This is a genomic window from Microbacterium sp. NPDC088619 (genome assembly GCF_044752825.1).
In the GTDB taxonomy this organism is placed as follows: Bacteria; Actinomycetota; Actinomycetes; order Actinomycetales; family Microbacteriaceae; genus Microbacterium.
In genome coordinates this window covers 1,003,920-1,229,583 of record NZ_JBIVLZ010000001.1, presented here as the reverse complement: position 1 = coordinate 1,229,583, position 225,664 = coordinate 1,003,920, and the positions used below count along the sequence as shown (strand labels likewise).

Below are 225,664 nucleotides of genomic sequence, written 5' to 3'. Positions count from 1 at the left end.
CGCTGCGCGAGCGGCTGCCCGAGATCGCCCGCTTCACGGTCGAAGAGGTCGAGGTGGCGGTGGTGCACGAGACCGGGGCGAAGCAGCGACGCGAAGAGCGGATGGACGCCGCGTTCCCGGGCAGCGATCTGCTCGTCTTCGGCCACTCGCACATTCCGTGGGACACCGTCGCCCCCTCGGGGATGCGGCTGCTGAACCCGGGCTCGCCGACCGATCGGCGTCGTCAGCCGGTGTGCACGATCATGACGGTCACCATCGACGGAGGACGGATCGAGGCCACGCTGGTGCCGATCGCATGAGCGCCTCACCTCGCGGCAGCGACGACATCGACCTTCCCTCGACATACCGCGCTCCGATGCGCTCGCGCGACGACGACGTGAGCGCCGGGCCGGCGGTCGAGCGGGCGCTGGCGCTCGGCGTGTGCGGAGTGGGCGGCAGGCTCGACGATGCACCGGACTCGATCGCCGATGCGCTCGCCGCGGTGGACGCGGTCTACGGAGAACGGATGGCACGCCGACTCGAGCGGTTCGCGGGGGTGCCTGAGGGGGCGTTCGTCTGGACGCGTGACGCTGACGGGTTCCTGTGGCTGGGCAGGCTCACCGGACCGTGGCGCTACGACGCCTCACCCGACGCGCGGGACGTCGACCTCGTGCACGTGCGCGCGTGCGACTGGCTCGATCGTCCGGTCGAGTCGGCCGCGGCGCCGCCCGGAGTGCACGAGGCATTCGCGCGCGGCGGCCGCAACTGGCAGAGCATCACCCGGGCCGACGCCGCTCGTCTCACCGCAGCCGTGTGGAGTTCGCGGACGAGTCGGGAGTGAGGCCGTTCAGTCGGTCTGGCGCAGGTCGCGGAGGATCGCGTCGTATCGGGTGAGGAAGGCGCGTTCGTCGAGCCGCTTGCGACGGAGCCACGACGTGACCTCGTCGTTGCGCTTGCTCGCGTTGCACGAACCGCACGCAGGAACAACGTTCTCGACGGTGTACCGCCCGCCTCGCGAGATCGGCATCACGCAATCGCGTTGCAGAGCGATGTCGTCCGCTCCGCAATAGGCGCATCCTCCCCAGGCCTCTCGCAGCGACGTCCACTGCTCGGCGGTGAGGTCGTTGTCCGCCCGCGCCACGCGGCCCTGGCGTCGCTTGGCATAGCGCGCGCGAGCGGCAGGTGAGGGAGTGGAGAACCTTCGACGCGGCACAGACACACGGTATCGGGTCGGGTGGCGCTCTGAGGGCTATTCCTCGGTGTCGCCGAGAGCGAGTGCCGAGACGAAGTCGGCGGTCGTGTCGAGCAGGTGCTCGAGCTCGAGCACCACGAGCCTGTTCGCCCCGGCGACGGTCGCGGGTGCGGGCACGAAGAGGGTGCGCTGCGGGCCGTTTCGCCAGTAACGCCCCAAGAAGAACCCGTTGACGAACGCGTAGCCCTTGCTCCAGGCGGCGGTGTCGAGGAACAGATCCGCGGGGGAGTCGAGGTCGAAGTCCGCGACCCACGCCGACGGACCGGTCGGTTCCGCGACCGACGGTTCCGCGACGCGGGATCCGATCTCCGCAGCCAGAGCCGCGACGTCGAGCGGTGTCGAGTGCCACCCGGTCAGCGGCAGGCCGTCGAGCTCGGGCGTGCCGATGAGACCCTTCTGCTCACCGAGTCGGTGATCGTAGTTCACCCGGCCTCCCTCTTCGACGAGGATGCTGAGCGCACGGCCCGACGGGATCCGCAGGGAACGGTCATGACGGGTGCGTGAGAGCGTTCCGACGGGTTGACCGTCGACGCTCACCCAGGCGAGGTCGCGCACCTCGTCGAGCACGAGCTGACCGCCGACTCCCTCGGGCAGAGTGATGTCATAGCGGACGAGGGCACTCAGGTGCTCCAACTCGTCGAACGTGATCGGTGCCGTCGAAGAGAGAGTCGACGCCGCGGCATCCGTCCACGGCCCTGCGGCGACCAGCGGCACCGAGAACACGGGGGCGGGCTCGGCGGGGGCCGGAAGCTCGTCCGGCACCGTGGCGTACTTGGCGATGACGTCGCGGAACGCGAAGAACTTCGCGGTAGGGTCGCCCGCCTCGTCGAGAGGGGCGTCATAGTCGTACGAGGTGACGATCGGCAGGTAGCGGCCCTTGTGATTCGCGCCGTTCGTGAGACCGAAGTTCGTGCCGCCGTGGAACATGTAGATGTTGACCGAGGCGCCGGCGGCGAGGAGCTCGTCGAGGTCGGCGGCCGCTGCGGCCACGTCGGTCGTGTGGTGCACGCCACCCCACCAGTCGAACCAGCCGTCCCAGAACTCCGAGCACATCAGCGGGCCGGTGGGCTGGTGGGCGCGCAGGGTGGCGAGGCGCTCGGCGCTGCGCGATCCGAACGATCCGGTCTTGTGCAGCTCGGGCAGGCTGCCGTCGGCCAGCATCCGGTCGGTGGGCTGGTCGACCGTGGTGAGGGGGACGGTGATTCCCGACTCGCGCGTCAGGGCGACGAGCGCCTCGAGGTAGGCCTTGTCCGAGCCGTAGGCGCCGTATTCGTTCTCGATCTGCACCAGCACGACCGAGCCGCCCCGGTCGATCTGCCGCGGGGCGACGATCTCGTAGACCCGACGGAGGTAGTCGCTCACGTCGGAGAGATAGGTGGGCTCGGAGGAGCGCAGCTCGCGCTCGCCCGCGGTGAGCCAGTTCGGCAGGCCGCCGTTGTGCCACTCGGCGCAGATATAGGGGCCGGGCCGGACGATCGCATCCATCCCCTCGGCCTGGATCAGGTCGAGGAATCGGCCGAGGTCGTTCCAGCCTGTGGCATCCCATTCGCCGCGCCGCGGCTCGTGCGCGTTCCAGGCGACATAGGTCTCGATCGTGTTGAGCCCCATCAGGCGGGCCTTGCGGATGCGGTCCTGCCACTGGTCCGGGTGGATGCGGAAGTAGTGCAGGGCCCCGGAGATCACTCGGTGGGGGAGCCCGGCGCGGAGGAAGTCTGTCTCGCCGATGGAGAAGGAGGTCACGATGAGGTGCTTTCGATGGGAGGGCCGGGCGGGGAGCGAGTCCCCGCCCGGCCCGGACGTGCGATTACTTGTTGACGGCGAAGCCCTGCGAGTTGCCGTACTCGACCAGGGCGTCCTGCCAGGTCACGAGGCCCTCGTTGAGGTCGGTGCCGTTCTGGTACGACTGGCCCACGGTGTCGCCGAAGATGCTGTTGCCGTAGACCTGGTAGGGCAGGTAGCTCCAGCCCTCGACGACGTCGTCGGCCGCTGCGGCCAGGACCTCGTTGATCTTCTGGCCACCGAAGTACTCGGGAGCGTCGGCGAGGAACTCCTCGCTCGACAGCTCAGCCGTGGTCGACGGGAAGCCGCCCGACTCGAGGAAGGTCGAGATGCTCTCCTCCGAGTTGTTCAGCCACCACAGGAATCCGGCTGCGAGCTCCGGGTTCTTGCTCTGCGTGGTCACGGCCTGGCCACCGCCGCCGTTCTCGGCCGTCGCCGGGCTGCCGTCGTAGGTCGGCATCGGCGCGACACGCCAGTCACCGGCTCCGTCGGGAGCTCCGGTGATCAGGTTGCCGGGCATCCAGGCGCCGATCACGAGGGTCGCCAGGCTGCCGTCGCCGAGGGCGCGGAACCACTCGTCGCTCCAGCTGCCGTAGGGGGCGAGGAGGTCTTCCTCGACGAGGCGGTTCCAGTTCCCGGTCCACTTCTTGGAGCCGTCGTCCTGCAGGTCGATCGTGACGTCCGTGCCGGAGGTCGCGAACGGCTTGCCGCCGGCCTGCCAGATCATCGAGGTCGCGAAGCCGGCGTCGCCGGTGTCGTTCGTGATGTAGGCGTCGGGGTTCGCTGCGTGGATCGCCTTCGCCGCTTCGTAGTACTCGTCCCACGTCGTGGGCACGGCGACGCCGGCGGCGTCGAAGACGGCCTTGTTGTAGAACAGCGCCATGGGGCCCGAGTCCTGCGGCAGGCCGTAGATGGCGTCGCCGTCGGTGACGGAGTTCCACGTCGAGGCGGTGTAGTCGTCCTCGAAGTCGGCGAAGCCGTACTGCGAGAGGTCGACGAACGCGTCGGTCAGGGCGAACTGCGGGAAGGCGTAGTACTCGACCTGCACGACGTCGGGGGCGCCGGATCCGGCCTTGATGGCGTTCTGGAGCTTGGTGTATTCCTCGTTGTTGGTACCCGCGTTGACCACGTTGACCTTGACGTTCGGGTACTCCTTCTCGAAGGCCTCGACCTGAGCCTCGGCAGAGGGGGTCCACGACCAGTACGTGATCTCGCCGCCCTTCTCGAGAGCGGCCTCGACGGAGTCGAACGAGCCGTCGCCGGCAGCGCTGCCGCCGGAGCCGGTGTCGCCGGTGCTGCAACCGGCCAGCGCCAGCGCTGCCACGGTTCCGGCCGCGAGCACCGCGAGGGTGCGCCGTGCGGCGGGTGAGGGAAGGTGCTTCATTGCTGTGTCCTTTCGGGGGTGCGGTCCAGCATCGGACCGACGTGTGCGGTGCGGAGGGATGCCGGGAGCTACTCCTTGACGCTTCCGGCGGTGAGACCTGACTGCCAGAACCTCTGCAGCAGCAGGAAGGCGATGACGATCGGGATGATCGTGAGCAGCGAGCCCATGATCACGAGGTTGTAGATCGGCTGGGATCCGGCGCCGATCGCCTGGTTGCTCCACTGGTTGAGGCCGACGGTGAGCGGGTACCAGGCGGGGTCGGACAGCATGATCAACGGCAGGAAGTAGTTGTTCCAGGTCGCGACCACGGTGAAGAGGGTGACCGTCACGATTCCGGGTGCGAGCAGTCGCATCGAGATCGTGAAGAAGGTGCGGAACTCTCCGGCACCGTCGATGCGCGCGGCCTCCAGCAACTCGGTCGGCACCGAATCCGAGGCGAACACCCAGATCAGGTACAGGCCGAACGGGCTGATCAGTGAGGGGATGATGACAGCCCACGGGGTGTTGGTGAGCCCCAGCTCGCTGAAGAGCAGGAAGGTCGGCACCGCGAGGGCGGTGCCGGGGACGGCGACGGCACCGAGGACGACGGCGAACACCGCGCGGCGACCGGGGAAGCGGTACTTCGCGAGTCCGTAGCCGGCCATGGTCGCCAGCAGCGTCGCGCCACCGGCTCCGACGACCACATAGAGCAGCGTGTTGCCGAGCCAGCGCAGGAAGATGCCGTCCTGGTACGAGAAGGTCGCGACCAGGTTGTCGAAGAACGCGAAGTCGTCGGAGAACCACAGTCCGAACGAGCTGAACAGACCCGACTGCGTCTTCGTCGAGCTGAACAGCAGCCAGACGAGCGGCACCAGCGTGTACAGCGCGTACATCACCATCACGATCAGCAGGATCTTCGACTTGCGCGGATTCATCAGATCGTGGCGCTTCTGCGAGGGGCGGGCGAGGGGGAGTGCCATGTCAGCGCACCTCCGACTTCGAGCCGCGCAGTTGCACGACGTAGGCGATCACCGCGGTGATGACGCCCATGATGATGGCGATCGTCGCGGCGTAATTGAACTGCTGTCCGGCGAACGAGAGGTTGTACGCGTACATGTTCGGTGTGAAGTACGTCGTGATCACGTTCGGGGCCAGGGGGCGCAGGATGTTGGGCTCGTTGAAGAGCTGGAAGCTGCCGATGATCGAGAAGATGGTCGCGATCACCAGGGCGCCGCGCACCGAGGGGATCTTGATCGAGAAGATCGTGCGCCATGCGCCTGCTCCGTCGAGCGACGCCGCTTCGTACATGTCGGTCGGAATCGTCTTCAGCGAGGAGTAGAAGATCAGCATGTTGTAGCCGACGAACTGCCACGTCACGATGTTGCCGATCGAGACCAGGATCCACTCTCTTGCGAACGGAGTGATCAGGTCGCTGCCGAGGAAGTCGTTGAGGTTCGACGTCAGACCGAACTGGTCGCCGTAGATGTAACCCCACATCAGCACCGCGACGACCGCGGGCACCGCGTACGGCAGGAAGATGAGGATGCGGAAGAACGACGCCCCGCGCAGGCGGGCGCTGTCGAGCGCCAGGGCCGCGGCGAGGGCCAGGATCAGCATGATCGGCACCTGCACGACGAGGAACAGCACGACGCGGCCGAATGCCTCCCAGAACTGGGGGTCGGTCAGCGCTCGCACGTAGTTGTCGAACCCGACGAACGCGGTGCCGCCGATCAGCTTCTCCTGGAAGAAGCTGAGGTACAGCGCGTATGCGAGGGGAGTGAGGAACACCAGGGCGAACACGACCATGAACGGGCCGACGAAGGCCCATCCCTTCCAGTCGCGCTTCTCACGCCGGCGGATGCCGTGGTCCGCCAGGGCTGCGGAATCTTGAGTCGTCATTGACGAGAACCTTCTTAGAGATCGGGCGCTCACGGCGCCGTGTGTCAACGTCAACATATTCGATGCGCTGCTAGTGTGTCAACGTCAACACATGAATGGATGAGTGCTCGTGACCTCGGAACAGTCGGCAGAGCCGCCGCAGCGGCGGCGAGACCCTTCGATGGAGGACGTGGCCCGAGAGGCCGGAGTCTCCGGACAGACCGTCTCGCGGGTCGTGAACGCGCGCGGCTACGTCGGGGCCACCACCAGAGCGCGCGTCGAAGACGCCATGCAGCGGCTCGGGTATCGGCCGAACAGCGCCGCCCGCGCGCTGCGCTCCGGTCGATTCCGCGCGATCGGCGTCATCATGTTCTCGTTCAGCTCCTACGGGAACCAGCGCACGCTCGACGCGATCGCGGTGCGCGCCTCGCAGATGGGATACGCCCTCACCCTCATCCCCGTCGAATCGAGCGCCCGCGACACCGTCGCCGGAGCCTTCCGTCGCCTCGAGGAGCACGCGGTCGACGGCATCATCATCGTGATCGAGGCGCACCAGCTCGATGAGGCCGAGGTCGAGATCCCCGACGGGCTGCCCGTCGTGCTGGTCGACTCCAACCGGGGAACGACACATCCCTTCGTCGACACCGACCAGGCGCAGGGCGCGCGGCTCGCCGTCGAGCACCTGCTCGACCTCGGCCACAAGACGGTCTGGCACATCGCGGGCCCGGCGAAGTCCTACTCGGCCGAGCGTCGGCGTGAGTCGTGGCGCGAGACGCTCGAGGCCCGCGGTCTCGAGGCTCCTGAGCCGCTGCAGGGCGACTGGTCGGCCGAATCCGGATACCGAGCGGGGGTCCTTCTGCGCGACGACGAGAGCGTGACCGCCGTGTTCGCGGCGAACGACCAGATGGCGATCGGCGTGGTCCGGGCTTTCCGCGAGGCCGGCCGTGAGATCCCCGGGGACGTCAGCGTGGTCGGCTTCGACGGTCTGCCGGATGCCGCCCAGCTCTGGCCGCCGCTGACCACCGTGCAGCAGCACCCCGAGAAGGTCGGCGCCCTCGCCGTCGACGCCCTGCTCTCGGAGCTCGACGGGGGAGAGCGCACCCAGACCCCGCTGGTCGGCACCGAGCTCGTCGTGCGCGAGAGCACTGCTGCGCCGCGAGCATAGGGCGCGTCAGCACCCCCTCATGTCGTCTCGGGCGCGTCGGCGGCTGCTTCTGCTCGTCGACGGACCATGGCCTCCGACGGGATGCCGCGCGAGAACAGGATCGACAGCAGGCTGATCACGATCAGGCCCACGAACGCCACCCGCAGCGACGAGAGCTGCGACTCTCGATAGATCTCTGCGAGTTCTGCGGCATCCTCGTCGCCGAGTCCGGCGTCGGCCGCGAGACCGGCCACATCGGCGGCCGGCACCACGGTGACGCCTCGATCCGTCGCCGCGCTCACCGTGGCCTGCACCTCGCTCGGCAGGTCGCTCGTCGCGACCCCGGAGGCGAACGAGGTCGACAGGGCGCCGATGAGGATCGACCCGATCAGGGCGGTGCCGAGCGATGACCCGAGGTTCTGGAACACACCCTGCAGCCCACCGGCCTCGCTGGTGTCCTTCTCCGAGACGCTCGACATGTTCACGTTGCCGAGCTGCGAGGCGAGAAGGCCCAGGGCGCTGCCCGCGAGGAACATACCCAGCGCGAAGAGGGCACTCCGAAGGTCATCGGTCACGGATGCCAGCAGCAGAAGCGCGCTGAGCACCAGCACCGACTGGCCGACCCGCACGATGCGTCGCGGGGACCACCGTCGCGACAGTGCTGTGCCGACCACAGAGAAGAGGATCAGCGAGACCGAGAGCGGGAAGATCTTGATACCCGTCTCGAGCGCGTCCAGCCCGAGCGTCATCTGCAGGTAGACCGGCACCATGAAGAACAGCCCGGCGGTCACCGCGTATTGCGCACCGAGCACGGAGAGACCGCTGCGCAGCGTGCTGATCGCGAACAGATCGGGCTGCATCAGCGGCGCCCGTCCATCGCGGATCAGTCGTCGCTGCCAGCTGATGAACGCGGCGATCAGCACTGCGCCCAGCGCGATGCACCACGTCGTCAGGGAGACGCCGAGCGGGGCGATCGGGATACCGCCGATCTCCGGCCGATCCAAGGGGATCACCCATCCCCAGGTCTTACTCTGCAGCATCCCGAAGACGATCAGCACGAGCCCGGCGGATGACAGCAGCACGCTGCCGACGTCGATCCGGATCGACCGCCGGGGGGTGGAGTCCGTGATCATGCGTGCGCAGATCACCACTCCCAGCATGATCACCACCTCGGCGACGAAGACGAACCGCCAGCTGGAGTAGGTGGTCACGGCGCCCCCGATCAGTGGACCGGCGGCGACAGCGGCACCCGAGACGGCACCGACGACGGCGAAGGCGGTGACGCGGTCGCGGCCCTGATAGTTGTCGGCGACGAGGGCCGCGATCGCGGGGATGACCAGCACGGCGCCCAGTCCCTCGATGACCGACCAGCCGAGGAACAGGAATCCCACCGACGGGCTCAACGCCGTGATCAGCGATCCGGCCGCGTAGACGCACGAGCCGATCACGAAGGCGCGTCGTCGTCCCCACACGTCTCCGAGCTTGGCGCCGAAGAGCATGAACGCCGCCATGGTCAGTGTGTAGAACGTGATCGCCGCCTGCATCGCCGCGACCGAGGTGTCGAGATCGTCCACGACGGTCGAGATCGACACGTTCATGACCGTGCCGTCGAGCACCATGACGAACTGCGCGGCGCCGAGCACGATGACCACATTCCACTTCTTCATGACGCCCCCTCGTGTGACGCGTCCGCTCCGGGCGGCGGCCTGCGGGCGCTCCGCATGATGCGCGCGACCGCGGTGATCAGGAACAGCTGCCCGGTGATCGCCTCGGCGACGGCGATCGCCTGAACCCCCGACGAGACCGGCACGATGTTGCCGTACCCGGTGGTCGTCAGCGTCGTGAACGAGAAGAAGAGCTGGGTGGAGAGCGAATCCACGACGTCCGAGCCGAAGGTCGGCGCGACCGTGAGCAGCGCGACCAGGTTGTACAGCAGCGTGAAGAACATGCCGACCAGGACGTACGCGGCGATAGCGGCGAGCAGAGCCTCGATGTCCACGCCACGTCGCCGCACCTGATGCCGGATGATCGCGACGGGCGCGATCAGGAAGGCGATCACGGATGCTGCGGACAGCACGATGTCGAGGCCTCTGCCTCCGGTGCCCAGCACCCCGACGACGACTGTCGCGGCGGCGGCGAGGGCGAGGATCACCCAGGCGATGTGCTGCACCCGCTCGCGCACCTCGGTCACCCGGAGGACGACGGCGACCGTCAGCAGCTGCACGGTCAATGCCCACGGGCTGGGATCCGTCGTCGCCTGGACGGCGCTGAAGGCGTACGCGGTGGCAGCGAGAGCGAGGATGAGCCAGTACCCGCTCCGTCCGCTCGGGATCGGGCCGGCGACATGGGCGCCCGCGTGTGCGGGGGTCGAGCGGAGTGCGGGTTCCGGTCGCATCATCCGGCTCACCTGTCCGCGGACTCGCGCGGAAGACGCCCGGACGCCAGCGCGGCGGTGAGCGCGGCGAAGTCCCGATCATTCTGCTCCGCGTATGCGGCGGCGAAGTCGGCGACCGCCTCATCGAACGCGGAGCCGCGACCGACATATCCGGCGATCTCGACGCGATCGCCGGAGCGCGCGTGGGCGCGGGCGAGCGTCTCCCCGCAGATCCGGGCATAGAGGGTCGCGCCCCGAGCTGTCATCGTGTCCGGATCGCTCCCGCCCTTCCCGTCCTGCAGCTGACGCAGATAGAAGTCGCGGTGCTGGCCGTCGACCCCGACGATCGACTGCCATCCGAGGAAGATGTCGCTCGACGCCTGCATCAGGCGCTGACCTCGCACCACACGCTCTCCGTGGGAGGCGAACTCGCTCGGACCCAGGAAGCGTTCGAGAACCGATTCCTGTGCCTCCTTCGCCTGCAGGAGCAGGGGGTCGTCGTCGTCTCGACCGCTGAACAGCAGCACCCAGGCGCGGGTCCCCACGCTTCCGACGCCGACGACCTTGCGAGCCATGTGCCGGTAGCGGTACTCGTCGACAGGGTGGCGTTCGCCGACGAGCGTCGTCCGATAGGCCGCGATCACGTGCCGCATGACCTCCTCATCGTCGGAGGCATCGTCCGCGTCTCGGAGGATGTCCTCCACAGGCACGATCAGCGGCGGGGCGGCGATGATCCGCAGATCGCCGTCCACCACGCGCACCAGCTTGCGGAAGGCCTTCCGGTGGCCCCGCCTTCGGGCCTTCTCGATCACGGCATCGAGGCGACCGACCTCGCCATCTCCCGCGCGATCGTCACGGCGTTCCGAGCGCAGCCACTGCTGCGCTCGCTCCGCGTCGAGCCGGTCGTACCACGCGTCGAGCACCGTCGCCTTCGCCGCCTCCCTGATCCCAGTGCGATAGCCGCGCGCAGCGGCCAGCACGCAGGCGCGCCCCTCCTCTGTGGAGAATCCCCGCTGTCTGGACGCGACCGCGAAGCTCGCCGCGAGACGTTTGACGTCCCATTCGAACGGCCCAGGGAGCGTCTCGTCGAAGTCGTTGATATCGAAAGCGAGGTTCCGCTCCGGCGTGCTGTACAGGCCGAAGTTCGACAGATGAGCGTCGCCGCAGAGCTGCGTGATGATCCCGGTGTGCCCTGCCGAGGCGAGATCCGATGCCATCAGCAGCGCTGAGCCTCGATAGAACGCGAGGGGCGAGGTCGCCATCCGGGCATATCTCACCGGCGTGAGCTCTCGGACGCGCGATCTCCCCTGCTCCTCCAGCAGATCGATCGGGTCCGGCCTGTCATCCTTCGGCGACCAGATGCCGAGCTGCGATCGTGGCATCCGCGTACGCGCGGAGCGGCCTGCGTCCCGCCGTTCGCCGAACGTTCTCGCCCCCGTCGATCGACGACTCGTGTCCATGCGGTTCTCCGTTCTCCGAGCGACCGTCGTAGGCGAATCGGACGTCAGTATCACAGGGGGCGGGCGAGCCATCCAGAGGGGCATCATCCGCATCGGGTGATCCCCTCGCAGCGACACTCCCCGGCGTCGCTAGGGTGACCGCATGACCGAGCTGACCATCGGATCCCTGACCGCTGACCCCACGGAGCCCGTGCACCTCGATGCGCGACGATTCAACCGTCATACGTTCTGGTGCGGGCAGAGCGGCAGCGGCAAGACCTATGCGCTCGGAGTCGTCCTCGAGCAGCTCCTGCTGCACACCGAGCTGCCGATGCTGATCTTCGACCCCAACGCCGACTTCGTGCGGCTGGCCGAGACGAGACCCGGGGCGAGGGTCGACCACGCCGCGCAGATCGCGCAGAGCGACATACGCGTGTTCCGCTCGGGGCATGATGCCGGCGAGCGACTGCACACCCGCTACCTCGATCTGTCACCCGCGGCGAAGGCTGCGGTTCTGCAGATCGATCCGATCGCGGACGCCGAGGAGTACAACGTCCTCCTGCACTGGTCCGTGAGCGCCACGGAGTTCGACACCGAGCGGATGCTGCAGGAGTTCCGTGAGTCCGGCGATCCGGCCCGGGTGCGCCTCGCCAACCGCATGGAGAACCTTCAGGTGCTCGAGTGGGATCTGTGGTCGCGGGGCGCGGGCTCCGTCGTCGACGTGATCGAGGAGCGCCCGCGCGCGACGGTGCTCGATCTCGGCGGATTCGACCACCCTGCCGAGCCGAAGGTGGCGGCCCTCGCCGTGCTCGAACAGCTGTGGGCGCGTAGGGAGAGCCGCCGGCCGATCCTCATCGTGGTCGACGAGGCGCACAACCTCTGCTCGCCCGAGCCGCGCACCGCGGTCGAACGAGCGCTCACCGAGCAGCTGGTGCAGATCGCCGCCGAGGGGCGCAAGTTCGGTCTGTGGCTGTTCCTGTCGACGCAGCGGCCGACGAAGATCCATCCGAACGTGCTCTCGCAGTGCGACAACCTCGGCCTCATGCGTGTGAACGCCCCGCGGGACATCGCCGAGTTGGCTGAGGTGTTCGGCTTCGTCGGCGAAGACGACATCCGGCGGGCGCAGGGCTTCGCCCAAGGTCAGGCGCTCTTCGCGGGAGGCTTCATCCCGCAGCCGACGTTCGTGCAGATGGGGGCGCGGCTCACCGAGGAGGCAGGCGCCGACGTCGTGGTCCCGCTGCGTGTCTGAGGCGTCGGTGCGGAGGGTCAGCGCCAGATCGCCGCGATACCTGCGTTGAGAGCGGTCAGGATGCCGACGAGCCAGAACATCGCGGTCGGCACCGAGCCGGACTTGCGCTGCTTCGACGTGCCGATGCCGAGGAGTGCGCCGATCACGAGGAGCACGACGAGCTTCGTGCCGATCTTGGCGTAGTTCATCTCGACGCCGTCGGGCAGCCCCCACGGAGCCGCGAGTGCGAGACCGGCGACTGCGGCGATCGTCATGCCGATGCTCATCAGGCGCGTGAACTCGCGCTTGCCGCCGAACGCCTGCACGGCCCAGGCGCCGAACAGCACGGCGAAGCCGATGAGGTGCACGAACAGGACGATGTGGCGCAGGGTCTCCATACCCTCACCGTACGAGTGCGCGACGACGGGCCGCCAGCAAGGGCAGGCTGACCTCAGCCGCGCAGCTCGCGCACGAGGAGGGCGGTGCGCAGTGCGGCATCCGCTGCCTCTGCGCCCTTGTCCTCCTTCGAGCCCTCGAGACCCGCACGGTCGAGGCCCTGCTTCTCGTCGTCGAGCGTGAGGACGCCGAAGCCCACCGGCTTGCCCGCATCGAGCGAGACGCGGGTCAGCCCGTCGGTCGTCGCCGCCGAGACGTACTCGAAGTGCGGGGTTCCGCCGCGGATGATCACGCCGAGGGCGACCACGGCATCCGCTCCGCCCGCGAACGCGGCCTGGGCGGCGAGAGCGAGCTCGAACGAGCCCGGCACGCGCACGAGTCGGTACGCGGCGTCGGCCTCGTCGAGGACGCGCTGCGCACCGGCGATCAGGCCGTCGGTGATGACGTCGTGCCAGGTGCCGGCGACGATGACGACCTTCAGTCCCCGCCCGTCGATCTTCTCCGTCTTGGGTGCTCCTGCGCCGCTCATGCGTCGTCCTTCCGTCCGTCGGCGAGAGCCTCTGCGAGCTCCGCCTCTCCGATGATGTGACCCATCCGGTCACGTTTGGTCTCGAGGTACTGGTGGTTGTTGGGTCCGACGCCGACGATCAGCGGCACCTGCTCGACGACGTCGAGCCCGAGATCGCGCAGCTGATTCACCTTGTCGGTGTTGTTGGTCAGCAGGCGCACCTTCGAGACTCCGAGGTCGGCGAGGATCCCTGCCGCAGCCGCATAGTCGCGGGCATCCGCCGGCAGCCCCAGCGCGAGGTTGGCGTCGACCGTGTCGAGACCCTCCTCCTGCAGGCTGTACGCGCGGAGCTTGTTGATCAGACCGATGCCCCGGCCCTCGTGGCCTCGCATGTAGATGACGATGCCGCCGTCCTGCTCGATCGCGTCGAGCGCGGCGTCGAGCTGGGGGCCGCACTCGCACTTGAGCGAGCCGAACGCCTCGCCGGTCAGGCACTCCGAGTGCACACGCACGAGGGCGGTCTCGCTCGGCTCGCCTGACACGACGGCGATGTGGTCTGTGCCGGTGACCCGGTCCTTGTAGGCGAGGAAGCGGAACGTGCCGTGCGTCGTCGGCACGGTCGCATCGGCGCGCAGACTCACGCGACGACTGGCGTGTTCGGGCGACCAGCCGGTGGGGTCGGTCTCGTTGAGGTGCGCGATGAGCTGCTCGATCGTGATGACCGGCACCCCGTCTCGCGCGCCCAGCTCGATGAGGCCGGGAAGCCGCATCATGCTGCCGTCCTCGGCGACGACCTCGGCGATGGCGCCCACCGGGCGGAGACCGGCGAGCTTCATCAGATCGACGGCGGCCTCGGTGTGGCCGCTGCGCTCGCGCACGCCTCCGTCCACGGCGCGCAGGGGAAGCACGTGTCCAGGGCGGATGATGCTCGTCGCGGTCGACTCGGGGTTCGCCAGGACGTTCAGCGTGTGGGCTCGATCGTGCGCGCTGATGCCCGTCGTCACACCCTCCGCCGCGTCGACGCTCACGGTGTAGGCGGTCGAGCGCGCGTCTTCCGACGCCGCGACCATCGGCTGCAGGTTGAGGTTGTCGGCGAGGTCGGCGGGCATCGGCGCGCAGATGAACCCGGACGACCAGCGGACCGTCCACGCGACCCATTCGGGCGTCGCGAGCTCCGCCGACATGATGACGTCGCCCTCGTTCTCGCGATTCTCATCGTCTGCGACCAGGACGGGCCGTCCGGCACGCAGGGCCTCGAGGGCCTCGGAGATGGTGGAAAGGCTCATCGCGAGCCTCCTTCCGGTGCTGCCCTGAACGCCAGCAGACGTTCGACGTGGCGGGCGAGGATGTCGGTCTCGAGGTTGACACGGTCGCCGACCGTGCGAGAGCCGAGGGTGGTGGCGGCGAGGGTCTCGGGAATGAGCGAGATCTCGAACCAGTGGGCATCGCCGTCGACGGGGCTGACCGCGCTCACCGTGAGCGAGGTGCCGTCGACCGAGATGGAGCCCTTGTCGACCACGAGCGGCGCGAGGTCGTGCGGCAGCGAGATGCGCAGCACGCTCCACTGCTCCCCGGGGCGCACCTCGAGCACGCCGCCGACGCCGTCGACGTGTCCCTGCACGATGTGGCCGCCGAGCCGTGCACCGACCGGCATCGCCTTCTCGATGTTCACACGGGTGCCGACGGTTGCTGTGCCGAGCGCTGCGACGTCGAGGGTCTGCTTCATCACGTCGGCGTCGAAGGTGTCGGCTGTCGAGTCGACGACCGTGAGGCAGACGCCCGACACCGCGATGGACTCGCCGTGCACGGCGTCGGAGACCGCTTTGGGGGCGCGAACCGTCAGGCGCCAGCCGTCTCCGGCGGGCGCGATGGCGGTGATCTCGCCGATCTCCTCGATGATTCCGGTGAACATCAGGCGGCTCCTTCTTCGGTGGTGAGCGCGGGATGAGCGATCGCCAGCAGGTCCGCCCCGAGAGGCAGCCACTCCTCGATCGTCAGTCTGCGGGCGGCGTCGATCGATCCCACGCCGATGTCTGTGAGGGCCAGCCGATCGCCGCCGAGCAGCACCGGCGCGAGGTAGGCGAGCACGCGATCTGCGAGTCCGTCGGCGACGAAGGCACTTGCCAGCGTCGGACCGCCTTCGACGAACACGCTCTGGATGCCGCGCGAGTGCAGGTCGGCGAGAACATCGTGCAGGTCATGGGTGTCGTAGAAGAGCGGCGTCTTCGGATGCCGACGGATCGCCGCGCCATCGGGGGTCTGACGCGAGCCGATCACGACGGGGACCGGCTGCCGGTCGTAGAGTGCATCGCCGTCGCGGGCCGTCAGCGAGGGGTCGTCGGAGAGCAGAGTGCCGGTTCCGACGACGATCGCATCGGCCGCGGCTCGACGTCGGTGCACGTCGGCCCGGGCTTCCGGTCCGGTGATCCACTGACTGCTTCCATCGGATGCCGCCGCGCGGCCGTCGAGGGACTGGGCCCATTTCACGGTGACGTGCGGTCGCCCGAGGCTCTGAGCGGTGAGCCAGCCGTCGATGAGATCGTGTGCGACATCGGCCTGCTCGCCCGAATCGACGCTCACCCCCGCTGAGCGAAGGCGGTCGGCACCGCCGCCCGACACGGCGCCGGGATCGTCGAGGGCGTAGACGACGCGCGAGACGCCTGCCTCGATGAGCGCGACGGCGCACGGTCCTGTCCGCCCGGTGTGGTTGCAGGGTTCGAGTGTGACGACTGCGGTCGCACCGTCGGCGGCGCCGGGTGCGAGCTTCGAGAGCGCATCGACCTCGGCGTGAGGGGTGCCGGCACCGTGGTGCCAGCCTTCGGCGATGATCTCGCCCTCGGGGGAGAGGATGACGGCGCCGACCTGGGGGTTGAGGCCTCGAGGGCCGAGCGCCGCGAGCTCGAGCGCACGGGACATCGCCCGCCGTTCCGTCTCGTTCACTGCCATCCGTGGTCCTCTCTGAGGCTCCGGGGATTCTCCTCGAGGGGAGACGTCGGCAGAACGCGCGCGCGGCGGCGCACCGTGCTGCCTCCCTTCCGGACTAGCGAGGCTGCGCCTCGCACCACCGTCGGTCCCGGAATTCCACCGGATCGGCATCTCGGAGAACCGAGACGCTCGCGGACTGTCACCGCCGGTTCGGATTCTCACCGACCCCGGAGCACGTTGATGCTCTGAGTGTACTCAACACATCCGAATGCATTTCATTCCGCGTCGAAGTGCTACTTGAGCAGCCGCGACAGGCGGCGATCGGCGAGTGGTTTGCCCCCGGTCTGGCAGGTCGGGCAGTACTCCATCGAGCGGTCGGCGAAGAAGACGCTGCGAACGGTGTCGCCGCACACGGGGCACTCCTCGCCGCGACGGGCGTGCACCTGCATGCCACGGCGCTTCGCGTCTTTGAGGTCGGCCGGCGGCTTGCCCGAGGCCTCGGCCACGGCATCCGTCAGCGTCGTCTGCATCGCGGCGTACAGGCGATCGATCTCGTCGTCGCCCAGCTTGTCGGCGATCGCGTAGGGCGACATGCGCGCCGCGTGCAGGATCTCGTCGGAGTACGCGTTGCCGATCCCGGCGATCACACCCTGGTCGCGCAGCAGCCCCTTGATCTGCGTGCGCCTGCCGCGCAGCAGGTCGGCGAACACGTCGCGGGTGAAGGACGCCTCGAGGGGGTCGGGGCCGAGGCGGGCGATGCCCGGCACCTCTTCCGGATCGCGCACGACGTAGACGGCGAGCGACTTCTTCATGCCTGCCTCGGTGAGGTCGAATCCGCTCTCGTCGTCGAGTCCGACCCGGATGGCGATGGGCGACTTGCCGGGTTTGATCAGCGTCGTCGGCAGATTCTCGTACCAGCGCAGCCACCCTGCCTTGGCGAGGTGGAACACGAGGTGCAGGTCGTCGCCGCACGAGAGCACGATGAACTTGCCTCGTCGCGACGCCGCAGTGATCTTCGCTCCGTGGAGAGCGGTGTTCGGCGGATCGTAGGTCTTCAGCGCAGCGATCGCCCCCACGCTCGTGCGCACGATCGTCCGCCCCACCGCGCGCTCGGTGAGAAACGCGGTCAGGCCCTGGACCTCCGGCATCTCAGGCATGCGCTCATCCTGCCACCGACGTCGGACACGCGGCTAGGGCGGCTCCCTGGAGGATCGGCCAGTCCACCGGCGCACGGTCATCGGCCGGGAGGAGCCCGCCGAACCATCCGTCGTCGCGACCGCGGTCGCTGGTGAGCGCCTGGCGCCCCAGCCCCTCATAGCGGAAACCCAGCGCGCGAGCGGCACGGGCCGACGGGACGTTGCCGGCCACCGCGCGCCAGCCCAGCCGAGCCAGACCGAGCTCCTCGAACCCCCAGTCGACGACGGCGCGAGCCGCCTCGACGAGGTAGCCGTTGCCGCGTGCTGACTCGGTGACCCAGTATCCGATCTCCGCGTGCCCGCCGGTGCGGTGCTCGGTGATGTGATGCAGCCCGATCGACGCGACCAGTTCGCCCTCCCGGTAGGCGCACCAGATCGTCTGGCTCCCGTCGGCCCACCATTCGCGGATCAGGCGCACGTAGCCTTCGCCGTGCTCACGCGTGTAGGGGCTCGGCACCGTGGTCCACCGAGGGATCTCCGGGTCCTGACAGGCCGCGGTGATCGCATCGACGTCCGACTCGTCCGGCACGTGCAGGACGAGGCGCTCGGTGGTGAGGGTGACCGGTTCCATCCCGGCATCCTACGGCTCCCGCAGCGCGTGTCCGTGGCGATCCCGATGCCGGTGTCGGTGGCCGCGGCTAGGCTTGTCCGGTGACTGTGCCGGGGATTCTGCGCGCCTTGGAAGAGGCATCTCTTTTTCGTGACGCCCTGACGTGGGCCCAGACCGATGCCGACCTCGGCCTCGTCGACGGCCTCGACGCTCCGGCACTCGCCGGTCTGCTCGACAAGCGCCGGGCAGCCGGGCATCCGGCCGCGCTCCTGACTGTCGTGCCGACGGGCAGACGCGCCGAGAGCCTCGCCGCGGCGCTCGCAGCGTACATCCCCGATGCCGAGGTCGTGACATTCCCCGCGTGGGAGACGCTCCCGCACGAGCGCCTCAGCCCGAGCCCTGACACCGTGGGCCAGAGACTGCAGACCCTGCGTCGCATCGCGGAGTGGTCGGGCGATCATCCCCTCGTCGTGGTCGCCTCGGTGCGAGCCGCACTCCAGCCGATCGCGGGCAACCTCGGCGAGATCGCGCCGCTCGAGCTGCGTACCGCCAGCAGAGGGCACGAGCTCGACCACGTCGTCGAGCAGCTGGTCGAGCGCGCCTACTCGCGTGTCGACATGGTGTCGCGCCGTGGCGAGTTCGCCGTGCGCGGCGGCATCCTCGACGTCTTCCCTGCGATCTCGGAGCATCCGTTCCGCGTCGAGTTCTTCGGCGACGAGATCGACCAGATCCGCGCGTTCTCGGTCGCCGATCAGCGCTCCCTCCCCGGCGATGTCGACGGCGTCGATCTGCCTCCGAGCCGCGAGCTGCTGCTGACTCCCGACGTACGCGATCGCGCGCGAGCGCTGATCGGCGGGTTCCCGGCGATCGCGGGCATGCTCGAGAAGATGGCGGAGGGCATCCCGGTCGAAGGCATGGAGTCCCTTCTTCCGGCGGTCTCCGGGCCGCTCAAGTCACTCGCCGAGTATCTGCCCGAGGGCAGCGCGACCGCCGTCGTCGACCCCGAGAGGTCGAGTGCTCGGGCGATCACGCTGGGCGAGACCAACCGCGAGTTCCTCGACGCGGCCTGGAGCGCGGCGACCTCGGGTGCGTCGGCGCCCATCGATCTCGGCGCCGGCGACTTCCTCACGATCGCCCGGCTGCGCGAGGTCGTCCGTGACCGCGGCGGCGTCTGGTGGCGCCTGAGCCCGTTCTCGATGGGCGGCGAGGACGCCGAGACCATCGACGCTTCGGTCATCCCCTCGTTCCACGGCAACGTCGACGGCGCGATCTCGTTCGTCGAGGCGAAGGTCGCCGACGGCTGGCGGATCGTCGTGATCGCCGCCGGAGCGGGCCTCGTCGACCGCGCCCGCGATGTGCTCTCCGACCGGGGGATCGCCGCCCGCATAGTGTCCGAGCTGATCGACGCACCCGACACGGGCGTCGCGACGCTCGTCACCGGCTCGGTCGAGGCCGGATTCCAGATCCCCGAGGCCAAGCTCGCCGTCCTCACCGACAACGAGTTCTACGGCCGCACGATCGGCGGTGACCAGCGCGTCGTCAAGAAGCTCGCCTCCCGTCGGAAGAACGTCGTCGATCCGCTGCAGCTCAAGCAGGGCGACTTCGTCGTGCACAACACCCACGGCATCGGCCGCTTCGTCGAGATGACCCAGCGCGAGGTCTCGACCGGCGGGCGCAACGCGACGAAATCGGTGCGTGACTACCTGGTGCTCGAATACGCGCCGTCGAAGCGCGGATACCCGGGCGACAAGCTCTATGTGCCCACAGATCAGCTCGACCTGCTCTCGAAGTACGTCGGCGGTGAGGGACCGACCCTCTCGAAAATGGGCGGCAGCGACTGGTCGCAGGCGAAGGGCAAGGCTCGCAAGGCCGTGCGCGACATCGCCGTCGAGCTCGTCAAGCTGTACTCGGCGCGCATGAGCGCGAAGGGCCACGCGTTCGGGCCTGACACCCCCTGGCAGCGCGAGCTCGAGGAGGCGTTCCCGTTCGCCGAGACCCTCGATCAGCTGCAGACCATCGACGAGATCAAGGCCGACATGGAGCGTCCGATCCCGATGGACAGGCTGCTCTCGGGCGACGTCGGCTTCGGCAAGACCGAGGTCGCCGTCCGCGCGGCGTTCAAGGCGATCCAGGACGGCAAGCAGGTCGCGATGCTCGTGCCGACCACGCTCCTCGTGAAACAGCATCTCGAGACATTCACCGAGCGATTCGCCGGATTCCCCGTCAAGGTGCGCCCGCTGTCGCGGTTCCAGTCCGACAAGGAGGCGCGTCTCACTCTCGACGGTCTGCTCGACGGCACCGTCGACATGGTGATCGGCACGCACCGCATCCTCACCGACCAGGTCATGTTCAAGGATCTCGGCCTGATGATCATCGACGAGGAGCAGCGCTTCGGCGTCGAGCACAAGGACACGCTCAAGAAGATGAAGACCAACGTCGACATCCTCGCGATGAGCGCGACCCCGATCCCGCGCACGCTCGAGATGGCTGTCACGGGCATTCGCGAGATGTCGACTCTCGCGACGCCGCCGGAGGACCGGCATCCGATCCTCTCGTTCGTGGGTCCCCGCAGTGACAAGCAGATGGCGGCGGCGATCCGACGAGAGATCCTGCGCGAGGGCCAGGTGTTCTTCGTGCACAACCGCGTGCAGTCGATCCAGCGGGTCGCCGCCCAGCTCGCCGAGCTCGTGCCCGAAGCGCGCATCGCCGTGGCGCACGGTCAGATGGGCGAGCACGCGCTCGAGCAGGTCGTCGACGACTTCTGGGAGCGCAAGTTCGATGTGCTCGTCTCGACCACGATCATCGAGACGGGCCTGGATATCGCGAATGCCAACACGATCATCATCGACCGGGCCGACAAGTACGGTCTGAGCCAGCTGCATCAGCTGCGCGGCCGCGTCGGCCGTGGTCGTGAGCGCGCCTATGCGTACTTCCTCTACGACGAGATGAAGCCGCTCAGCGAGACGGCGGCGGACCGCCTGCAGACGATCGCAGTGAACAACGACCTCGGATCCGGAATGCAGGTCGCGCTCAAGGACCTCGAGCTGCGAGGCGCCGGCAACCTGCTCGGCGGCGAGCAGGCCGGCCACATCGCGGGCGTCGGATTCGACCTCTACCTGCGGATGATCGGCGAGGCGGTCGCGACCTTCCGAGGCGAGGACGTCGAGTCGGGTCAGGAGCTGCGCCTCGAGCTGCCGCTGGACGCGCGCATCCCCGAGTACTACATCGACAGCGAGCGACTTCGTCTCGAGGCGTACCAGAAGCTCTCGGCCGCCTCGACGGCCACCGCGAAGGACGACGCGATCGATCTCGTGATCGACGAGCTCACCGACCGCTACGGCACCCCGCCCGACGAGGTCACGGGACTCATCGCCGTCGCTCGTCTGCGTCGTCGGGCCGCCAAGGCCGGACTCGCCGACGTCGTGGTGATGGGGTCGAATCTGCGCATCGCGCCGGCGCGGCTCGAGGACTCGATCAAGGTGCGCCTGCAGCGGCTCTATCCGAAGGCGAAGCTGGTCTCCGGGGGAGAGGCGCTCGTAGTGCCGATGCCGACGATCCCGGCCGCGGTGGGTGTCGGCCTCGAGCCGCTTCCCGACGCCCAGCTGCTCGAATGGGTCGAGCAGCTGTTCACAGCCATCTTCCCGGAGCCCGCGAAGGTCGAGTGACGGGAACCGACTACAGCGAGAAGCCGCCGTCGGTGGTCAGCACCTGACCGACCACCCACGAGCCCGCGTCCGTGCACAGCCACCCGATCAGGCGGGCCGGGTCGCCGGGGCGGCCGACACGTCCGAACGGGGTGCCGGCGATCCACTCGTCGACGCCGGACAGATCGCGATCCGTCGTGTCGGCGTCGAGGTAGCCCGTGTTCACCGGGCCGGGATTGACGGTGTTCAGCACGATCCCGACGTCGAGCAGCTCGGCGGCTGTCGAGCGTGTGATCCCCGCCAATGCGGCCTTGCTCGTCGCATACGAGATCTCGCCGCGCATGGCTCCGTGCCCCTGGCCGGAGGTCATCCAGATGACGTGGGCGGTCGGCTTCTCGAAGGGGCCGAGCGTCGGAATGCTGTCGCCGGGGCGCGCGACCGGTGACTCGGGTCCGCCGAGCCCATGGCGGACCCGACGCGCGAGCCCGGCGGTGAGCAGCAGCGAGGCGCGGGCGTTGGCCTGCCAATGCGCATCCAGTCGGTCGGCGGTCATGTCGAAGATCGTGCCGTCGCCGCCGCTCATCGCCTGGTTGCAGACGACGATGTCGAGACGGCCGGAGAGGGACGATGCCGCGTCGAGCAGCGGTTCGATGCTGTCGGGGTCGCGAAGATCAGCCTGCGCGTCGCCCATCACAGCCCCGGACGCGAGAGAGTCGCGGATGCCCGCGCGCACCGCGTCGAGATCGTCCCCGCCCCAGGGGTGATCGAGATCATGGGGGCGGAAGTGGTGGAAGAACACGTTCGCACCGAGGGAGGCCAGTGTCGTCGCGGTGGCGAATCCGATGCCGCGTCTGCGGGAGACACCGGTCACCAGAACGGTGCGTCCGAACAGGGGAAGGTCGGGGGAGTGCATGGCAGTGAGCCTTTCGATCGAAGAAGCCGCGGGCACGCCGAATGGCGGTCCGAGGCGGGAGAGGGGATCGAGTCAGCTGCACTTCATGGGCGTCAGCGTAGCAGGAGGCTCGGTCAGCCTTCTCGACCCGTGCGCGGCGGCGCTACGCTGGCGTCATGTTGTACGAGCACCTCGGGGCTCGGCCCCGGATCCATGACACCGCCGTCGTCGCTCCCACCGCCGTGATCTCCGGAGACGTGACGATCGGTCCAGACTGCCAAGTGCTGCACGGCGCTGTGATCACCGCCGAGGGAGGTCCGATCAGCATCGGCGAGCATGTCATCGTGATGGAGAACGCGCTCATCAGGGCCACGGCTGCGAATGCCGTGCACATCGGTTCGCACACGCTCGTGGGAACCCTCGCGAGCATCGCCGGGGCGACCGTCGGCGAAGAGGTCTTCCTCGCGTCCGGCGCACGGATCTTCAACGGAGCACTGGTGGGCGACAGATGCGAGGTCCGTGTGAACGCCATCGTGCACCGCCGGGCGGTGCTGCCGTCGGGCACGGTCGTGCCGATCGGCTGGGTCGCGGTGGGTGATCCGGTGCAGTTGCTCTCGCCCGACCGAGAGGCCGAGATCGCAGCCGCTCAGCCCGAACTGGACTTCCCCGGTCACGTGTTCGGAGTGGACCGCGACACCCCCGATCTGATGGTGCAGCTGACCGAGCGCTACGGCAGCTCGCTGGCTCGGCACGCCGACGATGTGCGTCTCGACGCCGACGGCCGCGCGGCGGGTCGAGGGTGAGCGACGGCACAGGGCTCGTCCGACCGGACATCAGCACGGACGACGCCGTGCTGATCGCCCGCGAATGCTACGGAGTCGAGGCGGTGGCCAGCGAGCTCGGCAGCAATCAGGACCGCAACTTCGTGCTGCTCGAACCCGACGGGTCCCGCAGCGTCCTGCGCGTCGACAACCCGGTCTTCGGCGATGACGCACGATCCGCGCAGCACGCAGCTCTCGACGCGTACCGTGCAGCCGGCGTTCGTGTTCCCACAGCGCTTCCGGGGCTCGACGGTGAGCTCACCCAGCGCTGGCGAGGATTTGCGGTGCGGCGCAGCGAGTTCGCCGAGGGTGAGCCGCTGGTCGACGCGGGCTATCTCGCTCCCCTCGTCCTGGGGGAGTTCGGCACGCTGGCTGCGGCATCCGTGAACGCGCTCGCAGGTCTCGTGCATCCGGGGCTCGACCGTGAGCAGATGTGGGACATGCGCGTCGCGTACGAGCAGATCATCGGCCTCGCCCCGGCCATCACGGATGCCGAGCTGCGCTCGCGCGTTCGCACGGCGGCGGACGAGGCGCACACGGCTCTGTCGTCCGTCGCCGCTGCGCTGCCGGTGCAGCCGATCCACGGCGATCTCACCGACGACAACGTCACCGGGGTGCGCGGCGCCGATTCCCGACTGCACCCGCACACGGTGCTCGACCTGGGAGACTTGGGGCTCGGATGGCGGGTCGCCGAACTCGCGGTATGCGTCTCGTCGATGCTGCACCATGAGCCGGAGCGCCCGCTTCGGGCACTCGACACCGTCGCGGCATTCCACGCCGATGCCCCGCTCACTCGCGACGAGGCGGTCGCGGTGTGGTCCCTCGTCGTGCTGAGAGCAGCTCTTCTCGTCCCCAGCGGCTGGCGACAGCTCGCGATCGACGGGGACAACGACTACGCCCGCCAGAGGATCGCCGGCGAGCAGGCGATCTTCGACGCCGCGACCGACGTTCCGCTTCCCGAGGCGACCGAGCTGGTGCTCGCTCGGCTCGGGTTCGAGGCGCCCGAGTTCGAATCGCCGGAGGGGGCTGCGCCGCCTCGCGCGGCGCCTGAACCCGGAGTCGAGGAGCCTGAGACCGGGCGACCCGAGACTCCGGAGGCTGACGATTCCGAATCAAGGGAGCCTGAGACGACTGTGCCGGAGACGACTGCGCCGGTGACGACTGCGCCCGATGCACCGCTGGTCGACGCGGCCGACCGCACGCGCCCCGAGCTGTCGACGCTTCTTCCGGATCTCGACGGTCGCGTGGCCGTGATCGACCCCGGCATCGAGGCCGAGGGGCTGGACGCCGGAAGATGGTTGCGTTCCGACGCCGAAGCGCTTCTCATCGCGGAAGCGCATGCGCAAGGTGCTCGTGCCGCCGTCGTGCCCTACGGTGTGTTCCGACTCACGCGCGTGACGATCGACGCCGCGAGCGCTGCCGCCACGTGGCCGATCGAGACCGAGGTGCACGTCGCCCCCGGGCCGTCCTCACGGATGATCGCGCCGGCAGAGGGCGAGCTGAAGATCACCGAGGGCGCGGTGCGCGTCGCACTCGACACCGGGTGGATACTCGAGATCCGAGGCGCCGACCTCGAGCCGAACCGCAGCGGACGAGTCGAGCGGGGCGAGAGCATCGGCAGGCTCGCCGCATCCTTCGAGAACAGGACGATCATCGTCGGACTCAGGCGGGCGGATGCTCCGATGCTTCCGGCGACGCGCTCCGATGCGCCTGCTGTCGCGCACCTCGTCGCCCCCGATCATGTCGAGGCATGGCGCCGCTTCACGGCAGATCCGGCGGGGCTGCTCGGGCTCCCCTCCTACGCGCAGCGGGACGAGGCCGGGCAGGAGCTCACGCGAAGGGAGCGCATCTTCGCGGACGCACAGGAGCGCTATTACGAGCACCCGCCGCAGATCGAGCGAGGCTGGCGGCATCATCTCGTCGACACGACCGGTCGCAGCTACATCGACATGGTGAACAACGTCGCGGGGCTCGGACATGGCCACCCGCGAGTCGCGGCGGCGGCGAACCGCCAGCTGAAGACGCTCGCCACCAATTCGAGGTTCCTGTTCCGCGGCCTCGCGGAGTACAGCGAGAGGCTGATCGCGCTGATGCCCGAGGGGAGCGGTCTCGACACCGTGCTGCTCGTGAACAGCGGCTCGGAGGCGGTCGACCTCGGCATCCGTCTCGCCCAGGCGGCCACCGGGCGACGCACGGTGGTGGCGCTTCGAGAGGCGTATCACGGCTGGACCATGGCGAGCGATGCCGTGACGACCAGCGCCTACGACAACCCGCATGCTCTCGCGACGAGGCCGGACTGGGTGCATGTCGCCGACGTGCCCAATCCCTTCCGCGGCACATATCGCGGCCGGAACACGGCCGACCGGTACCTCGCCGATCTCGCGGCAGACCTCGACCGACTCACCGCAGACGGCAGAGACCCGGCGGCGTTCCTGTGCGAGTCCGTGCTCGGCAACGCCGGGGGAGTGCTCCTGCCCGACGGCTATCTGGCGGGAGCCTACGAACTGATCCGCGCGCGCGGCGGTCTCACCATCGCCGACGAGGTGCAGGTGGGCTTCGGCCGCATGGGGTCGACCTTCTGGGGATTCGAGCAGTCCGGCGTGGTTCCGGACATCGTCACGATCGCGAAGCCGATGGGCAACGGCTTCCCCATCGGGGGCGTGATCACCTCGAAGCGGATCGCCGACGCGCTCAGCAGCCAGGGGCAGTTCTTCTCTTCAGCCGGCGGCAGCACCCTCAGCAGCAGCGTCGGCCTCGCCGTCCTCGACGCGATGGTCGAGGACGACCTGCAGCGAAACGCGCTCGAGGTCGGTCGGCATCTGGCAGATGCCCTTCGAGCGCTGGCGCAGCGGCATCCGATCGTGGGTCCTGTGCATGGTCAGGGCCTCTATCTCGGCGTCGAGCTCGTGCGCGATCGCGAGACGATGGAGCCGGCGGATGCCGAGGCGGCGGCGATCTGCGAGCGGATGCGGGAGCTCGGCGTGATCGTGCTCACCACCTCGGAACGCTCGAACGTGCTGAAGATCAAGCCGCCGCTCTGCCTGACGCCGGAGAGCGCCGACCACGTCGTCGCGATGCTCGACCGTGTGCTCACGGACGGATGGTGACCGGAGGAGAGTCTTCGAATCGAGTCGGTTCTCGGCATGTTAAATGCGTATTTCGAATCAGATCTGCTCTTCCGCTGACGAATATCCCGGGTACATACTGAGCGTCAGTGTCGGACCGCCCGAAGTCCGGCCCATGCGCTGTTCCCGAAGGAGTACTCATGGCCACGCCCATCAAGACGAAACCGCTCGCGCAGGGCGGCGGAACACTGCGCCGCAACCTCGGTCTCTGGGCGATCGTCGGTCTAGGTCTCGGCTACATGACGCCGACCGTCGTCTTCGACACCTTCGGCATGGTCGCTCGCGACACCGACAACGTCGTCCCCGCCGCCTACCTCGTCGCCCTCGTCGTGATGGTCTTCACCGCGATCAGCTACGGCAAGATCTCTCGCGCCATCCCGAGCGCGGGCTCCGCCTACACGTATGTGCGCAAATCGATCCACCCCAACCTGGGGTTCATGGTCGGCTGGACCTCGCTCATCGACTACGTGCTGCTTCCGATGGTCAACTGCCTCATCATCCGCAGCTACCTCGAGGCGCTGTTCCCCGACATCCCCGGCTGGATCTGGGTCGTGCTCTACTGCATCCTCGTCACGAGCATCATCTACATGACGATGCGCGGCACCTCGAACATGAACATGATCCTGCTGGTGTTCTCGATCGTGGTCATGGTCGTCTTCGTGGTCATGGTCGTCGCGCAGCTGATGCGCGGTGAGGGCGCGGCGACGATCGCTTCCGCAGCCCCGTTCATCCACGACGGTGCGACCATCGGCGCCGTGCTCATGGGCGCGACGATCGTCTGCTTCTCGTTCATCGGCTTCGACGCGGTGACCATGTACGCCGAGGAGGCGAAGGACCCGAAGACGATGCCGAAGGCGATCCTCCTCACCGTGCTGCTCGGCGGGGCGATCTTCCTCGTGGCCGCGTATGTGACACAGCTGCGATTCCCCGATTGGAACGAGTTCGCCCCCGGCGGCGACATGCAGTACGTCGAGGACTCCACGCTGCCGATCATCGGAAACCTCGTGGGCGGCAACGTGCTCATGGCCGTGCTGACGGCGGCGGGCTTCTGCGCGACCCTGGCATCGGGGCTCGCCTCGCATGCGTCGGTGTCACGCATGCTGCTCGTGATGGGCCGCAACAACGTGCTGCCGCAGAAGGCGTTCGGCTATATCAACCCCCGCACCCACACGCCGACGTTCAACATCGTGCTGGTGGGCGCGATCTCGCTGCTGGCGATCCCGTTCACACTCGAACTGATCGCCGCATGGATCAACTACGGCGCGCTCATCGCGTTCACCTTCGTCAACATCTCCGTGATCGCATGGTTCGCGATCCGCAAGGGCCGTCGCCACACACCGCGCGACATCTTCTCGTACATCGTGATGCCCGGGATCGGCATGCTGCTCACCGGGCTGCTGTGGGTCAACCTGCACGCGGACGCGCTCACCGGGGGTCTGATCTGGACCGCTCTCGGCCTGATCTACCTGGCCGTGATCACGAGGGGCTTCCGCAAGAAGGTCGTCGCGTTCGACGAGAACCAGCCGGTGACCGGATTCAACAAGGTCGTGAAGGTGCCGGTCGACGAGAGCTGACGACCCGGGATGCAGAAGAGCCGCCACCCGTGAGGGAGGCGGCTCTTCGCACGTGCGCGGGGCGCGAGTGGGTCAGATGACGCCCTGCGCGAGCATCGCGCCGGCGACGCGCTCGAAGCCGGCGATGTTCGCTCCGGCGACGTAGTCGCCTGCGACGTCGTAGCGCTCCGCGGCATCGAATGCGGCGCTGTGGATGTCCGCCATGATCTCGCGCAGCTTGTTCTCGCTCGCATCGAAGCTCCACCGCTGGCGCGAGGCGTTCTGGCTCATCTCCAGCGCAGAGGTCGCGACGCCACCGGCGTTCGCGGCCTTGCCGGGCGCGAACAGCACACCGGCGCCCTGGAACGCTTCGACGGCTGCGGGGACGCAGGGCATGTTCGCGCCCTCCGACACGGCGCGCACGCCGTTTGCGATGAGGGCCTCGGCGGCGTCGAGATCGAGCTCGTTCTGCGTCGCGGAGGGCACTGCGATGTCGACGGGAACCTCCCAGACGCTGCCGCCCTCGACGAACCTGGCACCCGGACGACGGTTCGCGTACTCGACGATGCGGGCGCGCTCGACCTCCTTGATCTGGCGGAGCAGGTCGACGTCGATCCCGGCGTCGTCGACGACGTAGCCTGACGAATCGGATGCCGTGACAGCGGTCGCGCCGAGCTGCGATGCCTTCTGGATCGCATAGATCGCGACGTTGCCCGAGCCCGAGACCCCGACGCGCTTGCCGTCGAGCGAGTCGTTGTGCACGCCGAGCATCTCCTGCGCGAAGAACACCGCCCCGTACCCGGTGGCCTCGGTGCGCACCTCGGCGCCACCCCAGCCGGTGCCCTTGCCGGTGAACATGCCCGACTCGTGACGGTTGGTGATCTTGCGGTACTGACCGAAGAGGTAGCCGATCTCACGACCGCCGACCCCGATGTCGCCCGCGGGAACGTCGGTGTGCTCGCCCAGGTGTCTGTAGAGCTCGCTCATGAACGACTGGCAGAAGCGCATGATCTCGGCATCCGAACGGCCGTGCGGGTCGAAGTCGGAGCCGCCCTTGCCGCCGCCGATGCCCTGCCCCGTGAGCGCGTTCTTGAAGATCTGCTCGAACCCGAGGAACTTGATGATCGACAGGTTGACCGAGGGGTGGAAGCGCAGGCCGCCCTTGTACGGGCCGAGGACAGAGGAGAACTGGATGCGGTAGCCGCGGTTGACCTGCAGACGACCGGCATCGTCGACCCACGGCACCCGGAACAGGATCTGACGCTCGGGCTCGACCAGGCGGTCGAGGATGCCTCCGTCGACGAACTGCGGGTTGCGCGCGAGCACCGGCGCGATCGAGTTCAGCACCTCGTGCACGGCCTGCTGGAACTCCGGTTCGTGCGGGCTGCGGACGAGCACCGTGTCGAAGACGGGCTGCACGGACTCGGCGAGCGGGTGGAAGTCTGCGGAAGACGAAGAGGTCACGCGAAAGAGCTTTCTGATCGGGGGATGGTGCTGCGTGCGATCGTGTCGCGTGAGGGTTCGCCGGATCGGGCGGAGTTTTCACTCTAGCGGGCACGCCGATGTGAGGATCTTCACCCAGGCATGCACTCGCTCAGGCGCGATGGGCGTCGATCACCCGGTGTTCTGCAGGCCGGCCGCGACGCCGCTCACCGAGAGCAGCAGCAGGCGCTTCTGCTCGTCGTCGGCACCTGATCCGGTCGCCTCGGCGGGGTCGCGCAACGCGCGCAGAGCACGCAGCTGCAGCAGCGACAGGGCGTCGACGTATGGCGTGCGCAGCTGCACCGCGCGCTGCAGGATCGGCTTGTTCTCGAGCAGTCCGACCCCGCCCGTGAGGCGGATGACCCATTCACGGGTGAGCGAGAGCTCGTCCAGCACGAGCTGCGCGAGATCGTCGCGGTCACCGAGTGCGAGGTACTGGCGGGCGATGCGCTCATCGGTCTTCGCGAGGCTCATCGCCACGTTGTCGATCATGGTGCGCAGCAGCGGCCAGTCGCGGTAGGCCTCGATGAGTCGCGCCTCGTCGCCGACCGCCGCGAGAGCCGTTCCGAGGCCGAACCACCCGGCCAGGTTGATGCGCGCCTGGGTCCAGGCGAACACCCACGGGATGGCGCGCAGGTCTTCGAGCGACTCCACCGACAGTCCGCGCCTGGCAGGACGCGAACCCAGGGCGAGCAGGCCGATCTCCTCGAGAGGCGTCACCGTGGCGAACCAAGGGGCGAATCCCTCGGCCTTCACGAGCGAGAAGAACCGCTCGCGGGAGGACGCGTCCATGACGGCGGCGATGTCGGCGAACCGCGCCGCCGCGTCGCTCGTGTGCTTCTCGACCGACGGCGAGGATGCGAGCAGGGTCGCCGCGGCGACCTGGTCGATGTGGCGCATCGCGATGGCCGGCTCGCCATAGCGGGCGAAGATGACCTCACCCTGCTCGGTGAGCTTGAAGCGACCGTCGACCGAGTGCGGCGGCTGGGCGAGGATCGCCGAGTTGGCCGGCCCGCCGCCGCGCCCGAGGGCGCCGCCACGGCCGTGGAACAGGGTCAGCTCGATGTCGGACTCCAGCGCCCACTGCGCGATCTTCTCCTGAGCCTCGTACAGCGCGAGGTTGGCTGCGACCGGGCCGACGTCCTTCGACGAATCCGAGTATCCGAGCATGACCTCGAGCCGGTTGCCCGTCGCCGCGAGGCGCGCCTGGAACTCGGGGAACGTCACGGCCTCCGCGAGGATGCCCGGGGCGGCCTGCAGGTCGGCGAACGTCTCGAACAGGGGCACGACGTCGAGCACGGGCGCGTCGTCGCCGAGCGCGTGCGCGGCGAGCCGGTGCACGTTCGCGAGGTCGGAGGCCGCCTGCGTGAACGACACGACGTAGCGGCCGGCGGCGCGGAGGCCCCGGTCCCGCTGGATCTCGGCGATCGCGCGGAAGACCTCGAGCACCTCTTCGGTCTGGGCGCTGATCGCCTCGCCGCTCTCGAGCTCAGCGAGGGCCTTCGCATGCACCTGCGAGTGCTGACGGACCTCGAGCTCGGTGAGGTGGAAGCCATACGTCTCCACCTGCCAGATCAGGTGCTGCACACCGCCGAAGGCGTGGCGCTTCGCACCGGCATCCGACAGCGAGGACTGCACCACGCGGAGGTCTTCGAGCAGCTCCTCCGGCCGGGCATACCCCTGCTCGTCGCCATGCCTCGTGGCTGCGACGCGATGTGCCAGAGCGAGCAGCACCCGTCGGTGGGGCTCGCCGGGCGAGCGGGCGGCCAGCTCGTGTGCGACCCGCGGCTCGGCGGCGGCGAACGAGTCCCAGAGCGCCGAGACGGCGTCACTCGGGGGCGTGTCCTCGGCGCTGAGCGTGAGAGTGCGGCCGATGCGCTCGAGCGCGCGCTCGAGACCGCGCAGCACGTGGTCCGAGGCGATCTGCGACGCCTCCCGTGTCACGGATGCCGTCACGAACGGGTTGCCGTCGCGATCGCCGCCGACCCAGGAGCCGATGCGCACGAAGGCGGGGACGACCGGTGCGCTGGAGCCGGAGTCATCGCCACGCAAGGCGTCGTCGATGCGCCGGTACACGTGCGGCACAGTGGTGAACAGCGTCTCGTCGAAGACGCCCATGACCGTGCGCACCTCGTCGGTCGGTGACGGCTTCTCGGCACGCAGGGGAGCGGTGCGCCACAGGGTGTCGATCTCCTCCAGCATCCGGCGGCGTGCACGGTGCTCCTCGGCCCCGCCCTCGCTCGCGGCGTCGTGCTGGGTGAGCAGCTCGGACAGACGGCGGATGCTCGACGACACGGCGCGGCGGCGCGCCTCTGTCGGGTGAGCGGTGAACACCGGGTGGAAGCGCAGGCCCTCGAGGCGACGACGAGCCTCGTCGTCGCCGACCTCGGTCTTCAGGCGCGCGTACGCCGTGGCGACCGTGTCTGCGGCATCCTCGCGGCCGGGCTGGCCGGCGCGCTCGCGCAGCACCCGCACGCGCTGGTGCTCCTCGGCGAGATTCACGAGGTGGAAGTAGCAGGTGAACGCCCTGGCCACCTCGTCGGCGCGCGCGATGCTGAACGACTCGGCGATCGCCGCGGCGCGGTCGAACGCGTCGGAGGTCTCCTCGTCGTAGGCCTGGATCGTCGCCAGTCGCAGGCGCTCGACATCCTCGAAGAGGTCGTCTCCGCCTGCTTCGCGCAGAACCTGGCCGAGAAGGGCGCCGAGCATTCTCACGTCGGTGCGCATGGCATCCGGAATGCCACGGCCCGCTTCGAAACGGCCGATGATGCGGATGGCCGAGGTGTCAGTGGGCTCGGGGAAGGCGTGTTCGGGGGTCACCGTTCGAGAGTATCCCGGGTCGGGACCGTGCTCTGAACGCATGACGGCGCGAGACGCCGGGCACGGGCGCAACTACCATGGGGGCGATGCGCATCTCCGCGAACCCCCTCCGAGGTCAGCAGTTCCCCGCTGTCCTCCTCCTCGTCGCGGCAGGACTCGGCATCCTCCTGGCGAATCTCCCGTCGCACGATGCGCTCGCCGCAGTCCTCGACTTCCATATCGCGGTCCCCGGCACCGTCCTCGACCTCTCGATCGAGCACTGGGTGTCCGACGGGCTGCTCGCGGTGTTCTTCCTGGTCGTGGCGATCGAGCTGCGACACGAGCTGACCCACGGCGAGCTCGACTCTCCGAGCAAGGCCGTGCAGCCGGCGATCGCCGCCGCAGGGGGCGTGCTGGTGCCGATCGCCGTCTATCTCCTCATCGCGGGCGACTCGGCGACCGCCACCGGCTGGCCCATCCCCACCGCGACCGACATCGCCTTCGCGCTCGGCGTCCTCGCCATGTTCGGCCGCGGGCTGCCCTCGAACGTGCGGGTGTTCCTGCTCGCGCTGGCGATCCTCGACGACATCATCGGCATCATCTTCATCGCCGTGCTCTTCGCCCACGATGTGCAGTGGCTGTTCCTCGCCCTCGCCGTCGTCGCGGTCGTGGCCTTCTGGCTGCTGAGCAGACTGCTGCACGCCAAGGGGCACCCGGCGATCGCCGTCGCGATGGTCGTGGTCGGCATCGTCGCCTGGGGCCTCGTGGCGTCGTCTGGAATCCATGCCACGATCGCCGGCGTGATGCTCGGGCTCGTGATGTCGCCCGTCCCTGCCGCGCGCACCCGTCACGCTCTCGAGCCGACGGTGAACGGCGCGATCCTGCCCCTCTTCGCCTTCGTGGCCGCGTTCGTGGTGATCCCCGCTCTCGCACCGTCCGAGCTGTCGCCCGCCTTCTGGGGGATCGTCGTCGCCCTGCCCATCGGCAAGATCGTCGGAATCTCGCTGTTCGGATGGCTGGCGATGCGGATCCGGCCCCGAGGTTCAGCGCCCGCCTTGCCGTTCGCCGACATCTTCGCCGCCGGCGCGCTCGGGGGGATCGGCTTCACCGTCTCGCTGCTGCTGGCCAATCTCGCCTTCGCGACCGATGCGGGCATTCGCGACCAGGCGATCCTGGGCGTGCTCGTCGGCTCGCTCGCGGCGCTCATCCTGTCGGGCGTCATCGTCTCGCTCCGTGCCCGCACCTACCGACGCCTGGGCGTCGTGACCCCGTGACCAGGAGGCAGGGACGATGACGGCAGGGAGAGCGATGTCCGAGGCAGTGCCGGTGAGCGCAGACCGCGACCGCGACGCGCTTCGCGCCGCAGCCGAGACGATGCGGGAGGTACGAGAGCGCTGCGTCTGGTCTCAGCAGATCACGCACCGCGATCTCGTGCCGTATCTCATCGAGGAGTCGCACGAGGTGATCGACGCGGTCGAGAACGGCACGCGCGACGATCTGCGCGAAGAGCTCGGCGACCTGCTCTGGCAGGTGCTGTTCCACGCCGCCATCGCTGCGCAGGATCCGGACGACCCGTTCGACATAGACGATGTGGCGGCCACGCTGACCGAGAAGATGGTGCGTCGGCACCCTCACGTGTTCGGCGGCGAGACCGCGACGACGCCCGAAGAGGTCCTCGTGCACTGGAACGCCGCGAAGGCGGCGGAGAAGCGCACGAGACGAAGCGTGCTCGACGGGATCCCGCGCGGGATGCCGGCGCTCGCCCTGGCGCAGAAGATCGTCGGTCGAGCTGCCGGAGCCGGTGTCATCGACGCCGAGCCGGATGCCGCGGAGGCTGCCGCGAGGCCGACGTCGGAAGCCGAGCTGGGCGACGCGCTGCTGGGCCTCGTCGCGCTCGCCCGCACCGAGGGCTGGGATGCGGAACGAGCACTGCGGGAACGGCTCCGAGGCATCGAGGACGAGGTCCGCGAGGCGGAATCGGGGGACTGAGGCCACGGCCTGCCCCGCCGACCTGGAAGGATGGAGGCGTGGCTACTGTGAACCCGCCGCGCGGAATGCGCGACATCCTCCCCGCCGACAAGGCACGCCGTGAGCGAGTCCTCTCGGTCATCCGCGATCGCTACCGGTCTCACGGCTTCGACGAGATCGAGACGCCCGCACTCGAGGAGTACTCGCGACTGCATGCCGGCATCGGCGGCGACAACGAGAAGCTCGCGTACAACGTGCTGCGCCGCGGCCTCGACGCCGAGGCGATCCGCGAGTCGGCCGACGACCAGGGTGCACTCGCCGATCTGGGACTCCGCTACGACCTCACGGTGCCGCTCGCTCGCTTCTTCGCCAGCAATCGGGGGCAGCTTCCCGGCGTGTTCCGCTCCATCCAGATCGGGCCGGTCTGGCGCGCCGAGCGCCCCCAGAAGGGCCGCTACCGACAGTTCGTGCAGTGCGACATCGACATCATCGGTGACGACTCCTCGCGAGCAGAGGCCGAGCTCATGGTCGCCTCGCTCGACGCCGTCGACGCGCTGGGCCTGGACGGAGCGACCGTCCGCATCAACGATCGCCGGGCACTCGACTGGATGCTCGACAGCTTCGGTTTCACCGCGGAGGAGCGCCCCGGCGTTCTGATCACGATCGACAAGCTCGACAAGATCGGCCCCGACGGCGTCGCCGCCGAACTGCGCGAACGCGGCTCGGCTCCGACGTCCGTCGACGCGTTCGAGGCGTTCCTCGTTCGTCCGCAGACCATGGAGTACAACCCGTTCGGGGAACGGCAGATCCGCAAGGCGCTTCCCGAGAACGCGCCGGACGAGATCGTCGGGCATCTCGTCGGCATCGGTGAGGCCGTCGCCGCCGGACGGGGGGCGACCGACATCCCGCTGGTGTTCGATCCCTTCCTCGTGCGCGGCATGGGCTACTACACCGGCACGATCTTCGAGCTCGCGCATCCGTCGGTGGCGTACTCGCTCGGCGGTGGAGGTCGCTATGACGGGATGATCGGGCGGTTCCTCGGCCAGCAGGTCCCGGCCGTGGGCTTCTCGCTCGGCTTCGAGAGGCTCGTCGATCTCCTGACGACGGGAGCGCATGCCGGCGAGCGTGCCGTCGTGCTCATCCACGACGCCGACGTGCCGGTCGCCGAGCTCGTCGCTCACAAGGCCGGACTCGTGGCATCCGGTGCCAGGGTGCGGTTGGAACGGCGCACGAAGAACGTGAAGGCTCTGCTGGAGCGCTCGGTCGCCGACGGATACACGGAGTTCGCGACCGTGTCCGCGGGCGCTGCCGAACTGGAGCTCAAGCCCCTGTCCTGAGACTCGGCTCGTCCTTCGCCCGTCGGGCCCGGCTTTCGAACTCCGGGCCCGGCTTTCGAACCCCGGGAGTCCGTCTGCAGGACGACCGCACGGGATGCAGGGGCAGACCGCTGGTTTCGTCCTGCGGACGTGCCCCGGTCCTGCAGACGGACACTGCGGATGCCGTTCACTCGGCGTTCACGCCGGTCGGATCGAATCAGACCATGAGCCGACAGCATCTCGTCGCCTTCACCGCAATCGGTGCCGCGTCGGTCGCGGCCGCCGTCGGCATCCGGTTCGTGCTGACGCGTCAGGCGGCGATCGCGCGTCGGCGCATCGGCAAACCGCTAGGCGAGCGGTCGATCGATGCGGATCGCGTCTGGCGTCGTGCGCTCGACGGCGATCCTGTGCAGCTCCTGGTGCTGGGCGACTCGGTGGCGGCGGGTCTCGGCGCCGAGCGCCGCAAGGAGACGCTCGGCGGTCGGCTCGCGAAGGGCATGGCGCGGCGCATGCGGCGACCGGTCCGCCTGCGCACCGCCGCGGTCGTCGGCTCGGAGTCGCCCGATCTCGCTGCCCAGCTGGCGGGTCTGCCCGACGGGTATGCACCGCACGTGGCCGTGATCGTGGTCGGCGGGAACGACGTGACCCACCGCCTCCCGCTCGCCGTCTCGACGCAGCACCTGCGCGACACGATCCTGCAGCTGCGGCGCCGCGGCACCGAGGTGGTCGTCGGCACATGCCCCGACCTCGGTGCGCTGCGCCCCGTGCCGCAGCCGCTGCGGCGCCTGATCTCCAGCATGTCTCGCAGGTTGGCCGAAGCGCAGGCCGAGACCGCGCGATCGGCGGGGGCGAGCCCTGTCGATCTCCGCAGAGCCGTGGGTCCGATGTTCTTCGACGATCCGGAGGCCATGTTCAGCATGGATCGCTTCCATCCGAGCGCGCTCGGCTATCGGCGCACGGCCGAGGTGCTGCTTCCTGTCGCGTGCCTCGCCGCGGAGGCGGCGCTCAGCTCGCGTCGTCAGCCGGGGCCGCACTGAACGAGGCGGCCCATTCGGCGACGCGACGCGCGCTCTCGTCATCCGAGAGGTCTTCTACCCGGGTCATCACCGACCATCGCACGCCGAAAGGGTCGCGGATGCTCGCGAATCGGTCGCCTGAGACGAAGGCCGACGGAGCTTCTCGCACCGTCGCTCCCGCAGTGACCGCCCGCTCGACCACGGCGTCGACGTCCGAGACGTAGAGGCCCATCGAGTAGCAGTCGTCGTCACCCGAGGGCGCGGGCACCAGGTGATACTCCGGGCTCGGCTCGCCCAGCTGCAGGCGGCCGAGGCCGAAGTCGAGATCGGCGTGGGCGACGACGCCCCCGAACTCCGTGACGTCGACGACGCGAGCACCGAAGACGTCTCGATAGAAGTCGATCGCCTCTCTGGCTCCGGGGATCGCGAGGAACGGGGTGAGCGAGGTCGCGCTGTGCGGGCGGCCGTCGGTGGTGTGTGCGCCGGTCACGCCGGTCGTATTGTCTGGGGTCATGCGTTCACGGTACGGATTCGCGGGCGGCGTGCGCTTGAAGATCCGCGACAGACTGCGGCGCACAGGGCTGCTCGAGGGGCGTGGGTCGTAGGGTCGAGATCATGGATGTCGAGTACCTCGGACCGACGGTGTCGGCGATGTGGCTGACCGTCGCGATCCTCGCCGGTGGGTTCGCCCGCACTCGCAACAGGTCTGCACTGGCGTGGTTCGTGCTCACCGTCTTCCTGGGACCGATCGCGGCGTTCCTGCTCGTGGTGTGGCCGCCTGCTGATCCGGTTGCGGCGCCATCGCCGCGTGTCGCGGGGCCTCCCGCGGCTCGCCCGAGCGACGAGTAGACGTGCGTCCGACCCGAGGGGTGCTGTACCCGGCCCGGCTGCCCGAGTTCCACCGTCTGCCGCCCGCTGCGGCCGCGCGGGATCTCGTCGTGTGGTTCTGGATCCCGGAGTGGTCGATCGAGCCCGGACGATCCTCACGCCAGGAGGTCGTCGGCTACCCGGCGCTGAATCTCGTGGTCGAGCAGGGCGTCGTGACCCTGTCCGGCGCGACGACGCGGGCGTCGCATCGCGACCTGACCGGCACCGGCTGGGCCGTCGGCGCGCTGCTGCGGCCCGGCGCTGTGGGAGCACTCGTCGACGACCCGGGGACGCTCGTCGACACCGAGCAGACAGTCGATGCGCCCGATCTCGCTGACGCGGTGAGTGCTGCGATGGCGACGGGAGAGGGGCGCCGCGAGCGTGCCGCCGCGGTGCTGTCCGACTGGCTCGTGCGCCGGGTCGGACCTCTCGACGAGAGTGCCCGGCACGCGAACGCGCTGGTCGAAGTGCTCATGGGCGATGATGCAGCCGGGAGCCTCGAGGAGGCGGCGCTGAGACTCGCTGTCTCGACCCGCACCCTGCAGCGGCTGTGCCACCGGTATGTCGGCGTCTCGCCGGCGGCGATGATCCGTCGGCGCCGCCTGCAGGAGGCGGCCGAGCGGATGCGTCTCGACCCGGGGGTCGACCTGGCGGGCCTTGCGGCCGAGCTCGGATACTCCGATCACGCCCACCTCACGCGTGACTTCCGCAGCATCCTCGGCATCGCCCCTCGGACGTATCGTGCCGGGTCGTCTGAGCAGTTCCGGGACGAGAGCGCGCGGGCCTGATCACCGCGACAGTCTGAGGCGCGTCATCCGATAGACCACTCCGAGGAGCACGACCACGGTTCCGATCGCCGAGGCGACGACCGGCAGCGTGTTCACGAGCAGGAGGCACCCCAGCGCTCCGATGACCTGCAACGCGCGCGGATAGCGGCGAGCCTCCGCCTGCTGTCGGAACGCCGCGGCGTTCGCGATGAGGTAGTACAGCAGCACCCCGAACGAGGAGAATCCGATCGCATCGCGGAGATCGGCGACGAACACGATCAGCACGACGATGATCGCGATCGCGATCTCGGCACGGCGGGGCACCTGCCAGCGCTCGTCGATCTTCGCGAGGAACCGCGGCAGATCCTGCTCGCGGGCCATGGCCAGGGTCGTCCGCCCGATGCCCGTGAGCAGCGCGAGCAGAGCGCCGAGGGAGGCTGCCGCCGCAGCGACGCGGATCACCGGGGTGAGAGCCGGCCAGCCGGTGGCCGCGGCGACGTCCGCCAGAGGCGTCGTGCTCGTCGCCGCGTCGCCGCCGAGCACGACGATGACCGTGATCGCGACGAGCGTGTAGACGGCGACCGCACCACCCAGTGCGAGGGCGATCGCCCGCGGGATCGTCCGAGCGGGGTCGACGACCTCTTCACCCATCGTCGCGATGCGCGCGTACCCCGCGAAGGCGAAGAAGAGCAGTCCTGCTCCCTGCAGCACGCCGTATGCGCTGGCGTCAGGGAGCGGGGCAGGGGAGGCTGCGGACGACCCGCCGAGTCCGGTCGCGACGACGACGGCGAGCCCCAGCAGCGAGCACACGACGAGGATCCGGGTGACGAGGGCGGTTCGCGTGACGCCGAAGCAGTTGACGGTCGCGAGAGCGACGACCGCGGTCGAGGCGATCGGCACCCGCCAGCCTTCGGGCGCCGCGTAGGCGGCGAAGGTCATGGCCATCGCGGCGCAGCTCGCGATCTTGCCGATCACGAAGCTCCAGCCGGCGATGAAGCCCCACCACGGGCCGATCTCAGCTCTGGCGTACGCGTAGGTGCCGCCGGCCACGGGGTGGGCTGCGGCGAGCTGCGCAGACGCGGTGGCGTTGCAGTATGCGACGAGCGCGGCGATCGCCAGGGCGAGCAGGATGCCGCTGCCGGCGACGCCCATCGCCGGAGCCCACACCGAGAACACGCCGGCGCCGAGCATCGACCCGAGTCCGATGGCGACGGCGTCGCCGAGTCTCAGGCGGCGTGCGAGGGGCATCCCGTCATCGTGCCATGCGAGGGTGAACTCCGAGTGTCTGCGCCACCCTGCGGGTCAGCTCCGCGTGGCGGTGATGCGCTTCTTCTCTCGGATGTAGACCTCACGACGCACTCTCGCGACGACATCGCCGTCGCGGTCGGTGATCACTGTCTCGAACCACTCGAGCACCTTCGCTCCGCCGTGGGCACGCTCGCGGATCTCTGCGGCCCGCTCCCTGCTGACCTCGAATTCGGCGGTGAGGACTCCCCGGCCCGGTTTGAGGAACTCGATCTCGCCGCGGGTGTCCCACACCACGTAGTCCCGTCCGAGCTGGTGCATCACGAGCATGAAGAAGTAGGGATCGGTCATCGCCGACATCGAGCCGCCGAACGCCGTCTTGACGTAATTGCGCGTGAAGACGTTCACGTGCAGCTCGACGGTCGCCTGGGTCCAGTCCTCGCTGAAGCGGCGGATGCGGATTCCGCTTAAGAGGTTGGGGATCCACAGGCTCATGCCCGTGGCGAGGCGGCGGGGAGTGATGCGCATGAGGTCAGTGTGGATGATGCAGCGAGGGAGGCGAAGCTTGCTGGAGGGTTCCGACAGTTGTTATAGTTCTCCTATAACTAGTAGAAATTGAGGAACGCGATGCTGATTCGAATCGATGCCGACAGTGCTCGGCCGCTCTTCGATCAGGTCGCGGCGTCCGTCCGTGCCGACGTCCTGACCGGGCGGCTCGGCCCCGGCGATCGGCTGCCCGCCGCGCGCGAGCTGGCAGATGCCCTCGAGATCAATCTGCACACGGTGCTCCGCGCCTATCAGCAGCTCAGAGACGAGGGTCTGATCGATCTGCGTCGCGGCAGGGGAGCGGTGGTCGCAGCCTCCGCCGCACCTCTGGCCGAGCTCGCACAGGACATCACCGCGCTCGTCGCCCGCGCCGCCTCGCTCGGCGTCTCGTCCACGACCCTGGCCGCCCTCATCAAGGAGACCGACGCATGACCCCCGAGATCCGCAGAGCCCGCACCGCCTACTGGTGGGTGGGGGTGATCCTCCCGCTGGCGCTGATCGCGCTCGCGAGCATCGTCGTGCTCGCCTGGCTCCCCGAGGTGCCGGACCCTGCGGCTATCCACTGGGGTCCCGACGGTGTCGACGGCTTCGCCCCTCGGTGGACGCCCCTCGTCCTGCTGATCGGTCTCGGCGGAGGTGTCGTCGTGCTGTTCGCGTTCATCGCGCTGTTCTCCCACAGACTCCCGCAGCGGGGAGCTGCCGCACCGGTCCCGCAGCCGCAGTGGTCCGCGACCGCGCGGCTGCTCGGTGCGACGAGCCTCGGCATGGCGGGGATGATGGCGACGCTCGCCATCGTCACAACCGCCGCGCAGCGGGGGCTCGCCGATGCCGCGGACGCGGCCGACATCACGCCGTGGGTCCCCGTGTTCCTTGTCGTCCTGGCCGCCCTGAGCGTGGCGGGCTGGTTCCTGCAGCCGAAGACCGCCATCCCCGCACGTCCGTCCGATGCTCCGGCGCCGCCGCTGCCCCTGGCCGATCACGAGCGTGCGGTGTGGATGCGAAGCGTGTCCATCGCGAAGTCGGGACAGATCGTGCTCGGTATCGGGGTGTTCTTCGCGATCGCGATGACTGTCCTGCTGCTCGCGCAGGGGATCGCCGCGGGATGGATCACGGCGGCGGTCTCGCTCCTCCTGGTGGTGGTCGTCGTCACGGGGCTGTCCTTCCGCGTCCGTGCGAGCCCGGCCGGGCTGCGTGTTCGCTCCGCGGCAGGATGGCCGCGTCTCGCCATCCCGGCCGACGAGATCGCGAGCACCCGTTCGATCCAGGTCGACCCGTTCGCCGAGTTCGGCGGCTGGGGATATCGCATCGGCACGGACGGACGGCGCGGGTTCGTGCTGCGCGCCGGCGAGGCCCTCGAGGTCACCCGCACGAACGGGCGGGTGTTCGTCGTCACGGTCGACGACGCGGGCACCGCCGCATCCGTCCTCGCAGCAGCCGCGCGGCGCTGATCCCATCGCCGACCCGCGCACTCAGAGCATCCGACCGAGGAGAACCATCATGAACCGCATCCGCATCGCCGCCGTCATCGCGTTCACCGTGCTCGCCTGCGGGCTCGCCTGGCTCGCGGCTCTGCCCCTGTGGCTGGGCGACGGTCTCGCGGAGCCGGTCGCGGGTGTCCTGCTGCCCGTGATGATGCTGACACCCGCGGTCGCAGCCCTCGTGATCACCTTCACGATGCGCATCCCCGCCCCCGGCGAACGGGTGCGCTTCTTCGGGCTCTGGCCGCTGCGCCCGGCCAAGCGCGTCGTCTGGCTCATGGTCATCGGCTGGCTCGCCCCTCCACTCGTCGTGGGCCTCAGCATCCTGCTCGCCGCGGCGCTCGGGTTCATCCGGCTCGATCCGACCTTCGCGGGATTCTCGGCCGAACTCACGAAGATGCTTCCCGAGGGCACGCCCATGCCGCCGGTCGAGCTCCTCGTGATCTCGCAGATCGCGATGATCCCGCTGGGCGCCCTCTTCAACAGCGTCCTGGCCTTCGGCGAGGAACTGGGGTGGCGTGGGTGGCTCGTGCCGGCGCTGCGACCCCTCGGCACCTGGCCGACCCTGCTGATCAGCGGAGCGATCTGGGGGCTGTGGCACAGTCCGGTGATCCTCCTCGGCTACAACTTCGGCCGCACCGACTTCACCGGTGTGCTCTTCATGGTCGGCGGCTGCGTCGCCTGGGGCATCCTGCTCGGTTGGCTGCGTCTGCGCTCGGCGTCCGTCTGGCCGGCGGTTCTCGCCCACGGCTCGCTGAACGCCGCGGCCGGCCTCGTGATCCTCGTCTCCGCCTCGCAGCCCGATCTCGCGCTCGCCGGCCCGCTGGGCATCGCCGGATGGATCGCGGCCGCGGTCGTGATCGCGATCCTCATCGTCACCGGACAGTTCCGTCAGCAGCCCGAGCTGGCAGGAGCGCCCGGTCGGCTGCTGTCCGCTCCGCGCGACGGAGGACAGTCGCCGCACCCCTCTTGACGGTCCCACTGCCTCGCGGTTTGCTGAGGGCATGGATTCCACTCCCGCCGCCTGGTCCCACGCCGACGCCTATCTCGTCGACACCCTCGTCGGTCACGATCCAGAGCTCGAGGCGGCGCTCGTCGCGCAGCGCGACGCGGGGCTGCCGGCCATCGAGGTCGCGCCGGTCTCGGGCAAGCTGCTGCACCTGATCGCGCGCATCAGCGGCGCTCGCCGTGTGCTCGAGATCGGCACGCTCGGCGGATATTCGACGATCTGGCTCGCGCGGGCCGTGGGGCCGGGCGGCCGGGTCGTCACGGTCGAGGCCGAAGCCGACAACGCCGCCGTCGCCCGCGCCAGCATCGATGCCGCCGGTGTCGGAGACCGGGTCGACATCCGGATCGGCCGGGGGGCGGACGTGCTCCCGACCCTCGTCGGCGGTTTCGATCTCGTCTTCATCGACGCGGACAAGGAGTCGAACACCGTCTACCTCGACTGGGCGGCGAAGCTGGGGCATCCCGGAACCGTCGTCATCCTCGACAACATCGGACGAGAGGGTGAGATCGTGCGTGCGGACTCGACGGACTCCAAGGTCGTCGGCACCAGAGACGCACTGCGGATGCTCGGGGAGGATCCGCGGTTCGACGCGACCGCGCTGCAGACGGTCGGTGCCAAGGGCTGGGACGGCTTCGCGCTCGCCGTCGTGGTGTGAGCCGCCGAGACGGACCCGAGAGGTCGGCGGCGAGCGGGCTAGACTGGGCGCGGATCGACGACGCTCCACACAACGTTTTCTCTGAGCAAGGAGCACATCAGTGGCACTGATCGAGGCTGTAGGCGCACGCGAGATTCTCGACTCGCGCGGTAACCCGACCGTTGAGGTGGAGGTGCTCCTCGACGACGGTGTGGTCCAGCGGGCCGCCGTCCCGTCCGGTGCATCCACCGGCGCATTCGAGGCGTACGAGCTCCGTGACGGCGACAAGAGCCGCTACGGCGGAAAGGGCGTCGTCAAGGCCGTCGACGCGATCATCGACGAGCTCGGCCCGGCGCTCGAGGGCGTGGAGGCGAGCGAGCAGCGCATCGTCGACGCGATCCTGATCGAGACCGACGGCACGGAGAACAAGCAGCGCACCGGCGCGAACGCGATCCTCGGCGTCAGCCTCGCGGTGGCGAAGGCCGCGGCCGACTCCGCCGACCTGCCCCTGTTCCGCTACCTGGGCGGACCGAACGCGCACCTGCTGCCCGTTCCGCTCTTCAACGTCATCAACGGCGGCGAGCACGCCGACAACGGCATCGACATGCAGGAGTTCTTCCTGGCCCCGATCGGCGCCGAGACGTACTCCGAGGCGCTCCGTTGGGGTGTCGAGACCTACCACGTGCTGCGCGGGGAGCTGAAGGCCGCCGGATACGCGACGGGTCTCGGAGACGAGGGCGGCTTCGCCCCCGATCTGCCCAGCAACCGCGAGGGCCTGGACTTCCTCGTCAAGGCGATCGAGAAGGCCGGATTCACGCCGGGCACCGACATCGCGCTGGGCCTCGACGTCGCAGCCACCGAGTTCTTCAAGGACGGCGTCTACCGCCTCGACAACAAAGACTGGACCGGCCCCGAGCTGATCGAGTACTACGAGGGCCTCGTCAACGACTTCCCGATCGTCACGATCGAGGACGCCCTGGCTGAAGACGACTGGGACAACTGGAAGCTCCTGACCGACGCTCTCGGCTCGAAGGTCCAGCTCGTCGGCGATGACCTGTTCGTCACGAACCCGACCCGTCTCGCGGACGGCATCAAGCGCGGCGTCGCGAACTCGCTGCTCGTCAAGGTCAACCAGATCGGGACGCTCACCGAGACGTTCGACGCGGTCAGCCTCGCGCAGCGCTCGGGCTACACCGCGATGCTGTCGCACCGCTCGGGTGAGACCGAGGACACCACGATCGCCGACCTCGTCGTCGCGACGAACGCGGGTCAGATCAAGGCTGGTGCGCCTGCTCGCAGCGAGCGCGTCGCGAAGTACAATCAGCTTCTGCGCATCGAGGAAGAGCTGGGCGAGGCGGCGGTCTTCGCCGGCCGTTCGGCGTTCCCGCGCTACCAGGGCTGAACACTGCTGAGACAGACACACGCCGCCTGAGCGGCACGTACGGAGGAGGAGCCGTGGCACGACGACCGGCTCCTCCTTCGGCGTCTTCGGGTGCCTCCCGCCCCACCACGACGGTGAAGCCGCCGGCCCGCCAGCCGCGGGAAGCGGCGAATCGCGGCTCCCAGGAGCGTCGAGTCGATGTGCGGGAGTGGGCGTCCGGCATCCGTCTCTCGGCGTTCTCGGTCATCATGCTGTCGCTCGTCGTGCTCGGGGCCTGGGTGCTGGTGCCGACACTGGGCACCTTCATCGACCAGAGGCAGAAGATCTCGGCTCTGGAGGAGTCGATCCAGGTCTCCGAAGACCAGATCGCCGCGCTCGAGCAGGAGCGCGAGCGCTGGAGCGATCCTGCCTACATCACCACGCAAGCACGCGAGCGCCTGTACTACGTCAAGCCCGGCGAGGTCGTCTACCTGATCGACAACGATCTCGATCCCGCGGCGCTTCCGCAGCAGCAGGGACCGGTCAGCGACACCCTCGAGGAGACGCCGTCCGACTGGATGCCGCAGCTGCTGCGCACGCTGACATCCGCGGGACTGAGCGACACGGCGGCCGTCAGCCGCTGACGGTCCGCGCATCCGCCGGGGAGTGCGCTCCGAGCATCCTCCCGGTCGGCTCCCGTACGCTGGACGGGTGACCACGCCGCCATTCCCCGCTCCCACGACCGCCGAGCTCGCCGTGGTGTCGGCCCAGTTGGGAAGGACCGCCCGCGGCGTCGTGGGCATCGCGGCCCGATGCGTGTGCGGCAACCCCACAGTCGTCGCCACGACGCCCAGGCTTCCCGACGGAACACCGTTCCCCACGTTCTACTACCTGACGCATCCGGTCGCGACCGCTGCGATGTCGACCCTCGAGGCGACGCAGGTCATGCCCGAGCTCGCAGCACTGCTCGCCGAGGACGAGGAGGTCGCAGCGGCCTATCTCGCAGCGCACCAGGCGTACCTCGCCGACCGGGCGCAGTTCGGCGAGGTCGGCGAGATCGACGGGATCTCCGCCGGCGGCATGCCGACCCGCGTCAAGTGCCTGCATGCTCTGGCGGGGCACGCTCTCGCGGCAGGTCCGGGCGTGAACCCGATCGGCGACGCTGCTCTCGAGCGTTCGAGCTGGTCGCCGGAGAAGTGCCGGTGCGACGACCCCGGCGCCGCCCTGCGTGACGCTGAGGCATCGACCGCATGAGGCGACCGCGGATGCTGCGCAACGGTGCCGCGCTGGCGACGATCGTGGCATCCGTCCTGCTCCTCGGCGCGGCAGCGACCCCGCCGCCCGTGCCGGACGATCCCGCAGACCCGGATCGCGCGGCCCAGTACTGGCTCGACGGCGCCGGCATCCGTGAGGCCTGGCAGACCACTCGCGGCGATGGAGTGACGATCGCCGTCATCGACACCGGGATCGGCAAGGTCCCCGGAGTCTTCGATGACGCCGTCGTGGGCGGCACGGATGTGTCCGGCACCGGAACTCCCGACGGGCGTACCCCGGTGGGAGCCATCGACGGCAATCACGGATCTTGGGTGGCCTCGCTCGCCGCCGGACGCGGCTCCGCAGACGGTAAGGGGATGATCGGAGTCGCCCCCGAGGCCGATCTGCTGTCGATCTCGGTGGGTTTCGGTGCTGCCGCCGCCGTGCCGTTCACCGAGCAGGTCGCGAAGGCGATGCGCTGGGCGGTCGATCATGGTGCCGACATCATCAATCTCTCGTTCACCACGAACACGCTGGACTGGGACCGGAGCTGGGACGACGCGTTCCTCTACGCCTTCGAGCACGATGTGGTGGTGGTCGTCGCCGCGGGCAACCGGGGGAGCGGCACCAACATCATCGGCGCTCCCGCGACGATCCCCGGCGTGCTGACGGTCGGTGGAGTCGATCAGACGGGCACTGCGAGCATCGAGGCGTCGACGCAGGGGATCACCATCGGGATTGCCGCTCCCAGTGAGGGGCTCCGGGGCGTCTCGGCAGACGGCACGGTCGTGCCGTGGAGCGGCACCAGCGGTGCGGCGCCCATCGTCGCGGGAATCGCCGCTCTCATACGATCTGCGCACCCCGACCTCGATGCCGCGAACGTCATCAACCGCATCATCAAGACCGCCATCAAGGTGCCGGGCATGGCAGACCTCCCCGATCCCCTCTACGGCTACGGTCTGGTGGATGCCGAGGCGGCGATCACGACCGACGTGCCCGAGGTCTCCGAGAATCCGATGGGCGACCTCGCCGAGTGGGTCCGGCTGTTCCGACGCGCGGAGACGGTTCCGCAGCCCGAACCCAGCGTCGCACCGGTCGAGGTGCCACCCCTGCCGGATGCTGATGCGCCGTCCGAACCCGGTTCACCGCTGCTTCCCAGCGCTGAATCGCTGCGCTACGGTACCCTGCCGCTCATCGCGCTCACAGTCCCTGGTATCCTGATAGCGCTTGGCGTCACCGCAGCTGCCCGGCGCATCCGATCGGCGCGCGCTCGCACGCCACATCCCTGACTCCCGAGGAGTTGTCCCCCTGTGCCTCAGAACAGCACTGTGCCCAAGATTCTGATCGTCGGTGGAGGCTACGCAGGCTTCTACACGGCGTGGAAGCTGGAGAAGCACCTTCGCAAGGGTGAAGCAGACGTCACCATGGTCGACCCGCTGCCGTACATGACGTACCAGCCGTTCCTCCCCGAGGTGGCTGCCGGCTCGATCGAAGCCCGCCACTCGGTGGTCGCACACCGTCGCCACCTGAAGCGGACGAACGTGCTCACCGCCAAGGTGACCGGAATCAACCACGCCGAGAAGGTCGCGACGATCACCCCTCCCGTGGGAGAGCCGTACGAGTTCTCGTACGACCAGATCGTGGTCACCGCGGGTGCGGTCTCCCGCACGTTCCCGATCCCCGGCATCGCAGACAACGCGATCGGCCTGAAGACGATCGAAGAGGCCGTCGCGATCCGTGACCGCCTGATGTCGAACTTCGACAAGGCCGCATCGCTGCCCGCGGGCCCCGAGCGCGACCGTCTGCTGTCGGTCGTCGTCGTCGGCGGCGGCTTCGCCGGCATCGAGGTCTTCGCCGAGCTGCGCTCGCTCGCCTCGTCGCTGGTGGGCAAGTACCCGCAGCTCAGCTTCGAGGACACGCACTTCCACCTCATCGAGGCGATGGGCCGCATCATGCCCGAGGTGTCGCTGCCGACGAGCGAGTGGGTGCTCAAGGACCTCGCGAAGCGCGGCGCCAACGTGCACCTCGACACCCAGCTGACCAGTGCGATCGACGGCAACGTCGAGCTGTCCACCGGCGAGATCATCCCGACCGACCTCATCGTCTGGACCGCCGGTGTCATGGCGAACCCGACCGTGGTCCGCGGTGGCGACCTCCCCGTCGAAGAGCGTGGTCGCATCCAGACCCGTGCAGACCTGCGAGTCGGCACCCCCGAAGCATTCGTTCCGGATGCCTGGGCAGCCGGCGACGTCTCGGCCGTTCCCGACCTCTCCGGCGGCGGAGTCGGCGGCTTCTGCGTGCCGAACGCCCAGCACGCGGTGCGCCAGGCGAAGCTGCTCGCGAAGAACCTCGTCGCCGTTCTGCGCGGTGAGGAGCCGAAGGAGTACTTCCACAAGAACCTCGGCGCCGTCGCGGGCCTCGGTCTCTACAACGGTGTCTTCCAGTCCGGCAAGATCGCCCTCAAGGGCTTCGTCGCCTGGGTCGCGCACCGTGGTTACCACGGTCTCGCGATGCCCACGTGGGAGCGCAAGTTCCGCGTGGTCTGGGGCTGGTGGAACAACCTGTGGCTCGGCCGCGACATGGTCAACCTCGAGACGGTGCAGAACCCGCGCTACGTCTTCGAGGAGTTCGCCGCTCGCCCGCGTCCGGCTGCCGACGCACCTGCGCCCGCTGTCACGGCTCCTGCCGAGCAGGCGAAGGCCGTAGACAAGGCCGCCGATGAGAAGCCCGCCGGCGAGAAGACCGCGGTCAAGAAGCCGGCAGCGAAGAAGTCTGCTGCGACGGCTGCTGCCAAGTAGTCCTCTCCTCGAACGCCCCGACTCCGATGAGTCGGGGCGTTCGGCGTCTCTGCGAGGGCGTGTCTCGCATCCGGCTCATAGGCGTGATTGCTAGCCTCGGCAGTGCAAGGGGAGTACTCCCGTCTGCGGTGGTGTCGTCATTACGGATACGAAGTCGTGTCCCGGCCCACCGGCCCGCAAGGGTGGAGGAGACCTGGCGTCCGTATCCGCGGACGACCATGGACCCTCACCGCCCTGCTGTCGAGTCCCGTGGTCGTCCACACCACGAAGGAACCGTCACCATGGGAAAACTCAACCGACTGCTCGGGATGGCCGCTCGCGCTCTCGATCTCGACGAGAGCGGATCCCGCACGGACCGCGCCGGCTCGCATGCAGCGACGCCGCCTTCACCTGTCGGTCGGCAGGGCGGTACAGATCGCTACGCGCCTCCGCCCGCCCGCCCGGCGGCTCGGGATCCCTACTCGCCTCCTGCACCCGGCGCACCGGGTGCGGCCGGCGCGATCTCGGATGCCGACCGTGCAGCGATCGCGCGATACGACTACCTGCTCGAGACCGCTGATCCGCACCGCGTCGAACAGATCCATCGAGAGGCCTTCGCGCGTCTGACCCCCACTCAGCGTGCACAGGTGCAGCAGCGCATGAATGCCGAGCTCGCACCGGGCGAGCGTCCTGCATCGTCCTCGCCCGATGATCTCGCCCGCGCGGCCGGTCGGTCGGAGGCGGCGCGTCCTGGGCGTATGCGGGGCATACTCTCGCGCGTGCGCGGATTCGGCGCCGCCGGTGCCGTCGGCGGTGCCGCGATGGGGGCGTTGGGGGTCGTCGCGGTGGGTGCGATCGGCAGCGCCGTCGCCGCGCCTCTTCTCGAGCAGGCCGCCGGTCTCGGAGTCGACTTCGACGCACTCGCCCAGGGCGTCGACATCGAGGCGATCGCGAGCGGCCTCGGCGGCGAGGAGCTCGCGGGTGCTGCGGAAGGCGTGCTCGGATCCGCCGGGGAGACCGTCTCCGGTCTCGGCGACACGGCGAGCGAGTGGGGGCAGCGGCTCGGTGACCTCGGGATTCCCGGAATCGGCGATCTGTTCGGTCGATGAGCATCGCGAGCATGGCCGCAGCCGACCCGACGGCGTCTGATCACGGTTTCTCCGGTCTCACCGGATTCGCCGCCGATGTCCTCACCCATCTCGGCGACATCGGTGTGGGTGTGCTCGTGTTCCTCGAGGTGCTCGTCCCACCCATTCCCAGCGAGGTGATCCTGCCCTTCGCGGGGTACCTCAGCCAGAGCGGTGACCTCACCCTCGGATGGCTGATCCTCTGGAGCACTCTCGCGTCGTGGATCGGCGCGCTTCTGCTCTACTGGCTCGGGGCGGCCATCGGCATCGAACGGGCGGTGCGGCTCCTCTCCGCCACCAAGCTGGTCAGCCGTGCCGACCTGGATCGGGGAGTGGACTGGTTCCGGCGACGCGGCGGATGGACGGTGCTCGTCGGCCGGATGGTTCCCGGTGTGCGGAGCCTCATCTCCATCCCGGCGGGCGCGACGCGCATGAACCTGGTCCGATTCAGCGCGTACACGATCGTGGGAAGCGGCCTGTGGAATGCGCTGCTCATCGGGGTCGGCGCTGTGCTCGGCACTCAGCACGAGCAGCTCGAGCACCTGCTCGGATACCTGGACTACGCCGTCTACTCGGCACTGGCCATCGCGCTTGCCGTTCTGATCCTCCGGCGCGTCCGTGAGGCGCGTGCGTCCTAGGCGCCTCTCGGTCCTACTCGCCCGGTTCGCCGTGCTCCGGGTGGCGTCATCCGAGGCGCTGGCGGGTCGGCCGCGTCACATTCGCGGAAGTCGGCATGACAGTCGCCGGTGATATTCGGCGCCTCCGAATGTGCCAGGGTTTCACATGGTGATCCGCACGCGCTCGCAACAGGAAAGGAGTCGTTCATGAGTCAACCCGCTCTGCAGCCCTCCAGACCGGCTCGAACGCGTCGACGAACAAGGTGGCTGATCGCGGTCACCGCTGTCGCTGCGACCGCCCTGGTCGTCGTCGCATTGTTCGTGATAGGTCAGCGGCCCTGGCTCACCACCAACGTGACGATCTCCCTGCACTATGTCGGCGACGACGGGCATACGTACTCCTGCACCTACGACTACGGCACGTCGTCACGCCTGCCGATGCCCGCCGATATCGCCGAGAGCATGAACGAGAGCGACTGGTCGCAGACGGGTCAGCTCATCTACGACTGGGCGAAGAGCCACCCCGCTGATTCCTGGACGACGGAGGATGAGCTGCCCGCGGACGACCCTCGTTCGACGCGGGCGGACGCATCGTGGAGCCTCGCGAAGGATCGGTACGTCGTGTTCCCGCCGTGGACGATCGACACGGGCGACGGGCGCGAATACGAGCTGTGGTGGGAACAACGACCGGGGAGCGACTGCGCAGACGGCCTGCGATGAGTCCCTCATGACCCCGCACTGGATGTGGGTGCCCCCGCTGGGACTCGAACCCAGACTGAAGCGATTTTAAGTCGCCTGCCTCTGCCATTGGGCTACGGGGGCTCCATGCCGTGACTGGCTCAGAGTACACGGGGAGTGGTGGCCGGACGCGCGACGGGCGCTGCGCGGTGGTCTCTCGCGCTGCGCGGCCCTGGGCGAAGGGAGACGGGCGTCCCAGCGCCCGTCTCCCTGTGACGCTGCTGAGACAGCATCGCTACCCCCCGGCAACCGGCCGGACACGGCCGGTGAGCCCGCCACGAATGACGGTCTCACTGATCAAGACGACGATCCACGGTGTTCATTACGACGGTCGCGGCTAAAGTATCGGGATTCCGAATGGGTTGCGCCTTCGCAGTGCAACTCGATCTCAGAAAGAGTGAATCCGAGTCCACCCAACCCATAGGGTGGGGGAGTGCTCGACCTCACCGCCGATCTGAGCCCCGATCAGGGACGAAGCGCCGTCTCGCCCGAGTGGCAGGACCCATCACGATACTGGCCGCGCCTGTCTGCCGCGACCGGCCATCTGCCGGCTCCCGTGGCGGTGATCGATCGTGAGGCGCTGCGCTACAACGCCCTGGACCTGCTGGTCCGCGCGGGGGGACTGCCGATTCGCGTCGCGTCGAAGTCCGTGCGCGTCCGCTCGATCCTCGACGCCGTGCTGCAGCTCCCGGGGTTCAAGGGGATACTCGCCTTCACCTTGGCCGAGGCCCTCTGGCTCGCCGAGACGCACGATGACATCGTCGTCGGATATCCGACAGTCGATCGCGCGGGACTCGCCCAGCTCTTCGAGTCCGAGGAGGCGGCCAGACGGATCACGCTGATGGTCGACGATCCCGCGCACCTCGACATCGTCGACAGCGTCGCGCCTGCGGGCAGCCGCCCTGACATCCGCGTCGCGATCGACGCCGACGCGTCACTGCGATCCGCCGCTCTCGGCCATATCGGCGTGCGGCGGTCTGCTCTGTTCACCGCTGGCGAGGTCGCCGCTTTCGCACGCACGATCGTGCGGCGCCCCGGATTCCGGCTCGTCGGGCTGCAGATGTACGAGGCCCAGATCGCAGGTCAGGGCGACAACGCCGGAGCGGACGCCCCGGTGATCCGTCTGATGCAGGCTCGTTCCCGATCCGAGCTGCGCGATCGTCGAGCGGCGATCGTCGGTGCGCTGTCAGAGGTCGCGTCACTCGAGTTCCTCAACGGGGGCGGCACCGGCTCGCTCGAGTTCACCGGCAGCGACGAATCGCTGACCGAGGCGAGCGCGGGTAGCGGATTGCTCGGCGGCCATCTCTTCGACGGATACCGGTCGTTCCGCCCGGCGCCGGCGTCCGCCTTCGCTTTCGACGTGGTGCGGCGGCCCGCCGCCGACATCGCGACCGTGCTCGGTGGCGGATGGATCGCGTCGGGGCCCGCCGTCGCATCGCGGCAGCCGCTGCCCGTCTGGCCGCAGGGGCTGCGCACGCTGCCTCGTGAGGCCGCGGGCGAGGTGCAGACTCCGCTGCAGGGTCGAGAGGCACAACGGCTCGGCGTGGGTGACCGCGTCTGGTTCCGCCATGCGAAGAGCGGCGAGCCCGCCGAGCGCATCGACAGCTACCAGCTCGTCTCGGGCGATGAGATCATCGGCGAGCTTCCGACGTACCGCGGCGAGGGGAAGGCCTTCCTGTGACCCGGATCGGGGGCACCTGGCAGAACTGGGGAAGGTCGGCGCAGGTCACACCGCTTCGCGTCGAGCGCCCGCGCACCCCCGAAGGCGTGCAGCGCGCAGTCCGCGCCGCGGTCGCACAGGGGCTGACGGTGAAAGCGGTCGGTGCCGGGCACAGTTTCACGGGCATCGCCGTGGCACCCGGGGTGCTGCTGGAGCTCGACGACATGCAGGGTCTGGTGTCGGCGGACGCGGCGACCGGACGAGTCACGCTGCTCGCGGGCACTCGGCTGCACCGCATCCCGTCGCTCCTCGCACCGCTCGGCCTCGCGATGGAGAACCTCGGCGACATCGACCGGCAGTCGATCTCGGGCGCGATCTCGACGGGGACGCACGGCACTGGAGCGGGCTTCGGCGGTCTCGCGACTCAGGTCGTCGGTGCGACCCTGGTCACAGCCGCAGGGGAGTTCCTCCGAGTGGATGAGAGGCAGAACGCCGACCTGCTTCCTGCGGTCGCGCTGGGCCTCGGCGCCCTCGGCATCCTGGTCGACGTGACGCTGCAGTGCGTGCCGATCTTCCTCATGGAGGCGATCGATGAGCCGGTGCCGCTCGAGGAGGTGCTCGAGACCCTGCACGACAGGGTCGGGGCATCGGACCACTTCGAGTTCTACTGGTTTCCGCACACGGATGTCGCCCTGACCAAACGGCAGACGAGGGTGCCCGAGTCGACGAGGCGGCAGCCGCTGCCTGTGGTGGGACGCTGGATCGACGAGACGCTGCTCTCGAACGGCGTGTACCGGGCGGTGTGCGCGACCGGGCAGGCTGTCCCGGCCATCACTCCGCCTTTCAACAGACTCGCGGTGAAGCTCACGGGCGATCGGCGGTACACCGAGTTGTCGCACAGAGTCCTGACACAGAGCCGCACGGTGAGGTTCCGCGAGATGGAATACGCGCTCCCCGTAGAGAATGTCGTGCCGGCGTTCCGTGCGGTGTGCGACCTCATCGAGCAGCGCGGCTGGCGCATCGAGTTTCCCATCGAGGTGCGCTTCGCGGCGGAAGACGACAGATGGCTGTCGACGGCATTCGGCAGGGCGAGCGGCTACATCGCGGTCCACCGCTACTGGCGTTCCGACCCGACCGCGTACTTCGAGGCCGTCGAGCAGATCATGATCGAGCACGGGGGGCGCCCCCACTGGGGCAAGCTGCACACGCAGACGGCTGAGCAGCTGAGCGAGAGCTACCCGCGTTTCGCTGACTTCACCGCGCTCCGCGATCGACTCGACCCCGATCGTCGGTTCACCAATCGGTACCTCGATCGGGTTCTCGGCGCATGATCCGGTTCTGTGCCTGGCCGGCGCACCCAGTCGACGCGCAGGCTGCGCCGATAGGATGAGACAAACACGAGGAAGGGTGGGCCTCTGATGGAATGGCTCGTGCCGGTACTGATCGTCGTCGGTGTGATTCTGCTCATCGGAATCTACCTCTGGGCGACCTACAACTCGCTGGTGCAGCTGAACGTCCGCGTCGATGAGGCGTGGAGTGGCATCACGGTTCAGCTGAAGCGCAGGGCAGATCTGATACCCAACCTCATCGAGACGGTGAAGGGCTATGCCTCGCACGAGAAGGCGGTCTTCGAGAACGTCACTCGTGCGCGAGCCGAGACGCTCTCCGCCGGCAGCCCCGGTGAGGCGGGCATCGCCGAGGGTCACCTTCAGCAGGCACTCCGCAGCCTTTTCGCGGTCGCAGAGGCGTATCCGCAGCTGCAGGCGAGCCAGAACTTCCTGCAGGTGCAGCAGGCCCTCGTCGACACCGAAGACAAGATCCAGGCCGCGCGCCGCTTCTACAACGGCGGGGTCCGCGAACTGAACACCAAGATCAAGGTCTTCCCTAACAATCTCTTCGCAAAGGGACTCGGATTCACGGAGCGTGAGTTCTTCGAGGTCGCTGACAGCGGCGCGATCTCCGAGCCACCCCGCGTGCAGTTCTGACCCGCGGAAAGGCCCGATGCGCACCGGCGCATCGGGCCTTCTGCATGTCCGGTCCCGGGTGGCGAGTCGATCGCAGGGCCTGAACGCCGCTCACCAGACGTCGAGCTTCACATCGTCACCCTCGACGGTCACGCCGCCGCGGAGCGTCCAGGACTCCGTGCGATACGTCTCGGTCCTCGGACTGCCGTCCTGACCTGTGCCTGAGACGGTGGCGACGAGGATGCCGCCGTCGGCGACGAATCCACCGTCCGTCAGCTCGAGGACCGGCAGCTGCTCGATGCGGAAGCGGACGTCGTCGACCGCGGCGAACTCGGTACCCCACGGGATCCTGATCCCGCATCCGTCGGGAACGGCGTCATCGACGACCTCCGCAGAGGTGCACTCCTCGAGGTGGTCGTCCAGCGCCTGCTGCGCGGCCGTGCGCTCATCGTTCTCAGGCGTCGGTGCGCCGCTCGTCGCAGTGGGATCGGCCACAGGAGGGACGTCGCTCGATGACAGCCACAGCCATGACGCCGCCCCCACGACGAGGAGCGCGGCAGCGGCGCCGCCGATCGCCCAGGTGAGGCCGCGGTTCACGACGGCACCTCTCTCGCGTGCACATGGCGACGCACCGAGGTGTCCGGGCGAACCGAGAGTGCAGCGTGAAGAGCCTCTGCCGCGGTGCCCCACCGCGAGACCGAAACATGCGCGAGGCCCTGCCAGTCCGCTGCGAGCGCCAGCTCTGCGGCGATCCGCTCGGCGTCGGCATCCGGCCTGGCTTGGGGCTCCCACCAGGCCGACTGCACCTGAAGCGTCGACGTCGCGCGGTCGGCCTTCAGATCGACTCGGGCCACGATCCGGTCGCCGACGAGCACGGGCAGCGAGTAATACCCGAATCGCCGCTTGTCGGCGGGGACGTAGATCTCGATCCGGTAGTCGAGCTCGAAGGCGCGCAGCGCTCTGTCTCGGAACCAGACGACGGGATCGAACGGTGTCAGCAGGGCGGCGGCGTCGATCCGGCGCGGCGGCACGGCCTCGCGATGTCGCCAGCTCGGGAGCGGGCGACCACCGCGGTCCCACCCCCGCACCGACACCGGCAGGAGCTCACCCGTGTCGACCAGATCGGCGATCGACTGCGAGACCGCCGCGCGATCGCGGATGCGGTGGTAGTCGGCGAGATCCGACTGCGTCGCGACTCCCGACGAGCGCGCCGCCCGACGAGTGAGCTCGCGGATCGCATCGTCCCGCGGTACATGGCGCGACAGGATGGCGTCGGGGATCACCTGCTCGGCGAGGGCGTAGCTGCGCTCGAAGCCCTTCCGGCCGCTGATCGCGACGTCGCCGGTGCGCCACAGGTGCTCGAGCGCGAGCTTGACGTCGTCCCAATCCCACCACGTGCCGCGCTCGCGGGGCGCATCCTCTCGGAGATCCGCCGGTCGCAGGGGCCCCCGCGCCCGGAGCTCGTCCTGCACCCAGCGCAGGGTGCGAGTGTTGGTGCTCATCCAGGAATCGGGGGCCGCCCATCTGGCGCGGAAGTGATCCATGCGGAATCGCCAGAGCGGCCAGTCGTCGATGGGGATGAACGTCGCCTCGTGTGCCATGTACTCGACGTAGTGGGTCGTGCGCGAATGGAAGACACGATCGAACAGGGCCGGTTCGTAGGCGCCCAGGCGCGAGAACAGCGGCATGTAGTGCGACCGCGCGAAGACGTTGACCGAGTCGATCTGCAGCACGCCGAGACGATCCATGACGCGGTGGATGTGTCGAGCCGACACCGCAGCCGGACGTGCACGTGAGAAGCCCTGCGCGGCGAGCGCCATGCGACGGGCCTGGGCGGCGCTGAGGGTGTCGGTCACCTCGTCAGGGTAGCGCCGAGCGCCGACATCTGCGCCCGGCCCGTCACGACCGGCGGCGTCTGCGCCGTAGACTTGGCCGATGAGCGAAGAGCAGCGTCCGCGGCTGAGAGACCTCTTCCGTCCGCGCCCCGTCTCCCTCGACCGCACGGTGACCACCGAGGCCGACGAAGCGGTCCCTCGAGGGCTGCGCGTCACTGCGGCATACTCCTGGCGCATCCTGCTGATCGCCGCGGTGGTGGCCGGATTCATCTGGCTCGTCATCGAGCTGAAGCTGCTCGTGATCCCGCTCATGGTCGGCATCCTCATCACGGCGCTGCTGTGGCCGGGATTCCAGTGGATGCTGCGCCACCGCTTCCCGCGGTGGCTGGCGGTCGCCCTCTCGATCATCGGCACGCTCGCCATCGTGTCCCTGCTGATGTGGCTCGTGATCTGGCAGGTCCGTGCGCAGCTGCCCGACGTGCAGGAGCGCAGTGCGCAGGCGGTCGATGAGTTCCGGCAGTTCCTGCTCACGGGGCCGTTGCACCTGAGCGACTCGCAGATCCAGGGGTACATCGACCAGGCCCTCGAAGTCGTCAACGAGCAGACTCAGACGCTCCTGAACGGCGCACTCGCGGTCGGGACGACCGCCGCGCACGTGGTGACCGGAGCGGTGCTCTCGCTGTTCATCCTGATCTGCCTGCTCGCCGACGGGCGGGGCATCTGGCGCTGGACGCTGCGCCTCTTCCCGCGCGCGGCTCGCCCCGCCGCCGACGCCGCGGCGAGCAACGGCTTCGCCACGATCGTCAACTACGCCCGAACGCAGCTCCTCGTCGCGGCGATCGACGCGGTCGGCATCGGCGTCGGCGCCGCTCTGCTGGGCGTTCCGCTGGCGATCCCGGTCGCCGTGCTCGTCTTCCTCGGTTCGTTCGTCCCGATCGTCGGTGCCGTAGTGACGGGCGCCATCGCCGTCCTGCTCGCGCTGGTCTACAACGGCCCCTGGATCGCGCTCGCGATGCTGGCCGTCGTGCTGGGCGTGCAGCAGCTCGAGGGCCACATCCTCCAGCCGATCCTGATGGGCTCGGCTGTCAAGGTCCATCCGCTCGCCGTCGTCCTGGTGGTCGCCGGGGGCTCGATGGTCGGCGGCATCCCCGGGGCGCTGTTCGCGGTGCCGCTGGCAGCCTTCGTCAACGTCGCAGCGGTGACGGTCAGCACCGGCGCCTGGCGCACCGGCGACCAACCGAACGCAGACCTAATCTGGAGCACAGTGCCGCGCGAGCGCACACGGAGGAATCGATGAGCGCAGTCCCCAGCCTGACCGAGTTCGAGAACGCCGCTCAGAGTCTGGCTGAGGTGATCACGCGAACGCCGACCCTGCCCTCGCGCGCTCTGTCGGATGTGCTCGGTGCCCCGGTCGTCCTCAAGATGGAGAACCTGCAGCGAACGGGATCCTTCAAGATCCGGGGATCCGCATATCGCCTCTCCCAGCTGAGCGCCGAGGAGCGCTCACGCGGGGTGGTCGCGGCGTCCGCGGGAAATCACGCGCAGGGCGTCGCACTTGCGGCGCAGACCCTCGGAATCCAGGCGACCATCTTCGTGCCGATCGGCATCCCGGTGCCCAAGCTGCTGGCGACCAGGAGCTACGGCGCCGAGGTCGTGCTCGAGGGCGAGACCGTTGCGACCTCGCTGCGTCTCGCCGCCGAGTTCGCCGAGCGCACGGGAGCGGTGATCATCCATCCGTTCGACCACCGCGATGTCGTCATCGGGCAGGGCACACTCGGACTCGAACTGCTCGAGGATGCCCCGGATGTGGACACCATCGTGCTGGGGATCGGCGGGGGAGGCCTCATCGCCGGTGTCGCCGCCGCGGTGAAGGCCAAGGCTGCCGAGCTGGGCCGCACCGTCCGCATCATCGGCGTCCAGGCCGAGAACGCCGCGGCGATGCTTCCCTCACTCGAGGCGGGATACCCGGTCGACATCGAGACGAAGCCCACGATCGCCGACGGCATCCTGGTCGCACGACCCGGCGCCATCCCGTTCGAGATCATCAAGGACCTCGTCGACGAGGTCGTCACGGTGACGGACGACGACCTCGCACGCGCCATCCTGGTGCTGCTCGAGCAGTCCAAGGTGATCGCGGAGCCCGCGGGTGCGGTCGGAGTCGCCGCGATCCTCGCCGGCAAGGTGAAGGCCAGCGGCAAGACCATGGCCGTCGTCTCCGGCGGCAACATCGACCCGCTGCTGCTGCAGCGTGTCGTCTCGCACGGCCTTGCGGCCTCGGGTCGATACCTCACGATCCGCATCCCGCTGCCGGACCGCCCCGGTCAGCTCGCACGCGTGTCCGAGCTCATCGCCCAGGCGGGAGCTAACGTGATCGAGGCCATGCACACGCGGCACGGACACGGTCTGCAGATCAGCGAGGTGTTCCTCGAGCTCAGCGTCGAGACGCGTGGCGCCGAGCATTCCGAGCACACCCTCGACACGCTCCGCCACGCCGGCTTCCAGCCGATCGTCGTACCGGACTGACGACGTCCTGACATGCAGATGCCCCGTCCGAGTGGACGGGGCATCTGCATGTCAGGACGCTGTGTCGGCGTGGCCGGGGTCAGCCCGTGTAGGTCTCGACGTTCACGATCTCGACCGAGATCGCGCGGCCGTTCGGAGCCTCGTAGGACGACTTCTCGCCGACCTTCAGCCCGAGGATCGCCTGCCCGAGAGGGCTGGCCTCGCTGTACACGTCGAGGTCGCTGCCCACGGCGATCTCGCGGCTGCCGAGGAGGAAGACCTCTTCGCCACCGGCGACCACAGCGGTCACGACCGTGCCGGGCTCGACGATGCCGCGGCTCGCCGGTGCCTCGCCGACCTTGGCCGTCTTGAGGAGGTTCTCGAGGGTGCGGATCCGCGCCTCCTGCTTGCCCTGCTCGTCCTTGGCGGCGTGGTATCCGCCGTTCTCCTTGAGGTCGCCCTCTTCGCGTGCCGCTTCGATGCGCTTGGCGATCTCTTCGCGACCGGTGGTGGAGAGGTGCTCGAGCTCGGCGACGAGCCGGTCATACGCTTCCTGCGTGAGGAAGGGAACCTGAGCGTCAGTAGACATGACGAAGCTCCTTCGGTAGGTACCCGGCGACGTTCCGCGGGGGATATGCCAAGACGCCCCGGCACGGTGCCAGGGCGTCATCTGTCTGGCACGAGTCTAGGCGACCCAGCAGCTGTTCACCAAACCTGTGGTCGCGGCTGCGACGGTGGGAACAGTGGCCGAGAGCGCCTGGGAATGCGTGTCTCCGGCAGGGATCTCGACGACCTTCCACCCGACCACTCCGAACTCCTCGTCGAGTGCCTCGACGACGCAGGCCACGTCCTTTCCCTGCACCCCGGTGATCTGGAAGCGCACGGTGACGCTGTGCTCGTCGACCAGGTCGAACCCGAGGTCGTCGGAGTCGACCGCGTTCATCTGCGACGTGACGATCATCCAGCCGAATGCGCCGACGAGCAGCACGGCGAGGGTGATGACGACGATCCACGGACCCCGTCTGGTGCGGGTGCGGCCATAGCGGTCGTCGAGCTGTTGTGCGGTCGTCACAGGGTGGGTCTTCCGGTCGTTAGGCTGGTAACTCCAGGTTATGCGACCTGCGCATGAAAGGCAGACTCCATGCTTGCTCTGACCGAGACCCCGATGCCGACGCCCACGATGACGGTGGCACCGGAGCTGGTCACGCCCGGATTCGTCGGCTTCGCCGCCGTGGTGATCATCCTGATCGCAGTGATCCTCCTGATCCTCGACATGAACCGTCGGATCCGTCGGGTGCGCTACCGCGAAGAGGTCCGGGAAGAGCTCGACGCCGAAGAGGCCGCTCTGGCGGCAGACGAGGCGACCGAGACCGATGCCGATCTGCCGATCGTCCGCGAAGGCGACGACGACCCCGAGAGGCGCTGACGCCGCCCGGAGCGGTTCAGGCCCCGAGCGACGGGGACAGCGGTGCCAGGGCGATGAGCAGACATGCGAACCAATGGCACAGGAACGCGAGAACCGTGCACACGTGGAAGATCTCGTGGAAGCCGAAATGGCCGGGCCACGGATTCGGCTTCTTGAGCGCGTAGACGATCGCACCGCCGGTGTAGAGCAGCCCGCCGACGATGACGAGGACCATCATCGTCGCGTTCGCGACGAAGAGGTCGGCGAGATACATCACCGCCGCCCATCCGAGGAGCAGGTATAGCGCTACGTAGAGCCACCGTGGGGCGTTGATCCAGAACACCCGGAACAGGATGCCGATCAGGGCACCCGTCCAGACGAAGACGAGAAGCAGTGCCCCCTTCCCCGGGGGCAGTGCGAGGACGGCGAGTGGGGTGTACGTGCCGGCGATCAGAAGCAGGATGTTCGCGTGGTCGATCCGCTTCAGGGTCATCCTGACCTTCGGGCTCCAGTCGAACCGGTGGTAGAGCGCCGAGTTGCCGAACAGCAGCAGCGACGACGCCATGAACACGGCTGCGGCCCATTTGGCGGCGCCGCCCTGCGCGACGATGATCAGCACCACGCCGGCGACCAGCGCGATCGGGAACGTCGCCGCGTGGATCCATCCGCGCCACGTGGGCTTGATCTCGACGGCGGCGTCGTGCGCGGCCTCGTCCATGAGAGGCAGCTGGGGAACGTCGGGTACCGAGGAGTCGGGTGTGCTCACGCCCTCATTTTAGGCGGGTGGTCAGGCCCGGGTGCGTGTACAACCTGAGCGTCAGTCCGTGTCGCTACGGCGTCGGCACGATAGCGTAGGGAGGTGATGTCACGCGATGTTCAGGGGCGGGGGCCGCTGTACCGGCTCTACACCAGCAGGCTTCGCCGACACCTCGACCCGGAGTCGGTGCCGCATCACGTCGCGATGATGATCGACGGCAACCGACGATGGGCGCGTCAGCTGGGTTACGAGACCCCGGCGGAGGGCCATCGTGCCGGTGCCGCGAAGATGCGGGAGTTCCTCGGATGGTGCGACGAGCTCGGCATCCGCGTCGTGTCGCTCTATCTGCTGTCGAGCGACAACCTGCTCAAGCGCGACTCCGCCGAGCTCGCCGACCTGATCGAGATCATCGCGGAGCTCGCCGAGGCCCTGTCGCGCGAAGGCAATTGGCGAGTGAAGCACGTCGGCCGCTCCGACATCCTGCCCGCGGAGCTCGCGAGGGTGCTCGACGACGCGCAGGAACGCACGCGCGACCACACGGGACTCCACGTCAATCTCGCAGTCGGCTACGGCGGCCGCAACGAGATCGTCGATGCCGTGCGCAGCATCGTGACCGCGCACCAGGCTTCGGGCGGCACCATCGAAGACCTCGCCGCGCATCTCACGCCCGAGATGATCGGCGAGCATCTCTACACCGGTGGGCAGCCGGATCCCGATCTCGTCATCCGCACGAGCGGGGAGCAGCGCCTGAGCGATTTCCTGCTGTGGCAGAGCGCCCACAGCGAGTTCTACTTCGTCGAGGCGCTCGGACCCGATCTGCGCCAGGTCGACTTCCTCCGAGCGATCCGCGACTTCGCCGATCGCGATCGGCGCTTCGGTCGCTGATCCGCCCCTCGCAGACGGTCGGTCACGACTCGTTAATCAACACGTAACGAACTGGTGGCGTGTCGAGCCGGGCGAATGTCGGCACCTGGTCGTAGCTTCTAGGCATCGGGCAAGGTGCCCGTCGGGTCGGCCTCAGGTTGACGACTCGTGACCCCCTGGTCGACTCGTTCGAACAACCGGGATTCCCCGGGTCGGGAGTGGGTCGTGACCTCACGTACAGCGCAGCAGTCGACAGGCACCGCGCAGCAGTCCACCCGTAAGACGACGACGCGAGCAGCGTCCGCTGATCCTGATCAGGATCTCCGGACCTATGTGCTCGACACGTCCGTCCTGCTGAGTGATCCGCAGGCCTTCTTCCGGTTCGCCGAGCATTCGGTGGTCGTTCCGGTCGTGGTCATCACCGAGCTCGAGGGCAAACGCCATGACCCCGAGATCGGCTACTTCGCCCGTCAGGCGCTGCGTCATCTCGACGACCTGCGTGTCGAGCACGGGCGTCTGGACTTCCCGGTCGAGGTCGGGGAGGGTGGCACGCTCCGCGTCGAGCTCGCCAACACCGATGCCTCGGTGCTCCCGGCCGGGATCCGACTCAGCGACAACGACACCCGCATCCTCTCCGTCGCCATGAACCTCGCGCAGGACGGTCAGGACGTCACGATCGTCTCGAAGGATCTTCCGATGCGGGTCAAGGCCGCGTCCCTCGGCCTTCGCGCAGAGGAGTATCTCGCCGAGCAGGCCGTCGACTCCGGGTGGACGGGCATCACCACGCTCGACCTGTCGGGCGATGAGATCAGCGACCTGTACGAGAGCGAGGTCGGCATCAGCGAAGACGCCAGAGGCCTGGCGGTCAACACGGGACTCATCATCCACTCCGAGCGCGGATCCGCGCTCGGCAGGGTCACCGGTGACGGCGAGTACAAGCTCGTGCGTGGCGATCGCGACATCTTCGGCATGCACGGGCGCTCCGCCGAACAGCGGATCGCGATCGACCTTCTCACCGATCCCGATATCGGGATCGTCTCTCTCGGCGGGCGCGCGGGCACCGGAAAGTCGGCCCTGGCGCTCTGCGCCGGTCTCGAGGCGGTGCTCGAGCGGCAGCAGCAGAAGAAGATCATCGTGTTCCGGCCGCTGTTCGCCGTCGGAGGCCAGGAGCTCGGCTACCTGCCCGGTGACCAGGGCGAGAAGATGGGGCCGTGGGGGCAGGCGGTCTTCGACACACTCGGCTCGGTGGTCTCCGGCAACGTCATGGAGGAGATCGTCGAACGGGGCATCCTCGAGGTGCTTCCGCTCACGCACATCCGCGGTCGTTCGCTGCACGACGCGTTCGTGATCGTCGACGAGGCGCAGTCTCTCGAGCGCAACGTGCTGCTGACGGTCCTCAGCCGCATGGGGCAGAACTCCCGAGTGATCCTGACCCACGACGTCGGTCAGCGCGACAACCTCCGCGTCGGACGCCACGACGGCATCGCCAGTGTGATCGAGACGCTCAAGGGGCATGACCTGTTCGCCCATGTGACCCTGATGCGCTCGGAGCGCTCCGCGATCGCGGCCCTCGTGACAGAGCTTCTGGAGGGAGGCGAGCTCAGCTGAGCCGACCCTCCGACAGCGGATGCCGTGGTCCCACGGCATCCGCTGTCGTGTATTCCGGAGGATGCGTCGGCGATTCGCTTCCGTCTGCGGAGACGTCGGCATACGCTCGTGGCACCGACCGCAGACGATGGAGTGATGCGCGATGAGTGAGACGACGAAGACCGTAGAAGATGACCGGCTGCCGCCCGTAGCAGTGGATGAGAAGCCGCGATGGACACCGCTGAAGGTCGTGCTCTGGGTGGCGATCGCGCTGCTCGGTGGTATCGCCTGGACGATGCTCGCGATCGTCAGAGGAGAGACGGTGAACGCGATCTGGTTCGTGTTCGCCGCGGTCTGCACCTACCTCGTGTTCTACCGTTTCTACTCGAAGTTCATCGAGCGCAACCTGGTCAAGCCGAACGACCGGCGGGCTACCCCCGCCGAATACAAGGCAGACGGCAAGGACTACGTCGCCACGGATCGTCGCGTGCTGTTCGGCCACCACTTCGCCGCCATCGCCGGTGCCGGCCCGCTCGTCGGTCCGGTGCTGGCCGCGCAGATGGGCTACCTTCCGGGCACGATCTGGATCATCGTCGGGGTCGTGCTGGCCGGTGCCGTGCAGGACTATCTCGTGATGTTCTTCTCGATGCGGCGCGGCGGGCGTTCGCTCGGGCAGATGGCCCGCGACGAGCTGGGCCGATTCGGCGGCACCGCCGCGATCGTGGCGACGCTCCTCATCATGATCATCATCACGGCGATCCTCGCGCTCGTGGTCGTGAACGCCCTCGGCGAAAGCCCCTGGGGCGTGTTCTCCGTGGCGATGACGATCCCGATCGCCCTGTTCATGGGCGCCTATCTCCGGTGGATCCGCCCTGGCAAGATCACCGAGGTGTCTATCATCGGCTTCGTGCTGCTGATGGCCGCGATCATCGGCGGCGGCATGGTCGCGGAGACCGATTGGGGCCAGGCGATCTTCACGCTCGACCGGACGACGATCGCCTGGGGCATCATCATCTACGGCTTCATCGCCGCGGTGCTGCCCGTATGGATGCTGCTCGCCCCGCGCGACTACCTCTCGACGTTCATGAAGATCGGTGTCATCGTGGCGCTCGCCGTCGCGATCCTGTTCGTGCGGCCAGAGATCACCGTCCCGGCCTTCAGCGAGTTCGCCTCGGGGGAGACCGGCCCCGTCTGGGCAGGGGCGCTCTTCCCGTTCCTCTTCGTGACGATCGCCTGCGGGGCGCTGAGCGGATTCCATGCGCTCATCGCGTCGGGCACGACGCCGAAGATGATCGAGAAGGAGAAGCAGACCCGCTTCATCGGCTACGGCGGGATGCTCATGGAGTCCTTCGTGGCGATCATGGCCCTCGTGGCGGCGATCTCGATCGACCGAGGGCTGTACTTCGCGATGAACTCGTCGCCGGCCGCGACACTCGGCACCGTCGAGGGCGCGGTGGCGTTCGTCAACGGTCTCGGCCTGACCGGAGTGAATCTGACACCCGAGATGCTCACGAGCACGGCCGAGGCAGTGGGGGAGGAGTCGATCGTCTCCCGCACCGGCGGCGCACCGACGCTGGCCCTCGGCCTCGCGCACATCATGCAGCAGTGGATCGGCGGCACCGGGATGATGGCGTTCTGGTATCACTTCGCCATCATGTTCGAGGCGCTGTTCATCCTGACGGCGGTGGATGCCGGCACCCGCGTCGCGCGCTTCATGCTGCAGGACTCGGTGGGCAACGTCATCCCCCGCTTCAAGGACACTTCGTGGCGAGTGGGCGCGTGGATCTGCACGGCGGTGATGGTCGCGGGGTGGGGCGCGGTGCTCATCATGGGCGTCACGGATCCGCTCGGCGGTATTAACACCCTGTTCCCGCTGTTCGGCATCGCGAACCAGCTGCTCGCGGCCATCGCCCTCGCGGTGGTGCTCACCATCGTGGCGCGCAGACGCACGTTCAAGATCCTGTGGGTGGTCGCCCTGCCGCTGGCGTTCGTCACGGTCGTGACGGTCACTGCCTCGCTGCAGAAGATCTTCTCGAGCGTGCCGCAGGTCGGGTATTTCGCGAATCATGTCGCGTTCAGAGATGCCCTGGCAGCGGGAGAGACGTCGTTCGGCACGGCCACCAGCGTCGCGGCGATGGAAGCGGTCGTGCGCAACACGATGATCCAGGGCATCCTGTCGGTGACGTTCCTCGTGCTGTCGGTGATCGTCATCACCATCTCGCTCATCAAGGTCATCCAGGCCGTGCGTCCCGGCCCTGTCATCGACCACGAGGACCCGGAGGTGCCGTCGCGCCGCTTCGCACCCGCCGGTCTCATAGCGTCGTCGAAAGAACGGGCGGTCGAGAAGCAGTGGAACGCACTGCCCTCGTCCGCTCAGCCGACGAGGGGGCACTGATGGCTGCCGTGGTGACCGACCATGTTCGGCGGGCCTGGCAGATGGTCGCCTGGTACGTGAACGGCGTGACGGGACAGTCGCGCTACACGTCCTACGTCGCGCACGAGCGGGAACGGCATCCGGAGCGAGAACCGCTCAGCGAGCGCGAGTTCTGGCGTGCGCACTATGCCCAGCAGGACACCGACCCGGGCGCCCGCTGCTGCTGAGGGGCCGGAGACGACGGATGCGCCGATCTGCACACGTTGCCGCGGTGTGCACATCGATCTTGTCGAAAGGTGTGCGATCTGGGGCATCGTGTGCAATTCGTAACGCAGACTTCGGTGCGGTGGAATCGCGGATGTCAGTCCCGCGTCGACGAACGGTGAATCGCGGCGAGGATGGCCTTCTGGACCTCCGCCCAGTTGTGCACGATCTGCGCGTAATCGAATCGCAGCGTCTCGTAACCTCGAGCCGAGGCCGCCGAGTCTCGCACCAGATCCTTGTGCCGATGTGAGGCATCGTCGTGATTCGACTTGCCGTCTGCTTCGAGGATCAGTCGCCTGTCGATGACGAAGTCGACGCGCCCGACTCCGTCGATCGTCACCTGGCAGTCAAGCCTGATCCCGAGGAGATGCAGTCTCAACCGCAGCAACGACTCCAGTCCGCTGTCCGCATCCGACCGTGCGATATCGACGAGCCAGCGCGCGTTCTGGGGGAGCGCAGCTCGCACCTGTCCACGTGCAGCCTTCGAGAGCTTGCCGAGTCGCCAGGCAGACTCGTAGGCCGCGAAGAACGCTTCGTCGCCGGCGCATCGTCGGAAGTGCACGAGCGCGACGGCGAGAGAGGCCGTAGCGAGAGGGCGAGTCCCCCGGTAGTAGTGGATGACGCAGGTGCAGTCGGGATGCTGATGGCCATGACGGCCGGGACCGAGCCAGACGTGCACGGCGAGTGTCGTGGGTAACGTCCAGATTTCGTGCGCTCGGAGTACGGTCACACAGGTGGTGGCACCCCCGTGCATGACAGCTGTGCGCACGTCGTCCGGTACTGGACCTGACGCGAAGACGCCGGGGCGCAGCCGCTCGATCTCCCCGGAATCGACCCTGCGTGACAGCGTGCGTCGGTCGAACCCGAGACCCTCGAGCCGGGAACCGCGCGCGATGCCGCCGAGTCGCTGAATGGTGTCGGGTGCAGAGAGCATGACGACCACCCTGCCGCCTGCTCGGCGACGCTCCCCGACGCGAAGCCGCGATGAGTGGACAACCGAGCCGGAAAGAGGAGGGGTGGAGGTTGAGTGGCTCGTCCCAGGCTGCACAGCCCGTCACGCACAGCGACCATGCACCGTGCATCAGTGTGCAGGACGGGACGTCGTGTGCAGAACGGGCGAACGGTCGGACGCCCGGCGACACGGCCCGGAGACGACGGATGCCGCAGGGACCGAGTCCCTGCGGCATCCGTGTGTCAGTGACCGATGATCAACCGGGGTGGGTCATCGAGAGCAGGTCGAGCTTCTCGTCGAGCTGCTCGACCGTCAGGTCGCCGCGCTCGACGTAGCCGAGGTCGATGACCGCGTCGCGCACCGTGATGCCCTTCGCGACGGAGTGCTTGGCGATCTTCGCCGCCGCCTCATAGCCGATCAGCTTGTTGAGCGGAGTGACGATCGACGGGCTCATGCCGGCGAAGGCCGCGGCGCGATCGAGGTTCGCCTGCAGTCCGTCGACGGTCTTGTCGGCGAGCACGCGCGAGGCGTTCGCGAGCAGTCGGATCGACTCGAGCACGGCGGTGCCCATGACCGGGATGGCGACGTTCAGCTCGAACGAGCCTGATGCGCCGGCCCAGGCGACCGTCGCGTCGTTGCCGATCACGCGGGCGCACACCATGAGCACGGCTTCGGGAACGACCGGGTTGACCTTGCCGGGCATGATCGACGATCCGGGCTGCAGATCGGGGATGTGCAGCTCGCCGAGACCTGTGTTGGGGCCCGAGCCCATCCACCGCAGGTCGTTGTTGATCTTGGTCAGCGAGACCGCGATCGTGCGCAGCGCGCCCGACGCCTCGACGAGTCCGTCGCGGTTCGCCTGTGCCTCGAAGTGGTCCTTCGCCTCGGTGATCGGCAGCTCGGTCTCGGCGGCGAGCAGCTCGATGACCTTCTGCGGGAATCCGAGCGGAGTGTTGATGCCGGTGCCGGTCGCGGTGCCGCCCAGCGGGACCTCGGCGACGCGGGGGAGCGCAGACTGCACGCGCTCGATGCCGAGGCGCATCTGACGGGCGTAGCCGCCGAACTCCTGGCCGAGCGTGACCGGGGTGGCGTCCATGAGGTGCGTGCGGCCGGACTTCACCGCGTCCTTCCACAGCTCGGCCTTCGCCTCGAAGGCGACGGCGAGGTGGTCGAGCGCGGGGATGAGCGTGTCGATGAGTGCCTGCGTGACGGCGATGTGCACGGAGGTCGGGAACACGTCGTTCGACGACTGCGAGGCGTTCACATGGTCGTTCGGGTGCACGTTCGCACCGAGGATGCGGGTCGCGAGCGTGGCGAGCACCTCGTTCATGTTCATGTTCGACGACGTGCCGGAGCCCGTCTGGTACGTGTCGACCGGGAACTCACTGTCGTGGGCGCCGGAGGCGACCTGGTCGGCGGCCTGGGCGATCGCGTCGGCGATGGCGCCGTCGAGGGTGCCCAGCTCCTTGTTCGCGAGCGCGGCAGCCTTCTTGATGCGTGCGAGCGCAGCGATCTGCGTGGATTCGAGGCCCTTGCCCGAGATGGGGAAGTTCTCGACGGCGCGCTGCGTCTGTGCTCCGTAGAGCGCGTTCACGGGAACCCGCACCTCGCCCATGGTGTCGTGCTCGATGCGGTACCCCTGCGCGTCTGCGCCGCTGTGCTGGTCGGTCATTCCGAACCCTCCTTGGTTGCGGGGCCGTGCCCCTCGGTGTCGTTTCCGTCTGTGTCGATTCCGACCGTGATGACGGGCACCGCTGTGCCCTCGGCCAGACGGTAGTTGGCGCCGACGATGCCCAGACGGCCGTCGGAGACAGCCTGCGAGATCACCTCGGACGACTGCAGCAGGTCCCGGACCGTGTTGCGCAGGTGCTCTTCGCCGACGAGCTCCGCGTCGATCTCGTCGACCGTGGTGCCGCCGCTCTCGGCCAGCACCTTGCGGGCCGCCGGGACGATCGGGGCGATGAGCTTCCAGATGTGCGGGGGCAGGGGAGCGGCGTCGATGGCCGTTCCGTCGATGGCGGCACGCACGGCGCCGCATGAGTCATGTGCGAGGACGACGATCAGGGGCACGTTCAGCACGGCGACCGCATACTCGAGGCTCGCGACGATGGACTCGCCGATCACCTGGCCGGCGTTGCGCACGACGAACAGGTCGCCGAGTCCGAGGTCGAAGATGATCTCAGCGGCGAGGCGCGAGTCGGAGCAGCCGAACAGGGTCGCGACAGGATGCTGCGCGGCGGCGAGGTGCTTGCGGCGAGCCACATCCTGATTCGGATGCCGGGGTGCGTCATCGACGAATCGCTGATTGCCGTCCTGCATCTGCTTCCAGGCAGCAGCGGGGGTGAGCGCGTGGGTCATGTTCACTCCGAGAGGTCGCGGATCTGGGGGACGAGGGACTCGGCGAGTTCCGCGGTGGAGTCTGCGGAACGCGAACCGTAGAGCAACAGGTAGTCGTCACCCGCCTGGGTGCCGATCGCATAGGTGATGTTCTGCTTCGCGCCGGCATCGCCGAGGTGGTAGACATCCCAGTCCAGGCCGCCGATCGACGTCGTGTCGGTGGGGGCGGTGCCGTTGAGACGCTGAGGGGCCCAGGAGGAGTCGGCGTCGAAGGCCTGCGCGAGCTTGATGAATCCGCGCTCGTCCTCCGCGGATGGTGCCAGAGTGACGTCCCAGACCACGGTGGCGCCGCTCGTGAGCTCTGCGGTGTTGACCCGCCAGAAGTCCGCCAGATCGGGCACGATCACGGGGCGATCCATGGTGGACTCCACGTCGGCGGCGATGCCGACCACGTCGATCTTCTGCGTGGTCGCAGGTTCTCCGCGGGGAACGGCCAGCACGATCACCGCGACGATGGCGAGTGTGACGATCAGCGCGGCCACCAGGCTGCGCACGGTCTGGCTCGAGCGGTAGGCCTTGCTCGAGGCGGCCTTGCGTGCGGCTGTCTCGTCGGGCGTCTCCGGACGCCCGAGCTCGGCGACGATGGGAGCCGGCTTGCTCACGATTCGTCTCCCTCGGCGGTGCCGGTCGACGTGGCGCGCGCGGCCTCGAGGCGACGCTTCGCGCCGAGCAGCCATTCCTCGCAGCGAGCGGCGAGGGCCTCGCCGCGCTCCCAGAGCGCGAGCGACTGCTCGAGGGTCGGAGCGCCCTGTTCGAGTTCGGAGACGACCTTCACGAGCTCATCTCGAGCGGCCTCGAATGACAGCGTGTCCACGGGGGTGTCATTCAGCGCACTCACGCCTCCATCCTACGCCGTGCGCAGGGCACGCTCAGCCGGAACGAGGCACCGGTGCTTCCTCGATCTCACCCTCGGAGCGCGCCGCGATCGAGCCGCGGTCGACCGTGATCGTCAGGCCGCTGCCGGCCGGCGCGTCCGCGGCGTCTCGGAGGATCACTCCACCGTCGAGGTGGGCGATCGCGTAGCCGCGCGACAAAGTGGCTGCAGGAGAGAGCGCCCGCAGCGAGGCCCGTAGCTCGCTGGTCGCGCGACCGGCTGCATCATGCTGGCGTCTGATCGTGTCGCGGCCGCGCGAGAGCAGCAACCACACATCCTGAGATCGCGACTCGATGATCGGATCGGGGGAGCGCAGAGAGGGGCGCGAGCGCAGCTGCTCGAGTTGCGCGATGTCGTGCGAGAGCCGCTGCGTCAGTCTGGTCGTCGCTCTCGAACGCAGCTGCGCGATCAGAGCCCTCTGCTCGCTGACATCGGGGACGACGCGTTTCGCGGCGTCCGTGGGAGTCGACGCGCGCAGATCGGCGACGTCGTCGAGCAGCGGGTGATCGTTCTCGTGCCCGATCGCGCTGACGATCGGAGTGGACGCAGCCGCCACGGCCCTCACGAGACGCTCGTCGCTGAACCCGAGAAGCGTCTGCGGATCGCCGCCACCTCGGGCGATGACGATCACATCGACATCGGGGTCGGCGTCGAGACGCGCCAATGCGGCGAGGGTCTCCGGCACGCACCGGTCGCCCTGCACGGCGGCGTACTCGGTGCGGAACCGCACCTGGGGCCAGCGCAGCTCCGCGTTGCGGTGCACGTCCTTCTCAGCATCGGACTTCTCGCCGGTGATCAGTCCGATCACGTGGGGGAGGAAGGGCAGGCGCTTCTTGCGGGAGGGATCGAAAAGGCCCTCCTGACGCAGCTGCAGGCGGAGCTTCTCGAGCTTCTCGAGCTGATCGCCGAGACCGACGTGCTTCATCGCGGACACGGCGAAGCTGAAGTCGCCGGCTTTGACGAAGTAGTCGGCCTTGACCGCCGCGACGACGTGGTCGCCCACGGCCAGATCGCCGGGGATCCGCGGGCGGACGCTCGACCAGATCCGGATCGAGATCTGTGCGTCGGATCGCGTGTCCTTGAGGCGCGCGAAGATGTTGCCGCCGCGCACGTTCCAGGAGGTGATCTCGCCTTCGACCCACACGGTGTTCCAGCGGGCCACGAAGTCGCGGATCGTGCCGTTCAGGCGCGCGACCGAGGTGGGAGCATCGGCCGACGAGTCGCGCGGAGCGACCGCATCCGCCGGCGGGGACTCGCCGGGGCTCGTCGTGGCTTCGAAGACCGTCATCCGCTCAGTGCACCTTCCCGCTCCTGCTCAGGTTGTCGACGGTAGAATTCAAGAGTGACCTCGACTGCCGTACATCTGCCCCTTCCGCGCGTTCCACGAGTACGTGGTGCGGCCGGGCGGCTTCAGGATAACCCGGTCGTCGGGAACAAGCGTGTTCTGCTCGCCGCTCCGCGGGGGTACTGCGCCGGGGTGGATCGCGCGGTGGTCGCCGTCGAGAAGGCCCTCGAGCGCTACGGCGCTCCCGTCTACGTGCGCAAGCAGATCGTGCACAACATCCACGTGGTGACCGAGCTCGAAGACAAGGGCGCGATCTTCGTCGAGGAGGTCGACGAGGTTCCCGAGGGCGCTCATGTCGTCTTCAGCGCGCATGGCGTCTCGCCAGCCGTCGTCGAGGCGGCATCCGATCGCGGACTCCACGCGATCGACGCGACCTGTCCGCTGGTCACCAAGGTGCACCGCGAGGCCGTCCGGTTCGCCCGCGACGACTTCGAGATCCTGCTCATCGGCCACGAGGGGCACGAGGAGGTCGAGGGCACGGCCGGGGAAGCCCCCGAGCACGTGACCATCGTGAACTCGCCGGCCGAAGCCGACACCGTGCAGGTGAAGGATCCGTCGAAGGTCGTCTGGCTCTCGCAGACCACGCTCTCGGTAGACGAGACCATGGAGACGGTGAATCGCCTGCGGGCTCGGTTCCCCGAGATGCACAATCCGCCGTCGGATGACATCTGCTACGCGACCCAGAACCGCCAGGTCGCGATCAAGAAGGTCGCCGCGAACGCCGATCTCGTGATCGTCGTCGGGTCGGCGAACTCCTCCAACTCCGTGCGCCTGGTCGAGGTCGCACTCGAGTACGGTGCCAAGGCCGCCTACCGCGTGGACTACGCCGAAGAGGTCAAGCAGGAGTGGCTCGACGGCGTCGTCACGGTGGGCGTCACCAGCGGCGCCTCCGTTCCCGAGGTCCTCGTGCACGAGGTGCTGGAGGCGCTCGACGGCGCCGGCTACCGCGACGTCGAAGAGGTCAAGACGGCGGAGGAGGACCTGATGTTCTCGCTGCCGAAGGAACTGCGGCAGGATGCTGCGGGCCAGCGCGACGCGCGTGCGCTGGGGGGCCGTTCTTCCAGCGGGAACGCCTGACGGTGGCCGCCACAGAGGCGGCACCGACGCTGATCGGCTCGGTCCAGCGTGCACTCCGACTCGTCGACATGGTCGCGAACTCTCCGCGTCCGGTGCCGGTCAAGACTCTCGCCATGCGAACCGGCCTCACCCCGGGCACGACCTACAACCTCGTGCGCACGCTGGTGCATGAGGGGTACCTTGTGAGCGAGCCGGACGGTCTGGTCCTCGGCGAGAACTTCCCCGCGTTCCGGATGCAGTCCGACGCCGGGGGCGTGTTCTTCGCGCACGTCCGCGCGGCGCTGCGTCAGACCTCCGACGAGGTGGGCGCTTCCGCATACCTGTCTCGATATCAGGACGGCGAAGTGCACCTCATCGACATCGTGGAGGCCACGCGCAGTCCTCGGCTCGATCTGTGGGTCGGTCTCGACTCGAGCGCGCATGCCACGGCGCTCGGCAAGCAGATCCTCAGCGATCTGAGCGGAGAGGAGCGCGCTGACTATCTCTCTCGGCATCCGCTGGAGGAACTCACGTCTCGCACGATCAGTGACCGGCGTTCGCTGCTCGCGGAGCTCGACCGCTCTCCGGGATTCGCCGTGGACCGCGAGGAGTATGCCATCGGCAACACCTGCGTCGCCGTTCCCGTGATCGCCCCGAACGTCAGAGCCTCACTCGCCGTCTCGCTTCCGGTGGGACACCCGCGCTTCGATCGCGGCCTCGTCGGGAAGCTCAAGCTCGTGGCGCGACGGTTGTCGGTGCAGTTGGGGGCGGATGCTCTGGGCGGCGGCGCAGCCCGTCTCGCGACGTCGATCTGACGCAGCACTCGTCGCCCGTCCGGCGCTCTTCACTATCTGAAGAAGTGCCCCTGGTGCTCGGGCACGCGTTTTCCCTAACATGTGAGTTGTAGTCGTCTGTGCAATCGGCGCTACCGGTGGTGGAACGTCCCCAGCGTTCCTCGACCCACTTGGATGACGAGCGTCCCCAGCGTTCCGAGTCCGCGGCCCCGAGGAGTCCCCACTCCTCCGGGGCCGCCATTCTTTCGGGCCTGCAGTCTGTGAGTCGTGCATCGACCGGGCGGATACCATGGCCGAATGACCGATCAGCGTCCCCAGTACGGCGAAATCGCGACCCTCGAAGAGCAGCGGAGAGCAGCAGGACTGCCGCCGCTGGGTGAGGTGCAGGCTGTGGAGATGAGCGCGACCGAGAGCGTGCCCGCTCGCGGCGACCGAGTCCCTTCCGCCTCGGCAGCGGCTCGTCCGCGTCCCGTCGATCGCTTCGTGACCATCGCACTGCTCGCCTACGGGCTGATCAACGTCGTGATGACAGGGCTGTCGTACCTCGACTTCTCCACCGCGATGAATCAGATGATGACGGTTCTCGGCGTGGACGGCGAGTTCACCAACTTCGCTGAGGGCAGGATCTGGGGCACGGTCGCGGCGATCGTGCTCGCCGTGGGCTGGTCGCTCACCGCTTTCCTGTCGATCCGCCGCCTGCGCACCGGCAAGCTCTCGTGGTGGGTTCCGCTGGCCGGCGCGGCCGTCACTCTGCTCGTGGCGTCTGTGTGCGCTGCGATTCCACTGATGAACGACCCGGCCTTCATCGACTTCGTCGCCAAGACGGCGGGTCAATGACCGTGTGAAACAAGAGATGCCCCCGGCCGTTCGGCCGGGGGCATCTCTTGTTCTCGGGCTGGATCAGCTCCGCGACTGTCCGTATGAGCCCAGCTGGCGCGTGGACTCGACGACGCGAGCGGCCATGGCCGTCTCGGCGATCTTGCCCCAGGCGCGCGGGTCGTACTGCTTCTTGTTGCCGACCTCGCCGTCGACCTTCAGGACGCCGTCGTAGTTCTTGAACATGTAGTCGGCGATCGCCCGGGTGTACGCGTACTGCGTGTCGGTGTCGATGTTCATCTTGATGACGCCGTTGGCCACGGCGAGGGCGATCTCGTCGTCGGTCGATCCCGAGCCGCCGTGGAAGACGAGGTCGAGCGGCTTCGCGCCGGTGTTGTACTTCGCGGCGACCTGCTGCTGGATCTCGCCGAGGAGCTCGGGGCGCAGCTTCACTCCACCCGGCTTGTACACGCCGTGGACGTTGCCGAACGTGAGAGCGGCGATGTAGCGACCCTGCTCGCCGAGGCCGAGCGCCTGCACGGCCTGGTCGACGTCGGCGAAGGTCGTGTAGAGCGCGTCGTTGGATCCCTCGTGCGCCACGCCGTCTTCCTCGCCGCCGACGACACCGATCTCGACCTCGAGGATCGCGTTGATGTTCTTCATGCGGGGAAGGAGATCCTTGGCGATCTCGATGTTCTCCGCGAGCGGGACAGCCGAGCCATCCCACATGTGCGACTGGAAGATCGGGTTGCGCCCGGCCTTGACCTCGTCTTCGGAGGCGGAGATCAGCGGCTCGACGAATCCGGCGAGGGCATCCTTCGGGCAATGGTCGGTGTGCAGCGCGACGGTGATCGGGTAGTTCTTCGCGACCTCGGTCGCGAAGCGGGCGAAGGCGAGTGCGCCGGTCGCGCGTGCCTTGACCGTGTGGCCGGCGAAGTAGTCCGCTCCACCGGTGGTGACCTGGATGATTCCGTCGGAACCTGCCTCGGTCAGGCCCTGGAGGACCGAGTTGATCGTCTGCGAGCTGGAGACGTTGAAAGCCGGGTACGCGAAGCCGCCGGCCTTCGCGCGGTCGAGCATTTCGGCGTACTGATCCGGGGTGGCGACGGGCATGAGAACTCCTGCAATTTGGGAAGCCGGGACAGCAGTCACTCTATCGGGGCTGACTGTCGGATGCTGTCGGAGCCGACCCTCCGACCACCTCCTCCTGCGCCCACGTTAAGAATCGCACTTCCTTCGCTGGCACCAGGTCGAAAACAGGCGTTTCAGACCCGTCAGATGATTAGGCTGACCGCATGGTTAGTCTTACAGCGGATCTGAGCCCTCTTCGTCCCGATCGAAACCTCGCGATGGAGTTGGTGCGGGCCACTGAGGCGGCCGCGATCCGTGCTGTCCCGTTTATCGGTCGTGGGGCGAAGGAAGCGGCCGACGGCGCGGCCGTCGATGCCATGCGGGCCTTCCTCGGGACCGTGGCCTTCCAGGGGCGGGTCGTGATCGGCGAGGGCGAGAAGGACAACGCGCCGATGCTCTTCAACGGTGAAGAGGTCGGCACAGGCAGTGGCCCGGAGTGCGACATCGCGGTCGACCCGATCGACGGCACGTCGCTGACCGCGGCGGGGCGTCAGAACGCGCTCTCCGTCATCGCGGTGTCCGATCGTGGATCGATGCTCGACGCCTCCAGCGTCTTCTACATGGACAAGCTCGTCACGGGCCCCGCCGGCGTCGGAGTGGTCGACATCCGCCTTCCGATCGGCGAGAACATCCGCAAGCTCGCGGGAGCTCTCGGAAAGCCGGTCGACGAGATCGTCGTATCGGTGCTGAACCGCCCGCGTCATGAGCAGCTGATCCAGGAGATCCGGGATGCCGGCGCCGGCACGCGACTGATGAGCGACGGTGACGTCGCCGGTGGCATCAACGCTGCGCGTCACGCCGCCCGCACCGACATGTGCGTGGGCGTCGGAGGCAGCCCTGAGGGAATCGTCACGGCGTGTGCCATCAAGGCGCTCGGCGGGCACATCCAGGGGCGGCTCTGGCCTCGCGACGACGATGAGCGCCAGCGCGGCATCGATGCCGGCCTCGACATGGATAAGGTCTACGAAGCCAACGACCTCGTGCGCGGGGACAACACGATCTTCGTCGCAACGGGCGTCACGGATGGTCAGCTCGTGGCCGGGGTTCGCCGAGAGGGTGGGTACATCTACACCGAGAGCGTCGTGCTGCGCGGCGCATCGGGGACCCTCCGGAGGATCGCCTCGGAGCACCTCGTCTCGAAGTGGCTCTGAGCGCCGGGACCTGAGCGAGTCGGTCATCGTTACCGACCCGGTACCGCCGTGCGCAGCGCCGAGCCGAGGTTTCTCGCGCGTCCGTGTCACAATTGTCACTGGATTTGTCGCCGTCGACGGAGCCGCCAGGCACCGCAGGCACAGGAGGGCAGACCGATGACAACGCAGCACACGAATGGTTCCAAGGCCGCGCCGACCAAGATCGTGACGACGCCCACCGGTCGAATCATGCGGATCAACGTCGATGAGGCAGGTGTGCCTCTTCCAACGGGTGCTCCGGCGCCGACCGTGGTCAAGACCGCTGTCACAGACCCCGCTCGCCGCGCTGACGTGCTGTTCCGAAAGCGCCTCGATGAGGGGCATGAAGTCAGCTCCTGGTGGATGATCGGCGCTTTCGTCGTGACCAGCGGCCTCGTCATCCTTCTGCTCAGCGGCGTGCCGGGCGTCGCCTGACCTCAGTTCCGAGTCTCGTCGGGCTCGACCGGCAGGAAGCCCGACCCTGTCTGCGCCGGCACTTCGTAGCCGAGACGAGAGCGGACATCTCCGACGTCTGCCTGAAGCGACGAGTCCGTGTCTGCGGGCGCGTCCTCGGCGTGATGCGGCTGCGGGTGGAGAGCCTTCTCCGAGTCGATCATGAGCTCTGGTGCGGTGAAGCGCCGAGTCTGTGCGGTGACGGCGGGTGGGGCCGAGTCGAGCGTTGACGCGCTGATCCCGGGGAACTGCCGAGCAGTCACGAGCACCCGGCTCTCGAGCGAGCCGGCGAACCTGTTGTAGCTGTCGACCGTGCGCTCGAGCGCACGGCGCAGATCGTCGGCGTGACCGGCGAGCACTCCTAGCCGGTCGTACAGCTGCGTTCCCAAGTTCAGAAGGGCGCGTGCTTCGGTCGAGACCTCCTGCTGCGTCCAGCTATAGGCCACGGTCTTGAGCACCGCCCAGAGATTGACGGGCGATGCGAGCGCCACCTTCCTGCTGAAGGCGTAGTCCAACAGCGTCGGGTCCTCGTCGATGGCCGCCGCGAGGAGCGACTCGCTCGGCAGGAAGCAGATGACGAACTCGGGGCTCGCGTCGAGACCCGACCAGTAGGCCTTCTTCGCGAGTGCGTCGACATGGGCGCGCACGGCCTTCACATGCTTCTGCATGTGCGCACGCCGCTGGGTCTCGTGGGCGTCTCCCAGCGGCAGCGCAGAAGCCTCGAGATAGGCGTCGAGCGGCACCTTGGCGTCGACCGCGATCGACGTGCCGCCGGCCAGGCGGATCACCATGTCAGGGCGACCCTGACCTCGGTCCGACGAGATGGTCGACTGCAGGTCGAAGTCGACGTGACGGATCAGTCCTGCCGCCTCCACGACGCGGCGCAGCTGAGTCTCGCCCCAGACGCCGCGCGTGGCGGTCGACCGCAGCGCTCCGGCGAGCGACTCCGTCGTCGACCGCAGCGCCTCGTCCGACTCCTGTGCTCGTCTGAGCTGCTCCGCGAGGGAGCCGAACTGCGCATGCCGTTCCTGCTCGATCGCCGAGACCTTCTGCTGCATCTGCTGCAGGCTCTCGCGAACGGGGGCGAGAGCCGTGAGCACCGCATTCTGCTGCTGCACCCGCTGTGCCTCGGCTCGCTGCTCGAGTCGCGCGTGCTCGACGGCATCCCGGTACAGGTCGTACTGCCGGTCGCGATCGTCTCGGGCGGCTGCGAGCTCTGCCTCGGTGCGGGCGAGATCTGCCGCACCACGCGAACCACGGAGGAACCACCCCATTGCGGCGCCAGCCGCGAGCGCGGCCAGGAGGAGAACGAGCGTGAGAGCATCCATGTGCTCCATGATGCGCTCGGCCACGGACATTCGTCGGGTGCGACTCAGGCGACCGCGCGCTCCAGAGTGGCGACGACCGGTTCGGTCACCCGCAACTTGAGCACATCGGCCAGGGAGAAGACGTCCGAAGCACCGTTCCTCTGCGCGGCATCGATGATGATGTGTGCGCAGGCGAGCGCGTCCGCGAGCGCGTCGTGGTGCGAGAAGCCGGTGAAGCCGGCAGCCTCGGCGGCTTTCGGGAGCCGGTACGACTCGAGGTCGTAGGTCTTGCGTGCCACCTGCAGGCTGCACAGCGAGCGATACGGCGGGCAGTCGCCGCCGGTGGCTTCCGACGCGCGGCGCAGCACGTTGAGGTCGAAGCCAGCGTTGTGCGCCACGAGCACGTCGGCGCCCGCGAAGGCGCAGAGGCGGTCGAACTGATCCGCCCATGTGGCGGCGTCGAGCACGTCGTGCGCGCGGATGCCATGGATCTTCGTGTTCCACTCCTGGAACTCGTCGTGCCCTGCGGGCGGGCGGATCAGCCATCCGGCTGTCGCGACGATCCGGCCATCGCGCACACGCACGAGGCCGACGGAGCACGCCGAGGCGGGGCTGGAATTCGCCGTCTCGAAGTCGATAGCGGTGAAGTCCAATGGCACATCCCCACTCTCTCCCGGCATCCGATACGCCCCAGGAGGACTCGCCGTAGGCTGGCGACATGAGTACCGACCGAGCGACATCCTTCGGCGCCGAGGCCGCGAACTATGAGGCCGGAAGGCCCGAGTACCCCTTCGAGGCGGTCGCGTGGATGCTCGAGCGCATGGCGCACGGAACGCGCCGAATCGTTGACGTCGGCGCGGGAACGGGCAAGCTCACCAGAGTGCTGGCCCAGGCTCCGGATGCCGAGGTCGTCGCTGTCGACCCTGATCCCGAGATGCTCGCCGCCCTGCGCCAGAGCGTCCCCGGGATCCCGACCTTCCAGGGTTCGGCCGAACGGATGCCGTTGCCCGACGCGAGCGCCGATGCCGCCGTTCTCGGCCAGGCATGGCACTGGGTCGAGCCGGTCGCCGCGTCCGCGGAGATCGGACGGGTCGTCCGCACCGGGGGAGTGCTGGGGCTGATCTGGAACATCCGCGATGAGCGAACGGACTGGGTGCGCCGCTTGACCGACATCATGCACAGCAGCCCGGCGGAGAACCTGGTGAACGGTCCTGGCACCGCAGGGCCGCGCATCGAAGCGCCGTTCGGCCAGGTCGAGACGGAGCGCTGGGAGTGGACGCGGTCGATGACCAGGACGCAGTTGCACCAGATGGCGCTGTCGCGCAGCTACCTGATCGCCGCGCCCGCCGAAGAGCGCGAGGAGATCCTGCGGCAGATGGACCGACTCTTCGACGAACTCGGCGTCGCCGACGGCACGATCGAGCTGCCCTACGTCACGCACGCGTTCCGCGCCGTGCGGGACTGAGTGGCCGCCAGCGGCATCCCGCAGGATGGTCGCACCCACGACCGGTAGACTCCTACCCCGTGGCTCTCACTATCGGAATCGTCGGCCTGCCCAATGTCGGCAAGTCCACCCTCTTCAACGCTCTGACCAAGAACGACGTGCTCGCGGCGAACTATCCGTTCGCGACGATCGAGCCGAACGTCGGGGTGGTGAACCTGCCCGATCCGCGTCTCGACAAGCTCGCCGAGATCTTCGGCAGCGAGCGCATCCTGCCCGCTGCGGTGTCGTTCGTCGACATCGCGGGTATCGTGCGCGGCGCGAGCGAGGGCGAGGGCCTCGGCAACAAGTTCCTCGCGAACATCCGCGAGGCGGACGCCATCGCGCAGGTCGTGCGAGGGTTCGCAGATGACGACGTCGTGCACGTCGACGGAGCCGTCAATCCGGCATCCGACATGGAGACGATCAACGCCGAGCTCATGCTCGCCGACCTCGAGACCGTCGACAAGGCGATCACGCGGTACGAGAAGGAGGTGCGCGGCAAGAAGATCGAGCCCGTCGTCCTCGAGACCGCCAACGCGGCCAAGGATGCTCTCGAGCGCGGTGTGCTGCTGTCCGTCGCCGGCATCGATCTGACACCCATCCGCGAGCTCGGACTGCTCACGGCCAAGCCGGTCATCTTCGTCTTCAACGTCGACGAGGGCGTGCTCACGAACGATGCCCGAAAGGCGGAGCTCGCCGCGCTGGTCGCTCCTGCGAAGGCGATCTTCCTCGACGCGAAGATCGAGTCCGAGCTGATCGACCTCGACCCCGAGGATGCCGCGGAGCTGCTCGCGTCGACCGGTCAGGACGAGTCCGGTCTCGACCAGCTCGCCCGAATCGGCTTCGATACTTTGGGTCTGCAGACGTACCTCACGGCTGGCCCCAAAGAGGCGCGGGCGTGGACGATCCCCAAGGGATCCAAGGCACCGCAGGCCGCCGGCGTCATCCACACCGACTTCGAGAAGGGCTTCATCAAGGCCGAGATCGTGTCGTTCGACGACCTCGTCGAGACCGGCTCGGTCGTCGAAGCCCGCTCCAAGGGCAAGGCCCGCCTCGAGGGCAAGGACTACGTCATGCAGGACGGCGACGTCGTGGAGTTCCGCTTCAACAACTGAGCGCTCTGGCGGCTCACCGACTCGCAGCGTCTATATTGGCTTCGCAGTGATCAGTTGCGAACGGAACGCATGTACGAGGAACGTCACCCTGACTCGCGTGTGCTGGAGTGTGTGTGGCAGGCGCGGGCGACGCGAGATGAGCGCTACCTCGTCGCGGCCGTCGAGTACTGGGATCTGTGGTTCGCCCGCGAGCCGGATGGTGAGATGCTCGCCGGCCTGACAGGTCCGACCCTGGGGCACCGCTGGATCCGCTCGACGGTCGGCGAGCACAGCTGGGGCATCCAGCTGAAGGCTCACGCGGTCCTGCCCGGAGTGAGCAAGCTGCTCCTGCGCGGCGGCGAGCAGCACCTCGCCGTCCGAGCGGGGAAGGTCACAATCGGGCAGCATGCACTACCGTTCCCGGAGTTCGAGGACCTCGAGAGCTTCACTGATCGTCTTCTCGAGCTCGACGTGCTGCGCGATGACGAGCAAGTCAGGCGGATGCTCGGCGGCGATGACGTGGGCTACTCGGAAAGACACCGTCAGCGCCGGGTCCGTGCCGTGACAGGGCTCACGCGCAAGCAGATCGAGCAGTTGTCGCGAGCGCGTGAAGCGTTCGCCCTGCTGTTACAGGGCGTCCCGCCGACGGAATGCGCTGCGCGCTGCGGTTTCGCCGACCAGGCTCACCTGACTCGTTCGTTGAGGGCCTTCCACGGCCAGACGCCGGCCCAGGTGCTGTCAGGTCGATGATGGCGGAAATATTCAATACCGAGGCAGTCACCCGGTGGTGGACTGAGGGCATCGCATCCATCACCAGCAGAGGAGCAGACGATGTCCATTCCCGCCGCCCCCGAGGGCTACGCCACCGTCAACCCGTTCATCATCACGACGGGCGCCGAGGATCTGACCCGGTTCGTCATCGACGTCTTCGGCGGCGAGGAGCGTGCCGAGGCACGCACCGTCGATGACGACGGCCTTCTGCTTCAGGCCGAGGTGAGAGTGGGCACGACCACCATCATGCTCGCGGAGCGCAAGCCGGACTGGCCTTTCACTCCGAGCCTGCTTCAGATCTATGTCGATGACCTCGACGCCGTACTCGAGCGGGCTCTCGCGCGCGGGGGTCGTCTGGTCACGAAGCCCACCGACTTCTTCGGCACGCAGTTCGCTCGGGTGCAGGATTCGAGTGCGAACCTCTGGTGGATCTGGCAGCACGGTGATGCGGTCTGGGACGCCGATGACAGCGGGAGCGAGTGGACGGCAGAGGACGGGGATCAGGGATGGGGTGAGATCTCGCCCGAGCTCGCCTACATCCATGACACGCTGCTCGAGGCGATGACCGCCCTGCGCGATCCCAAGGCCTGACAAGCGCACCGCCGACAGATGCGCGGGTCCTGTCAGCTCCGTGCTCATCGCGCTCGTGGTGGCACCGCACCCCACTGCCGGTGATCGATATCGGTCCTCTCTGCGTGCCGGAGTATCGGGTTCCCGCGGACGCATAGTCCCCAGAACAGCACGCGTCCGCAATCGAGACACTCCACGAAGCTGACGATCGTGTACATCAGCTCTGACTCGAGCAGAGGGATCATGTCCTCGAGCGGAACGTCACCCCGCAGTTCGTGCATCCGGCCGGCGCGGACCCTGTCGATCAGCGCCTCCGTCGTCGCGTCGATATCCCAGGGGAGCGCGCCGACGCCGGGTACCCCGACCGAATCGCAGGTGTCGCAGTCGTCCACGGGTCCAGTCTGGTCGATGAGGCGGTCTACCCGCGACGCTCGACGTCCTGACTCAGGATCTCGGGCCAGGCTTCGACCTCTCCCGGGGTGCGTGCGACCGTCAGGGTAGCGTGCGGGAGCAACACCGCGAGAGATTCGGCGGTCGCCAGCGGATGGCCCGGATCATCCACCCACGCCAAGATCGTCGTCGGCACACCGATTCGCGCCACGGCCTCAGGGCCAGGGAGGTCGCTGAGTGCCGCCCCGCGAAGCAACGACGGCAAGAGAGCGTCGGCGACGTCGGGCCATGTCTCCGGCGCACCGACGGTGGCCGGGGGTGGAACTGATCCCCGCGTGGCGGCGTGGAATGCTTCCACACCCACAGACTCGATGAGCTCAGCCGCTGCTCGGTAGTGCGCGGCCTGACTGGGTCTGGTCTCCCACGCGGTGGGCGGCACCATGAGCGTGAGCCCGGTGAAGCGGTCCGGCTCGATCGTCGCAGCATGCAGGAGAGTCGCTGCGCCCATGGAGGGGCCGACCCCGTGGACGCGTTCGCCCGGGAACCAGTGATCGAGCAGTCGCAGCAGATCCTCAGCGAGGTTCTCCCAGCGATAGTCCTCGGGGATCTTCCGCCCGGTCGATCGGCCATGGCCCCGGGCGTCGTATCGCAGCAGTCGAGTTCCGCTGAGCCCTCGACCGAGGTCGAGGTTGAGCACCCGGTCGCGGGCGCGACTCGATGTGAGGCCGTGCAATTGGACGACGGGGTGTCCGCCTTCATCGCTCAAGGCCACAGCCAGCTCGGCTCCGGGTACCTCGAAAGTGGGCATCAGGCTCCTCGATCGGTGGCTGACCGCGTCGGGTCGGGCAGCCGTGGAGTTTTCAGGTTATCCGGGGCCGATAAGGTACTGCCCATGCGACTGACCAACGTCACGCACCTCCGCCTCCCGTTCGGACGGCTCTGGGGGTACGACGTGAGCGCGTCTGCGCTCGGGCGGCGCCTTCCTGTGTCGTTCGATCAGCGACTCCATGTCGGGGCAGGCGACCGACCCGGCTCGTGGATGGCGTTGTCCTTCCGGTTGCCTGCGCAGACTCGTCGTGAATCGATCGCCGATGCCTGGCTGGCGGTCGTCGCCCGTCATGGAACGCTGCGATCGGCATTCGCGCCAGGCGCTGATGGCGATCCGGTGCTCCACGAGATCGAGATCGGCCCCGGAAGCTGGGCCGAGCATCAGGTCGGCCCAGGTCAGACGGTCAACGACGCGTTGCGGGACATTCTCGACACCGCGTGCTCGCCCTACCGGCATCCTTCGCACCGGCTGTGCGTGTTGGAGACGGCTGCGGGGCTCACTGTCGTGATCGCAGCGGACCACGCGCACGTCGACATGTGGTCGATGCTGGTGATCGCGCGCGACCTGCTGGCCGCGCTCGACGCGGGAAGGGTCGGCGCGAAGCCGATGCCGAGTCCGGCACCCGCCTTCGTCGAACACACGCAGGCTCTGCTGGATCGAGATGCTGCGCCAGACCACGTGCGTCAGCGCTGGAAAGACATCATCGAGGACAGCGGTGGTGTGATGCCACAGTTCCCATTGCCCCTGGGGGCGCCCGAGTTGCATCGCGAGCGCGTGGAAGTGCGCGATGTGTTCGATGTCGACGACGCCGCAGCGTTCGCTGCACAAGCCCGTGACGACGGAGTCTCGACCCTCGCACGCGCAGTGGTCGCGATGACCTCGGTGACCCGCGAGATGGCGGGTGCCCCGCTACGAGCCGTGTTTCCCGTGCACAGTCGCTTCGAGGACACCTGGCATGACTCGGTCGGCTGGTTCATCACCAACTCCGTCCTCGAGTCCGACGTCGCCGAACCGCGCGCAGCGGCGGCGGCGGTGAAGGAGGCGGTGCAGCTCGGTGCGTGGCCGCTCGCCGACGTACTCGCTCCGTGGGGCGGCATGCCCGTGGCTCCCGGGATGTTCGCGATCTCGTGGCTGGACCTGCGCAGGCTGCCCGTGCGCATCGACTCCGTCGGGCTCGACGCCCAGTACGTCAGCGCTGCGACCGACACGGACGGCGTCATGCTGTGGTTCATCCTGGATGAGTCGGGTCTGCACCTGCGATGCCGTTATCCCGACACCGTCGAGGCTCGCGCCAACGTCGGCGGATGGCTGGATCTGCTCGTCGCCAGACTGCAGGCGGATGCGCGGTCGTCAGTGCGTGGACGGGTGCAGGTCGACGGTCGAACCTTCCGGATCGAACGCGCGAGCCGCGACGATATCGAGGCCATCGCAGCGCTGCTGTTCGATGACCAGTTCGGCTCGGACCGCGAGAGCGTCGAGCTCGAACGATATGAGGCGGCGTTCAGCGCGGTCGCTCGCGACAGTTCCAACTACCTGGGGGTGGTGCGCGACAGTACCGACCGCATGGTCGCCACGATGCAACTGACCGTCATCCCGGGCCTTTCCCGCGGCGGTTCGACCCGATTGCAGATCGAGGGACTGCGGGTTGCACCAGGGGAGCGGTCACGGGGCCTGGGCACGGCGATGCTCGAGTGGGCCCACGAATTCGGTCGGGCACGTGGGGCCCGACTGGCGCAGGTGACCACCGATGAAGCACGGGATCGGACTCGCGCCTTCTATGCCCGACTCGGATATCAGACGGCCCACGTCGGGCTGAAACGGCACATATAGCGGCGTACGCTAGGCGTGCCGCCGACCGAAGGACTTCGCCGTGTCTGACCACAACGAGCACATACCCGCCCCGGACGAGCCGTCAGTCCCGGAACTCGAACTCGACGAGACCGTCGCGCCGCGACCGGAGGAGGAGATCGCCGATGTCTTGCGGACGAAACCCGACCTCGAAGACCGCAGCGATCATTCCGAGTGATAAGGCGTCCGGAGCGTCGACAACTGACGACTGCAGCCGTCGGCGTCTGCGACGCCGCGGACTCTCGCTACGCGACGAGCGTGTGCGGGTAGTCCGCCCCACGGCCCTGGAAGCTCAGGATGCTGGGGTTCTGGATCACTCCGTCGCGGATCTCGATCGCGCGGGTGAGTGTCGAGTTCTCGGCCCATGCTTCGGGACCGGAGAGCACCGTGCGGAGGAAGGGCAGCAGAGCCTCGCTGATGTCCCAGGTCGCTGAGTTCCACAGGTACGACGGGCTGTGATCGACGGCGTAGTAGTTGACGCCCTGTCCTACCGTGAACATCGGTTCGTCGAACGTCGTCGGGGTAGCCCATTCGAAGCCCATGCCCTCGTCGCAGGAGACGTCGATGATCAGGCTTCCGGACGCGAATCGGTCGAGGTCCTCGGTCCGCAGATACGTCAACGGCGCTGCGACGTCCTGCAGTGTGCAGTTGACGACGATGTCGTATGTCGCCAGGAAATCGGGGAGGAGCACGGGGCCGTCCTCCGTCTCGACGGTGCTGAGGTGCGTGGGCCCGTCGTCGGTGTTGAGCTGAGTCAGATGAGAGTTGTGGATGGGGGAGCCCACCGCCGCGGCACCGCGCTGCGTGAGGACTTCGATGTCATGGACTCCGTGCGCGTTCAGCGCGGTCACCGCGCCTCGTGCCGTCGCGCCGAAGCCGATGACGACGGCGCGTAGTCGCGGGCCGTAGTCGCCGGTCAAACCGACCAGGCTCAGAGCGTGGATCACGGAGCAGTAGCCGGCCAGCTCGTTGTTCTTGTGGAACACGTGCAGACTCATGTCGCCCTGCGATGTCCAGTGGTTCATGGCCTCGAAAGCGATCAGTGTCAGACGGCTGTCGATGGCGGTCTGAGTGAGGGACGCATCCTGTACGCAGTGCGGCCACCCCCAGAGGATCCGCCCCGCGGCGATCTCGGCCACATCGGCGAGCTGCGGCTTCGGCAGCAGAAGAACATCGGCCGAGGCGAGCACGTCTGCGCGATCGGTGACGCGTCCCACCCGGGATTCGATGTAGCCGGGCTCGAGCTGGAAGTCCGTGCCGTACCCGTGCTCGACGATCATGCGGGAACGCACATCCGCATCGATCCGGTCCAGGTGACGGGGATGAATGGGGAGGCGTCGCTCGTTCTCCATCGAGGAATCGGCCAGCAGGCCGAGGGTCAGAAGCCCCGATGCCGAAGCGGAGGTGGAGGTGCGTGCAGTGGACGAGCGTGTCGTGTCAGACAACGGGTTCCCATCTTTGGGGAACCAAGGTCAGCTCCTGCCCTGACTCTACGCCCTTGAGCGAGTGCGGGGTCGCGAGCGGGTCCGACCTCCCCGGACCCGCTCGACTACGCTTGATGTCGACCCCTGACAGCCGAACGAGGAGCCGCGCGCCCATGACCGATACCCAGATCTTCGAGCCAGAGGGCCGCGCCATCCCCTTCGTGGACGAGGGAGACGGCCCGGTCAAGCTGGTTCTGATCCAGGAGCAGGGGCTCGCTGCGGACGTTCTGGGCGTCGCCGCGCATTACCTCGCCGAGGAGGCGGGCTTCCACGTGCTGCGGATCGGGCACCGGTCGAAGCCCGAGGCCACGCTCGACGAGCGCGTCGACGACGTCATCGCCGTGATCGATCACGTCGGCATCGAAGACACCTGGTTCGGCGGTCATGGCTTCGGCGGGACGATCGCACGGGCGCTGGTGGCAGCGCACAGCGATCGGGCCAACGGCCTGCTTCTGCTCGGGGTCGAGGACGTCGACATCGCGGTCGCGCCGTCGATCCCGGTGCTCATCGTGCAGGGAACCGAGGACACGGAGACCCCCGCGGCGAACGCCGAAGCGCTGCAGGCGACGATCCCCGACCGATCGAGCATCAAGACGATCGCCGGCGACCACCTGTTCCCGATGCATCACCCGATCGAGACCGGTGTGATCATCGAGGAATACCTGGACTGGGACTGACCCCGATGGCAGCACCTGGCCGCACAGTCGTCGTCGCGATCGACCTGCAGGCCGGGGTGACACCCGGATGCTTCGACGAACAGGGAGTGCTCTCCCGCGCCGCAGTCCTGGTCGACAGAGCTCGCGCGGCCGGAGTGCCCGTCGTCTGGGTGCATCACGACCCTGTCGGCGTGGGTACCCCTGAGTGGGATCTGGCGTCTCCGCTGCGCCGCGCAGACGGCGAACCCCTCGTTCGTAAGGAGTACCGGGACTCGTTCGCCGACACGACTCTGCGAGCGACGCTCGACGAGCTGGGGGCGACGCACCTGGTGATCACCGGCGCGCAGTCCGACTTCTGCGTCCGCACCACCATGCAGCGTGCGGCGGCGGAGGGCTACGACGTCACCCTCGTGAGCGATTCGCACACGACGGTCGACACCGAGTGGGACGGCGTGCTGATCTCGGGCGAGCAGATCGTCGCGCACACCAACATGTACTTCTCGGGACTGCGGTATCCCGGGCAGGAGTTCGGGATCGCCACCCATGATCGGGTCCTGCTCTGACGAGGGGCACGCCCTATCCTGATCTCGTGACCCAGTACGCCGCACCCGCCAAGACGAATCTGCTCGCGCTCATCGGTTTCATCGCCGCTTTCATGATCCCGCCGGCCGGCATGATCCTCGCGGTCTTCGCACGTCGTCAACTCGATGCGCCCGGCAACGCCGAATCCGGCCGCGGGCTCGCACGCTGGGCCATGGTGATCGGCATCCTGGGCACGTTCGCCCAACTCGGCTTCTTCATCCTGTGGTTCTCGGTGTTCTTCCAAGCCGTCGGCTGAAGCTCGGCAGCGCGGTGAGGTCCTTCCCGCCTGAGATGATGGTCTGATGACCGCCACCCTCGTCGCCCAGAAACTGGCGGGCGGCTACGGCCACCGCATCCTCTTCGAGGGGCTCGATCTGACGGTCGCTCCCGGAGACGTGATCGGGGTGGTCGGTGCGAACGGAGCAGGCAAGTCGACACTGCTCCGCCTTCTCGCCGGCGTGGATGCACCGATGGGAGGATCGATCTCGCTCGCACCGACCGATGCGTTCGTCGGTTGGCTGCCCCAGGAGCACGAGCGAGTGGAAGGTGAGACCGTCGCGGAGTACATCGCGCGGCGCACCGGCTGCGCGACGGCGACCCGTGAGATGGATGCCGCCGCGGCGGCGCTCGGCGACCCGACGCTCGCGCCGGCGGGCACAGACCCTGCCGACACCTACTCTGAGGCGCTCGACAGGTGGCTCGCGAGCGGCGCAGCCGATCTCGAGGAGCGCATCCCTGCGGTGCTCGCCGACCTCGGGCTCCCGAGCGGGAGCGGTGTCGCCGACGATGCGCTCATGACCGGGCTGTCGGGTGGTCAGGCCGCCCGTGTCGGCCTCGCCGCACTGTTGCTATCCCGCTTCGACATCGTGTTCCTCGATGAGCCGACCAACGATCTCGACCTCGATGGTCTCGACCGACTCGAAGCTTTCGTCCGCGGACTCCGTGGGGGTGTCGTGCTGGTGAGTCACGACCGTGAGTTCCTGGCCCGCAGCGTGACCCGAGTGCTGGAGCTCGATCTCGCACAGGGCTCGAATCGTCTCTACGGGGGTGGGTACGACGCCTACATCGAGGAGCGCGCGGTCGTGCGACGCCACCTGCGGGAGAAGTATGACGAGTTCGCCGACAAGAAGGCCGATCTCGTCTCCCGCGCCCGCACGCAGCGAGAGTGGTCGAGCCAGGGTGTGCGCAACGCCATGAAGAAGGCGCCGGACAACGACAAGATCAAGCGCAAGGCATCGGCCGAGTCGAGCGAGAAGCAGGCGCAGAAGGTGCGCCAGATGGAGAGCCGGATCGCGCGCCTCGATGAGGTGGAAGAGCCTCGCAAGGAGTGGCAGCTGGAGTTCACGATCGGCTCGGCGCCTCGGTCGAGCAGCGTGGTCTCGACGCTCAGCGGTGCGGTGTTCCGGCAGGGGTCTTTCGCCTTGGGGCCGCTCTCGCTGCAGATCGACGCCGGGGATCGGATCGGGATCACCGGTCCGAACGGTGCGGGCAAATCGACGCTGCTTCGAGCTCTGCTCGGGCGGCAGGCGCCGGTCGAGGGCATGGCGAGTCTCGGGAGCAGCGTGCAGATCGGCGAGATCGATCAGGCCCGTTCGCTGCTCATCGGTGACGCGGCGCTCGCGGACGCGTTCGAGGCTCTCGTTCCGCAGCTGTCATCGGCAGAGGTGCGCACCCTCCTTGCCAAGTTCGGTCTGCGCGCCGACCACGTCACTCGACCTGTCGGTGCCCTTTCTCCGGGAGAGCGCACCCGGGCGGCGCTGGCGCTGCTGCAGGCGCGCGGCGTCAATCTGCTGGTGCTCGACGAACCCACCAACCATCTCGATCTGCCGGCCATCGAGCAGCTGGAGCAGGCGCTGGAGTCCTACGCGGGCACCCTGCTTCTCGTGACGCACGACCGGCGGATGCTGGAGGCCGTGCACACGAACCGCCGGTGGAGCGTCGAGAACGGCCAGGTGAGCGAGCGCTAGGGCTCAGCGTCCCTGACGCTTCTTGTACGGCTTCGGCTGCCCCTTCACGATGGGCGCGCGGCCCTTGCCTTTGGAGGCCTTGGCCTTGCCACCAGCCGGGCCCGCCGTCTTCGGCGCAGGCGGGGGAGCAGCGGCGACTGTCGCCTGTGCTTCGGCGAGGAACAGCTGGCCGACGTTCGTCAGGCGCGGCGTTCCCTCGCGGTTGATCAGAGCGTGCCCCACCTCGTCCTCGAGCTTGTCGAGAGAGGTGTAGAGCGACGCCAGAGGGATTCCCAGCTGCTCGGCGGCTCGGGGGAAGTGCAGCGTCTCGGCGAGGACGACGTAGCGACGGAGCAATGCCAGCTTCATGCGGGTGAACGATCCTTCTGGATCCGCGACGATCGCGGGTCTCCGTCTAACCTACGCGAGGCGGATGCGAGCGAGCCCCGGGCGCACGGATGCCGCGGCTCGATGAGCCGCGGCATCCGGTGATTCTCGTTCAGGCCACCTGCGGAAGGACCGCGAAGGAGACGGAGCCTTCGTCGTCGACACCGGCGTCGAGCACCTTGTCGTCGAGCGCGGCTGCAGCGGTCTCGTCGAGGAAGAGACGGGTGCCAGACACCTCCACCACCTGGTCCTCAGGTTCGGGGTCGGGAGTCACAAGGACCGCGAGTCGTGCGCCTCCGTCCGGTCCGGCAGCGGGCGTGGAGTGAATGCGAAGGCCTGCGTCGGTGGCGTCGGTCTGACGGCTGACGAGAGTGTTCACGATTGCGGTGGCGTTATCGGTGAGGGTGAGCACGAGACTCTCCTTCCGGTTGCGGTCACGACGCGGGTGCGGCGTGTCCGGGCCACGATTCCCCACACCCGGGCGTGATTCAACCCGACGCGCCCGGTTCGGAGGGGTCTCCCACCTGATGCAGAGGTTTTCTCAGGAACACCTGCTCGGTTCCGTCACCCTGGGGCACCCGTTCAGCCTCCTCATAGCCGCAGGCCTTGTAGAGACGTATGTTCGCCTCGCTCAGGCTGCCGGTGAAGAGCTCTGCGGTGCTCGCGGTCGAGGATCGCTCAGCCGCGTCGAGCAGCGTGCGCCCGATGCCCTCGCCCTGCATATCGGGCGCTATGGCGATCCGGCCGATCAGCAGCACTCCCTCGTCCTCGACGAATCGGATCACTCCCAGCAGCCGGCCGTTCCTGCGCGCCGTCAGCCCCTTGCTGGATCGCAGCTCGGCCTCGACCTCGGGCAGGGTCTGGGTCAACGGCGGCATGTCGGCGCTGCCGTAGATCTGCGCCTCCGAGACGAACGCCGCTCGCTGAAGGGTGAGCACCTCACCCGCATCCGACTCCGACACCGGCCCGATCACCACGTCTGATGCGTCGCGGTCGATGTCTGTCTGTGCTCTCTCTGATTTCGTCACTGCGCCACGATCCGATGAGACCGGGGGGACTGTCAACCCCCTCGATCCGGACGTCGAGCAGAGCTAGCCTCGCAGTTCCCCAACCCCAGGAGGACTCCATGGCTGAGAAGACCGCGTCCAAGACCGGCAACGCATCCAAGCGCGGAGCGAAGACGACCAGGCGACAGAACGCCGAGAAGGGATTCACCGCATCGGCGACGCTCGCGGCGAACCTGCAGCTGGTGCTGGTCGACCTTATCGAGCTCTCGCTGCAGGGCAAGCAGGCGCACTGGAACGTCGTCGGCCGCAATTTCCGGGACACGCACCGACAGCTCGACGAGATCATCGATGCCGCGCGCACCTTCAGCGACACGGTCGCAGAGCGTATGCGGGCGCTGCACGCAGTGCCCGACGGGCGCACGGACACGATCGCAGAGTCGACGTCGCTCCCCGCGTTCCCGATGGGCGAGGTCTCGACGACCGACACGATCGACCTCGTGACAGCGCGACTGGACGCCGTCGTGGGAACGATCCGCGACGTGCACGACGCCGTCGACGAAGAGGACCCCACCTCGGCCGACATCCTGCACGCGGTGCTCGAGAGCCTCGAGCAGTTCGCATGGATGGTCAGCGCCGAGAACCGCACTCCGGCCGGTCGCTGACTCTGCGCGGGCGGCTCGTCAGCTGTCCCCGTCCGCCCCGCCTCGTTCGGCCTCGCGCCGCACGAGGCGGGGGAGGACGAGCCAGAGCAGGAGCACGCCCACGAACGAGGAGACCAGCGCGATGAGCCCCGCCGCTCGGTCGACCGTGAAGTCGATGATGAGGGTGGTGACGCCGATCGTGAGTGCGGCGATCGCCACGAGGTCGATCTTCACGATCCGAGCGGCCACCCGCACGAGTTCGGGCTTGCGACGTCGTCCGAACAGCGCTCGATGCATGGCCACCGGGGCCAGCGCCAGAATGGTGGCCACCGCAGCGAGGCCCACCAGCACCACATACACGTCTCGCTGGAACTCGTCCATGTCCTCGAACCGAGGAGTGAACGCCACAGCGAGGAGGAAACCCGTGAGGATCTGCGTGCCGGTCTGCATCACCCGCAATTCCTGCAGCAGCTCCTCCCAGTTGCGGTCCGCTCGCTCGTTGCGCGTCTCGTCGCGTCCGTCACGGCGGTCGTCGAGTTCCGTGGATGGCACGGTTCGGTCGTCGGGTTCCATGCGGCCAGTCTCGCGGGCGGCCTCGGATCCTGTCCAGCCGCTTGCGCGTCGACGGAGAAGGAGATCATGATGACGCTTCCACCGATTCGAGAGTGGTGGTCGGAACTGTCGCTCGACGCGCGGGTCGAGGTGCTCGGCGAGTCGGCACCGCAGCTGAGCGAACGAGCTCGAGGGGAGATCCGGACGATCACGGGCGCCGTGGTCGGCATGACCGAGACCCTCTCAGACGAAGACCTCGACTACGCGCGCTCGGAGACACGCTCGGAGATCGCCGACGAGGACGCGGACTGACCCCATCGCTCAGCTCTGTTCGAAGGGCTGCTCCTCGCGCAGCCTGGGGGTCGTGCGGCGCTCCGGACGCAGGCCTGCCTTGTCGGCGTAGAACGCACGGATCCGGTCCATGTCGGCGGCCACGTCACCCGTCAGCTCGAGGGTGGGTCCGAGACCTGTGGTCATGGTGGTGCGGTCGACGAATCCGAGTGTCACCGGCATCCCGGTCTCTCGCGCGATCCGATAGAAGCCGGATTTCCAGTACTCGTTTCCTCCGCGAGTGCCGTCGGGCGTGATCACGAGGCCGAAGACGCTGCCGGAATGCACCTGCGCGACGACGTCGTTGACGACCCGTGCAGGGTCGGCGCGGTCGACGGCGATGCCGCCGATGCTCCGCATGATCGGCCCTCGCCAGCCACGGAACAGGCTGTTCTTGCCGAGCCAGTGCACCTCGATGTCGAGTCGCCACGCGATAGCCAGCATGAGGACGAAATCCCAATTGGACGTGTGCGGCGCACCGATCAGGATGGTGGGTCGTGTCGGGGTCGCCTCGGCGGTGAGGGTCCAGCGGCTGGCTGCCCAGAAGAGGCGGGCGAGGAGTCGTTTGAGCACTCGTCAACCGTAGGGCAGAACTGCCTGTGACCCGTTCTCGTCTGGCGAGGCTTTTTCGCGCCACCCCGTCGGCACAGGCGTACGATCGAATGATGGCCAAGACACAGGACTCCGCCGAGCAGGACGCACCGACCGTGCTTCAGCCGCTGACCGGGACTCCGAACCTGCTTGAGGACGACGCCGCCGGGTACTGCAGCGGCGGCGTCTGCCACTTCCCTGCGCCGAAGACGCAGTAGCGATCAGACGCCGCCGCAGCGGTGACGGTCAGTGGCCGCCGCCATGTGCCCCGCCGGAGACGTCGTCCGCGGGCTTGCGGACGAACGGGCTCAGAGCGACGGCGGCGAGCGAGATGATCGCGGCGATGAGGAAGGCCATCCGCGCGCCGGGTGCACCGGCGGTCGCGGTATCGAGACCCTCGGCTTCTCCTGCGTGCAGGATGGCGGAGTAGGTGACGGTGAGGACAGCGACACCGGCTGCCCCGCCGACCTGCTGGAGCGTGTTCAGCACCGCGGAGCCGTGCGAGTACAGCGACCGCTGCAGTGATCCGAGCGATGCGGAGAACAGCGGCGTGAAGGACATCGCCAGCCCGACCGACATCGCCGCCTGCACGATGATCAGCACCCACCACACGGTGTGCTCGCCGACCGTCGAGTAGTAGAACAGCGCGGCCGAGACGAGGAGCGTTCCCGGGATCAGCAGCGGGCGCGTGCCACGGGCGTCGTAGACGCGACCCATGAGCGGACCGAGCACACCCATCAGCACCGACCCGGGGAGCAGGATCAGGCCGGACTCGAGCGCGTTGAGGCCTGCGACGTTCTGGAGGTACTGGGGGAGCAGGGTCAGCGTGCCGAACATGGACAGCGCGAGGATAGCCATGATGATGACGGCGAAGGTGAAGTTGGACGAGCGGAACACCCGCAGGTCGAGCAGTGCATCGTCGATCCGCTGCAGCACCAGCTGACGCCACACGAACAGCGCGAGCGCGACGGCGCCGACGACGAGTGCGGTCACGCCGGCAGCCTCACCCGAACCGCCCTCGCCACCGAACTGGCTGAGGCCGAAGACGATGCCGCCGAATCCGAGCGCTGCGAGCGGGATCGAGAGCACGTCGAGGGGGACCTTGCGGGTCTCGCCGAGGTTCGTCATCCACCGGACGCCGATGAACAGCGAGACGAGCGCGATCGGAAGGATGATCGCGAACAGCGCGCGCCAGTGGAGCGTCTCGAGCACCGCACCCGCGAGCGTCGGTCCGATCGCCGGTGCGAGTGAGATGACGAGGCCGACCCGGCCCATCATGCGACCGCGCGACTGCGGCGGGACGACGTTCATGATCGTGGTCATGAGAAGCGGCATCATGATGCCCGTGCCGGCGGCCTGGATGACGCGTCCGACGAGCAGGATCTCGAACCCTGGTGCCACGAGGGCGACGAGGGTGCCGAGCGAGAACGAGATCATCGCGGCGATGAACACCTGGCGCGTCGTGAACCGCTGCAGGATGAACCCGGTCGTGGGGATCACGACGGCCATGGTCAGCATGAACGCGCTCGTCAGCCACTGGCCGAGCTCCGGCGGGATGCCGAGATCGACGTTCAGATGCGGGATCGCGATCCCCATCGTCGTCTCGTTCAGGATCGCGACGAACGCGGCGACGAGGAGGAGCCAGATCACGCGCATGTCGCTGCGGGCGATCTCGCCGCTGGGGGCGGAAGGGGGCGTGGTGATCGAACCGGTGTCGACGGCAGACATACGGCCTCCAGGGCAGAGAAGAAGGGGGAGTGCGCGAGTGCGCGGGAACCATTCAGCGTAACGGCAGGGTCGGACATTTCATTCCGGATGCGGACGAATCCGCTCACAGCGGATGATCAGGATCGGTGCTCGGGCCGCCTCGCCCTGTGCGCTGACTACGCTTGCGGCATGAGCATGGGTGGCGGACGCGGTGGATTCCGCGGGGTGGACGAGAGCGCGCAGCGTCGCCTCAATGCCGAGGCGCCGAGGATCAGCGGTCTGGGTGCCAGAGTGATCAGCCTCTTCCGGCCTTACCGCTGGCGCATCTTCTGGACCGGCGTGCTGGTCGTGATCGGCGCCGCGATCGCAGTGATCCCGCCACTGATCGTCCAGCGCATCTTCGACGACGCGCTCTTCCCGGTCGACGGCGGGGGCCCGCAGCTGCAGCTGCTGATCTGGCTCGTCTCCGCGATGGTCGGGTTCTTCCTGGTCTCCGCGATTCTCGGCGTCGCGCAGACCTGGCTGACCTCGACGGTGGGCAACAGCGTCACCGGCGATCTGCGAGTCCGTCTGTTCGAGCACCTGCAGGCGATGGAGCTCGGCTTCTTCACCAGGACGAAGACCGGCGTGATCCAGTCCCGCCTGCAGAACGACGTCGGCGGTGTCTCGGGCGTCCTGACGAACACCGTCACCAGCATCCTGGGCAACGTCGTCACGGTGATCGCCTCTCTCGTCGCGATGATCCTGATCGACTGGCGCCTCACTCTGATCGCCGTCGTGCTGATGCCGTTCCTGATCATCGTGCAGCGGCGCGTCGGGCAGGTGCGGGCGCGCATCGCCGGCGAGACGCAGGAGTCGCTGTCGGAGCTCACCTCGATCACGCAGGAGACCCTGAGCGTCTCGGGGATGCTGTTGTCGAAAGCGTTCAACAGACAGCGCACGGAGTCGCAGCGATACCAGGCCGAGAACCGCAATCAGGTCATGCTGCAGGTGCGGCGAGCGATGAGCGGTCAGGGCTTCTTCGCCGTCGTGCAGGTGCTGATGGCGAGCGTCCCTGCCGTCATCTACCTCGTCTCGGGGTACCTCATCGCCGGTGGCAGCGGTGCGATCACCGCAGGCACGGTCGTGGCCTTCACCACCGTCCAGGCCCGTCTGCTGCAGCCGCTCATGGGCCTGATGCGGGTGTCGCTCGACCTGCAGACGTCCTCCGCGCTGTTCGCCCGCATCTTCGAGTACCTCGACCTCGTGCCCGAGATCCAGGACGCGCCGGACGCGATCACGGTGGCCGAAGCCCCGGGACCGCGGGGGCGGATCGAGTTCGCGGATGTCGTCTTCCGCTACCCGGATGCCGCGCCCGACGCCCGTCCCACTCTGCAGGGGGTGTCGTTCGTCGCCGAACCGGGTCAGCACGTCGCGTTCGTCGGTCCGTCCGGCGCAGGCAAGACGACGGTTCTCTACCTGGCTCCGAGGCTGTACGAGGCGCACGGCGGCGCCGTGCTGTTCGCGGGAGCGGACGTGAAGACCCTCACGCAGGAGTCGATCATCGACCAGGTCGGCATCGTGTCGCAGGAGACCTACCTGTTCCATGCCACGATCCGCGAGAATCTGCTCTACGCCCGCCCGGAGGCCACGGAGGAGGAGATGATCGCCGCCTGCACCGCGGCGAACATCCACCACATCATCAGCGGGTTCGAAGACGGCTACGACACGGTGGTCGGCGAGCGGGGCTACCGCCTCTCGGGTGGTGAGAAGCAGCGCATCGCGATCGCCCGTGTGCTGCTGAAGGACCCGCCCGTTCTCCTGCTCGACGAAGCGACCTCCGCGCTCGACACGGTCTCGGAGCGCGTCGTGCAGGAGGCGCTCGACGAAGCGGCGAAGGGCCGCACCACCCTCACGATCGCGCACCGTCTCTCGACGATCATGGGTGCGGACGTCATCCACGTCGTCGAGGCCGGCCTGATCGTGGAGTCGGGCACGCATGCCGAGCTCCTCGCTCTGGGAGGTCTCTACGCGGAGCTCGCCGCACAGCAGGTGGCCGCGTCGCGTGTGCTCGACACGGAGACGGTCATCGAGTCGACTGTCTCGGGCGGCCTGCGCGCCGCTCTCGCCGACCGCAGGGCCGACCGTGCGCCGGAGGACTCAGCTGGTGCGGACGCGGTCGAGGCGCTCACCGCGCCGGTTCCGCTGCTCGATATGCCTCGCGGGGACGAGCGGGTGTACCCGGCCGAAGGGTGACACGCCCTCAGTGCACCGACAGACCGCCGTCGATGAACAACGACTGTCCCGTGACGTAGCTCGAGCCGACACCGGCGAGGAACACTGCTGCCGCCGCGAAATCAGAGGGCAATCCGTTGCGGCCGATCATCGTCCGGGCGGCCAGCGCCGCGATCTGCGTCGGATCCTCCTGCAACCGCGCATTCAGCGGGGTGAGCACGAACCCGGGAACGAGGGTGTTGCTCGTTACTCCGGTGCCGCCCCACGCCTCGGCCTCCGAGCGCATCAGCGACTCCACGGCTCCCTTGGACGCGCCGTAGACGCCGCTGCCGACGAAGGCGCGGTGAGCCTGCTGTGAGCTGATGTGGATCAGGCGCCCGAAGCCTCGCTCGGCCATGCCCGTGGCATACCGTTGCCCGAGCAGGAACGGGGCGAGCGCATTGACGGTCATCGTCGCATCCCAGTCGTCCTCTGTGATCTCGGCGAACGGCGGGCGGATGTTGATCCCTGCGGAGTTCACGAGGATGTCCGGCTCGCCGAACGGCTCGGCGGCGGCTTCAGCGAGTGCGCGGATCCCTGCTCGGGTGCCGAGGTCGCCGACGATGCCGGCTGCGCGGCCACCGGCGCGAGTGAGCTCCGCGACGGTCTCGGCGATCCGGGCTTCTCCTCGTGCCGCGATCACCGTGGAGGCCCCCGCCCTCGCGAGTGCGGTGGCGATGCCTCGTCCGATGCCCGAGCTGCCGCCGGTGACGACGGCTGTGCGTCCCTCGAGCGAGAAGAGGTCTGCGAGGTACTGGTTCATCGGTCTCCTGGTGGCGAGGCTCACCATGCCAGAGCGGCGGCGAGGGCGGGGTCGGGGCGCGCGTCGGAGTGCTCGGGGAGTGCCTTTAGCTCGGCGACGAACGCGTCGATCTCCGACGAATACCGGGAATCGGCGTGGGTGCGTGCGATCTCGAGCAGTGGAGGCACATCCATTGCGAGGATCAGCTCGAGGCGGGCGGTGACGGCCGCCCGGGCGCCCGCGTCGTGCAGCACTCGGATCCCTCCGCGCAGCGCTTCGAGGTAATCGCGCAGCACCGGGAGCTGCGCACGGCCCTGAGTGATCGAGGTGCCGTCAGCCCGCAGACGCCACCGCACCACCGTGTCAGGGATGACGTCGAAGCTGCGGGCGCGCGTGTACATCAGTTGCGCGACCACCTGATCCTCGTATGCCACGCCCTCGGGAAATCTCAGATCGCTCCAGAAATCGGTGCGACTGATCTTCGACCACGCAACGATGTTGGCGCTCGCGCGGGGGTGCTCCATGATCGTGGTGCCGAGTCGTGCAGGAGACGTCGCGGCCGACACCCATGGCTGCACCCGCCCGGGGAGGTAGCGCTCGCCGTCGAAGCGCGATCGCACGTAGGCGCCGGCGACGAAATCGCTGCCGGTCTCTGCGATGGTGCCGAGGAGGCGTTCGAGTGCTGTCGGGGTGAGCTCGTCATCGCCGTCGAGAAACCCGACGAAGGGGGTGTCGACCAGCTCGAGGCCCACATTGCGTGCGGCGCCGAGCCCTCGCGACGCCTCGTGCCGCAGGCTGCGGAACCGTGGGTCCGCCGCAGCGGCCGCAGAGAAGATCTCCGCGGTGTCGTCGGCGGAGCCATCGTCGATGAGGAGAGCGCGCCACCGGGTCTCGGACTGCGAGCGCAGCGAGTCGAGTGCGGCCGGAGCGAAGGCGCCGATGTCGCGGCCGGGGACGATCAGGGTCACGATCGGGGCGGTGGCGGTCACCAGCCGAGTCTATGGCCGCACGCGCTGCTCTCGCCGTTCAGCGGTGGGCGACCGCGCGCACCGACTCGCCCACCAGTCCGGCGAGCCGCTCAGGCAGATCGGAGGGCAGTGCCTCGCGTCCGAACGTGAAGCGCACGGAGGTCTGGGCGGCCGAGGGAGACACGCCGCACGCGAGGAGCACGTGCGAGGGCTCGTCGCTTCCGGCGGCGCACGCGGAGCCGCTCGACGACACGACTCCCCGTCGCTCGAGTTCGAGCAGGACGGCCTCGCCGCTGACGCCCGCGAAGGTGAAGCTCGCTGTGCCGGGGAGCCTCGCTATCGGGTCGCCGGTGAGCGATGCCTGCGGCACGAGCGTCTGCACCGCTGAGATGAATCGACCCGTGGACGCGCTGAGTCGAGCGGTGAGCTCCTCGCGCTCGGACTCGGCGAGTTCGAGCGCCGTGGCAAGGGCCACCGCACCCGCGACGTTCTCGGTGCCCGAGCGGCGGCCTCGTTCCTGACCGCCCCCGTGCAGGAGGGGTTCGAGCGCGACGCGCCCGCGCACGGCGAGAGCCCCGATTCCCTTGGGGGTTCCGAGCTTGTGCCCGGCGACCGCTATCGCATCCGCCTCGAGACCGACGAGAGAGAGCCACCCCGCCGATTGCACCGCGTCGACGTGCAGCGGCACCCCGGCGCTCCGGGCCGCTGCCGCGAGTGAGGGCACGTCCTGGATCGTGCCGATCTCGTTGTTGGCGTGTCCGATGGCCACCAGTGCGGTGTCCTCGCGCAATGTCCGCGTCAGGGCGTCCACGGAGATCCGACCGTGAGCGTCGACCGGAGCAGCCGTGACCTCGACGCCGTGAAAGCGACGCAGGTAGTCGGCGGACTCGAGGATCGACTCGTGCTCGATCGGCGACACGACCAGGTGCCCCCGGCCGCGCGCGAGGGCTGCGAGCACGATCCCCTTCACCGCGAGGTTGTTCGACTCCGTTCCGCCGGAGGTGAAGATCACATCGCCGGACCGCATGCCGAGCATTCGAGCGACCCGTGAACGCGCCTCGTCGAGCGCGCTCGCCGCAGCCTCCCCGTACGTGTGATGGCTCGAGGGATTGCCGAACACCCCGGTGAGGAAGGGGTGCATCGCGTCGAGCACCTCCGGGCGGACGGGCGCGGTCGCGGCATGATCGAGGTAGAGCATCAGCGTCAGTCGATCCGCACGTCCAGGCCGAGGTCGAGGGCCCTGGCGGAGTGCGTCAACGCGCCGACCGAGATCACATCGACGCCGGTCGCCGCGATGTCGCCGACCGTGTCGAGAGTCACTCCGCCAGAGGCTTCGACCTGCGCGCGGTCGCCGATGAGCGCCACCCCCGCCCGCAGCTCATCGAGCGAGAAGTTGTCGAGCAGCACGGTGTGCGCTCCGCCGTCGAGCACTGCCGGGATCTGGTCGAGCCGGTCGACCTCGACCACCACGTGGGTGGTGTGGGGGAGGCGAGAGAACGCCTCGCGCAGGGCGGTGGCGAGGTCTACGCCGGAGCGCTTCAGCACTGCGAGATGGTTGTCCTTCGCCATCACCGCGTCGGACAGCGAATGGCGGTGATTGTGTCCGCCCCCCGAGAGCACCGCATGCCGCTCGAAGGCGCGGAGCCCTGGAGTCGTCTTCCGGGTGTCGGCGATGCGTGCGGACGTCCCCTCGATCGCGCGCACATATGCGGCGGTGGCTGTCGCGATGCCGCTCATCCGCTGCGTGAAGTTCAGTGCGATGCGCTCGGCGGTGAGGATCCCGCGGGCGGAGCCCGACACCGAGGCGAGCACGTCACCGGCCGCGAAGGCATCACCGTCACCCACGTGCACGTCGATCGAGAGCGCCGGATCCGTGAGAAGGAAAGCAGCCGAGAACACCTCGCCCCCGCTGAAGATGCCCGCCTCGCGAGCGACCAGATCGGCGGTGGCGGTGGCGTCCGAGGGGAGCAGGGTCGCGCTGGTGAGGTCGCCCCAGGGGGCATCCTCCTCGAGGGCTGCGCCGACGACACGGGTGATGTGGGCGGGGGTGAGCATCAGACGGTCTCCAGGAGGGCTGCGGCGACGGGTTCGCGGAAGTGTGCGCCGATCGACTCGGTGCGGGCGAGAGCTGCGGATGCCGTCGCCTCGGCGAGCAGGAGGAGGTTCGCGTCCTCGCGTTGGGCGACGGTCGTGGGGTCGGGGACGGCGGCGAGCCAACGACGTGCGGTGGCCACTGCACGGCGGAGGGCGTCTTCCGAACGCAGCAGGCCCACGTGGTCCCACATCATCCGCTGGAGTGCCGCGCGACTGAACGCGACGACGTGGGTGTCCGCATCATCGGCGAAGGGGCCTTCGCCGCGCAGCAGGCCGTTCCCGCGCTCTTCGCGCGCGGCCACCGGAAGATACTGCCACGGTGAGTCGAGTGCCGCTGCCGCGCGTGCGCCGAAGACGGCTCCTTCGAGGAGGGAGTTCGATGCGAGGCGGTTCGCTCCGTGCACGCCCGTGCGCGCGACCTCGCCCACCGCGAACAGGCCGGGAATCGACGTGCGTCCGTCGAGGTCCGTGACCACGCCGCCCATGAGATAGTGCGCAGCCGGCGTCACGGGAATCGGCTCGGAAGACCAGTCGAGACCGCGTTCACGCGTCACGCGATCGATCGTCGGGAATCGATGCGCGAGTCGGGGTCTGCCGATCATCGTCGCGTCGAGTCGTACGGGGGATCCCTGTCGAGCGGCCTGGCGGGCGATCGCGCGCGCGACGACATCGCGAGGGGCGAGTTCGCCGTCCGGGTGGCTGCCGAAGACGAATCGCCGGCCGGCCGCATCGAGCAGGGTTGCGCCCTCGCCGCGCACGGCCTCGGAGACGAGGAACGCCGGTCCTTCGGCCAGGATCGTCGGATGGAACTGCACGAACTCGAGGTCCGCGACCGCTGCGCCGACACGCAGGGCTGCGGCGACGCCGTCGCCGGTGGCTCCCACGGGGTTCGTGGTGTGCGCATAGAGGTGACCGGCTCCGCCCGTCGCGAGGATCACCGCATCGGCTGAGAGGTCGGAGACGACGCCGTCGACCACCACGCGGATGCCGCGCGCGCTGCCTTCCTCGACGATGACATCGGCGAGGAAGGCTTCTTCGACCACGGTGACGTCCGCGCTGCGGACCGCGGCCACCAGCGCCTGCGCGATCGCCGCTCCGGTGGCATCGCCGCCGGCGTGGACTATGCGGGCGTGACGATGAGCAGCCTCACGTCCGAGGAGAAGCTCACCGGACGGTGAACGGTCGAATGCGACGCCCCGGGCGATCAGCTCGGCGATCCGGGTCGCGCCCTCGCGCACGAGAACCTCGACGGCGGATACATCCGAGAGCCCTGCCCCGGCATCGATCGTGTCAGCCGCGTGCTGTCCCGCAGAGTCGCCGGCGCCGTAGATGCCGGCGACGCCGCCCTGTGCGTAACCGGTGCAGCCGTCGCCGATCGCGCCCTTCGTCACGACGGTGACCGAATGCCCCGCCTCCCGCGCGTGCAGTGCTGCGGTCAGGCCGGCGATCCCCGAGCCGACGACGATGACGTTCATCGTGCGCTCGTCACCGCGGGCGGCTTCGCCGCCAGCATCCGCTCGAGAGCGACACGCGCGGGGTCGGCCACGTCGGGCGTCACCGTGATCCGGTTCGGCGTGCGCCCCGCGACGAGCTCTTCCAGCACCCAGGCGAGGTAGCCGGGGTGGATGCGGTACATCGTCGAGCAGGGGCAGACCACCGGGTCGAGGCAGAAGATCTCGTGCTGGGGGAACCGCGCGGCGAGGCGGCGAACGAGGTTGATCTCGGTGCCGATCGCGAAGGTCGTCGGCGTGGTCGCGGCAGCGATCGCTCGGCGGATGTAGTCGGTCGAACCCGCCTCATCAGCCGCGTCGACGACGGCCATGGGGCACTCCGGGTGCACGATCACCCGCACGCCGGGGTGCTCGATCCGCGCCTGGTCGATCTGGTCGACCGTGAACCGACGGTGCACCGAGCAGAATCCGTGCCAGAGGATCACCCGGGAGTCGACGAGCTCGGATGCCGAAGAGCCGCCGAGTGCCTTGCGAGGGTTCCACATCGGCATCTGCTCGAGGGGCACGCCCATCGCCTTCGCGGTGTTGCGTCCGAGGTGCTGGTCGGGGAAGAAAAGCACGCGCCGCCCGCGCTCGAACGCCCACTCGAGCACGGTCTGCGCGTTCGACGAGGTGCAGACGATTCCGCCATGTCGGCCGACGAAGCCCTTGATCGCCGCGGAGGAGTTCATGTAGGTGACGGGAATCACGGGGACCCGACCGTCCTCGTCCTGCGCATCGAGGTCGCCGAGGACCTCTGCGAGCTGCTCCCAGCAGTCCTCGACCTGATCGATGTCCGCCATGTCCGCCATCGAGCATCCGGCGGCGAGATTCGGCAGGATGACCGCCTGGTCGGGGCCGGAGAGGAGGTCGGCGGTCTCGGCCATGAAGTGCACGCCGCAGAACACGATGGCCTCGGCATTCGGTCGCTCCTTCGCGGCGGTCGCGAGCTGGAACGAGTCGCCCACGTAGTCGGCGTGTCGCACCACCTCTTCGCGCTGGTAGAAGTGTCCGAGGACGACGGCACGGTCGCCGAGCACCGCCTTCGCCACGCGGATGCGCTCGTCGAGGTCTTCCTCGCTCGCCTCGCGGTACTCGGCGGGGAGCTCTCCCTGTCGCGGTGCTCCGGTCGGGATGACATCGCCCATCGACGAGCCCGGGCCGTACCCGGGGCGGGAGTCGAAGTCCCAGGGGCCGACGGCGAGGTCGGTCGTGCAGGTCGCGTCGGTCGAGGCCCCGGACACGATCGACTGGATCGCATGGTCGACGGAGGCGTCGACCGGCTGGACGACCGGGGTGGGAACGAAGGTGATGCTCATCGTGTGCTCGTCTCCTCAGGGCCGAGGGGGCCGTGATCGGCCAGCTCGACATCGGTGTTGTAGCGGTACAGGCGGGCGGGGCGGTGGCTGCCGGTGCGGAACTGGTCGGTGGGGATGAGGTTGCCCGCTGCCTCGACCTGACGCCGGAAATTCGCGGGGTCCAGGTGTCTTGCGAGAATCGCCTCGTACGCCTCGCGGAGGTCGGCCAGGGTGAATTCGGCGGGAAGGAATCCGTGGGCGACACGGCTGTAGCCGACCTTGCTCCGCAGGCGCCACAGCGCGTAGTCCACGATCTTCGTGTGGTCGAAGGCGAGCGGCGGGATCTCGTCGAGGTCGAACCAGCGCACGTTCTCGGGTGCTCTGCCGGATGCGCGATGCGCGGCGCTCTGCGCGTCGACGTCGTCCTGTCGGAGCAGGGCCCAGTACACGATCGACACGACGCGCGTGGGGGAGCGGTCGACAGCCCCGAAGGCATAGAGCTGCTCGAGGTAGCTCGGGGTCAGGCCGGTGGTCTCCGCCAGGGTCCGTGCTGCAGCATCGACGGGCGATTCCGTCTCGGTGAGCCAGCCGCCGGGGAGGGCCCACTGGCCGGCGAACGGCTCGCGCGTTCGCAGCACCAGAGGCAGCGCCAGCACAGCGGAGCCGTTGTCCGTGCGGCGAAGGGTGAGGATCACGGTCGACACGGCGACGTCGATTCCTCTGCTTTGGGTCATAGGTACCTTAACCTCCCGCTCCGATCTTAGTGTCATCGGGACTGTTAGTGCACCTTCGTGACGTCGCACGCCCTGAAGCCGAAACGTTATATACCAGCGTTCTGGCCTCTTGTCGCCACCAGAGGGATTTGTTAGGTTACTGTCCTAACAAATCCCTTCCGGGATCTGTTACGAACTCCTTCCCGGAGTTCGTCTCCACACCCGGAGAAATCCCTCCTGCAGTGCAGCACCGAGAGGAAATACAGAATGATCCGTAACGGAAGGCGCAAGATCGCGCTCACCGCTGTGGCGGGGGCATCCGTCCTCGCCCTGGGCCTGACGGCCTGTGGCGCAGGCGGAGGCAATGAGGGGAGCGGTGGCGACGGCGACCGCGCTCTTCGTGTCTGGGCCGGCAGCCAGACCCCCATCACCGCGAACTACAACCCGTTCGCCCCGACCGTGCTCCACGGTGCGCTCGGACCGATCTACGAGCCGCTGTTCTTCTTCAACAAGACGGCGGACGCCGAGCCGGTCGGCCTGATCGGCGACTCGTTCGAGTACAACGAAGACGGCACGGCGATCACCATCACCATCAAGCCCGACCTCAAGTGGAGCGATGGAGAGCCGCTCACCGCGGCAGACGTCGCGTTCTCCTTCTCGTACGAGGCGAACAACCCCGAGGGCAACGGCCTGGTCTCCGCGGAGGCGACCGACGACACCACGGTCGTCCTCACCTACACGACCGCGCAGTACACGACCGAGTTCCAGCGTCTCGGCTCGACCTACGTCCTCCCGGAGCACATCTGGTCGGAGGTCACCGACTTCGCCAACTTCGCGAACGAGGAGCCGGTCGGTTCCGGCGCCTACGTGGTCGACAAGACGACGAGCGAGTCGTACACGCTCGTCGCCAACGAGAACTTCCGCGATGCCGACGAGCTCGGAGTGAAGAAGGTCCAGTACATCGCGGTCGACAACAACCAGACCGCGCAGGATCTGCTCGCCGCAGGCAAGCTCGACTGGACGGGCATGTTCATCCCGAACCCCGACGATGTCACGGGCAACGGCGCGATCGACTGGATCAACACCCCGCAGGACCCGACCGTGCTCTACACCTGCTCGAACGCCGAGCTCGGCTGCACAGGTCCGCAGACCGATGTCGCGGTCCGGCAGGCGCTCAACGTCGCCATCGACCGCGCGGCGATCAAGGACAAGGCGTTCGTCGGTCTGACCGGCGACATCTCGCCCACCTTCGCGCTGCTTCCGCGTGATGAGAAGTGGGTCGCGGACTCCGCCAACGAGGTCAGCCCGCAGGAGGCGGACGCCGCAGAGGCGGGCGAGATCCTCGAGACCGCCGGCTACACGAAGGACGGCGACTACTACGCGAAGGACGGCGTGCCGATCGAGCTCAGCCTGATCTCGGTCGACGGCTGGACCGACTACAACGACGCCGCCAAGCTGATCGCCGAGCAGGCAGAAGCGGCCGGCATCAAGGTCACGGCATCCACCGTGCAGTGGCAGGAGTTCTCCGACGCCCGGCAGGGCGGCGACTTCCAGCTCATCGTCGGCGGTGTCATCGGCACCTCGGTCGCCGACCCGTTCCAGATCTACCGTGACTGGTTCGGTGGCACGGCAGTCGAATCCACCAGCCCGGTGGGCACCGAGGTTCCCGCCGGTCGCTGGAACTTCAGCCGGTACAGCAACCCGGTGGTCGACACCGCCATCCAGGCGGCCGTCAGCACGAACGACGAGGCCGAGAAGAAGGAACTGTACGGCACGATCCAGACCGAGATCGTCCGTGACCTGCCCTACATCCCGCTGGTGATCAACGCCACGCAGACCTTCTACAACACGAAGGACTTCACGGGTTGGCCGACGGAGGAGGACCTCTACGCCTTCCCGCCGTCCTGGGGCGCGATCGCCGCGGGCTACGTCCTGACGCAGCTCGAGCCGGCGAACTAAGCACATGAGGTCGGGGGAGCAGGAAGCAAGGTCAGTGACATGAAGTTCTATGCACGAAGAATCGGGTTCTACGCGTTCACGCTGTGGGCCGCGATCTCACTCAACTTCCTGCTTCCCCGGCTCATGCCGGGGAACCCGGCGGACATCATGATCGCCAAGATGCAGCGAGCCGGCGGCGAGGTCTCCGAGACCACGATCCGCAACATCAAGCTGCTGCTCGGCGGTGATGACTCGTCTCTCTGGGACCAGTACATCGCGTACTGGGGTCGCATGTTCCAGGGCGACCTGGGCATCTCCGTCACCAAGTTCCCCACTCCGGTGAGCGAGCTGATCAGCCAGGCGCTGCCCTGGACGCTCATCCTCGTCGGCACGGTGACCGTGATCTCCTTCATCCTCGGCGTCGTGCTCGGCGCCTGGGCCGGGTGGAAGCGTGGCACCTGGGTCGATCACCTGATCCCCGCGACCACCGTGCTGCAGTCCATCCCCTACTTCTGGATGGCGCTGCTGCTCGTCTCGGTCTTCGCGGTCGGACTCGGCTGGTTCCCGATCTTCGGCGGCTACGACGTCTTCGAGTTCCCCGATGGGCCAGAGCCCACATGGGCGTTCTTCACGAATGCGCTCTCGCACGCGATCCTCCCCGCCATCACCATCGTCATCTCATCGGTGGGCGGCTGGATGTTCGGAATGCGCAACATGATGGTGCAGACCATGGCCGAGGACTACGTGCTCACGGCCGAGGCGAAGGGTCTTCGCCCTCGTCGCATCATGACCACCTATGCCGCGCGCAACGCCGCGATCCCGTCGATCGCAGGGTTCTCGATCACCCTCGGCTTCGTCGTGGCGGGTTCGATCGTGATGGAGCAGGTGTTCACCTATCCGGGCATCGGCAAGCTGATGTTCCAGGCGGTCACGAACAACGACTACGCGCTGATGCAGGGGCTCTTCCTCGTCATCACCATCACGGTGCTCGCCGCCAACTTCATCATGGACCTCGTCTATGGCTTCATCGACCCGAGGGCTCGCCAGAATGTCTGACACCGAGAACGCAGTGCTGATCACCAAGGATCAGCCCACGACCCAGCCCGCGAGCACCATCTCGATGGCGACCCACCGGGGGCGCAAGCGCCGCCGCGTGCTCCCCATCACCTCAGGGAAATTCGTCGTCGGCGCGGTCCTCGTGCTGTCGATCGTGCTGTTCGCGATCATCGCCCCGATCTTCTCGCAGGATCCGCGGAGCACCGACAACCCGGCTCTGCTGCCGCCGTCGCCGGAGCACTTGCTCGGCACCACCAAGCTGGGCAACGACATGTTCGCCCAGCTCGCGATCGGCGCTCAGGGGTCGCTCCTGGTCGGCGTCGTCGCCGGCGGCATCGCCATCGTGCTGTCGCTGCTCTTCGGGGTTCTCGCCGGGTACCTGGGCGGATGGCGGGAGGATGGCCTCGCACTGCTCACGAACGTCATGATCGTGATTCCCGGTCTGCCGCTGGTCATGGTGATCGCGTCATTCGTCCCCGAGCGCAACTGGCAGCTCGTCGCCTTCGTCCTCGGCATCACTTCCTGGGCCGGCGCCGCCTACGTGCTCCGGTTGCAGACGAGATCACTGCGCACCCGTGACTACGTCTACGCGTCGAAGGTCGCGGGGGAGAGATCCTTCCGGGTGATCCTGGTCGAGATCATGCCGAACCTGCTGCCGCTGCTCACCGCGCAGTTCCTGTTCGCGATCATCTTCGCGATCCTCGGTGAAGCCGGTCTCTCGTACCTCGGTCTGGGGCCCACCTCGTCGATCACCTGGGGGACCATCCTCAACGACGCGCAGTCCGGCCAGGCACTCGGACGAGGCGCTTGGTGGTGGTTCGTCCCTCCGGGAATCATGATCGCTCTCCTCGGCGCGGGGCTTTCGCTCATCAACTTCGCGATCGACGAGGTCATCAACCCCAAGCTGCGCAATGCGCCCGACGCTGCTCGACGCGTGCGCAAGGCCGCCAAGACGAAGGGGGTCGCCGCATGAGCGCTCCGGATGCCGTGCTGACCGCACGCAACGTGTCGATCGAGTACGAGGTGGATCCGCCGGTCAAGGCGGTCCGGAACGTGTCCCTCACGCTGAACCGCGGCGAGATCCTCGGCCTCGCAGGCGAATCGGGCTGCGGCAAGACCACCCTCGCGTACGGCATGAACCGGCTTCTCAAGGCGCCGGCGCTCATGACCGGCGGTGAGATCGTGTTCCACGACCGCGACGGCCACGACATCGACATCGTCGCACTCGACGGAGAGGGGCTGAGGGCGTTCCGCTGGGACAAGATCTCGATGGTGTTCCAGGGCGCGATGAACTCGCTCAACCCGGTGATCAGCGTCAAGGCGCAGATCTTCGACATCTTCGAGACCCATCGCCCCGGCATGTCCAAGAAGGACAAGCAGGCCAGGGCAGAGGAGCTGCTGACTCTCGTCGGGGTCGACCCGTCGAGGCTCACGAGCTTCCCGCACGAGCTCTCCGGCGGCATGCGCCAGCGCATGATGATCGCTATGGCACTCGCGCTGGATCCGCAGGTCATGATCATGGACGAGCCGACCACGGCACTCGACGTGGTCGTGCAGCGCGGGATCATCCGCGAGATCATGCGGCTGCGCGAGCGGCTCGGCTTCGCAGTGATCTTCATCACGCATGACCTTCCGATGCTGATCGAGATCAGCGACCGCATCGCCGTCATGCTGCAGGGGCAGATCGTCGAGGAGGGCACGGCGGAGGAGATCTACCGCACGCCCCAGCACGAGTACACGAAGAAGCTGCTGTCGAGCTTCCCGAGTCTGACCGGAGAGCGTGGCGATTTCGTCCGAACCGGCAACCAGCCCAGTCAGGAGGAGATCCGATGAGCGCTCACACCCTCGAGGCCCGCAACCTGGTGAAGGACTTCACTCTGCGATCAGGGCTCAAGACGTCGGTCCTGCACGCGGTCAAAGACGTCTCGTTCACCATCGAAGCAGGCAAGACGGTCGCCCTCGTCGGTGAATCGGGCTCGGGCAAGTCGACGATCGCCCGGATGCTGATGAAGCTCGAGACGCCGACGAGCGGGCAGATCCTGCTCGACGGGAAGGAATCCGGAATGCGTGGCCGGGCGGTCGAGGACTACCGCTCGCAGGTGCAGATGGTCTTCCAGGACCCGTTCGCCTCGCTGAACCCGTTCCACACGATCGTCCACCACCTGGAGCGACCGATCAGGCTCCACCATCCGAAGCTCTCCGGCGCCGAGGTGCGTGCGCGCGCCATCGAGCTGCTCGAGCGTGTGCGGCTGTCACCCGGGGAGAGCTTCGCCGAGCGTCGTCCGCACGAGCTGTCGGGTGGCCAGCGACAGCGCGTGGCGATCGCACGGGCGCTGGCGCCCGGGGCACGGTTCATCGTCGCGGATGAGCCGGTCTCGATGCTCGATGTCTCGATCCGGCTCGGGGTACTCAACCTGCTGGCCGATCTGCAGCGGGAGGAGAACCTCGGCGTGCTCTACATCACGCACGATCTCGCGACGGCCCGGCACTTCAGCGACGAGATCATGGTCCTCTACAAGGGGGACGTCGTGGAGCGCGGGCTTGCAGACGAGGTCATCCTCAATCCGCAGCACGAGTACACGAAGACACTGCTGGGCGCAGCGCCAGAACCCGAGAACCTCGGGCGCCTTCGTGATGAGGTCCGGGCCGAGCTGGCGGGCCGCTGACCCCCATCCTGACGCCGTGCTCTCCTGACGCCGTGCTCTCCTGCCGCCTCCCGCTCGGGGGCGTCGGGAGAGCACGGCTTCCTGCGACCTGTGCCGACGACGTCGACCCGCTAGACTGAGGCGACAATTGAAGACAGGCCGAATGAACCCCGCGGGAGAGCCCCGGCGAATGCAGCCGGGCACCGAAGGAGCAAGCCTCCCCGCCAATCTCTCAGGTACGCGTACCGCGCGGTTCCGGCCACTCTGAAAAGCGATATCCAGCGAACCCGGCGACGAGCACCCGCGCGTCCCCGCTCCTCGCCAGATGTCCGCCGACGGTGAAAGCCCAGTCTCTGGGCGAAGCTCTCAGGCCCATGACAGAGGGGGAGTTCCCAGGAGCAGCGTCGCCGCTGTTCCACCCGACCCAGCCCGGGAGAACTCCATGTCCGACCCTCGCTACACCCCTCTGCGTGATCGTCACGAAGCGCTCGGCGCATCGTTCACCGACTTCGGGGGCTGGCAGATGCCGGTGCGCTACACCTCCGACCTCGCCGAGCACCACGCCGTGCGCCAGGCTGCGGGCATCTTCGACATCTCCCACATGGCGGAGTTCCTCGTCACCGGCGACTTCGCCGGGGACTTCCTCGACTACTCGCTCGCCGGCCGGCTGTCGGCGATGGCCGTGGGCAAGGCCAAGTACTCGCTGATGCTGGCCGATGACGGCGGGATCATCGATGATGTCATCGTCTACAGACTCGCAGAGGATCGGTTCCTGGTGATCGCGAACGCGGGAAACCGCGGGTTCGTCGACGCGGCGTTCGCGTCGCGAGTGCGATCGTTCCCCTCGCTGCTCGAGCGCGAGCTGCCCGCCAGGGCCGAAGGCGAGGACCGCAGCTTCGCGGGGTTCATCGGAGATCGAGGAGTCGACGTCGAGGACGTCTCCGACGAGTACGCGCTGCTGGCTGTTCAGGGCCCGGCCTCTGAGGCGATCCTCTCCTCGACGACGGGCATCACCGAGCTCGGCATCCCGTGGTCCGAGCAGAAGTACTACGCATGGGCTGACGCGATGTTCCTCGGCGCGCCGCTGCTCCTCGCCCGCACCGGGTACACCGGCGAGGACGGCTTCGAACTGCTCGTGCGCGTCGCCGATGCGCCGGCTCTGTGGGACGCTCTCACAGACGCGGGGGAGAAGCACGGGCTCGTCCCCGCGGGCCTCGCCGCGCGCGACACCCTCCGACTCGAGGCGGGCATGCCGCTCTACGGACATGAGCTCTCGCGCGAGACGAAGCCGTCTCAGGCCGGTCTCGCGCGAGTGGTGGTGTCCGACAAGGAGGACTTCATCGGCAAGGGAGCGGTGGATGCCGCATCCGACGCGCCGGTGCTCGTGGGCCTCGTCGCCGAGGGGAAGCGCGCCGGACGTGCGGGCTACTCGGTGGTCGACGCAGACGGCACCGTGCTGGGCGAGGTCACCAGTGGTGCTCTGAGCCCGACCCTCGGCCACCCGATCGCGATGGCCTACGTCGAACCGTCTTCCGCTGCCGCGGGAACCGCAGTATTCCTTGATGTGCGGGGAACCAGGATCCCCGCGACCGTGACCGCCCTGCCTTTCTACCGGAGGATGAAATGACCGATCTGAACGCACTCAGCTATACCGACGAGCACGAATGGATCGCCGCTGACGGCGACACCGTGACAATCGGGATCACCGATTACGCGGCTGACAAGCTGGGCGATGTCGTGTTCGTCGAGCTCCCTGCGGTCGGCACGGAGATCGCCGCAGGCTCGGTCGTCGGCGAGATCGAGTCGACCAAGTCGGTCGGCGAGCTCTACGCCCCGGTCGCCGGCACGGTCGTCGAGATCAACGACGCCGTCGTCGACGACCCTTCGCTCGTGAATGCCGAGCCGTTCGCCGGAGGCTGGCTCATCAAGGTCTCCGTCGCCGCGGGTGCCCTCGAGGGCCTGATGGACCGCGACGCGTACGTCGCTCTCACGGAGGGCTGATCGACCAGTGGTCTCTTTCGCCGATCGTCACATCGGAACCACCGCCGCTGCCCAGCGTCAGATGCTCGACGCCCTCGGTGTCGAGTCGAAGCTCGAGGACTGGAGTCCCGTCGAGGCGCTGATGCGTCAGGCCGTGCCCTCCTCGATATTCACCCCCGCCTCCACGGATTCGGTCATCCCACGCGCGGCGAGTGAGACGGAGGCGCTCGCCGAGCTGCGTGCGCTCGCCTCCCGCAACACGGTGAACCGTCCGATGATCGGCCTCGGGTACTACGGCACGGTCACTCCTCAGGTGATCCAGCGCAACGTGCTCGAGAACCCCTCCTGGTACACCGCCTACACGCCGTACCAGCCGGAGATCTCGCAGGGGCGCCTCGAGGCGCTCATCAACTTCCAGACGATGGTCGCCGAATTGACCGGACTCACCACCGCCAACGCGTCGATGCTCGATGAGTCGACGGCTGTCGTCGAGGGGATGCTGCTGGCGCGCCGTGCCTCGAAGAAGGCGTCGAACGTGTTCGCCGTCGACGCGGATGCGTTCCCGCAGACGAAGGCGCTTCTCGAGACCCGCGCCGAGGCCGTGGGCATCGAACTCGTGTCGGTCGACTTCGCCGCGGGGGAGGAACTGCCCGCCGAGCTGTTCGGCGTGTTCGTGCAGTACCCCGGTGCGTCAGGCCGTGTCTGGAACCCCGCCGCCGTGATCGATGCGGCCCACCTCGCCGGCGGACTCGCCGTCGTCGCGGCCGACCTGCTCGCTCTCACTCTCATCTCGTCGCCCGGATCGCTCGGCGCCGACGTCGCGGTGGGAACGACCCAGCGATTCGGCGTGCCGATCGGCTTCGGGGGCCCGCACGCCGGCTACATGGCGGTGCGCGCGGGACTCGAGCGACAGCTCCCCGGGCGTCTGGTCGGCGTCTCGGTCGACGCCGACGGCAAGCCGGCCTATCGGCTGTCTCTGCAGACCCGCGAGCAGCACATCCGCCGCGAGAAGGCGACGAGCAACATCTGCACGGCTCAGGTGCTGCTCGCGGTGATGGCCTCGATGTACGCGGTCTACCACGGACCCGACGGGCTGAAGTCGATCGCCCGGGAGGTCGCGGCGAAGACCGCGATGCTGCGCGACTGGCTCGCCGATGCCGGCGCGGAGATCATCCACGACTCGTTCTTCGACACCCTCCAGGTGCGGGTGCCCGGACGCGCTGCGGAGTTCGCGGAGCAGGCTCATCACGGATTCGGCATCCTGCTGTACGCCGCGGACGCCGACACGATCGGCATCTCGATCGACGAGACCACGACGGTCGCCGAGCTCCACCAGGTCGCTCAGGTCTTCGGCGGTGCCCGGGAACGCGCCTTCGGGTTCTTCGGCTCCGGTTCGCAGGGCGGGCTTCCCGGGGATCTGCTCCGACAGGACGAGTACCTCACGCACCCGGTCTTCCATGCGCACCGCAGCGAGACCGCCATGATGAGGTATCTCAAGAGCCTGGCCGATCGGGACTACGCGCTCGACCGCGGCATGATCCCCCTCGGCTCGTGCACGATGAAGCTCAACGCGGCGACCGAGATGGCGTCGATCACGTGGCCCGAGTTCGCGGGCATCCACCCGTTCGCGCCCGCCTCCGATGTCGCGGGATACCTCGACATGATCACCCAGCTCGAGGCGTGGCTCGCCGAGGTCACCGGGTACGACGCAGTGTCGCTGCAGCCGAACGCCGGATCGCAAGGCGAGCTCGCCGGCTTGCTCGCGATCCGCGGCTACCACCTCGCGAACGGCGACACGCAGCGCACGGTGTGCCTGATCCCGTCGTCCGCGCACGGGACGAACGCGGCCTCTGCGGTGCTCGCCGGCATGAAGGTCGTCGTCGTGGCCTGCGACGAGCTCGGCAACGTCGACCTCCACGACCTGCAGGCCAAGATCGCGGCGCACGCCGACGAGCTCTCCGCCCTGATGATCACCTATCCGTCGACGCACGGCGTGTACGAGCAGGACGTGGTCGCGATCACGACCGCGGTGCACGAGGCCGGTGGTCAGGTCTACGTCGACGGCGCGAACCTCAACGCACTGCTCGGGTATGCCCGGTTCGGCGATCTCGGCGGCGACGTCTCGCACCTCAACCTGCACAAGACGTTCGCGATCCCGCACGGCGGCGGCGGCCCCGGTGTGGGTCCCGTCGCAGCCAAGGCGCACCTCGCGCCCTACCTGCCGTCGCACCCGCTCGCGCAGCGAGCGGAGCACGCGGGCGGATTCGTCTTCGAGGGTGGCGCCGTCTCCGCCGCACCGTACGGGTCGGCCGGCATCCTGCCGATCTCCTGGTCGTACGTGCGGATGATGGGCGCCGACGGCCTCCGCAATGCGACCGCGGCGGCCGTGCTGTCGGCGAACTACATCGCGGCGCGCCTCGGTGAGCACTACCCGGTGCTGTACGCGGGGGAAGACGGTCGGGTCGCGCACGAGTGCATCCTCGACCTGCGTCCGCTCAAGGAAGCGACCGGGATCACGGTCGACGACGTCGCCAAGCGCCTCATCGACTACGGTTTCCACGCGCCGACCATGTCGTTCCCCGTCGCGGGCACGCTCATGGTCGAGCCCACGGAGTCCGAGGACCTCGGCGAGATCGAGCGGTTCATCGAGGCGATGATCATGATCAAGGCAGAAGCGGATGCCGTCGCCTCCGGCCGCTGGCCTGCGGACGACAACCCTCTCGTCAACGCTCCGCACACCGCGGTCTCGCTGATCGCAGGGGAGTGGAACCACGCGTACACCCGCGAGGACGCCGCCTACCCGGTGCACGCCCTGGTCGCAGGCAAGTACTGGCCGCCGGTGCGCCGCATCGATCAGGCGTACGGCGACCGCAACCTCGTCTGCGCCTGCCCGCCCATCGAGGCATTCGCCTGATCAGATGATCGCGTGAAGCGGCGTCGTGTCCTTCCGGATGCGACGCCGCTTCTCATTTCCGTGCATTTCCGGATGTTTCCGCGATATTACGGGATATCACCACTCAGTAACGGTTCATTAGCCGAGCGCGATGTCCGCAGTATGCCGGGATACAGTCAACTATCCCTACGCGTTCGACGATGAGCGCGCAGTCTGATGAATTCCCGTCCACAGGAGGACACAAAGTGAAGCGCAACAAGATCGCCCTTGCGGGCACTGCGCTGTTCGCGATCGGCGCCCTGGCGCTCGCGGGCTGCGCGAGCGGTGGAAGCGACGACGGCGACGGCGGATCCGGTGCAACCGGTGACGCGGACGCCATCATCACCACGAACGGCTCGGAGCCCGAGAACCCGCTGATCCCCACCAACACCAACGAGGTGGGTGGCGGAAAGATCCTCGACGAGATCTTCGCCGGTCTGATCTATTACGACGCCGACGGCAAGCCGGTCAACGACGTGGCTGAGGAGATCACCACGGAGGACCCGCAGAACCTCACCGTCAAGATCAAGGAAGGCCTGACCTTCACCGACGGTGAAGAAGTCACCGCCGACAACTTCATCAAGGCGTGGAACTACGGCGCACAGGCCGAGAACGCACAGCTCTCCGGCTACTTCTTCGAGGACATCGAGGGCTTCATCAACGACCCGGGCGACCCGGCCAACCCCGATGACGACGTCTTCGGTGCGCAGGGCGACATGGCTGGTCTCCAGCAGGTCGACGACTACACCTTCACGATCGCGCTGAACAAGCCGGCCTCCGACTTCGCACTGCGTCTCGGATACTCGGCGTTCTACCCGCTGCCCGACGCGGCCTTCGAGGACATGGAGGCCTTCGGCCAGTTCCCGATCGGCAACGGCCCGTACATGATCGACGGCGAAGACGCGTGGCAGCACGACGTGCAGATCGACCTCGTCCGCAACGACGACTACGACGGCCCCCGCAAGGCGGCCAACGGCGGTCTGACGATCAAGTTCTACGCCACGCAGGAAGCGGCGTACGCCGACCTGCTGTCGAACGAGGTCGATGTCATCGACGCGATCCCGACCAACTCGCTGCCCGTCTTCGCCGACGAGCTCGGCGACCGCGCAGTGAACCAGCCGTCGGCAGTGTTCCAGTCGTTCACCATCGGCCAGTTCCTCCCGCACTTCAGCGGCGAAGAGGGCCAGCTGCGTCGTCAGGCGCTGTCGATGGCGATCAACCGCGAAGAGATCACCGAGACCATCTTCTCGGGCACCCGCACCCCGGCCGCCGACTTCACGTCGCCGGTCATCGCAGGCTGGTCCGACTCGGTTCCCGGCAGCGAGGTCCTCGACTACGACCCCGAGAAGGCGAAGGAGCTGTGGGCCGAGGCCGACGCCATCGCACCGTGGGACGGCGAGTTCAAGATCGCGTACAACTCCGACGGCGGGCACGACGCCTGGGTCGACGCGGTGAGCAACAGCATCAAGAACACGCTCGGCATCGAGGCATCGGGTGACCCGTACCCGACCTTCCAGGATCTTCGCACGAAGATCAACGACCGCTCCATCACCACGGCAGCGCGTTCGGGCTGGCAGGCCGACTACCCGGGTCTGTACAACTTCCTCGGACCGCTCTACGCAACGGGCGCCGGTTCCAACGACGGTGACTACTCGAACCCCGAGTTCGACGACCTCATCAAGGCCGGAATCAGCAACCCCGACGCCGACGCGCAGATCGAGGACTTCAGCCAGGCGCAGGAGGTCCTGTTCCAGGATCTTCCCGCGATCCCGCTGTGGTACTCGAACGTGACCGGTGGCTTCAGCGAGAACGTCGACAACGTCACGTTCGGCTGGAACTCGGTTCCGCTGTACTACGAGATCACGAAGGCCGGCGAGTAAAGTCTGACGGCACTTCACCTGTGAGGCGGTGACGATTCTTCGTCACCGCCTCACAGGCTTGTGTTCGCATGGCTTTCTCTGCCCTCTAAGAAGGGACAAGCGGATGCTCGGTTACATTCTGAGACGTCTTCTGCAGGTGATCCCGGTCTTCTTCGGAGCCACCCTGCTCATTTACTTCCTCGTGTTCGCCATGCCCGGCGATCCGATCCTCGCCCTGTTCGGCGACAAGACGCCGAGTCCGGCAGTCGTCACACAGCTGCGCGAGCAGTACCACCTGAACGATCCGTTCATCGTGCAGTACTGGTACTACATCACCGGCGTGTTCCAGGGTGACCTGGGCACCACCTACTCCGGTCGGCCGGTGTCTGCGGTGCTCGCCGCCACGCTTCCCGTGACCGGCCGCCTCGCGGTGATGGCGATCGCCATCGAGTTCGTGCTGGCGATCATCATCGGCACCATCTCGGCACTGCGCAAGGGCAAGCTGTTCGACAACGTCTCGCTCGTCGTCGCGCTCGTCGCGATCGCGATCCCGATCTTCGTCGTCGCGTTCCTCGCGCAGTACTTCCTCGCGATCCAGCTCGGATGGTTCAAGCCCACTGTCGGCGCGGACAACGGCTGGGGCGGTCTCTGGCTGCCGGCGATCGTGCTCGGGTTCAGCCTCTACGCCGTGAGCATGCGCCTGATGCGCAGCTCCGTCATCGAGACCTTGAACCAGGACTGGGTGCGCACGGCCTACAGCAAGGGCCTGTCGCGCAACCGTGTTCTGCCCGTGCACGTGCTGCGCAACTCGCTGATCCCCGTGATCACCAACTCCGCCACGAACTTCGGCGTGCTGCTCGTGGGTGCCACCGTCACCGAGGGCATCTTCAACGTCCCCGGTGTGGGAAACACGCTGTTCCAGGCGATCCAGCGCGGCGAGGGACCCACGGTCGTCTCGTTCGTGACCGTGTTCGTCATCCTGTACGTGTTGGTGAACCTTCTCATCGACCTGCTCTACGGTCTGCTCGACCCGAGGATTCGCTATGCCTGATCCCACCTCTCAGAAGCACTACGTCGCCCCGATCGAGACGGAGTCGATCGCTGTCGACGCCGTCCGCATCTCCGACAAGCCCAGCAATCTCTGGCGAGACGCCTGGTTCGACGTCCGGCGTCGTCCGCTGTTCTGGTTCTCGATCGTGCTCGCGCTCTTCTTCCTCGTCATGGCGCTGTGGCCGACCCTGTTCACCGCCACACCGCCGAACGACGACTGCCAGTTGGCGAACAGCAACGGCGGCCCGACCGAGGGGCACCCGCTGGGGTTCACGTTCCAGGGCTGTGACATCTACGCCCGCATCGTGTGGGGGTCGCAGACCTCCCTTGCGGTCGGTCTGATCGCGACCCTGATCTCGTCGGTCCTCGGCCTGATCATGGGAGCCCTCGCGGGCTTCTACGGCGGATGGCTCGACGGTCTGCTGTCGCGCATCGGCGACATCTTCTTCGCGATCCCGTACATCCTCGCGGCAGTCGTCGTGATGACCGTCTTCCGGGATTCCCGCTCGGTGTGGACACTCGCCTTCGCTATCGGAGCGTTCGCGTGGGCCTCGACGGCCCGCGTCGTGCGCGCTGAGGTGCTCCGGGTGCGGCAGGCGGACTTCGTCATGGCCTCGCAGGCGCTCGGTCAGTCGAAGTTCAAGATCCTCCTGAACCACGTCGTCCCGAACGCCATCGCGCCGCTCCTCGTCGTCTCCACGCTCGGACTCGCGGCGGCGATCGTCGCGGAGGCCACCCTGTCGTTCCTCGGTGTGGGTCTCGGCAGCGACGTGATGTCGTGGGGCAACGACATCGCGAAGGCTCAGGCCTCGCTGCGTGTCGCGCCGATGGCGCTCATCTATCCGTCGATCGCACTCACCCTCGCGGTGCTGGCGTTCGTCACCCTGGGCGAGCTCATCCGAGACGCCCTCGACCCGAAGGCGAGGGCACGCCGATGAGCGAGCGAATCACCGAACAGGTCCCGCTGCTGAGCATCCGCGACCTCACGGTCGCGTTCCGCACGCAGGAGGGCCTGCGCGAAGTGCTCCACGGAGTCAGCTTCGACGTCATGCCCGGCGAGACCGTCGCGATCGTGGGCGAGTCGGGCTCCGGCAAGTCCACGACGGCCACGGCCATCGTGAACCTGCTCCCGGGAACCGGCGAGGTCACCGCCGGTTCGATCACCCTCGAAGGCCGCGAGCTCACGACACTCAACCGTCGCGAGATCGAGGCTGTGCGCGGTCGGGATATCGGCTTCGTGCCGCAGGATCCGATGTCGAACCTCAACCCGGTCTGGAGCATCGGCTTCCAGGTCAAGGAGGCGATCCGTGCGAACGGCATCGCTCAGGGGCGCGACGCCGCCAAGGCGCGCACCGTCGAGGTGCTGCAGCAGGCCGGTCTGGCTGACGCCGAGAAGCGTCTGCACCAGTTCCCGCACCAGTTCTCGGGCGGCATGCGCCAGCGCGCGCTGATCGGCATGGGCCTCGCGGCCGACCCGAAGCTGCTCATCGCCGACGAGCCGACCTCGGCTCTCGATGTGACGGTGCAGCGCGTGATCCTCGATCACATGGCCTCGCTCACTCGCGACAAGGGCACCTCGGTGCTCCTGATCACGCACGACCTCGGCCTCGCCGCCGAGCGTGCCGACAAGATCATCGTGATGAACGGCGGCAACATCGTCGAGGCCGGCCCCAGCCGCGAGATCCTCGAGAACCCGCAGCATCCGTACACGAAGCGGCTGGTCGCCGCGGCGCCCAGCGTCGCATCGCAGCGTATCCAGGCGGTGGTGGAGGATCGAGGCATCGAGACTCTCGACGACCTCGCCGACATCCCGCCGACGGTGCGCGTCGCCGGGCTCACGAAGGACTATCGGATCCGCCAGGGCGGCTTCCGCAGTGAAGCCTTCCGTGCGGTCGACGACGTCTCGTTCGCGATCCCCCGTGGCAAGACCCTCGCCCTGGTGGGGGAGTCAGGTTCCGGCAAGTCCACCGTGGCGAAGATGGTGCTGAAGCTCGAGGAGCCCACCAGCGGCGTCATCGAGATCGACGGCCAGGATGTGTCGAAGCTCTCGAACGCTCAGGCGTTCGGACTGCGTCGGCGCATGCAGCCCGTGTTCCAGGACCCGTACGGCTCGCTCGACCCGCTGCGCAACATCGGCAACACGATCGCCGAACCGCTGCAGATCCACGGTGTCGGCGACCGCGCGTCACAGCGCGAGCGGGTCGAGGAGCTGCTCGACCAGGTCTCGCTGCCGCGCGTTCTGGCGACCCGGTATCCGAACGAGCTCTCGGGCGGACAGCGTCAGCGTGTCGCCATCGCGCGTGCGCTCGCGCTCAAGCCCGACATCATCGTCCTCGATGAGGCGGTGTCGGCGCTCGACGTGCTGGTGCAGGATCAGGTGCTGCAGCTGCTGGCCGAGCTCCAGTCGGAGCTCGGGCTCACGTATCTGTTCATCACGCACGACCTCGCCGTCGTCCGTGTCTCGAGCGACCTCGTGTGCGTCATGGAGAAGGGAAAGATCGTCGAGCAGGGCACCGTCGACGAGATCTTCGCCAACCCGCAGCAGGAGTACACCGATCGTCTGCTGAAGGCGATCCCCGGGGCATCGATCACCCTCGGCGGTCACTGAGAGTGAGCACCGAACCTCGACCGGAGGCCGCACGGAGATTCCGTGCGGCCTCCGGGCCTGTCTCCCTCGTTCTCTGCTCGCTGCTCGCGCTCTTCCTGCTCGGCGATGCCGTCGTGCGTGCCGGGTGGGGACAGATGCTCCTGCTCGCCCCGTGGGTGCTGCTCGGTCTCTGGGTCGTGTACGAGATCGCCTTCGTCTCGGTCGTGCGCGTCGACGGCGAGGGGGCGATGGTGCAGAACATGCTGCGCCGGACGTCGTTCGGGTGGAGCCGCGTCCGCGACATCGACCTGCGCTGGCAGCTCGTCTTCTCGCTCGACGACGGCACGGATCTCTCCAGTTACGGGGGACCGGCGAGAGCACGTCCGATCCGGCGCCAGGTGCGCGAGGACGACGAGGCCAAGGCGCCTGCCGGACTCCGCGAGCTCACCGAGATCCGGGACCGCTGGCAGGCGGCTCCCTCGACCGCGGACGCTCCGATCCGCCGCACCTGGGACTCTCGGGCGCTCATCGCGCTCGGCGTCATCGTGCTCTGGGCCGTGGCGTCGATCGTCATCGCGAACGGCTGAGCGCGCGGAGCACCGTCAGCCGGGGAGCCCGAAGAGCATCGGCCAGGTGGCCGCCGCCCAGGGGTAGCCGACGAACACCGTGGCGTCGATCAGGAAGTGCGCGACGAGGAACGGCATGAGCCGTCCGCTGCGCTGGAACAGCCATCCGAAGAGCAGCCCCATCGCCAGGTTCCCGATGAACGCTCCAGGGCCCTGATAGAGGTGGTAGCTCGCCCGCAGCACCGATGTGGTGAAGATGATCGCCCAGGGCCCCCAGCCCAGCTGCCTGAGCCGCGCGAAGAGATAGCCGAGCACGACGAACTCCTCCTGCAGCGATGCCCGGGCTGCCGCGAGGAGAAGGACCGGGACCGTCCACCAGTGGGTGTCGAGCCCTGCCGGGTTGACCGCGACGAAGAGTCCGAGGGCACGCCCGGCGAGATACAGACCGAGACCGGGGATGCCGATGGCCGCGACCAGCAGGATGCCTCGACCGACATCGGGTCCGACCCGGGTGCCGTCGAGACCCAGTCGGCCGAGATGCGGTCTGGACGACTGCCACAGCAGGAAGCACACGAGCAGCACCGGGACGAGGGAGAACCCGATCGACAGGACCTGGTAGATCAGGTCGAAGATCTCCCTGTCGCTTCGGGAGGGGTTGAGGGTGGCGGTCTGATCGGCCAGCGGCGTCTCGTCCGTGAGCCGGTAGGCGAGCTGAACGATCGCGTACACCGCCGATTGGCCGAGACCGAGGGCGAGGACGATGGCGATCTCCCACCACAGGCGACTGCGAGAGGGGGCGGGGGAGAGGTCGACAGCGGTCACGTTCCCGATCGTACTTCGAGCGCTCAGGAACGAGTCGTCGGCATACGGTAGTCTGGAACGTCGGCTTCTCGGCAAAACCCCACACTCTTTAGGACATCTGCATGGCGCACGCCCTCCGTTCTGACCTCCGCAACGTCGCAATCGTCGCTCACGTCGACCACGGTAAGACCACCCTCGTCGACGCCATGCTGCGTCAGACGGGCTCCTTCGGCGAACACGCGCATGTCGATGAACGCGCGATGGACTCCAACGACCTGGAGCGTGAGAAGGGCATCACGATCCTCGCCAAGAACACGGCGATCACCTACAAGGGCAAGCATGCTCAGGGCAAGGAGATCACTATCAACGTGATCGACACCCCCGGTCACGCCGACTTCGGTGGAGAGGTCGAGCGCGGCCTGTCCATGGTCGACGGTGTCGTGCTGCTCGTCGACGCCAGCGAGGGCCCGCTTCCGCAGACCCGCTTCGTGCTGCGCAAGGCGCTCGAGGCCAAGCTGCCCGTCATCCTCCTGGTCAACAAGACCGACCGCCCCGACGCTCGCATCGCCGAGGTCGAGGAAGAGGCCCACGACCTGCTGCTCGGCCTCGCATCCGACCTCGTCGACGACGTGCCCGACCTCGACGTCGACGCTCTGCTCGACGTCCCCGTCGTCTACGCCTCCGGCCGTGCCGGCGCTGCGTCGCGCAACCGCCCGGCCGACGGGTCGCTGCCTGACAACGACGACCTCGAGCCGCTCTTCGAGGCGATCCTCGAGCACGTTCCGGCTCCGGAGTACGACGACGAGCACCCGCTGCAGGCCTGGGTCACCAACCTCGACTCCAGCCCGTTCCTCGGTCGCCTCGCGCTTCTCCGCGTCTTCAACGGCACGCTGAAGAAGGGCCAGACCGTCGCCTGGGTCCGTGCAGACGGCACGCACCAGAACGCTCGCATCACCGAGCTGCTCAAGACGCGTGCACTCGAGCGCTACCCCGCCGAGTCCGCAGGCCCCGGCGACATCGTCGCCATCGCCGGCTTCGAGAACATCACGATCGGCGAGACCATCGCCGACCCCGAGGACGTCCGCCCGCTTCCCGCGATCACGGTCGACGACCCCGCCATCTCGATGACCATCGGCACGAACACCTCGCCGCTCATGGGCAAGGTCAAGGGCCACAAGCTCACCGCTCGCATGGTCAAGGACCGTCTCGACAAGGAGCTGATCGGCAACGTCTCGCTCAAGGTCGTCGACGTCGGACGCCCCGACGCCTGGGAGGTCCAGGGGCGTGGCGAGCTCGCTCTGGCGATCCTCGTCGAGAACATGCGTCGTGAAGGCTTCGAGCTCACGGTCGGCAAGCCGCAGGTGGTCACGAAGAAGATCGACGGCAAGACCTACGAGCCGTTCGAGCACCTCACGATCGACACGCCGGAGGAGCACCTCGGCGCCATCACGCAGCTGCTCGCGAACCGCAAGGGCCGCATGGAGAACATGACGAACCACGGCACCGGCTGGGTGCGCATGGAGTTCATCGTCCCGTCCCGTGGCCTCATCGGCTTCCGCAGCGAGTTCCTGACCACGACCCGCGGCACCGGAATCGCCAACGCGATCTCGCACGGCTACGAGCCGTGGGCAGGTTCCATCACGACCCGCCAGAACGGCTCGATCGTCGCGGACCGCTCGGGTGTCGTCACCCCCTTCGCGATGATCGCCCTGCAGGAGCGCATGTCGTTCTTCGTGCAGCCCACGCAGGAGGTCTACGAGGGCATGGTCATCGGCGAGAACTCGCGCGCCGACGACATGGACGTCAACATCACGAAGGAGAAGAAGCTCACCAACATGCGTGCGGCGAGCTCCGACACCTTCGAGTCGATGACCCCTCCGCGCCAGCTGACGCTCGAGGAGAGCCTCGAGTTCGCCCGTGACGACGAATGTGTCGAGGTCACTCCCGAGGTCGTCCGCATCCGCAAGGTCAACCTCGACGCCAACACGCGTGCTCGCGACACCGCGCGCCTGAAGCGTCAGGATGCCGGCTCCTGAGAATCCTCTAAGAGAAGGGCCCTGCGCAGCTGAAAATGACTGCACAGGGCCCTTTTTTCATGAAACACCCAGGCGGGACGTTGCAGAATCGTTACCTTGCGCCTGGGGCAACCTCCCGATGAGTGTCCTGTTACGGGCGTACGACGACCCGAAAGTCGAACCCATGCTTCAGAACACCCGTGCGCTTCGGCGCGCCCACGCGGCGGCATCAGCCCGCAACGCGATCACGGCACGTCGCCCCAAGCTGATTCTCGGCACCATCACCGGCGGCCTGCTCGGTGTCGCCCTGACCGTCGGCATCGTGTCCGCCCCCGCGGCCGGTGCCGAGCTGCCGGACGCCGTCGCCGGCGTCACGTCCTTCGTCACCGGCGAGACCGATCAGCCGGCGAAGAGCGCTGACGACTCAGCCCTGACGATGGTCGCCGCTCAGGAAGCCGTCGCCGCAGCTGAGGCTGTGAACGCCGAGGTCGCGGCATCGGGTCTCGACCTCGGCACTGCACCCTCTTCGGTCGATACCGCCGACGTGACCGCCTGGGTCGCTCAGCTCTCGGACCGCGACGAGTTCTCTGACCGGGAGCTCACGAGCCTCACTGCGTATGCGGTCACCGGGACGGACGAGATCGTCGCTGAGACCGCCGCCCTGCAGGAATCGTTCGTGGCTGCTCAGCAGGCGAAAGCGGCCGCGGACGCGGCTGCAGTGCAGGCGGCGGCTGAAGCCGCGGCACTCGCTCAGACGAACACCGTCGACGGTGCGAAGGCCGCGGCTCGCGACATCGCTTCAGGTCAGTACGGGTGGGGTGCCGACCAGTTCTCCTGCCTGGATTCACTGTGGACCAAGGAATCCGGCTGGAACTACAAGGCGTACAACGCCTCGGGGGGCGCGACGGGGATTCCGCAGGCTCTGCCCGGAAGCAAGATGGCGTCTGCCGGATCCGACTGGCAGACGAACGCGGCCACGCAGATCCGCTGGGGTCTGGGATACATCTCGTCGGTGTACGGCACCCCCTGTAGCGCGTGGGGGCACTCGCAGTCCGTGAACTGGTACTGAGCACCCGGCATCCGACCGGCGTCACCACCGAGACCCACCCCGCACGCGTGCGGCGGTGGGTCTCGGCGTTCTCGGACAGAAGCTGAAACAGGCACTCTGTGCTCTAGGCAGCGCGAGGCATTGCCACTACGGTGAGCGGTGACGGCTGGGGGGTCGTGAACTCGGAGGAGAACGCATGGACGTCGCGGCACTGGCAGACATCCCCCAACAGGTGTCGACCGGCGCGTTGCCGGGGTGGGACAGCGTCGACGAGCTCGTACGCGAAGCCCACCGCCGTTACGCGGATGACCGGAGGGGCGCTGTCGCCGACTACATTCCGGTGCTCGCGGAAGTCGACCCCGAGTTGTTCGGCCTCGCGGTCATCGAGGTCGATGGCGGCCTGCACGACGCCGGAGATGCAGTGCATCCGTTCTCGATCCAGTCGATATCGAAGATGTTCGTCTACGCGCTGGCCATCCAGGAGCACGGCCATGAGCGGGTGCGCGAGATCGTCGGTGTGAACAACACGGGACTCGCCTTCAACTCGTTGATGGCGCTAGAGCTCAATGCGGGGCATCCCATGAATCCGATGGTCAACGCCGGTGCGATCGCCACCACGGCGCTCATGCCGGGGCAGACGGCCGTCGAGCAGTGGGAGCGCGTCCGAGAGGGGCTCTCGGCGTTCGCCGGACGCCCGCTGAGCCTCGACGGGATCGTCTACGCGTCGGAGGCGGAGACGAACGAGCGGAACCGGGCGATGGGATGGCTGCTGCGCAGCTACGGTCGGCTGTCCGGTGACCCGGATGAAGTGGTGGACGTCTACACGCGTCAGTGCGCGCTCAGCGTCACCGCGCATGATCTCGCGGTGATGGGAGCGACACTCGCAGACGGCGGCGTGAACCCGATCACCGGCGAGCGTGTCGTCTCGGCGGATGTGTGTCGCGACACCCTCGCCGTCGTCGCCTCGACCGGCCTCTACGAAACCTCGGGGGAGTGGCTGTTCGAGATCGGGCTGCCGGCCAAGTCGGGGGTCGCAGGAGGCATCGTGGCAGTCGCACCTGGCAAGGGCGCAGTCGCCGGATTCTCCCCTCGTCTCGATCCCGCGGGCAATTCGGTGCGGTCGCAGCTCGCGATCGGACACCTCTCGCGCGCACTCGGGCTGAACCTGTTCGCTTCTGCACCCTCGGCGACCACTCGGCCGACGGACTGACCCCATCCACCGTTCGGAGGACCTTGCCATGACTCAGACCGCCCCGGCGCCCACCAAGACCTCCTGGATGCCGCTCGTCAGCCTCTTCCTCGCCCAGGTGCTCATGTCGTTCAACGTGGCCGCCCTCCCGATCTCGCTCGGTGGCATGGTCAGCGAGTTCGGAGTGCCGCCGACCGTCGCCAGCACGACGATCGTGATGTACGGGCTCGCGGTGGCAGCGCTGGTCATGACCGGCGCGAAGCTCGGTCAAAGAATCGGCTGGGTGCTCATCTTCCGTATCGTGATCGGCCTCTTCGCCGCATCCTCCGTGCTGATGATCGTGTCTCCGAGCGTGGGGTGGGCGATCGCGGGACAGGCTGTCGCCGGCGCGGCGGCGGCGATCATCGTCCCCTCGATCGTGGCGCTGATCGCCGAGAACTATCGCGGACCGCAGCAGGCCACAGCGATCGGCGCCATCGGCTCCGCCAGGGCGATCTCGGGGGTCACCGCCTTCCTGATCGGCGGCACTCTCGGAACGCTCGTCGGATGGCGTCCGATGTTCTTCATCGTGTTCGGCATCGCGGTGGTGGTGTTCGCATTCAGCTTCACCCTCCGTGGTGATCGCGGAGATGCGTCGATCCGCATCGACCTCGTCGCGTCGCTGCTCATCGGCGCGGCGATCGTCCTTCTCACCCTCGGCTTCAACAACCTGAACGGGTGGGGTGCGGTCGCCGCGACGGAGGCTGCGCCCTTCAGCATCCTCGGACTCTCACCCGCACCCGCTTTCGTCGTCGTGGGGATCGTGCTCGGGCAGTGCTTCTTCGTCTGGACTCGGAGGCGCATGGCCGAGGGCAAGGTGCCCCTGATCGACCTCAGCATCCTCGACTCGTCGAAGGAGCGCGCGGCCGTCTATGCGATGTTCATCGTCGTGGCGCTCGAGGCGTGCGTGAACTTCACCATCCCGCTGTACATCCAGATAGTGCAGGGGAGGACGCCTTTCGACACGTCGCTGGCGATGATGCCGTTCAACCTGACGGTCTTCATCACCGCCACGCTCGTCGTCCGCTTCTACAAGCGCTATCCGCCGCGGGTGATCGGCGTCTTCGGTTTCATCCTGACGACGGTCGCGCTCGTCTGGCTGTCCTTCGTCGTGAACAACAACTGGGAGACGCTCCCGACGATCCTCGGACTCATCGTCTTCGGGATCGGTCAGGGTGCGCTCGTGACCCTCGTGTTCAACGTGCTCGTCACCTCCGCCCCCGCCGAGCTCGCAGGGGATGTCGGGTCACTCCGAGGCACGACGCAGAACCTCGCCTCAGCGGTCGGAACCGCCCTGGCCGGCGCGCTCCTCGTCTCGCTTCTCGGTGTGAGCATCGGTCGTGCGGTCGTCGAGCATCCTGACCTGCCGCCCTCGCTCGTCGCGCAGGTCGACATGGACAACCTGAACTTCGTCAGCAACGACGATCTCCGCGAGGCGCTCGAACGGACCGACGCGACCCCCGAGCAGATCGACGCGGCGGTGGCCGTCAATGAGGAGTCGCGTCTGGGTACGCTGCGACTCGGGCTGCTGCTGCTCGCAGGCCTCAGCGCGGTGGCGATCCTGCCGGCATCGAGGCTTCCGAGGTACAAGCCCGACGAGATCCCCGACCCGTCGCCGGTCGCGGGCGCGGGTCCGGAATGACGCTCAGCGCAGCTCGGAGATGAGAACCGCGCTGGTTCCGGCGACGGTCGCCTCGAACAGGTGCGGTGCGTCGCCGGCGTACGAGAGGTAGTCGCCGGGATCGAGCAGCACCGGGGCGTCTGCCGGGCCGATCCGGGCTTGCCCGGAGATGAGGACCACGTGCTCGGTGGTGCCTGCATGATGCGGATCGGAGCGCCGCGGATCGCCGGGCTCGGCCTGGATCAGGTAGACGTCCCGCCGGGCGCCCGGAGGGCTCGCCGACAGCAGGGTCGCGCTGTATGCCGCCGCTGACGACGGCACCCCCGCATGATCGTCGGCGCGGATGAGCGTCGGCGCATTGGTCTGCTGGTCGACGAGGACGGCGAACGGGACCCCGAGCGCGACGCCCAGAGCCCAGAGCGTCTCGACGCTGGGATTGCCCGAGCCGGATTCGAGTTGCGAGACGGTCGCCTTCGAGATCCCCGCGCGGCGTGCCAGCTCGGAGACGGACAGGCCGGCCCTCTCACGCTCTTTGCGCAACGTGCGGGCGATGCGGGTTCGGAGATCCTCCATCTGTTCAGTATGTCAAACGATCGTTCGCTTGACTATCCGTGCGGTGTTGTTCAGAATGATGGTCATGTGTTCACTGCAGCGAACGGTTGTGCGATGACCGCCGAGCGCGAGGTGTGGCGCGAAGCGCTGGGGGTGGTCCTCGCGACCAGCGCCTATGGCGTCTCGTTCGGCGCGCTCGCCGTGGCATCCGGCCTCGATGTCTGGCAGACGTGCGTCCTCAGTCTGCTGATGTTCACCGGTGGATCTCAGTTCGCCTTCGTCGGCGTGTTCGCCGCAGGGGGAGTGTCGGCGCTTCCGTCGGCGATCGCATCGGCGGCGCTGCTCGGGGTGCGCAACGTCGCGTACGGCATGCGGATGTCTCCGATCGTGGGAACGACGCCAGGCCGCCGGATCGCAGCGGCGCACTTCACGATCGACGAGTCCACCGCGGTGGCCATCTCGCAGAGTGATCCTCGCCTGAGGCAGGTCGGCTTCTGGGTCACCGGCATCGGGATCTTCCTCGGGTGGAACATCACGACCCTGATCGGCGCGCTGGTCGGCGACGTGCTCGGCGACCCGAAGACCTGGGGGCTGGATGCTGCCGCTGCCGCCGCGTTCCTGGCGCTGCTCTGGCCACGACTCAAGGAACGCCAGGCCATCGCGGTCGGCGTGGCCGCAGCGGTCGTCGCGGCCGCGCTCACGCCGTTCATCATGCCCGGGCTGCCGGTGCTGGTCGCCGCGGTCGTCGCGATCGTCGTCGGCTGGTTCAACTGGCTGGGGAGAATCGACGACGCGACGGCAGACGCCGGGGAGGGTGTTCGATGAGCATCTGGAGTGCGATCCTGCTCGCCGCGTTGATCTGCCTGGCGCTGAAGGCGACCGGCTACCTCGTGCCGCCGAGCGTGCTCGAGGCACCACGACCGGCGCGAATCTCCGACCTGCTCACGGTGGCGCTCCTCGCCGCACTCGTCGCCGTACAGACACTCGGTGCGGGGCAGGCGGTGGTCGTCGATGCGCGGCTCCCCGCTCTGCTCGTCGCGGGGGGTCTTCTCTGGCTGCGTCAGTCGTTCCTGGTCGTGGTGTTCGCTGCGGCACTCGTCGCCGCACTTCTGCGGTTGCTCGGGCTCGCCGCCTGAGCGGAGCAGATCGTCGGCGCGCGTAGGATCGACTCGTGCGTAACGGTTGGATCTCCCGGGTGCTGTCATGGATCGCCGCGGCTCTCGTCGGCGGCGTCTTCGGCGTCGCCGGGACGATCGGCCACAGCCTGATGTGGGGACCGGTGCCCGTGGGGCTCCTGGTGGGAGCGATCGCGTGCGGCGCGATCCTCGTCGCGATCCGCGCGCTCACCCATGATCGTGGAGCGACTCTCGCCGCGGGACTCGGCATGCTGGGCATGCTGGTGCTCATCTCCGGTGTCGGCCCAGGCGGATCGGTCGTGGTCGAAGACACGCTCAGCGGTCGCATCTGGACCTACCTCGTGGCGGGACTCGTGCTGCTCGCCGTGGCGTGGCCGTCGTTCTCTCGGCTTCCCGCACGCGTCGAAGCCCAGGCGCCCGTGCCCGCAGAGCAGTCCGAGGCATCCGATGGCGGTGTGTCGGGTGCCCGGCGACCCCCTGCCCTGGGCGATCGGACGGGCAGCGAGTCGTAGACTGGGGGAGTGACGTATGTGATCGCTCTCCCGTGCGTCGATGTCAAGGACCGCGCCTGCATCGACGAGTGCCCCGTTGACTGTATCTACGAGGGCGAACGCTCGCTGTACATCCACCCGGACGAATGCGTCGACTGCGGCGCGTGCGAACCGGTGTGCCCCGTCGAGGCGATCTACTACGAAGACGACCTGCCCGACGAGTGGCAGGACTACTACAAGGCCAACGTCGAGTTCTTCGACGAGGTCGGGTCGCCCGGTGGCGCCGCCAAGGTGGGCGTCATCGCACACGATCACCCGATCATCGCCGCTCTCCCGCCCCAGGGCGAGTAGTCCGTGAGTGTTCGCGATCTCGCCGACTATCCGTGGGATGCGGTCGTTCCCTACCGCCAGCGCGCCGCCCAGCATCCGCGGGGGATCGTGGACCTGTCCGTCGGGTCGCCCGTCGATCCGACTCCCGAGCTGATCCGCCGAGCGCTGTCGGAGGCGACAGACGCGCACGCGTACCCGCAGACCGTGGGCACGCCCGCTCTGCGCGAGGCGATCGTGGCGTGGTACGCCCGCCGCAGGGGTGTGTCCGATCTCACGGTCGACAACGTGCTCCCCACGATCGGCTCGAAGGAGCTCGTGGCGCTGCTGCCGACTCTGCTGGGTCTCGGCGACGGTGACATCGTCGTGCATCCTCGCATCGCGTACCCGACCTACGAGGTGGGTGCCCGCGTCGTCGGAGCCACGCCGCTGCCGTCCGACGACCCCGCCGACTGGCCCGAGGGCACCAAGCTCATCTGGATCAACACGCCGGGCAACCCCGACGGCCGAACCTGGACCGTGGACGAGCTGTCGGCCGCAGTCCTGCGGGCGCGTGAGCTCGGGGCCGTGCTCGCCAGCGACGAGTGCTACGCCGAGCTCGGGTGGGACGGCCGGTGGGCGACCGAGGCGATCCCGTCGATCCTCGACCCGCGCGTGACGGGCGGCAGCAGGGCGAACCTGCTCAGCGTCTACTCGCTGAGCAAGCAGTCGAATCTCGCCGGCTATCGGGCGGCCTTCGTGGCAGGCTGCGCGCGCATCGTCGGCGAGCTGCTCACCGCGCGCAAGCATCTCGGGTTGATGCCGCCGGAGCCGGTGCAGCACGCGATGGCCGTGGCCCTGGGTGATGACGAGCACGTCGCGGCCCAGAAGGAGCTCTATCGTGCGCGGCGCGACATGCTGCGGCCCGCGCTCGAAGCGGCCGGGTTCCGGATCGACGGCTCTGAAGCCGGTCTCTATCTGTGGGCGACAGAGGGGCAGGACGCCTGGGCGAGCATCGAGAGGCTGGCCGATCTCGGCATCCTCGCCGGGCCCGGACCGTTCTACGGCACGTCCTCCGATCAGCATGTGCGGCTGGCGTTGACGGCTCCGTCCGAGCGGATCGCCGAGGGCGCCCGGCGCCTGCGTGAACAGGCCGTGTAGGTTCTCGCCTCAGACTGCGGGTTCTTTTGTCGGTTGTCACAGTAGGCCTGTGCGCCTACTAGGCTGTAAAGGCGATTCGGTCGTGTATCGACGATCTCGAACAGACCTGGTGCACAGCGCCGTGACATCGCCACATCCGACTTGATGAAGATCCATGAGGAGGCCCGCGTGAGCGCAGCGGCAGAGCAGCAGGCGACAGCGAAGCTGACGATCGGCGAGACGACCGCTGAATTCCCACTCGTGCGGGGCACGGCGGGCAATGACAGCATCGACTTCTCGACGCTGACGCGACAGACCGGCTACACGGGGCTCGACTACGGTTTCGTGAACACCGCGTCGACCAAGTCCGCGATCACGTTCATCGACGGAGACAAGGGCATCCTGCGCTACCGCGGGTATCCGATCGAGCAGCTCGCCGGATCGACGAGCTACCTCGAAGTCGCCTGGCTCCTCATCTACGGTGAGCTGCCCTCGGCCGCGGAGCTCGCGGAGTTCGACGAGAAGATCCGTCGGCACACGCTGCTGCATGAAGACCTCAAGCGCTTCTTCTCGGCGCTTCCGCACACCGCGCACCCCATGTCGGTGCTGTCGTCGGCTGTCGCTGCCCTCTCGACCTATTACGAGGGTCAGACCGACCCGCACAATCCGGAGCACGTCGAGCTGAACATGATCCGGATGCTGGCGAAGCTGCCGGTCATCGCGGCCTACGCGCACAAGAAGAGCATCGGCCAGGCGTTCCTCTACCCCGACAACTCCCTCGGCTTCGTCGAGAACTTCCTCAAGCTCAACTTCGGTGTGCATTCCGAGGAGTACCAGGTCAACCCGGTCATGTCGAAGGCCCTCGAGCTGCTGCTCATCCTGCATGAGGACCACGAGCAGAACGCGTCGACCTCGACGGTGCGCCTCGTCGGCTCGACCGGTGCGAACCAGTTCGCATCGATCTCCGCGGGGATCCAGGCCCTCTCCGGGCCGCTGCACGGCGGGGCGAACGAAGCCGTCCTCACCATGCTCGGCCAGATCCGCGACTCGGGCCAGAGCGTCTCGCGGTTCGTCGAGCGGGTGAAGAACAAGGAAGAGGGCGTGAAGCTCATGGGCTTCGGTCACCGGGTCTACAAGAACTACGACCCCCGCGCCAAGCTCGTCAAGGAGGCGGCAGGCGAAGTGCTCGCCGAGCTCGGCGTCACGGACCCGCTGCTCGACCTCGCTCAGGAGCTCGAGGAGCTCGCACTCGCAGACGACTACTTCAAAGAGCGTCGTCTATACCCGAATGTCGACTTCTACACCGGCGTGATCTACAAGGCGATGGGCTTCCCGACGCGCATGTTCACCGTGCTGTTCGCGATCGGTCGTCTGCCCGGATGGCTCGCACAGTGGCGCGAGCTGCAGCTCGACCCGCAGACCAAGATCGGTCGCCCGCAGCAGCTCTACACGGGTTCCCCCGAGCGCACCTTCCAGACGCGCTGACATCGAGCACGATGCCCGTCGTCAGCGCCGAGGCTGTCGTCCCGGTCGACCCGGCGACGGCGTTCGCGGTGTCTCAGACGACGGGAGCGGTGCGCCGACGCTGGGACAGGTTCATCAGCGAGCAGCATCTCATGGACGAAGCTGTCGCCCCCGCGAAAGGCGTGCGCACCTTCACCCGGCAGCGGTTCGGTCTCTCGATGGTGAGCCGGTACGTGTCGTACGCCCCGCCCACGAATGTTGGCATGGTGATGGAGCGGGGGCCGTGGTTCTTCACCAAGCTCGGCGGCGGCTGGCGGTTCACCGAGGTGCCTGAGGGCACGCTGGCCGTGTGGAAGTACAACTTCTCATGCCGCCCGGCCTGGCTCGCACCGATCGCAGAATGGATCGGCGTTCGCGTGCTCGGCTTCGAGATCCGTCGTCGCCTCGCAGGATTCGTCCGCGGCTGCTCGGACCCGCAGGTTCTGGCGGCGGTGCGGCGCTGATCGCGGCGCCTCCGCGCACTCTGGTTTTTGGCCGAGGGGCGCAGAAAGGCGGGTGCCTCGATGCCTGAGCATCGGCGCACCCGCCTCTATGACAGCGGGGTTCAGCGGCCCTGCGAGCTCCAACCACGGCCGCCCTGGTTGCGCGACTGACCGCCCTGGCGTGATCCGCCCTGGCCGCCCTGTCGCGAACCCGTCTGGGCTGCGGGCGCGCCCTGGCCGCCCTGGCCCGAGCGGGGACGACGGCTGCGACGCGACGGCGGGTTGGCGGCTGAGTTGCGCTCGCCACCAGCGGGGCGCTGCTTGGGCGCCTGGCGCTGCTGCTGCTGCTGGATGGGTGCAGGGCGCACGTGCGCGGCGCGCTCGGGAACCAGCTCGGTGACCGCGGCGGTGGTGACGGGCTCGAGTGCGGCGCTGATCGCGGCCTTGCGCAGGAGGTCCTTCACGTCGCGACGCTGCTCGGGGAGCACCACAGTCACGACCGTTCCTGCGGCTCCGGCACGAGCGGTGCGACCTGAACGGTGCAGGTACGCCTTGTGCTCCATCGGCGGGTCGACGTGCACGACGAGATCGACGTTGTCGACGTGCACCCCGCGGGCCGCGACGTCGGTGGCGACGAGGACGCGCACGCCTCCGTCTTCCGGAGCGGATGAGAAGGCACTGAGGTTGCGCTCACGCGCATTCTGCGACAGGTTGCCGTGCAGGTCGACGGCCGGGATACCGGCCGCGGTGAGCTGCTTCGCGAGCTTCTTCGCCTGGTGCTTCGTGCGGGTGAAGAGAATGCGTCGACCGGTGCCGGACGCGAGCTCGCGCACGAGCTCGGTCTTGTTATCGGTCGAGTCGACGACCAGCACGCGGTGGGTCATCTCGCCGACGGGAACGCTCTCTTCGTCGACCTCGTGGCTGACCGCGTTCGAGAGGAACCGGCGAGCGAGCGTGTCGATGCCGCGGTCGAGGGTCGCGCTGAAGAGCAGACGCTGGCCTCCGGCCGGCGTAGCGGTGAGGATGCGGGTGACTCCCGGGAGGAATCCGAGGTCGGCCATGTGGTCGGCCTCGTCGAGGACGGTGACCTCGACGGCGTCGAGCTGCACGACCCGCTGCTTCATCAGGTCTTCCAGGCGGCCCGGGCACGCCACGACGATGTCGACGCCATTGCGCATGGCCTGCTCCTGCGGGCGCTGGCTGACGCCGCCGAAGACGGTCGTGACGCGCAGGCCCTTGGCCTCGGCGAGCGGGGCGATGGTCGCAGCGATCTGAGTGGCGAGCTCCCTGGTCGGCGCGAGCACGAGACCACGCGGGTGGCCAGGACGCCTGTTGCGCGAGGACGCTGAGAGACGGGCGACGAGGGGGAGGGCGAACGCGATCGTCTTGCCGCTGCCGGTGCGGCCGCGGCCGAGGAGGTCACGACCGGCGAGGGAGTCGGGAAGCGTGTCGCGCTGAATCGCGAACGCCTCGGTCTTGCCGTCCTTGGTGAGGACTGCGGCGAGGTCGGCGGGCACGCCGAGATCGAGGAAGGAAGTCATAGGGGAATCTCCGTGAGAATGCACGCACGAACCATCGGGCCGGGTGCGGAAGGGTGGGCGACGGCGCGGGATCGCGCATCGTTTCGCCGTTCGAAATGGCCAGAACCAGGCAAGTGGCGCGGGAGCGTGTCGACGACGCAGACGTCTCGCATCGCGAGGATCGTCGCTTCGACACTATCACGCGTCAGGAAGAGAAGCCTGGGACGCGCTGCTGCTCAGCGCGTCGCTCAGGCGTGGAGCGCCTCGTTGAGTGTGACGCCGACGCCCGCGCGTCGCACGGCCTCGACCGCTCCGCTGAGCGAGTTTCGGCGGAACAGCAGGCCGTCCTGACCGGACAGCTCGGCTCCCTTGACGGTCTTCCTGCCGCCATCGGGGGTCACCGGGCCGTCGAGGAGCACGATCTTGGTGCCGGCCGTCACGTAGAGTCCGGCTTCCACGATGCAGTCGTCGCCGAGCGAGATGCCGATCCCCGCGTTGGCGCCCAACAGCGTGCGGGATCCGATCGAGACGCGGTGCGAGCCGCCGCCCGAGAGCGTGCCCATGATCGACGAGCCGCCGCCGATGTCGCTGCCGTCGCCGACCACGACCCCCTGAGAGATGCGTCCTTCGACCATCGACGCGCCCAGCGTGCCCGCGTTGAAGTTCACGAAGCCCTCATGCATGACTGTCGTGCCGGGGGAGAGGTGGGCGCCGAGGCGGACGCGCGACGCATCGGCGATGCGCACACCGGCAGGCTGCACGTAGTCGGTGAGCCGGGGGAACTTGTCGAGTCCCTGCACCTGGATACCCGCACGCTGGAGCAGCGGGCGGAGTCGCGCTGCGTCATCGGGATGCACAGGGCCGGCGTTGGTCCAGGCCACGTTCGGCAGGTGGGCGAAGATGCCGTCGAGGTTGAGCTCGTTCGGTCGCACCAGCAGGTGCGAGAGCGCGTGCAGTCGCAGGTAGGCGTCAGCGGTCGACGTCGGCGCAGCATCCAGGTCGACGTGCAGCTGCACGGTCTCGACGGTCACGTTGCGGCGCTCGTCAGGACCGGCGAGCGGCTCGAGCGCCGCGAGGGCGGCGGCTGCATCTTCGGCGCTGGGCGCGACGGCCGTCAGCTCGGGGAACCAGGCGTCGAGAACAGTGCCGTCGCCGGCGATCGTCGAAAGTCCGGTACCCCACACGGTGCGCGCCTCAGTCATGCCTCCACGGTATCGCGACCAGGCGTGGACGATCGCACAGATGTCGGGGTAAGTAGGCTGGGTGCATGATGCTCGACCTGACAGCGTCCTCCGTCGACCTGACCCGTGCGATCTGCGACATCCCGAGTGTCTCGGGTGACGAGAAGACGCTCGCGGACGCCATCGAGGAGGCGATCTCCGCCTACCCCCACCTCGAGGTGCTCCGACACGGAAATACGATCGTCGCCCGGACGAATCTGGGTCGTGCGCAGCGGGTCGCGATCGCCGGGCACATCGACACCGTGCCGATCAACGGCAACGTGCCGACGAAGGACCTCGAGATCGACGGTGTCGCCTACCTCTGGGGCCGGGGGACCGTCGACATGAAGAGCGGCACCGCGGTGCAGCTGAAGCTCGCCGCAGAGCTCACCGAGCCCTCGGTCGACATCACCTGGATGTGGTACGACAACGAGGAGGTCGAGGCGTCGAAGAACGGGCTCGCGCTTCTCGCCGCCGTTCGGCCGGACCTCTTCCAGGCCGACTTCGCGATCCTCGGCGAGCCGTCGAACGGCGAGGTCGAGGGTGGCTGCAACGGCACGATGCGCGCCATCGTGCGCACCACCGGCGTCCGCGCGCACGCCGCCCGCGCCTGGATCGGTGAGAACGCCATCCATCGGGCCGCCCCGATCCTCGCGCGTCTGGCCGAGTACCGTGCGAAAGAAATCGCTGTCGACGGCCTGCTCTATCGCGAGAGCATGAGCGCCGTCCGTATCACCGGAGGGGTCGCGGGCAACGTGATCCCCGATGCGTGCGAGGTCGAGGTGAACTACCGGTTCGCTCCGAGCAAATCGGCGGCGGATGCGGAAGCGCACATCCGCAACCTGCTGGCCGGCTTCGACGTCGAGATCACCGATGCCGCCGAAGGCGCGCGACCCGGTCTCGATGCGCCGATCGCCCGGGACTTCGTGGCTGCCGTCGGCGCCGAACCGCGGCCGAAGTACGGCTGGACGGATGTCGCGCGCTTCTCGGCCCTCGGCATCCCCGCAGTGAACTACGGACCGGGAGACCCGCACCTCGCCCACCATGACGAGGAGCGCGTTCCGCTCGCGCAGATCGACGCCGTCGAGCGAGGACTGCGCGCATGGCTCAGTTCGCGCTGACCGCGACCCGTCGATGGGCGGGTGCGCCACTGGCGCTGCGGATCGCCCTGATCTACCTCGCGGCGCGCGCCGTGACGACTGCGATGATGATCGCGGCGGCGACGCAGTCCACGTCACTGTCGAGGTTCGGGGCCGAGCCGGGGCTCGCCGACTTCATCGTCGGCTGGGACGCGCAGTGGTACTGGCTCGTCGCCGAAGAGGGGTATCCCTCATCCCTTCCCCTCACCGAGTCCGGTGGGGTCGCCGAGAACGCCTGGGCGTTCATGCCGGTGTTCGCTTTCGCCGCCAAGGCGGTCGGGTTCGTCTTCGGTTCGTGGGGGATGGGCGCGTTCCTGCTGTCCTTCGTCGCCGGCTACTTCGCATGTCTGGCCCTGCACCGATTGCTGCACGACCGCATCGGCGCGCGGGCGGCGATGTGGGCGGTGGTGTTCTTCGCCTCGGGGCCGATCGCCGCGATGTTCCAGGTCGGATACGCCGAGACGCTGTTCCTCCTCCTGCTGTTCCTCGCGCTCGATGCCACGGTGCGCCGGAACTACGTCTGGCTGTATCTCCTCATCCCCGTCATGGCCTTCACCAGGCCGGGGATACTCGCGTTCGCCCTCTATCTCGGTCTGCACGGCATCCTCCGCTGGTGGCGCCGCAGAGAAGACCCGCTCGCCCCGCGGGAGATCGTGCACATCGTGGCGCTCGGCGCACTCGCCACCGTCGCGGGCTTCTCGTGGCAGGTCATCGCGGGCATCGTCACCGGGGACCCGGGTGCGTATCTCGCGACCGAGCTCGCGTGGCGCCGGAACTGGCTCGTCGGCGGAGTCGACGGGTTCGTGCCTTTCGAGGGCTGGATCCAGGCGTCCCAGTTCTGGTTCGCCCAATGGGGACTCCCCGGCGGGTGGGGTCCGGTCGCCCTCGCCCTCCTCGTCGTGGCGGCCGGTGCCGCTCTGCTCTACCTGCCTCAGGTGCGTGCGCTCGGTCCCGACCTGAGGCTCTGGAGTGCGAGCTACCTGCTCTACCTGCTCGCCGTCTTCTTCCCGCAGTCGAGCACGTTCCGGCTGCTCCTGCCGTTGAGTCCTGCCTGGGGAGCGCTCGCCGTGCCGCGCTCGCGCGTGTGGCGGCTCGGGGTTCTGGCGGTCTGCCTGCTGGGTCAGTGGCTCTGGATTTACCACATCTACGCGCTCGGGAACACGTTCTGGCAGGTGCCGTGAATGTTAAGGCTTGATGCATTTCTTCATAGGGGACATCCAGGTTCCGGTAACACCCGATAAACTGATCGCATACCACCGGAGGAAAAGGAGCCCACGATGGCAGCGATGAAGCCGAGGACCGGAGACGGACCCATGGAGGCCGTAAAAGAAGGACGACTCATCATCGTGCGCGTCCCGCTCGAGGGAGGCGGCCGTCTGGTCGTCTCCGTGAACGACGCAGAGGCGAAGGAACTGCACGACGTGCTGGCAGCCGTCGTGAAGCCCGCCTGAGAGAACTCGAATTCGCGCACGCGGATTCACGAAGAGGGCGACGGATCATCGATCCGTCGCCCTCTTCCGTCTGTATGGAGTGGGAGAGGCTCAGGCCTCGCCGACGCTGATCAGCTGGAGCAGGCCTTCACCGGAAGCCGAGACGGTCGCGAGCACGGCGGACGACTCCTGGGTCTCCTGCACGAGAGAGCGGTAGGCCGAGGTCACCTCGTCGCGCTGCACCGGGTCGGCCACGCGGCCGCCGCTGAGAACGCGGGGGACCAGGACCATTCCGCCGGTCCGCACCAATCGCAGCCCGTGCTCGACGTAGTCGATGACGTTCTCGGGGTCGGCATCGACGAGCACGATGTCATACGATGCCTCGTTCATGCGGGGCAGCACGTCGGCGGCGCGACCAGTGATGAAACGAGCCTTCGTCGCGGGGACTCGAGCCTCTGCGAACGCCTGCCGAGCCGCGGCCAGATGCTCGGGTTCGTTATCGATCGAGGTCAGCACGGCCTGCGGGGCGCCTCGCAGCAGCCAGAGGCCCGAGACGCCGGCCCCGGTGCCGATCTCGACGATCGACCTGGCAGCTGTCGCGGCGGCCAGCACGGCGATCTGCGAGCCGACGGCCGCGCTGATCGGTGACGCGCCGAGTTCGATGGCGTGCGCACGCGCGCGGGCGATCGGCGAAGGCTCCACGATCGACTCGCGGATGAAACGTGCGTTCGCATCGTTCTCGCTCATTGCCTGATTCTCCCGACTGAGATATGTGTTCTCCCAGCGTATGCGGTCGGTGCGCGGCACAACGGCAGGCGCGGCGGTAGCCTGGACACATGCAGTTCGGGATCACCTTCGAGAAGCTGCTGCTCATCGGTCTGATCGCTGCGCTGCTCATCGGACCGGAGCGGCTGCCCCGCTACGCCGAGAGCGTCGCGAAGCTCGCTCGGCGTGCCGGCGAGTTCCTCCGCGACACCAAATCACGCGTCCGCGACGAGATGGGTCCCGACATCGACGACGTCGACTGGCGCAAGCTCGATCCTCGGCAGTACGACCCCAGACGCATCATCCGTGACGCGCTCTTCGAAGACGATGCGGCGCCCGGGCCCGCGAGGGCGGACGCGGTCGTCGCAGAGCCTTCGGTGAAGCCCGTGCGGACGCCGAGGGTGCGACCGGAGTTCTCCGTCGCGAGTCCGCCGCCGTTCGATCCCGAAGCCACGTGACGCGAACGGTCGACCCGAGTCGGCTCCGAAGCAGAGACCGGATGGCATTCGTCGTCGCTGCGATCTGCGCCCTGACAGGAATCCTCGTCTGGACCCTGTGGGTGATGCCGATCGTGCGGTCGATCGAGGCCGCCGAGGACGCGCCGATCGGGACGACGATGACCGTAGACCTCGACGCCGGATCGCGAGTGGGCATCTGGACCAGTGGGATCTCCGCCACGCTCGGCACCATGGACTGCACCGTCATCGGGCCGGACGGCGGCGAGCGTCCTCAGCGGGGCGCATCCGCGGTGAGCTGGGACGATGTGCTCTGGTGGATGACGCCGCGGCCGGGGTTCGTGCAGTCCGCCCAGTTCACCGCGGTCGAGGCGGGCGCCCACCTGGTGGACTGCCGGGATTCGCTCGACACGTACGACGGTCTGTTCCTCGTCGCCGGGGACTCGATCGGCGAGGGCAGTATCGGGCTCGGCCGCACCGGCGGCAACGACTTCGCGGTGGGGACTCTGCTCGCTCTCGGAGCGGTGATGAGCCCGCCTCTCGCCGTGGTCCTTCCCCTGGTGATCGTGGTGAGGCGCCTGATCACCCACCGTGCGCCGAAGCCGTCTCCGTCCTGATCGGGGTCAGCCGATTCTGGACCGCAGCGTCACGATGTCGTCGTCGGACAGCAGCGCACGCGGGATCGCCGTGACCGCGGACGCCCCTCGAAGTCTGAGGAGCACGGCATGTCTCCCGGCACGCACGCTCTGGAAGGTGGTGTATGCGATGTCCGACGATCGACTGCCGGTGCCGACGTGCAGAGAACTGTCGCCGAGTCGAATCCACACGGCGCTGCCCGGAGGGTTCGCGGCCCGCACCGCCCGTCTGGCGCCGGCGACCGTCATCACGACCGCGTAGACCATGAGGGCGATGCTCGCGACGGGCAGCAGACCCGACAGCCCCTGCGCACCGCCCGTGGCGGTGAGATTGAGGATGCTGACGACGAATGCCGCGACGAGGGCGACCCACATCACGATCGCCGCGGGGCGGGTGAGGGCGTAGATCGCGGCGTCGCGCGCCATGCCTCGCAGCAGCTTCTCGTCGACGGGGAGAGCCACGATCGTGTCAGCCCAGGGTCATCGGGAGCGAACGGCCGGCGAGACCGCGACCCTGGGTGGCGAGGGAGCCCGCGAGTTCGCGGATGGCGACGGCTGCCGCGTCCCCGGGGTCTCTGAGCACCACCGGCACCCCTTCGTCACCGCCCGCCCGGAGCGCGGGACTGAGGGGGATCGATGCGAGCAAGGGCACGGGTTGTGTCTCCGACAGTGCGCTGGCCACGGCGGCGCCGCCCCCTGAACCGAACAGATCGACCACGGTGCCGTCCGGAAGGGTGAGGGCGCCCATGTTCTCGACCACTCCGATCACGCGCTGACCGGTCTGGCGGGCGACCAGCCCGCTGCGGATCGCCACATCGGACGCTGCCGCCTGCGGCGTCGTGACGACCAGCACCTCGGCGTGGGGCAGCAGCTGCCCGATCGAGATGGCGATGTCGCCTGTGCCCGGAGGCATGTCGATCAGAAGGATGTCGAGGTCGCCGAAGAACACGTCTGTCAGGAACTGCTGCACCGTGCGGTGCAGCATCGGGCCACGCCAGGCCACCACCGCCTCGCCGTCACGGAGGAACATCCCGATCGAGATGGTCTTCACGCCATGGGCGACGGGCGGAAGCATGAGGTCGTCGATGCGCGTGGGCTGTGTTCCCGCAGGGATGCCGAGGAGTCCCGGGATCGAGAAGCCGTGCACATCGGCGTCGACGAGGCCGACCGAGAGTCCCTGAGCAGCCAGCGCGACCGCGAGGTTCGCTGTCACGGTGGACTTGCCCACGCCGCCCTTGCCGCTCGAGACGAGGATCACCCGTGTGAGCGAGTCCGGCCCGAAGGGCATCTGGCGAGCAGGCCGCCCGTCACGCAGCTTCTCGGTGAGCGCCTTGCGTTCGGACGGCGTCATCACGCCGACCTCCACCTCCACCTCCGCGATGCCCGGCACCGCGGCGGCGGCGGCGCGGACATCGGATTCGATGCGAGCCGCTGCAGGACAACCGACGATCGTGAGCACGATCGCCACGTGCGCGTGTGCTCCCTCGACGCTGATCTCCCTGACCATGTCGAGGTCGCCGATGGGTCTGCGCAGCTCGGGGTCGGTGACGCCGGCGACGGCCGCTCGGACGGACTCGGCAGAGCTCATGATGATGCGGAGCGGCCGCGGGGGCGTCGCTCGGCCGTCTCGTCATCATGCTCGCCGAGCTCGGCGAGCAGGGACTTGAGCTCCTGGCGGAGCACATCGCGGGTCACGACCTGGTTGTTGCGCTCTTCGAGCGACATCCGCAGCGCGACGATCTCTCGAGCGAGGTATTCGGTGTCGGCGAGGTTGCGCTCGGCGCGTTGGCGATCCTGCTCGATCTGCACGCGGTCGCGGTCGTCCTGGCGGTTCTGTGCGAGGAGGATCAGAGGTGCCGCGTATGACGCCTGCAGAGAGAGCATGAGGGTGAGAGCCGTGAAGCCGAGCGCGGCGTCATCGAAGCGCAGGTGATCGGGCAGCAGAGTGTTCCAGCAGATCCAGAGCACGCAGAACAGAGTGAGGATGAGCAGGAACGCCGGGGTGCCCATGGCGCGCGCGACCCACTCGGTGAAACGGCCGAAGCGGTCGCGCGACGTCGGCCGCTGCCGTGGGGTGCCGCGCCCCAGCGGAGCGTCGAGCCGAGGCGAACGGGAGCGGGGCATCAGCGCACCTCCTTGGGGACCGCCGGCTCGTCGCTGTCATGCGTCCGCCAGTCGTCGGGCAGCAGATAGTCGAGGACGTCATCGATGCTGATCGCGCCGACGAGACGATGCGCGGCGTCGATCACCGGAAGCGAGACCAGGTCGTAGCTCGCGAGCATCCTCGCCACCTCGGCCGCAGATGCGGTGACCCGCACGGGCTCGAGACTGTCATCCATGATCGCGCCGAGACGCTCGTGCGGCGGGTAGCGCAGCATCCTCTGGAAGTGCACCATCCCGAGCAGTCTGCCTGTCGGCGTCTCGAAGGGCGGCAGAGTCACGAACACGGCTGCGGCGAGGGCGGGGTGCAGTTCGTGACGCCGGATGAGAGCCAGCGCCTCCGCCACCGTCGCGTCGGCGGAGAGGATGATCGGCTCGGGCGTCATGAGACCACCCGCCGTGTCGGGGCCGTAGCGCAGGAGCATCCTGACGTCCTCGGCCTCCTCCGGCTCCATCAGCTCGAGAAGCTGCTCGAGACGATTGGGTGGCAGCTGAGCGAGGAGGTCGGCGGCGTCGTCCGGCTCCATCTGGTCGAGGATGTCGGCGGCCCGCTCGTCCCCGAGGTGATCGAGGATGTGCACCTGGTCGTCCTCCGGCATCTCTTCCAGAGCATCGGCGAGACGATCGTCGGAGAGTTCCTCGGCGACCTCGATCATGCGCTGCTGCGGCAGATCGAGCAGGGTGTTCGCGAGGTCGGCGGCGTGCAGCTCGGAGTAGGAGGCGACCAGCTGCTCGGCGGATTGCGACTCACCGGGCGAGTGCTGCTCGGCGACCTCGCTCCAGGCGGCGAAGGTCGTCGGGCCCTTGGCGAACGGCGACGCGCTGGTCTTCGGGCGGCGGAGGAAGAGCTGGCTGACGGCCCACTCGCCCAGACGGTTCGGCTCGATGGCGACGTCTTCGATGACTGCCGTGCCGGTGCCGTCGACGAGGCTGACTCGGCGACCGAGGAGCTCGGCGAGCACCCGTACCTCGCCGGCACGCGGCGAGAAGCGGCGCACGTTGATGAGCCCGGTGCTGATCACCTGGCCTGCACGGATCGACGTCACCCGGCCAATCGACAGGAAGACCTGTCGCCGCCCGGGGATCTCGACGACGAGTCCGATGACACGCGGAGCAGCCGTACTTCGGTACACGATGACGACATCTCGGACTTTGCCGAGCCGGTCGCCCACGGGATCGAAGACGGCGCAACCTGCCAGGCGCGCGGCGAATACCCGTTGTGTGCTCACCCGTCCAGCGTAGTGCGCGGTGTCCTCCCGTGGCCCCCGGCGGGGCTGCCGCACGACACACTCCCGGCCCTGTCACCACAAGGCATGGAACAATGGCGGGATGAGCATGCTGAACCGTCCAGCTGACAGCCGCGATGAGGGCGAGATCGTCGCCTCCACCCGCGATTACGAAGGCGCCCAGAAGACGGTGTCGAAACTGATCGCCCAGGAGGTGCCGGCCCGAGACATCGCGATCATCGGGCAGAGCGTCCGGACGGTCGAGCGCATCACCGGACGCCTCGGCTATGCGGCCGCAGCACGGTCGGGAGCGATCAACGGAGTGCTCATCGGCCTGTTCCTCTCCGCGATCCTCGTGATCGGCAACCCGGAGGTGCCGATCCAGCTCTTCGTCGGGTTCGTCTTCATCGGCGTCGCGCTCGGCATGCTCCTCAGCCTCGTCACGTATGCGATCGTGCGCCGACGCCGCGATTTCGCGAGCGTCACGCAGTTCGCCGCCGACCACTACGAGGTTCGGGTGCAGGCCACCTCGCTCGCGAAGGCGCGCCTGGCTCTCGGCGCGGCGAAGCCCTCCCCGGTGCGCGCTCCGGTCGACTTCGATGAGCCGCCGCGGTACGGTGAGCGCATCGCTCCCGGTGGACAGCCGGCCCCGGCGCCTGCACCTCCGGTGACGCCTCCCGTCTCGCCTGAGGACCCCACTCCCGAAGCCGGCCCCACCCCGCCGCTCGGTGGCCCGGAGGCCGCTCCCGAGGAGCCGACCGTTCCGCCCCGCCCCGCAGATCCGACTGCACCTCCGATCGACACGCCCGACGCCGGCAAGCCCGGCCTTCCACCCGCCTCTGCGGGTACCGTCTGATGTCCGACGCTCAGAGCGAGACCGGCTCCGCGGCGACACCCGCACACCCTCCGGTTCCTCCGGCCCCGCCCGCGCCGCCTTCCCACGGAGCGGTGCCGCCGGCGCCCTCGTACGGTTACGCGCCGCCACAGGCTCCGGGGTACGCGCAGCATCCGGCGCCACAGTCACCGGGATACGTCCCTCCCATCGCTCCCGGTCAGGCGTCGGCACCACAGCAGCCCGTCGGATACGCCCCGCCGCAGATGCCTCCCGCGCAGGGGTATCCGGCGCAGGGCTACCCCGCGGGTGCCTATCCCGCAGCTGTGCCGCCCCGCGGCCTGCTCCCGTGGGCTCTCGGCCTCCTGATCCTGATCCCGTTCCCCTTCGTGGGCGGACTCGCATCAGGGATCGCGATGGCGGTCAGCGGCGGAGCGTCGCGTCGCTTCGGCGGTGTGGCCAGCGAGAACGCTCGGGCGGCCGCGAACTGGGGCCTCACCTACCTGCTCGTGTCGACGGTGCTGCTCATCTCGCATTTCGTGATCCTCTTCTCGCTCACAGCCGACTCTCCGTCGAGCGGGTTCTATCCCATCGGCATTCCGATCACGATCTACTTCACTCTGTCGGTGCTGCACCTCGTTCTCGTGATCGTGGGCATGGTGAAGGCGTCGGGCGGCAAGGTCGTGCGCATACCGTTCGCGATTCCCTACCTGCGCGCCTGATGGTCGAGATCCACGTCGATCTGCCCGCCGGACCGACGGTCGTCTCCGCAGACTGGTCGGCAGGAGACAGCGGATCGACCGTGATCATCGCGCACGGCGCGGGCACCGGCAAGGACCACCCCTTCCTCACGGGCTTCGCCGAGGAACTCGCCTCTCGCGGACATGCCACGCTGCGCTTCAACTTCCCCTACGTCGAGCAGGGACGCAGGATGCCGGGGCCGGCGTCGCATGCGATCGCAACCTGGAAAGCGGTCGTCGCCTTCGCGCGCGAGCGGAACCCGGACGACGCGATCTGGGCGACCGGCAAGTCGTACGGCGGACGCATGGCGTCCATGGCCGTCGCGGAGGGACTCTCCGTCGACGGTCTCGCGTACCTCGGGTACCCGCTGCACGCGCCGGGCAAGCCGGAGAAGCCGCGCGCCGAGCACCTGCCGGCCATCGGCGTTCCGCAGCTGTTCATCGAAGGGACGAACGATCCGTTCATCCAGCCCGTGACGCAGTTCGAAGAGGTCGTGGCGACCTGCCGGAACGCGCGCGTCATCTGGATCGAGGGCGGCGGACACACCTTCGAGGTCAAGGGGCGCAAGCGCCCTGCGTCCGAGATCGGAGCGTCGCTCGCGCCGTTCGTCGCGGAGTTCGTGCAGCACTGACAGCATGGGAGGGTGAGTCTCGAACGAATCGCCCTGATCTCGGATGTGCACGGCAACCTGACCGCTCTCGACGCGGTGCTCGCCGACATCGGGCGCCGAGGGATCACGCGCATCGTCAACCTCGGAGACACGGCAGGCAAGGGGCCGCGAGGCGAGGATGCGGTGCAGCGTTGCCGCGCGGTCTGCGAGGTGAACGTTCGCGGCAACTGGGACGACTTCCTGCCTGCGATCCCCGACGACGGACCGCCCGAGATGCTCTGGTGGCGCGATGAACTGTCGCCGTCGAGCAGGGTATGGCTTGCGACGCTTCCGCAGAGTGTAGACCTCGTGCTCAGCGGTCGTCGGATCCGGTTGTTCCACGCGTCGGCTCAGAGCCCCCACGTCAGGGTGCATTTTCACCACACACCGGAGCAGTTCTCAGCGATGTTCGACGCGACGGAGATGACCGGGGATGGCCCTGTCCCCGACGTCGTGGGGTACGCAGACATCCACGATGCATACATCGAGTCGAACGACGGGCGCACCCTGTTCAACGTCGGCAGCGTCGGGAACCCGCTCGACACTCCCGTTCCGTCGTACGTGATACTCGAGGGCGGGGGATCGGCGGATGATCCCTTCGGCATCCAGTTCGTGAGGGTGCCATATGACGTCGAGGCGGAGATCGCCGTCGCGGAGTCGCTAGACATGCCGACGACCGGCGTTTGGTCGATCGAGCTCCGCACGGCCGTATATCGGGGACGTCAATCGTGAAGGGTCTGCACCATGTCGAGATTTGGGTGCCCGATCTCGACGAAGCCTCGCGAAGCTGGCATTGGCTGCTGACTCGATTGGGTTTGGAGCTCACGGGCGAGTGGCCAGACGGTCGGACGTGGGAGGCGGGAGGCTCCTACGTGACGGTGACGACGCCGCCGAACCTCACCTCGGCCGAGCACGACCGCCGTCGAGCCGGCATGAATCATCTGGCGTTCTGGGGTGGAGCCCGGGCCGAGGTCGACGCCATCCTCGGCGATGCCGAGGCGCACGGGTGGCGCCCGCTGTATCAGGATCGGTACCCGCATGCCGGCGGGCCCGATCACTATGCCGGGTGGGTCGAGAACGAGCAGGGATTCAAGGTCGAGATCGTCGCGGATCCGCCCGCGTAGCCATCACCCGAGCGCCGTGAGCTCAGCGTCGTCGAGCAGTCGATGCACGGTCGAGAGACCGAGGGTGCTCATCGCAGGATTCGAGGCCTCGTAGTACCAGCCGAGACCCATCGCCTGCTGCAGTGCCCATCCGGCACCGCGCAGCCACTCGACATCCGACGCGCCGACCTGCTCGCGCACTGCGCGTCGGCGGGGCGCGTCGAACAGGTGCCAGGCGGCGACCAGGTCGAGGGCGCGATCCGCAGGGCCGAATCCGCCTCCGTCGAGGACGCCCACAAGGTGATCGCCCCTGACCAGCAGGTTGAACGGGGTGAGATCGCGATGGCTCATCACATCCGGGCCGGAGCGCGGCAGGTCGCGCAGGGCTCCCCAGAGCCGCTCCACGCGAGCGGCATCGATCAGATGGGAGCTTCTGCGGACGCAGAGTCCGACCCACTCATCATGATCGGCGAGGACGCCGCCACGACCCTGGCCGTCGAACTCGCGACCGCGCGCATCCGCGGCCCGCAGCGACGCGATCAGCGTGGCGACGTCGAGTGCCAGACGGTCGGATGTCGCGTGGAGAGCATGGCCCGCCGTCTCGCCAGGCACCCAGGTCTGCACCGACCATGCCGAGGGATACGCCGACGTCGCCGCACCGACACCGAGAGGACGAGGCGATGGCACGGCGCAGACATCTGCGAGTTCTCCCATCGCCGCAGCCTCGGCGGCGAGTACCTCAGCCGACTCCGCGACGAGGGGGAACCGTGCCGCGATATCGTCGCCGATCCGGATGATCGTGTTGACGGTCCCTGCGGTGCCGACCCGCTCGATGGGCATGTGCGCGAACTCGGGGAACCGCTGCGCGATCAGTCGCGCAGCGGTCTCCTCGGTGAGTTCGAGCTCGCCCTCGTGCATGCAGCGGGCTCAGCTCTGGACGCGCGCGATCCAGGCTTCGACCTCGTCGGCGGTGCGGGGGATGTCGGCGGACAGATTGACCGGGCCGTCCTGGGTCATCAGGATGTCGTCCTCGATGCGCACCCCGATGCCGCGGTACTCCGCGGGCACCGTGAGGTCGTCGATCTGGAAATAGAGGCCGGGCTCGATCGTGAACACCATGCCCGGGGCGAGGATGCCGTCGTAGTACATCTCGCGCCGCGCCTGAGCGCAGTCGTGCACATCGATGCCCAGATGGTGCGATGTGCCGTGCACCATGTAACGACGGTGCTGTCCACCGGCGTCTGCATCCAGCGCCTCGTCGGCGGTGACCGGCAGCAGACCCCATTCGGCGACGCGTGCGGCGATGACGCGCATGGCGGCCTCGTGCACCTCGCGGAAGCGCACTCCGATTCGAGCTGCGGCGAAGGCGGCGTCGGCGGCCTCGCGGACGGTCTCGTAGACGCGGCGCTGCACCTCGGTGAAGGTGCCGGAGACAGGCAGCGTGCGGGTGATGTCGGCGGTGTACAGGCTGTCGGCCTCGACACCGGCATCCACCAGGATCAGGTCGCCGGGAACGACTGTTCCGTCGTTGCGGGTCCAGTGCAGGTAGCACGCGTGCGGACCGGACGCCGCGATCGTGTCGTAGCCCTCGCCGTTGCCGTCTTCGCGTGCGCGGCGATGGAAGACGCCCTCGACGACCCGCTCGCCTCGAGCGTGCGCGATCGCCTCCGGAAGCGAGCGGATGACGTCCTCGAAGCCCTGTGCGGTGATGTCGACGGCACGGCGCATCTCGGCGATCTCGTACTCGTCCTTGACGAGTCGGAGCTCCGAGACGAACCGCGTGAGGTCGTCGTCCTCCTCGAGGACCAGCTCGCCCTCGGTGCTCGAGAACTCTGCGAGGTGCTCGGTCGCGACATCGAGGTCTGCGGCGACCCCGGCGAGCGAGGGGCGGGGGCCGATCCAGAACTCGCCGACGGTGGCATCCGCGTAGAACTCCGTCGTGGTGCGGTCTGCGCGCTCGCGGAAGTACAGGGTGACGTCGTGGCCGGCGTCGGTCGGATCGAACACGAGGATCGAGTCGGGCTCGGCGTCCGATGCCCACCCGGTGAGGTGTGCGAAGGCCGAATGCGCGCGGTACGGGTAGTCCGTGTCATTGCTGCGCTGCTTGAGCGAGCCGGCCGGAATGACCAGACGCTTGCCGGGGAAGGCGGCAGAGACGGCGGCGCGGCGCACGGCGGCGAACGGCGCCTGCGCGCGGGGCGCGGGGATCGACTCGGGGCGTTCGGCCCATCCGGTCGAGATCGTGTCGAGGAATCCGCGCGGGAAGGGCTGCTTCCGGTTCGTGGTGGTGGCTTCGACGGGAGTCTCGGTCGTCGGCTCTGCGATCGTGTCGCGTTCTGCGGTGCTCATCCCTCCAGTCTGTCACCTGCGTGACGACTGCGGGATGTCAGCCCGTGGGCTCGAGCTGCACCACGAGTCCGCGATGATCGCTGCCACCGCCGCCGCCGATCACGACCGATCCGGTCGCCGCCCAGCTGGGCGACGCCATCACGTGGTCGATCGGGGTGCTGAGCAACGCCGGCAGCGAGCTCGGCCAGGTTCCGCTGAAGCCGTTCCCCGTCCGGGTCGCCGCGTCGCGGCAGTAGCCCATATCGCCGCCGTCGACGCCGAGTCCGGCCATGTGATCGATCGTCGCGTTGAAATCCCCGGCGACGATGAAGTCGCCCGCGGGGCACTGGTCGGCGATCCATCGCAGGTCGCTCTGCCACTGCGCCATGTCGTCCATACGCGGTGCGACGGCGTGCACGGCGACGATCCCGGGGCCCGTGCCATCGATCGGCATCAGCACGGCGCTGGGCACCGAGCCGGTGTTGTTCGAGCCGTCCTCCGACGAGGCGATCACCGAGTACTCGCCGAGGTCGGGGGAGACGAGGACGGTCGTGTGCCATGACTTCGGACCGTCGACGACGTCGGGCTTGAACTGCACGTGGTGCACCCACATCGGGTGATCCTGATCGCGCAGCAGCACTGCCACCTGCTCGCCGACCTCTTCCGTGGTCTCGGGCAGCGCGACGATGTCGGCCTCCCGATCGAGGATCTCCCTGGCGATCTCCTCGGCCGACACCTCATCGCCGGCGGTGTTCCAGGTGAGCACCCTGATGCTCGAGTCCGTCGCAGCGGGAAGCGTGTCCGCACCGAAACCCCGGACGAAGCCGATGGCCCCCGTCGCCCCCGCGCCGAGCAGCGCGATGATCAGGACGGATGCGGCGAAGCCGCGCAACGGCTTCGCGAGGAGCAGCAGCAGAGACAGAGCAGCGATGACGAGGAACGCTGCGAGCACCACCCCGCGGGCGGCGACGATCTGAGCGAAGGGGAAGGTCTGCTCGAGACGGAAGAACTGCGGCCACACCACGACCGCCGTCGCGATCGCGAGCAGCACGGTGAAGAGGATCCCCAGTAGTCGAAACATCCCCTTCAGCCTAGAAGTCCTCTCTGTGAAGTCCCTAGAGCGACAGGCGGTCGCGACCGGCGCCCGCCGTCGTCGGTACGCTCGGAGGATGGCCACCGCTTCCCCCCGCCGTTTCGCCGGTCCGTCCGACCTGCACATGCACTCCAACCACTCGGACGGCACGGAGGCGCCGGCTGAGGTCGTGAGCCAGGCGCACGCATACGGTCTGCGCACCGTGGCGCTGACCGACCACGACCGCAGCACGGGATGGGAGGAGGCGGCAGCGGCCACCGCCCGACTGGGGATGACGTTCATCCCCGGCATGGAGCTCTCGGCGAAGCACGAATGGCGCAGTGTGCATGTGCTCGGCTACCTGTTCGACCCGCTCGACGAGGCGCTCAGAGCCGAGACCGATCGGATCCGCGGCGATCGGATCGGTCGTGCCGAGAGGATCGTCCGCAGCATCGGTCGCGATTACGACCTCGACTGGGACGACGTCCTCGCTCAGACCACCCTCGACGCGACCGTGGGTCGCCCGCACATCGCCGACGCTCTCGTCGCGCGGGGGATCGTCCGGGACCGTACCGAGGCGTTCGACGGGATCCTGCACCCGCGCGAGGGGTACTACGAGCCGCACTACGCTCCCGACCCGCTCACCGCGGTACGTCTGATCACGGACGCCGGAGGGGTGGCGATCATCGCACACCCGGCGACGGTCGGGCGGGACCACATGATGCCCCTGCATTTCATCGAGCAGCTGATAGTCGCGGGCCTGGGCGGTTTCGAGATCGACCACCGTGAGAACACCGCGTCAGGCAGGAAGGCGCTGCATGCGATCGCGGCGAAGCACGATCTGATCATCACGGGCTCGAGCGACTACCACGGCACCGGAAAACCGAACCTGCCCGGCGAGAACACCACCTCGGACGAGATGGTCCAGCGGCTCATAGAGCGCGCGACCGGCACCGCCCCGCGCTACGCCTGAGGCCGGGCGTTCGGCGGGCGGCTCACTGCGCGTCGCGGGGCGCGGGACGGCAGAGGGGGCGGATGCCGCTGCTGCAGCATCCGCCCCCTCTCAGGTCGGTCAGGCTCCGGAGACCGGAGCTGCTCCCGCGCCGCCCGAACCTCCGCGACGACGACGGCGACGACGCGCCGGAGCCGGCTTGCCGTCGTGGTGCTCCTTGCCTGCACCGTCGTGGGTGCCGGCGCCCTCGGCGCTGCGGTCGGCCGACGGTGCGGACTGCGAGTCACCGGCAGGTGCCTCGGAAGCGCCTTCTGCGAATGTGGAACCCACCGGGGTCGAACCGCCACGACGACGGCGACGGCGACGGGTGCCACCCTCGTCCGTGCCCTCTGCAGCCACGTCTGCTGCGCGCTCGGGACGCGGCGCTCGCTCGGTCTTCACCGACTGGGTCTTCGGCGCCGAGACGAGACGGCCCTTCGTTCCGGCGGGGATGTCGAGGTCTTCGAACAGATGGGGGCTCGACGAATACGTCTCGGTGGGTTCGGGCTGACCGAACTCGAGAGCGCGGTTGATCAGCGCCCACTTGTGCAGGTCTTCCCAGTCGACGAACGTCACGGCGATGCCGGTCTTGCCCGCGCGGCCTGTGCGACCGACGCGGTGCAGGTACGTCTTGTCCTCGTCGGGAATGGTGTGGTTGATCACGTGGGTGACGTCATCGACGTCGATGCCTCGGGCGGCGACGTCGGTCGCGACCAGCACATCTCGCTTGCCCGCCTTGAAGGCCGCCATCGAACGCTCGCGCTGATCCTGACCCATGTCGCCGTGCACTCCGCCGACGTTGAATCCGCGGTCGCTGAGTTCGTCGACCAGACGCTGCGCTGCACGCTTGGTGCGCGTGAAGATGACGGTCTTGCCGCGACCCTCGGCCTGCAGGATGCGGGCGATGATCTCGTCCTTGTCGAGCGAGTGGGCCCGGTATACGAGGTGCTTGATGTTGGCCTGCGTGAGACCCTCATCGGGGTCGCTCGCACGGATGTGGATGGGGTTCGACATGAATCGACGAGCGAGCGCGACGATCGGGCCGGGCATGGTCGCCGAGAACAGCTGCGTGTGGCGAACGGCGGGGACCTTCTGGAAGATCTTCTCGATGTCGGCGAGGAAGCCGAGGTCGAGCATCTTGTCGGCCTCGTCGAGCACGACCTCGGTCGCGTTCGACAGGTCGAGCAGGCGCTGGCCTGCGAGGTCGATCAGGCGACCAGGCGTGCCGACGACGATCTGCGCACCGGCCTTGAGCTGATCGATCTGGCCCTCGTAGGCCTTGCCGCCGTAGATCGCGACGACGCTGGTCGAGCGGTTGCTCGTGAGCAGGTCGATGTCTTCGTACACCTGCACCGCGAGTTCGCGCGTGGGAACGACGATGAGCGCCTTGACGCCGTGCTCGGGGTCGAGCCCCAGTCGCTGAACCACGGGGATGCCGAACCCGAAGGTCTTGCCGGTGCCGGTCTTGGCCTGGCCGATGATGTCCTGGCCGGGAAGGCCGAGGGGGATGGTCTGCTCCTGGATCGGGAATGCGTCGACGATTCCCTTGGAGGAGAGCGCGTCGATGATGTCCTGATCGATTCCGAGATCAGCGAAGGTTGTCAATGTTCAGAGTGCCTGTCCGGCGACCTGCGAAGATCGCCACGTTCACGGATCCACGCCGTCTTTGTGCCACAGGCGCGGGCCCCGCTCCGACGGCGGGGACACCGACAGCCTACCCGAGGGGGTGGTGACGCCCGGAAGGACCCCGTCGTCCGAGTATTGTGAAGCCCGTGGTGAACTGGTTCTGGAAGCGTAGGACGCCCCGGCGCACACTGACGTTGCGCAGTCGCGGGGATCAAGGCGCAGCGACGCGCGTCGACTTCGCCGAACTGGCCCCCGAGCTGCCACGATTCCTCGGGCAGGCCGCATACCTGCAGCTGGGGTACTTCGAGACTCTCACCCGACTCATCAGGGCGACGCCCGAGCTCTCCGAGAAGGAGTCTCTCTCGCGCGCCGCCGGCGCTGCGCTCACCAAGCACCGGGCGATCGTCGATGTCATCTCAGAGCGTGGCGACGACCCGACCCAGCTCATGCTCCCGTTCCGTGAGAATCTCGACGCCTTCCGCAGGAAGACGATCGGCGCGCGCCCGAGGGAGACTCTCCTCGCCGTGTACATCACGGCGGGCATGCTCGACGACTTCTACTTCGCCCTCGCATCGAGCTATGGGGACACGGGAGAACGGGTCGCCGAGATCCTGGCTGAGGACGACGCGCGACACGAGATCGTCGCGATCATCCAGGAGACCATCGACGGCGACGGCGAGTGGCGATCGCTTCTGTCGATGTGGGCGCGTCGTCTGGTCGGCGACACGATCCTCGTGTGCCGCTCGGCCCTGCGGCAGCCCGAACTCGCCGCCATGAGCGAAGACCGTGTCGAGCTCGTCTACACCGAGCTGATGGGCGCGCACGCCCGCCGCATGGACGCGATGGGGCTCGCCTCCTAGACGGAGCGATTCAGATGCCGAGTGCGGCTCTGGTCGTGGCGTCCGACCGGCGGCGCGACGCGACGATCGCGACCGTGAGGCCTGCTGCGACCGCTACGGAGCCGACGATGCTCGCGAGCCACAGCCAGATGCTGTCCTCTCCGACGCCCAGCCACTGCAAGCCTGTGTAGAAGAGCGCGGCGAGGGCCGTGGCCATCGCGGGCGTCAGAGCGACCCCGCGCAGCTCGCGGCCACCGATCATGTAATGGGCCGCGATGCCGAGCGCGCACGCTCCGACGAGAGCGAGGAGGATGTACATCGTGGGGTCAGGCGAAGAAGCCGACGCGACGAGACTCCTCGGTGCCGAGCTCGATGTAGGCCAGGTTCGCGGTCGGAACCAGGTAGGAGTTGCCCTTCACATCGGCGAAGCTCAGGTGAGAGGTGTTCTGCTCGAGAGCAGACGAGACCTGCGCGCGGACCTCGTCCGCGCTCGAAGCGGTCTCGAAGCTGAGCTCGCGGCCGGTGTTGATGATGCCGATGCGGATTTCCACGCGTACTCCTGTTTTCCAGTCGACGATGCTGTGGTCGAGTCGGCCTCGGAGGCCGACGACTGCGCCCAACTCTACCGGGCGACGAGGTGCCGGGATCCGCCGACCCGGTCGGTTTCGCCCTGAGCGCACAGCGTCGTGAGACGGCGGCGAGCGGCGATGTCCGTGCGCCGCAGTAGCGTGGAGGACATGACAGAGGATGCCGCGCAGAACACCGTGATCGGTGCAGACGCGTCGGCATCCGGGGTCATCATCGGGGCGCCGGGCACGGGCAAGACCCGCTCTCTCACCGAGCGCGTGGTGCATCTGCTGGACAGCGTCGGGATGCTTCCGGAGCAGATCCTCGTGCTCACACCGAGCAGGCAGGCGGCCACGGCGCTGCGGGACCGCATCGGAGTGCGGATCGGTCAGGCCACTCCCGGCCCGCTGGCCAGGTCTCTCGGGTCGTTCGCCTTCCAGGTCGTGCGCGGAGCGATGGTGCGCGCGGGAGCAGAGCCTCCGGCCCTGCTGACAGGGGCAGACCAGGACCGCCTGATCGCCGAGCTGCTCGCGGGCGATGCGGAAGACGAGCGCATCGTATGGCCGCAGGCCCTGAGCCCCGCGGTGCGCGCATCGAAGGGCTTCCGGTCGGAGCTTCGTGCATTCCTCGCCGAGTGCGTCGAGCTCGGCGCGCGGCCCGAGGAGCTGCGCGCGGCCGACGATGCCGCGTGGTCGGCAGTCGCCGACTTCCTCGTCGACTACCGCGAGGTGCTCGATCAGGCGCGGGCATCGCATCGAGACGCCGCAGATCTGCTCGCCGAGGCATGCACCATCCTGCAGGCGGCTGAGCCGAACGCCCTGGGGCCTCTCGGCGATCTGAGAGTGGTCCTCATCGACGATGCGCAGGAACTGACACGCGGCGGGATCGCGGTGGTCGAGGCGCTCCGCGCGCGAGGCACGGCAGTGCTCGCTTTCGGCGATCCCGACATCTCCTCCGGGGCGTTCCGCGGAGCGAGTCCCGAGCTGTTCGCTCAGCTCGCCGCGGCGCTCGGCGAGGTGCACGTCCTCGACGCGCCTCATCGCCAGGCACGCGCTCTCACATCCCTCACCCGCACCGTCACACAGGCGATCGGGGCTTCAGGCCGCATCGACCACCGACGCGCCCCCGAACCGCTCGACGCACGGGACGCAGGCGCCCCCTCCGGCGTCAGCACCTTCATCGCGCCGTCGCCGCATGAAGAGCTCGACCGCATCGCCGGCGTCATGCGTGAATGGCACCTCACAGACGGTGTTCCGTGGGATCGCATCGCGGTGATCGCGCACGACACCCGCCAGGTGACCCAGCTCGAGTCCGAGCTGGCGGCGCGCGAGATTCCGACGAGGGCCGCGGGTGTGCAGCGTCCACTCGGCTCCGAGCCGATCGTGCGCGACATCGTCGGCATCGTGCGCCTGGCCCTCACCGCACCGGACGACCGGACCTCCAACGACTGGGAGGAGGCGCTCCGCACCCCCTTCGGCGGCATGGATGCGATCGGCCTCCGGCGTCTTCGCGCACGTCTGCGCCATATCGAGCTCGACCTCGGCGGTTCGACTCCGGCTCGGGAGCTGCTGCGTCAGGCGCTGGCTTCGCCCGACCACTTCACCCTCATCGACGCGCAGGAATCCCGACTGGCTGCGCGCTTCGCTTCGACCGTCGCCGAGGTTGCCGACGCGGCGGCCGAGGGCGAGACGATCCACGATCTCCTGTGGCGAGTCTGGGATCAGGCCAGGGCGGTCGACGGGCGCAAGCTCCAGGTCGCGTGGCGTGAGATCTCGCTGCAGCCCAGCGGTGCCGAGACCGCGAGAGCCCTCGACGCCCTCGTCTCGTTGTTCGGCGCGGCGAAGCGATTCGTCGAGCGCACCCCGAATGAGAAGCCCGAGGCGTTCGTGCGTGACATCCTCGACAGCGAGGTGCCCGAAGACTCCCTGTCGAGTCCCGATCGGCCGGGGCGGGTGACCCTGCTCACGCCGGCGACAGCGCTCGGCACCGAGTTCGACGCCGTCGTGGTGGCCGGAGTGCAGGACGGCATCTGGCCGAACGTGCGCCTGCGCGGCGGGATGCTGCAGACCTGGCGCCTCGCCGATGCGCTGCTCGCCGCCCGCACCGGCACCGCCGAGCACCCGCCCGAGACCCTCGACCGGCGCCGTGCGGCGCTCCACGACGAGCTGCGTCTCTTCGTGCGCGCGATCTCTCGCTCACGCCGCAGACTCCTGATCACCGCGGTCGACGACGACGACCTGACGCCCAGCCCGTTCTTCGGTTTCCTCCCACCGCCCGATCCACCCGAGCTGCATGCCTCGGCGGAGCACCCGCTCACCCTGCGAGGGCTCGTCGCACGTCATCGCCGGGTGCTGACGACCTCGACTTCCCTGGCCGCGCGAGAGCACGCGTCCGCACAGCTGGCGGTGCTCGCGAGGGAGGGCGTGCCGGGCGCGGACCCGTCCGAGTGGTACGGCGTGGCTCCGCCGACGACCGACGCCCCACTGCACGACCTCGCGGTCGACGCGGCTCGGGTGTCGCCGTCACGCATGGAATCGTTCGAGGAATGCGAGCTGAACTGGGCGGTCTCCGCACTCGGCGGCGACACCGTGATGCCGCCGTCGGCGGGTATCGGCACCATCATCCATGAAGCGATGGAACAGGTGCCTGACGGAGAACTGGATCGCCTGCGCGAGGTTCTGGCCGAGCACTGGCCCGAGCTCGACTTCGAGACGGCCTGGATCGGTAGGAAAGAGCGCCGTCGAGCCGACCTGTACATCGATCGACTGCACAGCTATCTCTCGGACGTGGCAGAGGAAGGCGGTCGTGTGATCGCCGGCGAGGTCGAGTTCCGATTCGCGGTCGAGGTTCCGGAAGAGATCGGCGCCCCGCCTGCTGTCCGCGCGGTGAGCACCGCACCGGACGAACCTCACCCGCACCATGCGATCGTTCACGGTTTCATCGACAGGGTCGAGGCCTACACCGCCGGCGGCGGGGAACACGCGAAGGCCCGAGGGCAGAGATGGACGCGTATGGCCGATGCGCAGGGAGGAGAGCGCGTCGTGGTGGTCGATCTGAAGACGGGCAAGTACGAGCCGGAGAGCGAGCAGAAGGTCGCGGACCACGCGCAGCTCGCCGCGTATCAGGTGGCGGTGCAGGAGGGTCTCATCGCGGGCGCGGAGTCGGCGGCGCTGGCCGGAGCCCGGCTCGTGCTGGTGGCCAAGACGCTCGCCGGGAGCGACTTCCGCGTCGCACACCAGCACACCCTCGCCGGCCAAGAGCGGGTGCAGTTCCTCGGACGCATCGCCGAGGCCGCTCGAGGCATGTCGGCGTCCAGCTTCACCGCGCACGTCGAGGCGCACTGCGCAGACACCCAGTGGCGCGTCCAGCCGTGCCGCATCCACACTGTCGCCGCGGTGAGCGCGTGACGGCGTGGACGGGAGCGGGGCACGGCATCTCTGCACTGGATGTCGCCGCCGCTCTCGGCCTTCCGGCGCCCACAGAGGCCCAGCAGCGAGTCATCGAGTCGCCACCCGCACCGGCTCTCGTGGTCGCAGGAGCGGGCAGTGGCAAGACCGAGACGATGGCCGGTCGCGTCGTCTGGCTCGTCGCGAACGGGCACGTGCGCCGCGATCAGATTCTCGGGCTGACCTTCACCCGCAAGGCCGCCGGTGAACTCGCCGAGCGGATCGGCGTCAGGCTGGCGCTCATCGACGAATACGGAAGAAGAGGGCTGCTGCCGCACCTTCCCGAGATCGTGGCGAGCCACGCTCTCGATCGCGTGTCGAAAGCAGCGAACGGTCGTCAGCGCGAGGTCGTCCGATCGCAGGTGCTCGACGAACTCGCCGAGCGCTTCGGCACAGCGGGCGATGCTGCCCCGCTCTCCGCAGAGGACCTGTTGATCCGTCCGAAGGTGTCGACGTACAACGCGTTCGCGGACGGCATCGTGCGCGAGCACGCGGCGCGCATCGGCCGTGAGTCCGACGTCGCCATGCTCAGCCAGGCGGCATCCTGGATGCTGGTGCGGGACGTCGTGCTGCGCGCCGACCTCCCCGAGCTGGAGGAGATCGACCGATCGGTGGCGGGGGTGGTCGACGCGGTTCAGCGCCTCGCCGGCGACTCTCTCGATCACAGGGTCGACCTGGATCGCGCGGATCGGATCGCGCTGCGTCAGGCTGAGGCTTTCGAACCGTACCGGAGCAATGCGGATGTCGCGACCGCCGCCGCGAACCTGCGCGCCCTCCCCGCGCTGTCGGTCCTGGTCCGCGACTACATCGCCGAGAAGGAACGCCGCGGTGTGCTGGACTTCGCCGACCAGGTCAGCGGCGCCTATGACATCGTCGAGTCCTCACCCGATGTGCGCGACGACCTCCGACAGCAGCATCAGGTCGTGCTTCTGGACGAGTATCAGGACACCTCCGTGATCCAGACGCAATTCCTGGCGCGGCTCTTCCGCGACTCCGCCGTGATGGCGGTCGGCGATCCCCACCAGTCGATCTACGGTTGGCGCGGCGCCAGCGCAGACAACCTGCACGCCTTCGCGCGGACCTTCTCCGAGCACGAGACGGTCGGGAACTACAGCCTGATGACGAGCTGGCGCAACGACCGGAGCATCCTCGGTGTCGCCAACCGCATCCTCGGTCCTCTGCGCAGACCCGGATTGGACGTCCCACCCCTCGAGGCTCGCCCGGGTGCGGGCCCCGGCTCGGTCGAAGTGAGCTTCCCGCTCACGGTCGACGAGGAGGCGCGCGCGGTCGCCGAGTGGTTCGCTGCGCGTCGTGCGGCACACATTGACCCCGCGAAGCCGCACACCGGGGCGGTGTTGTTCCGGTCGAAGCGCCATATGCAGACCTTCGCTGCAGCGCTGGCCGCGCAGGGGATTCCCCACCGCATCCTGGGCCTCGGCGGTCTCCTCGCGACGCCCGAGGTGGTCGACGTCGTCTCCACGCTGCGGGTGCTGCACGATCCCACTGCGGGCTCTGCGCTGATCAGACTCCTCGTCGGGCCTCGATTCTCGGTCGGGGTCGCCGACATGGCCGCACTGCAGGATCTCGCGGCGGAGCTCTCCCGGCGTGACAGCGGGCTGCTGCCGCTGGACGACGAGCTGCGCAAGCGCATCCGTGCGTCGCGTGGAGCCGACGAGGCGCTGTCCATCATCGACGCCGTCGATGTGCTCCGTGGCCTCAGCGACGACTACCGCCTCCTGTCGGGCATCACCCCAGAAGGGCGCTCTCGCATACGGGCGGCGGGGGAGATGCTCGAACGTCTCCGTCGAGCGTCGTCGTTGCCGCTTCCCGACATGCTGAGGCTCATCGAGCTCGAGCTGCGCCTCGACATCGAGCTCGCGGCGAACGAGACGAGGGGACCGGCGCGCATCGCCGCCACGCAGCTGCGCGCGTTCACCGATGAGGTCCGGTCGTTCCTCGCCGCTGATGAGCGGGGGACCATCTCGAGTCTCCTCGCCTGGCTGGAGAAGGCGGAGAGCACGGATGAGCTGGTGCCGCGCCCGGAGCCGCCGGAGCCGGGGGTGGTCCAGCTTCTGACCATCCACGGGTCCAAGGGCCTGGAATGGGATGCGGTCGCCGTGGTGCGCATGGTCGAGGGAGAACTGCCGTCGCGGCCGACGGACACGGCAGGGTGGTTCGGCTTCGGCGTGCTGCCGTTCGCTCTGCGGGGCGACAGTGCGGCTCTGCCGACGTTCAGCTGGCTTCCCCCCTCCGACGAGGAGCTCGATCCGGCCAAGCGGCTCAAGGCAGGGATCGCGTCGCTGACGAGCAGGAGCAAGACGGCGCCGGGCGCGATCACCGTGTTCAAGGACGCCTACCGCGAGTATCAGCAGGAGGAGGAGAGAAGGCTGGCCTACGTGGCTGTCACGCGGGCGCGCAGCCACCTGCTCCTGACCGGGGCGCACTGGGCGGGGCAGAAGCAGCCGAAGGCGCCGAGCCCCTACCTGATGGAGGCGATGGAGGTGCTCGGACGCGGCCCGATCGAGCCCGCGGATCCTGACGAGAACCCCTACGACGGTCCGGGTGCCACGCTCACGTGGCCGCTCGACCCACTGGGAGCTCGACGCGGCGTCGTCGAGGCAGCCGCCGCAGCCGTGCGTGCGGCAGCTGAGGGCGACCCGGTGGCCTCCCCGGAACTGGTCCGTCTGCTCGCCGAGCGTGCTGCCCGGCTGCGCGGCACCGATGCGGCGCCGCCGACCCGCGTGCCCGCCTCGCGCTTCAAGGACTACGTCACCGACTTCACCGGCACGGTGTCGTCCATCGTCCGCCCGATGCCGGAGCGGCCCTACCGGCAGACGCGCCTGGGCACGCTGTTCCATGCCTGGGTCGAGCGGCGAAGCGAACTGGTAGGCGTCGGTCAGCGTGTCGACGAGGCGCTGTGGGAGCTGGATGAAGACGATCTGTCCTTCAGCGAGACCGTCGGAGCAGCGGAGGTGTCGTCGGCCGATGCCGCCGACCTCTCGTCTCTGCAGAAGATCTTCGAGGCCAGCGAATGGGGAACCCTCAAGCCGATCGCGGTCGAGATCGAGATCGACTTCGCGTTGGGCGGCGGCGCACGGTCGGGCGACGACGGCCACATCGTCATCTGCAAGCTCGATGCGGTCTACCGACGCGAGGATCGGGGCGGGCGTATCGAGATCGTCGACTGGAAGACGGGCAAGGCTCCTCGCACACCCAAAGAGAGAGAAGAGCGGATGCTGCAGCTCGCGCTGTACCGCCTCGCCTACCATCGCCGATTCGGAGTGCCGCTCGACGAGATCGACGTCGCGCTGTACTACGTCGCAGACGACCTCGTCATCCGCGGTGACCGGGTCTACTCCGAGTCGGAGCTCTTCCAGCGCTGGAGCGCTGCCCGCGCTGCTCGCTGAGCCTCATCCTCGGGCGATCCCTCGTCGGAGCCGTCCGCCTTCTCGGACGCCCCGGCATGACCGTCGCCGCCAGACGAGCTCCGCGCCGTGCCGAGGTCTCCCGAGACCTGGTCGCGTACCGCGGACAGGTCCTCGGTCTCGAGGCCGCCCACCTGAAGACGACGCGCGGCGTCCGCCGTATCGCTGAGGTCGCTCGTGCTCTGGGCGTCGCTGTCGTCGCGCCAGAGATCGTTCGGGTTGTACGCATCGGTCTGCATCGATGTGTCGACGCTCGAGACGGCACTCGCCGGAACCCTGTCGAGCGCATCGAGAGCAGACTCGACACCTTCGTTGCGCGACGCGATCACGCCGAGATCGTCGCTGTGCAGCCCGTTTGCCAGCGCCTCGAGAAGAGCGGCGGCATCGTCGACGATATCGGGGCGGTGCAGAGCGTCTCCGTGCACCAGCCAGCGGGCGAACTCGAGCTCGGCGAGCAGTCGAGCGCGCACTTCGAGCGCCGCGTCGGGGCCGCGATCGGCTGCGCGCGCGTACGAGGCGTGCACGTCGTCGGCCGCATCGGGCGCGGTCGACAGCCAGGAGAGATCGATCGCCGGGTCGCCGACAGCAAGGGAATGCCATCCGACGAGTCCGGTGACCTCAGGGCCGAGGTCCGGGTCGTCGCGGAAGATGAACGAGGTCGACTGCACTCCACCCAGCACCACCGTCGATTCGAAACGCCAGAGGTCGTCGTCGGCGATGGCGTCCCGCCACCTGACGGTGAGCCGAGCGGGGACGCGTCCGGTCGATGCCGCGACGTCGACCAGGCGAGCGAGTTCGTCGCGGCTCTCCTGGGCAGACCGCGTGGTCAGCCCGGCGCCTCGTACGACCGACGTCGGGAGCGCGTGCACAGCGGCGATCGCAGCGCCCATCGATTCGGCGGCGCCCCGGCCGGCGGGCACCATCGCGGCTTCGATCTGGAAGCCGGGCAGCAGCTCGGTCACGAGTGCGTGTGCGTCTGCCAGGCGGGTCTCGCCGATGTACTCGGGAGCTCTGAAGGGCAGCATCGCTCGCGCGCCGGCTGTCAGCGCCCTGAGCGCGAGGGCCTCGGCGGCGAGCTCTCGAGAGGTCTCGTCGTCGTCGGCCACACGGATCGCGAGCTCGCGTCCGTCGGCGAGGGTGGCGACGGCGGAGTCGAAGCGGCCGTCGCCGTCGGCGCTGAGCGCGCGTGCCCCGGTCACCTCGGCGCCGGGCAGTGCGGCAGTCACCGCCGCGGCTAGAGTGAATGGAGAGCGTCCCATGCCTCCAGGGTAGGTGGACGTGGGGGCGGTCCTGCTTCCGCCACGCCCGTGAGAGAGGGAGCCGATGATCGCCGACAGCAGCACGTCCCTCGACCGAGCCGCGGATCTCCGTGTCGAACCGGGCGTCCTCGATCGGCTCCGCGCCGACGACGCGACGAGGGTGATCGCTGTGCGTGACGGTCGGGTGCGCATCTCCGGCAACGACCTCGATCCGGCCGCACTGCTGCGAGTGCCGGCGTCCGAGATCGTCGACGCGACGTGGGCGCTCCTCGGCCGCGACGGAGACGGAAGCGCTCTGCTCCTCGCCGTTCTGCCGCCGGAGGGCGACACCGTCGACGCCGCCCCGGAGGAGGTCTGGCTGGGTCTCCGCGACCTCGGCGCGCGTCTCGACTCCCGCGACACCGAATTGCTCATCGAGGCCCTCGCGCTGGGTGGCTGGTTGCGCGACGCGCCGTTCTGCCCCCGCTGCGGGGGAGGCACAGAGGTGCGCCAGGCCGGATGGTCGCGTCGTTGCCTCGTCTGCGGTCGCGAGCACTTCCCGCGTACGGATCCTGCGGTGATCGTCGCAGTCGAGAGCTCGGACGGCGAACGACTCCTGCTCGGTGCGAACGCGAACTGGGGCGGGCGGATGTACTCGTGCTTCGCCGGATTCACCGAGGCGGGCGAGTCCCTGGAGTCGACCGTGCATCGCGAGCTCGAGGAGGAATCGGGCGTCCGCCTGGCCTCATTGCGCTATGTCGCGTCTCAGCCGTGGCCCTTCCCACGCTCGCTCATGCTCGGGTTCCGTGCGGTGGCTCTGGACGACCACGTGCTGCGGCCGGACGGCGAGGAGATCATCGACGTGCGCTGGTTCACCCGCGACGAGATCGGGTCCGCTCTCGCCGGCGACGGACCGGTCGGCCTGCCCGGACCCGCATCGATCGCGCGCGCGCTCATCCTCGAATGGTTCGAGGAGCGCGCGTGAGCGCGCTCGAAGCCCTCGACGATCGACAGCGCGAGGCGGCATCCGTTCTGCGCGGGCCCGTCGCCGTGCTGGCCGGCGCGGGAACGGGCAAGACACGGGTGATCACCCACAGGATCGCCCACGGTGTCGACACCGGTGCGTACTCGCCTTCGCGCGTCATGGCGGTCACGTTCACTGCGAAGGCGGCGGGGGAGCTCCGGGGACGTCTGCGCGCCCTGGGCGTGGAAGGCGTCGCCGCGCGCACGTTCCACGCCGCCGCGCTCGCGCAGCTCAACTTCTTCTGGCCGACGTTGGCCGGCTCACCCGCTCCGTCGATCATCGACAACAAGGTGAGGCTGCTCGGTCAGGCCGCCGACTCGATGCGTCTGCGTCCGAGCACCGCGACCCTCCGGGACATCGCCTCGGAGATCGAATGGCGCAAGGTGTCGATGCTCTCGATCGAACAGCACTCGTTGCTCGGTCGCACGATGAGCGGAATCGACTCGGCGCAGTTCGTCGAGCTGCAACAGCGCTACGAGGCGTTGAAGGACGAGCGGCGCCAACTCGACTTCGAAGACGTGCTGCTGGCATGCGCCGGGATGCTCGAAGCGGAGCCCCGCGTCGCCGCCTCTGTGCACGAGCAGTATCGCCACTTCACGGTCGACGAGTATCAGGACGTCTCTCCGCTCCAGAACCGACTGCTCGAACTCTGGCTGGGTGATCGCAAGGACATCTGCGTCGTCGGCGATGCAAGTCAGACCATCTACTCGTTCGCCGGCGCCGAACAGCGATTCCTGCTGGAGTTCGAGCGGCGGCATCCGGAGGCCACGGTCGTACGGCTCGAGACCAACTACCGTTCGCAGGCGCCGATCCTCGAAGCGGCGAACGCCCTCATGAAGGGTCGGCCGGGTGCGCTGGAGCTCATCCCCGCGAGGGAGACCTTCAACGCGGAATCGCCCACGGTGACGGCGTACGACTCCGAGCGCGACGAGGCCGAGGGGATCGCCGCTGCCGTGGCGGCGCGGATCGAATCCGGGGCCTCACCCTCCGAGATCGCGGTGCTCTATCGGGCTCATGCGCAGTCGGCTGTGCTGCAGCAGGCGCTCGCCGCACAGGGCATCCCGACCTCGGTGCTCGGCGGGACGCGGTTCTTCGCCATGCCCGAGGTGCGACAGGCGATCCTGGCCTTGCGGGCCGCTGCCGTCGCTCCGACGGAGCAGGGGTTCCTCCCCGGCGTCCAGCGCGTCCTGCGCGAACTGGGGCTCTCTGAGGAGCCACCTGCCGCCGGGGGTGCGCAGCGCGACGGGTGGGAGGCCCGGCGGGCGATTCTGCGACTCGCCGAGGATGCCGGGCCGGACGAGAACCTGCGAACCTTCAGCGATGCGCTCATGGCGCGAGCGAAAGATCAGCACGAACCCACGATGCGCACGGTGACGCTCTCGACTCTGCACGCCGCCAAGGGGCTCGAGTGGCCGCACGTGCACCTCGCAGGGTGGGCCGAGGGAGCGCTTCCGATCTCGTACGCCACGGGGTTCGAGGCGATCGACGAAGAACGCCGCCTCGCCTACGTCGGCGTCACGCGGGCCGCGCGTACTCTCTCACTGTCGTGGTCGCGCTCAGCGGGGCGAGGGGAGCGGGCGCCGTCGCGGTTCCTGGCAGAGATGGGAACGACTGCTCGCGGCACCGGCATTCTTCGTGAAACGTCACCGAACGCCACTCGCGCCGACCATCGCCGCTGACCTCGACGAACGAGCCCGCTGTCGACGTCTCCGCGAGGAGTCGCGCGACGAGCGTCGCCGCGTCCGCGATCCGCGCGGCACTGATGGGACCTGACGCCCGTCCGATGAGTTGAGCGTGCATCCGGGGCCAGGCGTCATCGCGCTGGCGCTCATGCTCGTCGCGGCAGGTCAGGCAGGCGGATTCTCCCGGAACCACAAGGGGGCCGACAGTCGTCCGCCCTCGCTCGAGCGCCACGGGGAGGTGGGAGGTGTCGTCGCGAAGATAGCGGGCGAAGTGCAGGGCTGCGGCCGCACCCTCGACCAGCACGATTCCGATGTCGCCGGGGTTCTCCCGCACCCCTGCGTCGATGCCCTCGTCGAGAAGTGCCTCGCGCATGCGGTACTCGCATCGCGCGTCGGCGACGTCGATGCTCTCCACCCACGCCGCTCTCGGAGCGGGGGCATCGTCGACGAGCAACGGCTCGAGCCGCGAGAGGAGCATCCGTGCCTCGGCTCGCGGTGCACCGGCGGAGTGCGCGACCACGTCGAAGGCCGTGCGCCGGAACCCGGCGGCCATGCGACCGATCAGACGCTCCACCCACGGCTCCGACGCCGGGATGCGCAGCGTGCCCTCGATCCCGATCTGCAGGGTCTCGCCGTCACGCCAGAGCAGCGGGACGGCGGGGTCCAGGCGGGTGATGGTCTTGGGCGTCAGAGGAGACATCCCTCGATTCTGCGCAAAGCCGAGGTCCGAGTGGGGGAGTCTCCGGCATCCGTGGAAAAGTCAGCGCACGCCGCTCACACGGGGCGGTCTCCTCCGGGGCCGTCGCCGCCCTTCTCCGGTTCCTCTCCTGAGAAGTCGTCGCCGTCCAGCAGACGCGCCAGGGCCTCATCGAACTCGTCGGCGACGGGCTGCTCTCCCCGTGCGCTCGCCTGGAGCCGGGCGACCAGCGCAGACGGGTCGTCGATGTCCTCCGAGGTGGGCATGAGGTCGGGGTAGTCCCAGAGCGCGTCGCGCCCCGTGATGCCGACGGCATCGGTCACCGCCTGCCACATCGCCGACGCTTCACGCAGACGACGCGGTCGCAGCTTCAGGCCGACGAGCGCGCCGAGAGCGTCCTCCGCCGGGCCGCCCACCGCGCGGCGACGGCGGGCCGCCTCGGCGATCCTCGCTCCGTCGGGAAGGCGAGACGTGGCCTGGGCGGTCACGACGTCGACCCAGCCGTCGATCGTCGCCACGAGATTCTCGAGACGAGCGAGTGCCTCGCGCTGCGCCTCCGTCTGGGTGGGCAGCAGAGCGCCGCCTTCGATCGCCGCGCGGAGCTCCTCGGGGTTCGAGGGGTCGAGGCGGCTCGCGACGTCTTCGAGTGCCTCGACATCGACCGTGACTCCGCGGGCGAAATCGGTGATCTGCGCCATGACGTGCAGGTGCAGCCACTTCGAATGGCGGTACAGGCGGGCGTAGGCGAGTTCGCGCGTCGCCAGATAGAGAGTGATCTGGTCTTCGGGGATCTCGAGACCGTCGCCGAACGCCGTCAGATTCTGCGGGATGACAGCCGCAGTTCCGGCCGGAAGCACGGGGATGCCGACATCGCCGCCCGACACCACCTCGAGCGCGAGGTTGCCGAGCACCTGCCCGAACTGCGCGGCGAACACCGAGCCGCCGAGACCGCGCATGAGCTTTCCGGCACCCTGCACGACGTCGCGCATCTCTTCGGGCATCTGCGTGTCGAGAGCGCTGGTGAGCGCATCGGCGATGCTCGTCGACACCGGATCGGCGATCTCCTTCCACACGGGCAGGGTCGCCTCTACCCATTCGCCCCGCGTCATCGCCCGGGGAGACTCGGCGAGCTCGGAGATCGTCGTCGCCTCGCCGAGCCACAGGTCGGCGAGTGCGAACGAATCGACGAGCGAGCTCCGCGAGCCGTCGGTGATCCCGAGGCCGTCGCGGTTGGCGATGTGCAGCGCCTGACGCAGGGCGTTCTCCCAGGCGTCACCGCCGAACGCACCCTGCAGCTGCGACATGATCGTCTGCATCATCGCCGGGTCGAGCTGGATTCCATCCATGCCCGACAAGGCGTTCTGCAGCGCCTCGGGGTCGATGTCGCCGGCACCCTGGCCGGACATCATTCGTCGGAGGAACTCCTGGAAGTCCTCGGGGGTCGGGTCGTTGTCTGACATGTCGCTCGCCTCTCAGCACGCCTAAAGCCGTGGCATCTACGCTAGTCACAGGATCGGCCGCGAGACCCCGAAGCGGGCAGATCGCTGTACGCCGCCCGCGAACGACGGAGGAACCCTGTGGATCGAACCAGGCCTGTGAAGCTCGGACTGGGAGTCTGGGCGCTGGTCGTCGCGTTGATCGCGCTCGTCGTGCTCACCTTCCTCCCGACGCCGTACGTCATCCAACGGCCGGGCCCGGTCTACGACACGCTCGGCACCGCCGCCGGTGCGGACGGCGAACAGGTTCCCCTCATCCAGGTCGAGGGTGCGGAGACGTTCGAGACCGCAGGATCGCTCGACCTCACGACAGTGCAGGTCGTCGGCAACCGTGAGCGCACGCCGAGCTGGTTCGAGCTCGCTCTGGCCTGGATGGATTCTTCGCGAGCGGTGGTCCCGCTCGACTCGGTCTTCCCCGAGGGGGTCACCACCGAGCAGCGAGATGAACGCAACGCGACCCTCATGGTCGACTCGCAGCACGAGGCGACAGCCGCGGCGCTCAACGAGCTCGGCTATGACACAGGAGCCGAGGTCGTCGTGCAGGAGGTCGTCGAGGATGCACCGGCGGAGGGCGCACTCGAGGCGGAGGACGTCATCACGGCCGTCGACGGCACAGCCGTGACCTCGGCGAAGCAGCTGCGTCAGGCGATCCAGGATGCGGCAGGCGCGCCCGTCGAGCTCACGGTGCAGCGCGGCGGCGAAGAGCAGGTCGTCGAGGTGACGCCCGCGAAGCAGACGGACGGCGACGTGACGACCTGGCTGATCGGCGTGACTCTGCGCACCGACTACGACTTCGAGATCGATGTGACGCTCCAGCTCGACAACGTCGGCGGTCCGAGCGCCGGGATGATGTTCGCGCTCGGCATCATCGACACCATCACCGAGGGGGAGCTCAACGGCGGGCAGAATGTCGCGGGCACCGGGACGATCGAAGCCGACGGGACCGTCGGACCGATCGGCGGCATCCGGCAGAAGCTCTACGGCGCTCGCGATGCCGGGGCGGACTACTTCCTCGCACCGTCGACGAACTGCGACGAGGTCACCGGTCATGTGCCGGACGGCCTGACCGTGGTCAGCACGTCGACACTGGTGGAATCGCTCGCAGCGCTCGAGGTGATCGCCGAGGGCGGCGACGTCGGATCGTTGCCGTCGTGCGACGTCGTGACCTCCCCGTGACAGGGATGACAGCCGCAGCACAGTAAGGCGTGCCTAGGATGGGACGGTGACCTCGACTTCTGCACCGAACCCGGCCACTCCCCGAACCTCGCGCCGAATATTCGGCATCTCGTTGGCGATCATCGCCGCGCTGATCGCCGCCTTCTTCGTCTTCGCGTCGCTCTACACCGAATTCCTCTGGTTCGACCAGGTGGGCTTCGAGGGAGTTCTCACCACCCAATGGATCGCCACGGCGGTGATGTTCGTCGTCGGATTCCTCGGCATGGCCGTGCCGCTGTTCGTCGCCATCCAGCTCGCCTACCGGCTGCGTCCCGTCTACGTGCGGCTCAGCTCGCAGCTCGACAGGTACCAGGAGGTCATCGAGCCGCTCCGCCGCCTCGCGATGTGGGGTATGCCGATCTTCTTCGGCCTGTTCGCAGGGTTCTCCGCGGCCAGCCAGTGGAAGACCGTGTGGCTGTGGGCGAACGGTGTGGCCACGGACACGGTGGACCCGCAGTTCGGCGTCGACACGGGCTTCTACATGTTCGCGATGCCCTTCTACTCGATCCTCCTGGCCTTCGTGTCGGCGGTGCTCCTGCTCACCCTCATCGTGACCGCTCTGGTGTCGTACCTCTACGGGTCCGTGCGGATCGGCCAGGGCGAACTGCGCATCTCGAAGCCCGCACGCATCCAGCTCGCGATCATCGCCGGTCTCTACCTGCTCGTGCAGGCGGCCAGCCTGTGGCTCGACCGCTACAAGACCCTCGTCGCGCAGGACGACCGCATCGTCGGTCCCGCGTACACCGGCGTCAACGCGACGATCCCCGGACTCGCGATCCTCACGATCATCGCCGCGATCGTGGCCGTCCTCTTCTTCGTCACGGCCGTCATCGGTCGCTGGCGCTTCCCGCTCGCCGCGACCGCGCTGCTGATCGTCGCCTCGCTCGTCGTGGGCGTCGGCTTCCCGTGGGCCGTGACCACCTTCCAGGTGCGACCGAACCAGAACGCCTATCAGGCCGAGTTCTACCAGCGGAACATCGACGGCACGAAGGAGGCGTACGGTGTCGCGAACCTCGAGACGACGCCGTTCGAGGCCGAGACCGACGCCGAGGCCGGCCAGCTGCGCGAGGATGCCGAGACCACGGCATCCATCCGCATCGTCGACCCCGCCGTCATCAGCCCGGCCGTGCGCCAGCTCGAGCAGTACCGTGGGTACTACCAGTTCCAGCAGAACCTCGACGTCGACCGCTACGAGATCGACGGTGAGATGCAGGACACCGTGGTCTCCGTGCGTGACCTCGACATGGAAGGCGTCGACGTCAGCAACTGGAACAACCGCGCTGCCGTCTACACCCACGGCTACGGCCTGGTGGTCGCGGCGGGCAACCAGCGCACGCCCGACGGCGAGCCGGTCTTCCTCGAGCGGGGCATCCCGTCTGACGGTTTCCTCACCAAGCAGGAGGAGTTCGAGCCTCGCGTGTACTTCGGCGAGAATTCTCCCGAGTACTCGATCGTCGGCTCGCCCGACGGCACCGACCCCGTCGAGATCGACTACCCGCGCGGCAAGGACGGCTCGACCGAGACCAAGACCACGTTCGAGGGCGATGGCGGACCGCAGATCGGCAACACCTTCACCAAGCTCCTCTACGCCCTGAAGTTCCAGTCGGAGCAGATCCTGTTCTCCAACCTGGTGAACGAAGAGTCGCAGATTCTCTACGACCGCGACCCCAAGACGCGTGTGCAGAAGGTCGCTCCGTACCTCGAGCTCGACAGTGATCCGTACCCCAGCGTGGTCGACGGACGCGTCGTCTGGATCGTCGACGGCTACACGACGAGCGCGACCTACCCGTACTCGACGAACGTGAGCCTGTCGGAGGCCATCGCCGACTCGAACATCCCGTCGCCCACGCTCGCGATCGACGAGATCAACTACATCCGCAACTCGGTCAAGGCGACGGTCGACGCCTACGACGGCTCGGTGACGCTCTATGCCTGGGACGACAAGGATCCCGTGCTGCAGACGTGGCAGAACATCTACCCGTCGACGCTCAAGCCCGTGAGCGACATGTCGGCTGATCTGATGAGCCACGTGCGTTACCCGACCGATCTGTTCAAGGTCCAGAGGGACATCCTCGGGATCTACCACATCGACACCGCAGGCTCGTTCGCGCAGCAGGACAACCGGTGGCAGACGCCGAACGACCCGCGCAGCGACGCGGTCCTGCAGCCGCCGTACTACCTGACGATGCAGATGCCGGGGCAGGATTCCCCGCGGTTCTCGATGTTCTCGACCTTCATCCCGTCGGCGACGGGCAGTGGTGGAAACCGCGACGTGCTGATGGGCTACCTCGCGGTGGACTCGGACGCAGGGTCTGAAGCCGGCGTGAAGGCCGAGGGCTACGGTCAGCTGCGGATGCTCGAGATCGACACCGATACGACGGTCCCCGGCCCTGGTCAGGTGCAGAACACGTACAACTCGGATACGTCGGTGGTGCCCCAGCTCAACCTGCTGCAACAGGGTGAGTCGGAGGTGCTCTACGGAAACCTGCTGACGCTGCCAGTGGGTGGCGGCCTGCTCTACGTTCAGCCGGTCTATGTGCAGTCTTCGGAGGGCACGAAGCTGCCTCGTCTGCAGAAGGTCCTCGTGGCCTTCGGAGACAAGGTCGCGTTCGAGGACACGCTGACCGCGGCCCTCGACACGCTGTTCGGCGGTGACGCCGGTGCGGCCGGCGGAGACGATCAGGTCGAGCCGACCGAACCGGATCCGGACACCGGTGAGGTCCCGACTGAGCCGACCGCGCCGACCGACGTCGAGGCGGAGGCTCTCGCGGCGGCCCAGCAGGCGCTGACCGACCGTGAAGCGGCTCTCAAGGAAGGCGATCTGACGAAGTTCGCCGAGGCCGACAAGCGGCTCACCGACGCGGTGAACACGCTGCTCGGACTCGAGGCGTCGTCGGGGGAGTGACAGCCCCGGCCCCGTCTGCACACGATGCCGTCCCTCGTTCGCGAGGGGCGGCATCGTCCGTTTATCCGCTCCATGGGCGGAGCCGGACGAGGGCGCGGCGGACGTTCCGGCGACGCCGGCTCGATCAGCCCGGTCCGGTCAGTCCAGCCGATCAGCCGGCGTCGTAGCGGCAGGTGACGGAGCCCGTGCCGCTCTGCTCGACGACCAGCTCGTCATTCCAGCGAATCTGACAGCTCACTGTCGAGTCCGTGTCTCCGTCCGGGGCGGTGACGACGATCTGCGCCGTATCCCCGGTCGTCGTGAACTGCTTCCAGCCGGTGGAAGACCACTCCTCGTCGTACGTCTGCGTGTCGTCGGCGAAGGAGACCGTGAATGTGGGCCCGCCAGTGGCGCGCACCTCGACCCGCGTGAGGCCGTTGCCGGAGAGGGCGCCGGCTGCCATCACGCCGACCAGCACGAGATCGACGACGAGGGCGACCGCTGCGACGACGACGGCCGCAGTCCCCGCGCGGGGCGACCCGGAGCGTCTCGCTCGGCCGCCCACCAGGAGAGCAACGATCGCCAGTAGCGCGGCGGCTGCAGCGGCCGGGGGGAGCGCTGGGATCGGCAAGACGAGCACGAACAGTGCTGCCGAGAGCAGCAGCGAGACGGCGCCGATCCAGAGGCTGACGATCGCGCGCCGGGATGCGCTCGAAGCGGGCGACTGGCGGTTCCCTGCGGCGCTTCCGGGTGTCTGCGTCATGATGGCCCTCCGTGTCGTTGTTCTTGACGGCAGGGCCGCCGTCGACAGCGGCCCTGTTCGGCGGGACAGTCTAGCGAGTTGATCCGCGTGTGATGCGGTCGTGTGGTCAACCTGCCCGGCGGGACCGTCGACAGGCACCACGTCGTGACGAGCCACGTCGCGGGCGAGTCGAGCGCTCTCGATGCCGCTCGGCTGCGAGGTCCTCGGGAGGCGCACATGCGAAAGGCCCCTGATCGGAATCTCTCCCGATCAGGGGCCTTTCTTGTGTCGCATTCTCGTTGCGGGGACAGGATTTGAACCTGCGACCTCCGGGTTATGAGCCCGGCGAGCTACCGAACTGCTCCACCCCGCGGCACGTTTTATAGCCTAACACGGGATTCGGGAGTCCGCGAATCGAGGCGCGACGGGAACCCATGGGGGAGGATGTGAGCATGACAGAGACCGCTTCAGCCGCCGTTCCCGTCGCTGTATGCCAGTTCGCGCCGACGGCCTCGCGGGAGGACAATCGCGACCGCATCGCGGAGTTGACGGCGGATGCTGCGGCGCGCGGTGCGCGGCTGATCGTCTTCCCCGAGTACTCGAGCTACTTCGTGGATCCGATGGACGCCACGCTGGCCGAGAACGCGGAGACGCTCGACGGCGAGTTCGTCTCCACGCTGACGGCGCTCGCCGCCGACTATGGAGTGGTGATCGTCGCCGGGCTGGCCGAGCGGGCCTCGGACACGACGCACGTGCGCAACACGGTCGTCGCGGTTCGAGGCGACGGACTCCTCGCGACCTACCGCAAGCAGCACCTGTATGACGCGTTCGGCCAGACGGAGTCCGACTGGGTCGAGGCGGGGGAGGTCGGGGGAGTGGTGACGTTCGAGGTCGCCGGACTCAGGTTCGGGCTGATGACCTGCTACGACCTGCGCTTCCCCGAGGTGTCACGCCTCCTGATGGATGCGGGCGCCGATGCCCTGGTGGTGCCGGCCGAGTGGGTGCGCGGTCCGCTCAAAGAGCATCACTGGACGACGCTCCTGGCTGCGAGAGCGATCGAGAACACCGCCTACGTGATCGCCGCCGATCATCCGACCCCGATCGGCGTCGGTCATTCGCAGATCGTCGATCCGCAGGGGGTCGTACTCGCCGGAGTGGGAACGAACGAGGGCATCGCGGTCGCGGCCGTCGAGCGGGCGGCCATCGAGCGGGTGCGCGCGGTGAACCCGTCGCTGCGGGTGCGCAGATACGCCGTCGGGCCGCGCTGAATCGGTCGAGTGATCAGAAGCTCGACGCGAGTCTCTCCGCGGCGTCCTCGAGGATCTCGACGCGTTTGCACGCCGCGAAGCGCACGAGTCCTGCGTACTCGTCGCGACGCGCCGCCGACACGAAGGCGCTCAGGGGGATCGCCACGACTCCCGCGCGGTCAGGAAGCGCGCGGCAGAACGCGGCAGCATCCGCGCCGCCGAGCGCTGACGCGTCGGCCACGGTGAAGTAGCCGCCCTGCGGCGGGAACACGGTGAACCCCGCCGCGCGGAGCCCCGTGCCGAGGATCTCGTGCTTGTGCGCCAAGGTCGCCGCCGCACCCGCGAAGAACTCGTCGCCGAGTCGCAGTCCCACGGCGATGGCGGGCTGGAACGGCGCGCCGTTCACGTACGTCAGATACTGCTTCACGGTCAGCACTGCCGTGATGAGGTCGGCGGGTCCGTGCACCCAGCCGATCTTCCATCCGGTCGCGGAGAACGTCTTACCCGCCGACGAGATCGTGAGTGTGCGCTCGGCGGCGCCGGGAAGTGTCGCGATCGGGGTGTGCGGGCCGCTGAAGGCGAGATGCTCGTAGACCTCGTCGGTGACGATGATCGCATCGTGCAGCTCAGCGAGACGGACGACCTCTGCGAGCACCTCGCGATCGAACACGGCACCGGTGGGGTTGTGGGGATCGTTGACCAGGATGATGCGCGTGCGGTCGGAGACCGTCGCCGCCAGCAGCTCGAGATCCGGCTGGAAGTCCGGTGCTCGCAACGGCACCGTGCGCAGCCGGGCACCGGCGAGTGCGACGGCGGCCGCATAGGAGTCGTAGTACGGCTCGAAGACGACGACCTCGTCGTCCGGACCGTCGATGAGGGCGAGCAGAGTCGCGGTCAGCGCCTCCGTCGCGCCGGCGGTCACGATCACCTCGCGCGCGGGGTCCACGTCCAGCCCGTAGAAACGCCGCTGGTGCTCGCTGATCGCCTCGAGCAGGTCGGGGTTCCCTCTGCCCGGCGGGTACTGGTTCACTCCGCGGGAGATCGCCTCCCTGGCGGCGTCGAGCACTTCTGCGGGGCCGTCCTCATCGGGAAATCCCTGCCCGAGATTGATCGCACCGGTTCGGGCCGCAGCAGCGGACATCTCTGCGAAGATGGTGGGCGCGACGCTTCCGTCTGGTGCGAGCAGACCGGCCCCTGCTGCCGTGCGCCGCCATGCTCCGGGGATGACACTCATGAAGAACAGGCTAAGGCCATAGGTGAAACTCATCTTCGCCATACGAAACGCACAGATACAGGCGTCACTCTAAGAGGGCGTTGTTGAAGGAGCACACACCATGAACGAAGACAGCACCCAGGACCACTCGGCACCTGCGTCTCACGACGCAGCGCCGTCCACCGAGGCAGCAGAGGTCGTCGACCGTTCGACGACGGATGCCGCCGCAGATACCACCGGCACCGTCGCGGCTCCGGGGCCATACCAGGGACACCACGTCCCCCCGACGTTCGCGTCGTCGCCCGCTCCGGCCTTCGAGGCTCCGAGCGCCCCGGTCGCACCGGCAGCCCAGACCGTGCCCCAGCCGTACTTCGGCGCCTCAGGACATCAGGCAGGACCGCACCAGCCAGGACCGCAGCAGGCACCCGTCGGCGCGCCGACCGCGGCGTCCCCCGGTGCCGCATTCGGTCTTCATCCCGGAGCCGAGCCCGGCCAGCCGGTCGGCGGCCCCACCAAGGTCAAGGAGCAGAAGCCCCGCGCCGGAGTGAAGTTCGCCGCGATCGTGCTCGCGGCCGCCCTCGTCGGCGGCGTCGCCGGATTCGGCGGCGGCGCGATCCTCAACGGGATCTCGGATCAGGGGTCGACGGGCGTCGCCCAGGGCCCCGAGACCATCACGGTCAACAACCCCGGATCTGTCAACGAGACGACCGCCGTCGCGACCGCGGCACTCCCGTCGGTCGTCACCATCGAGGTGGCGGGTTCCGATCAGGGCGGCAGCGGGTCGGGCGTCATCATCAGCGACGACGGCTACGTGCTCACCAACACTCACGTGGTGACCCTCGGCGGCGCCGTGGCCGACCCGACGATCCGGGTCACCACCTCGGACGGGCGCATCTTCGCGGCGACCGTCGTAGGGACCGACCCGATCTATGACCTCGCGGTGATCAAGCTCGAGGATGCGACGGATCTCACACCGATCGACTTCGCCGACTCATCGAAGCTCAACGTCGGTGACACCGCAGTGGCATTGGGAGCGCCTCTCGGTCTGTCGAACTCGGTCACGACCGGAATCGTCAGCGCCCTGAACCGCAGCATCCAGATCGCCTCATCGGCTCTTCCCGATTCGTCGTCCGAGGACGCTCCGCAGAACGAGCAGGAGACGCCCGAGGAAGGTGAAGGACCGTTCCAGTTCGATCTGCCCGGCAACACGTCGCAGCAGTCGTCCGAATCGATCTCGATCGCCGTCATCCAGACGGACGCGGCGATCAACCACGGAAACTCCGGTGGTGCGCTCGTGAACGCCAAGGGCGAGCTGATCGGCATCAACGTCGCGATCGCGAGCTCCGGGAGTTCCGAGGAGTCGGGCTCGATCGGAATCGGATTCGCGATCCCCGCCAACATCGCTCAGCGCGTGTCCGAGGAGATCATCGCCGACGGTGCAGCCAGCCACGGCCTGCTCGGAGCATCGGTCCGAGATGCGGCCAGCGTCGAGAACGCCGACGTCTCTGGCGCCTACATCGCCGACGTCACGGGTGGCGGCGCAGCCGCCGCCGGCGGATTGAAGGCCGACGACGTCGTGACCGCCTTCAACGGAGTGCCCATCACGAGCGCGAGCGACCTCACGGCGCAGGTGCGCGCAGCGGCCGCCGGCAGCGAGGCGAAGGTCACGTACATCCGCGGCGGCAAGGAATACGAGACCGACGTGACTCTGGGCGAACTCGCCGGCTGACTCGGAAGATCCCGTTCGCAGAGAAGGACGCCACCCCGCGATAGGCTCGCGGGGTGGCGTCCTTCTCTTTCGGCTCCGGCAATGCGGCCAAGCTGCTTCGGATACCGCTCTACCTCGCCGGGCGGGTCGGTACGCTCGTCATCCCGCGCGGCACTCGTTGGGCGTTCGGGTGCGGGGCCGGTGTCGGAGACGGGGCTCTCGCCCTTCAGCGCCTCGCCGCCGCCGAAGGACACGACACCGTATGGCTCACCTCGTCCGATCGGGAGGACAGTGACGCCGCCGCGCTCGGTCTCCGCACGACGCGCAAGGACAGCCTGCGAGGGTGGTGGGCCACGGCCCGTGCCGGCGTCGTCGTGGTCACGCACGGGCTCGGCGACGTGAACCGCTATGCCGTGCCCGGCGCATTCGTCGTGCAGCTGTGGCACGGCATCCCTCTCAAGCGCATCGGACTGGATTCGCCCGCGACCACGCAGGTCCCGGACATCGCCGGCGGTGCCGTGCTGCGCCGTCTCATCGGCATCCTGTACCGGCGTGCCGCTCAGCGGATCCGAGTGCTGCCGGCCGCGTCGCATCGTTCGAGGGGACGCCTCGAGTCCGCCTTCGCGCTCGGTGACGGCCGGGTCGTCGTCACCGGCGAACCGCGTGTCGACGTGCTGTCGTCAGGTGACCCGATCGAGCGTCGAGCGACAGCATCCGACGTCCTGAACCGTGTGCTCGGCAGTCTGCCGACCGGTGCCCGGACCATCCTCTACGCGCCGACGTGGCGCGACGGAGCCGACGATCCGGCGGTCCCGACGGCTGCCCAGTGGGTGCAGATCATCCGAGTGCTCGAAGAGCACGACGCGGTACTGCTCGTTCGCTCCCACCCGCTCGGCGAGGGCGGGTATGCACCCCCGTTGCCCAGTCGAAGGATCCGGATGCTCGGATCGGGACTGCTGACCGATGTCACCCCCGTGCTGCCGGCGATCGATGTGCTGGTCACCGACTATTCATCGCTCGCCTATGACGTGGGTCTGCTCAAGATGCCGGTGCTGTTCCTGGCCCCCGACGCTGAGGACTACGCCCGCTCGCGAGGCTTCTACGGCCGATTCCAGGACGTCGCGGGCGACGACGCCCCTGGCAGCTGGGATTCGCTTCTGCCGCAGCTGGCGGCACTGCTGGACGATCACGACGTCTTCGCCGCGCGGTCTGAGCGTTCGGGTACGCTCAGCGCGGAGATGCACGCCTTCCGCGACGGAGGCAACACCCGGCGCGTCTACGAGACAATCCGTGCGCGGGGGATTCCCGCGCCGAAGGGAGCAGCATGACCACGGCCCGGATCGATGAGGCCGCAGAGACGCTGGTCATCGCAGGCGCCGGTCAGCGCCCGACCACGGCTGAGCTGGTCGGGCCTCGCGCCCGTGTTGCTGCTCGGATCAGCGGCGGGGGCAAGACCTGGAAGGCCACCTTCCCGCTGCGTGCGTCGCGGTGGGGCGGCCCGGAGCTTCCGCTGCCCGCAGGGGACTACGAGCTGCGCATCGACGATGCCGAGTTCGACGACCTCCTCGTCGCGCCTGAAGTGCTGACCGGTGTGCGGATCGCCGTCGACGGTGCGACAGTGCGCATCGCGGCGCCGATCGACCCCGCCTACGAGACGAGCGAGGGGCAGGCGACTCTCGAGGGTCGTTATGTCGCGCACCCCGGAGCCACCGAGAACGCCGTCTTCTTCGAGAGCTTCTACGGCCGCACCGTCGGCTGCAACCCTCAGGCCATCGAAAGGGCACTCTTCGCACAGGCACCGGACGTCGTCCGCTACTGGAGCGTGGTCGATCTCTCCGTCGCGGTTCCGGACGGAGCCATCGCCGTCGTCGAAGGCAGCCCGGAGTGGTGGCGCGCCCGAGCTGCGTCGCGACTGCTGGTCGTCAACGACTGGCTGCGTCGCAGGTTCGTCCGCAAACCGGGTCAGAAGGTGTTGCAGACCTGGCACGGCACTCCGCTCAAGCGGCTCGCCCTGCACCGGCCCGGATTCGACCCTCGCCGCATGGCGGCCGTCATCAAGGAGTCGCGCCGCTGGGACGTGCTCCTTGCGCAGAACACGTACTCCGAGCGTATTCTCCGCAAGGCATACGCGTTCTTCGGCCGACCGATCTGGGTCGAGGGATATCCGAGGAACGATGCCCTCGTCACCGACGATGCGGCGTCGATCCGCGCCGACCTCGGCATCGCCGACGGAGAGCGGGTGCTGCTGTACGCTCCGACGTGGCGTGATGACCGGACCGAGATGGTCGACTTCGTCGACCCGGAGGAACTCGCCAGGCAGACGGACTCCGTCGTGCTCGTGCGCGGTCACTCCCGCACGATCGATACAGGGCGGGACCGAGCCGGAGCCCGCGTCATCGACGTCACCGGTTACCCCGAGACCGCGAAGCTCCTGCTCGCGGCCGACGTGCTGATCACCGACTACTCGTCGGTCATGTTCGACTTCAGCGTCACGAATAAGCCGATGTTCTTCCTCGTGCCGGACCTCGATCACTACCGCGGAGAGCTCAGAGGGTTCTACTTCGATCTCGCGACGCGAGCGCCAGGCCCCCTGGTCCACTCGCAGGACGAACTCGTCGCGGCACTCGCGGACAGCGCGCACGAGAGTGTCTACGCCGAGCGATACGCCGCCTGGCGGGCGCAGTTCAATTCACGGGACGACGGGCACTCGGCGGAGCGGGTCGTCGCTCGCATCCTCGACCAGGGGTACGTCACCAGGTGATTCGACCCGAGCTGCCGACCGTGTTCTAAGGGAGTGGGGTGTTGCGGGTGCCGAGGCGCGATGCGTCGACGGTGTCGCGAGCACCCCGCAGCACGCCCCCGAGGAAGCCGAGGCCCCATGAGAGATGCATGGTGGGCAGCACCAACAGGGTCCACAGCCGCTGACGGGGTCCGCCCCCGCCCGGCAGACAGGCGACGACGGCGACGAGCAGGAGGTACGCCGCCAGTGGCAGGTAGACGACGGCGGAGACGACGAGCGAGAGCACTCCGGTGAGAACGCCGGTGAGCTGCAGGACGCCGGTGACGACGGCGACGGCGACGAGCACGACGAGCGCCGGGGGAGCGAAGAAGCGGATGCCGTTGCGACGCCCGTATCGGCGCACCAGCTCGCCGCGCCATGCTCCGGTCGCTCGGAACTGACGCGCGAGGCGCACCCAGCTCTCGCGTGGCCAGTAGGTCACTGAGAGGTTCGGGTCGAACCAGACGAGGTGTCCCGCCTGACGGATGCGGAGGTTGAGTTCCCAGTCCTCGCCGCGGCGGATCGACTCGTCGAAGAGCCCCACCTCGTCGAGCACCGTCCGACGCATGACGCCGAGGTACGCGGACTCGGCTTCGCCCTCGTGAGTGCCACCGTGGTACGCGCCTCCACCCAGACCGACCGGCGAGTTGTAGAGGCGCGCCACCGATGTCTGGAACGGCGTGCGGCCGTCGGCGCGCATCACGCCGCCGACGTTCGCAGCGCCGGTGCGCTCGAGAGTCTGCAGCGCGAGCGCCGCGTAGCCGGGAGCGAGCTCGGAATGCGCGTCGACGCGGACTATTGTCGCGAAGCGGCTGGCGCGGATGGCCGCATTCAGACCGACCGGAATGTGCGCCGCGGGATTGTCGACGAGTCTGATCCGGTCGTCCTCCGCGGCGAGACGCTGAGCGAGTTCGGTCGTGCCGTCGGTGGACGGGCCGAGGGCGAGCACGAGCTCGGCCGGGACGGTCAGCTCCTGGGTCAGCACGGACGCGATCGCGCGCTCGAGGTAGGCGCGCTCGTTGAGCACGGGCATGACGAACGACACTCCGATCTCTGGGGTGGCGATGTCGTTGTCAGGCACATGACGATCATGGCATGCACTGCTCGGACGTTCGCTGATTCGCGCGATCGAGCGCCTCGGGCGGCTGCCGTCTGCTCGCGTCCTCGCACTCGGTATCCTGGAGGGATGGGTGCAGTGTCCGACGCGAAGAAGGCCTACCGTCTGCTGAAGCGGGCGCTCGCCTCGCGCAAAGCCGTGCAGCGCGTGCGACGGCGTCTCGCCGAACGTGAGCCGCATCAGCCGGAGCACTACCAGGTGGCGGTGTATTTCGCCGACGGCGACGTGAACATGTACCAGATGCGGCAGTGGTACCGCCCGCTCGCCGAGCTGTCGAAGCGCTGGCCCGTCGTCGTGCTTTCCCGCTCGGCCACCGGCGCTGACAAGCTGCTCGATGAGGATGGCCCGCCGGTCGCCTTCGTTCCCACGATCCGCGACCTCGAGAGGTTCATCTCGTCGCAGGACATCCGCGTCGTCCTGTACGTCAACCAGAACACCCGCAACTTCCAGATGTTCCGCTACGGCAGGCGCTGGCACGTGTTCATCAACCACGGCGAGTCCGACAAGATGTACATGACGACGAATCAATACAAGGCGTACGACTACGCGCTGGTCGCCGGGCAGGCAGCACGTGACCGTCTGTCGCGGACGCTCTGGAACTGGGACATCGATCAGCGGACCATCGAGATCGGTCGGCCGCAGGCCGACCACTACTCGGGCACGCTGCCGTACGTGCCGGACGAGCGCACCGTCGTGCTCTACGCGCCGACGTGGGAGGGTGACCGCCCGAGCGCCCACTACGGGTCGATCGCCACGCACGGCGAGACGCTGGTCACGACGCTTCTCGCGTCCCGTGGACACCGAGTGATCTACCGACCGCACCCGCGAAGCGGAGTCGTGGACGACGAATACGGCGCAGCGCACCGCCGCATCATCGCGGCCATCGCCGCGGCGAACGCCGCAGACCCCGCTGCTCAGCACGTCTACGACCACGGGCCGGAGCTCGGATGGCAGCTGGCTGCCGCCGACGTCGCGATCGTCGACATCTCGGCGATGGTCTACGACCGTCTGGCCGTCGGCAAGCCGCTGATGATCACGCGACCGGCCGACGAGCGCGCGTCGATCGACACCAACGGCTACCTGTCGGACTGCGAATGGCTCAGCGCCGACGCTGCAGGCGACATCGTCGCCGAGGTCGAACGCGTCCGCGCCGATGAGGTGGCCATCGCCAGGCTGCGCATGTGGGTGCAGCACTATTTCGGTGACACGACGCCAGGAGCGGCGACAGAGAAGTTCCACGCCGCGATCGAGCGCCTCATGCAGGAGTGGGATCACTGGCAGGCGCATGAGATCGGGGCGGTGCGCACCGACGAGGACGACGACGACGAAGAGGCCGACGAAGAGGAGGTCTGACGATGGATCTTCCGCTGACCGCGGCGGTCGCCGCGCATCTCGAGGTGCTGAACGACGCGGGGTCGACCAACGAGATCCTGAGCGAGCGAGCACGTGAGCCGCTCTCGACTCCGCACCTGTCGGTGCTCCTCACCGGCAACCAGACGGCCGGGCGCGGCAGACTCGGTCGCTCCTGGACCGCCGCGCCGGGAGCGTCGCTCGCCGTCTCCGTCCTGCTGCGGCGGTTGCCGTCCCCCTCAGCGCGAGGCTGGATTCCCCTCGCCGCCGGGGCGGCGATGGCGAATGCGATCGCCGAGCAGCTTCCGGACCACGAGGTCGCGGTCAAGTGGCCGAACGACGTGCTGGTCGACGGTCGCAAGATCTGCGGAATCCTGGCACAGGCGACGCAGGATGCGGTCATCGTGGGCACAGGCGTGAACACGGCGATGACGGAGTCTCAGCTGCCGGTGCCGACCGCGACGTCCTTCGCCGTGCTCGGCACCCGGGCCGATTCCGATCGGTTGCTCGCCGCATATCTGCGCGAGCTCGATCGGCTGCTCGTCGAGCTCGCCGCAGTGGGCGACGCCGTGTCCAGTGGGCTCCATGACGCGGTGAGTCGGCGCTGCGCCACGATCGGGCTCGACGTGAGGGTCTCGCTTCCCGGGGACTCCGTGCTCGTCGGAAGAGCCACCGCTTTGGATGACGACGGCCGGCTGCTCGTTCTGGCGGGAGGCGTCGAGACGGCGATCTCAGCGGGTGATGTGGTGCACGTCCGACCTGCATGAGTCTGACACGCCCGGCGTGCGAGCGGCGATGTCGGCGGTTGCGGGCACAATGGAGGGGTGACTCAGCCCGTGACTCTCGGCGGAAGGCCGACGATGCCACCGCCGGGTGCGCCCGCCGAAGAGCTGCTCATCGCTCGGTTCCGCGCACACGCGCGGAGACTCTTCTGGTCGGCGCTGGTGCTGATCGCGGTGTTCGGTGCGACGTCCTTCTTCTACGACAATCTCCCGGCGCCGTTCGAGAACTGGATGCTGCTGAGCTCGGCCGCAGCGATCGTGCTCCTGCTGGCGGTCGTGCCCTGGATCATCTGGTACTCGCGCTCGGTGACGCTCACCACGCGGCGGGTCATCGTGAACCACGGCGTCGGTGCTCGCAACCGGCAGGAGATGTCGCACGCGCGCGGCTACACGATCGGGGTCAGACGCGGTGTGATCCAGCGGATGTGGGGTGTCGGCACGATCACGCTCTCCAACGGGGTCGATGCGCCGCTGCGTCTCGCCAACGTGCCCAACGTGACGCTCGTGCACGAGACGCTGGCCGATCAGATCGAGGTCAGCCAGATCCTCGCGCATCGCGATGCGCAGGCGGGGAACGACGGCACGGCCGGATTCTGACCTCCGCGCCGCGATGCCGCGATCGGCGACGCGTGAACGACGTGCGCGCCGATGCGCGAGAATGGTCAGGACGAATGGAGGCGGCCCATGGCGCTGCGCGTTGGTGTGATCGGTGGAGGTCAGCTGGCTCGGATGATGATCGCCCCGGCGGTCGAGCTCGGGCTCGACCTGAGGGTGCTCGCTGAAGACGAGGGGATGTCCGCGCAGCTCGCGGCGGTCGCGGTCGGCGACTATCACGACCTCGACGTCGTCCGTGCGTTCGCCAGAGACGTCGACGTCGTCACCTTCGACCACGAGCACGTCCCGCAGGAGGTGCTGCGGGCTCTCGTCGCCGAGGGCGTCGCGGTGCACCCTGGGCCGGATGCTCTGCAGTTCGCCCAGGACAAGCTCCTCATGCGAGCGCGGCTCGCCGAGCTCGGCGTGCCCCAGCCCGAGTGGGCGCCGGTTCGCGATGCATCCGAGCTGCAGGCGTTCCTCGACGAGCACGACGGGCAGGGTGTCGTGAAGACGCCGCGGGGTGGCTACGACGGCAAGGGCGTGCGCGTGGTCCGAGCGGCGAGCGATGCTCAGGACTGGCTCGACGGGCTCGCCGACGACGAGGCTCTGCTGGTCGAGGAGCTCGTCGGATTCGTTCGCGAGCTCGCGCAGCAGGTGGCTCGCCGCCCAAGCGGCCAGATCGTCGCCTATCCCGTCGTCGAGACCGTGCAGCGTGAGGGTGTGTGCGCCGAGGTGATCGCGCCGGCGCCGCATGCGACCGACCGTCTCGCCCAGGTCGCCGAGGAGATCGGGCGGTCGATCGCCGAGGGACTCGGGGTCACCGGCATGCTCGCGGTCGAGCTCTTCGAGACCGACGACGAGCGGATCCTCGTGAATGAGCTGGCGATGCGCCCGCACAACAGCGGACACTGGAGCCAGGACGGCGCCGTGACCGGACAGTTCGAACAGCACCTGCGTGCCGTCGCCGATCTGCCCCTCGGGGACACCGCGCCTCAGGCCGCCTGGTCGGTGATGGTGAACATCCTCGGAGGACCGAAGAGCGGCTCGCTCGGCGACCGTTTCGCGGGAGCGATGGCGGAGCATCCGTCGGCCAAGATCCACACCTACGGCAAGGCGCCGCGTCCCGGTCGCAAGGTCGGGCACGTGAACGTGACGGGCGATGATCTCGACGATGCGGTGTACGTGGCCCGTGCGACGGCGGCTCACTTCGACTGAGGGTGCGTCCAGGGGTGTGCCGTTCGGGGTTTCTCCCAGCACCAGACCGTAGCCTGAGTGGGTGACTGAGCCATTGCACTCCTCCGCCGCGCCCCTCGTCGGCGTCGTCATGGGATCCGACTCCGACTGGCGCGTGATGAGCGATGCCTCTCAGTCGCTGACGGACTTCGCGATCCCGCACGAGGTGGAGGTCGTCTCGGCGCACCGCACCCCCGACAAGCTCATGCAGTACGCGCGTGAAGCGCGGGGCCGCGGCATCCGAGTGATCATCGCCGGCGCCGGAGGGGCCGCACATCTTCCAGGGATGCTCGCTTCGATGACGGCGCTGCCGGTCATCGGCGTCCCCGTGCCGCTCGCCTACCTCGACGGGATGGATTCCCTCCTCTCCATCGTGCAGATGCCTGCGGGCATTCCGGTCGCGACGGTGTCGATCGCAGGAGCGCGCAATGCGGGCATCCTCGCCGCGCGGATCCTCGGCACGTCCGACGACGATCTCGCTGATCGCATCGAGGCGTACGCGCTCGATCTCGAAGCGCAGGTCGAGGAGAAGAACGATCGGCTTAAGGGGTCCCTGTGACCCTTGCGCCGCCGCGAGGTACGGCGCGACCTCTGATCGAGACCCATCCCTTGCGGCATCCGAACACCGCGGATGCGGGAACGATGACCAAGCGCGGCTGGTGGCTCGTGCTGCTGAATCTGCTCGTCCCCGGGTCCGCGCAGGTGCTCGCGGGCAATCGTCGGCTCGGGCGGATCGGTCTCGGAGCGACGCTGCTCGCGTGGTTCCTCCTGATCGTGGGCGCGGGTGTCGCTCTGTTCGCCCGTCCCGTGCTGCTGTGGCTCACCGTCGGCGCCGGATGGTTCTCGGCGGTCGTCCTCACGCTCGTCCAGGTGCTGCTGATCGCATACCTCGTGTTGTGGGTGGTGCTCACTTTCGACGTGCTGCGGCTCGTCAGACTGGTCAGAATCCCCGGTCCCTCGAAGTTCGCCATCCCGCTCGTCGCACTGCTTCTGCTCGGTCTCGTCGGAACGGGCACCGGATATGCGGCGTCCTACGTCGGCACCGCGCGGGGAACGATCAACACGATCTTCGGCCAGAGCGGTCCGAGTCTGCCGCCGAGCGAGGGCTACTACAACATCCTGTTGCTCGGAGCGGACAGCGGTGAAGGCCGCGACTCGATGAGGTTCGACAGCATCTCAGTGGTCTCTGTGAACGCGACCACCGGCGCCGTCACGATCACCGGAATCCCGCGTGAGCTTCCCAATGCGCCTTTCAGCGAGGGAAGCCCGATGCAGGCGCTGTATCCGAACGGCTTCGAGGGACACAGCTCGAACTCGTGCGGGTGGAACGGCTGGATGAACCATGTGCGCAACGCCGCGGAGATCTGCCGAGACGACAACGGCACCGGTCTGTATCCCGATGCTGCGGCGCATGGTTCGGATGCAGGGATCGAGGCCACGAAGGATGCCGCCGAGGGTGTTCTCGGGATCGAGATCCCGTACTACGTGTTCGTCGACATGCACGGCTTCGCGGCGCTCGTCGACGCGCTCGGCGGCGTGGACATCAACGTGACAGAGAGGCTGCCCAAGGGCGGTCCGCCCGAGGGCGTGGACCCGTATGACGTCGATGCGTGGGCGATCGGCTGGATCGAGGTCGGGCAGCAGCACATGGACGGCGACACGGCGCAGTGGTATGCGCGATCGCGTTACACGACCAGTGACTGGGACCGGATGAAGCGGCAGCGCGAACTTCAGGAAGCGATTCTCGCGCAGTTCACACCGCAGACCGTGCTCACGCGGTTCAACGAGGTCGCGTCCGCGGGAACCGCACTGATCAGCACCGATCTGCCTCAGGACAAGCTTCCCGAGTTCTTCGACCTGATGACCAAGGCTCGTGAGCAGACCGTCACGACGGTCGAGCTCACCCCCGATCAGGGTGTGGACGAGCATGCTCCGGACTACGGGCACATCCACGAGATGATGCAGCAGACGCTGCATCCTCCGACGGAGACCCCGACCCCGACCCCGTGATCGTCTGCGCCCCATAGCCGAACCTGTGGTCGCTCGCCGTGGCCGTCGAACCCGTGCTCGGCGGTCCTTCATCGCGATGCCGCGAGTGGCGTCGGCGTGGTTCGCTCACTCGTGGACACATGAGTGAGCCCACGGCCGCCACCTGAGAGTGAAGTGGCGGCCGTGGGCCTCCGGTGCATGACCGGATTCACCAGACGACGGTGATCGGAGGGGGAGGGATCACCGTCGTCCAGTCGATTCCCGCTGAGAGCGGGAACCTGACCTATGCGCGCTTGCGGCGTGTGACACCTGTCGCGACGAGTACTCCACCAGCCACCAGTGCGGCGGCTCCACCTCCGAGAACCCACGGCGACACGCTGCCGCCCGTGAGTGCGAGTTCGAGCCCACCGCCGGTGAGCGGAAGCTCTGTGCCTGCGGACGCGACACCAGGATCGTGGTCGCAGCTCACGGCGGAATCATGGCCGTGTGAGACCGTGACCGTAGCCGTGTATGACCGCGAACCGCCGAAGGCGAGCGCGTAGGAGCCCTCACCGTCGGCCGGTGGGCGGAAGGTGACGACGAGGCTGCCGTCTGCGGCCGCCGTGTTGCCCGAGACGGCGGAGTCGCCGGCGTTGAAGCCGGAGACGGACACCCCGACATTCTCGGACGGCAGGAAGTACCCGGCGCCGAACGCGACGGTCGACACCTCGCAGGTGTCGATGATCGGATCATCGACGGTCACCCGCGGTGTGCCGGCGTACGAGTCCGACTCGGTCGGAACGACCGGCGAGGCAGAGGCGACAGCAGGTGCCATGAGCACGAGTACGCCAGCGGTAAGGCTGATGGCAGCCAGTTTCTTCAGCATGATTCTCCCCAGAAATACACGCGGAATCGCCTTCGAATACACCCCTGCATCCGACTGCGTGAGTTCTTCCTGTCCCCACGACAGAATTGCAGAACTCAGATATTCCCCAGTGGGATTGACCCTACATCATCGAATACGGAAAGTCACGATGCGCAACGCAGTTGCTCGCGAGATGTCTCCGGCGTGTCCACCATGGGCGTGTGGTCGACCACCGTGAGCCGCTCTCCGGCCCCGGTTCCCTGGAACTCGACCGTGATCTTCGACGACTCACCCGGGGCCAGGAGCACCTCGTGCTGAACGGCCGACCGGGAGCCGAGCAGAGCCGTCTGCACACTCGCCTCTTCCCCGTCGCGGTCGATGTGAGACGGAGCCGCGCCCTCGGGGCCGTACACGGTGATCAGAGTCCGTGTCGAGCCGGCCGGCACCCCGTAGAACCCGTCAGCGGTCACGTAGGGCGGCAGGGAAGTGCCTGCGTCGGCCGGCGCATCGTTCTTCCACGTCACCGTCACCTGCGTGGTCGGCTCGCCCTCGCAGGTGCCGATCGAGGTCGTTATGGCGGCGTCGGCATAGAAGTCCATCTTGCCGCCGGTGGTGTCGTTCAACAGGACGCCGACGTGAGTCTGGGTGTCGTCCTCTGGCAGCGCTCCGCCGAGAGTCGACGCCGACAGGATCGCCTCCTCGTCCTCGTGCGCGCTCCAGATGCGGATACGCCGCTCGTCTGCCGAGGCCGAGAGAGCGGCGACGAGGTCCTTCGGATCCGCCTGGGTCAGTGCTGCGGAGAGGAGCGCTCCCGCGGCCTGCGAGAAGATCTCGTCCTGTGCCAGCGGATCGGGGACGGCGGCGTAGATCTCGGAGAGCAGCAGTCCCACCACGGTCTCCTCGGTGGCGCTGAACGGCCCGAACGTGAGCGGTCCTGTGGCTGCGACGAGGGTCTCGGTCATCACGGCGTCGACCGCGATGACCCCGTCGACCGGCTGTCCGAAGCGGTTCTGCCAGCGTGTCGCGATCGCAGGACCCGCCTCGGTGAAATCGGGGATGCTCGTGAGGTTCTGCATGTAGCGACCCGGACGATCCTCGAAGAGGGCGACGGTCGACTCGCTGAGCGGGAGCGGGGTCTCGAGGGCCGGGAAGTCGGGGACGGAGGCCTGTTGCACGAGCGTGATCCGGCCGTTCTCAGCGTGGAGGAGGGCGATGGCCCCGATGATGCCGCCCGAGGATCGCAGCTCGGCGTTGTTCTGCATCGCGAGCACGTAGTTCCTGGGCCCTTCCGCGCCGAGCATGCTCGGCAGCAGCGCGGACGCTCCGTGCAGCGCTCCGACCACCGTGGCGGCCTGGGTGACGGTCGATCTCATCTCCCGCACTGCGTCGGCGAGCGGCGGCAGAGTCGCATCCGCATCGATGCGGATGGCACGCGTCTCGGCCGACGTCAGCGTCGCGCTCGCGTCAGCGAGCGACGGCTCGATCTGCGCGAACGGCGCCAGATCGACTGCCCCGCCCGAGAGTCCCAGACTCGCCAGGTCGAGTTCATCGGCGGCCTGCAGAACGGGGACGAGCGCGTCCGAGGCGACGTCGTCGGCGATCGCTGCGACCTCGCTCACCGCCGAGAAGTTCGGACCGAGCCATGGAAGGAGGCCGAATCCGTGCCAGATCGGATCGGATGTCAGGTCGTGGGCGGATCCCGCATGGTGGGCGATGCGGGAAGACAGCGATGCTGCCCTGTCGAGGTCGCCCTCGCCGATCGCCTGCTTGAGCTTCGACGATGACGCCGCGACCTCCTGCAGGCTGTTCACCGCACCGATGCCGCGGATGGCGACCCAGCCGATCGCGAGCACGAAGAGGATCACGATCACGCCGATGGTCCACCGCACCCATCGACGACGTACAGGCAGTCGTCCGTCACTCACCCCTGCATTCAAGCACGAAGCGGCATATCAGAGGTGCGCGGTGTCCCCGATCCGCGTCGCTCTCGGTCACGCTCCCAGGTTCGGAGCGCGAGGGCGATTACTGTTGTCGCATGGGTGCTCGGCTGCGTGTGGTTCTGGATCAGCTGACGCATGTCGTGCACGCGGATCATGCGTCTGCGGCATCCGACCTCACCGCGGCGCTGATCTCGACCGCTCCGGCCGGTTGCGAGGTCGAGGCGATCGTCCCGTCCGGTGTCGAGGTGCAGATTCCGGGTCTCACGGATGTGCGCAGACTGTCGCTCGCGCGGCGTGAGCTCGCGGCATCGTGGCAGCTGGGGATCGCGCCGGGGGTCGGCGGAGGTCTCATCCACTCGCCGACGTTGATGGCGCCCCTGGTGCGGCATGACCGCCTGCACGACCACGATCAGACCACCGTCACGCTGTGGGATCTGCAGGCGTGGGAAGAGCCCGACTCCCTGTCGAAGTCCGCAGTCGCCTGGCAGCGCGCGATGCTGAAACGAGCGGTCAAGCACGCGGATGCCGTCGTCGTCCCCTCTCATGCGGTCGGCGCGCGACTGGCGGAGATCGCGAAGCTGAGTGGGCGGATTCGCGTCATCCCGGGAGCGGCACCGTCGGCGCTGGTGGTCCCGTTCGACGCGACTGCCCGACGAGCCTCTCTGTCTCTGCCTGCGGGCTATCTGGTCCTGACGGGCTCCGCTGCGTCGCTCGAGCACGGTTTCCGGGCGGCGATCGCAGCAGGCACGGAAGCCGTGGTGCTCGACGCACCGGAGGGTTCTGAACCGAGGCTGGCCGAGATCGCCGCGGCAGCAGGACTGCCCGAATCGAAGGCGCATGTGCGCGGGTCGCTGACGGTGGCAGACAGGGCAGCGGTCCTCGCAGGTGCGTCCGTCCTGGTGGCCACGAGCGCACGCGCCGTGTGGCCGTGGCGTGCGGTCGAGGCGATGACGCTCGGCGTGCCGGTGGTCGCCGTCGACAGCGGAGTGCACCACGACGTGATCGCCGACGGGGGAGTGATAGCCGATCCGGCGGACGTCGCCGAGGCCGTGGCCGATGCGGTCGGCGACGGCTCACGTCGCCTGAGCGTGCTCGGCACCGATCGGTCGAGATCGTTCTCGTGGCTCGGCGCGGCCGAGCGCGTGTGGGGACTGCACGCGGACCTCTGAGCCCCGAGCCCGCCTCGGGGGCAGGCTCTGATCAGGAGCGCATGACCTCGACGGCATCCGCGCTGGGCCCGTCGAAGCGCACCTTGCCCTTCTGGAGCAGGATGCCTCGATCGCACAGGTTCGAGACCATGTTGAGATCGTGGCTGACGACGACGAGCGTCTTGCCCTGTGCGTGCAGTTCGCGGACGCGTGCGAGGCACTTCTTCTGGAACGGCTCGTCGCCGACGGAGAGGATCTCGTCGATCAGCAGGACGTCCATCTCGGTGTGGATCGCCACGGAGAAGGCGAGTCTGAGGAACATGCCGGATGAATAGTGCTTCACCTCGGTGTCGATGAACTGCTCGATCTCGCTGAACGCGACGATCTCGTCGTACCGTGCCTCGGTCTCCTTCTTGGTCATGCCCAGTATCGCGGCGTTGAGGAAGATGTTCTCGCGACCGGACAGATCCGGGTGGAACCCCGCGCCGACCTCGATGAGGCCGGCGACGCGACCGCGAGTGAGCACCGTGCCGGCATCCGGTTCGAGCACCCCGGAGATCAGCTTGAGCATCGTCGACTTGCCGGAACCGTTGAAGCCGAGGAGCGCGACGGATTCGCCCTGCTGGATGTCGAACGAGACGCCGTCGAGGGCGTGGAAGTCCGTGGTCAGCGGCTTGCGACGGATCGCGGCGAGAGCCGTCTCCTTGATCGAGTGCGTGTGCCGGAGCTTGAAGGTCTTGTGGACGTCGTCGATGATGATCCGCGGGAGTGGCTGCGCATCAGAGATCTTGGGCAAAGCGGCCCTCCAGTCGGCGGAAGACGAGCTGGCCGATGACCAGCGCGATGAGTGACGTCACGAGTGCGATGAGCCCGTACATCCATACCTCGGGGATCGGGGAGGCATCGGGTCCGAGCGGGAACCAGACTCCGTAGTGGAACAGCTCGACGGCGGCGGTGATCGGGTTCAGTCGGTAGAGGACGAAGAGCCACTCGGGCACGACCCTGGCGACCTGGGTCCACTCGTACATCACGGGGGAGGCCCAGATCGCGATCATGACGATGATCTCGACGAAGCTCTGCGCATCGCGGAACGTCACGTTGATCGAACCGAAGAAGAGGCCGAGCCCGCTGGCCAGGACGGCGATGATCACCAGAGCCAGGAGGATCGCGCCGATGGACGCGAACGTCGGCGCCCAGCCGAAGAACAGCGAGATCGCGATCACCACGATGATCTGGGGCACCGTGTTCACGGCGGCGATCATCATGCTCGCGATCGGGAACATCTCGCGGGGCAGGTAGATCTTCTTGATCAGCGCCGCGTTGTCGACCAGTGAGCGGGTGCCGTTGGAGAACGCCTCATTGAAGAAGGTCACCACGGTGATGCCGGACAGCAGATAGATCGGGAAGAAGTCGACCCGGTCGTTCAGACCGAGGAAGACGCCGATCGCGACGAAGAAGACGACGAACTGCACGAGCGGCTTCACGTAGGACCAGAGCCACCCGAAGATGGAGCCCCGGTAGCGGATCTGCACTTCCTTGCGCACGATGAGCGAGAGCAGATGCCTTTGCCGGAAGACCTCGAGGAGCCCTCGATTCGCGCCAGGAGTCGTCATTCTCTGGTCGTCGGCTGTGCGAGCCTGTTGCACCGCGATTCCACCTTCCGACGCGCCGACGGTCTCGGGCGCACCGTGAGCAATCATACGATCCCTGACGCCTCGTCCCTGGCAGATCGATGGGGAAGCGCCGAACGCGCGGCACAGGCTCAACCCAGGGTCGGAGTCACGGTCGCTGGTAGGATCGCGGAGGTCTCGTGCGTCCGTCGATCCGAAAGCAAACTGTATCCGTGACACCTCTTCAAGCTCTCGATCAGCCTGCACTCTTCCGCTTCGAGGACCCGCAGACGGGTGTGGATCTGTCGGAGCGTGAGCGTCGCCTCCTCGTCGGTGCGCTGAACTTCCATGCGCTCATGGCGCCCCAACGGGCGCTCCGGGTCCATCTCTACGACGGCTCGGTGGAGACGACTCCCCGCCTGACCGACGACAGCACGTTCGACGGGCTCTCGAGGAACAACCGCCACCGTATCGGGAGCTTCGGCATCGTGAGCTCCGTCTCCGTCGAAGAGCGCGAGCCCGAGCACACGGAGGCCGCCTCCGCCGCTCTCGTCGCGTCGCCCACCAGGCATCTGCACGTCTCATCCGACAGTGTTCTGAGCTCCGACCCCTACCGACCCCAGCGCCCGGGGCTCGTCGGACGGATCGCACGGAGTGTCAAGTCGCGCGCTCCGCTGCTCTACGACGACGCGCGCGATCTCTCGCTGCTCAGATTCCGCCGCAAGCTCACGACCGCCATCGAGCCTCGCGACTACGAAGGCGAGTTCCGACGTGGGGGTGCGCACGAGGGCGAGGTGATCGTACCGGCCGCCCCTGCCCCCGAGGGCGCGCAGAAGGCCGTGATCATCGGTCTCCACTGGTTCGAACTCGGCGGCGCTGAGCTCTGGGCCTTCGAGACGGTGCGACTGGTGCGTGAGGCCGGCCTGCTCCCGATCGTGCTCACGAATCGGGACTCCCACCAGCCGTGGGTCACCCGTCCCGAGCTCGACGGGGCGCTGCTCATCCCGTTCTCGGAGCCCACCGTCGAGTCTCAGACGGCCGGCGTCGAACCACTGCTCCGCGCGCTGCTGCGCACCTTCGACGTGCGGGGCGTCGTCATCCATCACAATCAGTGGCTCTACGACCGGGTGGCGTGGATCGCGGCGTCGCGCCCCGGCATCCCCATCGTCGACAGCACGCACATCGTCGAGTACACCGGGGGCGGCTATCCCCTGAGCAGTGCCATCGCATCGAAGTCGATCACCACGCATCACGTGATCTCGCCGAGCCTCGCGCGCTGGATGACAGACGTCCAGCGGATCCCCTCCGACCGTGTGGTCATGGCACCGCTCGGCGGACTCACCGTGAAGCCGAAGGATGCCGTGTTCCGCCCGCGGGTCGAGGGAGAGCAGTTCACTGTCGCGTTCGTCGGCCGCATGGCGCGGCAGAAGGCGCCGGAGGTGTACCTCGCGATGGCGCGCCGCCTGAAGCGGCAGGGATATTCGCTGCGTTTCATCCTCCACGGCGGTGGGGAGCTGTCGAGCTGGGTCGATGACATCATCGAGGCGGAGGGCCTGGGAGCCGACATCATCCGGCGCACCTCGGACACCCCGGTCTCCGACACGCTCGACGAAGCCCACGTGCTCGTGGTCGCTTCCCACAATGAGGGACTCACACTGACGACTCTCGAGGCGATCGCGCACGGAGTGCCGGTGATCTCGACGGACGTCGGCGCCCAGGGCGACATCATTCCGGAGGCTGCCCTGGTTCCTCGATATGCCCGTCTCGCAGCGCGCCGGCTCGCCGACGCGGTGGGCCCGCTCGTCGATGACGAACAGGCGAGGGAAGCGCTGTGGCGCAAGGAGCGCAAAGCTGAGAAGAAGCTGCTGTCCCAGCAGTCCGCGAGTTCATGGTTCAAGGAAGAGGTGGGCTCGTGGTGAGTGTCGCTGGAGTGGTCGTCACGTTCAATCGGCTCGAGAAGCTGAAGACCGTGATCGCGTCGATCGAGGCGCAGACGCACCCCGTCGAGACGCTGTTCGTCATCGACAACGCCTCGACCGACGGCACGGCGGAGTACCTGGCCGCGCTCGCGACGTCGATTCCCCTCGAGGTCGTGACCATGTCGACCAACTCCGGGGGAGCGGGCGGCTTCTCCGAGGGGATGCTGCGCGGATACGCGTCCGGTGCCGATCACGTGTGGATCATGGACGACGACTGCTACCCGAAGCCCGAAGCCCTCGCGAGCCTCATCGCCGGTTTCGACGGGGCCGTCGAGGAACTCGGTGGCGACGTTCCCTTCGCGTGCTCGGTCGTCGAGTTCACCGACGGCAGCATCTGCGAGATGAACAACCCCGTGACGACGTGGGACTGGGGACGCCTGCTCGTCAAGGGGCAGAAGAACGTCATGGTGACCGCGTGCTCGTTCGTCTCGGTGCTGATCCCGCGGTGGGCCATCGCGGAGTACGGGCTTCCCTATTCCGAGTACTTCATCTGGTTCGACGACCGCGAGTACACCCTTCGCCTCACCGCGCGTTGCCCCGGTGTGCAGGTGCTCGACAGCGTCGTCGTCCATGACATGGGGGACAACCGCGGAGTCAACTTCGCGATGGTCGACCGCAAGAGCCTGTGGAAGTTCTCGTACGGTGTGCGCAACGAGGCGTCCTGGCAGCTGCACCATCGTGGCTTCCTGTACTTCGTGGAGTTCGGTGCACGGCTGTTCGTGAGCCTCCACCGAGGCCGCGTTCCTCTGGACCTGCGCGCGAAGCTGCTCGGCAAGTGGCTGAAGGGCATCACCTTCAACCCGAAGATCCGCTACCCAGAGGCGGAGGCGGCGTGAGCTGGGTCTCGATCCTGCCCGCGCTGCTCGTCACCGGCGCTCTTCTCTTCCTTCCCGGACTGCTGCTCGGCTTCCTCCTCCGCCTGCGCGGAATGAGGCTCGTCGCGCTGGCCCCCGCGCTCAGCGTCTCACTCGTCGCAGTCGCCGCCCTCGCGGCGCCGTTCGTGGGAATCCGGTGGAGCATCCTTCCGGTGCTCATCCTCACTGCTGTGGCTTCGGTCGCCGCATACTTCTGGTCGAAGCACGTCGGCAAGCCTGTGCCGCTCCGTCAGCGCTCGAGCGCCAGGCAACTGGTCGCCGTGATCGTCTCGATCGTCGTACCCGCCGCTCTCATCGCGTTCGTGCTGGTCAGGAGCATGCACGACCCGGAGTTCTTCTCGCAGCGATATGACAACTTCTTCCACCTGAACGCCGTCCAGTACGTCCTCGACACCGGAAACGCATCGCCCCTGTGGCTGGGCAGCATGACGTCGCCGGCGGGCGTTCCGTTCTACCCGTCCGGCTGGCATGCGATGGTCTCGATCGTCGTCGCGCTCAGCGGAGCCTCCGTGCCGCTTGCGACCAACGCGATGATCATCGTCGTCGCTGCGGTCGTCTGGCCGATCGGCGCGGTGCTCCTCGTGCGCGAGCTCCTGGGCCGCAACCAGATCATGACGGTGATCGCGGGGGCGCTGGCCGCCGCCTTCCCGGCATTCCCCTTCCTGCTGCTGCATTACGGCGTGCTCTACCCGTTGTTCCTCGGCCTCGCCGTCGCACCCGCCGCCATCGTCGTCGCCTGGTGGCTGCTCAGGCCCGGAAGGGTGCCGCGTCGTCAGGACTGGGCGCTCCTGCTGGTGCTCGTGGTGCCCGGTCTGGGTGTCGCGCACCCGGGCGCGCTCATGGCGGTCGTCGCGCTCACGGTGCCTTTCGTCCTCGCCAGGCTTCTGCACGAGGTGAGGACCCCGGGTCGACCGCGACTGATCGGCATCGGCCTGCTGGTCGCATACGCCGCTGCAGGGGTCGTTCTCCTGCAGGTGGTACGGCCCCCGGCCAGCCAGATCTACTGGCCCATCATCAACACGGTTCCCGACTCGATCGGTGAAGTCGTCGCGGCGAGCGTGTACGGCTATCCGAGCTCGCTCGGGATCACCGCCCTGATGATCATCGGCGCATACAGCGTCATCCGCAGAGGCACCTACGCGCGGTGGTCGATCCTCGCGATGGCGGTCATCTCGGCTGTGCTCTACATCATCGTGTCGGCGTCGCCGTATGAGACGCTGCGCTTCTGGTTCACCGCTCCGTGGTACAACAATCCGCCGCGTATCGCCGCTTTCTGGGCGATCGGAGTACTGCCGCTCGCGGCGCTGGGCGGAATCGTCCTCGTGACCTGGCTCCTTCGGCAGCGAGTGCTGACGCGGGTCCGGCGGTTCTCCGAGCGCCTGCCCATCGTCCTGATCGCCATCGTCGTGATCGCGCTCGTCGGGGTCACGCAGAACGCCGCGATTCGACAGGCTGCCGCCGACATCGAGTTCACCTACGAGCTCCGACCCGGTGGGCCGATCGTGTCTCCCGACGAACTCGATCTCATGGAGGACCTCGCAGAGCTCGTCCCGGAGGATGCGGTCATCGCGGGAGACCCGTGGACGGGAGCGTCGTTCGCGTACGGTGTGAGCGGAAGACGGGTCCTCATGCCCCATCTTCTGATGGACCTCACCGACGACGCTGAAGCGATCAACACGATGCTGAGCACGGATGGCGACTCTCCGCAGGTCTGCGACGCGCTCGAGGACACCGGGGTCGCGTACGTCCTCGACTTCAGTGCCGACGGGGACTTCCAGGAGAACGACGCGGACTACTCGGGACTCGATGACCTCGACAGCTCGCCCTTCGTCGAACTCGTCGAGCAGCGCGGCGACGCGAAGCTCTTCAAGATCGTCTCTTGCGGACTCGGGTCATGACCTACGAGATCTTCGTGCCGTTCTGGGGCGACCCGGATCAGCTCTACGAGACCGTCGAATCCGTCCGCGCCCAGACCGATCCGGACTGGCGGTTGACGATCATCGACGACTGCTATCCCGATGACTCGGTCGCAGTCCACTTCAGTGAAGAGCGGGATGAGCGGATCGTCTACTCCCGGAACGAGCACAACGTCGGGATCACCGAGAACTTCCGGGAGTCGGTTCGGCGTGCGTCGGGGGATTTCGTCACGATCCTCGGCTGCGACGACCTTCTGCACCCGAACTATGTGGAGGTCGTCCGCGCGGCGGCCCGCGCAGTGCCGCATGCCGACGTCATCCAGCCGGCGGTTCAGGTCATCGACGAGAACGGGGCTGTCGTCCTTCCGCTCGTCGATCGGATCAAGCAGCGCCACCTCGCTCCGAAGGGGCGGGGAGTGACCGTCTTCAGCGGCCCGGACATGGCCACCACGCTGATCAGGGGCAACTGGCTCTATTGGCCGTCGCTCTCGCTCCGAGTGGAGACGCTTCGCCGTATCGACTTCACGGACGACCTTCCCGTCATCCAGGACCTGGCGCTGCTGATGGACATCGCCTTCGACGGCGGCACGCTGGCCTACACGCCGACGCTCGCATTCTCGTATCGTCGCCATCTGGAGAGCGCATCCCAGAAGACGCTGCTCGACGGCAGTCGCTTTCTCGATGAGCGGCGGTATTACCGCATCGCGCGCCGATCGGCCGCTGAGCGAGGATGGAGCCGCACAGCGCGGACCGCACGGGTGCGCCTCATGTCGCGGCTGCACGGGATCGCCGCGCTGCCCCTCGTGCTGCGGCACGGCACGGCCCGGGGCGTGCGATCGTCGCTGGCGCACGTCGTCGACCTGAGCTGAGGGCGCGGAGCCCTGCGCGGCGGCTCAGGCGCATGACGGTGGTGTCAGCGCGCTGCGCGGACGCGACGCGATGCTTCACGCCATGCGCGGAGGAGCATCCACCTCGACTGCAGCGCCTTGCGGAGTCCTCGCGGCTTCGGAGCCGACGCGTTGGCATCGTGCAGGCGGCGCCGCAGCACCGGGCTCTGGACATGCGCGAGTCCCCGAGCGGTATTGCCGACGGTCGCGATCCACAGATCATGCGACTCGACGAGGAAGTCGGGGAAGGGCAGGATCAGGTCTCTGGCCTCGCGTCGGAACGCCATCGCACAGCCGTAGTAGGGCGCGTCGCCCGCGAGCAGACGCAGCTCATTAGCCAGAGAGCCGCCTGAGGGCAGGGCATCGAGGTGCCACGGGCGTCCGGTGAGCGGAGAGCGCAGAGGCGCATCGTCAGGCAGCAGCACGAGGTCGCCGGCCGCGATCGACCGGTCGCGAAGTGCCTCGACCAGCAGCGCACGGCGCCCGGGGACCCACTCGTCATCCTGGTCGGAGAGGAAGATGATCTCGCGGGTCGCTTCGGCTATCGCGGCCTCGAAGGCTTTCACGTATCCCTGGTTCGTCTCGGAGCGGATCAGTCGGATGCGATCGTCTCCGAGAGCGGCCACGACATCTGCGGTGCCGTCAGCGCTGGCATCGTCGACCACGACCACTTCGTCGCCGGGGAGGAGTCCGTCGAGGATCGATTCGAGCTGGTGCCGGACGAATCGCTCGCCGTTGTATGTCGCCATGCACACGCTCACGGCCTCGGTCATGCGATGTCTCCCTCAGCCGGCGCGACGAGAGCGAAAGCCGATCGCCTCTCCAGCAGCAGATGATGTGTTCCGGCAGCCCCGACGACGGCGAGGATCACGAGCTCCGAGGCCGCGAGGGCGGCGATGATCCCGCTGAGACCCCACTGGGAACCCAAGACCATGAGCGGGAGTCCGACGAGAGCAGCGCCGAGGGTGCCGAAGAGCACGTAGCGGTTGAGGCCGGCGGGTACCAGCACATTGCGGATGAAGGGGGTGGTCAGACTCGTCAGCGCGAAGGTCGCCCCGAAGCCGAGGAACACGGCGGTCTCCGGCGTCGCCTCCGCACCGAAGAGGAGTGTGGAGAACAGCGGGCCGAGCAGTGTCAGCGCCGTGCCGCCGATGAGGGCGAGTGCAGCATGGAGTCCGAAGGCCACGAAATGGCGGCGTGCCCGACCATGTGCGTACGAGACCTCGAGCACCCACTTCTGCAGAGTGTTCGACAGGACCGTGATGGCGAAGAGCGCGATGCGGAAGAACTTGTCTGCAGAGGTGGCCTGACCGCTGGCCGTCGCGCCGAGGATGCCCTGCGCGAGCGGGATGGGTGCAGACGTGTAGGAGCCGCCGATCGTCTCCGCCGCGGCGACCGAGAGGTTCGCCCGGTATGCGCGCAGGATCCGCTTCCCCGCGAACGGGGGCACGGGCCGTCGATAGAGGCGGAGGTTCAGCAGCAGAGGACCGGTGAGGAAGCCGATCAGCGTGAGCACCGGGTACCACAGCAACTGCTCCGTCAGCAGGAGGAGGGGAATCGCAAGTGCAACGCTCACACTCACCGGGACGGTCTCGAACAGCAGCACCACTCGCGCGTTGCCCACGCCGACTGCGTACCAGACGACGGTCATGGCCGCAGCGGTGGTCGCCAGGGTGACGAGTGCGGCGACGAGGCGGAACTCGGCGGGGACGAGGAACGAGCTGAGCGCGGCGCCGATCAATCCCGCCGTCACGACGAGCAGGCCGCGGCACCAGAACGAATCACCGAAGATCTGACGCCGGGCGGCATCGTCGGCGCTGAGCGCGATGCGCGCTCCGCCGGAGATGTTCCAGCCGAACCCCGCGATGATCGCGCAGACGGTTCCGACGGCCTGGGCCGTGCCCACGGAGCCCCAGGCCGCCAAGCCGAAGACGTTCGGGATGATGGGGAGCAGGAACAGTGGGGCGATGAAGGAGATCAGAGGAACGGCGCTAAAGCCCGCAAAGCGTGACAGTAGAACCTTCATCGATGGGACTCCTCGGACCATTGCGGCCCAACACCATTCGGGATGGCGGGGACGTGAACGCGTGCGAGCCTAGACTACTGGAGACGGCGTGAAGGAGAGGTCAGGGACCAGATGGTTGGAGTTATCGTGCTCGCCGCCTATCGACCCTCCAAGGAGCTCTTCGCCCGCCAGCTCGCCTCGATCCGCGACCAGACGGTGACGGACTGGGAGTGCATCATCTCGGTCGACGGAGAACTGGAGACCGTCGAGGAGGTCGTCGCCGATGTCGCGGCCGGAGACGACCGCTTCAGGATCCTCGCAGACGGCCGACGTCTCGGCTTCTACCTGAACTTCGAGCGGGGGCTCGAGGCGGTGCCCGCAGAGGCGGAATGGGTGGCTCTGAGCGACCAGGACGACTTCTGGTACCCCGACAAGCTCGAGACACTGCTCCCGCACCTCTCGGAGTCCGCGATCGTGTCCGGCCAGGCCCGACTGGTGGCCCACCCCGGTGATGAGGTGCTCGGATTCACCGAGCGCCGGCAGCTCGATGCCGCATCGACGATGATCGTGAATCAGTTCACCGGCTCGCTGTGCATCTTCCGCGGCGACCTGCTGTCGACGGCGCTGCCGTTTCCACGTCTCTCCTCCCACACCGTCGCGCACGACCACTGGCTCGCGGTCGTCGGGATGGCACAGGGAGGCGGTCTCATCGTCGAGGATGTCGTGCAGGATTACGTCCAGCACTCCGCCAACGTGTTCGGTGATCCGAGCCGTCTGCGGCTCGGCCCGATCGCAACCCTGCGACGAGCCTGGGCCAACGCGGTCGGGTTCGCTGCGCGCTACGAGGGGACCGCCTCACCTCCGGCGATGGCACGGATGCTGTTCTGGATCTACGCGGGATGGCGTCAGCTGATGGCGCAGACGCTCGTGGAACGGGATCCCCTCTCGCCATCCGCGATCGAGATGGATCGGCGTTTCGGATCGGGGCGGCGACTGCGCGAGACCGTGGGGATGCTGCGTCGAGTTCGGCGCGCACGGGTGGTGCCGATGCCGTTCGTCATCGCATACCTGGCGAGCTGGGCATCGGGCTGGCTGGTCCGGGGGCGTCGACGCAAACCGACCGTGGCACCCTAGACGGTCTCAGGCGGATTCCGCGTCCGGGAGCGGGCGAGCGCGCCAGGTGACACGGGCGGCTTCGGTAGCGAGCGCCGGCCGCATCCTGCCCATGCGCTCGTCCCGTCCGTCTCGGAACCCCGCGGCGAGCAGTTTCCGCATGGTCGAGCGGGGCTTCGCCAGCATCCACGCGATCAGGAAGTATGCGTAGTCGGCCCGTGCGTCGCGGTGCAGGCGCGCACGATGCCGCGGGTGGCGTCGCCCCAGCACGATTCGATTCCTGGCCCGGTAGTAGTAGCGGAACGGGGTGCTCAGGGTGAGAGTGGGCAGCAGTGCTCCGAGCGGTCCCGGGATTCGGTAGCGCGCGCCCAGGCGGTGCGGCAGCCGGAGGCCGGGGGCGATGATGCACGGCAGGTCGGCATCACGGCAGCGGATCTCGAAGTCCGTGTCCACGAGGTCGATGAACAGGGATTCGTCCATCAGGCCGACCCGTTCGACCACGTCGGCGGGGAGGTACATGCCGGATTGGATCGCGTGAGCGGCGTACACCACACCCTGTCGTGTCGACGGCCCGGCTTGGGAGACGTCGGCGAAGAACTCCGGAACGACCGGGCCGGCGGGGACGCGGTGCGCGAGGGCATTCTCGCGAGCGGCGCTCAGAGCAGTGACGAACCCAGGCGCGACGGTCGAGTCCTGATCGAAAGTCACGATCGCATTCGCGCCGTTGTCGATCGCGGAGCGGATGCCGTGATTCAGCGCGGCGCCGATGCCGGAATTGTGCTCCAAGGCGATCATCAGTGCTCCGCTCGACGCGATCTCCGCGCGGATCGGATCGAACTCGGGGCCGCTGCCGTCGTCGACCACGATGATCCCGGTGACCTGGGCGCCGAGATCAGCCAGCAGCGGGGGCACCCTCTCTGGGCGATGAACGGTGACGACCGCCCAGACGCCGTCGCTCGGGGCTCGGGACGTCATGCCGGGGGAGCGCTGTCGGCGCCGCCGCCCCGGTGCTGAGCCTCCAGGGCCGCGATGCGGCTGTCCAACCTGTCCACCTCGGCGCGCGACAGTGCGGCCTCCTCCGCGACGCGGCGGATCTCGTCCTCAGCCTGGGAGAGCTCCCAGGAGAGATGCAGCGAGACCCCCAGGAGCAGGGTGATCGCGAGAGCGAACAGGAGGTTGGCCGGCACCTGCACCCCGAGCAGCGCGGTCGCCCAGAGCAGGAGCTGCGGGAAGATCCCGAGCAGCAGGACGCTGAGCGCGATCACGATCCACATCACCGCATACTTCTCGCGGAGGCGTCGCGTGAGAAGCATCCAGAACACCAGGGCGAGGATGAACAGCGAGAGGGCTATCCCGATGGCGACGATCATTGTGCGTCCTCCCGTTCGCGGACGTTCGTCGAGGGGGTCGTCGAACCGGGGCGACGCAGCATCGCCAGGCCGAGGGTGAACACCGAGCGCAGCAGATAGATCGACGCTCCGATCGGGCCCTGGCTCGGGGTGCCGTGGACTCGCGGCCGCATGGCCACTGGCACCTGCGTCACCGTCAATCCGGCGTGGCACGCTGCGACGAGGGAGTCGATGGTGTCGCCGAGGTACTCGGCGGGGTAGTAGCGGACGTACTGCTCGATGGCTCTGCTGTTGGCGGCGCGGAAGCCGCTCGTCACATCGGTGAGACGGGTCTTGGCGACTCTGGACACCGTCTTCGCCAGGAACAGCATCGCCCAGTGGCGCGGACCGCGGACCGAATAGTCGCCGACGTCTGCGAAACGAGCGCCGATCGAGATGTCTGCGGTGTCGAGACCGTCGAGGACGCGGGCGATGTCGACAGGATTGTGCTGCCCATCGGCGTCCACCTGGATCGCGCGGGTGTAGCCGTGACGTTTCGCGTACGTGAAGCCGGTGCGCATCGCCCCGCCGACGCCGAGGTTGAAGGGGAGGGAGATGACCGTCGCGCCGGCCTCTCGTGCGACTGCGCCCGTGTCATCGGTGGATCCGTCATCGACCACGAGAAGATCGAAGTCGGCACTTGCGGCCCGGATCTCGTGAACGGTGCGTCCGACGTTGCGGGCCTCGTTCCACGCGGGGACGATCACGAGGACACGGTCCGACGACAAACTCATAGTTCCCCGATCCTATCGGATCGACCGGAACGGGAGGGTCACGTGATCGGAGCCCCGACCGAGTAGTCGGCCTTGAACGCGGGGGCGATCTGGAGCACCGCGGGTGCGCGCCCTCCGCCGAGTCTCAGCAGGACCGTGATCGACGTCACGTGCCTCAGCTTGCCGTTCTCGTAGAAGTAGATCTCGGGCGTGCCGGTGAACTGCACGAAGTCGACTCCGTTGGTGAGCAGGGGGGACCCGACCTTGAACTGCGAGAGCTGTTCACCCGGGAGCACATACTCCCGCGGCGGCTTTCCTCCGTTCAGCTGGAGCAGGGTCTTGATGCTGCGAACGTGACGCAGCATCCCGTTCTCGAATCGGTAGATCTCGTCGCGTCCGGTGAATCGCACGAAGGAGTTCGAGGGGAGGAACGCGGGGCCGATGCCGTACCACCTGACGGTGGCCTGCGACCAGGGCAGCACCTGCAAGGGTCTGGATCCGTTGAGGGCGAGCAGATCGGCGGGGGACTGCACGTGCCGCAGCGTGCCGCCCGAGACGACGTAGATCTCAGCTGCACCCTGCGGCTGGACGAAGAGCGGGACGGAGACCGTCGTCTTCGCGCGGGTCATCGCGCCGCATTCGCCGCTGCCGAGCTTCGTCGGCTTGATGCTGCCGAACTGCGTGCCCGACACCGGATAGACCTTGCCGCCCGCGGCGAGCAGGTTGGTGTTGCCGCACGAGACGATCGGAGTGAGCGTCGACCCGACCTTCGGGTTGGCTGCGACCGAACTGCGCGGTATCACGGTGAGACTCGTGGCGCCGAACTCGGCGGCGAGGGCGGTGCTGGGCACGTGCACCAGGCGATCGCCGAGGAGCGTGAGGTAGATGTCCTTCGAGTCTGCGGCGCGCACCAGGCTGTTCGCCTTGATGACGAGGAGCCCGATGCCGATCGATGCAGCCGCCGACGGCTTCATCGAGGCGACGTACCCGGACGTTCCTCTGGACACCTCGAGCCACGTCTGCTGGTTGGCGACGTGCCTGCGCAGACCCGCCTGATAGAGGTATACCTCCGGCTCCGCTCCCGAGCGGAAGAACGATCCGACGGGTGCACCCTCGGAGAATCGGTCCGCCGTGGCGCCGGTGAGGTTGACGTACGAGCTGAACGAGTATCCGAACAGCGCGATCTGAGCCGCGTCGACGAAGCGATGCCGGGTGCCGTCGGGCTCCAGGAGGTACAGGGTGCCCGTTCGAGGGTCATGCACGTATCGCGTGACCGGCTTGCCCTCTGGCATCGGGTCGAGATACGCCGCGGCCACCGACACGGCCCCGCCGAGCCTCGACCGCAGAGCGGCGTAGTCCTCGCCTGCGACGACATGGTGGCGCGTGCCGGACTGCACGAGATAGATCTCCGCGCGACCCGGGACCTGCGCGAGGGTGGCCGACGTGGCGCTCTGGGTCTGCGTGCTGCCGAACCAGTCGGTGAAGAGCTGGTAGAAGTTGCGGTTGCCGTAGCTGGAGCAGCCGTCCCCGCTGCCGTAGCCGGCATTGAGTGCCGCCCGGTTCGGCTGATACGGCGTGTAGTAGTAGAGCGCGGCGGTCGCCTTGTTCTCGACGCGGACCGGTGCCGAGCCGCAGGCCCTGTTGGGGTGGTACAGGATGTTCCAGGTCTTTCCCGGCGCGTAGTACGTGAACCAGCGCCCCTCGGCGTAGATCTGCATCTGCCTGGCCGCACCGTAGATCTGGTAGAAGAAGCCTGCATATGCGGGGTCACACGCCGCCGTGTCCGGGCAGCCCTGACCGAGCGCCATGTCGAAGCGCCAGCTGCTCGGCCACGTGTGCGTGACGAGGCTCTGCTCCTTCTCGAGCATCACGATGAGCACCCGCGGGTTGATGCCGCAGGACTGCGCGACCCGCGCGATGATCGTGGCCGCCGATTCGTTGGCCGCCCCGCTGTAGCCCCGGCAATAGCTGTCGGCCGGACGGTTCGGCGTGTTCTGGCGGTAGTCCTTGAGGCAGACGTATCCAGCGCGGCACGACGCGACCTTCCCGCGGAAGAACGAGTCGATCTGACCGGCGGACATGGTGTCGCCCTGGAAGAAGACGGCATCGGAGATGATGTTCCCCGGCTTGAACTGCGCGAGGTTCGCGGTCTCGCGGATCGACGCATCCGCCGAGCCCGTCGCCGCAGCTGACGATGTCAGCGCGGTCGCGGCTGTCGAGAGACCGCCGGAGGATGAGGGCGACACGGCACTGGCCGGCGTCGCCACGAGCAGGGATGCGGCGAGGACGACAGCCGCTGCACTGGCGAGGAGGCCGAGCAGGTGGGGGGATTTTGAGCCGGTCACCTGCTCATTGTGACGGAAATGCACAGATGATGCCAGTGTGAACGATGTGACGCAAGTAAATCGTGTCTTTCTGAGTCCCAGCTGGGATGTGGCACGATATGGGGGTGAAAGGCATAATTCTCGCTGGCGGCTCAGGCACTCGACTGCACCCGATTACGATCGGCATCTCCAAGCAGCTGATACCCGTGTACGACAAGCCGATGGTCTACTACCCGCTGTCGACGCTGATGCTGGCGGGGATCCGGGACATCCTGATCATCACCACGCCTCACGACGCCGAGCAGTTCGAGCGTCTTCTCGGTGACGGCTCGCAGTTCGGGGTCAATCTCACGTTCGCGCAGCAGCCGTCGCCGGACGGCCTCGCACAGGCCTTCGTGATCGGAGCCGACTTCATCGGCGACGACAAGGTCGCCCTCGTGCTGGGTGACAACCTGCTCTACGGCCCGGGGCTCGGCACCCAGCTCAAGCGCTACACGGACGTCGAGGGCGGTGCCGTGTTCGCCTACTGGGTCGCAGAGCCCAACGCCTACGGTGTCGTCGAGTTCGACGCCGACGGTCGCGCCGTCTCCCTCGAGGAGAAGCCTGAGCACCCCAAGAGCAACTACGCCGTGCCCGGACTCTACTTCTACGACAACGACGTGGTCGAGATCGCCCGCACCCTCGAGCCGAGCGCGCGCGGCGAGTACGAGATCACCGACATCAACCGCGCATATCTCGAGCGCGGCGGGCTCCAGGTCGAGGTGCTTCCTCGCGGAACCGCATGGCTGGACACCGGCACGTTCGATCAGATGTCGGATGCCGGTGACTACGTGCGCACCATGGAGCGCCGCACCGGGCTGCGCATCGGCGTGCCGGAAGAGGTCGCATGGCGCCAGGGCTTCCTCACCGACGACGAACTGCGTGAACGGGCCACGAAGCTCGTGAAGTCCGGCTACGGCACATACCTGCTCGAGACCCTGGAAAGAGGTCGTTGATGTCGAACATCCTCGTCACCGGAGGCGCCGGATTCATCGGGTCGAACTTCGTCCACTATGTGGCCGAGCACACGGACCACACCGTCACGGTCCTCGACGCGCTCACCTACGCCGGCAACAGGGCCTCGCTCGCGGGGTTGCCTGAAGACCGTGTGCGGTTCGTGCACGGCGACATCACCGATGCCGAGCTCGTCGACGGGCTCACCGCCGAGGCGGACGCCGTGGTGCACTACGCGGCGGAGTCGCACAACGACAACTCGCTGCACAGCCCCCGTCCGTTCCTGGACACCAACATCATCGGCACCTACACGCTGCTCGAAGCCGCGCGCAAGCACGAGACACGGTTCCACCACATCTCCACCGACGAGGTCTACGGCGATCTCGAGCTCGACGACCCCGAGCGGTTCACCGAGCAGACTCCGTACAACCCGTCGTCGCCGTACTCATCGACGAAGGCGGGCAGCGATCTGCTCGTCCGTGCCTGGGTCCGCTCGTTCGGCGTGCAGGCGACGATCTCGAACTGCTCGAACAACTACGGGCCGTATCAGCACGTCGAGAAGTTCATCCCGCGTCAGATCACCAACGTGATCCGCGGCATCCGTCCCAAGCTCTACGGGGCGGGCGAGAACGTCAGGGACTGGATCCACGCGAACGACCACTCGTCTGCAGTGCTGACGATCCTCGAGAAGGGTCAGATCGGCGAGACCTATCTGATCGGAGCCGACGGCGAGCGCAACAACAAGGACGTCGTCGAGTTGATCCTCGAAGAGATGGGCCAGCCGCGAGACGCGTACGACCACGTCACCGACCGCGCAGGTCACGATCTGCGGTATGCGATCGACTCCACGAAGCTGCGCACGGAGCTGGGCTGGAAGCCGGAGTTCGCGGACTTCGAGTCCGGACTGGCGGCCACCATCGAGTGGTACCGCGACAACGAGTCGTGGTGGGCACCGTCCAAGGATCAGACCGAGGCGTTCTACGCCTCCAAGGGGCAGTGACCCGATGACCGAGATCGACTTCGGCAAGTCCCTGAGCCGCACTGAGACGACGATCCCGGGGCTCGAGATCTTCGATCTGCCGGTTCACGGCGATTCGCGTGGGTGGTTCAAGGAGAACTGGCAGCGCGAGAAGATGACGGCGCTCGGCCTCGCCGATTTCGGTCCGGTCCAGAACAACGTCTCCTTCAACGATGCCGTCGGAACGACCCGCGGGATCCACGCGGAGCCGTGGGACAAGTGGGTGTCGATCGCGACCGGTCGCATCTTCGGCGCCTGGGTCGACCTGCGCGAGGGCCCGACGTTCGGCGCCGTCTTCACCGCAGAGCTCGATCCGTCGAAGGCCATTTTCGTGCCCCGGGGCGTCGGAAACTCGTATCAGACCCTCGAGCCCGACACCGCCTACACCTATCTCGTGAACGACCACTGGTCGCCGGACGCGTCCTACTCGTTCCTGAATCTCGCAGACGAGACCGCCGCGATCGAGTGGCCGATCCCGCTTGCGCAGGCCGAGGTGTCCGCGAAGGATCTGGCACACCCCCGCCTCGCAGACGTGGAGCCGGTCGCTCCTCGGAAGACGCTCGTGATCGGCTCGGGCGGACAGCTGGGAACAGCGCTCCGGGCAGAGCTCGACGGCGTGCACAGCGTCGAGTGGACGACGCGCGCCGAATTCGATCTCGGGTCGGCGACGCTGGCCGACGCCCGCCGCTGGCGCGACTACGACACGATCATCAACGCCGCGGCGTACACGGCGGTGGATCGCGCGGAGACGCCCGACGGCAGGCGCGACGCATGGGCGGTCAACGCCTCAGGGCCCGCCGCTCTGGCTCGCATCGCCGCAGAGCACGGGATCACGCTCGTGCACGTGTCGAGCGACTACGTGTTCGATGGAAGCGCCGATCGGCCGTACACCGAAGACGACCTCGTGTGTCCTCTCGGCGTCTATGGTCAGTCCAAGGCGGCCGGCGATCTCGCGGTCTCGACCGCGCCGCGTCATTACATCGTCCGCACATCCTGGGTGATCGGCAGCGGAAGCAACTTCGTCAGCACGATGGCTTCGCTGGCGGCGAAGGGAGTCGACCCGAAGGTCGTCGACGACCAGCGCGGGCGACTCACGTTCGCGGCCGAGATCGCTCGCCTCATCCGCACTCTGCTCGAGACCCGTCCGCCGTTCGGGGTCTACAACCTGACCTCCGAGGGCGAGGTCGTCACCTGGGCCGACATCGCTCGCCGTGTGTTCGAGCTCGCCGGCCACGATGCGACGCGTGTCACGGGTGTGTCGACGGAGCAGTACTTCGCCTCGGCGACGTCGCCCGTCGCCCCGCGCCCGCTGAACAGCGTGCTCGATCTGACGCGAGTTCACGGCATCGGCTTCACCCCGCGTGCGGGCGACGAACTCCTCCGGGAGTATCTCGCGCCGTGAGCGTGTCGTTGCGGACCGCGGATGCTCCCGCCGCGGCACCGAAGGCGCGGGTATTCCGAACCGACATCCAGGCGCTTCGCGCTGTGGCCATCGGATTGGTGGTGCTCAACCACCTCTGGCCGACACGCCTGCCCGGCGGCTACGTCGGTGTCGACGTCTTCTTCGTGATCTCCGGCTTCCTCATCACAGGACACCTCGTCGGGGAGATGACGCGGACCGGGGGAGTGCGACTCGGGGCGTTCTACGCTCGACGGATCCGGCGGCTGCTTCCGGCCGCGCTGCTCGTCCTGGCGGTGTCGCTCCTGCTCCTCGTGGTGTTCCTTCCCTACCCGCGGTGGGAGCGGGGCGCCTGGGAGGTCGCGGCGAGTGCCGGGTACGTCGAGAACTGGTTCCTGGCATCCATGTCGGTCAACTACTCGGCGCTCAACGATGCGGCCAGCGTCGTCCAGCACTACTGGTCGCTGTCGGTCGAAGAGCAGTTCTACATCGTCTGGCCGTTGCTGCTGTTGGCCGCGCTCGCCGTCGCTCGGCGCACCGGAGGCCCGACGACTCGGCGCGGAGCGAGGGCGAGGACCACCAACGCGCTGATCATGGTCGTGGCCGTGGTGGGCGTGCTTTCCTTCGCCGCCAGCGTCATCTACACGATCGTCGCACCGCCTCAGGCGTACTTCGCAACCTTCACGCGCGGGTGGGAGTTCGCCGTCGGCGGCGCGATCGCGCTCTTCGGAAGCCGGATACCGCTCGGACGCATGGCCGCTGACATCGTCAGCCTGGTCGGGTTCGCACTCATCGTCTTCGCCGCCCTCGTCTACGATCACACGACGGCTTTCCCCGGGTACACCGCGCTCGTGCCCGTCCTCGGCACCGCGGCCGTGATCCTCGCCGGAGGCGGGTATGCCTCTCTCTGGCACTCGAAGGCGACGGCACTGCGGCCGGTGCAGTGGGTCGGCGGCATCTCGTACTCGCTGTATCTGTGGCATTGGCCGCTCATCGTCGTGGCGCCGTTCGTCATCGGCGGAGAGGCGACCACCCTGTCGAAGGTCGCGGTGCTGGCGATCGCGCTCGTGCTGGCCGCGCTGACGAAGAGGTTCGTCGAGGATGCCGGACAGACGTGGGGGTACTGGCGGGGATCCTCGCGCCGAGCGTTCGGGCTCATGGTCACCGGCATGGTCGTCATCGCTGCTCTCGTGGCCGGAGTCCTCGCGTCGTTCACCGCACGGGTCGAGGCGGACGGACCGCCCGACGAGGTCGTCGCGTCGACCTGCGAGGGTCCCTCGGCGCTCGCACCGGGGGCCGAGTGCGCCGACCCCTTCGGGGCGGCGGACTATTCGGTGATGACGAAGAAGAACGAGTACTTCTACACCCCTGATGAGTGCGGTGAGTTCCTGCCGATCCTCACCTATGGAGATCTGAAGACCACGCACGAGTGCGACTTCTCGCGCGGTGCGAAGGATCCGACACGGGTCTGGCTGATCGGCGACTCTCATGCGCAGCAGTGGCAGGGGGCCGTGTTCGACATCGCCGAGAACAACGGCTGGATCGTCGACACGAGCTACTACGGAGGGTGCCCCGTGGCCGACGTCGAGTTCATCGGATTCCGCAGCGCGTGGGGTGCCGCCGATGTCGAGAGGTGTCGCGAGTGGTCCCGTGACCTCGCCGACACCGTCGCCGAAGACGACCCCGACCTCGTCATCACCGCGATGGCATCTCGGCTTCAGCTGGTCGATGACGGGAGTGACAGGCCGCAGATCGATCAGATGTCGCAAGGATTGCTGGACTACTGGAAGCGCTGGAACGATGAGGGCATCAAGGTGCTCGCGCTGGCGGATCCTCCGTTCAATGCGGAGGTCCGGAGCCCAGACTGCGTGCTTCACAACGCGGACGAGCCGCGAGCCTGCGCGCGTCCTCGCGCTGAGGCGCACCCGCGCGACCCGATCGTCGCCGCAGGTGCGGCAGCCGGGTCGGCATCGATCAGCGTGCTGGATCTGACGGACCGCTTCTGCGATGCGACCTCGTGCTACGCCGTGGTGGGTGGCATCCCCGTCTACTACGACGCGGATCACCTCAATCTCGAGTACGCCCGACTGCTCGGAATCGAGATCGACGCGGCGGCCGAACGGCTGCTGACTCAGAGCAGATAGGCTGAGAACGGCAGACGGTCGACCCGAGACGACCGCGGCGACACCCCACCGCCGATACGCCCTCCCTCATGACTCAGACGCGACCGACCTGGCCTCGACCTGCCGCGGCTGACTCCGTGCGTCCGCTGACGCACCGTGCCGACATCGATGGTCTCCGTGCGCTGGCGATTCTGCTCGTCGTCGCCTATCACGTGTGGCTGGGCCGCGTCTCGGGCGGCGTCGACGTCTTCCTGATGGTCTCCGCGTTCTTCCTCACCGCGTCGTTCGTGCGGCGGGTCGAGTCTCAGCGCCCGCTCGCATTAGGCGCCTTCTGGCTGCGCCGCTTCCGACGGCTGCTGCCCGCGGCAGCCGTGACGATCGTCGGCGTGCTCGCCGTCGCGCTCGTGGCGTATCCGCAGACCGAATGGCCGCGCGTCTGGCACGAAGCCTGGTCGAGCCTCTTCTACGTCGAGAACTGGACGCTGGCCCTGTCGGAGGTCGACTACTACGCGCGTGAGTCCGTCACGCCGAGTCCGTTCCAGCACTTCTGGTCGCTGTCGGTGCAGGGGCAGGTCTTCATCCTGTGGCCCCTGATCATCGCGGCGGTGTGGGTGGTGCTCCGCCGCCGACGGAGCATGGTCGTCCCCGTGCTGGCGCTCGTGTTCGGAGCGATCTTCGTGGCTTCGCTCGGGTTCTCGATCGTCGAGACCGTGCAGGCCCAGTCGTTCGCGTACTTCGACACGCGCACACGGCTGTGGGAGTTCGCGGCCGGCTCGCTCGTCGCGATCGCTCTCCCCTTCGTCCGAGTCCGTCCTTCGATCGGGGCGGTCCTCGGATGGGCAGGCATCGTCGGCATCGTGATGTGCGGGATCGTGCTCGACGTGCAGGGGGGTTTCCCCGGGTACCTCGCCCTGTGGCCTGTGGTCTGCACGGCGCTCGTCATCATCGCCGGGCGCGACCGCCCGCGTGGCGGTCCGGCGATGGTCCTGGAATCAGCGCCATTGCGATACATCGCGCGCGATGCCTACGCGCTCTATCTCGTGCACTGGCCCGTCCTCGTGACCTGGATGATGCTGAGCGGGCGTTCCGAGCCGGGCTGGCTGGCCGGCGCCGGAATCGTCTTCGTGTCACTCGTGCTGGCGCGTCTCGTGTCGATGCTCGTCGAGCGACCTCTTCGCGACTCCCGTGTCATCGAGCGTTCGCATCGGCTCGGTGCGCTCGTTCTCGCGGCGTCCGTCGTCGTCGTCGCAGCACCGCTCGCCGCATGGCAGATCACGATCGAGCAGCGTGAGGCAGCCCTGATGGCCGGCGACACCGGCGGGTATCCGGGGGCCGCGCAGATCGATACGCCGATCGACCTCTCCGGCGTCGATCTCCCGCTGAGGCCGCTGGCCACGGCCCTCGATGAGGAGTGGGTGGACCTGAAGGGCAGCTGTGCGGGCGACCTCGCGCCTGAGGAGCCGGTGCTGCAGGGCAGCTGCGCTCAGACCGCGAACGCGGAGGATTCGGACGCCTGGCGGGTGCTCGTGATGGGGGACTCCCATGCGCAGCAGCTCATGTCTCCCCTCACGGTGCTCGCCGATCAGCAGGGATGGGGCATCGTCGCGCTGCTGAAGGGGGGATGCGCGATCGGCATCGGGGCGCCGACCTGGTCGGCCGCGGGTCCGCCGTGCGAGGAGTGGCGCGCCGCCGCGATCGAGTACGCGACCAGGGTGCAGCCGGACGCCGTGTACCTCGTCGTGACTCGGGCGACGCCCGCGTCGCCCGAGGTGCTCGTGGAGGGGATCCGAGAGATCGCCGACGAGCTCACCGCGAACGGGATCCAGGTGATCGCCGTGCGCGACAATCCGCGCTTCGACTTCGACATGTACGAGTGCGCGCTGGAGCAATCGGAGATCCCCCCGGGAGCCGCCGCAACCTCGTGCGATGTCCCCGAACCCGGGTTCGCCGTGGGGGAGGACCTCGACGACCTGGCGGCGCTCGAGGGGGTCGTCGCCGTGGACTTCCGGCCATGGCTCTGCCCCGACGACATGTGCCGAGGATCGATCGGCAACATCGCCGTGTACATCGACGACAATCACATCTCCGACACGTACGGGCGGACCCTCGCTCCGATGCTGCAGGCGATGCTGGAGACCGGAGGCCCTCTCGGCGTCGAGGCGGGCTGACAGGTTGCGCCGAGCCCGCTGCCGGTAGAGTTGTCTGCTGTATGCCGCGCGACGCCGTGCGGATGTGAGCCTTGTGGGCAGAAAGCAGCAACATGGATCTTCTTGTCGTCGGGTCGGGCTTCTTCGGCCTCACCATCGCAGAACGTGCAGCCGATGCCGGCCGCAAGGTCACGGTCATCGACCGTCGCCACCACATCGGCGGGAATGCCTACAGCGAGGCGGAGGCCGAGACGGGCATCGAGGTGCATCGCTACGGCGCCCATCTGTTCCACACGTCCAACGCCACGGTGTGGGAGTACGTGAACCGCTTCACGAGCTTCACGAACTACGTGCACCGGGTCTACACGACCCACAAGGGAACGGTCTTCCCGATGCCGGTCAACCTCGGCACCATCAACCAGTTCTTCCAGTCGGCGTACACGCCCGACCAGGCGAGAGCCCTCGTGCGCGAGCAGGCGGGGGAGTTCGACGTCAAGACGGCGGCCAACTTCGAGGAGAAGGGCATCGCCCTCGTGGGCCGGCCTCTGTTCGAGGCCTTCTTCCGCGACTACACGGCCAAGCAGTGGCAGACCGACCCGCAGAAGCTCTCGGGCGATATCATCAGCCGTCTCCCCGTGCGCTACACGTACGACAACCGCTACTTCAACGACACGTGGGAGGGGCTGCCGACCGACGGCTACACCGCGTGGATCGAGCGGATGGCCGATCATCCCAACATCGAGGTCAAGCTGAACGTCGACTACTTCGACGAGAGTCAGCCGCTGAACAAGAAGGCGACAGTCGGACAGCTGCCCATCATCTACACGGGCCCCGTGGACCGCTATTTCGACTACACGGCGGGCGCCCTCAGCTGGCGCACTCTCGACTTCGAGCAGGAGGTGCTGAACATCGGCGACTTCCAGGGCACGAGCGTCATGAACTACCCGGACATGGACGTGCCGTACACGCGCATCCACGAGTTCAAGCACTTCCACCCGGAGCGCAAGGACGTCTACGACTCCGACAAGACCGTCATCATGCGCGAGTTCTCTCGTTTCGCCAACCGCGAGGACGAGCCGTACTACCCCGTCAACACGCCGACGGACCGCGACGGTCTGCTCGCGTACCGTGAGCTCGCGAAGGGCGAGAAGGACGTGCACTTCGGCGGACGCCTCGGCACCTACCAGTACCTCGACATGCACATGGCCATCGGCTCGGCGCTGTCGCTGTGGAACAACTCGCTCTCGTAGACTCGGCACTGTGAGTCACACTGCTGCCGGGGCACCCGGAACGCTCCGGCGCTATCTGCATTCCCTGTGGCTGCTGTCGGCCAGGGACTTGAAGGTGCGGTATTCGACGAGCCTGCTCGGGTACCTGTGGTCGGTGCTCGATCCGCTCGTGATGAGCGTGATCTACTGGTTCGTCTTCACGCAGATCTTCAACCGCGATGTCGGTGAGGATCCGTACATCGTGTTCCTCATCAGCGCCCTGCTGCCCTGGGTGTGGTTCAACACGTCGGTCACCGACTTCACCCGCGCGTTCAAGAAGGACGCGAAGCTGGTGCGCTCGACCGCGATCCCTCGATCGATCTGGGTCAACCGCATCGTCTTGAGCAAGGGAGTGGAGTTCCTCTTCTCCCTGCCCGTGCTCGCGGCGTTCGTGATCATCAACCTGATGGTGGAGCAGGACCCGGCGCACACTGTGCAGGTCGGCTGGGGAATCCTCTGGGTTCCGGTCGCCGTGTTCCTGCAGACGCTCCTCCTCGTGGGCCTGGGGCTTCTGGTCGCCCCGCTCTGCGTCCTCTTCGTCGACCTGGAGCGCACGACCGCGCTGATCCTGCGGGCCATGTTCTATGCGACTCCGATCATCTACAACGTCACAGATCTTCCCGGCATCTTCCAGACCCTCGGTGCGTTCAATCCGCTCGCCGGGATCTTCATGCTGTATCGGATGCCGTTCTTCCCCGACCAGTGGAACCTTTTCACGCTGCTCGTCAGCGTGGGGATGACCCTCGTCATTCTTGCGCTCGGTCTATGGACGTTCCGGTCCCTCGAGCGCACCGTGCTGAAGGAGCTGGGATGACCGTCGCGATCGAGGCCAGGGGGCTGGGCGTCCGTTTCCGCCGAAACCGCCGTGGGCGCCAGAACTTCAAAGACCTTTTCGCCCCTGCGGCGCGGCGGTCGCGCTCCGGAGAGTTCTGGGCGCTGCGCGACGTCTCGTTCACGGTGCAGCAAGGAGAGTCGATCGGCGTCGTCGGGCGCAACGGCCAGGGCAAATCCACGCTGCTCCGTCTCGTCGCGAAGGTGCTGCTCCCCGACGAGGGGGCGGTGAAGGTGAAGGGTGGAGTCGCTCCGCTGATCGAGATCACGGGCGGGTTCGTGGGCGACCTGACTGTGCGCGAGAACGTCGCGTTGATGGCAGGTCTGCACGGGATGCCGCGTGACGCGGTCGCGGAGCGCTACGACAGCATGATCGCCTTCGCCGAGTTGGCCGGTTTCGAGGACACTCCTTACAAGCACCTGTCGAACGGCATGAAGGTGCGTCTGGCGTTCTCGGTCGTGTCCCAGCTCGACGAGCCGATCCTGCTCGTCGATGAGGTGCTCGCGGTCGGAGACAAGGCGTTCCGAGACAAGTGCTACAAGCGCATCGACGAGCTCCTCGCCGAGGGACGCACGCTCTTCTTCGTCAGCCACAGCGAGCGCGACCTGCGCCGATTCTGCACTCGCGGTCTCTATCTCGACAAGGGCGCGCTCGTGCTCGACGGGCCGATCGCAGACGTTCTCGACCGATACAACGCGGACTACAACCGCGGCTGACACAGGTGGGCAGCCGCCCTCACGGTCATTCGCCGAGCTTCTTCTGCTCCACGTGCGCGTTGACCGCGGCGAGTTCGGGGTGGGCGTCGAGGACGGCCACGATCTCGGACACATCGAGCGCGGCAGCGCCGTGCTCCTCGATGAGCGCCCGGATGACGATCAGGTCATCCGGGGTGTCCAGGGTCACCCGATAACGCGAGGCGTCGATCTGCTGAGCCACCGAGTGGATGGTCGACCGCGGCGACCGCCCCGTGTAGAGGTACGGGGTGACGTGTTCCCGCTCCGCCGGTTCGGTGGCGTTCCTGTCGGCCTCGGCGAGCGCTGACGCGGAGAAGACCTCGAAGTCGAACCCGCGCGGGTACGTGCGCTCGAGGACGTTGGAGACGTGCGCGTGAGGGGCATCGAGCTCGACGAATCGGCGAACCCCCTCGGAGATCAGAGCCGGGTCGATCAGAGGGCAATCCGATGTCACCCTGACGATGACGTCGAGTCCTGCGGAAGTCGCCGCCCCCGCGAAGCGGCTCAGCACGTCGACCTCGCTGCCGCGGAAGACCTCGACCCCTCGCGCATGCCCCAGCGCCGCGAGGGGGTCGTCGGCGGCATTCGTCGTCGTGGCGAGGACCACGGGCAGATCGGCGGCGATGAGCCTGTCGATATGGTGATCGAGTATCGAGCGGCCGCCGGCGGCGATCAGCACCTTGCCCGGGAGGCGGCTGCTGGTCATCCGTGCCTGCGTGATGATCCCGATACGTGTCAACGGAGAGCCCTGACGAGCGACTCGACGACCTGATCGACCTGATCGTCAGTGAGCTCAGGGTGGATGGGGAGCGAGAGCTCCTCGGCGTAGAAGGCCTCTGCGTTGGGGCACATGCCTCGGCGGTAGCCGGCATCCGCATAGACCGGATGCCAGTACACGGGCATGTAGTTGACCTGCACTCCGATGCCGTCCGCACGCATCCGATCGAAGACCTCACGACGGCGCCGATCGAGGATGCGCACCGGGTAGAGATGGCGGATCAGATCGACGTCGTCGCGCTGGATCGGCGTGCGCACCCCGTCGACACCGGAGAGCGCCGCGTCATAGCGTCGAGTGATCTCGGCGCGTCGCCGCCTGAATGAGTCGAGCCGTGCGAGTTGGGAGATCCCCAGTGCGCACGCGATGTCGTCCAGCCGGTAGTTGAAGCCGAACTCATGGACCTCCTGATGCCAGGCGCCCTCGGTCGTCACCGCGAATCGATCGGCGTCGCGCACGAGCCCGATGAAGTGGAACTCGTGGGCGCGCTGCGCGAGGAGAGGATCTTTGGCCACGAGCGCACCGCCCTCGCCGGTCGTGAGATTCTTCGTGGGAAAGAACGAGAACGTCGTCAGATCCGCGAGGTCGCCGACCGGTCGGCCCTTGTACGTGCTGCCGATCGAGTGCGCGGCGTCATCGAGCACGAGAGCGCCGACTCTTGAAGCCGCGGCGGAGAGCCTGTCGTAGTCCGCAGGGTGGCCGGCGTAATCGACAGCGGCGATCACCGTGGTCCGCTCATCGACGAGCGCGTCGACCGCATCCGGATCGATCAGCGCCGTGTCTTCCTCGATGTCGGCGAACACGATGTTCGCCCCGAGGACCGATGCCATCGCGGTCGTGGCGATGAAGGTCATCGGTGTCGAGATCACGGTGTCGCCCTGGGTGACTCCGGCGGCGGCATACGCCATGTGGAGCGCCGCCGTTCCCGAGGTCGCGGTGACTGCACGGTGACCCCCGGCGACCTCGCCGATCCTCGCCTCGAAGGCGGCGACCGCGGGGCCCGTCGTGAGCCAGTCGCCGCGGAGCACCTCGACGACGGCCTGGATGTCATCCTCCGAGATCGACTGACGTCCGTACGGCAGCACCGTCAGATCCCCGCCTCGATGATCTGCGCGATCTCCTCCTGCGAGTACCATCGGTCGTTGCTGTCCGAACGATAGGCGAAGCCCTCGGGCACCGGCACTGCGCCTGCGGGCATCTGATAGCCCCAAGAGGCGAGGTCCGGCTGGATGATGAAGTACTTGCCGTCGCTGACCGTGACCGCGCGGCGGCCCTCCTCCGGGCTGATCATCTCCTCGTGGAGCTTCTCGCCGGGGCGCAGGCCCACGTCGACGAGCTCGGCTCCAGGAACGACGGCGTGGGCGAGGTCGGTGACCTTCATCGACGGGATGCGGGGGACGAGGAGCTCGCCGCCCTGCATGAGCTCGAACGTGTCGACCACCATCTCGACGGCCTGGGGGAGTGTGATGAAGAACCGGGTGCAGCGCAGATCGGTGATCGGAAGCGGCTTGCCTTCCGCGCCGAGGCGGGAGAAGAACGGGATGACCGAACCGCGCGATCCCATCACGTTGCCGTACCGCACGACGGCGAATCGGGTGTCGTACGCGGCGGCGTAGTGGTTGCCCGTGATGAAGAGCTTGTCGGCGGTGAGCTTGGTCGCGCCGTACAGGTTGATCGGGCTCGAGGCCTTGTCCGTCGACAGGGCGACGACGCGCTTCACGCCGGCGTCGATCGATGCCTCGATCACGTTCTGGCTGCCGAGTATGTTCGTCTTCACGAACTCGAAGGGGTTGTATTCGGCGGTGTCCACCTGCTTGAGCGCGGCGGCATGCACGACGTAATCGACACCGTGCAGTGCGCGCGCGAGGCGTCTCTCATCGCGGATGTCGCCGATGAACCATCGCAGTCGAGGGTCGTCGCCGAACTGCTGTCGCACCTCGTACTGCTTGAGTTCGTCACGCGAGAAGATGACCAGACGGCGGGGATCCAGGTGCGTCAGGGCGTGGCGTATGAACGCCTTGCCGAATGACCCGGTTCCGCCTGTGATGAGGATGCTCGCGCCCTCGAGAACCGACACTCTGTCTCCTCAGCGTTGTCGTGATCGCATGGATGCTCGGGTTGTTCCATGCCCGGCCTATCCTATCGGGTGGGCGCACGCGCGCCCCTGAGGAGAGGGACGTGCGATGAGCGGGCGACGGGTCCTCCTGCACTGCAACGCCGATGTCGAGACGGGCATGGGACACCTGATGCGCACGCTCACGATCGCGCGCGCCGCGCAGGACCGCGGGTGGGCGGCGTCGGTGTTCGGCGATGTCGACGACGCCGGTGCGGACATCCTGCGTCGGATGGATCCAGCGATGGGGCTGTTCACGACGCATGGGCCGGGGGCGAGCATCGACGACTTCGCAGACCTCGCGCGCGGCGTCGACGTGATCCATCTGGACAGCTACCGGGAGATTCCCGATCTCTCGTCCCTCGGACCGCTGATCAGCAACATGCAAGACGGTCCGTTCGGTGTGCGCCGTGCCGATCTCGCCATCGATGCCAACCTGGCGTCCGAGCGCACTTTCGCGAGTCCTGAGCGCAGCCTCAGCCATCTGGCAGGCATCGACGCCGCGGTCGTCCGTGCGCAGGTGCGCGCACAGCGCGACGTGCGGAAGCCGCCGTCGGCGGTGCCTCGGGTGCTGGTCGTGATGGGCGGCACGGATCCTCACGGTGTGACCGCTCGCGTCGTCGCCGCCTTCGACCGCCTGCCTTCCAGTGTGGAGATCACCGTGATCGACCCCCGCCTTCGTGCGGAGGTGCGCTCGGCGGCGGAGTCCTCGCGTCACTCCGTCGAGGTCCTCGGTTTCGTGGACGACCTCCCCGCGATCGCTCGAGGCCACGATCTGGCCGTGACCGCTGCCGGAACCTCGGTCTGGGACTTCGCCTGCATGGGCCTTCCGATGGCACTCGTCTGCGTGGCGGACAACCAGCGTGCCGGATACCGTCAGATCGTCGAGCGGGGGCTCGCGGTCGGTCTGGGGGAGCCGCCGCATCAGGACCTCGAGGAGCGGATCGGCCTGCTCGGCGATCTCTTCGCTTCACCGGAATCGCTCGCCGCGACGGCCGCCGCGCTGAAGCAGATCGTCGATGGGCTCGGCAGCTGGCGGATCGTGGCCTCCTGGGAGCAGCTGCTGCACACCCGACCGCACGTCGAGCCTCGGTCCGGCGCGCTCGCTCGCCCAGCGACGGCCGAGGACGGGCAGATGCTCCTCGAGTGGCGCAATGACCCGACCGTCCGGCTCAGTTCCCGCTCGCGCGGTGAGATCGATTGGCGATCCCACCGCGACTGGCTCGCGAGAAGCCTCGAGGACCCCGATCGTCGACTCCTGATGATCGAACGCGATGGGATGCCGGTCGCCACTTGCCGCTGGGACAGAAGTGCGGAAGGCGAGTGGGAGATCTCGATCACGGTCGCCCCCGAGAGCCGCGGTCGCGGTATCGCCGCGTCGGTGGTTCGGGCGGCGGAAAACGCGCTCTCTGCACTGCCCCCGCTTCGACTGGTGGCGGCGGTGCACCACGACAATGTCGCGTCTCGCCGACTGTTCGAGCGCGCCGGTTATCTTCCGCATCTCCCCGCGGATGAAGACGGCTTCCTCACCCTGGCGAAATGGCGACTGTCCTGAGAGCGTGACCTAGAGCACATCCCAGGTCAGTGGCGTCCCGCGTTCCACGTCTCGCGTGAAGGTGCGGCCGCTCACGAAGTCGAAGTCATCGGGGCGGAGTCCTCCGGCCGGACGGATCGACCGCACGTTATCCGGACTCACCCTGTCACCGGCACGCACGTCGGTGACGACGAACAGAGACCGGCGAAGGGCGAGAACCGCCTCTTCCTGGGCTGTCGGTCCGAAGGACACGCCGCTCGCCGACGCGACCCGTGCCTGTTCCGAGGCCACGACGAGAGCGTGGAACTCCTCGGGCGTGAGAGAGAAATCCGCATCGACCCCGCCATCCGTGCGGTCGAGCGTGACATGCTTCTCGATCACGACCGCGCCGAGGGCGGCGGCAGCGACCGCGACTCCGATACCGAGCGTGTGGTCAGAGAGTCCCACCGGGACGTCGAAGGCGTTCCGCAGCGCCTCGATGTTGCCCAGTCGCGCTTCCTCGGGAACTGCGGGGTAGGCGGCGGTGCAGGCGAGCAGAACCAGCTCGGTGCCGCCGGCGCCGCGGATCGCGGTGACCGCGGCGTCGATCTCGGACAGCGTCGCCATCCCGGTGGACACGATCATCGGCTTTCCTGTGCGGGCGACCTCGCGGAGCAACGGCAGGTCGACGATCTCGGCGGATGCGGTCTTGTACATCTCCACACCCAGGTCCTCGAGGAACGCGACCGAGCTCGGGTCGAACGGGGTGGAGAACGGGATGAGTCCGTGGCTGCGCGCGCGGTCGAAGATCGGCGCGTGCCACTCCCACGGCGTGTGCGCCTCCTGATAGAGCGAATACAGGTTGCGGCCGCCCCAGAGACCATGGTCGCTCGCGACCTGGAAGGCGGGCTTGTCCGAATCGATCGTGAGAGTGTCGGCCGTGTACGTCTGGATCTTGAGGGCATCGGCGCCGGTGGCGGCGACGGCGTCGACGATCTTGAGCGCGCGATCGAGGTCGCCATTGTGGTTTCCCGACATCTCAGCGATGGTGAACACCGAAGAGCCGGCCCCGATGCTCGCCGCGGAGAGCTGAATGGTCTGCGAAGAAGTCACGCCGACAACTCTAGACGCGTCCTGTCGCGGACTCACCGCCGTGCCGCTGGAGTCCTCGTCGGCGTGCCCTAAGCTGAGGTCTCATGGGGCGTGTGACGGATCTTGTCGGTGATGACAGGGCGATGGCCGGTGAGGCCGAGTTCTACGATCGACTCCGTCCGCTCGTGGGCGCGTACGGGCGAACGGCCCCGGTGCGCCGGATCGCCGTCGTCGGCAATCAGCCGCTCGAGCCGTCCGACGCGCGGGCCGAGCTGATCGACACGGCGGACGTCGTGTTCAGAGTCAACGGCTTTCGCGTGGACGACGTCGACGGTGCACCGTCAGTGGGGAGACGCGCCGACGTCGTGGTCTTCAACCGCGGTGTGCGGCCGACTCCCTGGTTCTTCGACGGCTACTCCGAGCGCCTCTATCTGATGATCGAACCGGGGCGCCTGCTCTGGGAGAATCCGAAACTTCCCGCCTTCTGGCCCGAGGATCTCGGGATCGTGACGATGCCGAACCGCGAGGTGGTGCTGCCACTCGGTGAGGCGATGGGCGCTGATCCGCGCAGCGGCGGCCAGTGGGCGACCACAGGGACGGTGATGCTGTGGATCGCGACCCGTCTGTTCCCCCGAGCTCGGGTCGATGCGGCCGGATTCTCGTTCGTCGACTCCCCGGATCAGACGTCCTGGAACCACGCGTACGGCGATCCTTCGGCCGTGGGCGCAGAACACCGGATAGACCTTGAATCGAAGCTCGTGCGGGGCTGGATCGAATCAGGCCGCATCAGCTACCACCGCTGAACGTCACAGACCATCGACAATCACCCGAATGATTGAGGACTGAATGCTGAACCGACTCCGTCGCAGACTCGACGCCGTCGTCGAACACCGTGTGGATGCGAGAGTGGAGGCCCGAATCAGGCCAGCCCTCGAGCAGTTCGAAGACGCACAGCGCGACTACGAGGCACGCCTCGCCGGCACCCAGGCCGACTTCTCGTACATCAGATCCGAGTTCGACCGCATCGCCCCGCAGGTCGCGGCACTCGAGCAGCGCTTCGAATGGCTGCGTGTGCGGCTCGAGGCGGGAGATCTGGATGCCGAGGGCGCGCTCAGCCGAGCACAGGCCGAACACGAACGCGCGCGAATCCGGCTCGAACTCGCCGCCCACTACGAGGAGCGCCTGCGCCGCCTCGAGTCCAGCGTCGACTGAGCCCGCACGACGCGGGACTCAGCCTCGAGGTCAGAGACCGACGACAGCGCGGAGCTCGTTCACGGCAGCGCGTGCGCTGTCGACCGACGGCGTGCCCGCGGTCGCCTCCGAGCGCAGAGCGCTGAGCTTCTGGTTGTAGTCGTCCACAGCCGCGCCCCAGGCGGATTCGATGGATCCGGGAGGTGCGATCTCGCCCAGTCGCTGGGCGTCTGCTTGAAGACTCTCGATCACGGCAGTCGCATCCTGACCGCTCGTCTCACTGGCGATCTGAAGCCCGGTCAGAGCATCGTCCAGCCAGCCGCGCACCTGCTCGCGGAAGGCATCGACGGAGGGGTCTGCGACGGGCGGCGGGGTCGTGACCGGCGTCGACGGTTCCGGCGCCGCCGTCGGCGGAGGGGTTTCGGTCTGAGCCGGAGTCGGCGAGGGCGAAGGCGATGAAGACGGAGATGCCGACGCGGACGCTGAGGCGGAAGGGGAAGGAGATCCGCTGGCGCCGGGAGTCGGCGACTCTCCGCGCGGCAGGAGGACGAACAGCAGCACGCCGACGATGACGAGCGCTGCGACGACGAGTCCGACGATGAGCCAGACCCGACCGCGATTGCGCGGCTTCGGCTCCAGAGGGGCCCAGCGGAGATCGGGCTGCGGTTCGTCGGTCATGCTGTCAGTCCTCCAGGGCGGGCATGGGCTTCCAGGAGCGATCGCGGCCGAGCTTGCCGCCCTCCGTGAGTCCCCGGAACAGATTGCTCGTTCCACGCACCGTGCGCTCGACGAACAGGAGCCGGATGAGCTCCTTCGCGAACGTCATCGACGTCCCGAGTCCGAACAGCACGGGGTTGTAGTTGCCGTGCACGCGGTAGTAGTGCTTGATGTACGCCCGGTTGCGCATGATGTAGAACCGGTAGGCGTTGCTCGAAGCATTCATGTGACGGATGCCCATGTCCCACTGCTTGATCTCGCGAGTGCGTCGCAGGACGAACTCGTCGACGATCACCGCAGTGGTCTTGCGCGAGGCGAGCCACCCGTACATCTGGTCATCCCAGTAGATGAAGAAGCGGTGGTCGGGCAGGCCGATCTGCTTGACGATCGACCGATGGATGAACATCCCCTCGAAGCATCCGCTGTTCATCTCCTTGAAGCCGGAGGAGTCGAAGCCGGACGGCGCGAACGGGATCGGGATCCCCATGCGCTCTGCGATCCGGTACTGCCAGTAGAACTCGCTGCCGTCGTAGTCGTAGCGGCGACCCTGGATGCTCTTGAAGCGCGGGGCCCACTTGCCCATCCTGGCCAGACCGTCGGTCACGACCTCGACGTCGTCGTCCATCATCCAGATCCACTCGGAGCCGAGTTCGTACGCGGTGCGCATGCCCTCGCTGAAGCCCCCCGATCCGCCGGTGTTCGTCTCGAGTCGGCGGTAGACGACCTCGGTGCCGAGCTTCGGGCGGAAGGACTCCACGATGTCGGTCGTGTCGTCGGACGAGGCGTTGTCGATGATCACGACGTGGCCGGGCTTCGGGTCCATCGCGGTGATGCTCTCGAGGAGACCGGTCAGGAGGTGGGACCGGTTGTACGTGACGATGACGATCGTCGCGGACGCCGGGTCGAAGGGGGCGTGAGTCACGAGGTGCAATCTCCGGAGGCTCGGGGCCCGCAGGGCGCCGCGAGCAGATCCACCCTACCCGGAGCAGTTCGGAATCCGCCGAGGGCGCGGCGGGGAGGTCAGCGTTCGGGGCGCAGGGTCGGGATCGCGCCGGTGTGCGCGGCGTCGATGTTCTCGCGCCATGACCTCGTCTGGCCGGCCCGCAGGGCGCACAGGACCAGCATGAACCACCCGGCGCCGACCAGGGTGAAGCTCTCGAACATCGACTCCACGGCGAGCGTGACGAGCATGAGAGGCGTCCAGGCGTAGACGACCGAACGTCGCACGCTCGCGACGAGCCAGGATCGCACGGTCGCGATGCCGCCGAACAGGAGGAAGAGCACGAGCCCGCCCGCGCCCAGCTGCAGCAGTACGTCGAAGTAGGCGTTCAGTGCGCTCTGATGGTGGTCGTCGAGCAGGAAGTTGATGTAGGTGAAGGGGAACTCGCCGCGGGCCCACGCCCCGAACCAGCCCCAACCCTCCACCGGCTTGAGAGCGACGAAATCGAGGATCGTGTTCCACAGGGTCGCCCTGATCGAGAAGTCGGACCCCGCATCCAGCAGTGCGATGATCACGTGGCGCAGGGCGAAGGCCGCGGCGAGGGCGAGGGCGACGAGCACGCCGAGCACCCATTGCACGATCGTCCGCCGCTCTGCGGGTGCATGACGGACGATGGCGAGAGCGACGGCGACGACGCCGACCGCAGCCGCGAGCACCAGCACGGTGGGCGAGGACGAGAAGAACGCCATCAGCGCCGCGAGCGCGATCGAGGGGATCGCGATGCGAGCCGTCAGCGACTGCGTCCGCCACTCCACCACGAACGTGATGAGTGCGATCACCGTGACGAATCCGAGCATGTTCCTGCTGCCGAAGATCCCCTGCACCGGGCCTCCGAGGGCCAGATCGCCCTGGATGCCGAGGAACGTGAACGGGGTGTCGAGCAGTACCCCGGAGAGGATCTCCAGGCCGAGCGACACCAGCAGGAGGAACCTCAGTGTGTCGCCGAGGGCTCGGACGGTCTGCAGTGTGTCGC

Annotated in this window: 211 protein-coding genes, 2 tRNA genes, 1 pseudogene and 1 riboswitch (2 of these 215 only partly in view); of the genes and pseudogenes, 124 read left to right on the top strand and 90 right to left on the bottom strand. The window is 67.9% G+C overall.

All coding sequences use genetic code 11. From position 1 onward, the window contains the following. Together ACIP5T_RS06245 and ACIP5T_RS06240 are read left to right on the top strand one after the other, a co-directional pair. On the top strand, positions 1-299 hold the 3' portion of the coding sequence (locus ACIP5T_RS06245; RefSeq protein WP_400861565.1) for a metallophosphoesterase family protein. Its footprint begins 199 nt before the window's first position; 299 of the gene's 498 nt are visible here — the last part of the coding sequence; its start codon lies off the left edge, out of view; its stop codon occupies positions 297-299. Continuing rightward, on the top strand, positions 296-820 hold the full coding sequence (locus tag ACIP5T_RS06240; RefSeq protein WP_400861563.1) for a GAF domain-containing protein: 525 nt from the start codon (positions 296-298) through the stop codon (positions 818-820). Before ACIP5T_RS06245 ends, ACIP5T_RS06240 begins: the two co-directional genes overlap by 4 nt. 6 nt (positions 821-826) lie before the next feature. Here the strand turns inward: ACIP5T_RS06240 and ACIP5T_RS06235 are convergent, their stop codons facing one another. The 5 genes from ACIP5T_RS06235 to ACIP5T_RS06215 form a co-directional block, all read right to left on the bottom strand. Next, positions 827-1,192 carry an HNH endonuclease gene (locus ACIP5T_RS06235; RefSeq protein WP_400861561.1) on the bottom strand — a complete coding sequence of 122 codons (366 nt, stop codon included), beginning with the start codon at positions 1,190-1,192 and terminating at the stop codon, positions 827-829. Between the two features lie 36 nt (positions 1,193-1,228). Continuing rightward, complete coding sequence (locus ACIP5T_RS06230; RefSeq protein WP_400861559.1) at positions 1,229-2,971, bottom strand: beta-galactosidase family protein; 1,743 nt, start codon at positions 2,969-2,971, stop codon at positions 1,229-1,231. Positions 2,972-3,035: 64 nt separating this feature from the next. Then, positions 3,036-4,394 carry an ABC transporter substrate-binding protein gene (locus ACIP5T_RS06225; protein WP_400861558.1) on the bottom strand — a complete coding sequence of 453 codons (1,359 nt, stop codon included), beginning with the start codon at positions 4,392-4,394 and terminating at the stop codon, positions 3,036-3,038. 68 nt (positions 4,395-4,462) lie between these two features. Beyond that, positions 4,463-5,308 (bottom strand): carbohydrate ABC transporter permease, encoded by an 846-nt coding sequence (locus ACIP5T_RS06220; RefSeq protein WP_400864641.1) that lies wholly within the window; start codon positions 5,306-5,308, stop codon positions 4,463-4,465. Between the two features lie 46 nt (positions 5,309-5,354). Further along, the gene (locus ACIP5T_RS06215; RefSeq protein WP_400861556.1) at positions 5,355-6,272 is read right to left on the bottom strand and encodes a carbohydrate ABC transporter permease; all 918 of its coding nucleotides are present in this window, start codon (positions 6,270-6,272) and stop codon (positions 5,355-5,357) included. Between the two features lie 160 nt (positions 6,273-6,432). On the opposite strand from ACIP5T_RS06215, the gene ACIP5T_RS06210 reads away from it, so the two are divergent. After that, positions 6,433-7,416: a LacI family DNA-binding transcriptional regulator gene (locus tag ACIP5T_RS06210; RefSeq protein ID WP_400864638.1), complete on the top strand. Its 984-nt coding sequence runs from the start codon at positions 6,433-6,435 to the stop codon at positions 7,414-7,416. Positions 7,417-7,433: 17 nt separating this feature from the next. Here ACIP5T_RS06210 and ACIP5T_RS06205 read toward each other — a convergent pair whose 3' ends face one another. From ACIP5T_RS06205 to ACIP5T_RS06195, 3 genes are read right to left on the bottom strand one after another with little or no spacing between them, the layout of a single operon-like run. Next, positions 7,434-9,062, bottom strand: a complete 1,629-nt coding sequence (locus ACIP5T_RS06205; RefSeq protein WP_400861554.1) for an MFS transporter — start codon at positions 9,060-9,062, stop codon at positions 7,434-7,436. Continuing rightward, a complete protein-coding gene (locus ACIP5T_RS06200; protein WP_400861552.1) occupies positions 9,059-9,793 on the bottom strand; it encodes an ion channel in 735 nt (244 codons plus the stop codon). The genes ACIP5T_RS06205 and ACIP5T_RS06200 overlap by 4 nt, the downstream gene beginning before the upstream one ends. Before the next feature lie 5 nt (positions 9,794-9,798). Further along, positions 9,799-11,151: a DUF2252 domain-containing protein gene (locus tag ACIP5T_RS06195; protein WP_400861550.1), complete on the bottom strand. Its 1,353-nt coding sequence runs from the start codon at positions 11,149-11,151 to the stop codon at positions 9,799-9,801. A gap of 220 nt (positions 11,152-11,371) precedes the next feature. Between ACIP5T_RS06195 and ACIP5T_RS06190 the strand changes: the two genes are divergently transcribed. Continuing rightward, the gene (locus ACIP5T_RS06190) at positions 11,372-12,457 is read left to right on the top strand and encodes an ATP-binding protein (RefSeq protein WP_400861548.1); all 1,086 of its coding nucleotides are present in this window, start codon (positions 11,372-11,374) and stop codon (positions 12,455-12,457) included. 17 nt (positions 12,458-12,474) lie between these two features. Here the strand turns inward: ACIP5T_RS06190 and ACIP5T_RS06185 are convergent, their stop codons facing one another. The 7 genes from ACIP5T_RS06185 to ACIP5T_RS06155 form a co-directional block, all read right to left on the bottom strand. Next, positions 12,475-12,834 (bottom strand): Fe-S protein, encoded by a 360-nt coding sequence (locus ACIP5T_RS06185; protein WP_400861546.1) that lies wholly within the window; start codon positions 12,832-12,834, stop codon positions 12,475-12,477. 53 nt (positions 12,835-12,887) lie between these two features. Continuing rightward, positions 12,888-13,361: a 6,7-dimethyl-8-ribityllumazine synthase gene (ribH, locus tag ACIP5T_RS06180; RefSeq protein WP_400861543.1), complete on the bottom strand. Its 474-nt coding sequence runs from the start codon at positions 13,359-13,361 to the stop codon at positions 12,888-12,890. Beyond that, the gene (gene ribA, locus ACIP5T_RS06175; RefSeq protein WP_400861541.1) at positions 13,358-14,626 is read right to left on the bottom strand and encodes a GTP cyclohydrolase II; all 1,269 of its coding nucleotides are present in this window, start codon (positions 14,624-14,626) and stop codon (positions 13,358-13,360) included. The genes ribH and ribA overlap by 4 nt, the downstream gene beginning before the upstream one ends. Further along, positions 14,623-15,252: a riboflavin synthase gene (locus ACIP5T_RS06170; protein WP_400861539.1), complete on the bottom strand. Its 630-nt coding sequence runs from the start codon at positions 15,250-15,252 to the stop codon at positions 14,623-14,625. The genes ribA and ACIP5T_RS06170 overlap by 4 nt, the downstream gene beginning before the upstream one ends. Next, on the bottom strand, positions 15,252-16,286 hold the full coding sequence (ribD, locus tag ACIP5T_RS06165) for a bifunctional diaminohydroxyphosphoribosylaminopyrimidine deaminase/5-amino-6-(5-phosphoribosylamino)uracil reductase RibD (RefSeq protein WP_400861536.1): 1,035 nt from the start codon (positions 16,284-16,286) through the stop codon (positions 15,252-15,254). The genes ACIP5T_RS06170 and ribD overlap by 1 nt, the downstream gene beginning before the upstream one ends. A gap of 272 nt (positions 16,287-16,558) precedes the next feature. Beyond that, positions 16,559-17,422: an Fpg/Nei family DNA glycosylase gene (locus ACIP5T_RS06160; RefSeq protein ID WP_400861533.1), complete on the bottom strand. Its 864-nt coding sequence runs from the start codon at positions 17,420-17,422 to the stop codon at positions 16,559-16,561. A 4-nt stretch (positions 17,423-17,426) separates the two neighbouring features. Continuing rightward, complete coding sequence (locus ACIP5T_RS06155; RefSeq protein WP_400861530.1) at positions 17,427-18,032, bottom strand: GNAT family N-acetyltransferase; 606 nt, start codon at positions 18,030-18,032, stop codon at positions 17,427-17,429. Positions 18,033-18,112: 80 nt separating this feature from the next. On the opposite strand from ACIP5T_RS06155, the gene mfd reads away from it, so the two are divergent. Next, on the top strand, positions 18,113-21,676 hold the full coding sequence (gene mfd, locus ACIP5T_RS06150; RefSeq protein ID WP_400861528.1) for a transcription-repair coupling factor: 3,564 nt from the start codon (positions 18,113-18,115) through the stop codon (positions 21,674-21,676). 10 nt (positions 21,677-21,686) lie between these two features. Here mfd and ACIP5T_RS06145 read toward each other — a convergent pair whose 3' ends face one another. Continuing rightward, a complete protein-coding gene (locus ACIP5T_RS06145; protein ID WP_400861525.1) occupies positions 21,687-22,568 on the bottom strand; it encodes an SDR family oxidoreductase in 882 nt (293 codons plus the stop codon). Positions 22,569-22,723: 155 nt separating this feature from the next. Here ACIP5T_RS06145 and ACIP5T_RS06140 point away from each other — a divergent pair, with 155 nt between their 5' ends. From ACIP5T_RS06140 to ACIP5T_RS06130, 3 genes are all read left to right on the top strand, one after another. Next, positions 22,724-23,350: a gamma carbonic anhydrase family protein gene (locus ACIP5T_RS06140; RefSeq protein WP_400861522.1), complete on the top strand. Its 627-nt coding sequence runs from the start codon at positions 22,724-22,726 to the stop codon at positions 23,348-23,350. Further along, the gene (locus ACIP5T_RS06135) at positions 23,347-26,475 is read left to right on the top strand and encodes an aminotransferase class III-fold pyridoxal phosphate-dependent enzyme (RefSeq protein WP_400861519.1); all 3,129 of its coding nucleotides are present in this window, start codon (positions 23,347-23,349) and stop codon (positions 26,473-26,475) included. The genes ACIP5T_RS06140 and ACIP5T_RS06135 overlap by 4 nt, the downstream gene beginning before the upstream one ends. 158 nt (positions 26,476-26,633) lie before the next feature. Then, positions 26,634-28,067, top strand: a complete 1,434-nt coding sequence (locus ACIP5T_RS06130; protein ID WP_400861517.1) for an APC family permease — start codon at positions 26,634-26,636, stop codon at positions 28,065-28,067. Between the two features lie 72 nt (positions 28,068-28,139). On the opposite strand, the gene gdhA is transcribed toward ACIP5T_RS06130, so the two are convergent. Together gdhA and ACIP5T_RS06120 are read right to left on the bottom strand one after the other, a co-directional pair. Beyond that, positions 28,140-29,510 (bottom strand): NADP-specific glutamate dehydrogenase, encoded by a 1,371-nt coding sequence (gene gdhA / locus ACIP5T_RS06125; protein WP_400861515.1) that lies wholly within the window; start codon positions 29,508-29,510, stop codon positions 28,140-28,142. 150 nt (positions 29,511-29,660) lie between these two features. Next, positions 29,661-32,348: a phosphoenolpyruvate carboxylase gene (locus tag ACIP5T_RS06120; RefSeq protein ID WP_400861513.1), complete on the bottom strand. Its 2,688-nt coding sequence runs from the start codon at positions 32,346-32,348 to the stop codon at positions 29,661-29,663. 86 nt (positions 32,349-32,434) lie between these two features. On the opposite strand from ACIP5T_RS06120, the gene ACIP5T_RS06115 reads away from it, so the two are divergent. The 4 genes from ACIP5T_RS06115 to ACIP5T_RS06100 all read left to right on the top strand — a co-directional run bounded on the left by ACIP5T_RS06115 (position 32,435) and on the right by ACIP5T_RS06100 (position 36,648). Continuing rightward, positions 32,435-33,601 carry a Na+/H+ antiporter NhaA gene (locus ACIP5T_RS06115; RefSeq protein ID WP_400861510.1) on the top strand — a complete coding sequence of 389 codons (1,167 nt, stop codon included), beginning with the start codon at positions 32,435-32,437 and terminating at the stop codon, positions 33,599-33,601. Positions 33,602-33,635: 34 nt separating this feature from the next. Next, positions 33,636-34,316 carry a MazG family protein gene (locus tag ACIP5T_RS06110; protein WP_400861508.1) on the top strand — a complete coding sequence of 227 codons (681 nt, stop codon included), beginning with the start codon at positions 33,636-33,638 and terminating at the stop codon, positions 34,314-34,316. A 65-nt stretch (positions 34,317-34,381) separates the two neighbouring features. Beyond that, positions 34,382-35,632: a histidine--tRNA ligase gene (locus ACIP5T_RS06105; RefSeq protein ID WP_400864635.1), complete on the top strand. Its 1,251-nt coding sequence runs from the start codon at positions 34,382-34,384 to the stop codon at positions 35,630-35,632. Between the two features lie 203 nt (positions 35,633-35,835). Continuing rightward, complete coding sequence (locus ACIP5T_RS06100; RefSeq protein WP_400861505.1) at positions 35,836-36,648, top strand: SGNH/GDSL hydrolase family protein; 813 nt, start codon at positions 35,836-35,838, stop codon at positions 36,646-36,648. Here ACIP5T_RS06100 and ACIP5T_RS06095 read toward each other — a convergent pair. After that, complete coding sequence (locus ACIP5T_RS06095; protein ID WP_400861503.1) at positions 36,617-37,141, bottom strand: VOC family protein; 525 nt, start codon at positions 37,139-37,141, stop codon at positions 36,617-36,619. The two genes, ACIP5T_RS06100 and ACIP5T_RS06095, sit on opposite strands and share 32 nt — an antisense overlap. Positions 37,142-37,242: 101 nt before the next feature. Between ACIP5T_RS06095 and ACIP5T_RS06090 the strand changes: the two genes are divergently transcribed. Next, the gene (locus tag ACIP5T_RS06090; RefSeq protein WP_400861500.1) at positions 37,243-37,476 is read left to right on the top strand and encodes a hypothetical protein; all 234 of its coding nucleotides are present in this window, start codon (positions 37,243-37,245) and stop codon (positions 37,474-37,476) included. Positions 37,477-37,478: 2 nt separating this feature from the next. Then, entirely contained in the window at positions 37,479-38,282 is an 804-nt protein-coding gene (locus tag ACIP5T_RS06085) for a helix-turn-helix domain-containing protein (RefSeq protein ID WP_400861498.1), read from the top strand. Here the strand turns inward: ACIP5T_RS06085 and ACIP5T_RS06080 are convergent, their stop codons facing one another. Together ACIP5T_RS06080 and ACIP5T_RS06075 are read right to left on the bottom strand one after the other, a co-directional pair. After that, positions 38,283-39,509 carry an APC family permease gene (locus ACIP5T_RS06080; RefSeq protein WP_400861495.1) on the bottom strand — a complete coding sequence of 409 codons (1,227 nt, stop codon included), beginning with the start codon at positions 39,507-39,509 and terminating at the stop codon, positions 38,283-38,285. A gap of 54 nt (positions 39,510-39,563) precedes the next feature. Next, the gene (locus ACIP5T_RS06075) at positions 39,564-40,034 is read right to left on the bottom strand and encodes a PaaI family thioesterase (protein ID WP_400861492.1); all 471 of its coding nucleotides are present in this window, start codon (positions 40,032-40,034) and stop codon (positions 39,564-39,566) included. A 99-nt stretch (positions 40,035-40,133) separates the two neighbouring features. Between ACIP5T_RS06075 and ACIP5T_RS06070 the strand changes: the two genes are divergently transcribed. The 12 genes from ACIP5T_RS06070 (at position 40,134) to ACIP5T_RS06015 (ending at position 51,028) form a co-directional block, all read left to right on the top strand. Then, the gene (locus ACIP5T_RS06070; RefSeq protein ID WP_400861490.1) at positions 40,134-40,484 is read left to right on the top strand and encodes a GntR family transcriptional regulator; all 351 of its coding nucleotides are present in this window, start codon (positions 40,134-40,136) and stop codon (positions 40,482-40,484) included. Further along, positions 40,481-41,500 (top strand): DUF1648 domain-containing protein, encoded by a 1,020-nt coding sequence (locus ACIP5T_RS06065; RefSeq protein ID WP_400861487.1) that lies wholly within the window; start codon positions 40,481-40,483, stop codon positions 41,498-41,500. The genes ACIP5T_RS06070 and ACIP5T_RS06065 overlap by 4 nt, the downstream gene beginning before the upstream one ends. Before the next feature lie 49 nt (positions 41,501-41,549). Next, positions 41,550-42,503 carry a lysostaphin resistance A-like protein gene (locus ACIP5T_RS06060; RefSeq protein WP_400861486.1) on the top strand — a complete coding sequence of 318 codons (954 nt, stop codon included), beginning with the start codon at positions 41,550-41,552 and terminating at the stop codon, positions 42,501-42,503. A 31-nt stretch (positions 42,504-42,534) separates the two neighbouring features. Further along, a complete protein-coding gene (locus ACIP5T_RS06055) occupies positions 42,535-43,194 on the top strand; it encodes an O-methyltransferase (RefSeq protein ID WP_400861483.1) in 660 nt (219 codons plus the stop codon). A gap of 100 nt (positions 43,195-43,294) precedes the next feature. After that, a complete protein-coding gene (gene eno, locus ACIP5T_RS06050) occupies positions 43,295-44,575 on the top strand; it encodes a phosphopyruvate hydratase (RefSeq protein WP_400861481.1) in 1,281 nt (426 codons plus the stop codon). Between the two features lie 53 nt (positions 44,576-44,628). Continuing rightward, positions 44,629-45,177, top strand: a complete 549-nt coding sequence (locus ACIP5T_RS06045) for a septum formation initiator family protein (protein WP_400861480.1) — start codon at positions 44,629-44,631, stop codon at positions 45,175-45,177. A gap of 67 nt (positions 45,178-45,244) precedes the next feature. Further along, entirely contained in the window at positions 45,245-45,787 is a 543-nt protein-coding gene (locus ACIP5T_RS06040) for a DUF501 domain-containing protein (RefSeq protein ID WP_400861478.1), read from the top strand. Positions 45,788-45,798: 11 nt separating this feature from the next. Beyond that, entirely contained in the window at positions 45,799-47,076 is a 1,278-nt protein-coding gene (locus tag ACIP5T_RS06035) for a S8 family serine peptidase (RefSeq protein WP_400861475.1), read from the top strand. 39 nt (positions 47,077-47,115) lie between these two features. Further along, entirely contained in the window at positions 47,116-48,585 is a 1,470-nt protein-coding gene (locus ACIP5T_RS06030; RefSeq protein WP_400861472.1) for an NAD(P)/FAD-dependent oxidoreductase, read from the top strand. 281 nt (positions 48,586-48,866) lie between these two features. After that, complete coding sequence (locus ACIP5T_RS06025; protein ID WP_400861470.1) at positions 48,867-49,673, top strand: cation-transporting ATPase; 807 nt, start codon at positions 48,867-48,869, stop codon at positions 49,671-49,673. Then, positions 49,670-50,329 (top strand): DedA family protein, encoded by a 660-nt coding sequence (locus ACIP5T_RS06020; protein ID WP_400861468.1) that lies wholly within the window; start codon positions 49,670-49,672, stop codon positions 50,327-50,329. Before ACIP5T_RS06025 ends, ACIP5T_RS06020 begins: the two co-directional genes overlap by 4 nt. Before the next feature lie 186 nt (positions 50,330-50,515). Then, on the top strand, positions 50,516-51,028 hold the full coding sequence (locus ACIP5T_RS06015; protein WP_400861465.1) for a hypothetical protein: 513 nt from the start codon (positions 50,516-50,518) through the stop codon (positions 51,026-51,028). Positions 51,029-51,057: 29 nt separating this feature from the next. Here ACIP5T_RS06015 and ACIP5T_RS06010 read toward each other — a convergent pair. Next, a tRNA-Leu gene (locus ACIP5T_RS06010) sits at positions 51,058-51,130 on the bottom strand. 349 nt (positions 51,131-51,479) lie between these two features. Here ACIP5T_RS06010 and ACIP5T_RS06005 point away from each other — a divergent pair. From ACIP5T_RS06005 to ACIP5T_RS05995, 3 genes are all read left to right on the top strand, one after another. Then, positions 51,480-52,727, top strand: coding sequence for an amino acid deaminase/aldolase (locus ACIP5T_RS06005; RefSeq protein ID WP_400861462.1), 1,248 nt, complete (start codon positions 51,480-51,482; stop codon positions 52,725-52,727). Next, positions 52,724-54,037, top strand: a complete 1,314-nt coding sequence (locus ACIP5T_RS06000; protein WP_400861459.1) for a D-arabinono-1,4-lactone oxidase — start codon at positions 52,724-52,726, stop codon at positions 54,035-54,037. Before ACIP5T_RS06005 ends, ACIP5T_RS06000 begins: the two co-directional genes overlap by 4 nt. An 87-nt stretch (positions 54,038-54,124) precedes the next feature. Further along, positions 54,125-54,691, top strand: a complete 567-nt coding sequence (locus ACIP5T_RS05995) for a LemA family protein (protein ID WP_042542063.1) — start codon at positions 54,125-54,127, stop codon at positions 54,689-54,691. A 90-nt stretch (positions 54,692-54,781) separates the two neighbouring features. On the opposite strand, the gene ACIP5T_RS05990 is transcribed toward ACIP5T_RS05995, so the two are convergent. Both ACIP5T_RS05990 and ACIP5T_RS05985 read right to left on the bottom strand, forming a co-directional pair. Continuing rightward, on the bottom strand, positions 54,782-55,267 hold the full coding sequence (locus ACIP5T_RS05990; RefSeq protein ID WP_400861456.1) for a hypothetical protein: 486 nt from the start codon (positions 55,265-55,267) through the stop codon (positions 54,782-54,784). Further along, positions 55,264-56,526: a winged helix-turn-helix domain-containing protein gene (locus ACIP5T_RS05985; RefSeq protein WP_400861453.1), complete on the bottom strand. Its 1,263-nt coding sequence runs from the start codon at positions 56,524-56,526 to the stop codon at positions 55,264-55,266. Before ACIP5T_RS05985 ends, ACIP5T_RS05990 begins: the two co-directional genes overlap by 4 nt. A 79-nt stretch (positions 56,527-56,605) precedes the next feature. On the opposite strand from ACIP5T_RS05985, the gene ACIP5T_RS05980 reads away from it, so the two are divergent. Together ACIP5T_RS05980 and ilvA are read left to right on the top strand one after the other, a co-directional pair. Then, on the top strand, positions 56,606-57,802 hold the full coding sequence (locus ACIP5T_RS05980) for an AI-2E family transporter (protein ID WP_400861451.1): 1,197 nt from the start codon (positions 56,606-56,608) through the stop codon (positions 57,800-57,802). Beyond that, positions 57,799-59,028, top strand: coding sequence for a threonine ammonia-lyase (ilvA, locus tag ACIP5T_RS05975; protein WP_400861449.1), 1,230 nt, complete (start codon positions 57,799-57,801; stop codon positions 59,026-59,028). Before ACIP5T_RS05980 ends, ilvA begins: the two co-directional genes overlap by 4 nt. A 79-nt stretch (positions 59,029-59,107) precedes the next feature. Here the strand turns inward: ilvA and greA are convergent, their stop codons facing one another. Both greA and ACIP5T_RS05965 read right to left on the bottom strand, forming a co-directional pair. Further along, the gene (greA, locus tag ACIP5T_RS05970; RefSeq protein ID WP_053095514.1) at positions 59,108-59,596 is read right to left on the bottom strand and encodes a transcription elongation factor GreA; all 489 of its coding nucleotides are present in this window, start codon (positions 59,594-59,596) and stop codon (positions 59,108-59,110) included. Positions 59,597-59,692: 96 nt separating this feature from the next. Beyond that, positions 59,693-60,079 (bottom strand): DUF4307 domain-containing protein, encoded by a 387-nt coding sequence (locus ACIP5T_RS05965; RefSeq protein ID WP_311260036.1) that lies wholly within the window; start codon positions 60,077-60,079, stop codon positions 59,693-59,695. Between the two features lie 69 nt (positions 60,080-60,148). On the opposite strand from ACIP5T_RS05965, the gene ACIP5T_RS05960 reads away from it, so the two are divergent. Then, a complete protein-coding gene (locus ACIP5T_RS05960; RefSeq protein WP_400861445.1) occupies positions 60,149-60,433 on the top strand; it encodes a hypothetical protein in 285 nt (94 codons plus the stop codon). Positions 60,434-60,449: 16 nt separating this feature from the next. Here ACIP5T_RS05960 and ACIP5T_RS05955 read toward each other — a convergent pair whose 3' ends face one another. Then, complete coding sequence (locus ACIP5T_RS05955; protein ID WP_400864632.1) at positions 60,450-61,130, bottom strand: hemolysin III family protein; 681 nt, start codon at positions 61,128-61,130, stop codon at positions 60,450-60,452. A 144-nt stretch (positions 61,131-61,274) separates the two neighbouring features. Between ACIP5T_RS05955 and ACIP5T_RS05950 the strand changes: the two genes are divergently transcribed. From ACIP5T_RS05950 to ACIP5T_RS05935, 4 genes are all read left to right on the top strand, one after another. Then, entirely contained in the window at positions 61,275-62,054 is a 780-nt protein-coding gene (locus tag ACIP5T_RS05950) for an isoprenyl transferase (protein WP_400864629.1), read from the top strand. A gap of 204 nt (positions 62,055-62,258) precedes the next feature. Beyond that, on the top strand, positions 62,259-63,641 hold the full coding sequence (locus ACIP5T_RS05945; RefSeq protein WP_400861442.1) for a PhoH family protein: 1,383 nt from the start codon (positions 62,259-62,261) through the stop codon (positions 63,639-63,641). A 142-nt stretch (positions 63,642-63,783) separates the two neighbouring features. Beyond that, positions 63,784-66,015: a carbon starvation CstA family protein gene (locus ACIP5T_RS05940; protein WP_400861440.1), complete on the top strand. Its 2,232-nt coding sequence runs from the start codon at positions 63,784-63,786 to the stop codon at positions 66,013-66,015. Next, positions 66,015-66,221: a YbdD/YjiX family protein gene (locus ACIP5T_RS05935; RefSeq protein ID WP_400861437.1), complete on the top strand. Its 207-nt coding sequence runs from the start codon at positions 66,015-66,017 to the stop codon at positions 66,219-66,221. The genes ACIP5T_RS05940 and ACIP5T_RS05935 overlap by 1 nt, the downstream gene beginning before the upstream one ends. Positions 66,222-66,355: 134 nt before the next feature. Here ACIP5T_RS05935 and ACIP5T_RS05930 read toward each other — a convergent pair whose 3' ends face one another. From ACIP5T_RS05930 to xseA, 6 genes are all read right to left on the bottom strand, one after another. Next, on the bottom strand, positions 66,356-67,192 hold the full coding sequence (locus tag ACIP5T_RS05930) for a DUF559 domain-containing protein (RefSeq protein ID WP_400861434.1): 837 nt from the start codon (positions 67,190-67,192) through the stop codon (positions 66,356-66,358). 274 nt (positions 67,193-67,466) lie between these two features. Next, positions 67,467-68,882: a class II fumarate hydratase gene (locus ACIP5T_RS05925; RefSeq protein WP_400861432.1), complete on the bottom strand. Its 1,416-nt coding sequence runs from the start codon at positions 68,880-68,882 to the stop codon at positions 67,467-67,469. After that, positions 68,879-69,568 (bottom strand): carbonic anhydrase, encoded by a 690-nt coding sequence (locus tag ACIP5T_RS05920; protein WP_400861429.1) that lies wholly within the window; start codon positions 69,566-69,568, stop codon positions 68,879-68,881. Before ACIP5T_RS05920 ends, ACIP5T_RS05925 begins: the two co-directional genes overlap by 4 nt. Before the next feature lie 2 nt (positions 69,569-69,570). Continuing rightward, positions 69,571-70,209, bottom strand: a complete 639-nt coding sequence (locus tag ACIP5T_RS05915; protein WP_400861426.1) for a DUF4245 family protein — start codon at positions 70,207-70,209, stop codon at positions 69,571-69,573. Further along, the gene (locus ACIP5T_RS05910; protein ID WP_042542048.1) at positions 70,206-70,445 is read right to left on the bottom strand and encodes an exodeoxyribonuclease VII small subunit; all 240 of its coding nucleotides are present in this window, start codon (positions 70,443-70,445) and stop codon (positions 70,206-70,208) included. The genes ACIP5T_RS05915 and ACIP5T_RS05910 overlap by 4 nt, the downstream gene beginning before the upstream one ends. Positions 70,446-70,476: 31 nt before the next feature. Next, positions 70,477-71,769, bottom strand: coding sequence for an exodeoxyribonuclease VII large subunit (gene xseA / locus ACIP5T_RS05905; protein WP_400861422.1), 1,293 nt, complete (start codon positions 71,767-71,769; stop codon positions 70,477-70,479). A gap of 75 nt (positions 71,770-71,844) precedes the next feature. Between xseA and ACIP5T_RS05900 the strand changes: the two genes are divergently transcribed. The 3 genes from ACIP5T_RS05900 to ACIP5T_RS05890 all read left to right on the top strand — a co-directional run bounded on the left by ACIP5T_RS05900 (position 71,845) and on the right by ACIP5T_RS05890 (position 74,513). Continuing rightward, positions 71,845-72,903 carry a 4-hydroxy-3-methylbut-2-enyl diphosphate reductase gene (locus tag ACIP5T_RS05900; RefSeq protein ID WP_400864626.1) on the top strand — a complete coding sequence of 353 codons (1,059 nt, stop codon included), beginning with the start codon at positions 71,845-71,847 and terminating at the stop codon, positions 72,901-72,903. A gap of 2 nt (positions 72,904-72,905) precedes the next feature. Beyond that, complete coding sequence (locus ACIP5T_RS05895) at positions 72,906-73,697, top strand: IclR family transcriptional regulator (RefSeq protein WP_400861419.1); 792 nt, start codon at positions 72,906-72,908, stop codon at positions 73,695-73,697. A 276-nt stretch (positions 73,698-73,973) separates the two neighbouring features. Then, positions 73,974-74,513, top strand: coding sequence for a DUF6264 family protein (locus tag ACIP5T_RS05890; RefSeq protein WP_400861416.1), 540 nt, complete (start codon positions 73,974-73,976; stop codon positions 74,511-74,513). A 63-nt stretch (positions 74,514-74,576) separates the two neighbouring features. On the opposite strand, the gene fbaA is transcribed toward ACIP5T_RS05890, so the two are convergent. Continuing rightward, complete coding sequence (fbaA, locus tag ACIP5T_RS05885) at positions 74,577-75,605, bottom strand: class II fructose-bisphosphate aldolase (protein WP_400861413.1); 1,029 nt, start codon at positions 75,603-75,605, stop codon at positions 74,577-74,579. A 182-nt stretch (positions 75,606-75,787) separates the two neighbouring features. On the opposite strand from fbaA, the gene glpX reads away from it, so the two are divergent. Beyond that, positions 75,788-76,774, top strand: a complete 987-nt coding sequence (gene glpX / locus ACIP5T_RS05880) for a class II fructose-bisphosphatase (RefSeq protein ID WP_400861410.1) — start codon at positions 75,788-75,790, stop codon at positions 76,772-76,774. Between the two features lie 156 nt (positions 76,775-76,930). Then, complete coding sequence (locus tag ACIP5T_RS05875; RefSeq protein WP_400861407.1) at positions 76,931-77,227, top strand: hypothetical protein; 297 nt, start codon at positions 76,931-76,933, stop codon at positions 77,225-77,227. 2 nt (positions 77,228-77,229) lie between these two features. Here the strand turns inward: ACIP5T_RS05875 and rmuC are convergent, their stop codons facing one another. Continuing rightward, positions 77,230-78,573, bottom strand: coding sequence for a DNA recombination protein RmuC (rmuC, locus tag ACIP5T_RS05870; RefSeq protein WP_400864623.1), 1,344 nt, complete (start codon positions 78,571-78,573; stop codon positions 77,230-77,232). Positions 78,574-78,617: 44 nt separating this feature from the next. After that, the gene (locus tag ACIP5T_RS05865; RefSeq protein WP_400861404.1) at positions 78,618-79,211 is read right to left on the bottom strand and encodes an exonuclease domain-containing protein; all 594 of its coding nucleotides are present in this window, start codon (positions 79,209-79,211) and stop codon (positions 78,618-78,620) included. 59 nt (positions 79,212-79,270) lie between these two features. Here ACIP5T_RS05865 and ACIP5T_RS05860 point away from each other — a divergent pair, with 59 nt between their 5' ends. From ACIP5T_RS05860 to ACIP5T_RS05845, 4 genes are all read left to right on the top strand, one after another. Continuing rightward, a complete protein-coding gene (locus ACIP5T_RS05860; RefSeq protein WP_400861401.1) occupies positions 79,271-80,017 on the top strand; it encodes a class I SAM-dependent methyltransferase in 747 nt (248 codons plus the stop codon). A 59-nt stretch (positions 80,018-80,076) separates the two neighbouring features. Beyond that, positions 80,077-81,150, top strand: coding sequence for a redox-regulated ATPase YchF (gene ychF / locus ACIP5T_RS05855; protein ID WP_056376106.1), 1,074 nt, complete (start codon positions 80,077-80,079; stop codon positions 81,148-81,150). Between the two features lie 69 nt (positions 81,151-81,219). Next, a complete protein-coding gene (locus ACIP5T_RS05850; protein ID WP_400861399.1) occupies positions 81,220-81,879 on the top strand; it encodes a helix-turn-helix domain-containing protein in 660 nt (219 codons plus the stop codon). Positions 81,880-81,960: 81 nt separating this feature from the next. Then, positions 81,961-82,491 (top strand): VOC family protein, encoded by a 531-nt coding sequence (locus ACIP5T_RS05845; RefSeq protein ID WP_400861396.1) that lies wholly within the window; start codon positions 81,961-81,963, stop codon positions 82,489-82,491. Between the two features lie 44 nt (positions 82,492-82,535). Here ACIP5T_RS05845 and ACIP5T_RS05840 read toward each other — a convergent pair whose 3' ends face one another. Continuing rightward, on the bottom strand, positions 82,536-82,862 hold the full coding sequence (locus ACIP5T_RS05840; protein WP_400861394.1) for a hypothetical protein: 327 nt from the start codon (positions 82,860-82,862) through the stop codon (positions 82,536-82,538). Positions 82,863-82,888: 26 nt separating this feature from the next. Continuing rightward, positions 82,889-83,668: an alpha/beta fold hydrolase gene (locus ACIP5T_RS05835; RefSeq protein ID WP_400861392.1), complete on the bottom strand. Its 780-nt coding sequence runs from the start codon at positions 83,666-83,668 to the stop codon at positions 82,889-82,891. A gap of 84 nt (positions 83,669-83,752) precedes the next feature. On the opposite strand from ACIP5T_RS05835, the gene ACIP5T_RS05830 reads away from it, so the two are divergent. Both ACIP5T_RS05830 and ACIP5T_RS05825 read left to right on the top strand, forming a co-directional pair. Further along, the gene (locus tag ACIP5T_RS05830) at positions 83,753-85,519 is read left to right on the top strand and encodes a GNAT family N-acetyltransferase (RefSeq protein ID WP_400861391.1); all 1,767 of its coding nucleotides are present in this window, start codon (positions 83,753-83,755) and stop codon (positions 85,517-85,519) included. A gap of 40 nt (positions 85,520-85,559) precedes the next feature. After that, entirely contained in the window at positions 85,560-85,715 is a 156-nt protein-coding gene (locus ACIP5T_RS05825; RefSeq protein WP_400861389.1) for a hypothetical protein, read from the top strand. A gap of 67 nt (positions 85,716-85,782) precedes the next feature. On the opposite strand, the gene ACIP5T_RS05820 is transcribed toward ACIP5T_RS05825, so the two are convergent. Continuing rightward, positions 85,783-86,889: a N(5)-(carboxyethyl)ornithine synthase gene (locus tag ACIP5T_RS05820; protein ID WP_400864620.1), complete on the bottom strand. Its 1,107-nt coding sequence runs from the start codon at positions 86,887-86,889 to the stop codon at positions 85,783-85,785. A 245-nt stretch (positions 86,890-87,134) separates the two neighbouring features. On the opposite strand from ACIP5T_RS05820, the gene ACIP5T_RS05815 reads away from it, so the two are divergent. From ACIP5T_RS05815 to ACIP5T_RS05800, 4 genes are read left to right on the top strand one after another with little or no spacing between them, the layout of a single operon-like run. Next, a complete protein-coding gene (locus ACIP5T_RS05815; protein ID WP_400861386.1) occupies positions 87,135-87,698 on the top strand; it encodes an alpha/beta fold hydrolase in 564 nt (187 codons plus the stop codon). 5 nt (positions 87,699-87,703) lie between these two features. Then, entirely contained in the window at positions 87,704-88,240 is a 537-nt protein-coding gene (locus tag ACIP5T_RS05810; RefSeq protein ID WP_400861384.1) for an isochorismatase family protein, read from the top strand. A gap of 26 nt (positions 88,241-88,266) precedes the next feature. After that, a complete protein-coding gene (locus ACIP5T_RS05805; protein ID WP_400861382.1) occupies positions 88,267-88,515 on the top strand; it encodes a DUF4190 domain-containing protein in 249 nt (82 codons plus the stop codon). Positions 88,516-88,561: 46 nt separating this feature from the next. Beyond that, positions 88,562-90,226 (top strand): ABC-F family ATP-binding cassette domain-containing protein, encoded by a 1,665-nt coding sequence (locus ACIP5T_RS05800; protein WP_400861380.1) that lies wholly within the window; start codon positions 88,562-88,564, stop codon positions 90,224-90,226. 3 nt (positions 90,227-90,229) lie between these two features. Here the strand turns inward: ACIP5T_RS05800 and ACIP5T_RS05795 are convergent, their stop codons facing one another. From ACIP5T_RS05795 to ACIP5T_RS05785, 3 genes are all read right to left on the bottom strand, one after another. Next, entirely contained in the window at positions 90,230-90,574 is a 345-nt protein-coding gene (locus ACIP5T_RS05795; RefSeq protein WP_400861378.1) for a LysR family transcriptional regulator, read from the bottom strand. A 130-nt stretch (positions 90,575-90,704) separates the two neighbouring features. Next, complete coding sequence (locus tag ACIP5T_RS05790; protein ID WP_400861377.1) at positions 90,705-91,004, bottom strand: Fe-S cluster assembly protein HesB; 300 nt, start codon at positions 91,002-91,004, stop codon at positions 90,705-90,707. 76 nt (positions 91,005-91,080) lie between these two features. Next, the gene (locus ACIP5T_RS05785; RefSeq protein WP_400861374.1) at positions 91,081-91,620 is read right to left on the bottom strand and encodes a GNAT family N-acetyltransferase; all 540 of its coding nucleotides are present in this window, start codon (positions 91,618-91,620) and stop codon (positions 91,081-91,083) included. A gap of 98 nt (positions 91,621-91,718) precedes the next feature. Between ACIP5T_RS05785 and ACIP5T_RS05780 the strand changes: the two genes are divergently transcribed. Further along, on the top strand, positions 91,719-92,261 hold the full coding sequence (locus ACIP5T_RS05780) for a Dps family protein (protein WP_400861372.1): 543 nt from the start codon (positions 91,719-91,721) through the stop codon (positions 92,259-92,261). Between the two features lie 18 nt (positions 92,262-92,279). Here the strand turns inward: ACIP5T_RS05780 and ACIP5T_RS05775 are convergent, their stop codons facing one another. After that, positions 92,280-92,813, bottom strand: a complete 534-nt coding sequence (locus ACIP5T_RS05775) for a DUF6328 family protein (protein ID WP_400861369.1) — start codon at positions 92,811-92,813, stop codon at positions 92,280-92,282. Between the two features lie 69 nt (positions 92,814-92,882). Here ACIP5T_RS05775 and ACIP5T_RS05770 point away from each other — a divergent pair, with 69 nt between their 5' ends. Next, positions 92,883-93,104 (top strand): hypothetical protein, encoded by a 222-nt coding sequence (locus tag ACIP5T_RS05770; RefSeq protein ID WP_400861366.1) that lies wholly within the window; start codon positions 92,883-92,885, stop codon positions 93,102-93,104. Positions 93,105-93,113: 9 nt separating this feature from the next. Here ACIP5T_RS05770 and ACIP5T_RS05765 read toward each other — a convergent pair whose 3' ends face one another. Beyond that, a complete protein-coding gene (locus ACIP5T_RS05765; protein ID WP_400861363.1) occupies positions 93,114-93,695 on the bottom strand; it encodes a 1-acyl-sn-glycerol-3-phosphate acyltransferase in 582 nt (193 codons plus the stop codon). A 92-nt stretch (positions 93,696-93,787) separates the two neighbouring features. Between ACIP5T_RS05765 and ACIP5T_RS05760 the strand changes: the two genes are divergently transcribed. Further along, on the top strand, positions 93,788-93,931 hold the full coding sequence (locus tag ACIP5T_RS05760; protein WP_400861360.1) for a hypothetical protein: 144 nt from the start codon (positions 93,788-93,790) through the stop codon (positions 93,929-93,931). A gap of 28 nt (positions 93,932-93,959) precedes the next feature. On the opposite strand, the gene ACIP5T_RS05755 is transcribed toward ACIP5T_RS05760, so the two are convergent. Continuing rightward, the gene (locus tag ACIP5T_RS05755; protein WP_400861357.1) at positions 93,960-95,441 is read right to left on the bottom strand and encodes an MDR family MFS transporter; all 1,482 of its coding nucleotides are present in this window, start codon (positions 95,439-95,441) and stop codon (positions 93,960-93,962) included. Between the two features lie 168 nt (positions 95,442-95,609). Between ACIP5T_RS05755 and ACIP5T_RS05750 the strand changes: the two genes are divergently transcribed. Continuing rightward, a complete protein-coding gene (locus ACIP5T_RS05750; RefSeq protein WP_400861355.1) occupies positions 95,610-97,655 on the top strand; it encodes an ABC transporter ATP-binding protein in 2,046 nt (681 codons plus the stop codon). A 7-nt stretch (positions 97,656-97,662) separates the two neighbouring features. Here ACIP5T_RS05750 and ACIP5T_RS05745 read toward each other — a convergent pair whose 3' ends face one another. From ACIP5T_RS05745 to ACIP5T_RS05715, 7 genes are read right to left on the bottom strand one after another with little or no spacing between them, the layout of a single operon-like run. After that, on the bottom strand, positions 97,663-98,436 hold the full coding sequence (locus ACIP5T_RS05745; RefSeq protein ID WP_400861352.1) for an SDR family NAD(P)-dependent oxidoreductase: 774 nt from the start codon (positions 98,434-98,436) through the stop codon (positions 97,663-97,665). A gap of 20 nt (positions 98,437-98,456) precedes the next feature. Then, the gene (locus ACIP5T_RS05740) at positions 98,457-99,404 is read right to left on the bottom strand and encodes a glycosyltransferase family 2 protein (protein WP_400861350.1); all 948 of its coding nucleotides are present in this window, start codon (positions 99,402-99,404) and stop codon (positions 98,457-98,459) included. A gap of 37 nt (positions 99,405-99,441) precedes the next feature. Further along, positions 99,442-100,581, bottom strand: coding sequence for a cysteine desulfurase family protein (locus ACIP5T_RS05735; RefSeq protein ID WP_400861347.1), 1,140 nt, complete (start codon positions 100,579-100,581; stop codon positions 99,442-99,444). A 5-nt stretch (positions 100,582-100,586) separates the two neighbouring features. Beyond that, entirely contained in the window at positions 100,587-101,438 is an 852-nt protein-coding gene (nadC, locus tag ACIP5T_RS05730) for a carboxylating nicotinate-nucleotide diphosphorylase (protein ID WP_400861345.1), read from the bottom strand. Next, complete coding sequence (gene nadB, locus ACIP5T_RS05725) at positions 101,438-102,952, bottom strand: L-aspartate oxidase (RefSeq protein WP_400861342.1); 1,515 nt, start codon at positions 102,950-102,952, stop codon at positions 101,438-101,440. The genes nadC and nadB overlap by 1 nt, the downstream gene beginning before the upstream one ends. Then, on the bottom strand, positions 102,949-104,286 hold the full coding sequence (gene nadA / locus ACIP5T_RS05720) for a quinolinate synthase NadA (RefSeq protein ID WP_400861341.1): 1,338 nt from the start codon (positions 104,284-104,286) through the stop codon (positions 102,949-102,951). Before nadA ends, nadB begins: the two co-directional genes overlap by 4 nt. Continuing rightward, entirely contained in the window at positions 104,283-104,999 is a 717-nt protein-coding gene (locus tag ACIP5T_RS05715; protein ID WP_400861338.1) for an NUDIX hydrolase, read from the bottom strand. The genes nadA and ACIP5T_RS05715 overlap by 4 nt, the downstream gene beginning before the upstream one ends. Positions 105,000-105,245: 246 nt before the next feature. Here ACIP5T_RS05715 and ACIP5T_RS05710 point away from each other — a divergent pair, with 246 nt between their 5' ends. The 13 genes from ACIP5T_RS05710 to ACIP5T_RS05650 all read left to right on the top strand — a co-directional run bounded on the left by ACIP5T_RS05710 (position 105,246) and on the right by ACIP5T_RS05650 (position 121,612). After that, positions 105,246-106,937: an ABC transporter substrate-binding protein gene (locus ACIP5T_RS05710; protein WP_400861335.1), complete on the top strand. Its 1,692-nt coding sequence runs from the start codon at positions 105,246-105,248 to the stop codon at positions 106,935-106,937. A gap of 39 nt (positions 106,938-106,976) precedes the next feature. Next, positions 106,977-107,972 (top strand): ABC transporter permease, encoded by a 996-nt coding sequence (locus ACIP5T_RS05705; protein WP_400861332.1) that lies wholly within the window; start codon positions 106,977-106,979, stop codon positions 107,970-107,972. Beyond that, a complete protein-coding gene (locus ACIP5T_RS05700; RefSeq protein WP_400861330.1) occupies positions 107,965-108,945 on the top strand; it encodes an ABC transporter permease in 981 nt (326 codons plus the stop codon). Before ACIP5T_RS05705 ends, ACIP5T_RS05700 begins: the two co-directional genes overlap by 8 nt. Continuing rightward, entirely contained in the window at positions 108,942-109,805 is an 864-nt protein-coding gene (locus tag ACIP5T_RS05695) for an ABC transporter ATP-binding protein (RefSeq protein ID WP_056508768.1), read from the top strand. The genes ACIP5T_RS05700 and ACIP5T_RS05695 overlap by 4 nt, the downstream gene beginning before the upstream one ends. After that, a complete protein-coding gene (locus ACIP5T_RS05690; protein ID WP_400861326.1) occupies positions 109,802-110,638 on the top strand; it encodes an ABC transporter ATP-binding protein in 837 nt (278 codons plus the stop codon). The genes ACIP5T_RS05695 and ACIP5T_RS05690 overlap by 4 nt, the downstream gene beginning before the upstream one ends. A gap of 142 nt (positions 110,639-110,780) precedes the next feature. Beyond that, positions 110,781-110,875: riboswitch (glycine riboswitch) on the top strand. 184 nt (positions 110,876-111,059) lie between these two features. Continuing rightward, the gene (locus ACIP5T_RS05685) at positions 111,060-112,244 is read left to right on the top strand and encodes a glycine cleavage system aminomethyltransferase GcvT (protein WP_400861325.1); all 1,185 of its coding nucleotides are present in this window, start codon (positions 111,060-111,062) and stop codon (positions 112,242-112,244) included. After that, the gene (gcvH, locus tag ACIP5T_RS05680) at positions 112,241-112,618 is read left to right on the top strand and encodes a glycine cleavage system protein GcvH (RefSeq protein WP_400861322.1); all 378 of its coding nucleotides are present in this window, start codon (positions 112,241-112,243) and stop codon (positions 112,616-112,618) included. The genes ACIP5T_RS05685 and gcvH overlap by 4 nt, the downstream gene beginning before the upstream one ends. A 61-nt stretch (positions 112,619-112,679) precedes the next feature. Further along, the gene (gcvP, locus tag ACIP5T_RS05675) at positions 112,680-115,511 is read left to right on the top strand and encodes an aminomethyl-transferring glycine dehydrogenase (protein ID WP_400864618.1); all 2,832 of its coding nucleotides are present in this window, start codon (positions 112,680-112,682) and stop codon (positions 115,509-115,511) included. 224 nt (positions 115,512-115,735) lie between these two features. Beyond that, complete coding sequence (locus ACIP5T_RS05670; RefSeq protein WP_400861320.1) at positions 115,736-117,409, top strand: ABC transporter substrate-binding protein; 1,674 nt, start codon at positions 115,736-115,738, stop codon at positions 117,407-117,409. Between the two features lie 103 nt (positions 117,410-117,512). Further along, the gene (locus tag ACIP5T_RS05665) at positions 117,513-118,439 is read left to right on the top strand and encodes an ABC transporter permease (RefSeq protein WP_400861318.1); all 927 of its coding nucleotides are present in this window, start codon (positions 117,513-117,515) and stop codon (positions 118,437-118,439) included. After that, positions 118,432-119,376, top strand: a complete 945-nt coding sequence (locus tag ACIP5T_RS05660) for an ABC transporter permease (RefSeq protein ID WP_400861316.1) — start codon at positions 118,432-118,434, stop codon at positions 119,374-119,376. Before ACIP5T_RS05665 ends, ACIP5T_RS05660 begins: the two co-directional genes overlap by 8 nt. Continuing rightward, positions 119,373-121,046 (top strand): dipeptide ABC transporter ATP-binding protein, encoded by a 1,674-nt coding sequence (locus tag ACIP5T_RS05655; RefSeq protein WP_400861313.1) that lies wholly within the window; start codon positions 119,373-119,375, stop codon positions 121,044-121,046. The genes ACIP5T_RS05660 and ACIP5T_RS05655 overlap by 4 nt, the downstream gene beginning before the upstream one ends. Before the next feature lie 2 nt (positions 121,047-121,048). Then, entirely contained in the window at positions 121,049-121,612 is a 564-nt protein-coding gene (locus tag ACIP5T_RS05650) for a PH domain-containing protein (protein WP_400861311.1), read from the top strand. Positions 121,613-121,627: 15 nt separating this feature from the next. Here ACIP5T_RS05650 and ACIP5T_RS05645 read toward each other — a convergent pair whose 3' ends face one another. Further along, positions 121,628-122,422: a CPBP family intramembrane glutamic endopeptidase gene (locus tag ACIP5T_RS05645; protein ID WP_400864615.1), complete on the bottom strand. Its 795-nt coding sequence runs from the start codon at positions 122,420-122,422 to the stop codon at positions 121,628-121,630. 92 nt (positions 122,423-122,514) lie between these two features. On the opposite strand from ACIP5T_RS05645, the gene typA reads away from it, so the two are divergent. From typA to ACIP5T_RS05625, 4 genes are all read left to right on the top strand, one after another. Further along, positions 122,515-124,428, top strand: a complete 1,914-nt coding sequence (gene typA, locus ACIP5T_RS05640) for a translational GTPase TypA (protein WP_400861308.1) — start codon at positions 122,515-122,517, stop codon at positions 124,426-124,428. A gap of 163 nt (positions 124,429-124,591) precedes the next feature. Beyond that, complete coding sequence (locus ACIP5T_RS05635) at positions 124,592-125,476, top strand: phospholipase (RefSeq protein ID WP_400861305.1); 885 nt, start codon at positions 124,592-124,594, stop codon at positions 125,474-125,476. 175 nt (positions 125,477-125,651) lie between these two features. Then, positions 125,652-126,665 (top strand): glutaminase A, encoded by a 1,014-nt coding sequence (gene glsA, locus ACIP5T_RS05630; RefSeq protein ID WP_400861303.1) that lies wholly within the window; start codon positions 125,652-125,654, stop codon positions 126,663-126,665. A gap of 28 nt (positions 126,666-126,693) precedes the next feature. Further along, positions 126,694-128,325, top strand: a complete 1,632-nt coding sequence (locus ACIP5T_RS05625) for an MFS transporter (RefSeq protein ID WP_400861300.1) — start codon at positions 126,694-126,696, stop codon at positions 128,323-128,325. A 3-nt stretch (positions 128,326-128,328) separates the two neighbouring features. Here ACIP5T_RS05625 and ACIP5T_RS05620 read toward each other — a convergent pair whose 3' ends face one another. Continuing rightward, the gene (locus tag ACIP5T_RS05620) at positions 128,329-128,877 is read right to left on the bottom strand and encodes a helix-turn-helix domain-containing protein (protein ID WP_400861298.1); all 549 of its coding nucleotides are present in this window, start codon (positions 128,875-128,877) and stop codon (positions 128,329-128,331) included. Positions 128,878-128,970: 93 nt separating this feature from the next. On the opposite strand from ACIP5T_RS05620, the gene ACIP5T_RS05615 reads away from it, so the two are divergent. From ACIP5T_RS05615 to ACIP5T_RS05585, 7 genes are all read left to right on the top strand, one after another. Continuing rightward, a complete protein-coding gene (locus tag ACIP5T_RS05615; RefSeq protein WP_400861295.1) occupies positions 128,971-129,681 on the top strand; it encodes an AzlC family ABC transporter permease in 711 nt (236 codons plus the stop codon). Next, a complete protein-coding gene (locus ACIP5T_RS05610; RefSeq protein WP_400861293.1) occupies positions 129,678-129,992 on the top strand; it encodes an AzlD domain-containing protein in 315 nt (104 codons plus the stop codon). The genes ACIP5T_RS05615 and ACIP5T_RS05610 overlap by 4 nt, the downstream gene beginning before the upstream one ends. A gap of 35 nt (positions 129,993-130,027) precedes the next feature. Further along, on the top strand, positions 130,028-130,504 hold the full coding sequence (locus tag ACIP5T_RS05605; protein ID WP_400861290.1) for a histidinol dehydrogenase: 477 nt from the start codon (positions 130,028-130,030) through the stop codon (positions 130,502-130,504). A 9-nt stretch (positions 130,505-130,513) separates the two neighbouring features. Next, positions 130,514-130,834, top strand: coding sequence for a ferredoxin (fdxA, locus tag ACIP5T_RS05600; RefSeq protein ID WP_042542002.1), 321 nt, complete (start codon positions 130,514-130,516; stop codon positions 130,832-130,834). A 3-nt stretch (positions 130,835-130,837) separates the two neighbouring features. Next, entirely contained in the window at positions 130,838-131,950 is a 1,113-nt protein-coding gene (gene dapC / locus ACIP5T_RS05595) for a succinyldiaminopimelate transaminase (RefSeq protein WP_400861288.1), read from the top strand. Positions 131,951-132,094: 144 nt separating this feature from the next. Beyond that, positions 132,095-133,414: a citrate synthase gene (locus tag ACIP5T_RS05590; RefSeq protein WP_150115050.1), complete on the top strand. Its 1,320-nt coding sequence runs from the start codon at positions 132,095-132,097 to the stop codon at positions 133,412-133,414. Positions 133,415-133,425: 11 nt separating this feature from the next. Next, positions 133,426-133,896 (top strand): SRPBCC family protein, encoded by a 471-nt coding sequence (locus ACIP5T_RS05585; RefSeq protein ID WP_400861284.1) that lies wholly within the window; start codon positions 133,426-133,428, stop codon positions 133,894-133,896. 101 nt (positions 133,897-133,997) lie between these two features. Here the strand turns inward: ACIP5T_RS05585 and ACIP5T_RS05580 are convergent, their stop codons facing one another. Beyond that, on the bottom strand, positions 133,998-135,416 hold the full coding sequence (locus ACIP5T_RS05580; protein WP_400861283.1) for a DEAD/DEAH box helicase: 1,419 nt from the start codon (positions 135,414-135,416) through the stop codon (positions 133,998-134,000). A gap of 227 nt (positions 135,417-135,643) precedes the next feature. Then, a complete protein-coding gene (gene dapD / locus ACIP5T_RS05575) occupies positions 135,644-136,597 on the bottom strand; it encodes a 2,3,4,5-tetrahydropyridine-2,6-dicarboxylate N-succinyltransferase (RefSeq protein ID WP_400861281.1) in 954 nt (317 codons plus the stop codon). A 65-nt stretch (positions 136,598-136,662) separates the two neighbouring features. On the opposite strand from dapD, the gene dapE reads away from it, so the two are divergent. From dapE to ACIP5T_RS05560, 3 genes are all read left to right on the top strand, one after another. Then, complete coding sequence (gene dapE / locus ACIP5T_RS05570) at positions 136,663-137,736, top strand: succinyl-diaminopimelate desuccinylase (protein ID WP_400861278.1); 1,074 nt, start codon at positions 136,663-136,665, stop codon at positions 137,734-137,736. Next, positions 137,718-138,935 carry a hypothetical protein gene (locus ACIP5T_RS05565; protein ID WP_400861276.1) on the top strand — a complete coding sequence of 406 codons (1,218 nt, stop codon included), beginning with the start codon at positions 137,718-137,720 and terminating at the stop codon, positions 138,933-138,935. Before dapE ends, ACIP5T_RS05565 begins: the two co-directional genes overlap by 19 nt. 96 nt (positions 138,936-139,031) lie before the next feature. After that, positions 139,032-139,205, top strand: coding sequence for a DUF3117 domain-containing protein (locus ACIP5T_RS05560; RefSeq protein ID WP_079112537.1), 174 nt, complete (start codon positions 139,032-139,034; stop codon positions 139,203-139,205). A gap of 90 nt (positions 139,206-139,295) precedes the next feature. On the opposite strand, the gene ACIP5T_RS05555 is transcribed toward ACIP5T_RS05560, so the two are convergent. Then, the gene (locus tag ACIP5T_RS05555; protein ID WP_400861274.1) at positions 139,296-139,931 is read right to left on the bottom strand and encodes an O-methyltransferase; all 636 of its coding nucleotides are present in this window, start codon (positions 139,929-139,931) and stop codon (positions 139,296-139,298) included. Between the two features lie 89 nt (positions 139,932-140,020). Here ACIP5T_RS05555 and ACIP5T_RS05550 point away from each other — a divergent pair, with 89 nt between their 5' ends. Beyond that, on the top strand, positions 140,021-140,407 hold the full coding sequence (locus tag ACIP5T_RS05550; protein ID WP_400861271.1) for a Sec-independent protein translocase TatB: 387 nt from the start codon (positions 140,021-140,023) through the stop codon (positions 140,405-140,407). Positions 140,408-140,448: 41 nt separating this feature from the next. After that, a complete protein-coding gene (locus tag ACIP5T_RS05545; protein ID WP_400861268.1) occupies positions 140,449-141,021 on the top strand; it encodes a hypothetical protein in 573 nt (190 codons plus the stop codon). A 6-nt stretch (positions 141,022-141,027) separates the two neighbouring features. Here ACIP5T_RS05545 and ACIP5T_RS05540 read toward each other — a convergent pair whose 3' ends face one another. From ACIP5T_RS05540 to ACIP5T_RS05525, 4 genes are read right to left on the bottom strand one after another with little or no spacing between them, the layout of a single operon-like run. Beyond that, positions 141,028-141,501 (bottom strand): YcxB family protein, encoded by a 474-nt coding sequence (locus ACIP5T_RS05540; protein WP_400861266.1) that lies wholly within the window; start codon positions 141,499-141,501, stop codon positions 141,028-141,030. A gap of 7 nt (positions 141,502-141,508) precedes the next feature. Further along, positions 141,509-142,627, bottom strand: coding sequence for an Mrp/NBP35 family ATP-binding protein (locus tag ACIP5T_RS05535; protein ID WP_400861264.1), 1,119 nt, complete (start codon positions 142,625-142,627; stop codon positions 141,509-141,511). Then, positions 142,624-143,163 (bottom strand): DUF1003 domain-containing protein, encoded by a 540-nt coding sequence (locus tag ACIP5T_RS05530; protein WP_400861263.1) that lies wholly within the window; start codon positions 143,161-143,163, stop codon positions 142,624-142,626. The genes ACIP5T_RS05535 and ACIP5T_RS05530 overlap by 4 nt, the downstream gene beginning before the upstream one ends. Next, positions 143,163-144,428, bottom strand: a complete 1,266-nt coding sequence (locus ACIP5T_RS05525; RefSeq protein WP_400861262.1) for a magnesium transporter MgtE N-terminal domain-containing protein — start codon at positions 144,426-144,428, stop codon at positions 143,163-143,165. The genes ACIP5T_RS05530 and ACIP5T_RS05525 overlap by 1 nt, the downstream gene beginning before the upstream one ends. 100 nt (positions 144,429-144,528) lie before the next feature. On the opposite strand from ACIP5T_RS05525, the gene ACIP5T_RS05520 reads away from it, so the two are divergent. The 5 genes from ACIP5T_RS05520 to ACIP5T_RS05500 all read left to right on the top strand — a co-directional run bounded on the left by ACIP5T_RS05520 (position 144,529) and on the right by ACIP5T_RS05500 (position 147,771). Then, positions 144,529-145,281 carry a general stress protein gene (locus tag ACIP5T_RS05520; RefSeq protein ID WP_400861260.1) on the top strand — a complete coding sequence of 251 codons (753 nt, stop codon included), beginning with the start codon at positions 144,529-144,531 and terminating at the stop codon, positions 145,279-145,281. A 242-nt stretch (positions 145,282-145,523) separates the two neighbouring features. Continuing rightward, positions 145,524-145,979 (top strand): DUF4870 domain-containing protein, encoded by a 456-nt coding sequence (locus ACIP5T_RS05515; RefSeq protein ID WP_400861259.1) that lies wholly within the window; start codon positions 145,524-145,526, stop codon positions 145,977-145,979. Beyond that, positions 145,979-146,629 carry an alpha/beta fold hydrolase gene (locus ACIP5T_RS05510; protein ID WP_400861257.1) on the top strand — a complete coding sequence of 217 codons (651 nt, stop codon included), beginning with the start codon at positions 145,979-145,981 and terminating at the stop codon, positions 146,627-146,629. Before ACIP5T_RS05515 ends, ACIP5T_RS05510 begins: the two co-directional genes overlap by 1 nt. A gap of 12 nt (positions 146,630-146,641) precedes the next feature. Next, positions 146,642-147,379, top strand: a complete 738-nt coding sequence (locus tag ACIP5T_RS05505) for a metallophosphoesterase family protein (protein ID WP_400861256.1) — start codon at positions 146,642-146,644, stop codon at positions 147,377-147,379. Then, entirely contained in the window at positions 147,376-147,771 is a 396-nt protein-coding gene (locus tag ACIP5T_RS05500) for a VOC family protein (RefSeq protein ID WP_400861254.1), read from the top strand. Before ACIP5T_RS05505 ends, ACIP5T_RS05500 begins: the two co-directional genes overlap by 4 nt. Positions 147,772-147,774: 3 nt before the next feature. On the opposite strand, the gene ACIP5T_RS05495 is transcribed toward ACIP5T_RS05500, so the two are convergent. The 3 genes from ACIP5T_RS05495 to ACIP5T_RS05485 are packed head-to-tail and all read right to left on the bottom strand — an operon-like array spanning position 147,775 to position 151,159. Continuing rightward, a complete protein-coding gene (locus tag ACIP5T_RS05495; RefSeq protein ID WP_400861252.1) occupies positions 147,775-148,668 on the bottom strand; it encodes a phosphotransferase in 894 nt (297 codons plus the stop codon). Between the two features lie 9 nt (positions 148,669-148,677). Beyond that, positions 148,678-150,099, bottom strand: a complete 1,422-nt coding sequence (locus tag ACIP5T_RS05490) for an aminopeptidase P family protein (RefSeq protein ID WP_400861250.1) — start codon at positions 150,097-150,099, stop codon at positions 148,678-148,680. 37 nt (positions 150,100-150,136) lie between these two features. After that, positions 150,137-151,159 (bottom strand): endonuclease/exonuclease/phosphatase family protein, encoded by a 1,023-nt coding sequence (locus ACIP5T_RS05485; RefSeq protein ID WP_400861248.1) that lies wholly within the window; start codon positions 151,157-151,159, stop codon positions 150,137-150,139. Between the two features lie 88 nt (positions 151,160-151,247). Here ACIP5T_RS05485 and ACIP5T_RS05480 point away from each other — a divergent pair, with 88 nt between their 5' ends. Further along, positions 151,248-152,123 carry a PHP domain-containing protein gene (locus ACIP5T_RS05480; RefSeq protein WP_400861246.1) on the top strand — a complete coding sequence of 292 codons (876 nt, stop codon included), beginning with the start codon at positions 151,248-151,250 and terminating at the stop codon, positions 152,121-152,123. Between the two features lie 99 nt (positions 152,124-152,222). On the opposite strand, the gene ACIP5T_RS05475 is transcribed toward ACIP5T_RS05480, so the two are convergent. After that, the gene (locus ACIP5T_RS05475; protein ID WP_400861244.1) at positions 152,223-153,746 is read right to left on the bottom strand and encodes a DEAD/DEAH box helicase; all 1,524 of its coding nucleotides are present in this window, start codon (positions 153,744-153,746) and stop codon (positions 152,223-152,225) included. Between the two features lie 167 nt (positions 153,747-153,913). Between ACIP5T_RS05475 and ACIP5T_RS05470 the strand changes: the two genes are divergently transcribed. Next, the gene (locus tag ACIP5T_RS05470) at positions 153,914-154,627 is read left to right on the top strand and encodes a ferritin-like fold-containing protein (protein WP_400861242.1); all 714 of its coding nucleotides are present in this window, start codon (positions 153,914-153,916) and stop codon (positions 154,625-154,627) included. A 10-nt stretch (positions 154,628-154,637) separates the two neighbouring features. Here ACIP5T_RS05470 and ACIP5T_RS05465 read toward each other — a convergent pair whose 3' ends face one another. Together ACIP5T_RS05465 and ACIP5T_RS05460 are read right to left on the bottom strand one after the other, a co-directional pair. Beyond that, positions 154,638-154,925 carry a hypothetical protein gene (locus ACIP5T_RS05465; RefSeq protein ID WP_400861241.1) on the bottom strand — a complete coding sequence of 96 codons (288 nt, stop codon included), beginning with the start codon at positions 154,923-154,925 and terminating at the stop codon, positions 154,638-154,640. A gap of 7 nt (positions 154,926-154,932) precedes the next feature. Beyond that, positions 154,933-155,157, bottom strand: coding sequence for a DUF3107 domain-containing protein (locus tag ACIP5T_RS05460; protein WP_042541981.1), 225 nt, complete (start codon positions 155,155-155,157; stop codon positions 154,933-154,935). A 186-nt stretch (positions 155,158-155,343) separates the two neighbouring features. Here ACIP5T_RS05460 and ACIP5T_RS05455 point away from each other — a divergent pair, with 186 nt between their 5' ends. Together ACIP5T_RS05455 and ACIP5T_RS05450 are read left to right on the top strand one after the other, a co-directional pair. Then, positions 155,344-158,580 carry an ATP-dependent helicase gene (locus tag ACIP5T_RS05455; protein WP_400861238.1) on the top strand — a complete coding sequence of 1,079 codons (3,237 nt, stop codon included), beginning with the start codon at positions 155,344-155,346 and terminating at the stop codon, positions 158,578-158,580. Next, a complete protein-coding gene (locus ACIP5T_RS05450; protein ID WP_400861235.1) occupies positions 158,577-162,026 on the top strand; it encodes a UvrD-helicase domain-containing protein in 3,450 nt (1,149 codons plus the stop codon). Before ACIP5T_RS05455 ends, ACIP5T_RS05450 begins: the two co-directional genes overlap by 4 nt. On the opposite strand, the gene ACIP5T_RS05445 is transcribed toward ACIP5T_RS05450, so the two are convergent. Further along, positions 161,972-163,303 (bottom strand): phosphotransferase, encoded by a 1,332-nt coding sequence (locus tag ACIP5T_RS05445; protein ID WP_400861232.1) that lies wholly within the window; start codon positions 163,301-163,303, stop codon positions 161,972-161,974. The genes ACIP5T_RS05450 and ACIP5T_RS05445 overlap by 55 nt on opposite strands. A 64-nt stretch (positions 163,304-163,367) precedes the next feature. On the opposite strand from ACIP5T_RS05445, the gene nudC reads away from it, so the two are divergent. After that, the gene (nudC, locus tag ACIP5T_RS05440) at positions 163,368-164,267 is read left to right on the top strand and encodes an NAD(+) diphosphatase (protein ID WP_400861229.1); all 900 of its coding nucleotides are present in this window, start codon (positions 163,368-163,370) and stop codon (positions 164,265-164,267) included. Continuing rightward, complete coding sequence (locus tag ACIP5T_RS05435; protein ID WP_400861227.1) at positions 164,264-165,985, top strand: ATP-dependent helicase; 1,722 nt, start codon at positions 164,264-164,266, stop codon at positions 165,983-165,985. The genes nudC and ACIP5T_RS05435 overlap by 4 nt, the downstream gene beginning before the upstream one ends. Positions 165,986-166,762: 777 nt before the next feature. On the opposite strand, the gene ACIP5T_RS05430 is transcribed toward ACIP5T_RS05435, so the two are convergent. Beyond that, positions 166,763-168,145: a zinc-dependent metalloprotease gene (locus ACIP5T_RS05430; RefSeq protein WP_400861225.1), complete on the bottom strand. Its 1,383-nt coding sequence runs from the start codon at positions 168,143-168,145 to the stop codon at positions 166,763-166,765. A gap of 117 nt (positions 168,146-168,262) precedes the next feature. Here ACIP5T_RS05430 and ACIP5T_RS05425 point away from each other — a divergent pair, with 117 nt between their 5' ends. Next, positions 168,263-169,357 carry a PDZ domain-containing protein gene (locus tag ACIP5T_RS05425; RefSeq protein ID WP_400861223.1) on the top strand — a complete coding sequence of 365 codons (1,095 nt, stop codon included), beginning with the start codon at positions 168,263-168,265 and terminating at the stop codon, positions 169,355-169,357. Positions 169,358-169,403: 46 nt separating this feature from the next. Then, positions 169,404-172,301, top strand: coding sequence for a UPF0182 family protein (locus ACIP5T_RS05420; RefSeq protein ID WP_400861220.1), 2,898 nt, complete (start codon positions 169,404-169,406; stop codon positions 172,299-172,301). A gap of 151 nt (positions 172,302-172,452) precedes the next feature. Here the strand turns inward: ACIP5T_RS05420 and ACIP5T_RS05415 are convergent, their stop codons facing one another. Both ACIP5T_RS05415 and ACIP5T_RS05410 read right to left on the bottom strand, forming a co-directional pair. Beyond that, positions 172,453-173,043, bottom strand: a complete 591-nt coding sequence (locus tag ACIP5T_RS05415) for a hypothetical protein (protein WP_400861218.1) — start codon at positions 173,041-173,043, stop codon at positions 172,453-172,455. Between the two features lie 278 nt (positions 173,044-173,321). Then, positions 173,322-173,395 (bottom strand) — tRNA-Met (locus tag ACIP5T_RS05410). 79 nt (positions 173,396-173,474) lie between these two features. Between ACIP5T_RS05410 and ACIP5T_RS05405 the strand changes: the two genes are divergently transcribed. Then, positions 173,475-174,290: a carbon-nitrogen hydrolase family protein gene (locus tag ACIP5T_RS05405; protein WP_400861216.1), complete on the top strand. Its 816-nt coding sequence runs from the start codon at positions 173,475-173,477 to the stop codon at positions 174,288-174,290. A gap of 13 nt (positions 174,291-174,303) precedes the next feature. Here ACIP5T_RS05405 and ACIP5T_RS05400 read toward each other — a convergent pair whose 3' ends face one another. Continuing rightward, positions 174,304-175,503, bottom strand: a complete 1,200-nt coding sequence (locus ACIP5T_RS05400) for an aminotransferase class I/II-fold pyridoxal phosphate-dependent enzyme (protein ID WP_400861213.1) — start codon at positions 175,501-175,503, stop codon at positions 174,304-174,306. A gap of 100 nt (positions 175,504-175,603) precedes the next feature. Here ACIP5T_RS05400 and ACIP5T_RS05395 point away from each other — a divergent pair, with 100 nt between their 5' ends. Genes ACIP5T_RS05395 through ACIP5T_RS05385 form a run of 3 tightly spaced genes read left to right on the top strand, consistent with a single transcriptional unit; the run spans position 175,604 to position 179,951 of the window. Continuing rightward, positions 175,604-177,211 carry a trypsin-like peptidase domain-containing protein gene (locus ACIP5T_RS05395; protein ID WP_400861211.1) on the top strand — a complete coding sequence of 536 codons (1,608 nt, stop codon included), beginning with the start codon at positions 175,604-175,606 and terminating at the stop codon, positions 177,209-177,211. A 53-nt stretch (positions 177,212-177,264) separates the two neighbouring features. Beyond that, positions 177,265-178,518, top strand: a complete 1,254-nt coding sequence (locus tag ACIP5T_RS05390) for a CDP-glycerol glycerophosphotransferase family protein (RefSeq protein ID WP_400861208.1) — start codon at positions 177,265-177,267, stop codon at positions 178,516-178,518. Next, entirely contained in the window at positions 178,515-179,951 is a 1,437-nt protein-coding gene (locus ACIP5T_RS05385) for a CDP-glycerol glycerophosphotransferase family protein (protein ID WP_400861205.1), read from the top strand. Before ACIP5T_RS05390 ends, ACIP5T_RS05385 begins: the two co-directional genes overlap by 4 nt. A gap of 25 nt (positions 179,952-179,976) precedes the next feature. Here the strand turns inward: ACIP5T_RS05385 and ACIP5T_RS05380 are convergent, their stop codons facing one another. Then, complete coding sequence (locus ACIP5T_RS05380; protein WP_400864612.1) at positions 179,977-181,002, bottom strand: glycosyltransferase; 1,026 nt, start codon at positions 181,000-181,002, stop codon at positions 179,977-179,979. Positions 181,003-181,155: 153 nt separating this feature from the next. Between ACIP5T_RS05380 and ACIP5T_RS05375 the strand changes: the two genes are divergently transcribed. The 6 genes from ACIP5T_RS05375 to ACIP5T_RS05350 all read left to right on the top strand — a co-directional run bounded on the left by ACIP5T_RS05375 (position 181,156) and on the right by ACIP5T_RS05350 (position 187,055). Beyond that, the gene (locus tag ACIP5T_RS05375; protein WP_400861202.1) at positions 181,156-182,439 is read left to right on the top strand and encodes a CDP-glycerol glycerophosphotransferase family protein; all 1,284 of its coding nucleotides are present in this window, start codon (positions 181,156-181,158) and stop codon (positions 182,437-182,439) included. Positions 182,440-182,441: 2 nt separating this feature from the next. Then, positions 182,442-183,203 carry a biotin--[acetyl-CoA-carboxylase] ligase gene (locus tag ACIP5T_RS05370; protein ID WP_400861200.1) on the top strand — a complete coding sequence of 254 codons (762 nt, stop codon included), beginning with the start codon at positions 182,442-182,444 and terminating at the stop codon, positions 183,201-183,203. Between the two features lie 57 nt (positions 183,204-183,260). Continuing rightward, positions 183,261-183,815: a PH domain-containing protein gene (locus tag ACIP5T_RS05365; RefSeq protein WP_400861198.1), complete on the top strand. Its 555-nt coding sequence runs from the start codon at positions 183,261-183,263 to the stop codon at positions 183,813-183,815. Between the two features lie 87 nt (positions 183,816-183,902). After that, positions 183,903-185,027 (top strand): 5-(carboxyamino)imidazole ribonucleotide synthase, encoded by a 1,125-nt coding sequence (locus tag ACIP5T_RS05360; RefSeq protein WP_400861196.1) that lies wholly within the window; start codon positions 183,903-183,905, stop codon positions 185,025-185,027. Positions 185,028-185,136: 109 nt separating this feature from the next. Further along, positions 185,137-185,604 carry a 5-(carboxyamino)imidazole ribonucleotide mutase gene (purE, locus tag ACIP5T_RS05355; RefSeq protein WP_042542183.1) on the top strand — a complete coding sequence of 156 codons (468 nt, stop codon included), beginning with the start codon at positions 185,137-185,139 and terminating at the stop codon, positions 185,602-185,604. Between the two features lie 83 nt (positions 185,605-185,687). After that, positions 185,688-187,055 carry an LCP family protein gene (locus tag ACIP5T_RS05350; protein WP_400861195.1) on the top strand — a complete coding sequence of 456 codons (1,368 nt, stop codon included), beginning with the start codon at positions 185,688-185,690 and terminating at the stop codon, positions 187,053-187,055. Between the two features lie 262 nt (positions 187,056-187,317). On the opposite strand, the gene ACIP5T_RS05345 is transcribed toward ACIP5T_RS05350, so the two are convergent. Together ACIP5T_RS05345 and ACIP5T_RS05340 are read right to left on the bottom strand one after the other, a co-directional pair. Beyond that, positions 187,318-187,899 (bottom strand): hypothetical protein, encoded by a 582-nt coding sequence (locus ACIP5T_RS05345; RefSeq protein ID WP_400861194.1) that lies wholly within the window; start codon positions 187,897-187,899, stop codon positions 187,318-187,320. Positions 187,900-188,042: 143 nt separating this feature from the next. Further along, positions 188,043-189,803, bottom strand: coding sequence for a DUF4012 domain-containing protein (locus ACIP5T_RS05340; RefSeq protein ID WP_400861192.1), 1,761 nt, complete (start codon positions 189,801-189,803; stop codon positions 188,043-188,045). Positions 189,804-189,913: 110 nt separating this feature from the next. On the opposite strand from ACIP5T_RS05340, the gene ACIP5T_RS05335 reads away from it, so the two are divergent. Continuing rightward, positions 189,914-190,987, top strand: a complete 1,074-nt coding sequence (locus ACIP5T_RS05335; RefSeq protein WP_400861191.1) for a glycosyltransferase — start codon at positions 189,914-189,916, stop codon at positions 190,985-190,987. A 31-nt stretch (positions 190,988-191,018) separates the two neighbouring features. On the opposite strand, the pseudogene ACIP5T_RS05330 reads toward ACIP5T_RS05335, so the two are convergent. After that, a pseudogene (locus ACIP5T_RS05330) lies at positions 191,019-191,603 on the bottom strand (ABC transporter ATP-binding protein); the annotation flags it as partial. Positions 191,604-191,745: 142 nt separating this feature from the next. Further along, complete coding sequence (locus ACIP5T_RS05325) at positions 191,746-192,579, bottom strand: ABC transporter permease (RefSeq protein ID WP_400861190.1); 834 nt, start codon at positions 192,577-192,579, stop codon at positions 191,746-191,748. Positions 192,580-192,809: 230 nt separating this feature from the next. Between ACIP5T_RS05325 and ACIP5T_RS05320 the strand changes: the two genes are divergently transcribed. From ACIP5T_RS05320 to ACIP5T_RS05305, 4 genes are read left to right on the top strand one after another with little or no spacing between them, the layout of a single operon-like run. After that, positions 192,810-194,495: a glycosyltransferase gene (locus ACIP5T_RS05320; protein ID WP_400861189.1), complete on the top strand. Its 1,686-nt coding sequence runs from the start codon at positions 192,810-192,812 to the stop codon at positions 194,493-194,495. Then, a complete protein-coding gene (locus ACIP5T_RS05315) occupies positions 194,492-195,391 on the top strand; it encodes a glycosyltransferase family 2 protein (RefSeq protein WP_400861186.1) in 900 nt (299 codons plus the stop codon). The genes ACIP5T_RS05320 and ACIP5T_RS05315 overlap by 4 nt, the downstream gene beginning before the upstream one ends. Continuing rightward, positions 195,388-197,328 (top strand): DUF6541 family protein, encoded by a 1,941-nt coding sequence (locus tag ACIP5T_RS05310; RefSeq protein ID WP_400861183.1) that lies wholly within the window; start codon positions 195,388-195,390, stop codon positions 197,326-197,328. Before ACIP5T_RS05315 ends, ACIP5T_RS05310 begins: the two co-directional genes overlap by 4 nt. Then, complete coding sequence (locus ACIP5T_RS05305) at positions 197,325-198,215, top strand: glycosyltransferase (protein WP_400861180.1); 891 nt, start codon at positions 197,325-197,327, stop codon at positions 198,213-198,215. The genes ACIP5T_RS05310 and ACIP5T_RS05305 overlap by 4 nt, the downstream gene beginning before the upstream one ends. A 44-nt stretch (positions 198,216-198,259) precedes the next feature. Here the strand turns inward: ACIP5T_RS05305 and ACIP5T_RS05300 are convergent, their stop codons facing one another. Further along, a complete protein-coding gene (locus ACIP5T_RS05300) occupies positions 198,260-199,006 on the bottom strand; it encodes a glycosyltransferase (RefSeq protein WP_400861176.1) in 747 nt (248 codons plus the stop codon). Then, positions 199,003-200,259, bottom strand: coding sequence for a hypothetical protein (locus ACIP5T_RS05295; RefSeq protein WP_400861173.1), 1,257 nt, complete (start codon positions 200,257-200,259; stop codon positions 199,003-199,005). The genes ACIP5T_RS05300 and ACIP5T_RS05295 overlap by 4 nt, the downstream gene beginning before the upstream one ends. 111 nt (positions 200,260-200,370) lie before the next feature. On the opposite strand from ACIP5T_RS05295, the gene ACIP5T_RS05290 reads away from it, so the two are divergent. Beyond that, positions 200,371-201,372 (top strand): glycosyltransferase, encoded by a 1,002-nt coding sequence (locus ACIP5T_RS05290; RefSeq protein ID WP_400861171.1) that lies wholly within the window; start codon positions 200,371-200,373, stop codon positions 201,370-201,372. 6 nt (positions 201,373-201,378) lie between these two features. Here ACIP5T_RS05290 and ACIP5T_RS05285 read toward each other — a convergent pair whose 3' ends face one another. From ACIP5T_RS05285 to ACIP5T_RS05270, 4 genes are read right to left on the bottom strand one after another with little or no spacing between them, the layout of a single operon-like run. Beyond that, positions 201,379-202,326 (bottom strand): glycosyltransferase, encoded by a 948-nt coding sequence (locus ACIP5T_RS05285; RefSeq protein ID WP_400861169.1) that lies wholly within the window; start codon positions 202,324-202,326, stop codon positions 201,379-201,381. Next, positions 202,323-202,721 (bottom strand): DUF2304 domain-containing protein, encoded by a 399-nt coding sequence (locus ACIP5T_RS05280; protein WP_400861168.1) that lies wholly within the window; start codon positions 202,719-202,721, stop codon positions 202,323-202,325. The genes ACIP5T_RS05285 and ACIP5T_RS05280 overlap by 4 nt, the downstream gene beginning before the upstream one ends. Beyond that, a complete protein-coding gene (locus ACIP5T_RS05275) occupies positions 202,718-203,473 on the bottom strand; it encodes a glycosyltransferase family 2 protein (RefSeq protein ID WP_400861166.1) in 756 nt (251 codons plus the stop codon). The genes ACIP5T_RS05280 and ACIP5T_RS05275 overlap by 4 nt, the downstream gene beginning before the upstream one ends. Positions 203,474-203,511: 38 nt before the next feature. After that, a complete protein-coding gene (locus ACIP5T_RS05270) occupies positions 203,512-205,797 on the bottom strand; it encodes a hypothetical protein (protein ID WP_400861163.1) in 2,286 nt (761 codons plus the stop codon). Positions 205,798-205,901: 104 nt separating this feature from the next. Between ACIP5T_RS05270 and rfbA the strand changes: the two genes are divergently transcribed. The 8 genes from rfbA (at position 205,902) to ACIP5T_RS05230 (ending at position 216,272) form a co-directional block, all read left to right on the top strand. Further along, positions 205,902-206,771, top strand: coding sequence for a glucose-1-phosphate thymidylyltransferase RfbA (rfbA, locus tag ACIP5T_RS05265; RefSeq protein WP_295104846.1), 870 nt, complete (start codon positions 205,902-205,904; stop codon positions 206,769-206,771). Next, positions 206,771-207,769: a dTDP-glucose 4,6-dehydratase gene (gene rfbB / locus ACIP5T_RS05260; protein ID WP_400861161.1), complete on the top strand. Its 999-nt coding sequence runs from the start codon at positions 206,771-206,773 to the stop codon at positions 207,767-207,769. Before rfbA ends, rfbB begins: the two co-directional genes overlap by 1 nt. A gap of 4 nt (positions 207,770-207,773) precedes the next feature. Further along, entirely contained in the window at positions 207,774-209,189 is a 1,416-nt protein-coding gene (gene rfbD, locus ACIP5T_RS05255; RefSeq protein WP_400861159.1) for a dTDP-4-dehydrorhamnose reductase, read from the top strand. After that, a complete protein-coding gene (locus ACIP5T_RS05250) occupies positions 209,186-211,330 on the top strand; it encodes an acyltransferase family protein (protein ID WP_400861156.1) in 2,145 nt (714 codons plus the stop codon). The genes rfbD and ACIP5T_RS05250 overlap by 4 nt, the downstream gene beginning before the upstream one ends. Positions 211,331-211,398: 68 nt before the next feature. Continuing rightward, positions 211,399-213,477 carry an acyltransferase family protein gene (locus tag ACIP5T_RS05245; RefSeq protein WP_400861155.1) on the top strand — a complete coding sequence of 693 codons (2,079 nt, stop codon included), beginning with the start codon at positions 211,399-211,401 and terminating at the stop codon, positions 213,475-213,477. A gap of 92 nt (positions 213,478-213,569) precedes the next feature. After that, positions 213,570-214,706, top strand: a complete 1,137-nt coding sequence (gene glf / locus ACIP5T_RS05240) for a UDP-galactopyranose mutase (protein WP_400861152.1) — start codon at positions 213,570-213,572, stop codon at positions 214,704-214,706. A gap of 10 nt (positions 214,707-214,716) precedes the next feature. Then, positions 214,717-215,538: an ABC transporter permease gene (locus tag ACIP5T_RS05235; protein WP_400861150.1), complete on the top strand. Its 822-nt coding sequence runs from the start codon at positions 214,717-214,719 to the stop codon at positions 215,536-215,538. Beyond that, complete coding sequence (locus ACIP5T_RS05230; RefSeq protein WP_400861148.1) at positions 215,535-216,272, top strand: ABC transporter ATP-binding protein; 738 nt, start codon at positions 215,535-215,537, stop codon at positions 216,270-216,272. The genes ACIP5T_RS05235 and ACIP5T_RS05230 overlap by 4 nt, the downstream gene beginning before the upstream one ends. Before the next feature lie 25 nt (positions 216,273-216,297). On the opposite strand, the gene ACIP5T_RS05225 is transcribed toward ACIP5T_RS05230, so the two are convergent. The 3 genes from ACIP5T_RS05225 to pseB are packed head-to-tail and all read right to left on the bottom strand — an operon-like array spanning position 216,298 to position 219,142. Further along, positions 216,298-217,029 carry a cytidylyltransferase domain-containing protein gene (locus ACIP5T_RS05225; RefSeq protein ID WP_400861145.1) on the bottom strand — a complete coding sequence of 244 codons (732 nt, stop codon included), beginning with the start codon at positions 217,027-217,029 and terminating at the stop codon, positions 216,298-216,300. Beyond that, positions 217,026-218,201, bottom strand: coding sequence for a DegT/DnrJ/EryC1/StrS family aminotransferase (locus ACIP5T_RS05220; protein WP_400861144.1), 1,176 nt, complete (start codon positions 218,199-218,201; stop codon positions 217,026-217,028). The genes ACIP5T_RS05225 and ACIP5T_RS05220 overlap by 4 nt, the downstream gene beginning before the upstream one ends. Further along, positions 218,153-219,142: a UDP-N-acetylglucosamine 4,6-dehydratase (inverting) gene (gene pseB / locus ACIP5T_RS05215; protein ID WP_400861141.1), complete on the bottom strand. Its 990-nt coding sequence runs from the start codon at positions 219,140-219,142 to the stop codon at positions 218,153-218,155. Before pseB ends, ACIP5T_RS05220 begins: the two co-directional genes overlap by 49 nt. Before the next feature lie 106 nt (positions 219,143-219,248). Between pseB and ACIP5T_RS05210 the strand changes: the two genes are divergently transcribed. Then, positions 219,249-220,733 (top strand): GNAT family N-acetyltransferase, encoded by a 1,485-nt coding sequence (locus tag ACIP5T_RS05210; RefSeq protein ID WP_400861138.1) that lies wholly within the window; start codon positions 219,249-219,251, stop codon positions 220,731-220,733. A gap of 9 nt (positions 220,734-220,742) precedes the next feature. On the opposite strand, the gene pseI is transcribed toward ACIP5T_RS05210, so the two are convergent. Then, a complete protein-coding gene (gene pseI / locus ACIP5T_RS05205) occupies positions 220,743-221,804 on the bottom strand; it encodes a pseudaminic acid synthase (protein WP_400861136.1) in 1,062 nt (353 codons plus the stop codon). Positions 221,805-221,896: 92 nt separating this feature from the next. Between pseI and ACIP5T_RS05200 the strand changes: the two genes are divergently transcribed. Together ACIP5T_RS05200 and ACIP5T_RS05195 are read left to right on the top strand one after the other, a co-directional pair. After that, the gene (locus tag ACIP5T_RS05200; protein ID WP_400861133.1) at positions 221,897-222,586 is read left to right on the top strand and encodes a hypothetical protein; all 690 of its coding nucleotides are present in this window, start codon (positions 221,897-221,899) and stop codon (positions 222,584-222,586) included. A 43-nt stretch (positions 222,587-222,629) separates the two neighbouring features. Continuing rightward, a complete protein-coding gene (locus ACIP5T_RS05195; RefSeq protein WP_400861130.1) occupies positions 222,630-222,995 on the top strand; it encodes a hypothetical protein in 366 nt (121 codons plus the stop codon). Positions 222,996-223,025: 30 nt separating this feature from the next. On the opposite strand, the gene ACIP5T_RS05190 is transcribed toward ACIP5T_RS05195, so the two are convergent. The 3 genes from ACIP5T_RS05190 to ACIP5T_RS05180 form a co-directional block, all read right to left on the bottom strand. Next, positions 223,026-223,652: a hypothetical protein gene (locus tag ACIP5T_RS05190; RefSeq protein ID WP_400861128.1), complete on the bottom strand. Its 627-nt coding sequence runs from the start codon at positions 223,650-223,652 to the stop codon at positions 223,026-223,028. A 4-nt stretch (positions 223,653-223,656) separates the two neighbouring features. Next, the gene (locus ACIP5T_RS05185) at positions 223,657-224,613 is read right to left on the bottom strand and encodes a glycosyltransferase family 2 protein (RefSeq protein ID WP_400861127.1); all 957 of its coding nucleotides are present in this window, start codon (positions 224,611-224,613) and stop codon (positions 223,657-223,659) included. A gap of 98 nt (positions 224,614-224,711) precedes the next feature. Continuing rightward, positions 224,712-225,664: the 3' portion of an O-antigen ligase family protein gene (locus ACIP5T_RS05180; protein ID WP_400861125.1), read on the bottom strand. It continues 346 nt past the right edge of the window; the window shows 953 of its 1,299 coding nt (coding positions 347-1,299); its start codon lies beyond the right edge, outside the window; it ends in the stop codon at positions 224,712-224,714.

What these genes read in the sequence shown, in the direction of transcription:
- ACIP5T_RS06240 (WP_400861563.1), top strand. Translation starts at nt 296, where the DNA reads ATGAGCGCCTCACCTCGCGGCAGCGACGACATCGACCTTCCCTCGACA.
- ACIP5T_RS06225 (WP_400861558.1), bottom strand. Translation starts at nt 4,394, where the DNA reads ATGAAGCACCTTCCCTCACCCGCCGCACGGCGCACCCTCGCGGTGCTC.
- ACIP5T_RS06220 (WP_400864641.1), bottom strand. Translation starts at nt 5,308, where the DNA reads ATGAATCCGCGCAAGTCGAAGATCCTGCTGATCGTGATGGTGATGTAC.
- ACIP5T_RS06215 (WP_400861556.1), bottom strand. Translation starts at nt 6,272, where the DNA reads ATGACGACTCAAGATTCCGCAGCCCTGGCGGACCACGGCATCCGCCGG.
- ACIP5T_RS06210 (WP_400864638.1), top strand. Translation starts at nt 6,433, where the DNA reads ATGGAGGACGTGGCCCGAGAGGCCGGAGTCTCCGGACAGACCGTCTCG.
- ACIP5T_RS06205 (WP_400861554.1), bottom strand. Translation starts at nt 9,062, where the DNA reads ATGAAGAAGTGGAATGTGGTCATCGTGCTCGGCGCCGCGCAGTTCGTC.
- ACIP5T_RS06200 (WP_400861552.1), bottom strand. Translation starts at nt 9,793, where the DNA reads ATGATGCGACCGGAACCCGCACTCCGCTCGACCCCCGCACACGCGGGC.
- ACIP5T_RS06195 (WP_400861550.1), bottom strand. Translation starts at nt 11,151, where the DNA reads ATGCCACGATCGCAGCTCGGCATCTGGTCGCCGAAGGATGACAGGCCG.
- ACIP5T_RS06190 (WP_400861548.1), top strand. Translation starts at nt 11,372, where the DNA reads ATGACCGAGCTGACCATCGGATCCCTGACCGCTGACCCCACGGAGCCC.
- ACIP5T_RS06185 (WP_400861546.1), bottom strand. Translation starts at nt 12,834, where the DNA reads ATGGAGACCCTGCGCCACATCGTCCTGTTCGTGCACCTCATCGGCTTC.
- ribH (WP_400861543.1), bottom strand. Translation starts at nt 13,361, where the DNA reads ATGAGCGGCGCAGGAGCACCCAAGACGGAGAAGATCGACGGGCGGGGA.
- ribA (WP_400861541.1), bottom strand. Translation starts at nt 14,626, where the DNA reads ATGAGCCTTTCCACCATCTCCGAGGCCCTCGAGGCCCTGCGTGCCGGA.
- ACIP5T_RS06170 (WP_400861539.1), bottom strand. Translation starts at nt 15,252, where the DNA reads ATGTTCACCGGAATCATCGAGGAGATCGGCGAGATCACCGCCATCGCG.
- ribD (WP_400861536.1), bottom strand. Translation starts at nt 16,286, where the DNA reads ATGGCAGTGAACGAGACGGAACGGCGGGCGATGTCCCGTGCGCTCGAG.
- ACIP5T_RS06160 (WP_400861533.1), bottom strand. Translation starts at nt 17,422, where the DNA reads ATGCCTGAGATGCCGGAGGTCCAGGGCCTGACCGCGTTTCTCACCGAG.
- ACIP5T_RS06155 (WP_400861530.1), bottom strand. Translation starts at nt 18,032, where the DNA reads ATGGAACCGGTCACCCTCACCACCGAGCGCCTCGTCCTGCACGTGCCG.
- ACIP5T_RS06145 (WP_400861525.1), bottom strand. Translation starts at nt 22,568, where the DNA reads ATGCACTCCCCCGACCTTCCCCTGTTCGGACGCACCGTTCTGGTGACC.
- ACIP5T_RS06140 (WP_400861522.1), top strand. Translation starts at nt 22,724, where the DNA reads ATGTTGTACGAGCACCTCGGGGCTCGGCCCCGGATCCATGACACCGCC.
- ACIP5T_RS06130 (WP_400861517.1), top strand. Translation starts at nt 26,634, where the DNA reads ATGGCCACGCCCATCAAGACGAAACCGCTCGCGCAGGGCGGCGGAACA.
- ACIP5T_RS06115 (WP_400861510.1), top strand. Translation starts at nt 32,435, where the DNA reads ATGCGCATCTCCGCGAACCCCCTCCGAGGTCAGCAGTTCCCCGCTGTC.
- ACIP5T_RS06110 (WP_400861508.1), top strand. Translation starts at nt 33,636, where the DNA reads ATGTCCGAGGCAGTGCCGGTGAGCGCAGACCGCGACCGCGACGCGCTT.
- ACIP5T_RS06105 (WP_400864635.1), top strand. Translation starts at nt 34,382, where the DNA reads ATGCGCGACATCCTCCCCGCCGACAAGGCACGCCGTGAGCGAGTCCTC.
- ACIP5T_RS06100 (WP_400861505.1), top strand. Translation starts at nt 35,836, where the DNA reads ATGAGCCGACAGCATCTCGTCGCCTTCACCGCAATCGGTGCCGCGTCG.
- ACIP5T_RS06095 (WP_400861503.1), bottom strand. Translation starts at nt 37,141, where the DNA reads ATGACCCCAGACAATACGACCGGCGTGACCGGCGCACACACCACCGAC.
- ACIP5T_RS06090 (WP_400861500.1), top strand. Translation starts at nt 37,243, where the DNA reads ATGGATGTCGAGTACCTCGGACCGACGGTGTCGGCGATGTGGCTGACC.
- ACIP5T_RS06080 (WP_400861495.1), bottom strand. Translation starts at nt 39,509, where the DNA reads ATGCCCCTCGCACGCCGCCTGAGACTCGGCGACGCCGTCGCCATCGGA.
- ACIP5T_RS06075 (WP_400861492.1), bottom strand. Translation starts at nt 40,034, where the DNA reads ATGCGCATCACTCCCCGCCGCCTCGCCACGGGCATGAGCCTGTGGATC.
- ACIP5T_RS06070 (WP_400861490.1), top strand. Translation starts at nt 40,134, where the DNA reads ATGCTGATTCGAATCGATGCCGACAGTGCTCGGCCGCTCTTCGATCAG.
- ACIP5T_RS06065 (WP_400861487.1), top strand. Translation starts at nt 40,481, where the DNA reads ATGACCCCCGAGATCCGCAGAGCCCGCACCGCCTACTGGTGGGTGGGG.
- ACIP5T_RS06060 (WP_400861486.1), top strand. Translation starts at nt 41,550, where the DNA reads ATGAACCGCATCCGCATCGCCGCCGTCATCGCGTTCACCGTGCTCGCC.
- ACIP5T_RS06055 (WP_400861483.1), top strand. Translation starts at nt 42,535, where the DNA reads ATGGATTCCACTCCCGCCGCCTGGTCCCACGCCGACGCCTATCTCGTC.
- ACIP5T_RS06035 (WP_400861475.1), top strand. Translation starts at nt 45,799, where the DNA reads ATGCTGCGCAACGGTGCCGCGCTGGCGACGATCGTGGCATCCGTCCTG.
- ACIP5T_RS06025 (WP_400861470.1), top strand. Translation starts at nt 48,867, where the DNA reads ATGGGAAAACTCAACCGACTGCTCGGGATGGCCGCTCGCGCTCTCGAT.
- ACIP5T_RS06020 (WP_400861468.1), top strand. Translation starts at nt 49,670, where the DNA reads ATGAGCATCGCGAGCATGGCCGCAGCCGACCCGACGGCGTCTGATCAC.
- ACIP5T_RS06015 (WP_400861465.1), top strand. Translation starts at nt 50,516, where the DNA reads ATGAGTCAACCCGCTCTGCAGCCCTCCAGACCGGCTCGAACGCGTCGA.
- ACIP5T_RS05995 (WP_042542063.1), top strand. Translation starts at nt 54,125, where the DNA reads ATGGAATGGCTCGTGCCGGTACTGATCGTCGTCGGTGTGATTCTGCTC.
- ACIP5T_RS05980 (WP_400861451.1), top strand. Translation starts at nt 56,606, where the DNA reads ATGAGCGAAGAGCAGCGTCCGCGGCTGAGAGACCTCTTCCGTCCGCGC.
- ilvA (WP_400861449.1), top strand. Translation starts at nt 57,799, where the DNA reads ATGAGCGCAGTCCCCAGCCTGACCGAGTTCGAGAACGCCGCTCAGAGT.
- greA (WP_053095514.1), bottom strand. Translation starts at nt 59,596, where the DNA reads ATGTCTACTGACGCTCAGGTTCCCTTCCTCACGCAGGAAGCGTATGAC.
- ACIP5T_RS05960 (WP_400861445.1), top strand. Translation starts at nt 60,149, where the DNA reads ATGCTTGCTCTGACCGAGACCCCGATGCCGACGCCCACGATGACGGTG.
- ACIP5T_RS05955 (WP_400864632.1), bottom strand. Translation starts at nt 61,130, where the DNA reads ATGGACGAGGCCGCGCACGACGCCGCCGTCGAGATCAAGCCCACGTGG.
- ACIP5T_RS05950 (WP_400864629.1), top strand. Translation starts at nt 61,275, where the DNA reads ATGTCACGCGATGTTCAGGGGCGGGGGCCGCTGTACCGGCTCTACACC.
- ACIP5T_RS05940 (WP_400861440.1), top strand. Translation starts at nt 63,784, where the DNA reads ATGAGTGAGACGACGAAGACCGTAGAAGATGACCGGCTGCCGCCCGTA.
- ACIP5T_RS05935 (WP_400861437.1), top strand. Translation starts at nt 66,015, where the DNA reads ATGGCTGCCGTGGTGACCGACCATGTTCGGCGGGCCTGGCAGATGGTC.
- ACIP5T_RS05930 (WP_400861434.1), bottom strand. Translation starts at nt 67,192, where the DNA reads ATGCTCTCTGCACCCGACACCATTCAGCGACTCGGCGGCATCGCGCGC.
- ACIP5T_RS05925 (WP_400861432.1), bottom strand. Translation starts at nt 68,882, where the DNA reads ATGACCGACCAGCACAGCGGCGCAGACGCGCAGGGGTACCGCATCGAG.
- ACIP5T_RS05920 (WP_400861429.1), bottom strand. Translation starts at nt 69,568, where the DNA reads ATGACCCACGCGCTCACCCCCGCTGCTGCCTGGAAGCAGATGCAGGAC.
- xseA (WP_400861422.1), bottom strand. Translation starts at nt 71,769, where the DNA reads ATGACGGTCTTCGAAGCCACGACGAGCCCCGGCGAGTCCCCGCCGGCG.
- ACIP5T_RS05890 (WP_400861416.1), top strand. Translation starts at nt 73,974, where the DNA reads ATGACCGATCAGCGTCCCCAGTACGGCGAAATCGCGACCCTCGAAGAG.
- fbaA (WP_400861413.1), bottom strand. Translation starts at nt 75,605, where the DNA reads ATGCCCGTCGCCACCCCGGATCAGTACGCCGAAATGCTCGACCGCGCG.
- glpX (WP_400861410.1), top strand. Translation starts at nt 75,788, where the DNA reads ATGGTTAGTCTTACAGCGGATCTGAGCCCTCTTCGTCCCGATCGAAAC.
- ACIP5T_RS05875 (WP_400861407.1), top strand. Translation starts at nt 76,931, where the DNA reads ATGACAACGCAGCACACGAATGGTTCCAAGGCCGCGCCGACCAAGATC.
- rmuC (WP_400864623.1), bottom strand. Translation starts at nt 78,573, where the DNA reads ATGGATGCTCTCACGCTCGTTCTCCTCCTGGCCGCGCTCGCGGCTGGC.
- ACIP5T_RS05860 (WP_400861401.1), top strand. Translation starts at nt 79,271, where the DNA reads ATGAGTACCGACCGAGCGACATCCTTCGGCGCCGAGGCCGCGAACTAT.
- ACIP5T_RS05850 (WP_400861399.1), top strand. Translation starts at nt 81,220, where the DNA reads ATGTACGAGGAACGTCACCCTGACTCGCGTGTGCTGGAGTGTGTGTGG.
- ACIP5T_RS05845 (WP_400861396.1), top strand. Translation starts at nt 81,961, where the DNA reads ATGTCCATTCCCGCCGCCCCCGAGGGCTACGCCACCGTCAACCCGTTC.
- ACIP5T_RS05835 (WP_400861392.1), bottom strand. Translation starts at nt 83,668, where the DNA reads ATGCCCACTTTCGAGGTACCCGGAGCCGAGCTGGCTGTGGCCTTGAGC.
- ACIP5T_RS05830 (WP_400861391.1), top strand. Translation starts at nt 83,753, where the DNA reads ATGCGACTGACCAACGTCACGCACCTCCGCCTCCCGTTCGGACGGCTC.
- ACIP5T_RS05820 (WP_400864620.1), bottom strand. Translation starts at nt 86,889, where the DNA reads ATGGAGAACGAGCGACGCCTCCCCATTCATCCCCGTCACCTGGACCGG.
- ACIP5T_RS05815 (WP_400861386.1), top strand. Translation starts at nt 87,135, where the DNA reads ATGACCGATACCCAGATCTTCGAGCCAGAGGGCCGCGCCATCCCCTTC.
- ACIP5T_RS05810 (WP_400861384.1), top strand. Translation starts at nt 87,704, where the DNA reads ATGGCAGCACCTGGCCGCACAGTCGTCGTCGCGATCGACCTGCAGGCC.
- ACIP5T_RS05800 (WP_400861380.1), top strand. Translation starts at nt 88,562, where the DNA reads ATGACCGCCACCCTCGTCGCCCAGAAACTGGCGGGCGGCTACGGCCAC.
- ACIP5T_RS05795 (WP_400861378.1), bottom strand. Translation starts at nt 90,574, where the DNA reads ATGAAGCTGGCATTGCTCCGTCGCTACGTCGTCCTCGCCGAGACGCTG.
- ACIP5T_RS05780 (WP_400861372.1), top strand. Translation starts at nt 91,719, where the DNA reads ATGGCTGAGAAGACCGCGTCCAAGACCGGCAACGCATCCAAGCGCGGA.
- ACIP5T_RS05775 (WP_400861369.1), bottom strand. Translation starts at nt 92,813, where the DNA reads ATGGAACCCGACGACCGAACCGTGCCATCCACGGAACTCGACGACCGC.
- ACIP5T_RS05770 (WP_400861366.1), top strand. Translation starts at nt 92,883, where the DNA reads ATGACGCTTCCACCGATTCGAGAGTGGTGGTCGGAACTGTCGCTCGAC.
- ACIP5T_RS05760 (WP_400861360.1), top strand. Translation starts at nt 93,788, where the DNA reads ATGGCCAAGACACAGGACTCCGCCGAGCAGGACGCACCGACCGTGCTT.
- ACIP5T_RS05755 (WP_400861357.1), bottom strand. Translation starts at nt 95,441, where the DNA reads ATGTCTGCCGTCGACACCGGTTCGATCACCACGCCCCCTTCCGCCCCC.
- ACIP5T_RS05750 (WP_400861355.1), top strand. Translation starts at nt 95,610, where the DNA reads ATGAGCATGGGTGGCGGACGCGGTGGATTCCGCGGGGTGGACGAGAGC.
- ACIP5T_RS05745 (WP_400861352.1), bottom strand. Translation starts at nt 98,436, where the DNA reads ATGAACCAGTACCTCGCAGACCTCTTCTCGCTCGAGGGACGCACAGCC.
- ACIP5T_RS05735 (WP_400861347.1), bottom strand. Translation starts at nt 100,581, where the DNA reads ATGCTCTACCTCGATCATGCCGCGACCGCGCCCGTCCGCCCGGAGGTG.
- nadC (WP_400861345.1), bottom strand. Translation starts at nt 101,438, where the DNA reads ATGCTCACCCCCGCCCACATCACCCGTGTCGTCGGCGCAGCCCTCGAG.
- nadB (WP_400861342.1), bottom strand. Translation starts at nt 102,952, where the DNA reads ATGAACGTCATCGTCGTCGGCTCGGGGATCGCCGGCCTGACCGCAGCA.
- nadA (WP_400861341.1), bottom strand. Translation starts at nt 104,286, where the DNA reads ATGAGCATCACCTTCGTTCCCACCCCGGTCGTCCAGCCGGTCGACGCC.
- ACIP5T_RS05715 (WP_400861338.1), bottom strand. Translation starts at nt 104,999, where the DNA reads ATGACCCAAAGCAGAGGAATCGACGTCGCCGTGTCGACCGTGATCCTC.
- ACIP5T_RS05710 (WP_400861335.1), top strand. Translation starts at nt 105,246, where the DNA reads ATGATCCGTAACGGAAGGCGCAAGATCGCGCTCACCGCTGTGGCGGGG.
- ACIP5T_RS05705 (WP_400861332.1), top strand. Translation starts at nt 106,977, where the DNA reads ATGAAGTTCTATGCACGAAGAATCGGGTTCTACGCGTTCACGCTGTGG.
- ACIP5T_RS05700 (WP_400861330.1), top strand. Translation starts at nt 107,965, where the DNA reads ATGTCTGACACCGAGAACGCAGTGCTGATCACCAAGGATCAGCCCACG.
- ACIP5T_RS05695 (WP_056508768.1), top strand. Translation starts at nt 108,942, where the DNA reads ATGAGCGCTCCGGATGCCGTGCTGACCGCACGCAACGTGTCGATCGAG.
- ACIP5T_RS05690 (WP_400861326.1), top strand. Translation starts at nt 109,802, where the DNA reads ATGAGCGCTCACACCCTCGAGGCCCGCAACCTGGTGAAGGACTTCACT.
- ACIP5T_RS05685 (WP_400861325.1), top strand. Translation starts at nt 111,060, where the DNA reads ATGTCCGACCCTCGCTACACCCCTCTGCGTGATCGTCACGAAGCGCTC.
- gcvH (WP_400861322.1), top strand. Translation starts at nt 112,241, where the DNA reads ATGACCGATCTGAACGCACTCAGCTATACCGACGAGCACGAATGGATC.
- gcvP (WP_400864618.1), top strand. Translation starts at nt 112,680, where the DNA reads ATGCTCGACGCCCTCGGTGTCGAGTCGAAGCTCGAGGACTGGAGTCCC.
- ACIP5T_RS05665 (WP_400861318.1), top strand. Translation starts at nt 117,513, where the DNA reads ATGCTCGGTTACATTCTGAGACGTCTTCTGCAGGTGATCCCGGTCTTC.
- ACIP5T_RS05660 (WP_400861316.1), top strand. Translation starts at nt 118,432, where the DNA reads ATGCCTGATCCCACCTCTCAGAAGCACTACGTCGCCCCGATCGAGACG.
- ACIP5T_RS05655 (WP_400861313.1), top strand. Translation starts at nt 119,373, where the DNA reads ATGAGCGAGCGAATCACCGAACAGGTCCCGCTGCTGAGCATCCGCGAC.
- typA (WP_400861308.1), top strand. Translation starts at nt 122,515, where the DNA reads ATGGCGCACGCCCTCCGTTCTGACCTCCGCAACGTCGCAATCGTCGCT.
- ACIP5T_RS05635 (WP_400861305.1), top strand. Translation starts at nt 124,592, where the DNA reads ATGCTTCAGAACACCCGTGCGCTTCGGCGCGCCCACGCGGCGGCATCA.
- glsA (WP_400861303.1), top strand. Translation starts at nt 125,652, where the DNA reads ATGGACGTCGCGGCACTGGCAGACATCCCCCAACAGGTGTCGACCGGC.
- ACIP5T_RS05625 (WP_400861300.1), top strand. Translation starts at nt 126,694, where the DNA reads ATGACTCAGACCGCCCCGGCGCCCACCAAGACCTCCTGGATGCCGCTC.
- ACIP5T_RS05620 (WP_400861298.1), bottom strand. Translation starts at nt 128,877, where the DNA reads ATGGAGGATCTCCGAACCCGCATCGCCCGCACGTTGCGCAAAGAGCGT.
- ACIP5T_RS05615 (WP_400861295.1), top strand. Translation starts at nt 128,971, where the DNA reads ATGACCGCCGAGCGCGAGGTGTGGCGCGAAGCGCTGGGGGTGGTCCTC.
- ACIP5T_RS05610 (WP_400861293.1), top strand. Translation starts at nt 129,678, where the DNA reads ATGAGCATCTGGAGTGCGATCCTGCTCGCCGCGTTGATCTGCCTGGCG.
- ACIP5T_RS05590 (WP_150115050.1), top strand. Translation starts at nt 132,095, where the DNA reads ATGAAGATCCATGAGGAGGCCCGCGTGAGCGCAGCGGCAGAGCAGCAG.
- ACIP5T_RS05585 (WP_400861284.1), top strand. Translation starts at nt 133,426, where the DNA reads ATGCCCGTCGTCAGCGCCGAGGCTGTCGTCCCGGTCGACCCGGCGACG.
- ACIP5T_RS05580 (WP_400861283.1), bottom strand. Translation starts at nt 135,416, where the DNA reads ATGACTTCCTTCCTCGATCTCGGCGTGCCCGCCGACCTCGCCGCAGTC.
- dapD (WP_400861281.1), bottom strand. Translation starts at nt 136,597, where the DNA reads ATGACTGAGGCGCGCACCGTGTGGGGTACCGGACTTTCGACGATCGCC.
- dapE (WP_400861278.1), top strand. Translation starts at nt 136,663, where the DNA reads ATGATGCTCGACCTGACAGCGTCCTCCGTCGACCTGACCCGTGCGATC.
- ACIP5T_RS05565 (WP_400861276.1), top strand. Translation starts at nt 137,718, where the DNA reads ATGGCTCAGTTCGCGCTGACCGCGACCCGTCGATGGGCGGGTGCGCCA.
- ACIP5T_RS05560 (WP_079112537.1), top strand. Translation starts at nt 139,032, where the DNA reads ATGGCAGCGATGAAGCCGAGGACCGGAGACGGACCCATGGAGGCCGTA.
- ACIP5T_RS05555 (WP_400861274.1), bottom strand. Translation starts at nt 139,931, where the DNA reads ATGAGCGAGAACGATGCGAACGCACGTTTCATCCGCGAGTCGATCGTG.
- ACIP5T_RS05550 (WP_400861271.1), top strand. Translation starts at nt 140,021, where the DNA reads ATGCAGTTCGGGATCACCTTCGAGAAGCTGCTGCTCATCGGTCTGATC.
- ACIP5T_RS05545 (WP_400861268.1), top strand. Translation starts at nt 140,449, where the DNA reads ATGGCATTCGTCGTCGCTGCGATCTGCGCCCTGACAGGAATCCTCGTC.
- ACIP5T_RS05535 (WP_400861264.1), bottom strand. Translation starts at nt 142,627, where the DNA reads ATGAGCTCTGCCGAGTCCGTCCGAGCGGCCGTCGCCGGCGTCACCGAC.
- ACIP5T_RS05530 (WP_400861263.1), bottom strand. Translation starts at nt 143,163, where the DNA reads ATGCCCCGCTCCCGTTCGCCTCGGCTCGACGCTCCGCTGGGGCGCGGC.
- ACIP5T_RS05520 (WP_400861260.1), top strand. Translation starts at nt 144,529, where the DNA reads ATGAGCATGCTGAACCGTCCAGCTGACAGCCGCGATGAGGGCGAGATC.
- ACIP5T_RS05515 (WP_400861259.1), top strand. Translation starts at nt 145,524, where the DNA reads ATGCCTCCCGCGCAGGGGTATCCGGCGCAGGGCTACCCCGCGGGTGCC.
- ACIP5T_RS05510 (WP_400861257.1), top strand. Translation starts at nt 145,979, where the DNA reads ATGGTCGAGATCCACGTCGATCTGCCCGCCGGACCGACGGTCGTCTCC.
- ACIP5T_RS05495 (WP_400861252.1), bottom strand. Translation starts at nt 148,668, where the DNA reads ATGCACGAGGGCGAGCTCGAACTCACCGAGGAGACCGCTGCGCGACTG.
- ACIP5T_RS05490 (WP_400861250.1), bottom strand. Translation starts at nt 150,099, where the DNA reads ATGAGCACCGCAGAACGCGACACGATCGCAGAGCCGACGACCGAGACT.
- ACIP5T_RS05485 (WP_400861248.1), bottom strand. Translation starts at nt 151,159, where the DNA reads ATGTTTCGACTACTGGGGATCCTCTTCACCGTGCTGCTCGCGATCGCG.
- ACIP5T_RS05480 (WP_400861246.1), top strand. Translation starts at nt 151,248, where the DNA reads ATGGCCACCGCTTCCCCCCGCCGTTTCGCCGGTCCGTCCGACCTGCAC.
- ACIP5T_RS05465 (WP_400861241.1), bottom strand. Translation starts at nt 154,925, where the DNA reads ATGTACATCCTCCTCGCTCTCGTCGGAGCGTGCGCGCTCGGCATCGCG.
- ACIP5T_RS05455 (WP_400861238.1), top strand. Translation starts at nt 155,344, where the DNA reads ATGACAGAGGATGCCGCGCAGAACACCGTGATCGGTGCAGACGCGTCG.
- ACIP5T_RS05445 (WP_400861232.1), bottom strand. Translation starts at nt 163,303, where the DNA reads ATGGGACGCTCTCCATTCACTCTAGCCGCGGCGGTGACTGCCGCACTG.
- nudC (WP_400861229.1), top strand. Translation starts at nt 163,368, where the DNA reads ATGATCGCCGACAGCAGCACGTCCCTCGACCGAGCCGCGGATCTCCGT.
- ACIP5T_RS05430 (WP_400861225.1), bottom strand. Translation starts at nt 168,145, where the DNA reads ATGTCAGACAACGACCCGACCCCCGAGGACTTCCAGGAGTTCCTCCGA.
- ACIP5T_RS05415 (WP_400861218.1), bottom strand. Translation starts at nt 173,043, where the DNA reads ATGACGCAGACACCCGGAAGCGCCGCAGGGAACCGCCAGTCGCCCGCT.
- ACIP5T_RS05405 (WP_400861216.1), top strand. Translation starts at nt 173,475, where the DNA reads ATGACAGAGACCGCTTCAGCCGCCGTTCCCGTCGCTGTATGCCAGTTC.
- ACIP5T_RS05400 (WP_400861213.1), bottom strand. Translation starts at nt 175,503, where the DNA reads ATGAGTGTCATCCCCGGAGCATGGCGGCGCACGGCAGCAGGGGCCGGT.
- ACIP5T_RS05395 (WP_400861211.1), top strand. Translation starts at nt 175,604, where the DNA reads ATGAACGAAGACAGCACCCAGGACCACTCGGCACCTGCGTCTCACGAC.
- ACIP5T_RS05385 (WP_400861205.1), top strand. Translation starts at nt 178,515, where the DNA reads ATGACCACGGCCCGGATCGATGAGGCCGCAGAGACGCTGGTCATCGCA.
- ACIP5T_RS05380 (WP_400864612.1), bottom strand. Translation starts at nt 181,002, where the DNA reads ATGCCCGTGCTCAACGAGCGCGCCTACCTCGAGCGCGCGATCGCGTCC.
- ACIP5T_RS05375 (WP_400861202.1), top strand. Translation starts at nt 181,156, where the DNA reads ATGGGTGCAGTGTCCGACGCGAAGAAGGCCTACCGTCTGCTGAAGCGG.
- ACIP5T_RS05370 (WP_400861200.1), top strand. Translation starts at nt 182,442, where the DNA reads ATGGATCTTCCGCTGACCGCGGCGGTCGCCGCGCATCTCGAGGTGCTG.
- ACIP5T_RS05360 (WP_400861196.1), top strand. Translation starts at nt 183,903, where the DNA reads ATGGCGCTGCGCGTTGGTGTGATCGGTGGAGGTCAGCTGGCTCGGATG.
- purE (WP_042542183.1), top strand. Translation starts at nt 185,137, where the DNA reads ATGGGATCCGACTCCGACTGGCGCGTGATGAGCGATGCCTCTCAGTCG.
- ACIP5T_RS05350 (WP_400861195.1), top strand. Translation starts at nt 185,688, where the DNA reads ATGACCAAGCGCGGCTGGTGGCTCGTGCTGCTGAATCTGCTCGTCCCC.
- ACIP5T_RS05345 (WP_400861194.1), bottom strand. Translation starts at nt 187,899, where the DNA reads ATGCTGAAGAAACTGGCTGCCATCAGCCTTACCGCTGGCGTACTCGTG.
- ACIP5T_RS05335 (WP_400861191.1), top strand. Translation starts at nt 189,914, where the DNA reads ATGGGTGCTCGGCTGCGTGTGGTTCTGGATCAGCTGACGCATGTCGTG.
- ACIP5T_RS05325 (WP_400861190.1), bottom strand. Translation starts at nt 192,579, where the DNA reads ATGACGACTCCTGGCGCGAATCGAGGGCTCCTCGAGGTCTTCCGGCAA.
- ACIP5T_RS05305 (WP_400861180.1), top strand. Translation starts at nt 197,325, where the DNA reads ATGACCTACGAGATCTTCGTGCCGTTCTGGGGCGACCCGGATCAGCTC.
- ACIP5T_RS05300 (WP_400861176.1), bottom strand. Translation starts at nt 199,006, where the DNA reads ATGACCGAGGCCGTGAGCGTGTGCATGGCGACATACAACGGCGAGCGA.
- ACIP5T_RS05295 (WP_400861173.1), bottom strand. Translation starts at nt 200,259, where the DNA reads ATGAAGGTTCTACTGTCACGCTTTGCGGGCTTTAGCGCCGTTCCTCTG.
- ACIP5T_RS05290 (WP_400861171.1), top strand. Translation starts at nt 200,371, where the DNA reads ATGGTTGGAGTTATCGTGCTCGCCGCCTATCGACCCTCCAAGGAGCTC.
- ACIP5T_RS05285 (WP_400861169.1), bottom strand. Translation starts at nt 202,326, where the DNA reads ATGACGTCCCGAGCCCCGAGCGACGGCGTCTGGGCGGTCGTCACCGTT.
- ACIP5T_RS05280 (WP_400861168.1), bottom strand. Translation starts at nt 202,721, where the DNA reads ATGATCGTCGCCATCGGGATAGCCCTCTCGCTGTTCATCCTCGCCCTG.
- ACIP5T_RS05275 (WP_400861166.1), bottom strand. Translation starts at nt 203,473, where the DNA reads ATGAGTTTGTCGTCGGACCGTGTCCTCGTGATCGTCCCCGCGTGGAAC.
- rfbB (WP_400861161.1), top strand. Translation starts at nt 206,771, where the DNA reads ATGTCGAACATCCTCGTCACCGGAGGCGCCGGATTCATCGGGTCGAAC.
- rfbD (WP_400861159.1), top strand. Translation starts at nt 207,774, where the DNA reads ATGACCGAGATCGACTTCGGCAAGTCCCTGAGCCGCACTGAGACGACG.
- ACIP5T_RS05245 (WP_400861155.1), top strand. Translation starts at nt 211,399, where the DNA reads ATGACTCAGACGCGACCGACCTGGCCTCGACCTGCCGCGGCTGACTCC.
- glf (WP_400861152.1), top strand. Translation starts at nt 213,570, where the DNA reads ATGGATCTTCTTGTCGTCGGGTCGGGCTTCTTCGGCCTCACCATCGCA.
- ACIP5T_RS05230 (WP_400861148.1), top strand. Translation starts at nt 215,535, where the DNA reads ATGACCGTCGCGATCGAGGCCAGGGGGCTGGGCGTCCGTTTCCGCCGA.
- ACIP5T_RS05220 (WP_400861144.1), bottom strand. Translation starts at nt 218,201, where the DNA reads ATGGTACTCGCAGGAGGAGATCGCGCAGATCATCGAGGCGGGGATCTG.
- ACIP5T_RS05210 (WP_400861138.1), top strand. Translation starts at nt 219,249, where the DNA reads ATGAGCGGGCGACGGGTCCTCCTGCACTGCAACGCCGATGTCGAGACG.
- ACIP5T_RS05195 (WP_400861130.1), top strand. Translation starts at nt 222,630, where the DNA reads ATGCTGAACCGACTCCGTCGCAGACTCGACGCCGTCGTCGAACACCGT.
- ACIP5T_RS05190 (WP_400861128.1), bottom strand. Translation starts at nt 223,652, where the DNA reads ATGACCGACGAACCGCAGCCCGATCTCCGCTGGGCCCCTCTGGAGCCG.